The sequence below is a fragment of the Kitasatospora sp. NBC_00240 genome, assembly GCF_026342405.1.
In the GTDB taxonomy this organism is placed as follows: Bacteria; Actinomycetota; Actinomycetes; order Streptomycetales; family Streptomycetaceae; genus Kitasatospora.
The window spans coordinates 7,563,040-7,793,725 of record NZ_JAPEMU010000001.1 but is presented as its reverse complement, the minus strand read 5'-3'; the positions used below and the strand labels follow the sequence as shown (position 1 = coordinate 7,793,725).

The 230,686-nt window shown below is 73.3% G+C and carries 187 protein-coding genes, 6 rRNA genes, 4 pseudogenes and 3 riboswitches (2 of these 200 running past the window's edge); of the genes and pseudogenes, 87 read left to right on the top strand and 110 right to left on the bottom strand.

Going from position 1 to position 230,686, the window contains the following annotated elements; genetic code table 11:
• The 4 genes from OG689_RS33425 to OG689_RS33410 form a co-directional block, all read right to left on the bottom strand.
• Positions 1-1,255, bottom strand: the 5' portion of a protein-coding gene (locus OG689_RS33425; RefSeq protein WP_266324558.1) for an MFS transporter. 260 nt of this gene lie to the left of the window's left edge; the window shows 1,255 of its 1,515 coding nt (coding positions 1-1,255); it begins with the start codon at positions 1,253-1,255; the stop codon falls past the left edge of the window.
• Positions 1,256-1,438: 183 nt separating this feature from the next.
• Positions 1,439-2,095 carry a bifunctional 4-hydroxy-2-oxoglutarate aldolase/2-dehydro-3-deoxy-phosphogluconate aldolase gene (locus OG689_RS33420; protein WP_266324557.1) on the bottom strand — a complete coding sequence of 219 codons (657 nt, stop codon included), beginning with the start codon at positions 2,093-2,095 and terminating at the stop codon, positions 1,439-1,441.
• Positions 2,092-3,735, bottom strand: a complete 1,644-nt coding sequence (locus OG689_RS33415; protein WP_266324556.1) for a D-aminoacylase — start codon at positions 3,733-3,735, stop codon at positions 2,092-2,094. Before OG689_RS33415 ends, OG689_RS33420 begins: the two co-directional genes overlap by 4 nt.
• Positions 3,735-5,060 (bottom strand): alanine racemase, encoded by a 1,326-nt coding sequence (locus tag OG689_RS33410; RefSeq protein ID WP_266324555.1) that lies wholly within the window; start codon positions 5,058-5,060, stop codon positions 3,735-3,737. The genes OG689_RS33415 and OG689_RS33410 overlap by 1 nt, the downstream gene beginning before the upstream one ends.
• A 192-nt stretch (positions 5,061-5,252) precedes the next feature.
• Between OG689_RS33410 and OG689_RS33405 the strand changes: the two genes are divergently transcribed.
• From OG689_RS33405 to OG689_RS33390, 4 genes are all read left to right on the top strand, one after another.
• Positions 5,253-6,383, top strand: coding sequence for a sugar kinase (locus tag OG689_RS33405; RefSeq protein WP_266324554.1), 1,131 nt, complete (start codon positions 5,253-5,255; stop codon positions 6,381-6,383).
• The gene (locus tag OG689_RS33400) at positions 6,380-7,132 is read left to right on the top strand and encodes an IclR family transcriptional regulator (protein WP_073927290.1); all 753 of its coding nucleotides are present in this window, start codon (positions 6,380-6,382) and stop codon (positions 7,130-7,132) included. The genes OG689_RS33405 and OG689_RS33400 overlap by 4 nt, the downstream gene beginning before the upstream one ends.
• A gap of 121 nt (positions 7,133-7,253) precedes the next feature.
• A complete protein-coding gene (locus OG689_RS33395; RefSeq protein ID WP_266324553.1) occupies positions 7,254-7,679 on the top strand; it encodes a RidA family protein in 426 nt (141 codons plus the stop codon).
• A 182-nt stretch (positions 7,680-7,861) separates the two neighbouring features.
• Positions 7,862-9,907: an MDR family MFS transporter gene (locus tag OG689_RS33390; RefSeq protein WP_266324552.1), complete on the top strand. Its 2,046-nt coding sequence runs from the start codon at positions 7,862-7,864 to the stop codon at positions 9,905-9,907.
• A 164-nt stretch (positions 9,908-10,071) separates the two neighbouring features.
• Here the strand turns inward: OG689_RS33390 and OG689_RS33385 are convergent, their stop codons facing one another.
• Complete coding sequence (locus tag OG689_RS33385) at positions 10,072-11,124, bottom strand: M23 family metallopeptidase (protein ID WP_266324551.1); 1,053 nt, start codon at positions 11,122-11,124, stop codon at positions 10,072-10,074.
• Between the two features lie 3 nt (positions 11,125-11,127).
• A riboswitch (cyclic di-AMP (ydaO/yuaA leader) is annotated at positions 11,128-11,305 on the bottom strand.
• 303 nt (positions 11,306-11,608) lie between these two features.
• Here OG689_RS33385 and OG689_RS33380 point away from each other — a divergent pair.
• The gene (locus OG689_RS33380; protein WP_266324550.1) at positions 11,609-13,141 is read left to right on the top strand and encodes an MFS transporter; all 1,533 of its coding nucleotides are present in this window, start codon (positions 11,609-11,611) and stop codon (positions 13,139-13,141) included.
• A gap of 18 nt (positions 13,142-13,159) precedes the next feature.
• On the opposite strand, the gene purB is transcribed toward OG689_RS33380, so the two are convergent.
• The 4 genes from purB to OG689_RS33360 form a co-directional block, all read right to left on the bottom strand.
• Positions 13,160-14,599 carry an adenylosuccinate lyase gene (purB, locus tag OG689_RS33375; RefSeq protein WP_266324549.1) on the bottom strand — a complete coding sequence of 480 codons (1,440 nt, stop codon included), beginning with the start codon at positions 14,597-14,599 and terminating at the stop codon, positions 13,160-13,162.
• 407 nt (positions 14,600-15,006) lie between these two features.
• Positions 15,007-15,459, bottom strand: coding sequence for a MarR family transcriptional regulator (locus OG689_RS33370; RefSeq protein ID WP_266324548.1), 453 nt, complete (start codon positions 15,457-15,459; stop codon positions 15,007-15,009).
• A gap of 83 nt (positions 15,460-15,542) precedes the next feature.
• Complete coding sequence (locus OG689_RS33365; protein ID WP_266327632.1) at positions 15,543-15,938, bottom strand: DUF3037 domain-containing protein; 396 nt, start codon at positions 15,936-15,938, stop codon at positions 15,543-15,545.
• A gap of 50 nt (positions 15,939-15,988) precedes the next feature.
• A complete protein-coding gene (locus OG689_RS33360) occupies positions 15,989-16,744 on the bottom strand; it encodes a HipA family kinase (protein ID WP_266324547.1) in 756 nt (251 codons plus the stop codon).
• Between the two features lie 170 nt (positions 16,745-16,914).
• On the opposite strand from OG689_RS33360, the gene OG689_RS33355 reads away from it, so the two are divergent.
• Positions 16,915-18,273: an NAD(P)/FAD-dependent oxidoreductase gene (locus OG689_RS33355; RefSeq protein ID WP_073927297.1), complete on the top strand. Its 1,359-nt coding sequence runs from the start codon at positions 16,915-16,917 to the stop codon at positions 18,271-18,273.
• Between the two features lie 66 nt (positions 18,274-18,339).
• Here OG689_RS33355 and OG689_RS33350 read toward each other — a convergent pair whose 3' ends face one another.
• Positions 18,340-19,518, bottom strand: a complete 1,179-nt coding sequence (locus OG689_RS33350; protein ID WP_266324546.1) for a GDSL-type esterase/lipase family protein — start codon at positions 19,516-19,518, stop codon at positions 18,340-18,342.
• Positions 19,519-19,775: 257 nt separating this feature from the next.
• The gene (locus OG689_RS33345; RefSeq protein ID WP_266324545.1) at positions 19,776-21,128 is read right to left on the bottom strand and encodes an aminotransferase class I/II-fold pyridoxal phosphate-dependent enzyme; all 1,353 of its coding nucleotides are present in this window, start codon (positions 21,126-21,128) and stop codon (positions 19,776-19,778) included.
• A gap of 34 nt (positions 21,129-21,162) precedes the next feature.
• Here OG689_RS33345 and OG689_RS33340 point away from each other — a divergent pair, with 34 nt between their 5' ends.
• The 7 genes from OG689_RS33340 to OG689_RS33310 all read left to right on the top strand — a co-directional run bounded on the left by OG689_RS33340 (position 21,163) and on the right by OG689_RS33310 (position 27,146).
• Positions 21,163-21,816: a pyridoxamine 5'-phosphate oxidase family protein gene (locus OG689_RS33340; protein ID WP_266324544.1), complete on the top strand. Its 654-nt coding sequence runs from the start codon at positions 21,163-21,165 to the stop codon at positions 21,814-21,816.
• A 12-nt stretch (positions 21,817-21,828) separates the two neighbouring features.
• Positions 21,829-22,518: an FMN-binding negative transcriptional regulator gene (locus OG689_RS33335; protein ID WP_266324543.1), complete on the top strand. Its 690-nt coding sequence runs from the start codon at positions 21,829-21,831 to the stop codon at positions 22,516-22,518.
• Between the two features lie 250 nt (positions 22,519-22,768).
• On the top strand, positions 22,769-24,181 hold the full coding sequence (locus tag OG689_RS33330) for a sugar porter family MFS transporter (RefSeq protein ID WP_266324542.1): 1,413 nt from the start codon (positions 22,769-22,771) through the stop codon (positions 24,179-24,181).
• A gap of 87 nt (positions 24,182-24,268) precedes the next feature.
• Positions 24,269-25,018, top strand: a complete 750-nt coding sequence (locus OG689_RS33325) for a dienelactone hydrolase family protein (protein WP_266324541.1) — start codon at positions 24,269-24,271, stop codon at positions 25,016-25,018.
• Positions 25,019-25,231: 213 nt separating this feature from the next.
• On the top strand, positions 25,232-26,500 hold the full coding sequence (locus OG689_RS33320; RefSeq protein WP_266324540.1) for an MFS transporter: 1,269 nt from the start codon (positions 25,232-25,234) through the stop codon (positions 26,498-26,500).
• A gap of 287 nt (positions 26,501-26,787) precedes the next feature.
• Complete coding sequence (locus tag OG689_RS33315) at positions 26,788-26,910, top strand: hypothetical protein (RefSeq protein WP_266324539.1); 123 nt, start codon at positions 26,788-26,790, stop codon at positions 26,908-26,910.
• The gene (locus OG689_RS33310; RefSeq protein WP_266324538.1) at positions 26,910-27,146 is read left to right on the top strand and encodes a hypothetical protein; all 237 of its coding nucleotides are present in this window, start codon (positions 26,910-26,912) and stop codon (positions 27,144-27,146) included. The genes OG689_RS33315 and OG689_RS33310 overlap by 1 nt, the downstream gene beginning before the upstream one ends.
• A 60-nt stretch (positions 27,147-27,206) precedes the next feature.
• On the opposite strand, the gene OG689_RS33305 is transcribed toward OG689_RS33310, so the two are convergent.
• On the bottom strand, positions 27,207-27,995 hold the full coding sequence (locus OG689_RS33305; protein ID WP_266324537.1) for a CPBP family intramembrane glutamic endopeptidase: 789 nt from the start codon (positions 27,993-27,995) through the stop codon (positions 27,207-27,209).
• Positions 27,996-28,239: 244 nt separating this feature from the next.
• Positions 28,240-29,745 (bottom strand): glutamate--cysteine ligase, encoded by a 1,506-nt coding sequence (locus OG689_RS33300; RefSeq protein WP_266324536.1) that lies wholly within the window; start codon positions 29,743-29,745, stop codon positions 28,240-28,242.
• Positions 29,746-30,112: 367 nt separating this feature from the next.
• Between OG689_RS33300 and OG689_RS33295 the strand changes: the two genes are divergently transcribed.
• Both OG689_RS33295 and OG689_RS33290 read left to right on the top strand, forming a co-directional pair.
• The gene (locus tag OG689_RS33295) at positions 30,113-30,685 is read left to right on the top strand and encodes a hypothetical protein (RefSeq protein ID WP_266324535.1); all 573 of its coding nucleotides are present in this window, start codon (positions 30,113-30,115) and stop codon (positions 30,683-30,685) included.
• Positions 30,686-31,011: 326 nt separating this feature from the next.
• On the top strand, positions 31,012-31,203 hold the full coding sequence (locus OG689_RS33290) for a DUF5999 family protein (RefSeq protein ID WP_073927307.1): 192 nt from the start codon (positions 31,012-31,014) through the stop codon (positions 31,201-31,203).
• A 151-nt stretch (positions 31,204-31,354) separates the two neighbouring features.
• Here OG689_RS33290 and gcvP read toward each other — a convergent pair whose 3' ends face one another.
• Positions 31,355-34,255, bottom strand: coding sequence for an aminomethyl-transferring glycine dehydrogenase (gene gcvP, locus OG689_RS33285; protein ID WP_266324534.1), 2,901 nt, complete (start codon positions 34,253-34,255; stop codon positions 31,355-31,357).
• Positions 34,256-34,493: 238 nt separating this feature from the next.
• A riboswitch (glycine riboswitch) is annotated at positions 34,494-34,596 on the bottom strand.
• 226 nt (positions 34,597-34,822) lie between these two features.
• Between gcvP and OG689_RS33280 the strand changes: the two genes are divergently transcribed.
• Together OG689_RS33280 and OG689_RS33275 are read left to right on the top strand one after the other, a co-directional pair.
• Complete coding sequence (locus OG689_RS33280; RefSeq protein WP_266324533.1) at positions 34,823-36,271, top strand: PRC and DUF2382 domain-containing protein; 1,449 nt, start codon at positions 34,823-34,825, stop codon at positions 36,269-36,271.
• Between the two features lie 254 nt (positions 36,272-36,525).
• Positions 36,526-38,007, top strand: a complete 1,482-nt coding sequence (locus OG689_RS33275) for an MFS transporter (RefSeq protein ID WP_266324532.1) — start codon at positions 36,526-36,528, stop codon at positions 38,005-38,007.
• A 173-nt stretch (positions 38,008-38,180) separates the two neighbouring features.
• On the opposite strand, the gene OG689_RS33270 is transcribed toward OG689_RS33275, so the two are convergent.
• The 14 genes from OG689_RS33270 to OG689_RS33205 form a co-directional block, all read right to left on the bottom strand.
• Positions 38,181-39,668 (bottom strand): DNA polymerase IV, encoded by a 1,488-nt coding sequence (locus OG689_RS33270; RefSeq protein ID WP_266324531.1) that lies wholly within the window; start codon positions 39,666-39,668, stop codon positions 38,181-38,183.
• 138 nt (positions 39,669-39,806) lie between these two features.
• A complete protein-coding gene (locus tag OG689_RS33265; RefSeq protein ID WP_266324530.1) occupies positions 39,807-40,514 on the bottom strand; it encodes an ElyC/SanA/YdcF family protein in 708 nt (235 codons plus the stop codon).
• A 212-nt stretch (positions 40,515-40,726) separates the two neighbouring features.
• Positions 40,727-41,425 carry a MerR family transcriptional regulator gene (locus tag OG689_RS33260; protein ID WP_266324529.1) on the bottom strand — a complete coding sequence of 233 codons (699 nt, stop codon included), beginning with the start codon at positions 41,423-41,425 and terminating at the stop codon, positions 40,727-40,729.
• Positions 41,426-41,870: 445 nt separating this feature from the next.
• Positions 41,871-42,344 carry a bifunctional nuclease family protein gene (locus OG689_RS33255; RefSeq protein WP_073927314.1) on the bottom strand — a complete coding sequence of 158 codons (474 nt, stop codon included), beginning with the start codon at positions 42,342-42,344 and terminating at the stop codon, positions 41,871-41,873.
• A gap of 99 nt (positions 42,345-42,443) precedes the next feature.
• Complete coding sequence (locus tag OG689_RS33250) at positions 42,444-43,139, bottom strand: MerR family transcriptional regulator (RefSeq protein WP_323189391.1); 696 nt, start codon at positions 43,137-43,139, stop codon at positions 42,444-42,446.
• A 200-nt stretch (positions 43,140-43,339) separates the two neighbouring features.
• Entirely contained in the window at positions 43,340-44,119 is a 780-nt protein-coding gene (locus tag OG689_RS33245) for an FHA domain-containing protein (RefSeq protein ID WP_266327628.1), read from the bottom strand.
• A gap of 307 nt (positions 44,120-44,426) precedes the next feature.
• Entirely contained in the window at positions 44,427-45,209 is a 783-nt protein-coding gene (locus tag OG689_RS33240; protein ID WP_266327626.1) for a DUF881 domain-containing protein, read from the bottom strand.
• A gap of 715 nt (positions 45,210-45,924) precedes the next feature.
• A complete protein-coding gene (locus tag OG689_RS33235; RefSeq protein ID WP_073927316.1) occupies positions 45,925-46,257 on the bottom strand; it encodes a small basic family protein in 333 nt (110 codons plus the stop codon).
• A gap of 3 nt (positions 46,258-46,260) precedes the next feature.
• Positions 46,261-47,388, bottom strand: a complete 1,128-nt coding sequence (locus OG689_RS33230; protein ID WP_323189348.1) for a DUF881 domain-containing protein — start codon at positions 47,386-47,388, stop codon at positions 46,261-46,263.
• Positions 47,389-47,539: 151 nt separating this feature from the next.
• Positions 47,540-50,035 (bottom strand): sugar phosphate nucleotidyltransferase, encoded by a 2,496-nt coding sequence (locus tag OG689_RS33225; protein ID WP_266324528.1) that lies wholly within the window; start codon positions 50,033-50,035, stop codon positions 47,540-47,542.
• Positions 50,036-50,158: 123 nt separating this feature from the next.
• A complete protein-coding gene (locus tag OG689_RS33220) occupies positions 50,159-50,770 on the bottom strand; it encodes a CDP-alcohol phosphatidyltransferase family protein (RefSeq protein ID WP_073927319.1) in 612 nt (203 codons plus the stop codon).
• A gap of 96 nt (positions 50,771-50,866) precedes the next feature.
• Positions 50,867-50,983, bottom strand: a 5S ribosomal RNA gene (gene rrf / locus OG689_RS33215).
• 88 nt (positions 50,984-51,071) lie between these two features.
• Positions 51,072-54,194: ribosomal RNA gene (locus OG689_RS33210) — 23S ribosomal RNA — on the bottom strand.
• A 286-nt stretch (positions 54,195-54,480) separates the two neighbouring features.
• Positions 54,481-56,004 (bottom strand): 16S ribosomal RNA (locus OG689_RS33205).
• Together the 16S, 23S and 5S rRNA genes form the textbook arrangement of a ribosomal RNA operon.
• A gap of 710 nt (positions 56,005-56,714) precedes the next feature.
• Between OG689_RS33205 and OG689_RS33200 the strand changes: the two genes are divergently transcribed.
• On the top strand, positions 56,715-57,164 hold the full coding sequence (locus tag OG689_RS33200) for a PTS glucose transporter subunit IIA (protein WP_266324527.1): 450 nt from the start codon (positions 56,715-56,717) through the stop codon (positions 57,162-57,164).
• Positions 57,165-57,355: 191 nt separating this feature from the next.
• Positions 57,356-59,026 carry a phosphoenolpyruvate--protein phosphotransferase gene (gene ptsP / locus OG689_RS33195; RefSeq protein ID WP_266324526.1) on the top strand — a complete coding sequence of 557 codons (1,671 nt, stop codon included), beginning with the start codon at positions 57,356-57,358 and terminating at the stop codon, positions 59,024-59,026.
• A 121-nt stretch (positions 59,027-59,147) separates the two neighbouring features.
• Here the strand turns inward: ptsP and OG689_RS33190 are convergent, their stop codons facing one another.
• From OG689_RS33190 to OG689_RS33170, 5 genes are all read right to left on the bottom strand, one after another.
• Entirely contained in the window at positions 59,148-61,166 is a 2,019-nt protein-coding gene (locus OG689_RS33190) for an acetoacetate--CoA ligase (protein WP_266324525.1), read from the bottom strand.
• 122 nt (positions 61,167-61,288) lie between these two features.
• The gene (locus tag OG689_RS33185; RefSeq protein ID WP_266324524.1) at positions 61,289-63,316 is read right to left on the bottom strand and encodes an adenylosuccinate synthetase; all 2,028 of its coding nucleotides are present in this window, start codon (positions 63,314-63,316) and stop codon (positions 61,289-61,291) included.
• Positions 63,317-63,326: 10 nt separating this feature from the next.
• Entirely contained in the window at positions 63,327-64,319 is a 993-nt protein-coding gene (locus tag OG689_RS33180) for a hypothetical protein (protein WP_266324523.1), read from the bottom strand.
• A 152-nt stretch (positions 64,320-64,471) separates the two neighbouring features.
• Complete coding sequence (locus OG689_RS33175) at positions 64,472-65,575, bottom strand: molecular chaperone DnaJ (protein ID WP_266324522.1); 1,104 nt, start codon at positions 65,573-65,575, stop codon at positions 64,472-64,474.
• Entirely contained in the window at positions 65,572-66,501 is a 930-nt protein-coding gene (locus OG689_RS33170) for an NUDIX domain-containing protein (protein ID WP_266324521.1), read from the bottom strand. Before OG689_RS33170 ends, OG689_RS33175 begins: the two co-directional genes overlap by 4 nt.
• Positions 66,502-66,751: 250 nt before the next feature.
• Between OG689_RS33170 and mmuM the strand changes: the two genes are divergently transcribed.
• The 5 genes from mmuM (at position 66,752) to OG689_RS33145 (ending at position 73,811) form a co-directional block, all read left to right on the top strand.
• Positions 66,752-67,825 (top strand): homocysteine S-methyltransferase, encoded by a 1,074-nt coding sequence (gene mmuM / locus OG689_RS33165; protein ID WP_266324520.1) that lies wholly within the window; start codon positions 66,752-66,754, stop codon positions 67,823-67,825.
• Positions 67,826-68,143: 318 nt separating this feature from the next.
• Positions 68,144-68,908: an IclR family transcriptional regulator gene (locus OG689_RS33160; protein ID WP_266324519.1), complete on the top strand. Its 765-nt coding sequence runs from the start codon at positions 68,144-68,146 to the stop codon at positions 68,906-68,908.
• Positions 68,909-69,601: 693 nt separating this feature from the next.
• Entirely contained in the window at positions 69,602-70,321 is a 720-nt protein-coding gene (locus tag OG689_RS33155) for an MIP/aquaporin family protein (RefSeq protein ID WP_266324518.1), read from the top strand.
• Between the two features lie 108 nt (positions 70,322-70,429).
• Complete coding sequence (glpK, locus tag OG689_RS33150) at positions 70,430-71,965, top strand: glycerol kinase GlpK (RefSeq protein ID WP_266324517.1); 1,536 nt, start codon at positions 70,430-70,432, stop codon at positions 71,963-71,965.
• 250 nt (positions 71,966-72,215) lie between these two features.
• Positions 72,216-73,811 carry a glycerol-3-phosphate dehydrogenase/oxidase gene (locus OG689_RS33145; protein ID WP_266324516.1) on the top strand — a complete coding sequence of 532 codons (1,596 nt, stop codon included), beginning with the start codon at positions 72,216-72,218 and terminating at the stop codon, positions 73,809-73,811.
• 208 nt (positions 73,812-74,019) lie between these two features.
• Here OG689_RS33145 and OG689_RS33140 read toward each other — a convergent pair whose 3' ends face one another.
• From OG689_RS33140 to OG689_RS33130, 3 genes are all read right to left on the bottom strand, one after another.
• Complete coding sequence (locus OG689_RS33140; protein WP_266324515.1) at positions 74,020-75,336, bottom strand: MFS transporter; 1,317 nt, start codon at positions 75,334-75,336, stop codon at positions 74,020-74,022.
• Between the two features lie 208 nt (positions 75,337-75,544).
• Positions 75,545-76,942 (bottom strand): gluconate:H+ symporter, encoded by a 1,398-nt coding sequence (locus OG689_RS33135; RefSeq protein ID WP_266327624.1) that lies wholly within the window; start codon positions 76,940-76,942, stop codon positions 75,545-75,547.
• Positions 76,943-76,944: 2 nt separating this feature from the next.
• Positions 76,945-77,484, bottom strand: coding sequence for a gluconokinase (locus OG689_RS33130; protein ID WP_266324514.1), 540 nt, complete (start codon positions 77,482-77,484; stop codon positions 76,945-76,947).
• A 282-nt stretch (positions 77,485-77,766) separates the two neighbouring features.
• Between OG689_RS33130 and OG689_RS33125 the strand changes: the two genes are divergently transcribed.
• Entirely contained in the window at positions 77,767-78,462 is a 696-nt protein-coding gene (locus tag OG689_RS33125) for a FadR/GntR family transcriptional regulator (protein ID WP_266324513.1), read from the top strand.
• A 163-nt stretch (positions 78,463-78,625) separates the two neighbouring features.
• Positions 78,626-79,051: a hypothetical protein gene (locus OG689_RS33120; RefSeq protein WP_266324512.1), complete on the top strand. Its 426-nt coding sequence runs from the start codon at positions 78,626-78,628 to the stop codon at positions 79,049-79,051.
• Here OG689_RS33120 and OG689_RS33115 read toward each other — a convergent pair.
• Positions 79,027-80,118, bottom strand: a complete 1,092-nt coding sequence (locus OG689_RS33115; protein WP_266324511.1) for an NADH:flavin oxidoreductase/NADH oxidase — start codon at positions 80,116-80,118, stop codon at positions 79,027-79,029. The two genes, OG689_RS33120 and OG689_RS33115, sit on opposite strands and share 25 nt — an antisense overlap.
• A gap of 268 nt (positions 80,119-80,386) precedes the next feature.
• Between OG689_RS33115 and OG689_RS33110 the strand changes: the two genes are divergently transcribed.
• The gene (locus tag OG689_RS33110; protein WP_266327622.1) at positions 80,387-80,710 is read left to right on the top strand and encodes a metalloregulator ArsR/SmtB family transcription factor; all 324 of its coding nucleotides are present in this window, start codon (positions 80,387-80,389) and stop codon (positions 80,708-80,710) included.
• Positions 80,711-80,734: 24 nt separating this feature from the next.
• Here OG689_RS33110 and OG689_RS33105 read toward each other — a convergent pair whose 3' ends face one another.
• Entirely contained in the window at positions 80,735-81,532 is a 798-nt protein-coding gene (locus OG689_RS33105) for a metallophosphoesterase (RefSeq protein WP_266324510.1), read from the bottom strand.
• A gap of 267 nt (positions 81,533-81,799) precedes the next feature.
• On the opposite strand from OG689_RS33105, the gene OG689_RS33100 reads away from it, so the two are divergent.
• Positions 81,800-82,531, top strand: a complete 732-nt coding sequence (locus OG689_RS33100) for a hypothetical protein (RefSeq protein ID WP_266324509.1) — start codon at positions 81,800-81,802, stop codon at positions 82,529-82,531.
• Here the strand turns inward: OG689_RS33100 and OG689_RS33095 are convergent.
• The 6 genes and pseudogenes from OG689_RS33095 to OG689_RS33070 all read right to left on the bottom strand — a co-directional run.
• Positions 82,528-82,974, bottom strand: a pseudogene (locus tag OG689_RS33095) (IS30 family transposase); the annotation flags it as partial. The gene OG689_RS33100 and the pseudogene OG689_RS33095 sit on opposite strands and share 4 nt — an antisense overlap.
• A gap of 73 nt (positions 82,975-83,047) precedes the next feature.
• The gene (ltrA, locus tag OG689_RS33090; RefSeq protein ID WP_323189265.1) at positions 83,048-84,859 is read right to left on the bottom strand and encodes a group II intron reverse transcriptase/maturase; all 1,812 of its coding nucleotides are present in this window, start codon (positions 84,857-84,859) and stop codon (positions 83,048-83,050) included.
• 671 nt (positions 84,860-85,530) lie between these two features.
• Positions 85,531-86,304 (bottom strand): annotated as a pseudogene (locus OG689_RS33085) (IS30 family transposase); the annotation flags it as partial.
• Between the two features lie 135 nt (positions 86,305-86,439).
• Positions 86,440-91,026: a hypothetical protein gene (locus OG689_RS33080; protein ID WP_266324508.1), complete on the bottom strand. Its 4,587-nt coding sequence runs from the start codon at positions 91,024-91,026 to the stop codon at positions 86,440-86,442.
• 109 nt (positions 91,027-91,135) lie between these two features.
• On the bottom strand, positions 91,136-92,008 hold the full coding sequence (locus OG689_RS33075; RefSeq protein ID WP_266324507.1) for a hypothetical protein: 873 nt from the start codon (positions 92,006-92,008) through the stop codon (positions 91,136-91,138).
• A gap of 43 nt (positions 92,009-92,051) precedes the next feature.
• Positions 92,052-93,590 carry a hypothetical protein gene (locus tag OG689_RS33070; protein ID WP_266327620.1) on the bottom strand — a complete coding sequence of 513 codons (1,539 nt, stop codon included), beginning with the start codon at positions 93,588-93,590 and terminating at the stop codon, positions 92,052-92,054.
• A 10-nt stretch (positions 93,591-93,600) separates the two neighbouring features.
• On the opposite strand from OG689_RS33070, the gene OG689_RS44905 reads away from it, so the two are divergent.
• Positions 93,601-93,897, top strand: a complete 297-nt coding sequence (locus OG689_RS44905; RefSeq protein ID WP_323189347.1) for a pyridoxal-phosphate dependent enzyme — start codon at positions 93,601-93,603, stop codon at positions 93,895-93,897.
• Between the two features lie 564 nt (positions 93,898-94,461).
• Here OG689_RS44905 and OG689_RS33060 read toward each other — a convergent pair.
• The gene (locus OG689_RS33060) at positions 94,462-94,824 is read right to left on the bottom strand and encodes a hypothetical protein (RefSeq protein ID WP_266324506.1); all 363 of its coding nucleotides are present in this window, start codon (positions 94,822-94,824) and stop codon (positions 94,462-94,464) included.
• Between the two features lie 125 nt (positions 94,825-94,949).
• Here OG689_RS33060 and OG689_RS33055 point away from each other — a divergent pair, with 125 nt between their 5' ends.
• The 5 genes from OG689_RS33055 (at position 94,950) to OG689_RS33035 (ending at position 99,231) form a co-directional block, all read left to right on the top strand.
• A complete protein-coding gene (locus OG689_RS33055) occupies positions 94,950-95,981 on the top strand; it encodes an IPT/TIG domain-containing protein (RefSeq protein WP_266324505.1) in 1,032 nt (343 codons plus the stop codon).
• A 178-nt stretch (positions 95,982-96,159) separates the two neighbouring features.
• On the top strand, positions 96,160-96,792 hold the full coding sequence (locus OG689_RS33050) for a hypothetical protein (protein ID WP_323189346.1): 633 nt from the start codon (positions 96,160-96,162) through the stop codon (positions 96,790-96,792).
• A gap of 152 nt (positions 96,793-96,944) precedes the next feature.
• Positions 96,945-97,721: a 5-oxoprolinase subunit PxpA gene (locus OG689_RS33045; RefSeq protein ID WP_266324504.1), complete on the top strand. Its 777-nt coding sequence runs from the start codon at positions 96,945-96,947 to the stop codon at positions 97,719-97,721.
• The gene (gene pxpB / locus OG689_RS33040) at positions 97,718-98,374 is read left to right on the top strand and encodes a 5-oxoprolinase subunit PxpB (RefSeq protein ID WP_266327618.1); all 657 of its coding nucleotides are present in this window, start codon (positions 97,718-97,720) and stop codon (positions 98,372-98,374) included. Before OG689_RS33045 ends, pxpB begins: the two co-directional genes overlap by 4 nt.
• Positions 98,371-99,231, top strand: a complete 861-nt coding sequence (locus OG689_RS33035; protein WP_266324503.1) for a biotin-dependent carboxyltransferase family protein — start codon at positions 98,371-98,373, stop codon at positions 99,229-99,231. Before pxpB ends, OG689_RS33035 begins: the two co-directional genes overlap by 4 nt.
• 420 nt (positions 99,232-99,651) lie before the next feature.
• On the opposite strand, the gene OG689_RS33030 is transcribed toward OG689_RS33035, so the two are convergent.
• On the bottom strand, positions 99,652-100,146 hold the full coding sequence (locus OG689_RS33030; RefSeq protein ID WP_266324502.1) for a MarR family transcriptional regulator: 495 nt from the start codon (positions 100,144-100,146) through the stop codon (positions 99,652-99,654).
• A gap of 108 nt (positions 100,147-100,254) precedes the next feature.
• On the opposite strand from OG689_RS33030, the gene OG689_RS33025 reads away from it, so the two are divergent.
• On the top strand, positions 100,255-100,752 hold the full coding sequence (locus OG689_RS33025) for a cupin domain-containing protein (RefSeq protein ID WP_266324501.1): 498 nt from the start codon (positions 100,255-100,257) through the stop codon (positions 100,750-100,752).
• Between the two features lie 76 nt (positions 100,753-100,828).
• On the opposite strand, the gene OG689_RS33020 is transcribed toward OG689_RS33025, so the two are convergent.
• Positions 100,829-101,485 carry a DUF4396 domain-containing protein gene (locus OG689_RS33020; RefSeq protein WP_266324500.1) on the bottom strand — a complete coding sequence of 219 codons (657 nt, stop codon included), beginning with the start codon at positions 101,483-101,485 and terminating at the stop codon, positions 100,829-100,831.
• A 185-nt stretch (positions 101,486-101,670) separates the two neighbouring features.
• A complete protein-coding gene (locus OG689_RS33015) occupies positions 101,671-102,045 on the bottom strand; it encodes a hypothetical protein (protein ID WP_266324499.1) in 375 nt (124 codons plus the stop codon).
• A gap of 119 nt (positions 102,046-102,164) precedes the next feature.
• Here OG689_RS33015 and OG689_RS33010 point away from each other — a divergent pair, with 119 nt between their 5' ends.
• The 3 genes from OG689_RS33010 to OG689_RS33000 all read left to right on the top strand — a co-directional run bounded on the left by OG689_RS33010 (position 102,165) and on the right by OG689_RS33000 (position 105,036).
• Positions 102,165-102,854 (top strand): class I SAM-dependent methyltransferase, encoded by a 690-nt coding sequence (locus tag OG689_RS33010; RefSeq protein WP_266324498.1) that lies wholly within the window; start codon positions 102,165-102,167, stop codon positions 102,852-102,854.
• Positions 102,855-103,153: 299 nt separating this feature from the next.
• Positions 103,154-104,002, top strand: a complete 849-nt coding sequence (locus OG689_RS33005) for an undecaprenyl-diphosphate phosphatase (RefSeq protein ID WP_266327616.1) — start codon at positions 103,154-103,156, stop codon at positions 104,000-104,002.
• A gap of 293 nt (positions 104,003-104,295) precedes the next feature.
• Complete coding sequence (locus OG689_RS33000; protein WP_266324497.1) at positions 104,296-105,036, top strand: DUF1524 domain-containing protein; 741 nt, start codon at positions 104,296-104,298, stop codon at positions 105,034-105,036.
• A 187-nt stretch (positions 105,037-105,223) separates the two neighbouring features.
• Here OG689_RS33000 and OG689_RS32995 read toward each other — a convergent pair whose 3' ends face one another.
• Positions 105,224-106,702: a HEAT repeat domain-containing protein gene (locus tag OG689_RS32995; protein ID WP_266324496.1), complete on the bottom strand. Its 1,479-nt coding sequence runs from the start codon at positions 106,700-106,702 to the stop codon at positions 105,224-105,226.
• A gap of 442 nt (positions 106,703-107,144) precedes the next feature.
• On the opposite strand from OG689_RS32995, the gene OG689_RS32990 reads away from it, so the two are divergent.
• Positions 107,145-107,525, top strand: a complete 381-nt coding sequence (locus OG689_RS32990; protein ID WP_266324495.1) for a PAS domain-containing protein — start codon at positions 107,145-107,147, stop codon at positions 107,523-107,525.
• A 268-nt stretch (positions 107,526-107,793) separates the two neighbouring features.
• Here OG689_RS32990 and OG689_RS32985 read toward each other — a convergent pair whose 3' ends face one another.
• Positions 107,794-109,278 (bottom strand): hypothetical protein, encoded by a 1,485-nt coding sequence (locus OG689_RS32985; protein WP_266324494.1) that lies wholly within the window; start codon positions 109,276-109,278, stop codon positions 107,794-107,796.
• A 474-nt stretch (positions 109,279-109,752) separates the two neighbouring features.
• On the opposite strand from OG689_RS32985, the gene OG689_RS32980 reads away from it, so the two are divergent.
• Positions 109,753-110,958 carry a phosphotransferase gene (locus OG689_RS32980; protein ID WP_266324493.1) on the top strand — a complete coding sequence of 402 codons (1,206 nt, stop codon included), beginning with the start codon at positions 109,753-109,755 and terminating at the stop codon, positions 110,956-110,958.
• Positions 110,959-111,164: 206 nt separating this feature from the next.
• Here the strand turns inward: OG689_RS32980 and OG689_RS32975 are convergent, their stop codons facing one another.
• From OG689_RS32975 to OG689_RS32965, 3 genes are all read right to left on the bottom strand, one after another.
• Positions 111,165-112,355: an acyl-CoA dehydrogenase family protein gene (locus tag OG689_RS32975; RefSeq protein ID WP_266324492.1), complete on the bottom strand. Its 1,191-nt coding sequence runs from the start codon at positions 112,353-112,355 to the stop codon at positions 111,165-111,167.
• Between the two features lie 341 nt (positions 112,356-112,696).
• On the bottom strand, positions 112,697-113,191 hold the full coding sequence (locus tag OG689_RS32970; RefSeq protein ID WP_190212576.1) for a hypothetical protein: 495 nt from the start codon (positions 113,189-113,191) through the stop codon (positions 112,697-112,699).
• 853 nt (positions 113,192-114,044) lie between these two features.
• Positions 114,045-114,284 (bottom strand): DUF397 domain-containing protein, encoded by a 240-nt coding sequence (locus OG689_RS32965; protein WP_266327614.1) that lies wholly within the window; start codon positions 114,282-114,284, stop codon positions 114,045-114,047.
• A 411-nt stretch (positions 114,285-114,695) separates the two neighbouring features.
• Here OG689_RS32965 and OG689_RS32960 point away from each other — a divergent pair, with 411 nt between their 5' ends.
• A complete protein-coding gene (locus tag OG689_RS32960) occupies positions 114,696-115,235 on the top strand; it encodes a PTS fructose transporter subunit IIA (protein WP_323189345.1) in 540 nt (179 codons plus the stop codon).
• A 157-nt stretch (positions 115,236-115,392) separates the two neighbouring features.
• On the top strand, positions 115,393-116,322 hold the full coding sequence (locus OG689_RS32955; RefSeq protein WP_266324491.1) for an NAD-dependent epimerase/dehydratase family protein: 930 nt from the start codon (positions 115,393-115,395) through the stop codon (positions 116,320-116,322).
• Positions 116,323-116,397: 75 nt separating this feature from the next.
• Here OG689_RS32955 and OG689_RS32950 read toward each other — a convergent pair whose 3' ends face one another.
• From OG689_RS32950 to OG689_RS32935, 4 genes are all read right to left on the bottom strand, one after another.
• Positions 116,398-116,895 (bottom strand): NUDIX domain-containing protein, encoded by a 498-nt coding sequence (locus tag OG689_RS32950; RefSeq protein WP_266324490.1) that lies wholly within the window; start codon positions 116,893-116,895, stop codon positions 116,398-116,400.
• Between the two features lie 277 nt (positions 116,896-117,172).
• A complete protein-coding gene (locus OG689_RS32945; protein ID WP_266324489.1) occupies positions 117,173-117,787 on the bottom strand; it encodes a sugar transferase in 615 nt (204 codons plus the stop codon).
• Positions 117,784-117,927 (bottom strand): hypothetical protein, encoded by a 144-nt coding sequence (locus tag OG689_RS32940; protein WP_266324488.1) that lies wholly within the window; start codon positions 117,925-117,927, stop codon positions 117,784-117,786. The genes OG689_RS32945 and OG689_RS32940 overlap by 4 nt, the downstream gene beginning before the upstream one ends.
• A gap of 301 nt (positions 117,928-118,228) precedes the next feature.
• Positions 118,229-118,501: a hypothetical protein gene (locus OG689_RS32935; protein ID WP_190212579.1), complete on the bottom strand. Its 273-nt coding sequence runs from the start codon at positions 118,499-118,501 to the stop codon at positions 118,229-118,231.
• 309 nt (positions 118,502-118,810) lie between these two features.
• On the opposite strand from OG689_RS32935, the gene OG689_RS32930 reads away from it, so the two are divergent.
• Positions 118,811-119,959, top strand: coding sequence for a polysaccharide deacetylase family protein (locus OG689_RS32930; RefSeq protein ID WP_266324487.1), 1,149 nt, complete (start codon positions 118,811-118,813; stop codon positions 119,957-119,959).
• A 46-nt stretch (positions 119,960-120,005) separates the two neighbouring features.
• Here the strand turns inward: OG689_RS32930 and OG689_RS32925 are convergent, their stop codons facing one another.
• Positions 120,006-120,818 (bottom strand): aspartate/glutamate racemase family protein, encoded by an 813-nt coding sequence (locus OG689_RS32925; RefSeq protein ID WP_266324486.1) that lies wholly within the window; start codon positions 120,816-120,818, stop codon positions 120,006-120,008.
• Positions 120,819-120,875: 57 nt separating this feature from the next.
• Between OG689_RS32925 and OG689_RS32920 the strand changes: the two genes are divergently transcribed.
• Entirely contained in the window at positions 120,876-122,048 is a 1,173-nt protein-coding gene (locus OG689_RS32920; RefSeq protein ID WP_266324485.1) for a glycosyltransferase, read from the top strand.
• A 115-nt stretch (positions 122,049-122,163) separates the two neighbouring features.
• Here OG689_RS32920 and OG689_RS32915 read toward each other — a convergent pair whose 3' ends face one another.
• On the bottom strand, positions 122,164-122,451 hold the full coding sequence (locus OG689_RS32915; protein ID WP_266324484.1) for a hypothetical protein: 288 nt from the start codon (positions 122,449-122,451) through the stop codon (positions 122,164-122,166).
• A 566-nt stretch (positions 122,452-123,017) separates the two neighbouring features.
• Between OG689_RS32915 and OG689_RS32910 the strand changes: the two genes are divergently transcribed.
• The gene (locus OG689_RS32910; RefSeq protein WP_266324483.1) at positions 123,018-123,770 is read left to right on the top strand and encodes a class I SAM-dependent methyltransferase; all 753 of its coding nucleotides are present in this window, start codon (positions 123,018-123,020) and stop codon (positions 123,768-123,770) included.
• Between the two features lie 100 nt (positions 123,771-123,870).
• On the opposite strand, the gene OG689_RS32905 is transcribed toward OG689_RS32910, so the two are convergent.
• Both OG689_RS32905 and OG689_RS32900 read right to left on the bottom strand, forming a co-directional pair.
• Positions 123,871-124,476: a flavodoxin family protein gene (locus OG689_RS32905; RefSeq protein ID WP_266324482.1), complete on the bottom strand. Its 606-nt coding sequence runs from the start codon at positions 124,474-124,476 to the stop codon at positions 123,871-123,873.
• Positions 124,477-124,484: 8 nt separating this feature from the next.
• Complete coding sequence (locus OG689_RS32900) at positions 124,485-125,360, bottom strand: alpha/beta hydrolase (RefSeq protein WP_266324481.1); 876 nt, start codon at positions 125,358-125,360, stop codon at positions 124,485-124,487.
• Between the two features lie 84 nt (positions 125,361-125,444).
• Here OG689_RS32900 and OG689_RS32895 point away from each other — a divergent pair, with 84 nt between their 5' ends.
• Positions 125,445-126,068 carry a TetR/AcrR family transcriptional regulator gene (locus tag OG689_RS32895; protein WP_266324480.1) on the top strand — a complete coding sequence of 208 codons (624 nt, stop codon included), beginning with the start codon at positions 125,445-125,447 and terminating at the stop codon, positions 126,066-126,068.
• 317 nt (positions 126,069-126,385) lie between these two features.
• Here the strand turns inward: OG689_RS32895 and OG689_RS32890 are convergent, their stop codons facing one another.
• The gene (locus OG689_RS32890) at positions 126,386-127,039 is read right to left on the bottom strand and encodes a thiol:disulfide interchange protein DsbA/DsbL (protein ID WP_266324479.1); all 654 of its coding nucleotides are present in this window, start codon (positions 127,037-127,039) and stop codon (positions 126,386-126,388) included.
• 418 nt (positions 127,040-127,457) lie between these two features.
• On the opposite strand from OG689_RS32890, the gene OG689_RS32885 reads away from it, so the two are divergent.
• Positions 127,458-128,936: a cytosine permease gene (locus OG689_RS32885; RefSeq protein WP_266324478.1), complete on the top strand. Its 1,479-nt coding sequence runs from the start codon at positions 127,458-127,460 to the stop codon at positions 128,934-128,936.
• A gap of 40 nt (positions 128,937-128,976) precedes the next feature.
• Here the strand turns inward: OG689_RS32885 and OG689_RS32880 are convergent, their stop codons facing one another.
• Both OG689_RS32880 and OG689_RS32875 read right to left on the bottom strand, forming a co-directional pair.
• On the bottom strand, positions 128,977-129,891 hold the full coding sequence (locus tag OG689_RS32880) for a slipin family protein (RefSeq protein ID WP_266324477.1): 915 nt from the start codon (positions 129,889-129,891) through the stop codon (positions 128,977-128,979).
• A gap of 271 nt (positions 129,892-130,162) precedes the next feature.
• Positions 130,163-131,317, bottom strand: coding sequence for a glycosyltransferase family 4 protein (locus OG689_RS32875; RefSeq protein WP_266324476.1), 1,155 nt, complete (start codon positions 131,315-131,317; stop codon positions 130,163-130,165).
• 398 nt (positions 131,318-131,715) lie between these two features.
• On the opposite strand from OG689_RS32875, the gene OG689_RS32870 reads away from it, so the two are divergent.
• The 9 genes from OG689_RS32870 (at position 131,716) to OG689_RS32830 (ending at position 143,016) form a co-directional block, all read left to right on the top strand.
• Positions 131,716-132,861: a glycosyltransferase family 4 protein gene (locus OG689_RS32870; RefSeq protein WP_266324475.1), complete on the top strand. Its 1,146-nt coding sequence runs from the start codon at positions 131,716-131,718 to the stop codon at positions 132,859-132,861.
• Positions 132,862-133,477: 616 nt separating this feature from the next.
• Positions 133,478-134,608 carry a glycosyltransferase gene (locus OG689_RS32865; protein WP_266324474.1) on the top strand — a complete coding sequence of 377 codons (1,131 nt, stop codon included), beginning with the start codon at positions 133,478-133,480 and terminating at the stop codon, positions 134,606-134,608.
• 92 nt (positions 134,609-134,700) lie between these two features.
• Positions 134,701-135,768 carry a GNAT family N-acetyltransferase gene (locus OG689_RS32860; RefSeq protein ID WP_266324473.1) on the top strand — a complete coding sequence of 356 codons (1,068 nt, stop codon included), beginning with the start codon at positions 134,701-134,703 and terminating at the stop codon, positions 135,766-135,768.
• Positions 135,769-136,048: 280 nt separating this feature from the next.
• Positions 136,049-136,492 carry a large conductance mechanosensitive channel protein MscL gene (gene mscL, locus OG689_RS32855; RefSeq protein WP_266324472.1) on the top strand — a complete coding sequence of 148 codons (444 nt, stop codon included), beginning with the start codon at positions 136,049-136,051 and terminating at the stop codon, positions 136,490-136,492.
• A 319-nt stretch (positions 136,493-136,811) separates the two neighbouring features.
• Positions 136,812-137,576 carry a DUF6643 family protein gene (locus tag OG689_RS44900; RefSeq protein WP_323189344.1) on the top strand — a complete coding sequence of 255 codons (765 nt, stop codon included), beginning with the start codon at positions 136,812-136,814 and terminating at the stop codon, positions 137,574-137,576.
• A gap of 259 nt (positions 137,577-137,835) precedes the next feature.
• On the top strand, positions 137,836-138,720 hold the full coding sequence (locus OG689_RS32845) for an MOSC N-terminal beta barrel domain-containing protein (RefSeq protein ID WP_266324471.1): 885 nt from the start codon (positions 137,836-137,838) through the stop codon (positions 138,718-138,720).
• Between the two features lie 300 nt (positions 138,721-139,020).
• Positions 139,021-141,432: a right-handed parallel beta-helix repeat-containing protein gene (locus tag OG689_RS32840; protein WP_266324469.1), complete on the top strand. Its 2,412-nt coding sequence runs from the start codon at positions 139,021-139,023 to the stop codon at positions 141,430-141,432.
• A gap of 99 nt (positions 141,433-141,531) precedes the next feature.
• The gene (locus tag OG689_RS32835) at positions 141,532-142,059 is read left to right on the top strand and encodes a GNAT family N-acetyltransferase (RefSeq protein ID WP_266324468.1); all 528 of its coding nucleotides are present in this window, start codon (positions 141,532-141,534) and stop codon (positions 142,057-142,059) included.
• 150 nt (positions 142,060-142,209) lie between these two features.
• Positions 142,210-143,016: a DeoR/GlpR family DNA-binding transcription regulator gene (locus tag OG689_RS32830; protein ID WP_266324467.1), complete on the top strand. Its 807-nt coding sequence runs from the start codon at positions 142,210-142,212 to the stop codon at positions 143,014-143,016.
• Between the two features lie 36 nt (positions 143,017-143,052).
• Here the strand turns inward: OG689_RS32830 and OG689_RS32825 are convergent, their stop codons facing one another.
• Positions 143,053-143,643 carry a TetR/AcrR family transcriptional regulator gene (locus OG689_RS32825; protein ID WP_266324466.1) on the bottom strand — a complete coding sequence of 197 codons (591 nt, stop codon included), beginning with the start codon at positions 143,641-143,643 and terminating at the stop codon, positions 143,053-143,055.
• Positions 143,644-143,777: 134 nt separating this feature from the next.
• Between OG689_RS32825 and OG689_RS32820 the strand changes: the two genes are divergently transcribed.
• The gene (locus OG689_RS32820) at positions 143,778-144,224 is read left to right on the top strand and encodes a DUF4267 domain-containing protein (protein ID WP_266324465.1); all 447 of its coding nucleotides are present in this window, start codon (positions 143,778-143,780) and stop codon (positions 144,222-144,224) included.
• A gap of 168 nt (positions 144,225-144,392) precedes the next feature.
• Here OG689_RS32820 and OG689_RS32815 read toward each other — a convergent pair whose 3' ends face one another.
• On the bottom strand, positions 144,393-147,431 hold the full coding sequence (locus OG689_RS32815; protein ID WP_266324464.1) for a hypothetical protein: 3,039 nt from the start codon (positions 147,429-147,431) through the stop codon (positions 144,393-144,395).
• Positions 147,432-147,664: 233 nt separating this feature from the next.
• Positions 147,665-148,789: a PLP-dependent cysteine synthase family protein gene (locus OG689_RS32810; protein ID WP_266324463.1), complete on the bottom strand. Its 1,125-nt coding sequence runs from the start codon at positions 148,787-148,789 to the stop codon at positions 147,665-147,667.
• A gap of 266 nt (positions 148,790-149,055) precedes the next feature.
• On the opposite strand from OG689_RS32810, the gene OG689_RS32805 reads away from it, so the two are divergent.
• Complete coding sequence (locus tag OG689_RS32805; protein ID WP_266324462.1) at positions 149,056-149,259, top strand: hypothetical protein; 204 nt, start codon at positions 149,056-149,058, stop codon at positions 149,257-149,259.
• 26 nt (positions 149,260-149,285) lie between these two features.
• Here the strand turns inward: OG689_RS32805 and OG689_RS32800 are convergent.
• Positions 149,286-150,149: pseudogene (locus tag OG689_RS32800) on the bottom strand (DUF3459 domain-containing protein); the annotation flags it as partial.
• Position 150,150: 1 nt separating this feature from the next.
• Here OG689_RS32800 and OG689_RS32795 point away from each other — a divergent pair.
• Positions 150,151-150,753: pseudogene (locus OG689_RS32795) on the top strand (phosphotransferase); the annotation flags it as partial.
• Positions 150,754-150,840: 87 nt separating this feature from the next.
• Here the strand turns inward: OG689_RS32795 and OG689_RS32790 are convergent.
• Positions 150,841-152,094: an ROK family protein gene (locus OG689_RS32790; protein WP_266324461.1), complete on the bottom strand. Its 1,254-nt coding sequence runs from the start codon at positions 152,092-152,094 to the stop codon at positions 150,841-150,843.
• 17 nt (positions 152,095-152,111) lie between these two features.
• Between OG689_RS32790 and OG689_RS32785 the strand changes: the two genes are divergently transcribed.
• Both OG689_RS32785 and OG689_RS32780 read left to right on the top strand, forming a co-directional pair.
• Positions 152,112-153,371, top strand: coding sequence for an MFS transporter (locus OG689_RS32785; RefSeq protein WP_266324460.1), 1,260 nt, complete (start codon positions 152,112-152,114; stop codon positions 153,369-153,371).
• 240 nt (positions 153,372-153,611) lie between these two features.
• Positions 153,612-154,178 carry a HutD family protein gene (locus tag OG689_RS32780; protein WP_266324459.1) on the top strand — a complete coding sequence of 189 codons (567 nt, stop codon included), beginning with the start codon at positions 153,612-153,614 and terminating at the stop codon, positions 154,176-154,178.
• Between the two features lie 64 nt (positions 154,179-154,242).
• Here the strand turns inward: OG689_RS32780 and OG689_RS32775 are convergent, their stop codons facing one another.
• The gene (locus tag OG689_RS32775; RefSeq protein WP_266324458.1) at positions 154,243-154,473 is read right to left on the bottom strand and encodes a hypothetical protein; all 231 of its coding nucleotides are present in this window, start codon (positions 154,471-154,473) and stop codon (positions 154,243-154,245) included.
• Between the two features lie 84 nt (positions 154,474-154,557).
• The gene (locus tag OG689_RS32770; protein WP_266324457.1) at positions 154,558-155,319 is read right to left on the bottom strand and encodes a DapH/DapD/GlmU-related protein; all 762 of its coding nucleotides are present in this window, start codon (positions 155,317-155,319) and stop codon (positions 154,558-154,560) included.
• Between the two features lie 82 nt (positions 155,320-155,401).
• Between OG689_RS32770 and OG689_RS32765 the strand changes: the two genes are divergently transcribed.
• Positions 155,402-156,157, top strand: coding sequence for a maleylpyruvate isomerase family mycothiol-dependent enzyme (locus OG689_RS32765; protein WP_266324456.1), 756 nt, complete (start codon positions 155,402-155,404; stop codon positions 156,155-156,157).
• 90 nt (positions 156,158-156,247) lie between these two features.
• Here the strand turns inward: OG689_RS32765 and OG689_RS32760 are convergent, their stop codons facing one another.
• Positions 156,248-157,012: an enoyl-CoA hydratase family protein gene (locus OG689_RS32760; RefSeq protein WP_266324455.1), complete on the bottom strand. Its 765-nt coding sequence runs from the start codon at positions 157,010-157,012 to the stop codon at positions 156,248-156,250.
• A 192-nt stretch (positions 157,013-157,204) separates the two neighbouring features.
• On the opposite strand from OG689_RS32760, the gene OG689_RS32755 reads away from it, so the two are divergent.
• From OG689_RS32755 to OG689_RS32745, 3 genes are all read left to right on the top strand, one after another.
• On the top strand, positions 157,205-158,074 hold the full coding sequence (locus OG689_RS32755) for an ATP-grasp domain-containing protein (RefSeq protein WP_266324454.1): 870 nt from the start codon (positions 157,205-157,207) through the stop codon (positions 158,072-158,074).
• Between the two features lie 281 nt (positions 158,075-158,355).
• Entirely contained in the window at positions 158,356-158,799 is a 444-nt protein-coding gene (locus OG689_RS32750; RefSeq protein WP_266324453.1) for a GNAT family N-acetyltransferase, read from the top strand.
• 95 nt (positions 158,800-158,894) lie between these two features.
• Positions 158,895-159,083, top strand: coding sequence for a hypothetical protein (locus OG689_RS32745; protein WP_266324452.1), 189 nt, complete (start codon positions 158,895-158,897; stop codon positions 159,081-159,083).
• A gap of 47 nt (positions 159,084-159,130) precedes the next feature.
• Here the strand turns inward: OG689_RS32745 and OG689_RS32740 are convergent, their stop codons facing one another.
• Positions 159,131-159,820, bottom strand: a complete 690-nt coding sequence (locus OG689_RS32740; protein ID WP_266324451.1) for an SDR family NAD(P)-dependent oxidoreductase — start codon at positions 159,818-159,820, stop codon at positions 159,131-159,133.
• A 108-nt stretch (positions 159,821-159,928) separates the two neighbouring features.
• Positions 159,929-161,305, bottom strand: a complete 1,377-nt coding sequence (locus OG689_RS32735) for an MFS transporter (RefSeq protein WP_266324450.1) — start codon at positions 161,303-161,305, stop codon at positions 159,929-159,931.
• An 82-nt stretch (positions 161,306-161,387) separates the two neighbouring features.
• Between OG689_RS32735 and OG689_RS32730 the strand changes: the two genes are divergently transcribed.
• Together OG689_RS32730 and OG689_RS32725 are read left to right on the top strand one after the other, a co-directional pair.
• Complete coding sequence (locus OG689_RS32730; RefSeq protein WP_266324449.1) at positions 161,388-162,374, top strand: helix-turn-helix domain-containing protein; 987 nt, start codon at positions 161,388-161,390, stop codon at positions 162,372-162,374.
• Positions 162,375-162,573: 199 nt separating this feature from the next.
• Positions 162,574-164,877 carry a glycosyl hydrolase family 18 protein gene (locus OG689_RS32725; RefSeq protein ID WP_266324448.1) on the top strand — a complete coding sequence of 768 codons (2,304 nt, stop codon included), beginning with the start codon at positions 162,574-162,576 and terminating at the stop codon, positions 164,875-164,877.
• 125 nt (positions 164,878-165,002) lie between these two features.
• Here OG689_RS32725 and OG689_RS32720 read toward each other — a convergent pair whose 3' ends face one another.
• Positions 165,003-166,166 carry a geranylgeranyl reductase family protein gene (locus tag OG689_RS32720; protein ID WP_266327609.1) on the bottom strand — a complete coding sequence of 388 codons (1,164 nt, stop codon included), beginning with the start codon at positions 166,164-166,166 and terminating at the stop codon, positions 165,003-165,005.
• Positions 166,167-166,447: 281 nt separating this feature from the next.
• On the opposite strand from OG689_RS32720, the gene OG689_RS32715 reads away from it, so the two are divergent.
• The gene (locus OG689_RS32715; RefSeq protein WP_266327607.1) at positions 166,448-167,812 is read left to right on the top strand and encodes a dipeptidase; all 1,365 of its coding nucleotides are present in this window, start codon (positions 166,448-166,450) and stop codon (positions 167,810-167,812) included.
• Here the strand turns inward: OG689_RS32715 and OG689_RS32710 are convergent.
• The 8 genes from OG689_RS32710 to OG689_RS32675 all read right to left on the bottom strand — a co-directional run bounded on the left by OG689_RS32710 (position 167,788) and on the right by OG689_RS32675 (position 176,922).
• Positions 167,788-168,627, bottom strand: a complete 840-nt coding sequence (locus OG689_RS32710) for a DUF4184 family protein (RefSeq protein ID WP_266324447.1) — start codon at positions 168,625-168,627, stop codon at positions 167,788-167,790. The two genes, OG689_RS32715 and OG689_RS32710, sit on opposite strands and share 25 nt — an antisense overlap.
• 399 nt (positions 168,628-169,026) lie before the next feature.
• The gene (locus tag OG689_RS32705; RefSeq protein WP_266324446.1) at positions 169,027-170,151 is read right to left on the bottom strand and encodes an NUDIX hydrolase; all 1,125 of its coding nucleotides are present in this window, start codon (positions 170,149-170,151) and stop codon (positions 169,027-169,029) included.
• A 225-nt stretch (positions 170,152-170,376) separates the two neighbouring features.
• Positions 170,377-171,318 (bottom strand): ROK family protein, encoded by a 942-nt coding sequence (locus tag OG689_RS32700; protein ID WP_266324445.1) that lies wholly within the window; start codon positions 171,316-171,318, stop codon positions 170,377-170,379.
• A 100-nt stretch (positions 171,319-171,418) separates the two neighbouring features.
• A complete protein-coding gene (locus tag OG689_RS32695) occupies positions 171,419-172,438 on the bottom strand; it encodes a C40 family peptidase (protein WP_266324444.1) in 1,020 nt (339 codons plus the stop codon).
• A 296-nt stretch (positions 172,439-172,734) separates the two neighbouring features.
• On the bottom strand, positions 172,735-174,183 hold the full coding sequence (locus tag OG689_RS32690; RefSeq protein ID WP_266324443.1) for an acyl-CoA synthetase: 1,449 nt from the start codon (positions 174,181-174,183) through the stop codon (positions 172,735-172,737).
• A gap of 106 nt (positions 174,184-174,289) precedes the next feature.
• Positions 174,290-175,252 carry an electron transfer flavoprotein subunit alpha/FixB family protein gene (locus tag OG689_RS32685; protein WP_266324442.1) on the bottom strand — a complete coding sequence of 321 codons (963 nt, stop codon included), beginning with the start codon at positions 175,250-175,252 and terminating at the stop codon, positions 174,290-174,292.
• Between the two features lie 44 nt (positions 175,253-175,296).
• Positions 175,297-176,082 carry an electron transfer flavoprotein subunit beta/FixA family protein gene (locus tag OG689_RS32680; protein ID WP_266324441.1) on the bottom strand — a complete coding sequence of 262 codons (786 nt, stop codon included), beginning with the start codon at positions 176,080-176,082 and terminating at the stop codon, positions 175,297-175,299.
• Between the two features lie 426 nt (positions 176,083-176,508).
• Complete coding sequence (locus OG689_RS32675) at positions 176,509-176,922, bottom strand: thioredoxin family protein (protein ID WP_266324440.1); 414 nt, start codon at positions 176,920-176,922, stop codon at positions 176,509-176,511.
• A gap of 229 nt (positions 176,923-177,151) precedes the next feature.
• Between OG689_RS32675 and OG689_RS32670 the strand changes: the two genes are divergently transcribed.
• The 3 genes from OG689_RS32670 (at position 177,152) to OG689_RS32660 (ending at position 179,957) form a co-directional block, all read left to right on the top strand.
• Positions 177,152-177,580 carry a DUF4395 domain-containing protein gene (locus OG689_RS32670; RefSeq protein WP_266324439.1) on the top strand — a complete coding sequence of 143 codons (429 nt, stop codon included), beginning with the start codon at positions 177,152-177,154 and terminating at the stop codon, positions 177,578-177,580.
• Positions 177,581-177,798: 218 nt separating this feature from the next.
• A complete protein-coding gene (locus tag OG689_RS32665) occupies positions 177,799-178,590 on the top strand; it encodes a lysophospholipid acyltransferase family protein (RefSeq protein WP_266324438.1) in 792 nt (263 codons plus the stop codon).
• Between the two features lie 239 nt (positions 178,591-178,829).
• Positions 178,830-179,957: a hypothetical protein gene (locus OG689_RS32660; RefSeq protein WP_266324437.1), complete on the top strand. Its 1,128-nt coding sequence runs from the start codon at positions 178,830-178,832 to the stop codon at positions 179,955-179,957.
• A gap of 201 nt (positions 179,958-180,158) precedes the next feature.
• Here OG689_RS32660 and rrf (OG689_RS32655) read toward each other — a convergent pair.
• The 6 genes from rrf (OG689_RS32655) to OG689_RS32630 all read right to left on the bottom strand — a co-directional run bounded on the left by rrf (OG689_RS32655) (position 180,159) and on the right by OG689_RS32630 (position 189,020).
• A 5S ribosomal RNA gene (gene rrf, locus OG689_RS32655) occupies positions 180,159-180,275 on the bottom strand.
• Positions 180,276-180,363: 88 nt separating this feature from the next.
• A 23S ribosomal RNA gene (locus tag OG689_RS32650) occupies positions 180,364-183,486 on the bottom strand.
• A 286-nt stretch (positions 183,487-183,772) separates the two neighbouring features.
• A 16S ribosomal RNA gene (locus OG689_RS32645) occupies positions 183,773-185,296 on the bottom strand.
• Positions 185,297-185,806: 510 nt separating this feature from the next.
• Complete coding sequence (locus tag OG689_RS32640) at positions 185,807-186,883, bottom strand: low specificity L-threonine aldolase (RefSeq protein WP_266327605.1); 1,077 nt, start codon at positions 186,881-186,883, stop codon at positions 185,807-185,809.
• Complete coding sequence (locus OG689_RS32635) at positions 186,880-187,623, bottom strand: SDR family NAD(P)-dependent oxidoreductase (protein ID WP_266324436.1); 744 nt, start codon at positions 187,621-187,623, stop codon at positions 186,880-186,882. Before OG689_RS32635 ends, OG689_RS32640 begins: the two co-directional genes overlap by 4 nt.
• Positions 187,620-189,020, bottom strand: a complete 1,401-nt coding sequence (locus tag OG689_RS32630) for a DUF6421 family protein (protein ID WP_266324435.1) — start codon at positions 189,018-189,020, stop codon at positions 187,620-187,622. The genes OG689_RS32635 and OG689_RS32630 overlap by 4 nt, the downstream gene beginning before the upstream one ends.
• A 662-nt stretch (positions 189,021-189,682) precedes the next feature.
• Between OG689_RS32630 and OG689_RS32625 the strand changes: the two genes are divergently transcribed.
• Together OG689_RS32625 and OG689_RS32620 are read left to right on the top strand one after the other, a co-directional pair.
• On the top strand, positions 189,683-190,384 hold the full coding sequence (locus tag OG689_RS32625; RefSeq protein WP_266324434.1) for a DUF5134 domain-containing protein: 702 nt from the start codon (positions 189,683-189,685) through the stop codon (positions 190,382-190,384).
• A gap of 195 nt (positions 190,385-190,579) precedes the next feature.
• Positions 190,580-191,539 carry a M56 family metallopeptidase gene (locus tag OG689_RS32620; protein ID WP_266324433.1) on the top strand — a complete coding sequence of 320 codons (960 nt, stop codon included), beginning with the start codon at positions 190,580-190,582 and terminating at the stop codon, positions 191,537-191,539.
• A 103-nt stretch (positions 191,540-191,642) separates the two neighbouring features.
• Here OG689_RS32620 and OG689_RS32615 read toward each other — a convergent pair whose 3' ends face one another.
• Positions 191,643-192,059 (bottom strand): MarR family transcriptional regulator, encoded by a 417-nt coding sequence (locus OG689_RS32615; protein WP_266324432.1) that lies wholly within the window; start codon positions 192,057-192,059, stop codon positions 191,643-191,645.
• Positions 192,060-192,146: 87 nt separating this feature from the next.
• Between OG689_RS32615 and OG689_RS32610 the strand changes: the two genes are divergently transcribed.
• Together OG689_RS32610 and OG689_RS32605 are read left to right on the top strand one after the other, a co-directional pair.
• Positions 192,147-193,691, top strand: a complete 1,545-nt coding sequence (locus OG689_RS32610; RefSeq protein ID WP_266324431.1) for an MFS transporter — start codon at positions 192,147-192,149, stop codon at positions 193,689-193,691.
• A 199-nt stretch (positions 193,692-193,890) separates the two neighbouring features.
• Complete coding sequence (locus OG689_RS32605) at positions 193,891-194,529, top strand: TetR family transcriptional regulator (protein WP_266324430.1); 639 nt, start codon at positions 193,891-193,893, stop codon at positions 194,527-194,529.
• A 113-nt stretch (positions 194,530-194,642) separates the two neighbouring features.
• Here the strand turns inward: OG689_RS32605 and OG689_RS32600 are convergent, their stop codons facing one another.
• Positions 194,643-195,509 carry a helix-turn-helix transcriptional regulator gene (locus OG689_RS32600; RefSeq protein WP_266324429.1) on the bottom strand — a complete coding sequence of 289 codons (867 nt, stop codon included), beginning with the start codon at positions 195,507-195,509 and terminating at the stop codon, positions 194,643-194,645.
• A 418-nt stretch (positions 195,510-195,927) separates the two neighbouring features.
• On the opposite strand from OG689_RS32600, the gene OG689_RS32595 reads away from it, so the two are divergent.
• Positions 195,928-196,470 carry an ATP-binding protein gene (locus OG689_RS32595; protein ID WP_266324428.1) on the top strand — a complete coding sequence of 181 codons (543 nt, stop codon included), beginning with the start codon at positions 195,928-195,930 and terminating at the stop codon, positions 196,468-196,470.
• Between the two features lie 285 nt (positions 196,471-196,755).
• On the opposite strand, the gene OG689_RS32590 is transcribed toward OG689_RS32595, so the two are convergent.
• Positions 196,756-196,992: a DUF397 domain-containing protein gene (locus OG689_RS32590; RefSeq protein WP_266324427.1), complete on the bottom strand. Its 237-nt coding sequence runs from the start codon at positions 196,990-196,992 to the stop codon at positions 196,756-196,758.
• A gap of 515 nt (positions 196,993-197,507) precedes the next feature.
• On the opposite strand from OG689_RS32590, the gene OG689_RS32585 reads away from it, so the two are divergent.
• The 3 genes from OG689_RS32585 (at position 197,508) to OG689_RS32570 (ending at position 201,977) form a co-directional block, all read left to right on the top strand.
• Positions 197,508-198,401 carry a hypothetical protein gene (locus OG689_RS32585; RefSeq protein ID WP_266324426.1) on the top strand — a complete coding sequence of 298 codons (894 nt, stop codon included), beginning with the start codon at positions 197,508-197,510 and terminating at the stop codon, positions 198,399-198,401.
• A 1,487-nt stretch (positions 198,402-199,888) separates the two neighbouring features.
• Positions 199,889-200,085: riboswitch (cyclic di-AMP (ydaO/yuaA leader) on the top strand.
• A gap of 5 nt (positions 200,086-200,090) precedes the next feature.
• Positions 200,091-201,362 carry a transglycosylase family protein gene (locus tag OG689_RS32575; RefSeq protein ID WP_323189343.1) on the top strand — a complete coding sequence of 424 codons (1,272 nt, stop codon included), beginning with the start codon at positions 200,091-200,093 and terminating at the stop codon, positions 201,360-201,362.
• A gap of 414 nt (positions 201,363-201,776) precedes the next feature.
• The gene (locus OG689_RS32570; protein ID WP_266324425.1) at positions 201,777-201,977 is read left to right on the top strand and encodes a hypothetical protein; all 201 of its coding nucleotides are present in this window, start codon (positions 201,777-201,779) and stop codon (positions 201,975-201,977) included.
• A gap of 146 nt (positions 201,978-202,123) precedes the next feature.
• Here the strand turns inward: OG689_RS32570 and OG689_RS32565 are convergent, their stop codons facing one another.
• From OG689_RS32565 to OG689_RS32545, 5 genes are all read right to left on the bottom strand, one after another.
• Positions 202,124-203,152, bottom strand: a complete 1,029-nt coding sequence (locus OG689_RS32565) for a LacI family DNA-binding transcriptional regulator (protein WP_266324424.1) — start codon at positions 203,150-203,152, stop codon at positions 202,124-202,126.
• A gap of 25 nt (positions 203,153-203,177) precedes the next feature.
• Entirely contained in the window at positions 203,178-204,899 is a 1,722-nt protein-coding gene (locus OG689_RS32560) for a glycoside hydrolase family 13 protein (RefSeq protein WP_266324423.1), read from the bottom strand.
• Positions 204,900-204,990: 91 nt separating this feature from the next.
• Positions 204,991-205,902 carry a carbohydrate ABC transporter permease gene (locus tag OG689_RS32555; protein WP_266324422.1) on the bottom strand — a complete coding sequence of 304 codons (912 nt, stop codon included), beginning with the start codon at positions 205,900-205,902 and terminating at the stop codon, positions 204,991-204,993.
• Between the two features lie 73 nt (positions 205,903-205,975).
• The gene (locus OG689_RS32550; RefSeq protein WP_266324421.1) at positions 205,976-206,977 is read right to left on the bottom strand and encodes a carbohydrate ABC transporter permease; all 1,002 of its coding nucleotides are present in this window, start codon (positions 206,975-206,977) and stop codon (positions 205,976-205,978) included.
• Positions 206,978-207,116: 139 nt separating this feature from the next.
• Complete coding sequence (locus OG689_RS32545) at positions 207,117-208,394, bottom strand: extracellular solute-binding protein (protein ID WP_266324420.1); 1,278 nt, start codon at positions 208,392-208,394, stop codon at positions 207,117-207,119.
• 455 nt (positions 208,395-208,849) lie between these two features.
• On the opposite strand from OG689_RS32545, the gene OG689_RS32540 reads away from it, so the two are divergent.
• Positions 208,850-210,064, top strand: coding sequence for a globin domain-containing protein (locus OG689_RS32540; RefSeq protein ID WP_266324419.1), 1,215 nt, complete (start codon positions 208,850-208,852; stop codon positions 210,062-210,064).
• A 263-nt stretch (positions 210,065-210,327) separates the two neighbouring features.
• On the opposite strand, the gene OG689_RS32535 is transcribed toward OG689_RS32540, so the two are convergent.
• Positions 210,328-211,026 (bottom strand): helix-turn-helix domain-containing protein, encoded by a 699-nt coding sequence (locus tag OG689_RS32535; RefSeq protein WP_266324418.1) that lies wholly within the window; start codon positions 211,024-211,026, stop codon positions 210,328-210,330.
• A 51-nt stretch (positions 211,027-211,077) separates the two neighbouring features.
• Between OG689_RS32535 and OG689_RS32530 the strand changes: the two genes are divergently transcribed.
• The gene (locus tag OG689_RS32530; RefSeq protein ID WP_266324417.1) at positions 211,078-211,596 is read left to right on the top strand and encodes a GNAT family N-acetyltransferase; all 519 of its coding nucleotides are present in this window, start codon (positions 211,078-211,080) and stop codon (positions 211,594-211,596) included.
• 125 nt (positions 211,597-211,721) lie between these two features.
• On the opposite strand, the gene OG689_RS32525 is transcribed toward OG689_RS32530, so the two are convergent.
• Complete coding sequence (locus tag OG689_RS32525; protein WP_266324416.1) at positions 211,722-212,846, bottom strand: aldose epimerase family protein; 1,125 nt, start codon at positions 212,844-212,846, stop codon at positions 211,722-211,724.
• Positions 212,847-213,024: 178 nt separating this feature from the next.
• The gene (locus OG689_RS32520; RefSeq protein ID WP_266324415.1) at positions 213,025-216,045 is read right to left on the bottom strand and encodes an AAA family ATPase; all 3,021 of its coding nucleotides are present in this window, start codon (positions 216,043-216,045) and stop codon (positions 213,025-213,027) included.
• A gap of 318 nt (positions 216,046-216,363) precedes the next feature.
• Between OG689_RS32520 and OG689_RS32515 the strand changes: the two genes are divergently transcribed.
• From OG689_RS32515 to OG689_RS32505, 3 genes are all read left to right on the top strand, one after another.
• A complete protein-coding gene (locus OG689_RS32515) occupies positions 216,364-217,320 on the top strand; it encodes a terpene cyclase (protein ID WP_266324414.1) in 957 nt (318 codons plus the stop codon).
• 234 nt (positions 217,321-217,554) lie between these two features.
• Positions 217,555-219,078 (top strand): aldehyde dehydrogenase family protein, encoded by a 1,524-nt coding sequence (locus OG689_RS32510; protein WP_266324413.1) that lies wholly within the window; start codon positions 217,555-217,557, stop codon positions 219,076-219,078.
• 1 nt (position 219,079) lies between these two features.
• Positions 219,080-219,430, top strand: coding sequence for a DUF779 domain-containing protein (locus tag OG689_RS32505; RefSeq protein ID WP_266324412.1), 351 nt, complete (start codon positions 219,080-219,082; stop codon positions 219,428-219,430).
• 93 nt (positions 219,431-219,523) lie between these two features.
• On the opposite strand, the gene OG689_RS32500 is transcribed toward OG689_RS32505, so the two are convergent.
• Positions 219,524-220,696 (bottom strand): polymorphic toxin type 44 domain-containing protein, encoded by a 1,173-nt coding sequence (locus OG689_RS32500; RefSeq protein WP_266324411.1) that lies wholly within the window; start codon positions 220,694-220,696, stop codon positions 219,524-219,526.
• 107 nt (positions 220,697-220,803) lie between these two features.
• Entirely contained in the window at positions 220,804-221,190 is a 387-nt protein-coding gene (locus tag OG689_RS32495) for a hypothetical protein (RefSeq protein ID WP_266324410.1), read from the bottom strand.
• Positions 221,191-221,353: 163 nt separating this feature from the next.
• On the opposite strand from OG689_RS32495, the gene OG689_RS32490 reads away from it, so the two are divergent.
• On the top strand, positions 221,354-221,887 hold the full coding sequence (locus OG689_RS32490) for a GNAT family N-acetyltransferase (RefSeq protein WP_266324409.1): 534 nt from the start codon (positions 221,354-221,356) through the stop codon (positions 221,885-221,887).
• 149 nt (positions 221,888-222,036) lie between these two features.
• On the opposite strand, the gene OG689_RS32485 is transcribed toward OG689_RS32490, so the two are convergent.
• On the bottom strand, positions 222,037-222,363 hold the full coding sequence (locus OG689_RS32485) for a hypothetical protein (protein ID WP_266324408.1): 327 nt from the start codon (positions 222,361-222,363) through the stop codon (positions 222,037-222,039).
• 7 nt (positions 222,364-222,370) lie between these two features.
• Positions 222,371-222,799, bottom strand: a complete 429-nt coding sequence (locus tag OG689_RS32480) for a DUF6325 family protein (RefSeq protein ID WP_266324407.1) — start codon at positions 222,797-222,799, stop codon at positions 222,371-222,373.
• Between the two features lie 219 nt (positions 222,800-223,018).
• On the opposite strand from OG689_RS32480, the gene OG689_RS32475 reads away from it, so the two are divergent.
• Entirely contained in the window at positions 223,019-223,342 is a 324-nt protein-coding gene (locus tag OG689_RS32475) for a nuclear transport factor 2 family protein (RefSeq protein ID WP_266324406.1), read from the top strand.
• A gap of 59 nt (positions 223,343-223,401) precedes the next feature.
• On the opposite strand, the gene OG689_RS32470 is transcribed toward OG689_RS32475, so the two are convergent.
• The gene (locus tag OG689_RS32470) at positions 223,402-224,658 is read right to left on the bottom strand and encodes a serine hydrolase domain-containing protein (protein WP_266324405.1); all 1,257 of its coding nucleotides are present in this window, start codon (positions 224,656-224,658) and stop codon (positions 223,402-223,404) included.
• Between the two features lie 187 nt (positions 224,659-224,845).
• On the opposite strand from OG689_RS32470, the gene OG689_RS32465 reads away from it, so the two are divergent.
• Complete coding sequence (locus OG689_RS32465; RefSeq protein ID WP_266324404.1) at positions 224,846-225,430, top strand: NUDIX domain-containing protein; 585 nt, start codon at positions 224,846-224,848, stop codon at positions 225,428-225,430.
• Positions 225,431-225,553: 123 nt separating this feature from the next.
• Here the strand turns inward: OG689_RS32465 and OG689_RS32460 are convergent, their stop codons facing one another.
• The 5 genes from OG689_RS32460 to OG689_RS32440 all read right to left on the bottom strand — a co-directional run.
• Positions 225,554-226,216 carry a cytochrome b/b6 domain-containing protein gene (locus OG689_RS32460; protein WP_266324403.1) on the bottom strand — a complete coding sequence of 221 codons (663 nt, stop codon included), beginning with the start codon at positions 226,214-226,216 and terminating at the stop codon, positions 225,554-225,556.
• Positions 226,158-226,967, bottom strand: a complete 810-nt coding sequence (locus OG689_RS32455) for a molybdopterin-dependent oxidoreductase (protein ID WP_266324402.1) — start codon at positions 226,965-226,967, stop codon at positions 226,158-226,160. Before OG689_RS32455 ends, OG689_RS32460 begins: the two co-directional genes overlap by 59 nt.
• Positions 226,968-227,102: 135 nt before the next feature.
• Positions 227,103-229,475, bottom strand: coding sequence for a glycoside hydrolase family 3 N-terminal domain-containing protein (locus tag OG689_RS32450; protein ID WP_266324401.1), 2,373 nt, complete (start codon positions 229,473-229,475; stop codon positions 227,103-227,105).
• Positions 229,476-229,657: 182 nt separating this feature from the next.
• Positions 229,658-230,533: a carbohydrate ABC transporter permease gene (locus OG689_RS32445; protein ID WP_266324400.1), complete on the bottom strand. Its 876-nt coding sequence runs from the start codon at positions 230,531-230,533 to the stop codon at positions 229,658-229,660.
• A gap of 4 nt (positions 230,534-230,537) precedes the next feature.
• A protein-coding gene (locus tag OG689_RS32440; protein ID WP_266324399.1) for a carbohydrate ABC transporter permease crosses the window boundary here: on the bottom strand, positions 230,538-230,686 show its 3' portion. 901 nt of this gene lie beyond the right edge of the window; the window shows 149 of its 1,050 coding nt (coding positions 902-1,050); the start codon falls outside the window, past its right edge; its stop codon occupies positions 230,538-230,540.

The following is a 230,686-nucleotide window of genomic DNA, read 5'->3' as shown; positions in this document are numbered from 1 at the left end:
CGAGGCCGATCGCCCCGCCGACCTGGCGGGTGGTGTTGACCAGTCCGCCGGCCAGGCCCGCGTCCTGCGGCGGGACGCCGTCCACGGCCAGGGCGGTGAGCAGGACGAAGGCGGTACTGAGGCCGAGGCCGATCAGGATGCTCGGGCCGAGGACGTCGGCCAGGTAGCTCCCGTCGGCGCCGATCCGGGACAGCCACAGCAGCCCGGCGGCCTCGGTGAGCAGGGCCGCGGTCAGGGTGACGGTGGCGCCGATCCGGCGGGAGATCCGGGGCGCCAGCGCGGCGCCGAGCATATTGGCGCCGGCGAGCGGGAGTTGGCCGGCCCCGGTGGCCAACGGACTGGATCCGAGGACCTGTTGCTGGTAGAGCGGCAGGAAGAAGAACAGGGCGATCCAGACGGACCCGAGCAGCGCCATCAGCAGGTTGCCCGCCGCGACCCGGCCGGTGGCGAACAGCCGGGGCGGCATCAGCGCGTCCGGCCGGCGGAGCTCGATCGCGGTGAAGGCCGCGAGCAGCGCGGCGGCGCCGAGCAGGGCGCCGAGTACCCGGGCGTCCGTCCAGCCGGCGGACCGCGCGGTGGTCAGCCCCCAGACCAGGCAGGTCAGGGCGAGTGTGACGACGGCGGTGCCGAGCAGGTCGAACCGCCCGGCCTTGCGGCCGGCCGCCCGTGGCACGAGGAGCGCCACGGCGGCCAGGACCAGCGTCGTCCCGAGCGCCACGGCGTGGAAGATCCAGGGCCAGCCCCAGGCCTGGGTGAGCACACCGCCCAGCAGGACGCCGCCCGCCCCGCCCGCGCCGGAGACCGCGCCCCACACTCCCAGCGCCCTGCCCCGCCCGGGACCGGACGGGAACAGCTCCATCGCCAGGGCGAGCGCGGCCGGGGCGACGGCGGCGGCGCCGAGGCCCTGGGCGGCGCGTGCGGCGATCAACAGGCCTGAGGAGGTGGCCAGTCCGGCCGCCGCCGAGGCGCCCGCGAACAGCGCGAGGCCCGCGATCAGCACCCGGCGGCGCCCGAGCAGGTCGGCCGCCCGCCCACCGGCCAGGAGCAGCGCCCCGAACGCCAGCCCGTAGGCGTTGACGACCCAGGTGACGCCGCCGTCGGACAGCCCCACCCCGGCGCGGATCTGCGGCAGCGCCACGTTCACGATCGAGGTGGCGAGCATGACGGTGAACTGGGCCGCGGCGAGCGCCGCGAGCGCGGCCCCCGGCCGGGGGGCGGGGGCCGCCCGGTCCGCCTGGATGCGTAGGAGGTTCATGGCACGGAGCCTGGTACCGGACGGTGTCCACTTTCCAGGTCCGGGACGGGCGGGGACTGTCCACTCCTGTCCGCAGCTGTCCACCCCGGGTCAACCGGGGTCACCCCGGGTCACGCCGGGCGGGCGCCTCCCGCTCGGTTGGGGTGCGGTACGCCTCCGGCGGCGCGTACCGGACGAGGCCGGTCAGCTCGGGCGGCAGGCGGCGGTGAAGGCCCGGGCCCGGCGGGTGATCTCGGCCCAGTCCCCTTCGGCGACCACGGCGGGCGGGACGACGTCCGTCCCGGCGCAGACGGCGAGCGCGCCGTGGGCGAGGAACTCGGCGGCGTTGCCCGCGTTGACGCCGCCGGAGGCCACCAGCGGGAGGCCCGGGTAGGGCCCGTTCAGGTCCTTGAAGTAGCCGGGGCCGAAGGCCTTCGCGGGGAAGATCTTCACGGCGGCGGCGCCCAGGTCCACCGCCTGCGCGACCTCGGTGGGGGTGAGCGCGCCGAGCACCGCGGGGACGCCGGCCGCGTGCGCGGCGTGCGCGACCTCGGGCCGTACGCCGGGGGTGACCAGGAAGGCCGCGCCGGCCTCGACGCCCTGCTCGGCCTGCCGGGCGGTCAGCACGGTGCCGACGCCGACCCGCCAGCCGGCGATGGCGGCTTTGTGCAGATGGTCCGTCACATCCGGTGTGGTGAAGGTGAATTCGACCCAGGTGATGCCGCCGGCGGCGAGGGCGGCGCAGAGCGCGGCGGCGTCGGGTATCCGGGGTGCGCGGACGACGGCGATCACCGGGTCGGCGGCCAGCGCGGCCCGGGCGTCGGCCAGGACGGTGCCGGTGGGGCTGCTGGGGTTGCTCACAGGGCTCGGACTCCTTGTTCGGTGCGGCGCAGGGCGCGGCCGGGCCGGGCGCCGGTGGTACGGCCCCGCTCGACCACGGCGACGCCGTTGACGTAGACGTGCTCGATGCCGGCGGCGGGCAGTCTGGGTTCGTCGAAGGTGGCGGTGTCCCGGACGGCGGCGGGGTCGAACAGCACCAGGTCGGCGTGGTGGCCGGGGCGGATCAGGCCGCGCCGGTCCAGCCGCAGCCGCCGGGCCGGGCGGCCGGTCATCCGGGCGACCGTCTCCTCCAGCGTGAGGACGCCCAACTCCCGGCTGTAGCGGCCGAGGTAGCGGGCGAAGGTGCCCCAGGCCCGGGGGTGCGGCCGGGCGCCGACCAGCAGGCCGTCGCTGCCGGCGGTGTGCGCGGAGTGGCGCATGATCGCACGGACGTTCTCCTCGTGGCCGACGTGCTGGAGGATGGTGGTGGCCAGTGCGTCCTCCAGCAGCAGGTCGAGGAAGACCTCGGTGCCGCCGCTCCCGCGCTCGGCGGCGAGCTCGGCGACGGTCCGCCCGACGGTGGCGGCGAGGGCCTGGTTGCCCACACCGGAGATCTGCACGGTGGCCCAGTCGGCGACGACGCCGTGGCAGCCGTCGCTGCCCTTCTCCTCCACCTCGACCCTGATCCGCTCCCGGGCGGCGGGGTCGGCGAGCCGGCCGAGGGTGGCGTCCGGACCGCCTTCGGTCGCCCAACTGGGCAGCAGGGCCGCCAGGGTGGTGGAGCCGGGCAGGTACGGGTAGCTGTCCAGGGTGAGGTCGCAGCCGTCCGCGATCGCCCGGTCGACCAGGTCCAGCAGCTCGCCGGCCCGGCCCTCGTTGACGCCGAAGTTCATCGTGGCGTGGGTGAGGTGCAGCGGGCAGCCGGACCTGCGGGCGATCTCCACCATCTCCGCGTACCCCTCCAACGCGCCCGCGCCGTAGGAGCGCTGGTGCGGCGCGTGGTAGCCCCCGTAGGAGGCGACCACCTCGCAGAGGGCGACCAGTTCGGCGGTGTCGGCGTACATCCCGGGGGTGTAGGTGAGCCCGCTGGACATGCCGACCGCGCCCTCGCGCAGCCCCTGGGCGACCAGGTGCCGCATCCGGTCGAGTTCGGCCGGCGTGGGCGGGCGGTTGTCCCAGCCCATCGCGAGCATCCGGACGGATCCGTGCGGCACCAGGTAGCAGGCGTTGACGGCGATGCCCCCGTCGAGGCGGTCCAGGTACTCGCCGACGCCGCGCCAGCTCCAGTCGAAGCCGTCCGGGTCGCCGTTCCAGCCGGCGATCTGGCGGCGCAGCGCGGGCAGCGTGCGGTCGTCGACGGGTGCGTAGGAGAGGCCGTCCTGGCCGAGCACCTCGCAGGTGACGCCCTGGGTGACCCGGGACGGGTGCTCGGGTTCGACGAGCAGCCGCAGGTCGGAGTGGGCGTGCATGTCGATGAAGCCGGGGGCGAGCACCAGCCCGTCGGCGTCGATCGTCCGGGCGCCGCCGGGGTCGCCGCCGAGGTCGGGGCGGCCGATCTCGGCGATCACGCCGTCGGTGACGCGGACGTCGGCGCGGTAGCGTTCGGCGCCGCTGCCGTCCACCACGGTGGCCCCGCGCAGGAGCAGGTCCGGCCGGGGCGCGGGGGCCTCGGGCCGGGCCATCAGAAGTACGTCCTGACCAGGCCGACGACCCGCGGATCGGCACTGTCGGCGTCGTCGAGGACGGGGATCAACGTCCACTTGTCGAAGGCCGTGCAGGGGTGCGAGAGGCCGAGCCGGACGACGGCGCCGACCGGGGCCTGTTCGCCGGCCCCCACCAGGAAGGCGTGCTGGTCGTTGAGTTGGCGGATCCGCGCCTCGGTGCCGGCGAGGCTACGGACGCCGGACGCGGTGCGGACGCGCTGCGGCTCGGGCATCCCCTCGTCGAAGGGCAGGTCGCGCTTGCCGGCGTCCAGCAGGGAGAGGTCCGGTTCGGGATGGGAGACCACCCGGGCCCAGCCGTGCAGGGCGGGGCGCAGCGGGGTGCCGGCGCCACGGGCGAGCGGCGAGATGCCGCGGTAGAAGCCGTCGTCGTGGGCCAGGTAGGCGCCCGCCCGGATGACCACCAGGACGTCGTCGAGGGGGTTCAACTCCTCGACGACGGTGTCGAAGTAGGCGCTGCCGCCGGCGGTGACCAGCGGCCGCGGGCTCTCGTACCGGCCGGTCAGGGCGCGGTGCAGTTCGGCGAGCCGGCGCAGGTACGCCCGGACGGTGGCGAGGGCCTGCTCGCCGGCGTCGTGGGCGAGGGCGCCCTCGTAGCCGCCGACGCCGGCCAGGTGCAGGGTGGGTGCGGCGAGTACGGCCTCGGCGACCTGGACGGCCTCGGCCACCGTCCGGGCGCCGGTGCGTCCGGCGGGGCCGCCGAGTTCGATGAGTACCTCGACCGGGCGGCGGGCGCCGGCGGCGCGCAGCGCCCGGTCCATCAGCCGGACGCTGTCGACGCTGTCGACCCAGGAGGTGAAGGCGAAGCCGGGGTCGGTGTCGAGTTCGGCGGCGAGCCAGCCGAGTCCGGCCGGGTCGAGCAGGGTGTTGGCGAGCTGGATCCGGTCGACGCCGAAGGCGCGGGCGACCCGCAGTTGCGGGAGGTTGGCCAGGGTGATGCCGTGGCTGCCGGCGTCGGTCTGGGCCTGCCAGAGGGCGGGGGCCATGGTGGTCTTGCCGTGGGGGGCGAGGGCGACGCCGGCCTCGGCGCACCAGCGGGCCATGGTGGTGAGGTTGTGGTCGAGGGCGCCGGCGTCGAGGGTGAGCAGCGGGGTGCCGAGGTCGGCGAGGGCGGGCCGGCCGGCGAGGAAGTCGCGGACGGTCAGCCCCTGGGCGGCGGCCGGCAGGGCCTTGAACCGCCAGTCGAGGGTCTCGTCGGCGAGCGCGGCGACCTTGGCGGCGTCGATGCCGGGTCCGGTGCTGCTGCTCGCGTACGTGGTGCCGTTGCTTGCGTGCGTGTGATTCACCCTGTGCCTCCAGTTGTTCCTCGGGCCCTGCCCGGCGACGAGGTTGCAACATGTGCAACGACTATTGCATATGTTGATGAGACGGTTCTAGCATCGGCGCGGAACACCGGTCAACGGACCGTCGGGCGACGGGGCACCGGTGGACGAAGCACCGGTCGACGGCCGACGGCAAGACATGAGGGAGCGCACCAGATGGCAGGTCAGGACACCGCGGCCACCGTGGACCCGGAGGCCGCCGCCGGCCTCCCGGAGGCGGTGTGCCTGGGGGAGTCGATGGCCGTGCTGCTGCCCGAACGGCCGGGCCCGCTGGAGACCGTCGAGGGCTTCCGGGTCTCGCTGGGCGGCGCCGAGTCGAACGTGGCCGGCACCCTGGCGGCGCTGGGTGTGCGCAGCGGCTGGATCAGCCGGGTCGGCGACGACGGCTTCGGCCGGCGGCTGACGGCGGGGGTGGCCGCGCGCGGTGTGGACGTCTCGGCGGTCGTGGTCGACCCCACCCGCCCCACCGGGATCTACCTCAAGGAGGTCGGCGGCTCGACCGGCGAGCCGTACGACCTCGGCAGCGGACGCAGCCGGCTGCACTACTACCGGGCCGGCTCGGCCGCCGCCGCCCTCTCCCCCGCCCTGCTGGCGGCGCCCGCGGCGGCCCGGCTGCTGGCCGGCGCCCGGCTGCTGCACCTGTCCGGCATCACCCCGGCGCTCTCGGACGGCTGCCTGGAGCTGGTCCGGACATTGCTGGGCCGCCCGCGCCCGGCGGCCACCCGCGACCTGCTGATCAGCTTCGACCTGAACTGGCGCCCCGCGCTGTGGCAGGGCCGCGACCCGGCCGTGCTCCCCGCCCTGATGGACGCCGCCGACCTGCTGCTGCTCGGCGCCGACGAGGCCGAGGCCGTCCTCGGCACCGGCGACCCGCACGCGCTGCGCGCCCGCTTCCCCTCCCCCGCCGCCGTGGTGGTCAAGGACGCCGACCGGCTGGTCACCGCCGTCGGCCGGGACGGCGCCGCGGTCAGCGAGAGCGCGTTGAGCGTGGAGGTGGTCGAGGCGACCGGCGCCGGCGACGCCTTCGCCGCCGGGTACCTGGCCGGCACCCTGCGCGGCCTGGACCAGCGCCGCCGGCTGCGGCTGGGCCACCTCAGCGCGGCCTGCGCCCTGACGGCGCCCGGCGACCAGGCCGAACTGCCCCCGCGTGCGGTGGTGGCGGCCCTGCTGGACGCCTCGGCCGGGGACTGGGCCGCGACCCGGGTCGCGGCGGATGGCATCGTGTCCCCGGTACTTCCCGCGCTCCCGTCCCGGCCGGGCGCGTCCCCCGTGGTTGGAGCGAGATGAGCCAGACCGTCACCCGTGCCCTGCGCCTGCTCGCCGAGCTCGGCGAGGGTGAGCGCTCCCTCGACCAGCTGGCCGAGCTGCTCGGCGTGCACAAGACCACCGCGCTGCGCCTGCTGCAGAGTCTGGAGGAGGAGCGCTTCGTCTACCGCGACGCGGCGTACCGCTACCACCTCGGCGCCGGCCTGTTCGCGCTGTCCAGTCTGGCGCTGGAGCAGCGCGGGGTGCGCCGGGCGGCGGCGCCGCACCTGGCGGCGCTGAACTCGGCGACCGGCCAGACGGTCCATCTGGCCGCGTACGAGGGCGGCGAGGTGGTCTACATCGACAAGTACGACTCCCGGCACCCGGTGCGGATGTACTCGCGGATCGGCCTGCGGGCTGCACTGCACTGCGCGGCGGTGGCCAAGGTGCTGCTCGCCGACCTGCCGGTGGCCGAGCGGCGCCGGGTGGTGGCGGGCATCGACTTCACGCCGTACACCGCCAACACGCTGACCACCCCCGAGGCGCTGCTGGCCGAGCTGGACACCGTCGCGGCCCGCGGCTGGGCACAGGACCACGCCGAGCACGAGTCCTTCATCAACTGTGTGGCGGCGCCGGTCCGGGACGCCACCGGCCGGGTGGTGGCGGCCGCCTCGATCTCGGTGCCCGACGTGGTGCTGCCGTACGAGCGGGTGCTGGAGCTGCTGCCCCAGCTGCTGGCCACGGCCCGGGCGGTCTCCGCCGACTGCGGCCTGCCGCCGGGCGCCGCCTGACCCGGCCCGCCGTCCCCGATCCGCCCCCACCCCACGCGGTCTCCCCCGACCCCGCCCGACCCGCGCCGCCCGCACCACCCGGCGGCGCACCGGGCCCCGACCCACCGAGGAACCCCCGAAGATGAGCGAGCACCCCGCCATGAGCGACAAGGTCGAGATCCGTACCGACGGCGCCCCTGCCCCCGCCTGGATGTTCTCCCAGGGCGTCCGCAAGGGCCCGATCCTGCAGGTGTCCGGCCAGGGCCCGCAGGACCCGGCGACGGCCGAGTACCTCTACCCGGGCGACGTGAAGGCGCAGACCCGGCGGACCCTGGAGAACGTCAAGGCCATCGTCGAGGCCGGCGGCGCGACCGTCGAGGACGTGGTGATGTTCCGCGTCTACCTCACCAAGCGTTCGGACTTCGCGCTCATGAACGAGGTCTACGCCGAGTTCATCGACGAGAACGTCAAGCCGGGCGGTGTGAAGCCCTGCCGGACGACGATCTTCTGCGAGCTGCCGCAGGAGCCGATGCTGGTGGAGATCGACGCCCAGGCCGTGATCGGCTGACAGACCGCCCGCGGGCGACCGCGGCCCCGGACGGCATGACCGTCCGGGGCCGCGCCGTTGGCGGTGCCGGCCGGCCCGTCCCGGTCGCCCGCCGCCGGCCACCCGGACGCCCGCTCCGGTGGCGGGCCCGCCGCACCGCGCCAAAGCTGGGTTGACCTGCTCCCCGCCCAGGAGGCCCGGCCATGTCCGACACCACCGTGACCGAGGCCGCGCCGGCGCCGTCCCCGCCACCCGCGCTGAGCCGGCGCCAGACCAACGTCATCTTCCTGACCATCGTGCTCGGCATGCTGATGGCCGCACTCGACCAGACCATCGTCTCCACCGCCCTGCCCACCATCGTGGCGGACCTGGGCGGCGGCGGACACATGGCCTGGGTGGTGACGGCCTACCTGCTGGCCGAGACCGTCGCCACCGTGCTGGTCGGCAAGTTCGGCGACCTGTTCGGCCGCAAGATCGTCTTCCAGGTGAGCGCGGTGATCTTCATCGCCGGCTCGGTGATCTCCGGTGCGGCCAACGGCATGGCCGTGCTGATCATCGGCCGGGCCGTGCAGGGCGTGGGCGGCGGCGGGCTGATGGTCACCGCGATGGCCCTGATCGCGGACGTCATCCCGCTGCGCGAACGCGGCAAGTACCAGGGCGCGCTGGGCGCCGTCTTCGGAGTCACCACGGTGGTCGGCCCGACCCTGGGCGGGCTGTTCACCGACCACGCCTCCTGGCGCTGGTGCTTCTACGTCAACATCCCGATCGCCGCGGTGATGATCGTGATGGCCGCCCGGACGATCCCCTCGGTCCGGGCCGCCGTCCGACCGGTCATCGACTACCTCGGCATCGTGCTGATCGCGCTGGGCGCCAGCGGCCTGGTGCTCGGACTGGAGTGGGGCGGCAACGAGTACGCCTGGAGCTCGCCCGTGATCATCGGGCTGTTCACCGTCTCGGTGCTGCTGCTGGTCGCCTTCGTCCTGGTGGAGCTGCGCGCCCCGGAGCCGATGCTGCCGATGCACCTCTTCCGCAACTCGGTCTTCACGGTCTGCTCGGTGCTCAGCTTCATCGTCGGCTTCGCGATGCTCGGCGCGATGACCTACCTGCCGACGTACCTGCAGTTCGTCGACGGCGTCTCGGCCACCGGCTCGGGGGTGCGCACGCTGCCGATGGTGGTGGGCCTGCTCGGCATGTCGGTGCTCTCCGGTGTGGTGGTCAGCCGCACCGGCCGCTACCGGATCTTCCCGATCCTCGGCACCGCCGTGATGGCGCTGGGCCTGTACCTGATGTCGACGATGGGCCCCTCCACCGGTGTCTGGCTGGAGTCCCTGTACATGTTCGTCCTCGGGCTCGGCATCGGCCTGGCCATGCAGGTGCTGACCATCGCCGTCCAGAACACCGTCCCGTACCACGAGCTGGGCACCGCGACCTCGGGCGTCACCTTCTTCCGGACGCTCGGCAGCTCCTTCGGCACGGCGGTGTTCGGCACCCTCTTCACCAACCAGCTGGGCCCCAACCTGGAGGAGGCCTTCGCGCAGTCCCCCGGTGTGCCGCCGGCCGCGGTGCAGAGCCCGCAGGCCCTGCGGGCCCTGCCGGCCGACGTGGCCCAGCCGTTCGTCCAGGCCTACGCCGACACCATCAACTACGTCTTCCAGTGGGTGGTGCCGGTCGCCCTGGTGGGATTCGTGGTGGCCTGGTTCCTGAAGGAGGTGCCGCTGCGCGACAGTGCCCGGGCCGGCGCCTCCGACATGGGCGAGGCCTTCGGGGCGCCGGACAGCGGGGACGCCGACCGGCAGCTGGAGCGCGCGCTGGCCAACCTGCTGCGCAAGGCCAAGGGCCGCCCGGAGATCGGGCGGCAGCTGCTGGCCGACTCCGGCAGCACGGTCGGCCCGGACCAGGCCTGGATGCTCGGTCAGATCTACTGGCGCACCAAGCTCCAGGGCGGTGCGACGCTCCCGGCCATCGCCGCCGCGCACCACATGCCGGAGGAGGTCGTCCGGCCCGCCGCCGAGCGGACCGTGCACGCGGGCCTCGCCGGGAGCGAGCACGGTGTGCTGGCGCTCACCCCTCAGGGCGAGCGCGAGGTCGAGCGCCTGGCCGAGGCCTGGCGGCACTGGATCGACCGGCACCTGGACGACTGGGACGTCACCGATCCCACGGACCGGGCCCGGCTCGACCGCGCGGTCGAGGCCATCGCGACCCGGTTGTACGAGGACGACCAGGTGCACCGGGAGAGCGTGCCGGCCTGAGGGGAATCCCGCCGGCCCGACCGGGGAAGAATGCGGCCGCCGACAATCCCCCCCCCCCGAGGAAAACGCGAACTGGCCGGGCCCGCAGCGATGAGCGTTCGCTGCCGGCCCGGCCGGTGTTCAACTACCGCGGCGCATCAGGCCGCGAGGGTTCGTACCCGGTGTCAGATGCTGACGCCGTGCGCACGGAGGTAGGCGATCGGGTCGATGTCCGAGCCGTACTCCGAGCCGGTGCGGATCTCGAAGTGCAGGTGCGGGCCGGTCACGTTGCCGGTCGCGCCGGAGAGACCGATCTGCTGGCCGACGGTCACGGTCTGGCCGACCTTGACGCCGATCGAGGAGAGGTGGGCGTACTGGGCGTACTTGCCGTCCGCCAGCTTGATCTCGACCTCGTTGCCGTAGGCGCCGCCCGGGCCCGCCTTGACGACGGTGCCGGCCGCGACGGCCTTCAGCGGGGTGCCGGTGGCGGCGACGAAGTCGGCACCGGTGTGGTGGCCGCTGGACCACATGGAGCCGGCCACGCCGTAGGCGGTGCCGAGCTTGATGTTGGCGAGCGGGGCGGTGAAGCCGGAGGTGCTGGCGGCCGCGGCCGGGGCCGGGGTGGTGGCCGGCTTCGGCGCGGTGGTGGCGGCGGGCTTGGGGGCCTCGACCGGCTTGGGGGCCTGAGTGGCCTTCGGGGCCTCGGCGGCCTTGGGCGCCTGAGTGGCCTTCGGGGCCGGGGTGGCCTTCTTGGCCGGCGCGGAGTCGGAGGAGGTCTTCGGGGCCGGGGCGGCCTTCGGGGCCGGGGCGGCGGCGGGCGCCTGGGCGGCGGCCTTGCCGACCACGAGCTGCTGGCCCGGGTAGATCAGGTTCGGGTTGGCACCGACGACGGAGCGGTTGGTCTCGTACAGAGCGTGCCACCCACCGTCGACGTTCTTCGCGGCGGCGATCTTCGACAGGGTGTCACCGCCGACCACCTTGTAGGTCTCGTCGACGGCGGCGGCCGGGGCCGCGGCGGGGGCAGCCTCGACGGCGGCGGCCTTGACGGCCACGGCGTCGGCGCTGGTGGCACCGGTCCAGGTGGTGGACTGCGACTTGGCGGCCGGGACCTCGTGGGCCGAGGCGCTGACGGCGGTCACCAGGGGAAGGGCGAGAACCGCGCCGGTCACACCGGTGGCGATGCCGATCCGGGCGAGACGGGGCAGACGGTTACGACGGTGCTTTGCCTGTGCGGGCATGGGGTATTTCCTCTCCGACGCCTGCGAGGTGAGCTGTCGGGTTCGGGCTGGAGTTGCCCGGCCGCAAGCGCGGCTTCACCCCAAGCCGTCCCGGTTGCCGGGACGGCGACTTACCTGTGGGTCCCCCACTCCTGCCGTGCAGAGTTCGTTCGAAGCCCCCGGGCAGCGGCAGGACTAGGCGTTCCACCCGGTGGGCCCACCCGGTCATTGGCCGGGCAGTCGCTGAAGCAAAGCTCATCAACCCGGGCAAATCAATGTCGATCACATTCACCTCCGGAAATTCACAAAAATCCCAGGGAATTCAGTGACTCTCCGAATGATCGACTGTGCAGTACGTGCACAATCCAATCGCGCTGAGCGACCGCCCGACCCCCCTGCGCCGACATTTTCGGCCCTGCGTCCACCGCCGGACACGCTCAGCCACCACCCGGACGCGCCGCCGGTGACCCTTGTCACGTCGACCCCCCGGGCGCAGGATCGAGCCGTGGAAACCGACGACGCCGGCACGCTCAGGATCGGTACCCCGCAGGGCCGGTGGGTGGTGCTGGCCACGGTGCTCGGATCCAGCATGGCGATGCTCGACGGCACCGTCGTCAACGTCGCCCTGCCGCGGATCGGCGAGGACCTCGGCGCCTCGTTGGCCGCCCTGCAATGGACTCTGAACGCCTATCTGCTGACCCTGGCCGGGCTGATCCTGCTCGGCGGGGCGCTCGGCGACCGGTACGGCCGGCGCCGGGTCTTCCTGATCGGCGTCTGCTGGTTCGCCGCCGCCTCCGCCCTCTGCGCGGCCGCCCCGAACGTCGGGGTGCTGATCGCGGCCCGCGCCCTGCAGGGCATCGGCGGCGCGCTGCTCACCCCGGGGTCGCTGGCGATGCTGCAGGCGACCTTCCGCCCTGACGACCGCTCGGCCGCGGTCGGCCTCTGGTCCGGCCTGGGCGGGGTCGCGGCGGCGGTCGGCCCGTTCCTGGGCGGCTGGCTGGTGGACGGCCCGGGCTGGCGGTGGATCTTCCTGCTGAACGTGCCGCTGGCAGCCGTGGTCCTGGCCGTCTCACTGCGCCACGTACCGGAGAGCCGGGACGAGAAGGCCACCGGCAGCTTCGACATCGCGGGCGCGGTGCTGGCCGCGCTCGCCCTCGGCGGGGCGACCTACGCGCTGACGGCCGCCGGTGAGGGGCTCTCCCCCGCGGTCTGGCTCTCCGGCGCGGCCGGACTGCTGCTCGGCGCGGTGTTCATCGCCGTCGAGCGGCGCACCCCGGCCCCGATGCTGCCGCTGGAGCTGTTCTCCTCACGCCTGTTCACCGCGGTGAACCTGGTCACCCTCTGCGTGTACGCCGCCTTCAGCGGGGTGTTCTTCCTGCTGGTGGTGCAGCTCCAGACGGTGTCCGGCTTCACCCCGCTCACCTCCGGGCTCGCCCTGCTGCCGATCACCGTGCTGATGCTGGCGCTGTCCGCCCGGGCCGGGCGGCTCGGCAAGCGGATCGGCCCCAGGCTGCCGCTGTTCCTCGGGCCGATGATCTGCGCGGCGGGCGTGCTGCTGATGCTGCGGATCGGGCCCGGCGCCTCCTACTGGACGGACGTGCTGCCCGCCACCACGGTGATGGGCTGCGGGATGGTCCTGCTGGTGGCGCCGCTCACCGCGACGGTGCTGGCGGCGGTGGAGGTGCGCCGGGCCGGGATCGCCAGCGGCGTCAACAACGCGGCCGCCCGGGCGGCCGGCCTGCTCGCGGTCGCGGCGCTGCCCGCGCTGTCCGGGCTGAGCGGCGACGCCTACCAGGTGCCGGCCTCGGTGGACTCCGCCTTCCGGACCTCGATGCTGATCTGCGCCGGCCTCCTGGTGACCGGCGGCCTGCTGGCCCTGGCCACCGTCCGCGGCAATGTGCTGGCCCCCGAGGACCACCCGGTCGCCGAGCCCGACTGCGCCTGGACCTGCGGCACCTGCGGGCCGCCGATCGACCCCGGGCACGAAAGCCCCGGAACGCCTCGGGGCCCCGCCGCGGAAAGCGCGACAGGGCCCTGAGGAAGAACTGACGATACGTCAGAGAATGTCACCGGGCGCGTACTTGGCGGCCTCCGGGTGGGCGGCCGCGACCGCCTCGATCCGGCGGACGACCTCGGCGACCTGCGCCCCGGCCGCACCGGTGAAGGAGATCCGGTCGGCGAGCAGCGCGTCCAGCGCGGCGCGGTCGAGCGGCATCCGCTCGTCGGCGGCCAGCCGGTCCAGCAGCTCGTTCTCCCGGGCGCCGGCCCGCATCGCCAGGGCGGACGCGACGGCGTGCTCCTTGATGACCTCGTGCCCGGTCTCCCGGCCGACGCCCGCGCGCACCGCGCCCATCAGCACCTTGGTGGTGGCGAGGAACGGCAGGTAGCGGTCCAGCTCGGCCTCGATCACGGCGGGGAACGCGCCGAACTCGTCGAGCACGGTCAGGAAGGTCTCCAGCAGGCCGTCGAAGGCGAAGAAGGCGTCCGGCAGCGCGACCCGGCGCACCACCGAGCAGGAGACGTCGCCCTCGTTCCACTGGTCGCCGCCGAGCTCGGCGGTCATCGAGGCGTACCCGCGCAGGATGACGGCCAGGCCGTTGACGCGCTCGCAGGAGCGGGTGTTCATCTTGTGCGGCATCGCGGAGGAGCCGACCTGGCCCTCCTTGAAGCCCTCGGTGACCAGCTCGTGGCCGGCCATCAGGCGGATGGTCTTGGCCAGGCTGGACGGCGCGGCGGACAACTGGACCAGTGCGGAGAGCACCTCGAAGTCCAGCGAGCGCGGGTAGACCTGGCCGACGCTGGTCAGCACGTTGTCGAAGCCGAGGTGGCCCGCCACCCGCTGCTCCAGCTCGGCCAGCTTCCCGGTGTCGCCACCGAGCAGGTCCAGCATGTCCTGGGCGGTGCCGACCGGGCCCTTGATCCCGCGCAGCGGGTACCGGGCGATCAGCTCCTCCAGTCGGTTGAACGCCACCAGCAGCTCGTCGGCCACCGTGGCGAACCGCTTGCCGAGGGTGGTCGCCTGCGCGGCCACGTTGTGCGAGCGGCCGGCCATGACCAGCTCGGAGTGCTGCGCGGCGAGCCGGCCCAGGCGCACCAGCACCGCCACCGTACGGTCGCGGACGTGCTGCAGGGACTGGCGGATCTGGAGCTGCTCGACGTTCTCGGTGAGGTCCCGAGAGGTCATGCCCTTGTGGATCTGCTCGTGGCCGGCGAGGTCGCTGAACTCCTCGATGCGGGCCTTGACGTCGTGTCGGGTGACGCGCTCACGCGCGGCGATGGAGTCGAGGTCGACCTGGTCGAGGACGCGCTCGTAGTCGGCGACGGCGGTGGCGGGCACCTCGACACCGAGGTCCTGCTGGGCCTTCAGGACGGCGAGCCACAGGTGGCGCTCGAGGACCACCTTGTGCTCGGGGGACCACAGCTGGGCCAGGGTCGCCGAGGCGTACCGGGAGGCCAGGACATTGGGGATCTGGGGCTTCGCGCTCACGCTTCGCAAGCCTAACAGCCGAGGTCAGCCGGATCGTCGGCGGACCACCCCGAGCGCGCCGCGGGTGCTCGCCCGGTCAGCGGGCGAGCACCCGGCGCAGCAGCCGGACGTACCGGCGCGGACTGGCCGACGGGCGCCGCCGAGCGGGCCGACCGGGGGGCGGCGCAGGTCCGGGCGGCGCTGGCCGGGCTGGTCGACCAGCTCGGCGACGCCGACCCGGAGGCCGTCACGCCGGCCCTGGTCGACCTGCCGCCGGCGGTGGCCCACCGCCACCTGCGGGCGGGCGGCCCGCTACCGCCGGGCGCCGAGCGGCCGGCCGAGCGCGGCGCCCCCCGGCTGCAGACGGAGCGAGCAGGCGCGGGGGCCTGATGCCGGCCGGGGCGCGCGAACGGCCTCGACGCCTCGCGGCTACGGCGTCAGGCCGCCGGTCGGCCGGTGAGCACGGGCAGCACCTGGTGGCAGATCGAGTACAGCGCCACCCGCTGCTCCTCGGTCATGGCGTCGAAGGCCTGGTGGGTCCGGGCCATCTCGGCCCGGATCAGGGCCAGGATCTCCCGGCCCTGCTCGGTGATCACCACGATCTTCACCCGCCGGTCGCCCGCCGCCGCCTCCCGGTGGGCCAGCCCGAGGGTCTCCAGCCGGTCCACGATGCCGGTCACGTTGGAGGCGTCACAGCCGAGCCGCCCCGCCAGCGCCCGCATCGGCACCGGCTCGTGCACCGCGCCCAGCGCCTTGGCCTGCGAGGACGAGAGCCCGTGCCGGGCCGCCGCGCCCGCGAAGTCCTGGAAGTACGCGGCGCCGACGGCGGCCAGCGCCTCCATCAGCTCGGCGGTGGTCGGTGCGGCGGTCGCCGTCGGTGTCGAACCCATGCCGCCAGGGTACGCGTAGAAGGTTCACCAGCTCCAGCTTCGACCACCGCAAATGTCCAACCTCACCCCGGACCGGGCCCAGGTCAGAGCACCAGCTGGTCGAAGAGCCGGCGCAGCTCGACCTCCGGATCGGCGGTCAGGCCGGTGTGCACCGGTCCGGGCTGGACGACGGCGCTGCGCGGGGCGGTCAGCCAGCGGAACCGCCGGCCGGGGTCGTCGGCCGCCGCCGGTCCCGCCTCGGGGCCGCCCGCGCAGACCGCCTCGATGCCGTGCAGCGCCCGCCGCACCGCGGCCACGTCGGCCACCGGGTCGAGCGCCAGCAGCCGGGCCTGGTCCAGGTGGGTGCGGGCGCCGAGGTGGGCGCTCTGCCGGCAGTAGAGCAGCACGCCGATGTTGACGCACTCGCCGCGCTCGACCCGGGGGATCGCCCGGACCAGCGCGTACTCGTAGTCGTGCAGCGTCCCGTCGGGGTTGCTCACGGTGTCCTCCGATACCTCGGTGCCGGTGTCCCGACGGATCTCGGCCGCGCTCACCCGGACACCTCCGGGAGCCAGTCGCGGGGGCCGGCCAGCCGGGCCGTGAGCTGGGCGAGGTAGGCCTCGCGCACCGCCTCCGGCGAGTCGAAGCCGGGTTCGTCGGTGAGCCAGACCTCGGGGATCTGCGCCACCGCGCCGGCCAGCCCCTCCTGGGCGAGCGGTGCCAGCAGCTTGTCGGCCGCCGCGACGTCCGGCCTGGCCCGCAGCAGGGCGTGGTCACCGGCGTCGTAGGGGCGCCGGATCCAGCCGGCCGCGCCCGGCCAGTGGTGGTGGAAGATCAGGCTGGCGCCGTGGTCGATCAGCCGCAGGCCGCCGGTGGCGACCAGCAGGTTGGGGTTGCGCCAGGACCGGTCGACGTTGCCGATCAGCGCGTCGAACCAGAGCACCTGCCCGGCCAGCTCCGGCTCGACCTCGAAGCAGAGCGGGTCGAAGTTGAACGCCCCGCTGACGAAGGCCATCCCGAGGTTGGTGCCGCCGCTGGCCCGCATCTGGTCCTGCACCTGCTGGTCCGGTTCGCTCCGGGCGAGCACCGGGTCGAGGTCGACGGTGACCAGCTCGGGCACCGGCAGCCCGAGCCGCCGGCCCAGTTCACCCGCCAGCACCTCGGCGACCAGCGCCTTCCGGCCCTGCGCGGCCCCGACCCATTTGAGCGCGTAGAGCCGGTGGTCGTCGGCCTCGACCAGGCCCGGCATCGAGCCGCCTTCACGTAGTGGCGTCACATAACGGACCGCCGTCACCTCGGTGAGCACCCGGACAGCCTACCGATCCGTCAGGTCGACCGTCCGCACCGCTGCGGTGGCAGGGCCGGTTGGACCGTGCGAGTGTGGCGGACAGTGGGCCCCGCCCGGCCGGTCGTGCCGCGCCGACAGGGGCCTGGTTGTCCCGGCTCGGCTCGGACCAGCACTGTAAGGGATGAACGATGGAACGACCTCGGATCCTGATCGTTGGTGGCGGCTTCGCCGGACTGGAATGCGCGCGCCGCCTGGAACGCAAGCTCACGCCCGCGGAGGCGGAGATCTCCCTGGTCACGCCGTTCAGTTACCAGCTGTACCTGCCGCTGCTGCCGCACGTCGCGGCCGGCGTGCTCACCCCTCAGTCGGTGGCCGTCTCGTTGCGGCGGACGCTGCGGCGCACCCACATCGTCCCGGGCGGGGCGATCGGGGTCGACCCGCGCTCGAAGGTCTGCGTGGTCCGGAAGATCACCGACGAGGTGGTCGCCGAGCGCTACGACTACCTGGTGCTCGCCCCCGGCAGCGTGACCCGGACCTTCGACATCCCCGGTCTGACCGACTACGCGCGCGGCATGAAGACGCTCGCGGAGGCGACCTACGTCCGGGACCACGTCATCGCGCAGCTCGACCTCGCCTCGGCCAGCCTGGACCAGCGTGAGCGGGAGTCCCGGCTGCAGTTCGTGGTGGTCGGCGGCGGCTACGCCGGCACCGAGACGGCGGCCTGCCTGCAACGGCTGACCACCGCCGCCGCCCGGCGCTACCCGCGGCTGGACGCCCGGCAGATCAAGTGGCACCTGATCGACATCGCCCCGAAGCTGATGCCCGAACTCGGCGACGCGCTGGGCGAGACCGCGCTCCGGGTGCTGCGCGCCCGCGGCATCGAGGTGTCGCTCGGCGTGTCGGTGGCCGAGGTGGGCGCCGAGAGCGTCAAGTTCACCGACGGCCGGGTGCTCCCCAGCCGGACGCTGATCTGGACGGCCGGGGTCGCGGCCAGCCCGCTGATCGCGACCCTGGACGCCGAGACGGTGCGCGGCCGGGTGGCGGTCACGGCGGAGATGCGGGTGCCGCAGTTCGAGGGTGTCTTCGCGCTCGGCGACGCGGCCGCCGTCCCGGACCTCGCCAAGGGCGACGGCGCGGTCTGCCCGCCGACCGCCCAGCACTCCGCCCGGCAGGGCAAGGCGGTCGCCGACAATCTGATCGCCTCGCTCCGCGGCCGGCCCCTGGAGCCCTACTACCACAAGGACTTGGGCCTGGTGGTGGACCTCGGCGGCAAGGACGCGGTCTCCAAGCCGGTCGGCATCGAGCTGGAGGGTGTCCCGGCCCAGCTGGTGGCGCGCGGCTACCACCTGATGGCGATGCGGACCAACGCGGCGAAGTTCCGGGTCGGCGCGAACTGGCTGCTCAACGCGACCGCCGGCGACGACTTCGTCCGCACCGGCTTCCTCGCCCGCCAGCCCGCCCGGCTGCGCGACTTCGAGTACACCGACGCCTATCTGACGAAGGATCAGGTAAGGGCGCACGCCCAGGCGCTGCTCGCCAAGGGCTGACCGGCCCGACCGCGCCCGCCGGCGCCCGCACCCCGCCGAGGGGTACGGGCGCCGGCGGCGTGCGTACTACTTCGCGGTCAGGTACATCCCGTCGGTGTCCTGGCCGGCCGTGTTGCGGCAGCTCCAGTTGCCGGTCGGCCTGGCACCCAGCAGGGTCAGGCAGCGGCCGAGGGCGAGCTGGCCGTAGTAGTTCGGGTGCATCGACTCCTGGACGGTGCCCTGCGAGGCGCTCAGGCCGGCGTCGACGAACCGGGCCCACTCACCGGTGGTCGCGGAGGGCGCGGAGGTCGAGGTCGCCTGCCTGGTGGCCGTGGCGCAGACCTCGCGGCCCTGCAGCATGTCCCGCAGGTCCATGAACTGCACCCCCTTGGCGGCCGCGACCGCGGCCAGCGCGTCGGAGATCTGCGGCACCAGCGAGTCGCGGGCCCAGTCGGCGTCGCCGTCCCAGAACGGGCAGCCGCCGGTGTCGGCCCGGCTCCAGCCGCTCTCGCCGTAGCGCATCTCGGAGCTGCGCGGGATCGGCGACGGGTACGACTGCAGCACGATCCGGTAGTCGCCGGCCGCGTACCCGGCGGCGGTCATCACCGCGCGGATCTCGTCGACCGACTTGCGCACGCCCGCCATCGCGGCGGCCATCTTGGCGTCGACGGCGCTCTGCTGGTCGTCGTTGCAGTAGGAGTACCAGATCAGGTAGTCCTTCACGCAGGTCTGGATGACGTCCGCGAAGCCCAGGTCGTTGCCGCCGATCGAGAGCGTGATCAGCTTGACGTTGTTGGCGCGCGCGACGGTGGCGAGCTGGTCGGCCTGCGGGGCCTCGCCCTTGTACGACTGGCCGCCGTTGGCGGCCCGGAACACGTTGGCGGTGACGGCCCCCGAGCAGGCCAGGTTGATCTGGGTCTGGGCCAGGGTCGGGGCGCTGCGGACCTCGGCGACGTCCGAGCGGTCGCACCCGCTCGCGTACGTGGCGCCGTAGACCCGGGCCGGGTCGTAGGCACTGCCGGTCCAGGCCCGGTCGGTGCCGGCGCGGGAGCCGCTGGTGGTGAGGCTGTTGCCCTTCCAGCGGCCGGCCTCGCCGGAGATGTAGCTGTCCCCCATGGTCACGCTGGCGGTGGGGCCGGTGGCGGCCCGGGCCGGGGCGGCGGCGGCCAGCAGGCCGGTGGCGAGCAGGGGAAGTGCGAGGACGGCGGCGAACAGCCGCTGTGTTCTGCTGGTGCGTGCGGCGGTGCTCTGACAGCTTTCGGGCACGGCGGAACTCCTGCGTTCGGTCTCGCCCGCTGTATGGGGACGGGGAGACGCGGGGGTGAGGGTGGGCCGCCGGCCGGTGGCGCGAGAAACATGACATGCGCGCGCTTGTTACCGCTAGGTATCTGCAGCGACTTTCTCGCCCTGTTACCCGCCGGTTCTCCCGCCCTGTCACCCGCCGGTTCGAGGGAGTGCCCCGAGCCGTCCGGAGTGTCCCGGGACGCCCCGCCCGTGAGCGGCCGCAGGAGGCCGCCGTCCGCTCAGACCGGCCGGGAGTCTCCCCCGCCGGTGGCCAGGACCGCGGCCAGATCCGCCGCCAGCCGCGCCGCCTCGCCGGGCGCCAGGTCGGCCACCGTGATCCGCACCCCGGGCGGGGACTGCAGCCGGAACCGCGCGCCCGGCGCGACCACCCAGCCGTGCTGCACCAGCCCCACCACCGTCGCGGTCTCGTCCCGGACGGGCACCCAGACGTTCAGGCCGCTGGCGCCGTACGCCGCGATGCCGTGCGCGGCCAGCGCGCCGATCAGCTCCTCGCGGCGGGCGCGGTAGGCCGCCGCCACCCGCCGCACGGGGGCCGCGTCGGAGCGCCAGAGTTCGGCGACGGTGCGCTGGAGCAGATGGCTGACCCAGCCGGCGCCGAGGCTCTGCCGGCCCAGCACCCGGGCCACCGTCTCCTCGTCCCCGACCGCCACCGAGAGGCGCAGGTCCGGGCCGTAGGCCTTGGCCGCAGAGCGGACCACAGCCCAGTGCGCGGTGACCGGCACCCCTTGCGGGCCGCCGGCCAGCGACCGGAACGGCTGGTCGACGATGCCGTGCCCGTGGTCGTCCTCGATCAGCAGGATGCCCGGGTGGGCGGCCAGCACCTCGCGCAGCTGCTGCGCGCGGTCGGCGGTCAGGACGGCCCCGGTGGGGTTCTGGGCCCGGCCGGTGACGATCGCCGCGCGGGCACCGGCGGCCAGGGCGGCGGCGAGCGCGGCGGGCAGCGGGCCCTGCTCGTCCAGCGCCACCGGGACGGGCCTGAGCCCCAGCGCGGGCAGCAGGTCGAGCAGGCTGCCCCAGCCCGGGTCCTCCACCGCGACCTGGTCGCCGGGGCGCAGCCGGGTGTTGAGGACCCGCTCGATGGTGTCCAGCGCGCCGGAGGCCACCATCAGCCGGCCCTCGGGTGCGCCGTCGGCCAGGAAGGAGTCCCGGGCGAGAGCGAGCAGCCCGGGATCGGCGGACGGCTCCCCGTACAGCACGGGGTCGCGGTCGGCGGCGGCCCCCGCGACGGCGAGCGCCGGTGCCAGGGCCGGGAGCAGCTCGGTGGCGGGGTTGCCGGCGGACAGGTCACGGGCGTGCGGGGGGACGGGGACCCGCATCCCGTCGCGCGGGGCGACCGTCGGCCGGGGGCGGATCCGGCTGCCCTTGCGGCCGGCGGTCTCGATCACTCCGCGGTCGCGCAGCAGGCGGTAGGCGGCGGCGACGGTGTTGGGGTTGACGTCCAGCCGCTCGGCCAGTTCGCGCAGCGGCGGGAGGGCAGCACCGGGTGCCAGTTGCCCGGCGCCGACCGCGGCCTCGACATCCGCCGCGATATCGCTGGCCCGACGCCCCTTGATCATATATTCTCCTAGCACAAAAGGAATTATGCACTAGTACATAGAGGTTGTCATGTCGGACGGCACCACCTACTCCCGCACCGAACGCACCACCCCGACCCGCTACAAGGACCGGGCCACCTGGGAGCGCGACGCGATCCACGCGATCCTCGACAGCACGTACATCTGCCACCTGGGGTTCGTCGCCGACGGTGCGCCCGTCGTCCTGCCGACCATCTACGCCCGGGTCGGCGACCGCCTCTACGTGCACGGCTCCACCGGCAGCCGTCCGATGCGCGGCGCGGCCGACCCCGGCCTCCCGGTCTGCGTCACGGTCACCCTGGTCGACGCACTGGTGCTCACCAAGTCCGCGTTCAACCACTCCGTCAACTTCCGTTCGGTGGTGGCCCACGGCATCGCCCGCCAGGTCACCGACCCCGAGGAGCTGACCGTCGCCCTGGACGCGCTGGTCGACCAGGCCGTCCCCGGCCGCTCGGGCGACGTACGCCGGCCCAACGCCAGGGAACTCGCCGCCACCGCCGTCGTCCGGCTGGACCTCGACGAGGTCTCGGCGAAGACCCGCGCGGACGGCGCCGACGACGACGAGGCGGACCTCGACCTGCCCTACTGGGCCGGCGTCGTCCCCGTCGCGACGGTGCACGGCGCCCCCGAGCCGGACGCCTCCAGCACCGTGCCGCTGCCCGCCTACCTGCGCGAACTGCGCTGACCGGAGGGGCAGATGCTGATCAGGAGCTGGGACCGCGGCGACGAGAGCGAATGGCGCGAATGGCTCGCCGCCGGGCGGGACTTCGGGCTGCTCGCCGCCAACGGCCCCCCGGGCCACGGGCCCGTCCTCGTCCCGACCCACTTCCTTCTCGACGCGGACGCGGGCGAGATCCTGCTGCACCTCGCCGCGCCCAACCCGATCTGGGCGGCGCTGCGGGCCGACCCGCAGGTGACGCTGTCGGTGACGGACGACTACGCCTTCGCCCCCGGCACCTGGCGTGGCGCGCCGGGCACACCGACCAGCTACTACGCCTCGGTCCAGTTCGCCTGCACCGCCGAGATCGTCGAGGACGCCGCGGGCAAGGCCGCCATCCTCAACCGCCAGCTGGCGCACTTCCAGCCGGAGTCGCCCGAGGTCCGGGTGACGCCCGGGGCCGAGCCCTTCGGCCCGCTGCTGACGGGCCTGCGCGGGCTGCGGCTGACCGTCCGGGAGGTCCGCGCCAAGTTCAAGTACGACGACAAGAAGCCGGCCGCGGAGCAGCGCGCGATCGCCGGGCTGCTGGCGGAGCGCGCGCAGGGGCTGGACCCGGGCGCCCGGGCGCAGCTGCTGCGGCGCAACGCCCGGCGGGCCGGCGACCCGGTGCCGGCCCGGACGCAGCGGCAGGAGCCGGCGGCGCGCCCGGAGGGCTGCCCGGCGGGCTGAGCCGTCCGCCGGCGTTGCGCCGCAGCGACCACGCCCGGGCCCGTGGCCCCGGCCACGGGTTCGCGCCGGGGCCGGGGCTCGCCGGGACTGACGGACCGTAGGGAGGTACGCCCGGACGGGTTGCGTCCGCCGCGACATGCCGCCGAACGGGCTGCCGGCCGGGCGTACCGGTCACCCGCCTGATCGAATGTGAGGCGGACCCTGTCCACTCGGCCGTGCCGGCGGGCCGTCGCACCCTCAGGAGCTCGTCGTGGCCACCACCCACCCACCCAAGGACGCCGGTGAGGCGCACCTCGGGCATGTCGTGTTCATCTCGGCCGCCGCCGCGATGGGCGGCTTCCTCTTCGGCTACGACAGCGCCGTCATCAACGGCGCCGTGACCGGCATCCAGAAGCACTTCGAGGTGGGCAACAGCGAGACGGCCTTCGTGGTGGCGATCGCCCTGCTCGGCTCGGCGGCCGGCGCGGTGGCGGCCGGCCGGCTGGCCGACCACCTGGGCCGGGTCCGGACGATGCTGCTGGCCGCGGTGCTCTTCGCGATCAGCGGCGTCGGCTCGATGTTCCCGCCGAGCATCCAGGTGCTGGCCACCTGGCGGGTGGTCGGCGGCGTCGCGATCGGCATCGCCTCGGTGATCGCGCCCACCTACATCGCCGAGGTCGCGCCGACCGCCTACCGGGGCCGGCTGGCGTCCTTCCAGCAGCTGGCGATCGTGCTCGGGATCACCGTCTCGCAGCTCGCCAACTACGCGCTGAACGAGGCGGCCGGCGGGGAGTCCACCGGGCACCTGGCCGGCATCCAGGCCTGGCAGTGGATGCTCGGCGTCGAGACGGTGCCCGCCCTGGTGTACGGGCTGATGGCACTCGCCATCCCCGAGTCGCCGCGCTACCTGATCGCCTCCAGGCGGGAGGACGAGGCCCGCGAGGTGCTGCGCGAGGTGGAGGGCGAGGGGATCGACCTGGACGCCCGGGTCGCCGAGATCCGCGCGGTGCTGGAGTCCACCCACAAGCCGCGGGCCCGGGACCTGCTGGGCGGGCGGTTCGGGCTGCTGCCGATCGTCTGGATCGGCATCGGTGCCTCGGTCTTCCAGCAGTTCGTCGGCATCAACGTGATCTTCTACTACTCGTCCTTCCTCTGGCAGTCGGTGGGCATCGACGAGAGCAACTCGCTGCTCATCAGCCTCTCCACCTCGATCGTCAACGTGATCGGCACCGTGCTCGCGATGACCCTGGTGGACCGGATCGGCCGCAAGCCGCTGGCGCTGGCCGGCTCGGCGGGCATGGCGCTCTCCCTCGGCCTGGCCGCCTGGGCCTTCTCCTTCCGGGTCGGCACCGGCGACACCGCGACCCTGGAGGACGCCTACGCCACCACGGCCCTGGTCGCCGCCCACGTCTTCGTGTTCTGCTTCGCGTTCTCCTGGGGCGTGGTGGTCTGGGTGCTGCTCGGCGAGATGTTCCCCAACCGGATCCGGGCGCTCGCCCTGTCGGTCGCCGCCTCCGCCCAGTGGATCGCCAACTGGGCCATCACCGTCACCTTTCCGGACCTCGCGGACTGGAACCTGTCGGGCACCTACGTCATCTACGCCTGCTTCGCGCTGCTCTCCATCCCGTTCGTGGTCTTCTGCATCAAGGAGACCAAGGGGCGCACCCTGGAGTCGATGGGCTGACGCCCGCTCCCGGCGCGCCTTCCGTACGACATCCCGCTCCCCCGCCGGGCCGCGACCGGCCGCGGCCCGTCCCACGGAGAGACAGCCATGCCTGACCAGGGCGGCTCCCGGCAGAACGTCACCTTCCCCGGCGCCGGCTCCGGCGCCCACGACGTCAGCGGTACGGCCGGCGCCGACGGCGCCGGCCGGCAGGCGCGCGGCTACCTCGCGCTGCCGCCGCAGGGCGTCGGTCCCGGAATCGTGGTGATCCAGGAGTGGTGGGGGCTCACCTCGCACATCGCCACCGTGACCGACCGGTTCGCGGCCGAGGGCTTCGTCGCCCTCGCACCCGACCTGTACGGCGGCGCCACCGCGCACGACCGCGCCGAGGCCGCCCGGCTGCAGCGCGAACTACCGGTGGAGCGCGCCGCACGGGACCTGTGCGGCGCCGTCGACCTGCTGCTCGGACACCCCGCGGTGGTCGGGGACGCGATCGGCGTGGTCGGCTTCTGCATGGGCGGCGGCTTCGCCCTGGTGCTGGCCGCCCAGGAGGGCGACCGGGTCGCCGCCGCGGTGCCCTTCTACGGGCTGCCGCGCGATCCGGAGTTCGACTACCGCGGGCTGACCGCCCATGTCCTCGGGCACTACGGCGAGCTGGACGGCTCGATCCCGGTGGCCGCCGTGGACGAGACGGCGATCCGGATCGGGGAGGCCACCGACCGCCGCCCGGAGATCCACTTCTACCCGGCCGGGCACGCCTTCATGAACGACGAGAATCCGGGCGGCCGCTACGACGCCCTGCAGGCGCGGATCGCCTGGCAGCGGACCCTCAGCTTCCTCTGGGGGCACCTCGGCTGAGCGCAGGCGCCCAGCACCGGGCCCGGGCCGGCCGACCGGGCCGGCCGCGCTTGCCCGCCGCGCTCGCTCGTCACGCTTGCCCGCCGCCCTTGCCCGCCACCCTTGCCCGCCACCCTTGCCTGCCGCCCGACTGGGCCACCCGGACGGCCGGCCCCTTCGGCAGGACCAAAAATCGGTTAGACACCTGACCGGGCAACCGTCATAGTCGCGCACGTGCACAGCCAAACGACCCACCCCCGCCGCTTCGCCTGGGCCGGCCGCAACTACCGCATCCAGACCGCCGCGACGGTGGTCAGCGGCCTCGGCAACGCCGGCGCGCCGATCGCCACCGCCTTCGCCGTCCTCGCCGTCGGCGGCTCGACCACCGAGATCGGCTACGTCACCGCGGCCCGGCTGGTGCCGCTGGTCCTGCTGCTCCTGGTCGGCGGCGCGCTCGCCGACCGGCTGCCGCGCCACCATGTGATGGTCGCCGCCAACACCTTCAACGGCCTCTCCCAGGCGGTGCTCGCCGCCCTGGTGCTGACCGGCACGGTGCGGCTCTGGGAGCTGGTGCTGCTCTCCGCGGCCGGCGGCGCCGGCCAGGCCTTCTACGGCCCGGCCTCCGGCGGCATGATCATGCAGACGGTGGCCCCGGAGCACGCCTCGCACGCCTTCTCGGTCTACCGGATGGCCATGAACGCGGCCCAGATCGGCGGCGCGGCCCTCGGCGGCGCGCTCACCGCCACGGTCGGCGCCGGCTGGGTGCTCGCCGTCGACGCCGGCTGCTTCCTGGCCGCCGCCGCCCTGCGGGTCCTGCTACGGGTCGAGCCCGCGGCCAAGCAGCCGCAGGGCGGCGGGATGGTCCGCGAACTGCGCGAGGGCTGGACGGAGTTCGCCTCCCGGCGCTGGCTCTGGGTGATCGTGCTGCAGTTCTCCGTCCTGATGGCCTGCGTCAGCGCAGTCGACGCCGTGTACGGACCGATCGTCGCCGAGACCCGGCTCGGCGGAGCCCGCGACTGGGGCCTCGCCCTCGCCGCCGACGGCGCCGGGCTGGTGCTCACCGGGCTCCTGATGGCGCGCTGGCGCCCCCGCCGGATCCTGCTGGTCGGCAACTACGGCGTGTTCCTCTTCGCCCTGCCCGCGGCCGCCCTCGCGGTGGCCGCGCCGCTGCCGCTGCTGGCGGCCGCGATGTTCCTCTCCGGCGCCGGCGTCACCGTCTTCGGGGTGAACTGGATGATCGCGCTGCAGCAGGAGATCCCGCCCGAGCTGATGTCCCGGGTCTCCGCGTACGACGCCTTCGGCTCGCTGGCCCTGGCCCCGGTCGGCACCGCTCTGGCCGGACCGGCCGCCGGGGCGCTGGGCACCGGCGGCGCGCTCTGGACCTGCGCCGCCGTCACCGTCCTGCTCAGCGTCCTGGTGCTGGCCGAACCGCAGGTCCGCCGGCTGAGCCGGCGCACGGCCGCCGCGGTCGAGGCCGCCGCCGCTCCGGCACCGGTCGGCTGAACGGACCTCGTCGGAGCTCCGGACGGACCCCCGCCCGACCGCCACCTTCCACGGCCGGGCAACCGACGGCCTGCGGTGCGCGTCCGGACGGGTGATGACGACGTCGGACCCCGGGGGCTCCCCATGCCGAAACCACTGCTGTTCCTGGACGTCGACGGGGTGCTCAACCCCGCCTCGCCCCACCCGGACGCGGGCTTCGACGCCCACACCCTGCTCGGCCTCCGCGTGCTGCTCTCCACCCGGCACGCCGACTGGCTGCGCGAACTGGCCGGCGGCTACGAGCTGGTGTGGCGACCACCTGGGAGGAGGAGGCCAATCGGCACATCTCGCCCCTGCTCGGCCTGCCCGAGCTGCCGGTGGTCCGCTTCACCGGGTACGTCCCGCAGCCGGGCGAACCGCGGTCCCGCTGATGCAGCTGATCTCCGGGCGCAAGTGGCCGCCGATCCTGCGGTACGCGCGGGGCCGGCCGTTCGCCCGGGTCGACGACGTGATCCCCGGCCGGCTGGTGCGCCGGGCGCTGCTGCGCCGGGACCGCCTGCTGCTGCCGATCGACCCGGTCCACGGATTGGAGCGTCGGCACGTCGAACGCCTGCTGGCCCGGCCGCCCCGGGCCGGACTGCTGAGCCCGCCGCCGGCCCGCCGGTAGCCTGCCACCGGGATGGGGTCGGCCGGTCGCGGTCGGCCCGTCGAAGCAGGCCGGTCCGGCTCAGCCGGTCGGCAGCCAGCTGACGTGACCGGCCAGCAGGGCGTAGCCCACGAAGGCCACCGTGTCGATCAGCGCGTGGGCGGTCACCAGCGGCATCACCCGCCCCCAACGGCGGTACGCCAGGCAGAAGACCACCCCCATCACCATGTTGCCGACCAGCCCGCCGACCCCCTGGTACAGGTGGTACGAGCCGCGCAGCACCGAGCTGGCCACCACGATCGCCGGCCAGCTCCAGCCGAGTTGGCCGAGCCGGCGGATCACGTAGCCGAGCACGATGACCTCTTCGAGGATCGCGTTCTCCCAGGCCGAGGCGACCAGTACGGGGATCCGCCACCACACGTCGGGCAGGCCGGAGGGGGCGACGGTCAGGTTGTAGCCGGCCGCTTGGGAGATCAGGTAGAGCGCCAGGCCGGACCCGCCGATCGCGGCGGCCACCGCGGCTCCCCGGCCGAGGTCGCGCCGCTTCTGGGTCAGGTCGAAGCCGAGGACGCGCAGCGAGGTGCCTTCGCGGACCAGCAGGTAGCCGACCAGGACGACGGGCATCAGGCCGCGCCCGATGTAGTAGAGCTGCCAGGCCAGGTCCAGCCAGGGGCGGCCCGGGGCGCGGGACCCGTTGAGGGTGGCGACCTGCTGGCCGAGCGCGAGCGGCTGGGTGAGCGAGCCGGCGAAGCTGATCAGGGCGCCGAGGCCGCTGGCGCCCAGCGAGAGGCCGAGGACGATCAGCAGTTCGGCGCCGAGCAGTCGGCGGGACAGGGGCAGGCGCCCGGGCTCGGTCGAGACGGTGCTCACGGCGGCTCCAGCGGGCGGGCTTCGCCCCGGGGTCGGCCGACCGCCGGGGCGATCATCCTTCCATACGGGCGTACGGCCCCACCCGAACCGCCCCGCCCGGTGGCCGCACTCCCTGTCCCGCGCGGGCGCGCGGCGCCCCTCGCACTTCGGCCGCCCACGGCCCTCACCGTCGCGACCCCGCCCGCACCCCGGCCCTCTCCCGCCCGGTACCGACCCCGCCCCGGCCCCCTCGCCGGGCCGCGGGTCAGCCCACCGGCCAGGTGTGCACGGGTTCTCCCCCGCGCATGTACTCGGCGTAGCGCCTGGTCATCGCCGCCAGGGCGGCCGGACGGTCCATCCCGAAGCGTTCGCGCAGCTGGTGGTAGGTGGCGCTCTGCCAGGCCGCGCCGTTGGTCCGGCGCAGGCAGCGCTGCTCGATGATCCCGAGGTAGCGGTCCCGATCGGCCGGCTCCACGCCCCACTCGTCCAGCCCCTGGTAGGCGAGCGGGAGGAGTTCGTTCAGCACCAGGTCGACGGCCGGCACGGCGGTCACGCCGCCGCCCCGGCCGCCCCAGCCCGCCCGCGGCCACTGCAGCACGGCGTCGATCCCGTGCCGCGCGGCGTTGTGGAAGTTCTCGTCGGCCTGGATGAAGGGCAGCCTGGTCCAGATCGGCCGGGGCTGTTCGGCCAGCACCCGCACCAGCCCGTAGTAGAAGGCGGCGTTGGCCAGCGTGTCGGCGACCGTCGGCCCGGCCGGCAGGACGCGGTTCTCGACCCGCAGGTGCGGCACGCCGTCCGCGATGTCGTACACCGGCCGGTTCCAGCGGTAGATGGTGCCGTTGTGCAGGCGCATCTCGGCGAGCTTGGGGATGCCGCCGGAGGCCAGCACCTTGACCGGGTCCTCGTCGTCGCAGATCGGCAGCAGCGCGGGGAAGTACCGGAGGTTCTCGGCGAACAGGTCGAGCGCGGAGTCGACCCAGCGCTCGCCGAACCAGGTGATGGGGCGGACACCCTGGGCCTTGAGTTCGGCCGAACGGGTGTCGCAGGCCTGCTGGAACAGCACCGGGCGGGTCTCCCGCCACAGCTCCCGACCGAACAGGAAGGGCGAGTTGGCACCGAGCGCGACCTGCGGCGCGGAGAGCGCCTGGGCGGCGTTCCAGACCGAGGAGAACCGCTCGGGGGTGACCTGGAGGTGCATCTGCAGCGAGGTGGCGGCGGCTTCCGCGACCATGGTGACGGACTCCAGCTGGAGGCGTTCGACCCCTTCGATGTCCAGCGCGATGTCCTCGCCGCGGGCCGCCAGGATCTGGTCGCTGAGCAGGCTGTACCGCTGGTTGTGGGACATCGACTCCAGGCCGGTGTGGTCGTGCTCCAGGGTCGGCAGGATCCCGATCATCACGATCCGGGCGCCGGCCTCGGCGGCCTTCCGGTCGGCGTAGCGAAGGCCGGTGTCGATCTCCTCGCGCAACTCCTCCAGCACATGTCCGGTGAGCCGGTGCGGGGTGATGTTGACCTCGATGTTGAACTGGCCGAGTTCGGTCTGGAAGTCGCTGGAAGCGATCGCGCCGAGCACCTGTTCGTTGCGCATCAGCGGCTGGCCCTGCTCGTCCGCCAGGTTGAGCTCGATCTCAAGGCCCATCACGGCCCGGGGCCGGTCGAAGCGGTTCTCGCGCAGCATCCGTTCGAGCACGTCGAGACAGGACTGGAGCTTGCGTCGGTACATGTGCCGGTCCGACAGGTCCGCGCGCGTGGCCACGACCTTCTCGCCCATGGGTCCCCTCCTCTAGGCCTACCGTGCAAGCATCATGCCCATCCCGAAGATCGATACCCGAAGGGGTCGAACGTCGTACGAAGCAAGGAAACTGACGCTCTATCAGTCGAATGCCGACTTGCCCTGCACAACTGAACGTGATAAACAGGTCACCCTGCGCACCTGTTCGAGTAGAATTCGCACTGCGCTCAAGCCCGGCCTGCCACCGCTCCGACGTCGACGACGACACCGGGGCCCCCTACGGCGGCAGCCGCGCCCGCACCGCGATCATGCACAACCGGACACGGCCCAGGTCCCGTCACACCAGACACGCCACGCCGGTATGCCGCACTCGCACGCCGATCTCTCACGGAGAGGCGACCCCGCCATGACATTGCAGACACCTCAGCCTCCGCCCAGCGCCCTGCGCGCCGTCCTGGCGGCCCTCGACTCGGAGATCGCGCTGCGCCAGCCGGCCGCCGCCGCGCTACGCCATCCCCACGGCACGCTGCTGCCCGCGCACCCGCTCGCGGTGCACGTCCTGGACGGCCCCAGGCCCCGGCTGACGGCCGCGCGCCGGACGGGCTGGCGGTTCCTGATCAAGGACGGCAGCGAGGTGGCGGCGGCGGCCGAGGTGGTCCAGGGCGTCGAGGGGCACACCTTCTCCCACTTCACAGCCGGGCCCTACCTGGACTCGACGGTCCGGGCGCTGCGGCAGGCCTGGCAGCTCGCGCAGACCTCGCGCGCCCGGCACCAGCCGCGACTGCTGACCTTTCCCGGACAGTACGCCACGGCGCTGTGGCTGCACGCTCCCGACGCGGCGCCGGCCTCCGACCTGCTGATCCCGCTGGCCCCCGCGCCGCTGGGGGTCACCGCGCACCGCGCCTACCCGGCGGCCGACCTGCTGGCGCTGCTCGCCGCCCCCGCGCCGGCCAAGCCGATGGTCCTCGGAGTCTCCTGACCGCTGATCCTCCGGACGGGTCATGCCGGATAGCCCGATCGGGCCATCCCCGGCATGGCCCGTTCAGCATTTATTTCTGCTCCGCGCCATCTGAATGGGTGATCTATGCCCGCGAGTTGTGGCGCATGTCACCAAATTGCTGCGCAAAGGCCGACGGACGCCGACACTGGGAGCCAGCGTGGATGGACCACCTGTCCTACCCACAGATTCGCCGGCTCACACCTGGGCCGGCGGGACAGGATCCGGCTACCGCGGCGGCCACCGGCGGACTTCTCGACGGCAACCGCATCACGGGGAGGATCGCTAGCGAAGCGAGGGTACGACCCATGTGCCAGCACCGTCCGGAGTGCCCTTCGGCAGACTCCGAGGACCGCGAGGCCGCCGCGACCGTGGCCTGCCACCCCGAGCAGGGGTGGAGCCTCCTCTGCAACGGCGTCCTGCTCTTCGAGGACACCGGCGAACTGCTGCCGGACGGCCGGGTGATCGCCCCGCGCCGCCCGCTGGCCTTCGCCGCCTGACCCGCGCCGGCCCCGGCCGTACCCACGGGAAGACCGGCCGCGCGACGAGCGGCCCGGCCGCACGACGACGAGTGGTGGCCCCGGCGGATCGAAATCCGCCGGGGCCACCACTGTGTACCGGGTCAGGTCACGCCTGCGGGCGCGGCACCGGTCAGGCGCCGTACTCGTCCATCGGCGGGCAGGAGCAGACCAGGTTGCGGTCGCCGTACGCGCCGTCGATCCGGCTCACCGGCGGCCAGTACTTGTCCGCCGGGTTCACACCCGCCGGGAAGACCGCCTCCGCACGGGAGTAGCCGCGGGCCCACTCGCCGGCCAGGGTGGCTGCGGTGTGCGGGGCGCCGCGCAGCGGGTTGTCCTCCGCGGCCCACTCGCCCGAGCCGACCTTGTCGATCTCCCCGCGGATCTCGATCATGGCGGCGCAGAACCGGTCGATCTCGTGCAGGTCCTCGGACTCGGTGGGCTCGATCATCAGCGTGCCGGCCACCGGGAACGACATGGTCGGCGCGTGGAAGCCGTAGTCGATCAGGCGCTTGGCGATGTCGTCCACCGTCACGCCCGTCTCCTTGGTGAGCGGACGGATGTCGATGATGCACTCGTGCGCGACCAGCCCGCCGGGGCCGGTGTAGAGCACCGGGAAGTGCGGCGCCAGGCGCTTGGCGATGTAGTTGGCGTTCAGCACGGCGACCTGGGTCGCGTGCTTGAGGCCCTCGCCGCCCATCAGCCGGACGTACGACCAGGAGATCGGCAGGATCGCGGCCGAGCCCCACGGCGCGGCGGAGATCGGGCCGACACCGGTGGCCGGGCCCGCCTCGCTCTGCAGCGGGTGGTTGGGCAGGTAAGGCGCCAGGTGGGCGCGGACGGCCACCGGGCCGACGCCCGGGCCGCCGCCGCCGTGCGGGATGCAGAAGGTCTTGTGCAGGTTCAGGTGCGAGACGTCCGCGCCGAACTTGCCCGGCTTGGCCAGTCCGACCAGCGCGTTGAGGTTGGCACCGTCCACGTACACCTGGCCGCCGGCCTCGTGCACGGCCGCGCAGATGTCGGTGATGGTCTCCTCGAACACGCCGTGCGTGGACGGGTAGGTGACCATCAGCACCGAGAGCTGCTCGCGGTGCTGCTCGATCTTGGCGCGCAGGTCGTCGACGTCCACGTCGCCGTCGGTCAGTGTCTTGACCACGACCACCCGCATGCCCGCCATCACGGCGGAGGCCGCGTTGGTGCCGTGCGCGGAGGACGGGATCAGGCAGACGTCGCGGCCGGTGTCGCCGTTGGCGTGGTGGTAGGCGCGGACGGCCAGCAGGCCGGCCAGCTCGCCCTGCGAACCGGCGTTCGGCTGGATGGAGACCGCGTCGTACCCGGTCACCTCGACCAGCTGCTGCTCCAGCTGGCGGATCAGGGTCAGGTAGCCCTGGGCCTGCTCGATCGGCGCGAAGGGGTGCAGCTGGCCGAACTCGGGCCAGGTCACCGCCTCCATCTCGGTGGTGGCGTTGAGCTTCATGGTGCAGGAGCCCAGCGGGATCATGCCCCGGTCCAGCGCGTAGTCGCGGTCCGACAGGCGGCGCAGGTAGCGCAGCATGGCGGTCTCGGAGCGGTGGCTGTGGAAGACCGGGTGGGTGAGGTACTCGTCCTCGCGCAGCAGCGCGGCGGGCAGCGCCTCGGCGGTCTCGTCGATCTCGACCTGCGGCACGCCGAAGGCGGCCCAGACGCCGGCCAGGTGCTCGCGGGTGGTGGTCTCGTCGCAGGAGACCGAGATCAGGTCGGCGCCGTCCTGGTGGACGTTGATCCCCCGGGTACGAGCGGCGGCGGCGATCTCGGCGGCCCGGCCCGGGACGCGGGCGGTGACGGTGTCGAAGAACTCGCCGTGCAGCAGCTCGACACCGCCGGCGCGCAGCCCGGCCGCGAGCGCGGCCGCGTAGCGGTGGGTGCGGCGGGCGATGTCGGCCAGGCCGTCGGGACCGTGGTAGACGGCGTACATCGAGGCCATCACGGCCAGCAGGACCTGCGCGGTGCAGATGTTGCTGGTGGCCTTCTCGCGGCGGATGTGCTGCTCACGGGTCTGCAGGGCCAGGCGGTAGGCGCGGTTGCCGTCGGCGTCGACCGAGACGCCGACCAGGCGGCCGGGCAGCGAGCGGGCGTACTCGGCGCGGACCGAGAGGTAGCCGGCGTGCGGGCCGCCGAAGCCCATCGGGACACCGAAGCGCTGCGAGGTGCCGCAGGCGATGTCGGCGCCGAGCGAACCGGGCGACTTGAGCAGGGTGAGCGCCAGCAGGTCGGCGGCGACCGCGACGACGGCGCCGAGCCCGTGGGCCTGCTCGATGACGGGCTCCAGGTCGCGCACCACACCGGTGGCGCCCGGGTACTGCAGCAGCACGCCGAAGACGCCGCGCTCGGCGATCTCCGCCGGGATGCCCGCGGAGAGGTCGGCGACGACCACCTCGACGCCGGTCGGCTCCGCGCGGGTCCGGATGACCGCGACGGTCTGCGGCAGGGTCTCGGCGTCGACCAGGAACACGCCGCCCTTGACCTTGGTGACCCGGCGGGTCAGCGCCATCGCCTCGGCGGCGGCGGTGCCCTCGTCGAGCAGCGAGGAGCCGGAGGTCGGCAGGCCGGTGAGGTCGGAGACCACGGTCTGGAAGTTGAGCAGCGCCTCCAGGCGGCCCTGCGAGATCTCCGGCTGGTACGGCGTGTAGGCCGTGTACCAGGCCGGGTTCTCCATGACGTTGCGCAGGATCACCGGCGGGGTGAAGGTGCCGTAGTAGCCCAGGCCGATCATCGGCGTGAGCACCTGGTTGGCGGCGGCGAGCTCGCGCAGCTCGGCCAGTACCTCGGCCTCGCTGCGGCCGGCCGGCAGGTCGAGGCCGTCGATCGAGCGGATCGCCTCGGGCACCGCGGCGGCGGACAGCTCGTCGAGCGAGCCGTAGCCCACGTGGGCGAGCATCTTCTCCTGGGCCCCGGAGTCGGGGCCGATGTGGCGGGTCTCGAAGGGGCTGGCCTGCTCAAGCTCGGCGAGGGTCGCGGAGCTGAGCGGGCGACCGGCGTTCGGCTGGGCGTTCATGATGGTCGAGGCCTCCTGGTCACGGACCGGCGGGGGCGCGCACGCCGGTCGGCCGTGGCCGCTGCGGACAGCGGGCCGGCCCTGGCGAACGAACCCAACAGGCCTCCCCCTCTGTCATCGGGACCTGAGAGCTTCGCCCGCGCGGGATGCCCGAAGCACCCCGTCGGCTTGCACCGTCGGTGAGGGTGGTGGCCGTCGGCTCCCTCGCCGGCGGTCCTGCCCTGCTTTCCAGAGTGACCTATCCCACACGGTACGGATGCCTGAGAGATTCCGGGGAGGAGTTGCTCCTTCGGCGCCCCCGCCAGGATCTCGATGGCCGGGGACTCTCCCGAGCGGGCTCGGCGGTCGCGCCCAGGGTACCAGCGGGAGCCCTCCCGATCACGGGTGCGTCCCGGCTCCGGATCGGAGTACGCACTGGTCCGGGTGGGCGGACGGCCCGCCCGGACGGCGGAGCTCCGCTCGCAGGCGCCCGGTTCATGCCTTTTCGTATGAAGTGGCGGATGGGCCGGACCCTCCAGCCGCACCCCTGCGGGAGTTCCGCAGCAGCATCCGCACCGGAGGAATTGAGTGCAAACCGACATCGACCCCAGAGACCTGATCGGGCACCGGGCGGTCGACCGCAACGGCGACAAGATCGGCACCGTGGACGAGGTGTACCTGGACGACGCGACCGGCGAGCCCGAGTGGGCGGCCGTGCGGACGGGCATCTTCGGCCGCGACGCCTTCGTCCCGCTGACCACCAGCGAGTTCTCGGGCGAGGAACTGCGGGTCCCGTACGACAAGTCGCTGGTGAAGGACTCGCCGGACTTCGGCGTGGGCCAGCACCTCTCCCCCGCCCAGGAGCTCCAGCTGTACCGCTACTACGGGCTCGACACCCCGGCGGACAACCGCTCCGGCGCGGCGAAGGACACCGGCGCCGAGGACCGCCCCGCGGACCTGGACTTCGGCGCCGTGCCCGGCGCGGGCGGCCCGGCCATGGGGATGACGGCGGGGCCGGCGGCTGCCGGCACCGGTGCGGCCGCACCGGCCGCGGCCGGCGCCGCGGTGGCGGGCGGCGCGGTCGCCGGCGCGGCGGCGGGCTCGGCCATGGCCGGGCGGGGCGCCGAGGCCCCCGCGCCGGAGAAGGCCGAGAAGCTGGAGAAGCTGGAACGACCCGTCGAGCCGCCCACGGTCGCGGCGCCCGCCACGGCCGTCGGCATGGCGGCCGCCGCCCCGGCCGCGGCGCCCGAGCGCAAGGCGCCCCTCGCCGAGGAGACCAACGTGCGCGCGGTGAGCGCCCCCGCGCCCGCCGCCGCCCAGCCCGCCCCGGCACCGATGTACGCCAAGCCGGCCGAGGCCGCGCCGCTCGCCGCACCCGGCGCGGACGCCGCGACCTCCTCTCCCGGCGGCCCGGTCGAGATCACCTGCCACGAGGAGCGGCTCGACATCACCACCGAGTGGCAGGCGACGTACACGGCCCGGCTCCGCAAGTACGTGACCAGCGAGACGGTGGAGCGGCACGTGCCGGTGGTGCGCGAGCGCGTCCGGGTGGAGCGGGTGCCCGTCACCGAGGGCGAGCGGGACGCGCTGACCCAGGAGGAGATCGCGGAGGCCGTGGAGGAGGTCACCCTGCGCGAGGAGCGGCCGGTGGTGCGCAAGTACCTGGTGCCGATCGAGCGGGTGCGGCTGGTGGTCGAGCGGTTCACCGACGATCACGTGGTGCGCGAGGAACTGCACCGTGAGCACGTCGAGATCCAGGACGGCGCCCCGGCCGGCGCCCCCGGCCCATCGGCCGCGCACGCCGCGCCGGCCGGACACACCTCCCAGGCGTCGCAGCCGGCTCCGGCCGCCCACTCCTCGGGCAGTACGTCCGGGGGCACCCAGGGCGGCGGCCCCGGAGGGTCGACGGCCGGCCGGCCGGACTCCCCCGCGGACTCCTCGTCGGCCGTCCGGCCGACGGACAGTTCCGCGGCCGCTCCGGCCGCGGCCCAGGCCGGCGTGCAGTCGCGCCCCGAGCCGCTGCGCACGATGAGCTGAGCAGCCCGCCCCCGGCAGACGGGCGGGGCCCCGGGCCGTACGCGGTCCGGGGCCCCGCCCGTCTTCGGCATGCCCCGGGGCCGGTGGCGCGGGGCCGGATCGGCCCGCTCCGCGCCGCTCCGGCCTGCACTTTGCCAAAGCTTCACCGATCGATATTTGACACACTGAAGTATCTGCCGCCAAAGTTACTTCAGCTAGTTCACTTTCACTCGCCTGAAGCAATGTCCTCGGGCACACGTACTGGAGGAAGCACCGTGAGTGAGGCACCACAGCCCACCACCGCGGCAGAGAAGCAGAGCAGTGCCCGGGTACTCCCTGCCCTGATCCTGGCGATGCTGGCATTCAGCGTGGTGCAGACCGCGGTCGTCCCGATCCTGCCCTCGCTCGCCAAGGAACTGAACGTCTCCGGTTCCAACATCACCTGGCTGATGACGGCCAACCTGCTCTCGGCCGCCGTCCTCACCCCGTTGCTCGGCCGGTTCGGCGACCTGCGCGGCCGCAAGCCGATGCTGCTGATCTCGCTGACCGGGCTGGTCGCCGGTTCGGCCCTCGCGGTGAGCACGCACTCCTTCACCTGGCTCGTGGTGGCCCGCGTCCTGCAGGGCGCGGGCGGTGGCGTGCTGCCGCTGGCGATCAGCATCGTCCGAGACGAGCTGCCCAAGGAGAAGGTCACCGGCGGCGTCGCCGGGATCAGCGCCTCGATGGGCGTCGGCAGCGGCCTCGGCCTGGTGGCCACCGGCCTGCTGCTGGAGCACTGGAGCTACAAGTCCATCTTCTGGATGGGCCTGGTCTTCGGTCTGATCGCCGTCGCACTGGTGGCCCTGCGGGTCCCCAAGGACCCGGTCGTCGACACCGAGGGCGGGGCCGACCCGCTCGGCGCGATCGCCCTCGCCGGCTGGCTCTCCGCCCTGCTCGTCGCCGTCAGCCAGGGCAACTCCTGGGGCTGGACCTCCAACAAGACCCTCGGCCTGTTCGCCGTCGCCGCCGTGGTCGCCCTGATCTGGGGGATCATCGAGGTCAAGGTCAAGCACCCGCTCGTCGACATGTCGATGATGTCCCGCCCGGCCGTCGCCTTCACCAACCTGGCCGGTCTGCTGATCGGGTTCGGGATGTACGGCTCCTTCATGGTGATCAGCAACTTCGCCCAGACCCCTGCGCGGCTCACCCACTACGGCTTCACCGCCACCGTGCTGCACGCCGGCGTGATGCTGCTGCCGTCCGCGGTCGGCAGCATGGTCGCCGCCCCGCTCGGCGCCGTCCTGATCGCCCGTCGCGGACCGCGCCTGCCGCTGGTGCTCGGCGGCGTCCTCGGCGCCGTCGCGATGTCCTACCTGGCCATGCGCCACAGCCACGAGGGTGACCTCTACACCGCCTCGGCGATCTTCGGTCTGGGCATCGGCCTCGCCTTCTCCGCGATGCCGGCCTACATCAACGGCGCCGTCCCGGTCGAGCAGAGCGGCATCGCCAACGGCATGAACGCCGTACTGCGCACCGTCGGTGGCGCCATCGGCACCGCCGTGATGGCCGCCATCCTGACCGGCGACACCATCCCGCGCCTGCCCGTCGCCCTGCCGACCCTGAACGCCTACCAGCACGCGTTCTGGACCGCCGCGGCCGTCTGCCTCGTCGCCGGCGCCGTGCCCTTCCTGATCCGCCGGATCAAGCCGGCCGCCCCCGCGGCCGACCTGGCCGACGCACCGGACTCCAGCCCCGTGCTGGTCAAGACCGACGCCTGACGAGGCGTCCTCCCCCGCGCCCCGGGACAGGGCGCGGGGGGACCGGGCCACCGGGGATCGACGAGGGCATCGCGATCACCCAAGGCCCGGCCCGACACGCGGCCCCGCCCGGAACTCTCCGGGCGGGGCCGCTTCGTCGTCCCCGCCCGCCCCGCGGCCGGTCCCGAGCCGCCTCACTCCTGCCGCAGGGGCAGCGGACGGGCCGGCTCCAGCGCCGGATCGTCCACCAGGAAGGTCCGCACCCGGCCCGGGCCGCTCCACGGCGTCTCGAACCGCACGGTGACCCGCCCGACCCCGCTGCCCTGCACCCACCCCGGGCCGAACTCGGTGTGCGTCACGTCCTGCCCCGGCATCCAGCGCCTGACGGCCGGCACCTCCCCGGCCTCCGCCGGCGCCTCGGCCGGCTGCTCCCCCGGCGCCCGGCCGGCCGACCCGGGGGCGTGCCCCGACCCGGCCCCGGTCACCGGCACGCTCACCGGCCCCGGCCCCGATCCCGGCCCCGGCTCGCGCTGCTCGGCCTGTGCCTGCTCCTTCGCCTGCTCCTGTTCCTGCTCCTGCGCCGCCTCGCGCACGGCCTGCGCGAAGAGGTCCTCCTGGGTGTAGTCCGCCAGCTGCGAGACGCCGACGCCGAGCAGCCGCACCCCGCCGGTGACGTCCACCTGGGCGGCCAAGCGGCGCGCCGTGTCGCCGATCACCGTCTCGTCGTCGGTCGGGCCGCGCAGCGTCTCGGACCGGGTCAGCGTGGAGAAATCGAAACGCCGCACTTTGAGCACCACCGTGCGGCCGGAGCGCCCGGCCGCACGGAGCCGGCCGACGCAGCGCGCGGCCAGCACGTCGACCTCGTGCAGGATCCGGTCGCGGTCCGCGAGGTCCACCTCGAAGGTGTCCTCCACCGAGACGGACTTGGCGTCCCGGTCCGGCACCACCGGCCGGTCGTCCAGCCCCAGGGCCATCTGGAGCACCCCCGCGCCGTGCGCCCGCCCGAGCAGCTGCACCAGCTCCGCCTCGCCGGCCTCGGCCAGGTCGGCCACCGTGATCAGCCCGGCCCGGCGCAGCACCTGCTCGGTGGCCGGGCCGACCCCCGGCAGCGCCCGGACCGACATCGGGCCCAGCACCGTCCGCTCCCGGCCGGGCGCGACGAGCACCAGGCCGTCCGGTTTGGCCTGCTCGGAGGCGATCTTCGCCATCAGCTTGGAGCCCGCCGCGCCCACCGAGGCGGTCAGCCCCGTCCGCCGCTCGATGTCGGCCCGGAGGTCCTCCGCCAGGGCCAGTACCAGGGCGGCGCCGTCGGGTGCCTCGGCGATGGCCGGGCCGTACGGACCGGCCGCCAGGTCGACGAAGGCCTCGTCCAGGCTGAGCGGCTCGACCAGCGGGGAGAGCTCCCGCAGCAGGCCCATCACCAGGTCGCTGACCCGGCGGTAGGCCTCGAAGCGGCCGATCAGGAAGGCCGCGTTCGGGCAGAGCCGCCGGGCCTGGGCCATCGGCATCGCGGAGTGCACCCCGAACTTGCGGGCCTCGTACGAGGCGGTGGAGACCACGCCCCGGCCGCCCAGGCCGCCGACGACCACCGGTTTGCCGCGCAGGCTCGGCTTGGCCGCCTGCTCCACCGAGGCGAAGAAGGCGTCCATGTCGAGGTGGATGATGCTCGGCAGTGACCGCACCTGCCGATCATGCCGCAGGGGTACGACAATCAGGCGTCCGCGCGATCGGCACGGCGCGCCCGGGCCCGGCCGGACCTTCCGGGCCTCCAGCGGCGCGGGACCGTACCCCGCGGCGCAAGGTCACCGCCCGGGAGCGGGTCAGCGCCCGCCCGCGTCCGCGAGCGCCCGCGGGATGCCCTGCTCCTGCGGGCCGAGCAGGGCCGGGTCGGGCCGCAGCCAGGCGTTCAGCGCGGCCTTCCCGGCGCCGGGGATCTCCCGCAGGCCGCCGTAGTACCAGGTGGCGTCGTGCCACTCCTGCACCCCGACCGCGTACGCGTCGACGCCCGCGGCCTGACAGAGGGCCAGCGCCCGGCGGACGTGGAACTCCTGGCTGACCAGCACCGCCCGCTCGACCCCGAAGATCCGCCGGGCCCGGGTGCAGGAGTCCCAGGTGTCGAAACCCGCGTAGTCGCCCACCACCCGGATCTCCGGCACGCCGTGCTCGATCAGGTAACGCCGCATCGCGTCGGTCTCGTCGTAGCTGGCCCGCCCGTTGTCCCCGGTCACCAGGATCGCCCGGACCTTCTGCCGCTGGTACAGCTCCAGCGCCGCGTCCAGCCGGTGCGCGAGGTACGGGGACGGCGTGCCGTTCTCCAGGCCGGCGCCGAACACCACCGCCACAGGGGCCTGCGGCACGCTCTGCACGGTGCGGACCCGGTCCGCCGTGCTCGTCCAGAGCCAGGCGCTCGGTGCCAGCGCCACCACGCAGAGCAGGACGAGCAGTTGGAAAGCCCGGCGCTGTCCGCGGCGCTGCCGCAGCCAGGCCGGCCCACCGAGTACGACCCGCACGAAGCGTATGACCCGCACGACCCCTCCTTGATCAGTTCACCACCGGTGACGACGCGACCGGCCCGGACGGTTCCCCGTCCGGGCCGGTCGCCGGTGCTGCCGGATCTCTCGTGCTGTCAGAACACGGGTCGTGCGAGGGGGTTGGCGCACCCGATCGATCGGGCTGTCGCCGGCGCCACGGCGGGCAGCCGCGGCGGCGGGAGGGTGGGGCGGCGGGAGGTGGGCGGCCGTCAGCCCGCGCGGTTGCGCCGCTGCGCCAGCTCGTCCGCCGGGTCCTGGCCGACCAGCGTCTCGCCGGTGTCCGTACGCTCGGCGTGCAACCGGCCCAGGGAGGACTCCAGCTCCTTCCAGACCGCGCCGACCGCGATGCCGAAGACGCCCTGACCGCCCTTCAGCAGGTCGACCACCTGCTGCGGGGTGCTGCACTCGTAGACCGTCGCACCGTCGCACATCAGGGTCAGCCCCGCCAGGTCGCCGACCTCGGCGGACTGCAGGTGGGTGACCGCCACCCGGATGTTCTGCAGCGACACGCCGGCGTCCAGCAGACGCTTCACGATCTTCAGGGTCAGGATGTCGCGGAAGCTGTAGAGGCGGTGCGTGCTGGCCGGGTAGACCGACCGCACACTCGGCTCCAGCAGCCCGGTGCGCGCCCAGTAGTCCAGCTGGCGGTAGGTGATGCCGGCCGCCGCGCAGGCCGTCGGCCCGCGGTAGCCGACCAGCGCGGAGGTGGGGGCGAGTCGTTCGATGTCCGGCTGGCCGCCCTGGACGGCCGGGAAGCGCCCGATCCTGGGCCCGCCCCGGGTCGGCTCGGCGCCGCCGGGCTCCGCCGTCCGGGTGTCCCAGGCGCGGTCCACCCCGGTCCGGCCGGTGCGCTGCACATGCACGGAGCACACGCCACCCACGGCCACGTCATCGCCGGTGCTGGTCATGCCTACCTCCGTCCACCTGTGCTGCGGGGCAACCCGGCCGCGGGTGACACCCCGCAGCCACTCCTGACGGTAGGCAGTCACCCATGGCCCGTCAACGATCGCCACGCCGGGCACACCAAACCGCGTCACTCGGGAGAGTGGTTTTTCGTGCCCCCAGTGTGGGTATGTGGACGACTTTTGGCAAAACCCCGACGGCGGGCCCCACACGCCGGAACGGCCTCCTCGGCCCGAGCCCGCCGATCACCGTGGGTGCGGGGGCCGATCACCACGGGTGGCGCCAGGCGCTCACGGCGGGTGGAACGCCGCTCATCACGGGGGTGGACCGGGCAGGTTCGGCCGTCGGCCTCGGAGGGGCACCCGCAAGGCCCCGAGCCCGTCGGGCCGGCGGAGGACAGCGGAAAAGGCCCGCACCGAACGGGCGGGCGGGGAAGCCGGCGGGCGGCCCCTACTGCTGGCCGCCGCCGAAGTCCTCGGGCGAGACCTGGTCGAGGAACTCGCGGAACTTCTCGACCTCGTCCTCCTGCTCGTCCGGGATCGCGATGCCCGCCTCGGCGAGCACCTCCTCGCTCCCGTAGATCGGAGTACCGGTCCGCAGGGCGAGGGCTATCGCGTCGGACGGACGGGCGCTGACCTCCACACCGCCGGTGAACACCAGTTCGGCGTAGAAGACGCCCTCGCGCAGGTCGGTGATCCGGACCTCGGTGAGCTGCTGGCCCAGAGCCTCCAGCACGTCCTTGAACAGGTCGTGCGTCAGCGGGCGCACCGGCGTCATGCCCTGCTGGGCGAAGGCGATCGCGGTCGCCTCACCCGGACCGATCCAGATCGGCAGGTAGCGGTCGCCCCCGACCTCGCGCAGCAGCACGATCGGCTGGTTCGACGGCATCTCCACCCGGACACCCACGACGTCGAGCTCATTCACAGTCGCAACCCTATGGCCCACACCCCGGATATGAAAGCGCAACCAGGACCGGGCTGGTCACAGCGCTGCGAGCGGCCGTGCGGGGCCACCGCCCGGGACCTAGTGGCGGGCCCGCATCCCGACCTGGACCATCGCCGCATGCAGCCGGACGGACAGCGTGGCGAGATCGCGCGCGGTGGCCTCGGCGTGCGCCCGGGTCTGCGGGTTCCGGTGCCGCCGCAGCGGGGCGACCACCTGGTCCACCAGGGCGACCTCGCGGTCCGCCGCGGCCTTCATCGCGCGCAGGTGGCGCGGTTCCAGTCCGTACCGGCCCAGTTCGGCCACCAGCCGGGCCACCTGCAGTGCCTCGCCGTCGTACCCGCCGTCCGGGCCCGGCACCACCAGGCCGTAGGCCTCCCACTCGGCGAGCTCGCGCTCCCCCGCCTCGGCGGCGGCCAGCAGCTCCGCCCGGCCGAGCCGGACCCCGGAGACCGCGCCGGAGGCCGCCCCCAGCTCGCGGTCGACCTCCTCCATCGGCCCGGGGCGGGTCTCGGGCGCGGGCAGCGCCGGCGGCGCCTCCCCGCGCTCGATCGCGTCCAGGTGCTCGCGGATCACTCTCAGCGGCAGATAGTGGTCGCGCTGCATCCGCAGCACGTACGCCAGCCGCTCGACGTCGGCGGGGCTGAACTTGCGGTAGCCCGAGGGCGTGCGCTGCGGCTCCACCAGGCCCTCCGCCTCCAGGAACCTGATCTTGGAGATGGTGACCTCGGGAAAGTCGTCCCGAAGGAAGGCCAGCACCGCACCGATGCTCAGCAGTTCCTCACCGCGCCGCCGGGGGTCACCCGGACGGTGGACGGTGCGGCCGTGCTGACGGGGGGCCGCGATCACCCCCCTCACACCCTGCTCCGGTCGCGGCTGCGACAGGGGCGCCGGCTCCGGGCCGGGGTGCGCGGGGGTGATCGCCCCGAGAGATGTGGGAGGGTTCGCGCTCACTCGGGCTCCTGCCGAAGTCGTGGTCAGTACCCCCGGTGGTGGCTGGCGAAGAACACCAGCCGGTACTTGCCGATCTGCACCTCGTCGCCGTTGTTCAAGGACACCTCGTCGATCCGCTCCCGGTTGACGTAGGTGCCGTTGAGGCTGCCGACGTCCGCGACGGTGAAACCGCCCCCCGGCGTCCGGCGGAACTCGACGTGCTTGCGCGACACCGTGACATCGTCCAGGAAGATGTCGCCCTGCGGGTGACGGCCGGCCGTGGTCTTGTCCGAGTCGAGCAGGAACCGGCTGCCCGAGTTCGGGCCGCGCTGCACGATCAGCAGGGCGGAGCCCGGCGGCAGCGCGTCGATCGCCGACAGCACCTCGGGCGACAGTGCGGGCTGGGTGCCCGTGCCGGCCTGGGTGGCGTTCGGGTCGTACGACTCGAGGCCGGAGATCGAGATGGTCGAGGTGGTCTCCGCGGCGCCCTCGGGGAGCACGCCACCACGCAGCGCGGTACCGCAGTTGGAACAGAAGCGGGCCGCGACGGGGTTCTGGTTCCCGCACCTGGGGCACGGAGTGGGGCCACCCATGTTCACAGCCTCCTGGCGCGGCAGACCCGACGGGTCGTGCCCGGCGTAGGGATCCGGGGCAAACCCTCCACCCGAGGTTGAGGGTCCTGTCGGGAAACCTATGCGCGGGGCGCCGGAGGGGTCAACCGACGCGCCGTAGCCCGCGGGATTCCCTCCCTGGGGGGCGCCGGTGCCGTCCCTGAAGAGCGGCCGGTCGGTCGCGTACTCGACCCCTTCGGGCGCGGATCGCATGCCCGGCAGGGCGGGCTCTTCGTCGGCCCGGCGGTGGCGCGCGGTGGGCGCCTCGACAGCCGCACCACTGCGGTTGTTGCGGCCGAACAACTTCGAGAAGAAACTCACGGGCGAATCCCCTTGCGTGTGACAGACCCGCCCGCGGGGCAGGGTGAGAACCTCGGACAGGCTGCGAGCCCGGCTGGGCGCCGGGCCGATGGGAGTGGTGCTCCGACAAACAGCGGCACGGACCAGTGTCTCTGACGGCCTTGCGGCAGCCTCCACCGGGGGTTCCCCGCAGGTGACGGACCGTACGAAAGGCGCCCCGTCACTTCGCCGCCGGCTTGGCGTACTGCGGCGTCCGCAGCTCGGTGAGCGCGTCCACGACGATCTTCTGCTGCTCGGCGATGGTGGCGCGGGCCTGGTGACTCTCCAGCGTGCGGACCACCCCGCCGGGGATGTTCAGCGCGGGTGTCAGGTCCTGCGGGTTCCCGACCACGGTGAAGCGGTACGGCTGCGAGATCTTCTTGCCGTCGATCTGCACACCGCCCCCCGGAGTGTCGGTGAAGTAGGTGTTCACCACCACGCGCACGTCGTTGATCTGAATCGCCTCCGCCCCCGCCGCTCTGAGTTCCTGCAGGGTGTCCAGCAGCATATCCGCCTTCACCTGCCCTTGGGGATCATCGACCGTCAGTACGATGCCCGGACCAGTGGCTTTGACCGTCCCGGCGAGGACACCGAGCTCCGTCGACTTCTTCCTGGTCTGTTCCTGGGCCTCCTTGGCCTGGTTGGAGCTGTTCTCCAACTGGGCCATGGACTGCTCGAGCTGTGCCTTCTCCTGCTGGAGACGCTGCTGGCGGCTGTCCAGTTCGTCGAGGATGCGCACCAAGTCTTCCTGGCGGGCGCCGCGCAGCTGGTTGTGGTCGTTGGTGGAGCGCACCTGGATCGCCAGTGCCAGGCCCAGCGAGAACAGCAGCAGCGCCACGACCAGCTGGCCGCGGGACACCCGCGGCGGCCACATCGCCGCCCGGAGCCGCTTGCGGCCGCCGACGGCGGTCGGCACCGGCCGGGGCGCCGACGCGGTGGCGGGCGCGGTGACGGCCGCGGATATCGGCGCCGGCTCGGTACCGGGGACGGGCTCCGCCTCGGCGGCGCCGTCGCCCACGGCCGCGGTTACGGCCGCACCGGCCGTGCGGGCCACCGGACGGGTCCCCGGCACGGCTTCGGCCACAGCCGCAGGAGCGGCTGCGGCCTCGGGCGCGTCCGCCGCTGCCTCCTCCGCATCCGCATCCGGACGCTCGGCGGCGGGCTCGGCCGTCGGTCCGGCGCTCGCCCGCTCGACCTTGCGGAGCCCGGCAGCGCCCAGCACAACCGTGTCCGACTCGACCCGACGCGGCCCGCCCTGACCAGGCTCGGCCCGCTCGGCGCCGGCCGTCCCCCGCCCGGTGACGGGCGTCGGACCGGCCGCCGGGACGGACCCGCCGTTCGGCCCGGCGGGAGCCGTCGGCTCCTCCGCGGACTCCGGCCCGGTCACGGCCGGCCCGATCTCGGCCGGCTCGGACGGCACCTGCCTGGTCGCGCCCGGCGCGGACCCGGCCGGCGCTGCCGCCGGCTGCGGGGCGGGCACGTCCTGGACCTCGGCGGCCTCGGCGGCCTCGGCACCTTCGGTCGCCGGAGCCCGCCCGGGGCCCTTCGCCGTCTCGTCCTGCGCCACGTCCGCTCCTGACTTCCCTGCTGATCCCGGCGGTCCTGCCACTCCCCCCGGTCCTACCGCCCCCGCCGTCCGCGCGGGTACGTCCTCACGTCCGGTCCGCCCCCGGTCCGACTCAGGCCCGGAAGACATGGCGCCTGATCGCGGCCGCGTTGGAGAAGATCCGGATGCCGAGCACGACGACCACTCCCGTGGACAGCTGCGATCCGACCCCGAGCTGGTCGCCGAGGAAGACGATCAGCGCGGCGACCACCACGTTGGAGAGGAAGGACACCACGAAGACCTTGTCGTCGAAGATCCCGTCCAGCATCGCCCGGACACCGCCGAACACCGCGTCGAGCGCCGCCACCACCGCGATCGGCAGGTACGGCACGACGGCGTCCGGCACCTCGGGCTGGACGAAGAGTCCGACGACCACCCCGATCACGAGACCCAGTACGGCAATCACGGTCTAGTTGCTCCTTGTCCCTGCGGAGGGCGACCCGGCGGTCGCGGTCGGCGAGGTGCCGGTCGCTCTGGGCGAGTTGCTGCTGGAGGTCTTGCTGCCGGACGGCTTCGCACCCGGCGCGTGCGCGCCCGTCGAGGAAGCGGACGGCGAAGGGGCGGACGGCACGGCGCCCGGCGTACCGGACGGGCTCGCGCCGGCCCCGGTGGGCGATCCCGAAGCGTCCGGTGCGGCGGCTGCCGGCGAAGGGGGCGCCGACGGTACGGGCTGCGCCGTGCGGAGGGTCACGCCGACCGCGGCCGGCAGGGTCACCTTGCTCTGGACGGAGAGGCTGAACTTGATGCCGTAGCTGTCCTGCAGCAGGTGCAGGTAGTGCCCGGCGACGCCACTCTCGAAGGCGGGGCCCAGCTTGGGTCCGTCGCCGACCGCCAGCACGGTGTACGGGGGCACCAGCGGCCGGTTGTCCACCAGGACGGCCTCCCCCGCGGCCCTGATCGCGGACAGGGCGGTGAGCCGCTGCCCGTTGATGGAGACCCCCTCGGCCCCGGCCTGCCAGAGCCCGTTCACGATCAGCTGCAGGTCCCGGTCGCGGAGCCGCCCGCTGTTCTGGAAGCCCCCGGCCTGCCGGGGGTCCACGTTGCCGCCCGCGCCGGTACCGGCGGCGTCCTCGACCACCAGGCGTATGCCCGGTCCCGAGACCTCTCCGGTTCCGACCGCGCCGGCCAGGTCGGCGAGACCGCCGTCACCGGCGGACTGCAGGGCCTGCTGCTGGGTGCCCTCGACCTTGCGTCGCAGTTCCTGGACCTGCTGCTGCAACCGGTCCGCGGCCCCCGTGGTGTCCGTCACGCGGCGGACCAGCGCGTCGCGTTCCTTGGCGAGGGCCGGCTGGGCGTCGTGGGCGTTCACCGCGCCCACGGTCAGGACGACCCCCACCAGGGCGAGCCCCAGCCCCAGGGTCGCCAGTCCCCGCCGGGTGGTCGGGACCCGGCTGGCCCGTCCGTCGCCCCTGGCCGCCGCCGCCTGCGCGTAGCCCTCGTCCAACCCGTGGTCCATCACACTGGTCAGCAGGGACATCGATGCGTCGGGGCGGCTGTATCGTCCGTCCCTGGCACTCGGCGTCGGCGTCGCTGGCATGCGGACCATCGTCCCACGTCGGCGGAGTGCCCTGACCACAACCCCTGCGCCAGGAAGCCGGATTGCCCGTCGGATCGTGACCAACGGGACGAACCGGACAGGGGTGGCGCGACCACGGCCGCACCACCCCCGCCGGTGACAAGCTCCCGGGCTACCTCCCGGCGCCCTCGACGACGGCGGCCCACTCGTCCAGCAGCTGGCTGGTGGCCTGATCGTCCGGCCCCTCGGCCCAGAGGTGGGTGACGGCCTCGGCCGGGTCCGGCAGGACGAGCGTCCAGCGCCCGTCCGCCTCGACCACCCGCACCCCGTCGGTGGTGTCCAGCCGGCGACTGCCGGCCGCCTCCACCACGGAGCGCATCACCATGCCCTTGGCGGCCCACGGTGTGGCGATGTCCCGCCGCTGGATGTGGGCCTGCGGGATCCGGGCGTCGATCTGGCTCAGTGTCAGCTGCGTCCGCGCCACCAGGCCGACCAGCCGGACGAAGGCGGCCGCCCCGTCCAGGACACCGCTGAATTCCGGCACCACGTAGCCGCCGCGACCGTCTCCGCCGAAGACCGTGCCCTCGGCGGAGGCCGCCTTGGCCAGATCGTCCGGGGTGGTGGTGGTCCAGGTGACCTGGGTGCCGTGGTACGCCGCGACCTGCTCGGCGATGCGGGTGGTGGTCACCGGCAGGGCCACCTGCCCGCTGCGCCGCTCCGCCGCGACCAGGTCGAGCAGGACGAGCAGTGCCCGGTCGTCCTGGATCACCCGGCCGAGCTCGTCCACGAAGGACACCCGCTCGCCGACCGGGTCGAACCGCACGCCGAAGGCCGCCCGGGAGGAGGCCACCAGCTCGCCCAGCCGGGCCAGGCCGGCCCGGCGCGACTCCGCATCCTCGGTCGGCCTGGACTCGTCCAGCCCGCCGGAGACGGTGAGCACCTCGACACCCAGGCGCCCCAGGATGCTCGGCATCACCAGCGCGGCACTGCCGTGCGCGGTGTCCACCACCACCTTGAGCCCGGCCTCCCGCACACCCGTGGTGTCGATCGCCCGCAGCAGGTTGCCCGCGTACGAGTCGAAGACGCTGGCCGGGTGGAGCAGGTCGCCGATCTCGCCGGGGAAGGCCCGGCGGTACTCCTGCCGGGCGTAGACCCGGTCGAGCTTGCGCTGGCCGGCCTGGGAGAGGTCGGCGCCGCGCTCGTCGAAGAACAGGATGTCCAGCGAGTCCGGCACACCCGGGGTGGTCCGCAGGAAGATCCCGCCCGCGCTGCCCCGCGCGGTGTGCTGCCGGGCCACCGGCATCGGTACGTTCTCCAGGTCGCGGACGTCGATCGCGCTGGTCTGCAACGCCGAGATCATCGCCCGCTTGAGCGCGCGCGCACCACGCGAGTGGTCACGCGCGATGGTGACGGTCGCACCCTTCTTGAGCGTCGTCGCGTAGGCACCCGCCAGCCGGACGGCCAGCTCCGGTGTGATCTCCACATTGAGGATGCCGGAGACCCCGCGGACTCCGAAGAGGTGCTCCTGCCCGCGCGACTCCCAGATCACCGAGGTGTTGACGACCGCGCCGGCTTCGATGGTCTTGAACGGATAGACCCGGACGTTGCCCGCGATGATCGACTCCTCGCCGATCAGGCACTCGTCCCCGATGACCGCGCCCTCCTCGATCCTGGAGGCGCGCATCACGTCGGTGTTCTTGCCGATCACACAGCCGCGGAGGTTGCTCTGCGGCCCGATGTACACGTTGTCGTGGACGACGGTCTTGTGCAGGAACGCACCACGTTTCACGACCACGTTGCTGCCCAGCACGGTGTGCTCGCGCAGCTCCACGCCGGCCTCGACCTTGGCGTAGTCGCCGATGTAGAGGGGTCCGCGCAGTACGGCCTCCGGATCGACCTCCGCACCCTCGGCCACCCAGACCCCGGGCGAGATCTCGAAGCCGTCCAGCTCGACCTCGACCTTGCCCTCCAGGACGTCCGCCTGGGCCTTCTGGTAGCTCTCGTGCGTGCCCACGTCCTCCCAGTAGCCCTCGGCGACGTAGCCGAAGACCGGCTTGCCCTCCTTGAGCAACTGCGGGAAGACGTCGCTCGACCAGTCCACCGACTCGCCGGCCGCGACGTAGTCGAAGACCTCGGGTTCCATCACATAGATACCGGTGTTCACCGTGTCCGAGAAGACCTGGCCCCAGGTCGGCTTCTCCAGGAAGCGCTCGACCCGGCCCTCGTCGTCGGTGATCGTGATTCCGAATTCGAGCGGGTTGGGCACCCTGGTCAGGCAGACCGTGACCAGAGCCCCCTTCTCACGGTGGAAGGCGATCAGATCGGAGAGATCGAAGTCGGTGAGGGCGTCGCCGGAGATCACCAGAAACGAATCGTCCTTGAGCGCGTCCTCGGCGTTCTTGACGCTGCCCGCGGTGCCCAACGGGGTTTCTTCGTTGGCATATGTCAAATGCATACCGAGCTCTTCGCCGTCACCGAAGTAGTTCTTGACCAGCGAGGCCAGGAACTGGACGGTGACGACGGTGTCGGTGAGGCCGTGCCGCTTCAGCAGCCGAAGCACGTGCTCCATGATCGGCCGGTTGGCCACCGGCAGCAGCGGCTTGGGCATGCTCGAGGTCATCGGGCGGAGTCGAGTGCCCTCGCCCCCTGCCATCACAACGGCTTTCATTACGGGTGCGTCCTCCTTCGCGGTGGTGGACCCTGCGGATCCATCAAACCGTTCCAGAGCTTCTCTACCCGGATGAAATCGTCCGACGCACCGTGTCGTCGTGGGACTTCTCCCAATCGCGTCTCAAACGGCGGACGCCGCGTCCGCCTTCACGATCTGCCGGGCCTGCACCGCATAGAGGATGCCGGCCCACCAGTAGAGGGTCGTCCCCCACCAGATGAAGGCCCAGCTGACCACGTTCGCCGGCTCGGCGATCCAGGTGTCCCCGGTGCCCAGCAGCAGCAGCGGAAAGGCGTACATCAGATTGAAGGTCGCGGCCTTCCCGAGAAAACTCACCTGCAGCGGACCGTAGCCGTGCCGGTTCAGAATCGGGAGCAGGCAGACGATGAAGGCCTCCCGCGCCAGCAGGATCGTCGTCACCCACCAGGGCAGGATGCCGCGCCAGGTGAGCCCCAACAGGGTCGACAGCACGTAGAGACGGTCCGCGAGCGGGTCGAGGATCTGTCCCACCCGGCTGATCTGCCCCCACCTGCGGGCCAGCTTGCCGTCGAGGTAGTCGCTGATACCGCTCAGCATCAGCAGCAGGACGGCCCAGCCGTCGTTGTTCGGCCCGTCGAACACCGGCCACAGGATGAGCCAGAGGAAGATCGGTACGCCGACCAGCCGGCCCATGCTCAGCAGGTTGGGGATGGTGAGGACGCGATCGGTCTGGACCCGCGTCTCCTGGACCTCCACCCGGGGGCCTCCTGTAAGTTGCGACAGTTCTGCACGATGACCCTACAACAGAGAAGCCCCCGCCCGGTTACCCGGCGGGGGCTTCTCTGAATGATTGTTCGGCGGCGTCCTACTCTCCCACAGGGTCCCCCCTGCAGTACCATCGGCGCAATGAGGCTTAGCTTCCGGGTTCGGAATGTAACCGGGCGTTTCCCTCATGCTATGACCACCGAAACACTATGAAACTGTCACCGCACCACCCACCCGTGACCAGGGCAAGTGGGGTCGTTGTTTCAGAACAACACAGTGGACGCGAGCAACTGAGGACAAGCCCTCGGCCTATTAGTACCGGTCAGCTCCACCCCTTACAGGGCTTCCACATCCGGCCTATCAACCCAGTCGTCTACTGGGAGCCTTACCCTCTCAAGGAGGTGGGAATACTCATCTCGAAGCAGGCTTCCCGCTTAGATGCTTTCAGCGGTTATCCCTCCCGAACGTAGCCAACCAGCCATGCCCTTGGCAGGACAACTGGCACACCAGAGGTTCGTCCGTCCCGGTCCTCTCGTACTAGGGACAGCCCTTCTCAATATTCCTACGCGCACAGCGGATAGGGACCGAACTGTCTCACGACGTTCTAAACCCAGCTCGCGTACCGCTTTAATGGGCGAACAGCCCAACCCTTGGGACCTACTCCAGCCCCAGGATGCGACGAGCCGACATCGAGGTGCCAAACCATCCCGTCGATATGGACTCTTGGGGAAGATCAGCCTGTTATCCCCGGGGTACCTTTTATCCGTTGAGCGACGGCGCTTCCACAAGCCACCGCCGGATCACTAGTCCCTGCTTTCGCACCTGCTCGACCCGTCGGTCTCACAGTCAAGCTCCCTTGTGCACTTACACTCAACACCTGATTGCCAACCAGGCTGAGGGAACCTTTGGGCGCCTCCGTTACTCTTTAGGAGGCAACCGCCCCAGTTAAACTACCCACCAGACACTGTCCCTGATCCGGATCACGGACCCAGGTTAGACATCCAGCACGACCAGAGTGGTATTTCAACGTCGACTCCACAACCACTGGCGTGGCTGCTTCAAAGTCTCCCACCTATCCTACACAAGCCGAACCGAACACCAATATCAAGCTATAGTAAAGGTCCCGGGGTCTTTCCGTCCTGCTGCGCGAAACGAGCATCTTTACTCGTAATGCAATTTCACCGGGCCTATGGTTGAGACAGTCGAGAAGTCGTTACGCCATTCGTGCAGGTCGGAACTTACCCGACAAGGAATTTCGCTACCTTAGGATGGTTATAGTTACCACCGCCGTTTACTGGCGCTTAAGTTCTCAGCTTCGCCGAGACGAATCTCGACTAACCGGTCCCCTTAACGTTCCAGCACCGGGCAGGCGTCAGTCCGTATACATCGCCTTACGGCTTCGCACGGACCTGTGTTTTTAGTAAACAGTCGCTTCTCGCTGGTCTCTGCGGCCGGCCCCAGCTCAGAGTGCAAGACTCATCACCAGTTCCGGCCCCCCTTCTCCCGAAGTTACGGGGGCATTTTGCCGAGTTCCTTAACCATAGTTCACCCGAACGCCTCGGTATTCTCTACCTGACCACCTGAGTCGGTTTGGGGTACGGGCCGCCATGAAACTCGCTAGAGGCTTTTCTCGACAGCATAGGATCATCCACTTCACCACAATCGGCTCGGCATCAGGTCTCAGCCTCAATGAGTGACGGATTTGCCTATCACTCGGCCTACACCCTTACCCCGGGACAACCACCGCCCGGGCTGGACTACCTTCCTGCGTCACCCCATCGCTCACCTACTACCCTGTTGGGTCAGCGGCTCCACCACGTCCCTTCGTCCGAAGACTCCAGGCCGGCTTCGCGGCTTTAGCATTCAGAGGTTCGACGTTGGCGCTTCAAAGCGGGTACGGGAATATCAACCCGTTGTCCATCGACTACGCCTGTCGGCCTCGCCTTAGGTCCCGACTTACCCTGGGCAGATCAGCTTGACCCAGGAACCCTTGGTCAATCGGCGCAAGAGTTTCTCACTCTTGTATCGCTACTCATGCCTGCATTCTCACTCGTGTCCCGTCCACAACTGGATTCCTCCGCTGCTTCACCCGGAACACGACGCTCCCCTACCCATCACAGCAGGCGTTGGCCCTGTTGCTGCAATGACACGACTTCGGTGGTGTGCTTGAGCCCCGCTACATTGTCGGCGCGGAATCACTTGACCAGTGAGCTATTACGCACTCTTTCAAGGGTGGCTGCTTCTAAGCCAACCTCCTGGTTGTCTCTGCGACTCCACATCCTTTCCCACTTAGCACACGCTTAGGGACCTTAGTCGGTGTTCTGGGCTGTTTCCCTCTCGACCATGGAGCTTATCCCCCACAGTCTCACTGCCACGCTCTCACTTACCGGCATTCGGAGTTTGGCTAAGGTCAGTAACCCGGTGAGGCCCATCGCCTATCCAGTGCTCTACCTCCGGCAAGAAACACGTGACGCTGCACCTAAATGCATTTCGGGGAGAACCAGCTATCACGGAGTTTGATTGGCCTTTCACCCCTAACCACAGGTCATCCCCCAGGTTTTCAACCCTGGTGGGTTCGGTCCTCCACGAAGTCTTACCTCCGCTTCAACCTGCCCATGGCTAGATCACTCCGCTTCGGGTCTTGGGCATGCAACTCAATCGCCCTATTCGGACTCGCTTTCGCTACGGCTACCCCACACGGGTTAACCTCGCTACACACCGCAAACTCGCAGGCTCATTCTTCAAAAGGCACGCAGTCACGAGACAGACGGGCAAGCCCACTGTCCGACGCTCCCACGGCTTGTAGGCACACGGTTTCAGGTACTATTTCACTCCGCTCCCGCGGTACTTTTCACCATTCCCTCACGGTACTATCCGCTATCGGTCACCAGGGAATATTTAGGCTTAGCGGGTGGTCCCGCCAGATTCACACGGAATTTCTCGGGCTCCGTGCTACTTGGGAGAAGCTCAAGTGAGCCGCTGATGTTTCGTCTACGGGGGTCTTACCCTCTACGCCGGACCTTTCGCATGTCCTTCGACTACACCAACGGTTTCTGACTCACCCAGCCGCCGGCAGACGACTGAAGAACTTTCCCACGACCCCTCATACGCAACCCCTGCCGGGTATCACACGTATCAGGTTTAGCCTCATCCGGTTTCGCTCGCCACTACTCCCGGAATCACGGTTGTTTTCTCTTCCTGCGGGTACTGAGATGTTTCACTTCCCCGCGTTCCCTCCACATACCCTATGTGTTCAGGTATGGGTGACAGCCCATGACGACTGCCGGGTTTCCCCATTCGGAAACCCCCGGATCAAAGCCTGGTTGACGGCTCCCCGGGGACTATCGTGGCCTCCCACGTCCTTCATCGGTTCCTGGTGCCAAGGCATCCACCGTGCGCCCTTAAAAACTTGGCCACAGATGCTCGCGTCCACTGTGCAGTTCTCAAACAACGACCAGTCACCCACCATCGGACACCACCAGGGCGACCTCAAGCAGGACCGGCACTGAAGCAACGACCATACGGCCGTTCCCTCAGGACCCAACAACGTGCCCGACCCACCAGACCCGCCAGAAACCCGTTCCACGCACCGAAGTGCAGTACTTGGGAGGCCTGACAGACCTCGTGTGCCGAATAGTCAACGTTCCACCCATGAGCTAGCACTTCAGGACATTCGCCCGAAGCTGCCATGTGCTCCTTAGAAAGGAGGTGATCCAGCCGCACCTTCCGGTACGGCTACCTTGTTACGACTTCGTCCCAATCGCTGGTCCCACCTTCGACGGCTCCTCCCCTTACGGGTTAGGCCACCGGCTTCGGGTGTTACCGACTTTCGTGACGTGACGGGCGGTGTGTACAAGGCCCGGGAACGTATTCACCGCAGCATGCTGATCTGCGATTACTAGCAACTCCAACTTCATGGGGTCGAGTTGCAGACCCCAATCCGAACTGAGGCCGGCTTTTTGGGATTCGCTCCGCCTCGCGGCATCGCAGCCCTTTGTACCGACCATTGTAGCACGTGTGCAGCCCAAGACATAAGGGGCATGATGATTTGACGTCGTCCCCACCTTCCTCCGAGTTGACCCCGGCAGTCTCCTGTGAGTCCCCATCACCCCGAAAGGCATGCTGGCAACACAGAACAAGGGTTGCGCTCGTTGCGGGACTTAACCCAACATCTCACGACACGAGCTGACGACAACCATGCACCACCTGTATACCGACCACAAGGGGGCGACCATCTCTGGCCGTTTCCGGTATATGTCAAGCCTTGGTAAGGTTCTTCGCGTTGCGTCGAATTAAGCCACATGCTCCGCTGCTTGTGCGGGCCCCCGTCAATTCCTTTGAGTTTTAGCCTTGCGGCCGTACTCCCCAGGCGGGGAACTTAATGCGTTAGCTGCGGCACCGACGACGTGGAATGTCGCCAACACCTAGTTCCCAACGTTTACGGCGTGGACTACCAGGGTATCTAATCCTGTTCGCTCCCCACGCTTTCGCTCCTCAGCGTCAGTAATGGCCCAGAGATCCGCCTTCGCCACCGGTGTTCCTCCTGATATCTGCGCATTTCACCGCTACACCAGGAATTCCGATCTCCCCTACCACACTCTAGCCTGCCCGTATCGAATGCAGACCCGGGGTTAAGCCCCGGGCTTTCACATCCGACGCGACAGGCCGCCTACGAGCTCTTTACGCCCAATAATTCCGGACAACGCTCGCACCCTACGTATTACCGCGGCTGCTGGCACGTAGTTAGCCGGTGCTTCTTCTGCAGGTACCGTCACTTGCGCTTCTTCCCTGCTGAAAGAGGTTTACAACCCGAAGGCCGTCATCCCTCACGCGGCGTCGCTGCATCAGGCTTTCGCCCATTGTGCAATATTCCCCACTGCTGCCTCCCGTAGGAGTCTGGGCCGTGTCTCAGTCCCAGTGTGGCCGGTCGCCCTCTCAGGCCGGCTACCCGTCGTCGCCTTGGTAGGCCATTACCCCACCAACAAGCTGATAGGCCGCGGGCTCATCCTGCACCGCCGGAGCTTTACACCAACCCCCATGCGGAGGAAGGTCATATCCGGTATTAGACCCCGTTTCCAGGGCTTGTCCCAGAGTGCAGGGCAGATTGCCCACGTGTTACTCACCCGTTCGCCACTGATCCACCCCGAAGGGCTTCACCGTTCGACTTGCATGTGTTAAGCACGCCGCCAGCGTTCGTCCTGAGCCAGGATCAAACTCTCCGTGAATGTCTGCCCGACAGTGCTTAATTAAAAGCGCGGGCCGGCACTCGCGTTGAGCGGCACGGCAACCACCGGAATAGGGCGGTCCCGCGCACTGCGTCCTCGCTAGTGTTTTGTTACTAAAGGAATCTCCAACCCGGATCGAACGATCCAGGCCGGGGATGTCAACATATCTGGCGTTGACTTTTGGCACGCTGTTGAGTTCTCAAGGAACGGACACTTCCTTCGAGCCACTCTCGTGAACTCTCCGGGCGCTTCGTTCTTTCGTGTTTCCAGCTTAGCAGACCGTTTACTCGGTTTTAACCGGAGCGTTTCGTGTCTGAAACCTGAAGTTCACCATCACCTCGCGGCGACCTGAGCAACGATAGCCCTTCCGATGCCCAGCGCCTAATCGAGCCGCACCCAGCGTCACCCGAGTGGCTCAGCTCGGGGGCACTCGGCCCTGCTCAGAGCGATGGTCCGCGCTCACCCGGATGCCGTAGAGTGCGGCGCGTCGAGCAAGAGGACTAGACCACTTGCGGCCGCGGAGCCCGTCTCCCACCGCCCTCCGGGCCTCACCCTCCGTGGTGGTGACCGCAGGAAGGCCGGGATCCGGGGTCCGCCGATCGCGTGCTGGTATGTCACGAGATGTCCGAAGTTGACATGATTTAGGCTTCAGTCGATGTCCTGCCGCTGCCGCGGCCGCACGCTGTTCTGCGCATTTGGGAGGCTCCACCATGACCACTGTGACGTCGCCGCTCGCCGGCCGCGCCGTCGGGCTCGCCGCCGTGCCCGACCCTGTTTTCTCCGGCGCCATGGTGGGTCCTGGCACCGCCATCGACCCGGTGCGTGAGCCGACCGAGGCGGTCGCTCCGGTGGACGGCCTGGTCGTCTCCATGCACCCGCACGCGTTCGTCGTGATGGACGCCGACGGGCACGGTGTGCTGACCCACCTCGGGATCGACACCGTCCAGCTGAACGGCGAGGGCTTCGAGCTGCTGGTGAGCAAGGGCGACCAGGTGCGGCGCGGACAGCCGGTCATCAAGTGGAACCCGGCCGCGGTCGAAGCGGCCGGCAAGTCGCCGATCTCGCCGATCGTGGCGCTGGAGGCCTCGGCCGATGCGCTGAGCACGGTGGCCGAGAGCGGCGAGGTCACCCCGGGCGGCGAGCTCTTCGTCTGGAACTGAGCACGGCCGCGGCCGAGCACGACACGGGCAGCGCTACTCCGTCCCCTCTACGCAGGACCGGACGGAGCGGCGCTGCCGGGCGTCCGGGGGGCCGGACGCCGAACTGACTCATGAGGGACACGCCCTGCCCGGCGGTGAAGGACCGGCCGAGCGCAGCGGTCCGTACTGGACCGGGTGAAAGGAATTTGGACATGCAGCAGACCCTGCGCGGCGTGGGTGTCAGCCACGGAGTCGCCATCGGCCAGGTGCGGCACATGGGGACGGCCGTCCTCGAACCCCCCGCGACCCAGATCCCGACCGAGGACGCGCCGCGCGAGCAGGCCCGCGCGCAGGCCGCCGTCGACGCGGTGGCCGCCGATCTGATCGCCCGCGGCAACCTGGCCGGCGGCGAGGCGCAGGCCGTGCTGGAGGCGCAGGCCCTGATGGCCCAGGACCCGGAGCTGATGGCCGACGTCCGGCGCCGGATCACCGTGGGCAGCAGCGCCGAGCGCGGTGTCTACGACGCGTTCGCGGCGTACCGGGCGCTGCTGGCCGCCGCCGGCGAGTACCTGGCCGGCCGGGTGGCGGACCTGGACGACGTACGGAACCGGATCGTGGCGCGGCTGCTGGGCGTGCCGATGCCCGGTGTGCCGGACAGCGACGAGCCGTATGTGCTGTTCGCGCGGGATCTCGCGCCGGCCGACACGGCGCTGCTCGACCCGACCCTGGTGCTCGGCTTCGTGACCGAGGAGGGCGGGCCCACCAGCCACAGCGCCATCCTCGCGCGGGCGATGGGCGTGCCGGCCGTGGTGGCACTGCCCGGGGCGACCGATCTCGCCGAGGGCGTCGTGGTGGCCGTCGACGGCAGCACCGGTGACGTGCTGGTGGAGCCGAGCCAGGAGAAGCAGGACGAGCTGCGGCGGGTCGCCGCCGAGCGCAAGGCCGCACTGTCCGCCTCCTCCGGGCCCGGGCAGACCTCGGACGGGCACCGGGTGCCGCTGCTGGCGAACGTGGGCGGTCCCGCGGACCTGCCGGCGGCGCTGGAGAACGGCGCCGAGGGCGTGGGCCTGTTCCGGACCGAGTTCCTCTTCCTCGACGACTCGGCGAAGGCGCCGACCGAGGAGAAGCAGATCGAGGCGTACCGGAAGGTGCTGGAGGCGTTCCCGGAGGGCCGGGTGGTCGTCCGGGCGCTGGACGCGGGCGCCGACAAACCACTGGACTTCCTCACGCCGGCCGACGAGCCGAACCCGGCGCTGGGCGTGCGGGGCTTGCGGACGCTGCTGGAGAACCCCGAGGTCATGCAGACCCAGCTGCGGGCGCTCGCGAAGGCGGCCGAGGGTCTGCCCGTCCACCTGGAGGTGATGGCCCCGATGGTGGCCGACCGGGTGGACGCCAAGGCCTTCGCGGACGCCTGTCGTGAGGCGGGGCTGCAGGCGAAGTTCGGCGCGATGGTGGAAATCCCGTCGGCCGCCCTGCGGGCACGCTCGATCCTGCAGGAGGTGGAGTTCCTGTCGCTGGGGACCAACGACCTCGCGCAGTACACCTTCGCGGCGGACCGGCAGGTCGGGGCGCTCGCGCGGCTGCAGGACCCGTGGCAGCCGGCCCTGCTGGACCTGGTCGCGTTCTCCGCCGAGGCGGCGAAGGCCGCCGGCAAGAGCTGCGGGGTCTGCGGTGAGGCGGCCGCCGACCCGATGCTCGCCTGCGTGCTCACCGGGCTCGGGGTGACCAGCCTGTCGATGGGCGCGGCGTCCATCCCCTACGTGCGCACGGCGCTCGCCAGGTACACGCTGGCGCAGTGCAAGCGGGCAGCCGAGGCCGCCAGGGCGACCGACACCGCCGACGAGGCGCGGGCCGCCGCGCACCAGGTACTGTCCGGCGAGTAGCCAGGACGCGGAACCGCAGGAGGAGGGGCGCCGCCACCGGGCAACGGTGGCGGCGCCCCTCCTCCTTCTCACGGGTGCGTCCGCGTACAGCAGGCAGGACGGGCGACGGGCGGCCGGGCGCTCAGGCCCGGCGGTCCTGGCCGAGCCGCTCGAAGAAGCGCAGGTGCTCCAGGTTGTCGACCGAGCCGGGGTTGACGGCCCGCTCCAGCGGGGTGCCGGAGAGCAGGCGCTTCACCGGGACCTCGATCCGCTTGCCGGTCAGGGTGTGCGGCAGGCCGGTGACGGCGATGACCTCGTCCGGGACGTGGCGCGGGGAGAGCTGTTCGCGCAGCGAGGTGCGGATCCGGCCGCGCAGGTCGTCGTCCAGGGCGGCGCCCGGCGCGAGGACCACGAAGAGCGGCATCCAGTAACCGCCGTCCGGCTCCTCCAGGCCGATGACCAGCGACTCGGCGACCTCCGGGAGGCGTTCGACCACCTCGTAGATGTCGGAGGAGCCCATCCGGACGCCCTGGCGGTTGAGGGTGGAGTCCGACCGGCCGTGGATGACCACGGTGCCGCGCGAGGTGACGGTGATCCAGTCCCCGTGGCGCCAGGTGCCCGGGTACATGTCGAAGTAGCTGTCCCGGTAGCGCTCGCCGTCCGGGTCGTTCCAGAACCCGGTGGGCATGGACGGCAGCGGCTTGGTGACGACCAGCTCGCCGACCGCGTCCGTCAGCGGGCGGCCCTGGACGTCCCAGGACTCGACGGCCGCGCCCAGGCAGGGGGCCTGGATCTCGCCGAGGTGGACCGGGAGGGTGGGGACGCCGCCGACGAAGCAGCTGCAGACGTCGGTGCCGCCGCTGACCGAGGCGAGCCAGACGTCCTCCTTCACCTCCTGGTAGATCCAGCGGAAGCCGTCCGGCGGGAGCGGCGAGCCGGTGGTGCCGATGCACCGGACGGCGGACAGGTCGAGGTCGCGGCCCGGGTGCAGCTCGGCCTTGCGGCCGGCCATCACGTACGCGGCGGAGGTGCCGAGGACGGTGGCCCCGGTGCGGGCGGCGACCGACCAGAAGGCGCCGGTGTCGGGGTGGCCGGGGCTGCCGTCGTAGGTGACGACGGTGGACCCGACCAGGAGGCCGGCGACGAGGAAGTTCCACATCATCCAGCCGGTGGAGGTGTACCAGAGGAAGCGGTCCTCCGGCCCGAGGTCGAGGTGCAGGGCGGCCTGCTTGAGGTGCTCGACCAGGATCCCGCCCTGGCTCTGGACGATGGCCTTCGGCAGGCCCGTGGTGCCCGAGGAGTACAGCACCCAGAGCGGGTGGTCGAACGGGACCTGCTCGAAGACCGGCTCGGCGTCGGCGGCGACCAGGTCGTCCCAGTGCAGGGCGCCCTCGGGGGCCGAGCCGCCGAGCAGCGGGACGTGCACGACCGCGCGCAGGGTGGGGAGCTCCCGGCGCAGCTCGGCGACGACGTCCGTCCGGTCGTGGTCCTTGCCGCCGTAGTGGTAGCCGTCGACGGCGAAAAGGACCGCCGGTTCGATCTGCTGGAGGCGGTCCAGGACGCTACGGGCGCCGAAGTCGGGCGCACAGGACGTCCAGACGGCGCCCACCGAGGCGGTGGCGAGGAGGGCCACCACGGCCTGCGGGATGTTGGGCAGGTAGGCGCCGACCCGGTCACCCGGGCCGACCCCCTGGGCGCGGAGCGCCGCGGCGAGCGAGCCGACCTGGCGGCGCAGGTCCGACCAGGTGAGGGTGAGCGGCCGGTCGGTGGTCTCGTCCAGGTGGAGGATGGCCGGCTTGTCGGCGTTGGCCGGCTCCTCGCCGAAGCGGAGCGCGTGCTCGGCGTAGTTGAGGCGGGCGCCGGGGAACCAACGGGCACCGGGCATCGCGGGGTCGGCGAGGACGGCGTCGGGCGCGGTGGAGAAGCGGACGTCGAACCACTCGGTGACGGCCGTCCAGAAGCGGTCGAGGTCGGCGGTGGACCAGGCGTGCAGGTCGGTGTAGCGGGCGGCCGCCTGTTCGTCGTCGGTGCAGGGGGCGAGCGGGGCGGCGGGGGCGCCGTGGTGTTCGGCGGCCCACTTCTGGAAAGCGACGATCTTGGTGGCGGCGGCGCTTGCGGGGTTGGGCCGCCAGAGCGGCTGCTCCTGGGGTGGGGTGCTCACGGTGGTGGTCTCCCGGCCGAAGGATGGGGACGGGAGTGCTGGTGGCAGAGCCCGTCCGGGTGGCGCTGACGGTGCAGACCCTGCCACGTGATCGTCGCCGGCGCCAGGGCCGGGCCGGCGGGTCAGAGGTGCGCATACTCCCCGGTGAACCAGGAGTTCGAGACCCGGGTGTGGAAGGGGAAGGCGAGCTCGGTGCCGGCGGTGGCGAGCTCCCAGCCTTCGGTCTCGTCGGTGGGCACGGAGAGTGGGAGGTCCGCGAGATCGCGGGCGGGCAGCAGGCCGAAGAGGCAGAGGAAGCCGCCGGAGGCGTCGGAGTCGGTGGACACCAGGATGATGTCGGAGGCCTCCGCCTCGATGCCGGTCTCCTCGCGCAGCTCGCGGACGCAGGCCTGCTGCCAGCTCTCGCCGTAGTCGATGTAGCCGCCGGGGAAGGCGAGCCGGCCGTAGCCCGGCTCGATGGTGCGACGGATGACGACCAGTTGGCGCTCCCCGCCCGGGAGGTCGACCGGCAGCAGGGTGACCACGACGGGCAACGGGTTGCGGTAGCTGATCTCGGCGCAGCCGGTGCACGTCCGGGGCCAGGCCACCGTGCCGGGCGGGTAGGCGGTTCCGCACCAGTGGCAGTGGGAGTGGGGCCCGAACGTCGCCTTGGCCGCGGCTTCGTGAGTGGTCATGGAGTGGATGGTAGCGGCCGGGGTGGGCAGCGCCCTGAGGAGTTTGTGATCGGCCGTCGGGCCGTAGGACTCCATCAGAACGGGTGTCCGCAGGGTGTGGGCGATGGCCTCGGCCCAGGAATCGGGATCGGGCCCCGGGTCGGTGAGGCGGCCCGGGCGGGCGCGGAACAGGGCGGCGGTGAGCTGCGCCTGGGCGGTGAGGTCACCGCGCCGGCCGGTGGTGAGGTCGGTCAGGACGGCTCCGTCGAGCTGGTAGGACTCGCACAGGCGCAGGCCCGGATGGCGGGCCGGGGCGTCGAGGTGGGTGAGGGCGAGGGCGTCGGCGCCGCTGGCGGCGGTCAGTGCGTAGCGGTGGGCGACGGCGTCGAAGTGGCCGAGACGGAAGGCGCCCTGCCAGCTGCCGGTGGTGTTGTGGGGCTCGGGGATTTCGAGGGCGGTGTCCTCGGTGGGGAGCGGGCCGGGGCCGTGCCGGGTGGTGTAGCTGCGTAGAACGCCGAGGCGCAGGGCCGCGCCGGGTGCGCCGGACTCCGCGAGCAGGGTTTCGGCGTTGGCGAAGGTGGTGGTGGACCAGGTGGTGTAAGGGTGGAAGCCGTGCCATTCGTCGAGCAGGACGCCCTGGGCGCCTTCGAAGACGACCGGGCCGGTGCGCAGCAGCCGGGTGAGGTGGGCCTCGTCGGTCTGGCGTACGCGTTCGGCGAAGGCCTGGAAGGCGGGCAGGCAGTCGGCGGGCGGTGGGGCGGGCAGGTCGGTGGGGTCGATGCCGAGCTCGGCGGCGAGGTGTTCACGCAGACGGGTGAGCTTGGCGAGCAGCCGGGCCGGGGTGGCGCAGTCGGCGGCGGTCGGGGCGTCCTCGGGGTGGAGCAGGGCGTAGCGGGCGGTCTCGCCGATCCCGAGGCCGCAGGAGCCGTGCCGCGCCTCGCCGCGGCGTTGCTCGCGGATCCGGTTGGCGGCCGCGTGGTACGGGGTGGTGAGCAGGGCCCGGCGGTCGACGGTGAGCAGGGCGAGCGGGTCGGGGACGCCGAGGTGCGCGAGGTGGCCGGCCTCGGCGGCGAGGGCGAGCGGGTCGACCAGCATGAAGCGGGACAGGTGGGTGGGGACGCCGGCCAGGGTGCCGGAGCCGAACTGGGCGAAGGTGTGGTGGCGGCCGTCCCGGGTGACCACGTTGTGGGCGGCCTGGGCACCGCCGTTGTGGCGGACGACGGCGTGCACCGGCCGGCTGCCGGGGCCGACGGGGCCCCGGCAGAGGCGGTCGACGACGGTGCCCTTGCCGGCGTCCCCGAAGCCGAGGTCGCAGACGATCACGTGGTCGGCCTGGTGGTCGGCGGCGAACTCGGCGGGCGGGCCGGTGGGCGGGCCGGCGGCCGGACCGGCGGGTCGCTGTCCGCCGGTCGGGATGCGCCCGTCCAGGTGCCGGGGCCCCTCGGCCCGGTGGGGCCCGTCGGGGCCGTGGTGGGCGGCCGAAGGGTGGTGGCTCATCCTCGCGCCGTCAGAGCCGGCTCGTGCCGGTGGCGGCGCGGTCGCCCGCGTCGAGCAGCGGCGTGCCGGGGACGGCGGCCTCCGTGCTGCGGCGGGCCAGGGCGCCGAGGGCCCGGCCGACGCTGGCTGCCGAGGCGGAGCCGATGTCGGCGAGGTCGTCCAGGCCCTCCTCCAGGTCGATGGCCTCCTCGCCGAGGCCGACGGTGAGGGCGATGGTCTCGCAGACGGCGTCCAGGTCGTCCAGCTCGATGACGTTCTGGCCGAGGAGCTTGCGCCAGGTGCCCAGGACGTCGGCGCTGCCCGCGTGGGCGGTGCCGGCCGGAAGGATGAAGTAGACGTCGTAGAGCCGGCGCAGCTCCGCGAGGATGGTGGTGATCGGGATGTCCTCGGTGATCCGGTCACCCAGGACCTCCCGCACCTCGCGGGCCTTGACCTTGCCGTACGGCTTCTCGTCGCCGATCAGGAAGAGGTAGCCCCGCCGGCCGCGGCGCTCGACGCTGTCGAGCGCGGTGTGCCGGGCCATGGCGTACATGGCGAGCTCGTACGACTCGGTCATCTGGCCGCCGCCACCGCCCTCCAGCAGGATGTTGCCGAGGTCGTCGTCCATCCGGTTGTCGGACTCGAACTGGCCCAGCTGGAGCGGCACCCGGTCGCAGGTGGCGTCGCCGACGGCGCCGAACAGGATCTGCGGGTGCTCGGTGTACCCCTTGCGCAGCAGCAGTCCGAAGAGTTCGGGGAGCTTGGTCTGCAGGACGCGCGGGACGGACTGCATGGAGCCCGTGACGTCGAAGAGGACCGCGATGGGGAGTGAGGCGGGGTGCTCGGCGGAGTCCCGGCTCTCGCGGACGGTCAGCCCCTTGGGGGCGAGCGAGGGGTGGGGGTGCCAGGTGTCGCGGGCGCCGCTGGTGGCGCGGTCGCTGTAGTCGAAGGCTCCGGCGCCGGTGGCGGCACGGTAGTGCGCGGCGGCGTCGTAGACGTTGGTGGACCAGCTTCCACTGCCCATGGCTGTGCTCCTCGGATCGCGGTGTGGCGGACGGGTGTCCGGATGTGCGGACGTAGGGGTCTCGGGATGTGCGGGTCTGCGGACGGGCAGGGTGGACGGAGGGCCGGCGGGGGCGGCGGCGGGGGGCGGACGGCCCGCAGGGCTCGCGGGGGCTACCCGGCCGGGGGTGGTCGCGGTGGCAGGTGGAACGGGCGGAAGGTGCGCGGACCGTACAGCCGCTCCAGCAGATCGTCCAGCTCGGTGAGGAGCCGCCAAGCGTCGTGCGGGCGGCGGGCCTCGGACGGGAGCGTGCAGCCGGCGATGAAGGCCCGCAGCGCCTTCGGCGCCCGCGGCCCCATCAGCTGCTCCACGCAGCGGCTCGCGAGGTGGATGTCGGTGGCCTCGGTGACCGGCCGACGGGCCGGCACCTCGGGCGGGTACCAGGCTCGGTGTCGCTCGACCAGGGCCGGGGCCGGGCTGGGCTCACCGGTGCTCGCGTAGCACCAGTCGACCAGGACCAGGCCGTGCTGCGCCGGGTGGATCAACACGTGCTCGGGCAGCACCGCGCCATGGCGGACACCGGCACGGTGGGCGTAGCCGAGGGCGACCAGCAGCCGGCGCCAGATCCATGCAGCGTCGCGCGGGTCGAGCCCGTCGGGGTAGGCGCGGTGGACGTCGGTCAGCGGGTGGAACCCGTCGAGCCGGACGAGGGCGTTGACCCGGCGGGGCTCGGCGGCCGGGTCGGCCTCGTCGTGGTGGCGGAAGCTCTCCAGCAGGGTGGGTGCGTAGGCGTGGTGGCGGCCGTCCCCGTGGGTGGTGAGCCGGGTGAGGGCGGTGGCCTCGCGCTCCAGCAGATCGTTGTCGGCGGCGGAACGGGGAATTTTGAGCACCGCGTCGAGCGCGGGGCCCCGGTAGGCCGGCCGGGGCTCGCAGCGGGCGGCCCGCAGGACGGTGATGTCCCCGGTGGCCACGGTGGGACCCAGTCGGTACAGGTGGCGGGTGGTGGTCAGGACGGGATCGGCGGTGGGCGCCCCGCCGCCCTGATGCAGTTGCCAGAGCAGGGCAAGGGCGGCGAAGGCCGCGCCCGCCTCGTCGCGGTGGGCGGCGGGCGCGGTGTCCGGGTGGAGCAGCCGGGCCAGCCGGCGGTAGCGGCGGGCCGCCGCCGTCTGATCGGCGGGGAAGACATCCTCCGGGCCGCCGGCCGCACCGACGGCGGCGAGCGCCTCGGCGAAGGTCCGCGGGCCGGCCGGCGGACGGGCCGCGCGCGGGGCGTTCACCGGATCTCGTCCTCGTGGGCGGGGCGGAGCAGGGCGGGGTGCAACAGCCCGGCGTCCCCCGAGCGGTAGTTGCGGGCGCGCGGGCCGCCCCGGCTGCCGCCGCGCTCGGCGGTGGTGCCGGTGCTCTCGACGAAGCCGGGGACGGACAGCACCTTGCGGTGGAAGTTGCCGGGGTGGAGCTTCTCGTCCCAGACCGCCTCGTAGACGGCTCGCAGCTCCGGAATGGTGAAGTCGTGCCGTAGGAAGGCCGTCGCCAACGGGCTGTACTCGATCTTGGCTCGGGCGCGGTCCAGTCCGTCCGCGAGGATCGTGGCGTGGTCGAAGGCCAGGGGTGTCCTGGGCCTGTCCGGCTCCGGCGGCGTGGTGCCGTCGGAGCCGGGCGCGGCCGTGCTGCCGGCGCGCCCGTCGAATCCACCCCCGTGGGTTTCGGCGGGCGTGCCGGCCGGCTGATGACCGGCGGCGGGCCGGAGGTCGAGCGACGAGACCGGGTGCCAGGCGGCGGCCGCCGCGTCGGTACCGGCCTGCGGGTCGGGCAGATCCGGGGCGAAGGCGAGGTACGCGACCGAGACGACGTGCATCCTCGGGTCGCGCTCCGGGGCGCCGTAGCTGCCGAGCTGCTCCAGGTGCACCCGGGAGAGGGCGGCCTCGGCGTCGACGGTGCCCAGCAGGCCCGTCTCCTCGGCCAGCTCCCGGGCGGCGGCCTCGGCGAGCCCCTCCTGCCCGGCGCGCAGGAATCCGCCCGGCAGGGCCCAGTACCCCTGGTACGGCGGGGCGGCGCGCTCCACCAGCAGGACGTGCAGGCTGCCCTCGCGCAGGGTGAGCGCGACCACGTCCACCGTGACCGCGACCGGGGTGTAGGCGTGCGGGTCGTAGGAGGCCAGCCACTCCTGCTCGGCCGCCGGGTCGTACGGCTGTTGTTCGGACATGGCCGGCTCCTCGCTCCCTCCGGGCAGGCCGCTCGGCCCCGCCCGCCCCCGCCGCACCGAGTCATTCTCGGACTGAGAACAACGTAGCGCACGGCGATGACAGCGGCCAGCGAATTTCGCCGGACCCTGTCGGCGGCACCCCGGAACGCCGGCGCCGGCCGGGCACCGGGCGCGCGACACTGGGCATCGACGGGCGTCAGTCGCCAGGCGCCGGTCACCAGGTGTCAGCCGACGTCCCGAGGAGGTGCCCGTGCCGGCCACCGACCCCGCCGGCCACCGACCCGGCTTCGCCGAGGCGCTCGCCGCCGGTCCGCTGGTGCTCGACGGCGGGATGTCCAACGAGCTGGCCGACGCCGGGCACGACCTGTCGGACGCGCTCTGGTCGGCCCGGCTGCTCGCGGACGACCCGGAGGCGATCGTCCGGGCCCATCAGGCGTACTTCGAGGCCGGGGCGACCGTCGCGATCACCGCCGGGTACCAGGCGAGCTTCGAGGGGTTCGCCCGGCGCGGCATCGACCGGGCCGGGACGCAGCGGCTGCTGCGGTTGAGCGTCGAGCTGGCGCGTGCGGCGGCGCGCCGGGCCGGACCGGACCGGCGGCTCTGGGTGGCCGCCTCGGTCGGCCCGTACGGGGCGGTCCTGGCGGACGGCTCGGAGTACCGGGGCCGGTACGGGCTGAGCGTGGCCGAACTGGAGGCGTTCCACCGGCCCCGGCTGGAGGTGCTGGCCGGGGCCGGTCCGGACGTGCTGGCACTGGAGACCGTCCCGGACACCGACGAGGCGCGGGCCCTGCTGCGCGCGGTGCGCGGGCTGGGCCTGCCGGCCTGGCTCTCGTACAGCGTCGCGGGCGGCCGGACCAGGGCCGGGCAGCCGCTGGCGGAGGCCTTCGCGCTGGCGGCCGACGCCGAGGAGGTGGTCGCGGTGGGCGTGAACTGCTGCTCGCCGGCGGACGCCGACGCGGCGGTCGCGCAGGCCGCGCGGGCGAGCGGCAAGCCGGTGGTGGTGTACCCGAACAGCGGCGAGCGCTGGGACCCGGTCGCCCTCGACTGGCGTGGGGAGCCGACGTTCGGCGCGGCCCGGACGACTGCCGACGGCCGGGCCGCCGACCGGAAGCAGGAACAGCGAGGGGAGAGCGGACGGGTGGCCGGGTGGCTGGCGGACGGCGCGCGGCTGGTCGGCGGCTGCTGCCGGGTCGGCCCCCGCGAGATCGCCGGGCTGGCGGAGGAGGTGGCCCGCGTCACGGGAGTGACCGGCACCGGGCCGACCGTCCGACCGACCGCGCGACCGACCTCGGGACCGACCTCGGGACCGACCGCCGCACCGTAGCGGACGCGCAGCGGGCGGACCCCCACGGCCGCCCTTGAGGAACCGGCGGCGGGGCGGGCCCGCCCCGCCGTACCGAGTGACCCGCCCGGGATACCGCGCGGACCGTGCCGAGGATCACGGACGACCCCGGACAGGGGCCGGATCCGGCCGCCGGAAGCCGCTCCGCACCGGGCGGGCGGCGGGGGCGGGCGGCACCGACGGCCACCCGCGGCGGGTGATCGGTGCCGGGGAAGGTGCACATCACGGCTCCGGCCTGGCAGACTCTTGCCGTTACCACTGCGGTCGACAATGTCGACCGCCTGTCCGTGGAGGTACTGAATGCCCGGCCCGATCCAGTCGCTCTCCCGGGCCGCCGCGATCATGCGCCTGCTGGCCGGCGGCGAGCGCCGCCTGGGACTCTCCGAGGTCGCGACGGCCCTGGGCCTCGCGAAGGGTACCGCGCACGGCATCCTGCGCACCCTGCAGCAGGAGGGCTTCGTCGAGCAGGACCCGGAGAGCGGGAAGTACCAACTGGGCGCCGAACTGCTGCGCCTGGGCCAGAGCTACCTGGACGTCCACGAGCTCCGGGCCCGTGCGCTGGTCTGGGCCGACGACCTGGCCCGGGCGGCCGGCGAGACGGTCTACCTCGGCGTCCTGCACCAGCGGGGGGTACTGATCGTGCATCACGTCTTCCGTCCGGACGACACCCGCCAAGTGCTGGAGGTCGGCTCGATGCAGCCGCTGCACAGCACCGCGCTGGGCAAGGTGCTGCTGGCCTACGACCCGGTGGCACGCGGGGAGCTGGGAGAGGAGCCGCTGGAGTCCTACACCTCACGCACCCTCACCGGCCTCGCCGACATCGACACCGAGGCGGCGCTGACCCGTGAGCGCGGCTGGGCGGACGCGGTCGAGGAGACCTGGGAGGGAGTCGCCTCGATCGGCGCGCTGATCCAGGACCGGCGGCGGAACCCGGTCGGCGCGGTGTGCATCAGCGGCCCGGTGGAGCGGGTCTGCGAGGACGGATTCGTCCGGCCCTCGCTGGTGGCCTCGGTGCGCAGCGCCGCGCGGGCGATCTCGCGGGACCTCGGCGCCGGGCGGTTCTGAGCCGGGCACCGCAGCACCACAGCACCGCAGCACCGCAGCACCGCAGCACCGCAGCACCGAGCAGCGCACCACCGGACCGCCCCGCAGCGCCAGGCACCCCGACACCCGGCCCCACAGCACCGGACGCCCGGCCCCCGCACCGCCGGGCCCGGGCCTTCCCGGCCTGCCCGGAGGCCGGCCGAGCCGCCCGACCGTGCGCGGTCGACGCCGGCGCGTCCGTACAACCCCGCAGCCTCCCGTACGTCCCGCTCGTACGGCCCTCGTACGCCTTCCCGCTCCTGCCCGGCCCCGCCGCCGCCGGCAGCCCGCCCGTGCCCCGGCGGCGGCGTCCGCCGCCCACGCCGAGTTCCCCGTGCACCTTCGTCCCCTGGACACACTCCCGTCACACGGGTGGGCTCCGGCCTGCCCGCACCCTGGCGTTTTGTCAGGTTTTTGGGCCATTTGAGTGTTAGCTTCGGCGAAGGTTCCTGATCACTGAGAGTCCTGGGTCACAGGTGTGTCACCTGGCCTTGACGCGACCCCGAACAGGGAGGGAAGCTTCCGCATGACGGTCGACATTGTCGAACGGTGGCCGTAGTCAAACGGTCACCATCGTCAGGCCGCGACCTCGGGACGGGGAAGCGGCCGCACACGGTGACCCACCACCGTGCCCCTCCCCCACCTGCTCCGGGCCTTACGGACAAAGGAGTCTTTGTGTCCGCGTTCTCCAACGGCGACATCTTCGTCGGCGAAACCCTCGGCACCGCCGCCCTGATACTCCTCGGCGGTGGCGTCTGCGCCGCCGTCACGCTCAAGAAGTCGAAGGCCCTCAACGCCGGCTGGCTCGCGATCACCTTCGGCTGGGGATTCGCGGTGATGATCGCCGCCTACATGTCCGCCCCGAAGTCCGGTGCACACCTGAACCCGGCCGTCACCCTGGCCATCGCCGTCGACACCGGCGACTGGAGCAAGGTCCCGGTCTACCTCGGCTCCCAGCTGCTCGGCGCGATGATCGGCGCCGTCCTGGTCTGGGCCACCTACCTCGGCCAGTTCCAGGCCAACGAGGAGCCGACCCTGGGCATCTTCTCGACCGGTCCCGAGATCCGGAACCCGATCCAGAACCTGCTCACCGAGATCATCGGCACCATGGTGCTCTGCCTGGCGATCCTCACCCAGGGCCTCAACAAGGACCTCGGCATGTCCGGCGTCGGCATCCTCATCGTCGCCTTCACGGTCGTCGGCATCGGCCTCTCGCTCGGCGGCCCGACCGGCTACGCCATCAACCCGGTCCGCGACCTCGGCCCGCGCATCGTGCACTCGCTGCTGCCGATCCCGAACAAGGGCGGCTCGGACTGGAGCTACGCCTGGATCCCGGTCGCCGGTCCCGCCATCGGCGGCCTGCTGGCCGGCGTGCTCTTCAACGTCGCGTTCTGATCCACCCACCTGGTTTGCCTGCCGCATCCCCCCGGGGACTGAGACAGCGTCAGGCAAACCGGGTGGTCCCGACCCCCAATCCCTCTCCTCAGAGCCGAGGCCCCAGACATGACCGCAGCTCCCGTCTCCACGTCCGGCAGCTACATCGCCGCGATCGACCAGGGCACCACCTCCAGCCGGTGCATCATCTTCGGCGCGGACGGCCGCATCGTCGCCGTCGACCAGCAGGAGCACCGGCAGATCTTCCCCCAGCCGGGCTGGGTCGAGCACGACGCCGCCGAGATCTGGACCCGCGTCCAGTCCGTGGTCCGCGGCGCTCTGGAGAAGGCCGGCCTGACCAAGGACGACATCCGCGCGATCGGCATCACCAACCAGCGCGAGACCACCGTCCTCTGGGACAAGAACACCGGCGAGCCCGTCCACAACGCGCTGGTCTGGCAGGACACCCGCACCGAGGCGCTCTGCCGCGAGCTGGGCCGCAACGTCGGTCAGGACCGCTTCCGCCGCGAGACCGGCCTCCCGCTGGCCAGCTACTTCGCCGGCCCGAAGATCCGCTGGCTGCTGGACAACGTCGAGGGCCTGCGTGAGCGTGCCGAGGCCGGCGACATCCTGTTCGGCACCATGGACACCTGGGTGATCTGGAACCTCACCGGCGGCGTCGACGGCGGCCACCACATCACCGACGTCACCAACGCCTCGCGCACCATGCTGATGAACCTCGCCACCCTGGAGTGGGACGAGAAGATCGCCGAGTCGATGGGCGTGCCCCTGACCGTCCTGCCGGAGATCCGCTCCTCCGCCGAGGTGTACGGCACCGCGGTCGGCGTCCTCGACGGCGTGCCGGTCGCCTCCGCACTCGGCGACCAGCAGGCGGCCCTGTTCGGCCAGACCTGCTTCGACGAGGGCGAGGCCAAGAGCACCTACGGCACCGGCACCTTCCTGCTGCTGAACACCGGCGAGAAGATCGTCAACTCCTACCACGGCCTGCTGACCACCGTCGGCTACCGGATCGGCGACCAGGCCCCGGTCTACGCCCTGGAAGGCTCGATCGCCGTCACCGGCTCGCTGGTGCAGTGGCTGCGCGACCAGCTGGGCATCATCTCGACCGCCGCCGAGATCGAGACCCTCGCCAACACCGTCGAGGACAACGGCGGCGCCTACTTCGTGCCGGCCTTCTCCGGCCTGTTCGCCCCGTACTGGCGCTCCGACGCCCGCGGTGTGATCGCCGGCCTCACCCGGTACGTCACCAAGGGCCACCTGGCCCGCGCCGTCCTGGAGGCCACCGCCTGGCAGACCCGCGAGGTCGTCGACGCGATGGAGAAGGACTCCGGCGTCACGCTGACGGCCCTCAAGGTCGACGGCGGCATGACCTCCAACAACCTGCTCATGCAGAACATCGCCGACGTCCTGGACGCCCCGGTCGAGCGCCCGTACGTGGCCGAGACCACCGCCCTGGGCGCCGCCTACGCGGCCGGCCTCGCGGTCGGCTTCTGGCCGGACCTGGACACCCTGCGGGCCAACTGGCACCGCGCCGCCGAGTGGACTCCCCGGATGGACGAGGCCACCCGGGACCGCGAGTACAAGAAGTGGCTCAAGGCCGTCGAGCGCACGATGGGCTGGGTGGAGGAGGAAGAGCAGAGCTGACCGCCGGCCGGTCGGGGCCGCCCAGGCCCCGACCGGCACCTTGCGTTTCCCGGGCCACGACCGGAGCCCGCACACCGCACACCGCACCACCGCACCAGCGGGCCGCGACCGGCCCGCGGCACCATCGGGCCACGACCGGCCCTGCTGTTCCCGGGCCACGACCAGGGCCCGCCCGGCCTCCCGCGAGGCCGGACCGCACACCGAGAGGAGAAACGGCGCGCCGCCCGCACCGGACGCCGTAAACAACACCATGGCAACCATCCCGACCCTGGGTGCCGAGCGCACCGCCGGCCACACCGCCTCCCGCGCCGAGACCCGCGAGCTGCTGGGCAAGGCGACCTACGACCTGCTGGTGATCGGGGGCGGCATCCTCGGCACCGCCGTGGCGTGGACCGCCTCCCAGGCGGGCCTCAAGGTCGCCATGGTCGACGCCGGTGACTTCGCCGGCGCCACCTCCAGCGCCTCCTCCAAGCTCGTCCACGGCGGCCTGCGCTACCTGCAGACCGGCGCGGTGAAGCTCGTCGCCGAGAACCACAAGGAGCGCCGGGTCCTCGCCACCGACGTGGCCCCGCACCTGGTCAACCCGCTGACCTTCTTCGTCCCCGTCTACAAGGGCGGCCCGCACGGCGCGACCAAGCTCGGCGCGGGCGTCTTCCTCTACTCCGCGCTGTCCGCCTTCCGCGACGGCATGGGCCGGGTCTCCACCGCCGCGCACGCCGCCCAGCAGGTGCCCGCCCTGCGCACCGAGGGCCTGCGCTCGGTCGCGGTCTACGGCGACCACCAGATGAACGACTCGCGGGTCGCCGTGATGACCGTCCGCGCGGCCGTCGACGCCGGCGCCGTGGTGCTCAACCACGCCCAGGTCACCGGCCTGCGCTTCACCGGCGGCCGGGTCACCGGCGCCGAGCTGAAGGACCGGCTGGACGGCACCGAGTTCGGCGTCAGCGCCCGCCTGGTGCTCAACGCCACCGGCCCCTGGGTCGACCACCTGCGCACGATGGAGGACGCGGGCGCCGCGCCCAGCATCCGGCTCTCCAAGGGCGCGCACGTGGTGGTCAAGCGCCGCTCGCCGTGGCGCGCCGCGCTGACCATCCCGATCGACAAGTACCGCGTCTCGTTCGCCATCCCGTGGGAGGACCACGTCCTGCTCGGCACCACCGACGAGGAGTACACCGGGGACCCCCAGGACGTCCGCGCCACCGAGGCCGACATCGACCAGATCATGGGCGAGGCCGGCCACGCGATCCGGGACGAGCACATCGACCGCGACCTGATCACCTACGCCTTCGCCGGTCTGCGGGTCCTCCCCGGCGGCCCCGGCGACACGTCCGCCGCCAAGCGCGAGACCGTGGTGACCGAGGGCCGGGGCGGCATGCTCTCGGTGGCCGGCGGCAAGTGGACCACCTACCGGCACATCGGCCGGACCGTGCTGGAGAAGCTCGCCCACGTCCCCGGCACCACCCTCGGCGAGGACATGTCGCCGATCGCCAACACCGTGCCGCTGCCCGGCGTCGGCGCACCCAACGCGGTGGCGCACCGCCTGCTGATCGACCGCGAGCCCGGCTCCCGGATGGAGCCGCTGGTCGCCAAGCACCTGGCCAGCCATTACGGCACGCTCTCCTTCGACATCGCCCGCATGATCGACGAGAACCCCGAGCTGGGCCGGCCGATCCACCCGGACGGCCCGGACGTCTGGGCCCAGGTCGCGTACGCCGCCGACAACGAGTGGGCGTACACCACGGACGACGTGCTGCGCCGCCGCACCACGATGACCGTGCGCGGGCTGGCCACGCCGGAGATCGAGCAGGAGGTCGAGGCCTTCCTGGCGAAGCGCGGCGAGAAGTAGGCCGTAGCAGACGGACGCCGAAGGGCGGGCACCCCGGGGAAGGGGGTGCCCGCCCTTCGGCGTCGCCGGCACGACCCGCACCGGAGCCGGTCCTGGAGCAGCACGACGCGTCCGCGACGCCGAGCGACCGGGGTCGTCGCGCCTGCGGTCCGTCACCTTGCCGCCGGGGACCGACCGGCTGTCCGCTGATCAGCTGCCGACCGACCTCTCAGGCCGGCACGTCCTGGCCTCGGTCGCGGGCCGGGTCGTCGGCGAGGTCGGGCAGCCGGGCGCCGGCGGGCGGACGTCCGGACCCGCCGGTGACCGGGCGGTCCGCCGGCAGCTGCCGGACGGACGGGAGGCAGAGCAGCGCGAGGGCGGCGGGAACGCCGAGCACCGTCATCGCGTACAGGGTCGGCCGGAGCCCGAGGGCGGCGGAGACCGGGCCCGCCAGGACGAGGCCGAGCGGCATCAGACCGGCCGACAGCAGGTGGTCGTAGGAGCTGACCCGGGAGAGGGAGTCCTCCGGGACGTGCGTCTGCAGCGAGGTCTCCCAGAGGACGAAGAAGAGGGACACGCCCACCCCGGTGACCGCTTCGAGGGCGGCGATCAGGACGACCGGGCCGCCGGAGCCGATGATCAGCGCCTGGCAGGAGGCAACCGCCAGGGCGGCGGCCGCCAGCGCCATCGGGCGGGTCGGTCTCAGGCGGTACGCGCAGACGTCGCCCAGGACGGCACCCACCCCGAACGCCGCCGTCACCAGGGACCAGCTCGCGGCGCCGCCCCACTCGCGGTCGGCGATGACCGGCCCGAGGACGAACACCGAGGGCAGGACCACCACGTGGTAGACCGCCATCGCCGCCATCCCGGTCCAGACCCAGGTCCGCGACCGCACCTGCGCCCAGCCGGCCCGCAGTTCACCGAGGAAGGTGCCGCCCGCGCCACCGGAAGCCGCCTTCTCCCGCGGCCGCAGCCGCAGCAGGAAGGCCGCACTGGCCGCGAAGGTCAGGGCGTCGAAGGCCAGCGCCCCGCCCGGGCCGGCCAGCGCCACCAGGACGCCGGCCACGGCCGGCCCCACCACCAGGCCCGCGGACTGCACGAGTCCGCGCAACGCGTTGGCCTCGCGCAGCCGTTCGGGCGCCACAACCAGCGGGAGCAGCCCGGTGGAGGCGGGCATGAAGAAGGCGTCCGCCGTGCCGAACAGCAGCATCAGCAGGGCCAGTTCCGGCACTCCGGCGGCGCCGGCCAGCAGCAGTCCGGCCGCCGTGCCCTGCACGGCGAACCGCGCCAGGTCGGAGGCGAGCATGATCCGGTGGCGGCGGAAGCGGTCCGCCCACACCCCGCCGACCAGGGTGAAGAGGAGCATGGGAACGAGCGCCGCGGCCGCCACCAGGCCGACGTCGGAGGCGGATCCGCCGACGGCCAGTACCGCGAAGGGCACCGCGACGAAGGACACCCGGTCCCCCAGTACGGACAGCGACTGCCCGGCGAACAGGCGGGCGAACTGCGGTTCCTCGCGCAGGACCGCGGGGAGCAGGGCCTTCATGGTGAACCGATCGGCAGCGGGGACTGGGGGCAGCCCGATGCTAGGGATCCCGCCGCCCGCTGTCGCCCGGGTTTTCCCGGGCCCGCGCCGGCCGGGCCTCCCCGGGTTTGCCGCTCGGCCGGGAACGGCGGGGGGCGGCACCCGGGTGTCGGGTACCGCCCTCCTCGCGCCGTGCGCCGTACGGCCGGCCCCGGGTTCGCCGGGTCGGCTAGATCACCAGGCTGAGCGGCATGATCAGCGCGATCGCGACGACCGAGATCACGGTCTCCATCACCGACCAGGACTTCAGCGTCTGGCCGACGCTCATCCCGAAGTACTCCTTGACCAGCCAGAAGCCGGCGTCGTTGACGTGCGAGAAGAACAGCGACCCGGCGCCGATCGCCAGGACCAGCAGCGAGGCGTGGCTGGTCGACATGTCGGCCGCCAGCGGGGCCACGATGCCCGCCGCCGTGATGGTGGCGACGGTCGCCGAGCCGGTGGCCAGGCGGATCAGGACGGCGATCAGCCAGCCCAGCAGCAGGGCCGAGATGTGCCACTTGCTCGACCACTCGCTGACGGCGTTGCCGACCCCGACGTCGATCAGGGTCTGCTTGAAGCCGCCGCCGGCGCCGACGATGAAGACGATGCCGGCGATCGGGCCGAGCGACTTCTCGACGGTGGACGAGATCCGGGCCTTGGTGAAGCCGGCCGCCCGGCCGAGCGTCAGCATGCCGAGCAGGACGGCGGCGAGCAGGGCGATCAGCGGCGAGCCGATGAAGTCGAAGATCCGCTGGAGCATCGCCTTGGGGTCGTCGATCACCACGTCGACCAGGGCCTTGCCGAGCATCAGGATGACCGGGAGCAGGATCGTCACCAGGACGGCGCCGAAGCTCGGGGTGTGCTCCCGCTTCTCGCTCGCCTCGGTCGCGGACGGGGAGAGCGCCTCGGGGATGCTCAGCGGGCCGACCCAGCGCTCGGCGACCCGGGCGAACAGCGGACCGGCCACGATCAGGGTGGGGACGGCGATCAGCAGGCCGAGGGCCAGCGTGACGCCGAGGTCCGCCTTCAGGGCGTCGACGGCCACCAGCGGGCCGGGGTGCGGCGGCACCAGGCCGTGCAGCACCGACAGGCCGGCCAGTGCCGGGATGCCCACCCGCATCAGCGGCAGGTTGCCGCGGCGGGCCACCAGCAGCACGATCGGGATCAGCAGCACCACGCCGACCTCGAAGAACAGCGGCAGGCCGAGCACGGCCGCGATCAGGGCCATCGCCCACGGCAGGGCCTTGCGGCCGGTGCGCGCGAGGACGGTGTCGGCGATGATGTTCGCCCCGCCGGAGTCCGCCAGCAGCTTGCCGAGCATCGCGCCGAGGCCGATCAGCAGGCCGACGCCGGCGACGGTGGCGCCGAAGCCGGTGACGAAGCTGGTCAGCAGCTTGTCGAAGGGAGCGCCGGCCACCACCGCGAGCAGGCCGGAGCCGATCGTGAGGGCCAGGAAGGGGTGCAGCTTCAGCTTGGTGATCAGCAGCACGATGGCGCCGATGCTGAGCAGCACCGCCAGCAGCAGCCGGCCGTCGCTGCTGGTGTGCGGGAGCGCCGTGGGGGCGGCCGCGAGGAGAGTGGGGGACAGGCTCACGCGAGGTCTCCATTGACGGGCCGCAGGAGTTCCACGGCCATCTCGACGAGGTGTTCGGGGGCAGGACCGACGTCCAGGACGGCGCCGCGCTCGTCGCCCTGGAGGGGTTCCAGCGCGGCGTACTGGGATCCGAGCAGGGACGCCGGCATGAAGTGACCGGTGCGGTGGGCGAGCCGGTCCTCGACCAGCTCGTGACCGCCGCTGAGGTGCAGGAAGAAGGCACCCGGGCAGCTCTCGCGCAGGGTGTCGCGGTAGTGCCGCTTCAGCGCCGAACAGGTCACCACTCCCCCGGTGCCGGCCTCGGCGCGTTCGCCGAGCCAGCCGCCCAGGGCCCGGAGCCACGGGGCCCGGTCCTGGTCGTCCAGGGGGGTGCCGGCCGACATCTTGGCGATGTTGGCGGGCGGGTGGAAGTCGTCCGCCTCGGCGTAGGGGAGGGCGAGGCGCTCGGCCAGCAGCCGGGCGACGGTGGTCTTGCCGACGCCCGAGACGCCCATCACCACGACGGTGGGCGGCTGGTTCTCGACGCTGAGAGCCATCGGTGGTGCTCCTTCTCTGCCAGGCCTCTGATGCCTGTGGGCGGGGCCAGGGCCTGCGGTCGGTGGCAACTATCTCCCCAAAGGTATGACCTATTCAAGAGACGGAAACCAAATCGTCATACTTTTATGCCCGGGCGTGCGTCACAGTCTCGGGCCGGGCGGTTCCGCCCATCCGTCGCACCCGTCCCCCCATGCCCCTCGCCCCGTCCCCGGTGGCCGGATCGGGGCCCGGCGAGCGGGGCGGTACGGGGCCGGGCCGGGGGTGGCGACTAGGCTGGCCCGATGGACATCCAGGGCCTGCCCGGCCGACTTCTCGCCGATCTGGGACCGGCCATCGCCTCCGGGGAGATTCCCGAAGGGGCCGTGCTCCGGGGCGAGGAGCTGGAGGAGCGGTTCGGGGTGTCCCGGACGGTGGTCCGCGAGGCGATCCGGATCCTGGAGTCGATGCGGATGGTGGAGTCCCGCCGCCGGGTGGGGATCACCGTGCAGCCCAAGTCCGACTGGGACGTCTTCGACCCGCTGGTGATCCGCTGGCGGCTGGCCGGCGCGGACCGCCCGGCGCAGCTGCGCTCACTGGGCTCGCTGCGGGTGGCGGTCGAACCCGCGGCGGCGGCCCTGGCGGCCGCCCATGCCACCGACGACGACTGCCGCGCGCTCAGCGCCCTCGCCGTCGAACTGACCGTCACCGCGCGGGCCGCGGACCTGGAGACCTTCCTGCAGCACGACATCGCGTTCCACGCGACCGTCCTGAGGGCCTCCGGCAACGAGATGTTCGCGCACCTGGGGGACACCGTCGGCGCGGTGCTGACCGGGCGGACGGAGTACCACCTGATGCCGCATCAGCCGGAGTCGTACGCGATCAAGCTGCACCGCGAGGTGGCGGAGGCGATCTGCGCCGGCGATCCGGAGCGCGCGGAGCGGGCCATGCGGACCATCGTGACCGGGGCCCTCGAGGAACTCGACAAGCAGCTGACCTGACCCGGCGGAGCCGGCCGCGACGGCACATCAGGGGCAGATCGCACGAATTCCCAACAGACCAGGGGATTCGGACGCATACTTCCGGTCGGCCGGGGCAGGGTGGTGCGTACGGGCGCAGGGTGCGCCCGCGCACGCCACCCTGATCTCACCCCGGGGGTCGCCGATGTCCGCCAAGCGCCGCCGACTGCCCGACGAGGTGCGATCCGCCGCCGTCCGGGCCGTGATCTGTCTCGCCTGCACCCTCGTCGGCCTGATCGTGGCGGTGCTGGCCTCCTACGCGCACAGCGGGGCGCTGACCCCGGCGCTGATGGCGATGGGGTTGGGGGTGTTCGGCACCGCCTGGTGCCTGCTGGAGATCCTGATCTCCCGTCAGATCGCCGCCCAGCGGGCCCGCGGGCCGCATTCCGCCTCGCCGATGGCGGGCGGTCGCGGGCCGGCGGCGCTACCCCCGGCACAGTCCCAGGCCCGCACGCCCCCGGTACGCGCCGGACACCCCGGCGCGTATCCGTACCCGCGACCCGGGGCGTCCGGTGGCGTGCCCGGGCCGGGCGGCCCGGGCGGCCGTCAGCCCCGGCTGCCCACCGCGTAGCCGTACTGCACCGGCCAGCGGCGCTCGGCGCCCAGCTCGCGGGCGGCCTGCTGCGGCCAGTACGGGTTGCGGAGCAGCTCGCGGCCGAGCAGGACGGCGTCCGCCTGGCCCTGCGCGACGATCCGCTCGGCCTGCTCGGGCTCGGTGATCAGGCCCACCGCGGCGGTGGCCAGGCCGGTGGCGGCGCGGACCTGCTCGGCGAACGGCACCTGGAATCCGGGCGCGACCGGGATGACGGCGTCCTTGGCGCTGCCGCCGGTGGAGACGTCGATCAGGTCGACGCCGACGTCCTTGAGCTGCTTGGCCAGCAGCACGGTGTCCTCGGGCGTCCAGCTCTCCTGGTCGTCCAGCCAGTCGGTGGCCGAGACCCGGAAGAACAGCGGCAGACCCTCGGGCCAGACCGCGCGGACGGCGGTGGCCACCTCCAGCGCGAACCGGGTGCGGTTGGCGAACGAGCCGCCGTACTCGTCGGTCCGGTGGTTGGCGACCGGGGACAGGAAGGCATGCACCAGGTAGCCGTGGGCGCCGTGGATCTCGACCGCCTTGAAGCCCGCCGCCAGCGCGCGCTCGGCGGCCGCCACGAAGGCGCGCACGATGCCCTGGATCTCGTCGACGGTGAGCTCCAGCGGCTGCGGGTTCGAGCCGAAGGGGACGGTGGACGGGCCGCTCGGCTGCCAGCCGTTCTCCTCCGCCGGGACGGGTGCGCCGCCGAGCCAGGGCCGGTCGGTGGAGGCCTTGCGGCCGGCGTGGCCGAGCTGGATCGCCGGGACGGCGCCGAACTGCTCGACCTGGGCGGCGATCCGGGCCAGGCTCTGCTGCTGACGCTCGTTCCACAGGCCCAGGTCGTAGGGGGAGATCCGGCCCTCGGGGCTGACCGCCGTCGCCTCGACCATCACCAGCCCGGCGCCGCCGGCGGCGCGGGAGGCGAGGTGGGTCAGGTGGAAGTCGGTGGCCACGCCGGTCTCCGGACCGGTCGGCTGCGCCGAGTAGGTGCACATCGGTGCCATCCAGACGCGGTTGGGCACGGTGACCGAGCGCAGGGTGATCGGCTCGAAGAGGGCGGACACGGGCGACTCCTTCGCTATGACGGCCGGCGCGGGGTACCGGACATCGTTGTACGAGATTCACCGTACTACGAGAAACGTCGAACTACGAAAGTCGACGTACCATGAGCGCATGACCGGAGGAACCGAGCTGCCGACCGACACCCGGCCCGCCACCGCGCCGGCGGCGAGCGCACCAGGGGTGGCCGCGCCGTCCGGCGCCGCGATCCCGGCCCCTGTCGCACCGTCACCTGCGGCGCCCGCCCCGGCCTCGGCCTCGGCCTCGGCGGCCCTGCCGGAGCCGGCTCCCGCGGAGATCCGACTGGAGGCCGTGCTGCACGCCCTCGCCGACCCGGTGCGACTGCGCATCGTCCGCGAACTCGCGGACGGCCACAGCGAGATGTCCTGCATCGCCTTCGGCCTGCCGGTCACCAAGTCGACCACCACGCACCACTTCCGGGTGCTGCGGGAGGCCGGGGTGATCCGCCAGCACCGGCGCGGGACCGCCCGGATGAGCACCCTGCGGCGGGAGGACCTGGCCGCGCTCTTCCCCGGACTGCTGGACAGCGTGCTGGCCGCGGTCGGCCGGCAGCAGGCGGACCGCCCGCCGGCCTGACCTGGCCCCGAAGCCGCGGCGGCCTCAGACCACCACCCGGTAATGGGTCGTCAGCCGGCCCGTGTCGTCCAGCAGATGGAAGGCGATCACCGGCGGCTGGTCGAAGGCGATCCCGCTGCCGCCCTCGCAGGGCAGCATCACCGTGGAGACCACACCCGGCGCCACCAGCAGCGGCAGGCCGGCGAAGGTGGTCGCGGCCCCGGTGTGGGCGTGCCCGCAGAGCAGCGCGGCGACCCGGGGGTGGCACGACAGCACCTCCGCCAGCCGCTCCTCGCCGTGCTGGCGGATCCGGTCCACCCACGGCAGGTGCAGCGCCACCGGCGGGTGGTGGAAGGCCACGATCGCCGGCTCGTCCTGCGGGCCCTCGCCCAACGTCCGGTCCAGCCAGTCGAGGGTCCCGTCGTCCAGCAGGCCGTCGTCCCGGCCGGGGATCGACGAGTCGCAGAGCAGGAAGGTCACGCCGGGCAGCCGGCGGACCTGGTTGACCGGCCGGTCAGGGTCCGACCCGGCCTCGTCACCGTCGGCCGCCGGGCCGAGCAGGCCCCGCCGGAACGCGGCCCGCTTGTCGTGGTTGCCGGGGCAGGTCAGCACCGGGTGCGGCGACACCAGGAGCTTCGCGGCCTGCTCGTACTCGCCCGGGGCGCCGTGGTCCGCGATGTCCCCGGACACCAGGACGGCGTCCAGCGGCCCCGGCAGGCCGTTGAGGTACTCCATCACGCGCTCCGCGCGCGCGAGGGCCCGGGCTCCGCCGTCCCTGCGGCCGAGCCGCCCCGCCTGCTCCTGGCCGATGTGGATGTCGCTGAGGTGAGCGATGGTCAGCATGGCCGCCACCCTAGGACGGGACGGGCACCGCCGGAAGGCCCCGCCAGGGAAGGGACCGCCAGGGAAGGGGGCGAATTCCAGGGGTCGTCGCAACACGTGGCCGTAGGCCGTGGAGTCTAGCGACAGGGTCCGGCTCTGGTGCAGGCAGATGCCTGCGCCAGAGCCGGACCCACAGGTCAGCGGGTTTCCGGCCTTCCGCCACGTCGAACACTGCGGGATGCGACAGACGGCTTGCAGCGTGAGTCACGCGTCCGGCAGGCTTCGCTGATGAGCTCCTTCGAACAGCGCTACGTCGCCGGTGACCACGAGGGCGTATGGGCTGACATGCGCCGCCTTGGGCCGATTCCCGATGACCTGTCCGAGGACTGCGCGGCCGTCGCGGCGGAGACGATGCGCAGGGTCCATCGTCATGTCACCCGCCTCGGTAGTGCGCTGGTGGAACTCGGTCTGGTCCCGATCGCCGAGTTGGACATGCTCAAGCCGCCGACCCCGGCGGACCACGCCGAGTTGGCGGCGCTGGCAGGAGAGGTCGGCACTCTGCCGTTCGCGCTCGACGCCTGTCTTCGCCATGTCGGCAGGGTGTTGTTCGCCGGGGATTGTCCCGCCGTGGACCTGACCTGGGCCGCAGGGGACCAGTACGACGTCGCGGGTCTGTACCCGGATCCGCTGGTGCTGCCCGACGTGGAACACCTGCGCTACTGCTGGGGCGAGCATCGTGAGCGGCTGCGGGATTGTCCCGAGCTGGTGGAACCAGGATTCCTGTTCGAGTTCGCCCCGGACGAACTGCACAAAGCCAACATCAGCGGGTCGACCCACGACATCCTTCTCCCCGAGGCGACAGCCGACCCGGTCATTCGGGGGGTCGAAGGCCGTCCGGACATCACGCTGGTCGAGTACCTGCGCTTGTCCATCGCCTGGGGTGGGATGCCCGGCTGGTCGTTGAAGCCCGACCGGGCGCCCGCCACCCTCGCGGCGCTCCGAGCACGCCCTGATTTCTAGGCTCGAGCCACGAGTAGCTTCTGCAGACGCTCGGCCGGGGTCTCCCAGTCGAGCGTCTTGCGGGGCCTGCCGTTGAGTTCGGCGGCGACGGCGGCCAGATGTTCGCTGCTGTGGCCGGCCAGGCTGGTGCCCTTGGGGAAGTACTGCCGCAGCAGGCCGTTGGTGTTCTCGTTGGAGCCGCGCTGCCAGGAGCTGGCCGGATCGCAGAAGTACACCGGGATATCGGTGGCGACGGTGAAGGCGTGATGGGCGGCCATCTCCGCGCCCTGATCCCAGGTCAGGGACCTCGTCAGATGGGGCGGCAGAGTCTGCACCGCTTCTTGGAGGGCGTCGCGGACATGTTCCGCGCCACGGCCGGCAGGCAGGTGCAGGAGCATCACGTAGCGGGTGGTGCGCTCCACCAGGGTGCCGATGGCCGAGGCGTTGTCCTCTCCGATGATCAGTCGGGTAGCCGGGGCCCATTACTGGGACCCCGGCCCCCTCAGAACCGTGCAAGCAGCTTTCACCGCACACGGCTCAAGCAAGCCCCGTGGGCTCGCGGGCAGGCGAAGGTGCGGGACGTGTCGGCTCGGCGGCTCCGTTCCGCCGTTGACACTGGGTGTGGAGGAGACGGATTCGTTGATCGCCCGGCGTGCTCCCGCCCAGGAACGCGACGTACTGCTTGGAGATCGCCTTCCTGATGACGGCCCGCCACGTCTCCCACTCCTGGGGGCTTCGCGGCGGGTGGTCGGCGTGCAGCAGGAGCCCTCCGCAGGCTGGGCAGCGACCGTGCTGGGCCTGAAGCAGGCGCATGGTCATACCGTCCACCGGCAGAGGTGGTCCCTTGCGGCGCCGCTCGGCCCAGTACGGCTCCAGGGCAGGGTCATCCGGAGACGCCCTGCCCTTGACCAACTGGTGCCGGACGATCTTCGTCCAGGAGAACTTGAGTAGGTAGGCGCCGCTGTCGCGGTCGCCGAACACCCACCGGTCCTTCCTGGACTTGTTGAACCGGCCGAAGTACTTGCTGGAGACCCAGTGCTTCGGCTTGTTCGGGTGGCTGTGCTTGGCCCACTTGTAGGCGAGCGTCCACATGTAGTTGTCCAGCGCCGTGAAGACCTCGCTGGACACCACCGTCCGGTAGTAGGCCGACCAGCCCCGCACGATGGGGTTGATCTTCTTGAGCACGGCCGCAGCGTTGGCCCCTCGCAGGGCCAACATCTCGGCGTGCAGCTGTTCCCGGATCCGTCGTTGCGCCGCTGTGCTCGGCTTGATCAGCAGTTTGCCGTGATACCGGCGGACGTTGAACCCCAGGAAGTCGAACCCGCTCTCCGCGTGGACGATGCGTGTCTTGTCCTCGTGGAAGGCGAGTCCTCTGGGCGTCAGCCATGCGGCCAGCCGTTCCTTGACCAGTTCGGCCTGCTCACGGCTGGTGCATATCGCGACAAAGTCGTCTGCGTACCGCACCAGCACGGGGCTTCCGCTCTGCGCACTGCCGGCGTCTCGGCCGGCGGTGAAGTAGCGGACCCCTGCGGCTTCCTCCATCCCGTGCAGGGCCACGTTGAAGAGCAACGGGCTGATCACCCCGCCCTGCGGAGTTCCCTCCTCGGTCGGGGCGAACCGACCTTTGTCCACGACCCCGGCCTTCAGCCACTGCCGGACCAGTCCCCGGGCGGGGAAGGTGCCGAGCGCGGCCATCAGCCGGGCGTGGTCGATACGGTCGAACGCCGCCGTCAGGTCCGCGTCGAGCACCCACACACGCTGCGGGTTCTTCCCGTTGAGCGTGGAGTAGATGGCCCCGATCGCGTCGTGACAGCCGCGGCCGGGCCGGAAGCCGTACGACTTCGGCTCGAACCGCGCTTCCCACTCGGGTTCCAGTGCGCCCAGTGCCACAGCTTGAAGGCACCGGTCGACGATCACGGGAATCCCGAGGCCGCGCTTCTTCGTGGTCCCTGGTTTCGGGATGAACACCCGCTTGACGGGCTGGGGAGTCCAGGGTCGGGCCCGGTGCTGGACCCAGTGGGCCAGCGCGGCCTTCGACTGGGGAAGCAGTACCACCTTCCCGTCGACTCCCGCCGTCGCGCGTCCTGCGTTGATCTCCGTGACCCGCCGCACACTCAAGAGCGTGTTCGAACGGGACCGGAGCATCAGCTTCTGCAAGTTGCGGACCTTCTTCAGGTCCCCTGCCTGCGATGCCGTGAAGATTCTCTGCCGCAGACGCCGTACGTCCTCCTCGGCGCGGCGCCAGTTGACCGACGCCCAGTCCAGGCCTTCGCCCTCAGGTCCGTTCACCGTCGCGGCAGCAGCCGGGACGGTCTGGACCGCTCCGTCCGCATCCGTGTTGGTGTCCAACTTGTCCCTCGGTTCCGTCGTCTTCGTCCAGTGAGTCCGCACAGGCTCACCCGGCCCACGTCAGCACCCTTTCGGGTCCAGGCAGCAGCCTGTATCCGGACGGTTATGCGAGGCGATCGACGGAGAGGCCGATCATGCTGCCCCGGGTTCCCGTTTCCTTTCGGCTTCCGGCATTGGCTTCTTGGGCCATCCTGTTCCCGCTGGGGAGTTGAGCCTTCCTCACGGTCGGCCGACCGAGCCACGCAGGCTCGGACCCCAACGGGGTTTCCACGTTCCACACGAGTGAGATACGACCGGGGTGGGTGCTCTCTTTACCCCGAGGCGGCGGTGTCCACCTGGCCGGAGTGACCTCTACCGGCCAGCGCCTGCCGCTTCTCAGCGGCCAGCCATGCACCCCGCTGGTGCTTTCCATCGGCGGGGCTTGGGATCACGAGGCATCAACGAGAGTTCACTTGCGTTCACCCGTCCGGTCTTCCCCTTGCCGGTAACTTCCGGATGGAACGGAAGTCCTTGGGCTTTCCCCTGAGCTTCGCACCACGCCGTTACCGGCATCGCACGTCAAGGGTGGGGACGGGTCATACGGACACGGACCCGTGACTGCAATTACGGCCTCATCAGCCGCCCCTCCAATCGGTCAGTCCACTCAAACTCGTGCAGCTTCGTGTCGCACGGTCGCCCTCCCAGTGGCCGGGAACGGCACGGTCCTCGGCCTCGGCCGGCCGCTCACTGATCATGACCATGGGGTCCACGAAGCGGGGCCTGCGCTGCTGGGCCTGGCGGCGGGGCTTTCGCGTCGCCCTGCCGGTTCGCAGCACGCGGGTCAGCTCACGGCGGAGTTCGCCGCGGCCTTGGACGTAGAGGGCCTGGTAGACCGTCTCGTGAACCACATGCATCTCCGGCCGCTCGGGGAAGTGCCTGCGCAGAGCCTGGCAGATCTGCTCAGGGCTCCACCGCTTGTCCAGACGGTCCTGGATGAATGCTCGCAGCTCGTGATTCTGGTCGAGCTTGGTCAGCTTCGGCCGAGGGCGGCGGGAGTCCGCGCGCGCCTGCGCGGCGTGCGGCCGGTACTGGCAGTTTTCCGGGTGGCGATTGCGGCGGATCTCCCGGCTGACCGTCGAGGGACTGCGGCCGAGTTCAGCAGCGATCGCCCTCACGGAAGCCTTCTCCCGCAGCCGGTCGGCGATGTAGATCCGTTCGGCCTCAGCCAGGAACCGGGAGGATGCGGAAGGTGGCACCGCCGGGCGAGCCGGGGGTGCCACCTTGTTGCGGCCGGACGGGTTGCGGCCGTTGCGCCAGCGCCTGCCGGTCTTCGGGTTGACTCCGACGATCCGGCAGGCCTCGTTGTTGCTCGCACCCCGCTTCATGAGCTGGAAGTATGCAGCCCGCTCGGCGGCCAGCTTCCGCCGCCCCTGAGGGCTTCGGATCTCACGGATCTCGAAGGTCATCGCATCCCCTGAACTGGGGTGTTGCGACGACCGCTAGAACCTAAGGGGCCCGCCAGGGAAGGGCCTTCCAGGGGCACCGGCTCCCCCGCCCCGCGGCCCGGGGAGCCGGGGCGGGGCGGGAGCGGTCGGCGGAGGTCAGGCCGAGGGCGCCTCCGCCGGGCGCTTGAACATCCGGGTGGCGGTGATCTCGCCGTGGATGGCCGGGCCGTCCGGGTCCTGCGGGGCGGGCAGGCCGGGGCGCAGGTGCTCCTCGACCGAGATGTACTTCAGGCCGGCCCGCAGATCGGCGTCGTTGCGCAGCCGGATCACCAGCGGGAACTCGGCCAGCGCGGTGGTGTCGAACAGGCCGGTGGTGTAGATCAGCTGGACGCCGAGCGCGTCCGCCACCGCCCGTTGGAGCTCCAGCAGGTACGTCGCGTTGGCCCGGCCGATCGGATTGTCCAGGAAGAGCGTCCCGGCGTGCCGCAGCTGGGACTGGCCGCGGTCGTTGGCGCGCAGCGCGGCCATCGTGCAGTAGAGCGCGATGGCCGCGGTGAGCAGCTGGCCGCCTGAGAAGACGTCGGACATCTGGCCGACGCTGACCCGCTCGGCGCGCAGCACGGCGTCCGGCTTGAGGATCTCCACGCTGACGCCCTTGGGGCCGATCGCGGCGGCCACGCCGCGCAGCAGCAGGGACATGCCGTCCCGGCGCAGGTCGCTGTTCTTGCGGACGGCGGCGCTGGTGGCCTCGTCGATGACCTCGCCGAGGCGCTCGGCCAGGACGCTCTGGTCCGGGTCCTCGAAGCGGATCCGGAGGAACTCCTGGCCGGACCACTCCCCCAGGCCCTCGGGCAGCCGGGAGAGCCGCTGGGCGGCGCGCAGGGTGGCGAGGGCGCTCTCGACCAGGCCGCGCAGGCGGTCGACGATGCTGCCCCGGTTGCGCTCCAGCTGCTCCAGCTCGTCGGTGAGGACCCGCAGCCGGGGCGCGAAGGCGGTGGCCCAGGCGGCGGCGTGGTCGGGCAGGGCGGCGGCGGGCAGCTCGCGGATCTGCTGCCGGGCGGGGGTGCGGACGGCCTCGTAGCGGGCCGCGTTGGCGTGCCGGATCAGGCCGTCCGAGGCGTCGCGGACGGCGAGTTCGGCGGCGGACAGCTCGGTGGCGGCGGTGCGCAGCGTACGGCGGGTCTCGGCGGCGGCGACGCGGGCCTCGGCGAGGCTGCCGAGGTACGGCTCGGCGTGCTGCTCGGGCTCGTCGGGGTGCTCGCGCAGGCCGTCCCGGAGCTGGCCGGCGGCCTCCTCGAAGTCGGCGGCGGCGCTCTGCGAGGCCTGGTGGGTGCGCTGCAGGTCGGCGTGCTCGGTGCGGGCGCTGTCCAGTCGCTCGCGGCGCTCGGCGAGGCGGGTGGTGGCGGTGCGCAGCAGGGTCTGGGCGTGCTCGGGGTCGGTCGGGACGAGGTCCTCGGGCAGTTCGGTGTGGGCCTCGCCGGTGGCGGGGGCGGAGCGTTCGGCCTCGCCGCGCAGGCGGCCGAGCTGCTCGCTGGCGGTGGCGGAGCGGGCCTCGATGGTGGCGACCAGCTCCTCGGCGCGGGCGGCGGCCGCCTGCCGGGCCGGGCCGTCGGCGCCGTCGGGGCTGGCGAGCAGCTCCTCGGCGCGGGTGCGGACCTTGTTGGTGAGGCGGTCGAGTTCCTTGGCGGAGGCGGCTTCGTCGCTCTCGGCGCGGGCCTGTTCGGCGCGCAGGTCGGCGCCGACGCCGACCTTCTCGTACAGCTGGGAGGCGGCGCGGTAGGCCTCGCGCAGGGCGGGCAGCGAGGCGGGGGCGCGGTCGGCGGGCTCGGCGGCCGCGTCGGCGGCGTCGGAGGTGGAGAGCTCGGCGCGCTCGGCCCGCAGGGTGCGGGTGGTGCGGCGGGCGTCGTCGGCGGCGCGCTGGGCGGCACGGCGGTCCTCGTCGCAGGTCCGGGCGCGCTCGGCGCAGACGGCTTGGCGGCGGTCGCACTCGGTGGCGTCCTCGGCGAGTTCGCGCAGGCTGTGGGTCCAGTTGGCGCGTTCGCGCAGCCGGAAGGCGAGGCCGGCCAGCGCGTCGGCGCGGCGGCGGGTCTGCTGGGCGGCCTCGCGGTGCTCCTCGTGGGTGGCGGCGGCGGCCTCGTGGTCGCTCTCGGCCTCGGCGTGCTCGGCGCGAAGGGTGGCGAGTTCGGCCGCGGCGGCCTCGGCCTTGACGGCGGACTCCTCGGCGGCGGCGGCGAGTTCGGCGAGGGTGCCGGGCGGGCACTGGGCGTGCCAGGAGGCGAGGCGGGCGGCCAGCGCGCGGTCGCCGCCGAGGCGGGCGGCGAGTTCGCGGATGTGCTCCTCGCGGGCGGTGGCGCGGGCGCGCAGTTCGCGGCGCTCGCCGTCGGCCGCGCTCTCGTCGTGCATGGCGGGGTTCGGCGGCACCAGGAAGAAGGCCGGCTCGCCGGTGATCGGGGCGATCAGCGCGGCGGCGGTGCCGACGGCGACGGTGGAGCGCGGCAGCAGGGCGGCGGCCTGCAGGGCCTCGCGGGCGCGGTCGAGGGCGCCGGGGTCGGTGACGACGACACCGTCGACGAGTTCGGGGCGGGCGGCGAGGATGTCGTCGTGGTCGGCCGGGTCGACGGACTGGGCCAGGTAGCGCCAGCCGGGCAGGGCGGGGACGCCGTGCTCGGCCAGGAACTCCACGGTGGCGAGGACGTCCGGGCCGGGCGGCAGCAGGCCGCCGTCGCCGAGGGCGGCAAGGATCCGGGAGTCGTCCGCGGCGGCGGTGCGCAGGTCGAAGAGGGTGCGTTCGGCCGTGGCGACGGACTGGTCGAGCAGTTCGCGCAGGGCCTCGGCGGAGCGGTCCAGGGCGGCGGGGGTGAGGACGCCGTCGGCCTCCTCGGCCCCCTCCCGGTAGGGGTGCAGGGAGAGCAGTTCGGCGAGCCGGGGCTCGGCGGCGAGCAGGGCGGCGGTCCGGCGCTCGGTGGCCAGCGCGGCGGTGGCGGCCTTGCGGGCGTCGCCGGCGCGGGAGGCGGCGAGGTCCGCGCGGGCCTCGGCGGCGGCGGTCTCGCGGACCAGGGCGGCGGCCTGCTCGGCGGCCGTCCTGGCCTTCTCCAGGGCCGCGGTGGCGGTCTTCTCGGCGTCGGCGGCGTTCAGGGCGGCGCGGGCCGGGTCGGCCTCGCCGTTGGCCATGGTGTCGGCGTCCGCGTCGATCCAGCCGGAGGCGACGGCGGCCTGGGTCTCCTGCTCGACCTCGGCGAGCCGCTGGCGCAGGTGGTCGGCCTCGCTGCGGGCCTTCTGGGCGGCGGTGGCGGCGGCGGTCGCGTCGGCCTGGGCCTTGGCCCCGTCGTCCTGGAGCTCGCCGGCCCGCAGCTCCTCCTGGTCGGCGCGCTCCTCGGCGGCGAGGGCGGCGCTCTCCAGGGCGCGGGCGAGGGCGCCGGCCGCGCGGGCCCGGGCGGCGAGGGCGGGGGCGGCGTCGAGTTCGGCCTCGCGGATGGCGGCGGCGACCCGGGCCGCGCGGTCGGCGGCGGCGCGGTGGCGCAGCACCGCCTCGGCGGCCTGCCAGGCGGAGTGCAGGGTGCGGGCCTCGATGAGTTCGCGGCGCAGGGCGGCGGCCTCGGTGGTGGCGGCGGCGAGGCCGAGGGTGGCGTGCCGGTGGGTCAGTTCGGCGGTGATCAGGGAGTGCCGGGTGCGGTCGCTCTCGGCGGCGGTGACGGCGCTCGCGGCGGCGGCGACCTCGACGGCGAGGTCGTGGGCGCGGTCGCGTTCGGCGGCGCCGCGGGAGGTGAGGGCGTGGGCGAGGCGGCGGGTGCGGCGCTCGGCGCCGCGGTGGGTCTCGCGGACGGATTCGCGGGCGGCGGTGGCGTCCACGATGCGCTGGAGCAGGTCGAGGGAGCCGGCCGTGAAGTCGCGTTCGGCGGTGAGTTCGGAGCGGCGGCCGAGCTTGGCGGCGAAGCCGTGCACCAGGTCGGCGAGGCCGTCGGTGTCGCGGGTGTCGGTGACGGCGCGCAGCAGCAGGTCGGTGAAGTCGGAGTCGTGCTTGACCGCGAAGAGGCCGGCGGCCTCGCCCTCGTCGGCGTTCATCTCGCGCTGGTAGCGGAAGAGCTCGGGGTCGAGGCCGAGGTCGCCGAGGTGTTCGGTCCAGCGGTCGTGGCCGTCCTCGAAGGTGAGGTCGAGGTAGGGGTGGGTCTTGCCGGCCTCGGTGAGGGCGTCGCGGAAGCCCTTCATGGTGCGGCGGCGGCCGCGGGCGCGCTGGTCGCCGGCGAGGCTGATGCGTTCGGCGACGGGGAGCGCGTCGAGGGTGAGGCCGGGGCCGGGGCGGAAGGAGTACCAGGTCTCGGCGAACTTGCGCGGGTCGGAGGAGACCTGGCGGCCGCGCCATTCGCTGACCTTGCCGACCACGATCAGCTCGCCGGTGACGGTGTGCTGCCACTCCAGGGCGACGTGCCCGCAGTCGTCGGCGAGCAGGAACTTGCGCAGGACGCCGGAGCTGGCGCCGCCGAGGGTGTTGCGGTGGCCGGGGAGCATCACCGAGAAGATCAGCTTGAGCAGGACGGACTTGCCGCCGCCGTTCTCCAGGAAGAGCACACCGGCGGGCGCGGGGCGGCGCTGCGGGCCCTCGGGCTCCTCGCCGAAGAGGCCGGGCTGCTGGGGGGCGGGGTCGGCGACCGGCTCGCCGACGCCGCGCAGGTCGAGCACCGTGTCGGCGTAGCGGGCGCCGGCCGGTCCGATGGAGTACAGGCGGACCCGGTTGAGCTCGTACATGTGCGGCGGTTCTCCAGTGCGGGCGGTCGGCGAGGTGGCGGGGCGGGTGTCGGGGGCGGGGCGGGTGTCGGGGGCGGGGCGGGTGTCGGGGGCGGGGCGGGTGTCGGGGTCAGAGCGAGTGGAAGGGCAGGCCGGCGTCGGCCACCAGGTCCTCGCTGTGGTCGGCGGGCAGCAGGGTGGCGCTGCCGTCGCTGACCGGGACGACCCCGAGGTCGAGCAGTTCGGCCATCGCGCCGCTGGCCGCGAGGTCCCGTACCTGGAGCTGGTAGCGGGCGGTGGTGCGGTAGGTGCCGCCGGCGTCGTCGGCGGTCTTCTGCAGGAACCCGGAGTCGACCAGGAAGAGCACCGCCTTGCCGACGATGCCGATGGTCGAGCCGGAGAGCCGGCGGGCGTCCTTGGTGGCGCCGGTGGCGGTGCGGCGGGCCCAGACCCGCCAGGCGGCCTCCAGACCGGGGGCGTCGCTCTGCGGGTCGGTGTTGTCGCCGGCGGCGTCGGCCTGTTCTTCCAGCCGGCGGCAGGCCTGCCGGACGAAGGCGTCGACGCCGTTGACGGTGATCCGGCCGAGGTAGCCGTCGTCGGCGAGGTCCTCGGGGCGGGGGAAGGCCATCGCGGCGACGGCCAGGTGCGCCAGGCCGTGCAGGAACCGGTCGGTGGACTCGGAGGCGGCCCGGCGCGAGTAGTCGCCCATCCGGACGGCGAACACCGAGTCCTCGGCGGCGGCGACCGCCATGCCGGCCCGCGCGGACACCTCCAGCACCACCAGGCCCATGCCGGTGGCGACCGCGTCGGCGAGCCGGGCGAACGGCGGGTCCTCCCGGTGGCGGCGGACCAGCTCGGCGTACTCGGCGTCGCGGGCCGGGAGCAGCTTGGCCTGCAGGCCGAAGGAGACCAGCCGGGCGGCGTCCGCGACGTCGGCCGGGGTGAGCGCGGCGGGGGCGGGTTCGGCCTCGGGCACCCAGGGTGCGTCGTGGTGGGTCGTCACGGGCGGTGCTCCTCGAGGTGGTTCGGCGGCCGGCGGTCCGTCATCAGCCGGCGTCCTTGCGGTCGGCGGCCATGCCGGCGGCGTCGAGCAGGGCGGCGCCGACGATCAGGTCGGCGCCGCCGAACTCGACGTCCCGCAGCGGGGTGCCGTCGTCGACGGCGAAGAGCAGGCGCTCCTCGCCCTGCCGGTAGGCGGTGCCGACCGGGGGGCTGGCCGCGTGCACGGCGAGCAGGGCGACCAGGTACGGCAGCTCCGGGTCCTGCCTGCGGGCGTCGGCGAGCAGGCCGGAGAGCCGGCGCGGGGCGTCGCTGGGCAGGTCGAGCAGCTCCAGGGCGGCCTCCAGCTGGGCCTCCGAGAAGCGGCTGTCGTCGGGGGTGGCGACGAGGTCCGGGTCGGGGAGCTCGGCGCCGAGGTGCTCGCGCTCGACCGGCGGGGTGAGCAGCAGGTCGACCAGGTCGGTGACCCGCACCGAGGTCGGGGTGCGCAGGCCGGTGCCGCGGGCGAAGAAGGCGTCGGTGGGGCGGACGGCCTGCTCGACCGGCAGCCGCAGCAGCGGGGCGAGCAGCTGCCCGTACAGGTCGATGCCGGTGCGGACGCCCGGGGAGGCGAAGGCCTGGCGGTCCTGCTCGGCGCGGAACAGCGGGCCGGCCTCCAGCAGGCGGGTCTGCAGCTGGGTGTGGCGGCGGATGCAGTCCTTGACGATGTCGACCAGCTCGGCGGCCCGGCGCTTGTGCTCGGCGCCCTCGGGGGTGTGCGGCTCGCTCTCGTCGCGGACCTTGCGGATGTTGGTGAGGATCGCGTTCTCGTGCCGGTAGCGGTCGGCGATGTGGTCGAGCGCCTCGTCGATCAGGTCGGGGACGGCCTGCATCCAGTCGACGGCGCGGACGTTGCGGCGGGTGGCGTCGAGCGCCCGGCGCAGCGTCTCGGCGTACTGGACGGTGCGGTAGCGGGCCTGCTCGGCGGCGAGCTGGGCGTCGGCGAGCCGGCCGCGGCGGATCAGCACCTCCAGCTTGACCTCGGCGGCGATCTGGGCCGAGGTGACGTCCGTGTCCAGCGCCCCGACCAGGACGTTCACGGCCTCGTCGGTGGTGCGCAGGTAGACGCCGCCGTCCGGGCCCGGCACCTCCTCGATCAGCTTGAAGTCGTAGTCCCGCCGGACGTACTCGCCGTCCGGCCCGAAGGTGCCGTAGACGGCCCGGAAGCCCCGGTCGACGCTGCCGACGTTGATCAGCGACTCCAGCACCCAGCGGGCGACCCGCTCGTGCTCGGCCGCCGGGCGGGGCGGGTTCTGGGCGGCGACCCTGGGCAGCATGCGGCCCAGCACTATGTCGCGGTCGGCGCCGGTGTCGAAGTCCATGTGGAGGGTGACCAGGTCGATGGCGGCGAGGCCGACCTCCGCCATCGCGTAGCCGCCGTACTCGCCGGCCAGGTTCACCTTGCGGTTGTCGAGGTCGTGCAACGGCGCGGTGCAGGCCAGCGCCTTGAGCCGGCGGGCGAGGCCCTCGTCGGCGGCGGGGCCGGGCGCGGGCCGGGCGGCACCGGCGGGCGGCCGGTGCCCGTAGTCGGTGGGCTGGTCTGCGATGGCGGTCACGGTGGACAAGATTAGAGGTTCGCACCGACAACGACCGAAACGGGACTTCCGGGAGGAGTCGGACGGCCGGCGAGGCGGTGGTCGGGGCGGCGGTCGGACGGCCGGCGAGAGGCGGTCGCACGGCGGGCGGGAGGACGGTCGGGAGTCGCTGCTCACCGCCCGGCGCCTGGCCCGCGAGGAGGGGCCGCTGGCCGGTCCGTCCTCGGGCACGGCGGTGGCCGCAGCCCTGCGGGTGGCCCGCCGGCTCGGCCCGGAGGACCTGGTGGTGGTGCTCCTCCCGGACTCCGGGCGCTCGTAGCTGTCCAAGGTGTTCAGCGACGACCGGCTGCGCGACCGGGGCTTCCCGGAGGAGCCTCAGGACGGCGGGCCGACCGTCCGCTCCGTCCTCGGTGCCGCGCCGGACCCGTCCGGCCGCCGGCTGGTCACCGTCCCCTGCGACGCCTCGCTCACCGAGGCGCCGGACCTGCTGCGCGGCCCCGGGCGGGGTCGCGCCGGTGGTCACGGCCAGGCCGGCCAGGCCGTACGGGATCAGCGCCACGGAGGTGCTGGGCTCGCTCCCGGCGGCAGCGGTCGAGCGCGCGATCGCCGAGGGCCGGGCGGTCCCGACGGACCGGGCCGGCGACCGGAGCGGCCCGGCCCTGCCGACGGTCGGTGTCGGCCGGTCCGCCCCGGACGCCCTGGCGGCGCCGGGCGCCGCGGACGAGGCCGCGGTGGTGCTGCTCGACGGGCGGGCGGCGCGGCCTGGTCCACCGCTCGGAGCCGGCCGGACCGGGCGCCGCCGGGCCGGCCGGCGGCGCGTCCGCCGGAGCACCGGCCCCGGCCGCGCCGCCCGTCGGCGCCACCTCCGCCGGCGTCGCCTCCGTCAGCAGTACGTCCGGGCCTTCTTGACGGCGGGTTCGGCCTGGTGGGCGTCGAAGGTCACGGAGATCTGCTGCTGCGCCTCCCGCAGGGCGTCGGCGAGCGGCTGGAACTTGCCGTCCGCCAGGGCGGCGGCCCGGGCCAGTTCCTCGGCGCCGGCGAGGCGGGCCGTCGCGATGTCGAAGGCCTGCTCCCCGTCGGCCTTGCTGTCGGGCATCTGCTCCGGCAGCCGGTTCACGGCCGCACAGGCCAACTCCGCGTCGGTGCCCTGGACCTTGCCGGAGGCCGACCCCGACTGGCAGGCCGTCATGGATGTCAGGGCCAGCAGCAGGCAGGCCGCGGCCACGGCTATGGTCGGACGTCTCATCAGTTCTCCCCCGGTCGACGACTTCCGGCCATCCTAGGGAGCTTCGCCCAGCGGGCGCAGGTCCGATCCCGGCCAGCTTGCACGAAGCGGCATCCAGCCACTCCGGCCGTCACCATGATGTCGATATGATCATCAAACTGGCAAAGGCAGGTCTCGCCGCGGCGCTGGCCCTCACCTCCCTCAGTGCCGCCGGAGCCACCACCGCCTCGGCCGCGAGCCCCGTGCAGGGCCCCGACCTGGCGGTCTCGCAGAGCGGCAACTACCCGATCTTCCCCATCGACAACACCAACATGAGCGTCACCTGGAAGTCGGCGGGTACCACGGACGTCACCGGCGCCACCCACCTGACGGTCGAGCTGCCGCCCGGTGTGACCACCGACGGCGCGCTGATGTACTCCGTACCACCGGACTTCACCTTCACCCAGACCGTCTCGGCGGACCGGCGCCGGCTGGAGGCCACCTTCGTCGGCACCCGCCGGCCCGGGCGCAGCGACTTCATGAAGCTGCAGCTGGGCACCCACGGCACCGTCCGCCCGTCCGGGACGATCAGGGTGACGGCCTCCAACCGGGACGACGCCGACCTGTCCGACAACGTCACCAGCTATGCGATCGGCGTCGGCCCGATCGCGTCGGCGACCCCGGCCGCGCCGGCCGTGACCGCGATCGACACCACCACCGGTCCGGCCGCCGGCGGCACCGCCGTGACGGTCACCGGAACGGCTCTCGACAACGGCTTCGTGCTGTTCGGCGACCGTCCCGCCACCGGCGGCTGCACCAGCACCTCGTGCACCGTGACGGCGCCGGCCGGGGCGGGCAGTCTGCCGGTCACCGTGGTCACGCCGGGCGGGCACGCCGACGCGCCCGCCCTCTTCGGCTACCTCGGTACGCCGCCCGTCCCGGCCGCGCCGGTGGTGTCCTCGATCGGCACCGCGACCGGTGGCCCGGTCGCCGGCGGCACCGGCGTCACCGTCCTCGGCACCGCCCTGACCTACGGCTCGGTGGCGTTCGGCGGTGTGCCGGCGACCCATGTCTCGTGCGGCCCGACCGCCTGCACCGCCGTCTCCCCCGCGGGCTCCGGCACGGTGGACGTCACGGTGACGACGCCCGGGGGTACCAGCGCACCGGTCACCGCCGACCGGTTCACGTACACCGCCTGATCCGCCGGCGCCCGGCGGCGCCCTCCCACCCGGTGCCCGGTCGGCCGTCCGCCGACCGGGCACCGGCCTGTCCGGGGCCCGCGAACCACCATGTTGAACACGTTCAATTCTAGGTCTAGAGTCGGCGCTGCACGGGTGCGGAGAGTCGTCGCCCGTCCTTCCGCCTGGGGGTACGAAGATGAGCAGCACGCCGAACGAGACCGAGCACACCGCACTGCGCAAGGTCCGCCGCTGGCTCTGGACCTTCGTGGTCTGCCTGGTGCTCAGCGGCCTGACCGCCTTCCCGCTGGAGAGCGAGACCCGCTGGCTGGCCGACTTCGCCACCGGCCCGGCCGCGCCGATCGGCGAGCACTTCCCCGGACTCCTGGCCAAGCTGCTGCAGGTCCGCGACGGCATCGCCGACACCAACCGCCGCTACCCCTTCCTCGCCTACGGCACCGACTGGCTGGCCTTCGCCCACCTGGTGATCGCGGTGGCCTTCTGGGGGCCGATCCAGGACCCGGTCCGCAACGTCTGGGTGATCAGGTGGGCGGTGATCGCCTGCGGCGCGATCATCCCGCTGGCGCTGATCTGCGGCCCGCTGCGCGGGATCCCGCTGTACTGGCGATTCATCGACATGTCGTTCGGTGTGGTCGGCGTGATCCCGCTGCTCGTCGTGCTGCGCGGGATCCGTTCGATGGAGCAGGCCGCCGGGCGGAACGCCGGGCCCGACAACGGGTCGGGCGCCGGGCCCGACAACGGGTCGGGCGCCGGGCCCGACAGCGGGCCGGGCGTCGCACCGAGCACCGCCGGCGCCACCTCCGCGGCCTGACCGACCCCCCGAAGGCCGTCCCGCTGAGCCAACCGGGGGAACCCCTTGACGGTGCCCGCCCCGGCCGCCTCCAAGCGTCCGGGTCAGGTGCGTCGGGCGTAACGAGCAGGCCCTACCATCGCCCTGAAGAGCTGACAGGAGGCGGAACGGGCGTGGCCGATACGGTGATCGATCTCAATGCGGACCTCGGAGAGGGCTTCGGTCGCTGGACACTGACCGACGACGAGGCCCTGCTGTCGGTGGTGACCAGCGCCAACGTCGCCTGCGGATTCCACGCCGGTGACCCGTCGACGATGCGCCGGGTCTGCGCCCTGGCCGCCGAGCGCGGCGTCCGCATCGGCGCCCAGGTCTCCTACCGCGACCTGGCCGGCTTCGGCCGCCGGGCGATGGACGTCCCGCCGGAGGAGCTGGCGGACGAGATCGCCTACCAGATCGGCGCCTTGCAGGTGTTCGCCCGGGCGGCCGGCTCACGGGTCTCGTACGTCAAACCGCACGGCGCCCTGTACAACCGGGTGGTCGCCGACTCGGAGCAGGCCGAGGCCGTGGTGGCGGGCATCCTGCGGGCCGGGGCGATCTGCGACGGCCCGCTGCCGGTGCTCGGCCTGCCCGGGTCCCGGCTGCTCGCCGTCGCGGAGGGCGTCGGACTGCCGGTCGTCGCCGAGGCCTTCGCCGACCGCGCCTACACCTGGGCGGGCACGCTCGTCCCCCGCCGGGACCCGGACGCCGTGGTGCACGACCCGGAGGCCGTGATCGCCCGCGCGGTCGGGATGGCCCGCGACGGCCTGGTCACCGCCATCGGCGGCGAGCCGGTCGCGATCGAGGCCCGCTCGCTGTGCGTGCACGGCGACACCCCCGGCGCCGCCCAACTCGCCTGGCGGGTGCGGGGAGCACTGGCGTCGGCCGGCATCCGGGTGGAGGCGTTCAGCTGAGCGCCGGCCGGAACGACCCGGACCGCCCCGGACCGACCGTCCGCCGCGCCGGCCCGCGGGCGCTGCTCGCCGAGGTGGCCGACACGGCGGAGGCCGGCGCCCTGTACGCCTGGCTGTCCGCGCTGCGCGCCGCCGGGGAGCTGCCCGCGGTGACCGAGATCGTGCCGGCCGCCCGGACCGTCCTGCTGGACGGCGCCGAGGACGTCCCGGCACTGACCGCCCTGCTGACGACCTGGCAGCCGGCGGCCGGGGCCGGCCCGGAAGGCACACTGGTGGAAGTCCCGACCGTCTACGACGGCGCGGACCTGGCCGAGGTCGCGGCGCACTGGGGCGTCTCCCCGGAGGCCGCCGTCCGGATCCACACCGAGCCGCGGTACCGGGTGGCCTTCTGCGGTTTCGCGCCCGGCTTCGGCTACCTGACCGGCCTGCCCGAGCGGTACGAGGTGCCCCGGCGGGCCACGCCGCGCACCTCGGTGCCGGCCGGGTCGGTGGCGCTGGCAGGCCTGTGGACCGGGGTGTACCCGCGGTCGTCCCCCGGCGGCTGGCAGCTGCTCGGCCGGACCGACCTGACGCTCTGGGACACCGCGCGGGAGCCGGCCGCCCTGCTGGCACCGGGTGTCCGGGTGCGGTTCACCGCGGTACGGCCCGGATGAGCGCGCTGGAGGTGGTCCGCCCCGGGCCGCTGACGACCGTTCAGGACCTCGGCCGGCGCGGCGTCGCCCACCTCGGCGTACCGCGGGCCGGCGCCCTGGACGAACCGGCCCTGCGCGCGGCCAACCGGCTGACCGGCAACGACCCGGGCGCCGCGGCCCTGGAAACGACCGTCGGCGGGGTCGCCCTGCGGGCGCTCGGGCCCGTCCTGCTGGCGGTCACCGGCGCACCCGCGCCGGTGCGGGTGGACGGGCGGCCCGTCGCCTGGGGCGCCGCCGTCGCCGTCGCCGCCGGCGCGCTGGTCGAGGTCGGGGCGGCCACCCACGGGGTCCGCAGCTATCTGGCCGTCGCGGGCGGGATCGCCGTACCGCCGGTGCTCGGCAGCCGCTCGGCCGATCTGCTGTCCGGCCTCGGCCCGCCGCCGCTGGCCGCCGGCACCGTCCTGCCGGTCGGCCCGCCGCCGGCCCCGCGGCCGCGCCCCGAGCTGGTGCCGCTGCCCGCTCCCCCGACCGGGCTGGTGCTGCGCCTGCACCTCGGCCCCCGGGCCGACTGGTTCGAGCCGCGGGCGGTGGCCCGGCTGGCCCGCGACCGGTACCGGGTCGCCGCCGCCAGCAACCGGATCGCGCTGCGCACCGACGGCCCGCCGGTCGACCGCGCGCGGGGCGGTGAACTCCCCAGCGAGGGGATGGTGCTGGGCGCCGTCCAAGTCCCGCCGGACGGCCGGCCGGTGATCTTCCTGGCCGACCACCCCACCACCGGCGGCTACCCCGTGGTCGGCGTGGTGCCGCCCGCCGACCTGGCCGCCGCCGCCCAGGCCCGGCCGGGCACGCCGCTGCGCTTCGTGCTGCTGCGCGACTGAACCCTGCTCTCGGGGTGGCCTGTTCACGGGACAGCCCGTTCGCGAGGCGGCCCGTTCGTCAGTGGACGAGCGGCCCGGCGCCCGCGTGCACGAAGCCCTCGGGGTTGTCGATCATGATGGTGTGCCCGCAGCCCGGCAGACCCGTTCCGGCGCGGCCTGCTCCTGGTCGCGCGCGCCACCACGCAGGCCGAACTCGCCCGGGTGGAATCGACCCTCGCCGAACTGGACGACCGGACCGCTGACCGGCGGCCCGGCAGCTGAGGCCGGGGCCGGACGCCCGGCGGTTGAGGGCCAGGACCGGCGGCCCGGCAGCTGAGGCCGGGGCCGGACGCCCGTCCGCCGCCGGCCGTCCGCACCCCGCCGACCGCGGCGGTCGGGCCCGCCACCGAACACGCCGCACCCGGCGGGCGCCCGGAGCACTCAGGCCCCGGCGGCCCCCAGGCCGTCCAGGAGCTTGCGCAGGATGGCGTCGAGGGCGGCCTGCTCGGCGCCGGTGAGCGGGGCGAGCAGCCGCGCCTCGTTGGCGGCGTGGTCGGTCATGGCCGCGTCGACGGCGGCCCGGCCGTCATCGGTGAGGGCGATGTGGAAGCTGCGGCGGTCCCCCGGGTCGAGCCGGCGCGCCACCAGGCCCGCCGATTCCAGCCGGTCGAGGCGGCTGGTCATACCCGCCCGCGACAGCATCAGCGCCGCCGCCAGTACGGACGGGGTCAGCACGTACGGCGCCCCGGAGCGGCGCAGCGCGGCCAGCACGTCGAACTCCCCGCGCTGCAGCCCGTGCTGCTTGAACACGTCGTCGACGGCGCGCCCCGCGAGCAGGGCGAGGCGTCCGATCCGGCCGGCGGTGCCGACCGCCGACAGGTCCAGATCGGGCCGCTCGGTCCGCCACTGCTCCACGATCACGTCCACCTCGTCCATGGCGGCATGCTATTCGACGGGCGACAGTTCTGGCATCTGATAGTTAGACGCAGTACTATCAGCCACAGAACGATCCACCGAGTGACACCGGAGAGACGGGGAACCACCATGTCACTGATCGGGCACAAGGCCGTACTGGTGCGGAGCGAGGAGGCGGAAACCCTCGACCTGGGCGGGACGACCGCGAGACTGCTGGCCGATGCCGGCGCCACCGGAGGCGCCCTGAGCACCCTGCGGGTCACCCTCGCGCGCGGGGCCGACGGAGCCTCCCCGCACTACCACGGCGGGTCCTCCGAACTCTTCTACGTCACGGAGGGCGAGCTGCAGGTCCTGGCCGGGGAGGACGTCGTCACCGCCCGGGCCGGCGACCTGCTCGTGGTGCCGCCCGACCTGCCGCACGCCTTCGCCGCCCCGCCCTCCTCGGGGGCGGACCTGCTGATCGTGATCACGCCGGGCGTCGAGCGGTTCGAGTACTTCCGCATCCTCGACCGCCTGCGCCGGGGCGAGGCCACCCTGGAGCAGCTGCTGGCGACCCAGGACCGCTTCGACAACCACTTCCTGGACTCCCCGGCCTGGCGCGCGGCCCGCGAGGCGGGCGGGGCCTGATGGCCTGAACGTCCTGCCCCGCGGCCCGGTGGTGAACCGGGTCGGGGCAGGACCTTCGGGACGCGCCACCGGGAGGTCAGTGCTGATGGTGAGCGTGCACCACGGCGTGGCCACGGCCGCGCGCGATCATCCAGCGGTTCACCGGGACGGTCAGCACGAAGGCGAGCGCCAGCGAACCGGCCAGGGCGGCCCAGAACAGCGCGTTGCCGAGCCCGGCGTCCATCGCCCCGGGAACGGTCACCATCACGGTGTTGTCGATCAGCTCCATCACCAGGATGGACACGGTGTCGGCGGCCAGGGCGACCTTGACGGCCTGGCGTACCGGCAGGCCGGCCTTCAGGACACCGCGCATGGTGAGCGCGTAGCCGAAGACGAAGGCCAGGGCGACGGACAGGACCACGGTGGCGCCGTTGTGCAGGCCGAAGGCCGTACCCAGGATCATGCCGAGCACCTCGCCGATCGCACATCCGGTGAGGCAGTGCAGGGTGGCCTGGACCGCCGTCCGCCAGCTGCCGTCCCCCGCGGCGGCGTGGCCGCCGTGGCCGGGATGACCACCGTGACCGCCGTGACCGACATGGTCACTGTGGTCGGCATGGTCTCCGTGGCCGACATGCGGGGCGTCGACGACGTGCCGGTCGTGGCCGGCGCGCGGGTCCTGGCCGTCACGAGTGCCTTCGGCGCCGTGGGTCCCGGATGCGTGGGTCCCGGATGCGTGGTGCGCGGGTTCTGCCATGTCGTCCTCCGCCGATGCCGATGCCGATATCGATGGGTCGCCCGTTCCGCGGCCCGTCGATGTCAACACAATACCCCTGGGGGGTATTCCCGACGCAGTTCCCTCCCCGCTGCCGGCGCGCACCGCCCCGGGGGGACCACCCCGGGGCGGAGGCCTTCCACCGGACCGTTCGGGCCGGAAGGGATTCAGACCGGACGGTCCAGGGCCACCAGGAATTCCTCGGGCCGCTCCAGGCTCAGCCGCAGCTCGCGCAACCGGACCGGGACCAGCGCGGCGGTGACGCGGCAGCGCGGCTCCACCCGCAGCACCACCAGGCCGCGTGCGGAGCCGTTCACCAGCCACCGGCCGCCGAAACCGTGCACGCCCCAGCCGGAGACCGGGCCCGAATCCGCCCGGGCCGCCGCGATCGAGGACAGCGGTATCCCGGCCCGGAAGGCCCACCCCATCCTGACCTTGAGCACCTCCCCGACGATCTCCGCACCCGACCGCGCGGGGCCCATCCCGCAGCAGACGGCGATCGGCCTGAACCAGTTCTCGTAGGACAGCGCAAAGGTTGACATCCCGTCAGCATCGCACGCGGCCCCGGCCCCTCCCGGTACGTCCGAAAGGGATCCATACGCGTTCCTGACACTCCTCCGAGGCCTTCCGGCCACCCCCTCCGCCGTGCTCGGATGGGGCGATGAGCGAAGAACGACGCACGGGCTATCAGGGGACCGGCCCCGGGGCGATCACCCCGGACGGCTGCGCGGTGGCGGTCTGGGAGCGGCTCCCCGTGGGGGACGAACCGGAGGTGATCGCCCGGGCCTCGCCGGCCGGCGCGAGCATCCTGGAGCTGGGTTGCGGGGCGGGCCGGGTGACCCACCCGCTGGTCGGCCTCGGCTTCAGGGTCACGGCGGTGGACGAGTCCGCCGAGATGCTGGCGCGGATCCGCGGCGCCCGGACGGTCCGCAGCCCGATCGAACAGCTGGACCTCGGCGAGCGCTTCGACGTGGTGCTGCTCGGCTCCTTCCTGGTGCACGCCGGCGATCCGGAGGTGCGCCGGGGCCTGCTGCGCTGCTGCCTGCGCCACGTCGCCCCGGGCGGCGCCGTCCTGATCCAGCGCGAAGGCGCGGACTGGCACAGTCGACTGCCGCGTGAGCGCAGGATCGGCGACGGGCTCTCCCGGGTGGTGTCCGCCGAGCCGGCCGGCCCGGGGGTGAACTCCGTCCACGTCGAGTACGTCTTCCCGGACGCGCGGTGGACCCAGACCTTCCTCTCCCGGCCGCTCACGCCCGAGGCCTTCGAGCTGGCGCTCGCCGAGTGCGGACTCCGGGTGGACAGCTACCTGACCGAGGACGGGACCTGGGCCCGGGCACTGCCGCTGGGCTGAGCGTCCGGGCGAAGGGGCCGGCTGCGGCGGGACGGCGAACCAACAGGCCGCACGGGGGCGGGAGAAGGGCGGAGGGGCCCGGGGGCGGAAGATTCCCCGACACCTTCACCGCGTACTATCGGGCCGCGCCGGGCCGCGCGCGGCGCCTGCGCCGGGCGGCAGGTCCGGCCCCGGCATGCGCGGAGGTACGCCACGTACGCGCCGCCTTCCGCCGGTACGCCCCCCGCACGCCTCTCCGCACGACGAAACGGACCGCAGATGCGCATCGACCGACTCATACCCCGGGCGGGTAACCGGTGATCGACTGGTTCCACGGGGCCGTGCTCGGCCTGATCCAGGGGCTGACCGAGTTCCTGCCGGTCTCCTCCAGCGCCCACCTCCGGGTGTTCTCCGCCCTGCTGGGCTGGGACGACCCCGGAGCGGCGTTCACCGCGGTGACCCAGCTCGGCACCGAGTCCGCCGTGCTGATCTACTTCCGCCGCGACATCGCCTCGATCGTGAAGACCTGGACGCTGTCCCTGTTCCGTCCCGCGCTGCGCTCGCACCAGGACGCGCGGATGGGCTGGTTCGTGATCATCGGCACGCTGCCGATCGGCATCCTCGGCGCGACCTTCCAGCACACCATCGAGAACTCGCTGCGCGACCTCCGGGTGATCGGCACCACGCTGATCGTCTTCGGTGTCGTGCTGGCCGTCGCCGACCGCACCCGGGCCGTCCGGCACGCCAGGCCGATCAGCGACCTGACCCTGCCGCACGCGATCGGGTACGGCTTCGCCCAGGCGCTCGCCCTGATCCCCGGGGTCTCCCGCTCCGGCGGCACGATCAGCGCGGGCCTGCTGCTCGGCTACAGCCGGGAGGCCGCGGCCAGGTACTCCTTCCTGCTCGCCATCCCGGCGGTGCTGGCCTCCGGCCTGCTGGAGGTGTTCAAGATCGGCGAGGGCCCGGCGCCCGCCTGGGGCCCGACCGTCCTGGCCACCCTGATCGCGTTCGCGGTCGGCTACGCGGCGGTCGCCTGGTTCCTGAAGTACATCTCCTCGCACAGCTTCACGCCGTTCGTGGTGTACCGGATCCTGCTCGGCATCCTGATCATCGGCCTGGTCACCTTCGGCGTGCTCGAACCCGACGCCGGCGTGGTCGTCGCCAAGTAGGTGCGCCCCCCGACGGCGGACACCGGACGGCCCGGGACCTCTCGTACGCACGCGTACGCACCGGAGGTCCCGGGCCGTCGGCCGTTCCCGGCCCGTGGGTGTCAACGTCCGTCAGCACCCGGCACGGGCGGGCCCGCACCGGCCGGACAGGTCGATCGTGCCCGTACCGACCTGGCCGCGACCGCCCTCCCCCGCCCGGGCGCCGCCCACCCCGGGGTCGCCACCGCCCGCCGGGCCCGGGCGGCGCGCGTGCCCATTTGAAATCGAGGCGCCAGGGAGGGTATGCAGGGGGAATGGCTCTTCCCACATCCCGTCTGCGGCGCCCCATATCCGGTCTGGGCGTGGCGCTGCTCACCCTCGGCGCCGGCAGCGCCTGCGCCACCGCGACCGCCACCGGCTCGGACCTCAGGCCCGGCGCCTCGACCGCCCCCCCGATCACGGCGGCCTCCGCGCACACCGGCGGCTGGCCCGGTCCGAAGCTGTCCTCGATCAGCGCGGCCCGCAAGGAGTTGGCCGCCCTGACGGTCGCCGACCGCTGGGAGACGATGGACGGGTACGCCCGGGAGAAGTTCCCGCACTGGATGTCGCAGGGCAACTCCTGCGACACCCGGGAGAGCGTGCTGGAGCGCGACGGCCAGGAGGTGAAGATCGACAGCCTCTGCCGGTCGGTCACCGGCACCTGGTTCAGCGTCTACGACGGTCTGACCCTGCGCGATCCGGCCAAGACGAACACCGCCCACCTGGTGCCGCTGGCCAACGCGTGGCGCTCGGGCGCCGACAAGTGGACCAGCGCGCAGCGGAAGGTCTTCGCCAACGACCTCACCCACCCTCAGCTGCTCACGGTGTCCGCGGAGTCCAACCGCGCAAAGGGCGATCAGGGCCCGGAGGACTGGAAGCCCCCGCTGAAGACGGCCTGGTGCGGGTACGCCCGGGCCTGGGTGGATGTGAAGACCGTCTACAACCTCAGCACCACCAAGGCGGAGAAGACCGCGCTCGGCCAGATGCTCGACACCTGCCCCGGGGCCGACGACTGACCCTGGCGGTCCCCCGACCGGGCCCACGGGAAGAGCCCGCCGGTCGGACACCGCGGCCGGCACCGACCCGCCCGCCCGGCAGACGCCTCCGGCCCCGATCGTCACGACGATCGGGGCCGGAGGCGTCTCTACCGGTGCCGGGGCTCACCACCCGCCCGTACGGTCGGGCGCGGCGGCGTCGGCGGTGCTAGCGGCCGCGCTCGCGGGCGGTCAGCCGGCCGCGGACGGCGGCGTGCACCTCCGCCTCCTCGGCCGGATCGGCGGCCAGCCGGCGCAACCGCTCCAGCACCCGGGCGTCGCCGGTGGTGGCGACGTGGCGGGCGGCCAGCTCGCGGGTGGCCTCCTCGCAGTCCCAGAGGCATTCGACGGCCGGGCCCTCGGGGAAGTGCCGGTCGGTGGCGGCCAGCGCCCGGGCGGCGCGGCCGCGCAGTTCGGAGGAGGCGGCCTCGCCGTAGACGTGGCGCAGGGCCGGGACGGCTGCGGCGGCGGCCAGCCGCCCCGCGCCGTCGACCAGGGTGCCGAGTCCGACGCCGGTCACCCCTCGGACGGAGATCCACTGCCGCAGCGCGTCGACCACGATCGGGCCGTCGGCCGGTTCGCCGGCGTCCGCCAGCAGTTGGACGGCGGCCTCGCCGAGGGCGCTGTCGGCGCCGCCGGTGGCCGGGTCGGCCCAGCGGCGGGCGTGGGCGAGCGCCTCGGGGCCGCGCATTCGGCCGAGGACCTCCAGCGCGGCGCGCACGATGCGCTCGTCGACGTCCGCGGCGGCGGCCTCGATCAGCTCGGCGACCGCCCCGTCCTGGACGTCCACCAGGTGGCGCAGGGCGGCCCGGCGGGCCCCGGGCAGGCCGGAGCGGGCGGCTTCCAGCAGCGTGTCGCGGTCCTCGGGACGGACCACGGCGCCGAGGCAGCGCGCGGCCGCGGCGGCCCGGCGGGCGCCGGCGTCCGGCTCGGAGGGCTCGGAGGGGTCGTAGCGGTGGAAGGCGGCGGCGCCGTCGAACGGATCACCCTCGTCGGCCCAGGCCAGCACGCCGGCCACGCTCCAGCCGGGCGTGACCCCGCCGCGGTTCAGCTGGCGCTGCCACAGGTCGAAGGGGGACTGCTCGCTCGCGGTGGCGATTCTGGGGTGGTGCGCGGCCCACAGCCGCCAGGGCCGGGGCTCGTACGCGCCGCGGACGGCGGCCCGCAGGTCGGCGTCGCCCTCGGGGCCCTCGGGGAAGCGGTCGAGGATCGCCGGGCCGAGGACCAGCAGCCCCAGGTCGTCGTCGCGCATCGCCAGCTCGTCCAGGGCCCAGGCCCAGTTGGTGCCGGTCGCGGCGTACTCGCGCAGCATCAGCAGCGCGTCGCGGCGCCCGTAGGCCGCGAGGTGGCCGAGCACGGAGAGGGCGAGGCCGGTGCGGTTGTCCTCGTGGTCGAGCAGGTCGTCCGGGGCGTGCAGGTGGTCCTCGATGCCGTCGAGCGGCGCTTCGAGCTCCATGTAGAGGCGTGCGTAGTAGAGGGAGCGGTTCTCGATCTGCCAGTCGCCGCGGGGGTCGTTGGTGACGCACTCCTCCAGGGCGGAGATCGCCTCGGTACGGTCGGCCGCCAGCGCATGGAGCTGCCCGTCACCGCGGCCTCGCTGGAGGAGGCCGAGGAGGCTGGCACTGGGCGCTATCACTGGCTCGAACATGAGGTCAGCATCCGTTGCGGCGGTCGTAGTGGCAACGGGATTTCCGTCGCCGGGGGTCATTTGTCGGTTTTGCGCGGGCGCCCGGGCGCCGGAATCACCGAAGGTTACCCCTTGTACGGGCCCCGCGCACACAGGGCGTGAGACAGCCGCCGGCCCGCCCCGCCCGGGCGGTACCGGGCCGCGGGCCCCGCCGCGGGACCGCGGGCGACCGGCGCGGCTGGACGGCCTCGCCGTCGGGGCACGGTCGCCCGGCGCGCGGACGGTCCCCCCCTCGAAGGTGCGGGCGGCCCCCACCGGGTGCGGGCGGGCCCTGACCGGGCCCGCCCGCTCGGGCATATGCCAGGGACATTGCCGCGAATTTACCCAAACCCCTCACAAGGCCGGTGCCACCGTGCGACAGTCGTCCCATCACCTCACCGTCATCGACCCGTGGGACCTTCGGATGAGCCTCCCCTCCCTGACCGCCTCCGGGCCCACCCCCTCGGGGCCCGCTGTACCGGCCGCCGACGCCGTCGGCGCCGCCGAGTGGGACCTGCTCACCGACCGCGTCCGCTGGTCCCCCGAAGCCTTCCGGCTGCTCGGCCGTGATCCGGGCCTCGGCCCGCTCACCCTCGACCAGCTCCCGACCCGGCTGCCCGAGCAGGACCGCCCCGCCCTGCGGCGGATGATGACCGACGCCCTGGTGCACGGGCGCACGCCGGCCGGCACCGTCCGGGTCCTCGGGCCGGGCGGCAGCCAGGTCGTCGTGCACTGCGCGGGCGTACCGGTTCTCGACGAGGACGGGCAGGTCACGGCGCTGCGGATGCTGCTGCGCGCGGTCTGATCGGCGGCCCGGGACCGACCGACGGCCCGCGACCCACCAGCCGCGACCAGCCGACCGACCAGCCGGAACCGACCGTGGAAATCCGGCCACCTGGACCTGACCGCCCGGAGCCGCCGGGCGCACCAAGTCGCCGCACGCACTCCCGCGCTCCGGCACGCGCGCCCGCGCACCCGCACCCGCACCCGCACCCGCACCCGCACCCGCACCCGCACGAACGCGACCGGGCAACCGGGCCCGAGGGCAAGGGCGAGCCGGCCCCCGGCCGCCCTCAGGCCAGCCGGGGCCGCTGCTTGGCGTCCGCCACCCGCAGTTCCTGGCGCAGTTCCTCGCGCAGCTCGTCCACCTCGGGCAGCCCCTGGTAGCGGCCGGTCAGCCGGTACATCTCGCGCAGCCGGTCCCAGGTGCGGTGCGAGGAGGTCTGGCCGATCGAGGCCATCGCCATCTTGGCCTGCACATGCGCCTCGTCCGGCTCGCCGGAGAGCCAGTGCACGGAGGCCAGGGTGATCCGGTCCAGCAGCGCCGAGCGCTCCCGGCCGTTGCGTGAGCGCAGGTCGATCGCCAGCTTGGCGTGCCGGACGGCCAGCGGCGCCGCGCTCGGGTCGTGCTCGGCCAAGGTCCGGTAGACCAGCGCCTGCATGCCGTGCAGTTCGGCCTCGTTGAACAGCTGCATCCAGGACGGCAGCGCCTCGCCGCCGTTGTCCCGGACGAAGAGGTCCTCGGCCTCGCCCAGCACCCGCCGGGTCGCCTGCGAGCGCCCCAGTGCGGCCTGCGCCCAGGCCTCCACCGTGTGCAGCATCGCCTGCGTCCGGGGCAGCGTCTCGCCGCCCCCGCTGGCGTTGGCGGCCTGCATCAGGTCGAGCGCGTCGTCGGCCCGGCCGAGGTGCATCATCTGCCGGGCGGCCCGGGAGATCGCCTCGCCGGCCCGGGGGCGGTCCTCCGCCTCCTTGGCCGCCTGGGCGGCGATCACGAAGTACTTCTGCGCGGTCGGCTCCAGACCCACGTCGTGCGACATCCAGCCCGCCAGCACCGCGAGGTTGGCCGCGACGATCCACAACCGCCGGTCCAGCGCCGGGGCGTGCCGGTGCGTCAACAGCCCGCCGACCTCGTTGAGCTGGCCGACCACGGCCTTGCGCTGCAGGCCGCCACCACGCGAGGCGTCCCAGGCGCGGAACACCTCCACCGAGCGCTCCAGCGCCTCCACCTCGTCGAAGCCGACCTGGCCGGACTCGTACACGTCCACGACGGGCCTCGCGCCCGCCTGGGTGACCACCTGCCTGGGCCCGGGCCGCCCGGCCGCGTACGCGACCGCGTCCCCCGTGAGCCAGCCCTGGAGGGAGTCGGCGACGACCGCTCCCGCCGTGAGTGCGGCGCCCGCACCCACCAATCCGCGTCGGTTGAGCATGAGGTCCATTCCCGTGAACTCGGTGAGGACCGCGGCCGTTCGATCCGGCTCCCAGGGTTCTGCCGACTGCGCTGTCGTGGACCTGGAGGGCCGGTGTCGTTCCAGACCGAGGTCCTCAGTGGTGACGACACGGCCGAGCCGCTCGGTGAACACAGCTGCCAGCACCCGCGGCACCGGATCGCGGGGGATCTCCCCCTGCTCGATCCAGCGGCGCACCCGCGAGGTGTCGGTGGACAGTTGCTGCTGTCCCATCGCCGCACCGCGCCGGTTGACCAGCCGAGCCAGCTCGCCCTTGGACCATCCGGTCAGGGCGAAGAGGTCGGCCAGTCGTGTGTTGGGTTCCCTGCTCACGTGAAGCCCCCAGGTTCCTCGGCTGGTTCGACCCTAGTGCGGTGTCATGTGCCAAGCGAGCATTCGCCAGGCTTCGCCAGGGTCCGCCACATGGTGTGCCAGTGGCATCCAGGTGTGATGTAGAGGTGCGCCACCCCGCCCTCGGGGTCGGGGGCGCCGCCGGCAGGCCAGGGGCGCTCCCCCTACCCCACCGGCGGCGCCCCCGGGAGCTCTCCCGAGGGGGTGGCGCGGCCGGGTGGCGCGGGGGCGCCGGGCACGGCAGCGGAAGTCGGACCGACCACGTTTCCCCAGGACGCGGACGGATCACCGGCGGCCGTCCGGGAGGGTCCAGGCCCTCCGTCCGTGCCCGGCGCCCGCGCTCCAGACGACCGCACCGAGCAGGGCAGGCGGCGCACCAGGAATGCGCACGCCAGCCCTCCCCCGTGACAGCGGGGGCCAGCCCGCCGACGGCAAGGAAGGGATCACCCACCCCTCATGTACTCCTCAGCGACCTCGCCCGCCCCGACCGCCACCCGCCCCGCGCTGCGTCCCCCCACCGCAGCCGGCACCCGTCCCGGCCCGAAGCCCGTGCCGCAGAGCCGCCCGGCGGCCCCCCGCGGCACCGACGGCCGCTCCACGGACGCCCGGGGGCAGGCCGGCCGGGCGGCACTGGGCCTGCGCGCCCCCGACTCCGCGCTGAACGGCGGGGTCCCGCGGCAGGCCCCCGTCCGGCCGGGTGAGCGGATGCTGCGCGGCCGGCCGGCCCAGCCCCTGGTCGCCGAGCGGATCGACCCGGCCGCCCTGCAGACCCCGGCGGTCCGGGCCGCGCTGGCCAACATCGCGCGGATATGTCCCGCGTTCACCCCGCGGCAGGTCCTGCGCGAGGGCAGCCGCCACATCCTGGTGGCGGGCACCATCGGACGCGCTCCGGTGGTGGCCAAGTGCCTTGCCCCGCAGGCCGTCCGGGGTGACCAGTTCGAGCAGCTGGTGGCGGACTTCCATCACGAGGTCGCGGTCTACCGGGCTTTCGTCCGGCACCGCCCGCCGGTCCGGCTGCCGCGGCTGGTGGCCGCCGACCACGACCGGTGCGTGCTGGTGGTGGAGCGGGTGCCGGGCCGGCCCGCCGCCCGCGAGCGGCACCCGGTCAACGCGCCCACGCCGGGCGAGATCCGGGCGATCCTCGGCGCGGTCCGCACCCTCAACCTGTGGCGGCCGCCCACCGACGTCTTCCACACGCCGCTGGACTACCAGATGGAGATCGCCCGGTTCCACTCGGTCGGCCAGCTGACCGACCGGGACGCCGGGGACCTCCGCGGGCTGCTGCACGGCCTCAGCCACACCCCGCTGCAGCTCTGCCACGGCGACGCGCTGCTCAGCAACATGCTGCTGGCGCCGTCCGGCCCGGTGCTGGTCGACTGGGAGCAGGCCGGCTGGTACCTGCCGGGCTACGACCTGGCGGTGCTGTGGAGCGTGCTGTCCGGGGACACCGCGGCGCGACGCCAGATCAGCCAGCTCGCGCAGTCCGGCGGAACCCTCGCCCGGGACGCGTTCCTGGTCAACCTGGTGCTGGTGCTGATGCGGGAGATCCGCCTGTACGACGTCCCGGGCGCCGGCGAGGAGCAGCGGATCATGATCCGCCGGCTGTACGACGACGCCGCGTTGGCCCGCCGGGCCGTCCGCGCCGCGGTGGGGACCCGCTGACCGCGGGCGGGACGGCCGCCGGGCGCACGCCGGCGGGCCCGTACCCGCCGGGCCGGCCTTCGTCACCGGGCATTCCTCGGGCGGACAGTCGTCAGGCGGGCAGTCGTCGGGCGGGCAGGCACCGGCAGAAGGGGTTCAGGCCCAGACGGCTTTCGCCGACCGGGCCTTCGCCGGGCCGGCCGCGTTCAGGCCCGGGTCGGCCGCGTTCAGGCCCGGGCCGGACCGCGGCCCAGGGCGGCGCGACCGGCGGCGTCGAGCACCGCCTCGTCCGGGGCGAAGTGCACCCGCCCGCTGAGCACGTCGCGCAGGTAGCGTTCCAGCGGGTGACGCCGACTCAGACCCGGGTTGCCGGTGAGCGACACGGCCTGCTGCACCGCCGAGATCGCCGCGCGGGAGGCCAGCAGCTGGGCCGGCCCGGTCCGGGCGACGGCCTCCGGTTCGGCCAGGTCGACGCGCGGGGCGAGGCCGCCCACCAGCTCCTCCGCCCCGATCAGCAGCGCCTCTATCTCGCCGAGCGCGGTGCGGTAGCGCGGGAGTGCGGCCAGCGGCTCGGTGAGATTGGCCGGAGTGCGCTGGTTGAGGAAGCGCACCAGCCAGTCCTGGGCGGCGCGCGCCACCCCCAGATACACCGCCGCGAGCGCCAGGTCGTGCCAGGCCCGGGTGAGGGCCGCCTGGGCGGCCGCGTCCGGGTTCTCCCGGCCGCCGAGGCCGAGCGCGAGTTCGGTCGGCACCCGGACGCCGTCCAGCAGGACGTCGTGGCTGGCGCTCGCGCGTAGTCCCAGCTGGTCCCAGGTCGGGTCCACCTCGATGCCGGGGCTGTCGCCGCGGACCAGGAACGTCCCGATCCGGGGCACCGGTTCGTCGGTGCTGGCCGTCACCGCCATCCAGGCGAGCGCCTCGGCGCCGGTGCAGTAGGTCTTTCGGCCGGTGATCAGCCAGCCGTCGCCGTCCCGCCGGGCGACGGTCGCCGGGATGCCGGCCGGGTGGCCGGGCTCCGCTCTCAGCGTGTTCACCAGCGCCGGGCCGCGGCGGGATTCGGTCAGCAGCCGCCGGTAGCCGGCCGCCGGCCAGCCGCCGGCCCGTGCCTGTTCGGCGTGCTGGAGCAGGGTGAAGGCGGTGACCACCGCCACCGAGGCGTCGCCGCGCCCGAGTTGGGCCAGCACCCGAACGATTTCGGCCAAGCTTCCGCCGGGCCCGCCGAACCGCCGGCCGACCGTCAGGGTGAGCAGCCCGGCCTCGTGCACCGCCTCGATGCCCTGGTACGGGAAGGTCGCGTCCCGGTCGTGCTCCTCGGCCCGGGCCGCCAACAGGTCGACGACGCGGGGCAGTCGGGCGAAGGCCTCGGCCACCGGGGAGGGCCCGTCGGCGGACGGCTGGTCGGCGGTCGTGGTGCTCATGATGCGATGCCTCCGGGCGGCAGCGTGGCTCGGCATAATGCGGGCGGCACGCTCTACGCGCGTGCGGGAACCGGATGCGGCGGCCCGGGGCGGCCTCGACACGAGGATCCCCGGAGGATCAGGGCCGGCCGGTCGATTCCAGCCGATCTTGAGCCGCCACCGGGGGACGAATCCCCCTCATCTGCCCGGACACGCCGCGCTGGCGGTTCGCCGCAGGTCGAGATAGCTGCGACGGGTCAGCAGCGGGAGACGGCACGACATGTTCGCGACTGTACGAAGCGATGATCGAAACCGTCAAGCACGCGCCGGCCCGGCGGCCGGCGCGGCAGCGAACCGCGCGGTCAGCCCTGCTGAAACATGTCGGCGGGCAGCGGCTTGAGCAACTGGTAGAGATCGTCCGAAATCGGCCGGTCCCAGGAGGCGATGGTGACCTGCACGCCGTCGCTGCGTCCGAACTGCGAGCAGAACACCCGCTCCTCGCTGACCTTGACCTTCTTCACGATCAGCAGGTCGTCCCCGAGCATCACCGGGAAGTCCTCGGCGGAGACGAAATCCACCGGCTCGTTGTTCTCCAGGGCCGCGAGCAGCTGGCGGACCTCGAAGGGCACGCTGTCCCCGGTGTCGCGGGCCGGCGAGTTCTCCGGCAAATTCCCGATGAACATTGCCGGGCCCCGGCCGCCGAACAGGTCGTAGCGAAGGAAGATCCCCTGGCAGGAGCCGTCGGGGCCGGCCATCATGGCGGCGCCGAAATCACCGGGCCAGTCGCCCGGATCCATCGCGAGCACGTCGAAGTCCGGGCCTGCGGGCTGGCCGGAGCGACGGCGGAGAAAAGACATGGCAACATCGTACGTGCCCGGCACACCACGTTCACGAGGTGGGTCGGACAGCAGGTGGAGATCCACGCTCAGAGACCAATGTTGACTCTGAGCAACCGTCCGGGCTACGTTCGGTTCAGCACGACAGCCGTTCTGGGTTCCATCCTCCGGGGGGCGGCCTGTCGCCACGCGGCCCCACACGCGTATCCCTCACTGTGCACACCGTCGTGCCGAACAGCAGAGCATCCAGCTTCGCCGATCGCCGCACACACCAGCTGCACTCCACAAGCCAACAGCTCGAACAGCACACGAACCAGGTTCGCGGGGCCCAGGCCCGTCGCACTCGCGGATCTGCCCGGGACTCCGCCGCGTGGGGGCGTGCGGGCCCCGGGCAAAACCGGAGCCGTACTTCCGAGTAGCTCTCGGATGTCCGGTTCCATCCTCCCAGCGACTGCCGACCCTTAGCGGGGTCGGGACCGGCCGACGCACCTTGGTGCGATGGGGATTCATCGGGAGGAGCCCGGCGTCGCCGCCGGGGAGCACAGCAGGCGCCGTGTCTGGCCGCGTGGGGGCGGTGGGCACGGCGTCTGCCTGCTCTCAACTCTGAATCGACTTTGTCGAACAGTCAACGGAAAATATGACGTGGCGGCATCAACCGGGCCGCAGCTCGGTCACAACCGCGTTCCGGCACCGTTCTCCGCCGGTTTTGGCCCTCTTTGCGCCCTGTTGGGCACCGCCCCGAGCAAGGCGCCCCGGCCGGCCGCCGGCCGGGGCGGGACCCCGGCCGACAGCTCAGGGCGCGGAGAATCGGGCCGCCCGCCACGGCCGCCGCGCACCGGGCCCTCGAAAGTCGGGCCGCCGCGCGGCCGGGGCCTCAGGTGAGGTCGAACTCGCCGTCGCGGGCGCCGAGCACGAAGGCCCGCCACTCCCCCGGCGTGAAGACCAGCACCGGCCCGTCCTGCTGACGGCCGTCCCGCATCGCGATGTACCCGTCCACGAAGGCGATCTGCACGTCGCCGACCCCCTGGCTGCTGGACTGCCAGACGGCCCCCGCCAAGTTCAGCCGGGGCTTCTGCCCGTTCGCGAAGACCTCCGTCGACCCGGCCGTGTCCACGCTCGTACCGCTGTTGGCTGCCACTGCTGTCTCCTCCCGACGTCGTCCGGAGGCCAGCGTAGCCAGGCCGGCCGGCCCGGACCCGCTTCTCCGTCAAGGGACCCCCGCCGGGGGCGGGCATGGCCGACCCGGCCACGGCGGCGCACCGACTGTGCTAGACGCTCCGGCCGGTGCGGCCGCGCGCGGGTGGACAACCGCGAGTCCGACGGCGACCGGCCGGCCGTGCCTGCGGACACCGGCGGGCCGACGGGCTGTCAGGGTGGGCCGGGGAGGCGAACACACGGGCCCGGTTCAGCCCGTGCGGCCCGGCCGACTGACAGAGTGAGACCGAGCACGGACCAGCACGAACTGCCTCGACTCCCCGCTCCCCTCGCCCGCCAGCCCGCTCACCCGTTTCCCCAGGAGCAGCCGATGAGCCGCCGGGACGGCACCCGCGCCGACGTCATCCCCATTTCCGACGCGCCCTCGGCCCACACCCCGGCCCCCCGCGCGCCGACCTCGCCCGCCAAGCTCCCCAAGCCGTCGGGGGGCCGCCCGCCGGCGCACGGCAGGGTCGGGGTCGTGCTGGTCTCGCACAGCGAGGAACTGGCCGCCGCGGCCGGCGCGCTGGCGCGGTCCCTGGCCGGCCCCGCCGACCCGGCGCCGGTCGCCACCACCGGCGGCGGCCTCGCGGACGGCCCCGGGATCAGCGCGGTACTGGTCGCCGCCGCCACCCGCCGGGTCGACCAGGGCCACGGGGTGGTGGTGCTGGCCGACCTGGGCGGCGCGGTCGGCACCGTCCGGGCCCTGCTCGCGGCGGCGGACGAGCACGGCCTGCCCTTCCCGGTACGGTTCGCGGACGCGCCGTTCGTGGAGGGGGCGGTCGCCGCCGTGGCCACCGCCACGGCCGGCGGGGACCTCTCGGCGGTGCTGGACGCGGCCGAGGAGGCCTACCGCCAGCGCAAGGACTGACCCGGACGGCGCCCGGACGGCCGCGCGCGCGGAGCTGGCGGTGGCAGGACGGCACCGTTGTCGGCGAACCACCCCACCAAGGGTGACCACGCGGCTACTATCGGCTCCAGGTCCGGCACCCCGCCGGGCTCCGGCGGTAGAGGGGGGTTCCTCGGCCATGCGCGTCGTCGTCACCGGCGGAGCCGGCTTCATCGGCGCCAACCTGGTCCGGACCTTGCTGGCGCACCCCGGTATCTCGCAGGTCGCGGTCGTGGACGACCTGAGTGCCGGCGACCGGACCAACCTCGCCGGCGTCGCCGCCACCCTGCACGAGGGCAGCATCCTGGACGCCGCGCTGCTCGACGAGGCGTTCGCGGGCGCGCACGCGGTGGTTCACCTGGCCGCCCTGCCGCCCGCATCCCGGTCGGCGGCGGACCCGCTGGCCGGCCACCACGTCAACGCCACCGGCACCCTGGAGGTGCTGGAGGCCGCCCGCCGCGTCGGCGGCGTCCACGTCGTGGCGGCTTCCTCCGCGTCCGTCCACGGAACCGAGCGCGAACTGCCCGAACGCGAGACCGCGCGCGCCGCGCCGAGAACCCCGCACGCGGCCGCCAAGCTGGCCGCCGAGGCGTACCTCGGCGCGTACCACCACTGCTACGGGCTCGGGGTGCTGCCGCTGCGGTTCTTCAACGTGTTCGGGCCGCTGCAGCCCGCCGGCCCCGGGTACCCGGCGGTCGTCCCCGCCTTCCTGGCCGCCGCGATGGCCGGCCGGCCGCTGACCGTGCACGGGGACGGCCGGCAGACCCGGGACTTCACCTACGTCGGGACGGTCGCCCAGGTGATCACCGAGGCGGTGGTGCGCCGGGTGGTGCACCCCGACCCGGTGAACCTGGGCTTCGGCTCCCGGACTTCGCTGCTGGAGCTGGCCGGCGAGCTGGAGTCGGTGCTCGGCCACCGGCTGGAGGTCACCCACACCGCTCCCCGTCCGGGCGACGTCCGGGACTCCCGGGCCGACGGCTCCCGGCTGCGCGAGCTGTTCCCGACCGTCGTCCCGGTGCCGTTGCGCGAGGGGCTGGAACGGACCTCCGAATGGTTCTCCACGCTCTGAGCCCCGCCGCGGCGGATCCGGCGGCCGGGCACCGGGATCGGGGTGCCCGGGCCGGCAGCGCCGGCGGTGCCCGGCCTAGCCGGCCAGCGCCTCCGGAGCACCGTCCAGGACGAAGGCGGTCTCGCCCTTGCACTCCAGGGCGTGCCGCAGCCGGTTGAGGACGCGCGGCTCCAGGTCGGGCAGGGCGTCCGGCTCGAACCAGCGGATGTCCAGCGACTCGTCGTCGTTCACCCGCGCCTCGCCGCCCACCACGCGGCAGCGGAAGGTGAGTTCGAGGTACTGACTGTGGTCGCCGTTGGGGTACTCCACCACCGGCGAGACGGTGACCGAGGCCAGCAGTTCGGGCACGACCACCACCCCGGCCTCCTCGAACACCTCCCGGACCAGCCCGTCGGCCGGCTGCTCGCCCGGGTCGAGGATGCCCCCGATCAGCGACCACCGGCCGTCGTCCGCCCGCTGCCCGAGCAGGATCCGTCCGTCGTCGCCGACGATCACGGCCCCGACGCCGTTCAGCCAGAGCAGCCGGGTACCGACCACCGAGCGGAGGTCCGCGAGAAACTGAGGAATAGCCATGCCCGAACCCTACGCCCGGGCCGCCGCGGCGCGGGGCCGGTGCCACGTTTGCGGCAGCGGCCGGGCAGCGGAGCCGAACACCGAAGCACCGACGGCCCACGCCGGGCCCAGCACCTCGCGGCGCCGACCCGCCCGCACCCGTTGCCCGGCGGCCCGGCGGCCCGGCGGCCCGGCGGCCCGGCGGCCCGGGAGGAACCGAAGTGACATGCCGTCATTCCGGCTCCCCGGGCCATTCCGCCGCTGCGGGCCGCTCGGTACCCTCGGGCGTCGGGCCCGGTCAGGAGCGCGGCCGGGCACTCTCCTCGGACCGGACGGCGGCCTGCGGCGCGGGCGCGGCCGGTACGGCCGCGCCGGATACCGGGCCGCCGCCCGGGCGCAGCAGCAGCTTCACGGTCAGCGCCAGAATCCGCAGGTCGAGCCGGAGAGAGCGGTGCTCGACGTACCAGAGGTCACGTTCGAGGCGCTGCGACCGGCTGATCCCGGTGCGCCCGCCGACCTGGGCCCAGCCGGTGAGGCCGGGCCGGACGGCGAGCCTGCCCGACCGGTGGGGTGCGTGCTGCGGGGCCTGCTCCGGCGGGCCGGGCCGGGGCCCGACCACTGCCATCTCGCCGCGGACCACGTTCCAGAGCTGCGGGAGCTGCTCCAGGCCGGTGCGGCGCAGCAGGGCGCCCAGGCGGGTGGTCCGGGCGGCGGGCCCGTCCTGGACGCGGGCCTCGCGGGTGGTGCGGAAGGTCAGGATCTCGAACGGGCGGCCGTGCCGGCCGCTGCCGGCCCGACGGACGAGCACCGGGCCGCCGGTGGTGCAGCGGATCAGGACGGCGATCAGCAGGCCCAACGGGATCGCGGTGACCCCGGCCAGTGCGGTGATCGCAAGGTCCCCGGCGCGTTTCATCGCTCGATCCGGCCGGTGGCGGTCGTCCCGGGCCGGCCGGTCGCGGCGGCGGTGGTGGTGGCGGCGGTGCGCCGGACGGGCCGGCGTCCGGCCGGGACGCGGGGCCCTGCGGGCGTCCGGGCCGCCGTGGTCGTACGCATCGCGCTCCCCCCTGCGCGGCACCCTCCCGGCGCCGTCGACCGGTCCGGCTCCCGACGGTGGTCGGTGCGCGGGGCCGGTTTCACAGTAGGGGGAGGTGGGCGCGCCGGCCGGGGGGATGCGGAAGAAGGGCGGAGACCGTCCGAAAACCGGCCGGTTCTGCTGCTTCCTTCGATTTCCTTCGATCCGGCCGGTTTCAGCCGGCCGTGCCGTTGCCGGCCGGTCCCCGTCCGGAGGGCCGCGGGTCGCGGCAGGCCGTCCCGCCGCAGGAGGTCCCGGCGGGAGGGTGGTCGGGCGGTGGGATCAGAGGGTCACGCCACGCCCGTGGCGGAGCACCGTGAAGGCGATCCGGCCGAGCAGCAGCACCCCGGCGGCCAGGCAGCCGGCGACGGCCATCACCCAGGCCGGCCCGTCGGTGTCGGGGACGGCCACGGCGACCACGATCCCGACCGCCAGGCAGGCCAGCCCGACCACGGTCAGCGGGAGCTGGTGACGGTGCAGGGCCCCTCCGCTCCAGAGCCGGGCGGCCCGGGAGAGCGGCTGGGTCAAAGAATGATCATGGTCCGCGTCTGCCATGAGACCCAAGGTACATCCGCCCGGCCCCGGGAGCAGCCCCTGCGTACGCGACCGGGCCGCACACCGCCGCCCGCGCCACGGCGGCCCCGCCCGACCCGTCCGAAAATCGGGCCCCGGACGGTACAACCATCCTCGGCCCGTATCGGTCTCCCCTACATCGAGCGATCCAGGAGCCGTCCGCGGTACGGGTTGGGAGTCCCCGCCGAGGACCGGAGAACCAGGGGGCGGAGCCGCCGCGCCCAGGTGTCGGAGGCCAGGCTCAGCCCTCCGACGGTACCGCCACGCCGCGTGGGCGATCGAGGGGGAACCGTGCCGTATTCCGAGACCACGAGACTCAGAGGCCTGGGGTCGGCGTTCGCGCCGCTCGGCCTGTCCGGGCTGTCCGGGCTGTCCGGGCTGCCCGGCCGAGCACGGCCGGCCGGCTCACCCGGCCCGACGGTCGGCGCTCCGACGCGTCCCGATCCGGTGCGTCCCGATCCGGTGCGCCCTGCGGCGACGGGCGTCGGCACCGGCCGGCCCGACCACGCCGACGGGCACGGCCCGCACCTCGGCCGGCCCGGCGACTGGCTGCGCTTCGCACCCGTCCAGCCGCTGTTCCGGGCCCGGGCCGCCCAGCGGCTGGCCGTGCTCGCCTACCACGGGGTGACCGACCCGCGCTCGTTCGGCGCCCAGCTGGACCGGCTGCGTCGGCTCGCCGTACCGGTCTCGCTGGAGGCCGTCCAGCGTGCCGTGGCCGAACAGCGGCCGCTGCCGCCGCGCAGCGTGCTGATCACCTTCGACGACGCCGACCGCAGCGTGCTGACCCACGCCCTGCCCGAACTCACCCGGCGGGGCATCCCGGCCGCGGCGTTCGTGATCTCCGAGCTGATCGGGACGGACCGCCCGTTCTGGTGGCACGAGGCGGCCTTCCTCGCCCGGCACGGCGGGCGGGCGCGCTCGATCTGCACCGACCGGCCGTCCCAGTTGCTGCCGCGGCTCAAGTCGCTGCCCGACCCGGACCGCCGCCGCAGCCTGCAGGAGCTCCGGGTCAGCGCCCACCGCCGGCCGCCGCGCCAGGACCAGCTCACCCCGGAGGACCTGCTGGCGTTGCGCGACGCCCGGGTGGCGATCGGCAACCACACCCAGGGGCACCCGTGTCTGGGACGCTGCGACGCGGCGACCGTCCGGGCCGAGATCACCGGTGCGCACGACGCCCTGACCCGCTGGCTCGGCGAGCCGCCGGTGGCGTTCGCGTACCCGGACGGCGGCCACGACCCCCGGGCCGAGGCGGTGCTGGACGAGCTGGGCTACCGGCTCGGCTTCCTGTCCGACCACCGGCTCGGGCCGCGGCTGCCGGGGCACCCGCTGCAGATCAGCCGCCTCCAGGTGGACTCCACGACCAGTGCGCGGCGCTTCGACACCATCCTGTCGGGGCTGGAGCCGGCCTACCGCCGCTGGCGGGGGCAGTCGGTGGCCTGAGCCCGGACGTGGCCGGTGACCGGCGGGGGCTCGCGCCGGCGGCCGGTCAGGCCCGGGCCGGCGCCGGTGCTTGGGCCTGGGCCGGCGCGGCCACCAGGCGACCCTCGGGATAGCGGGCCGCGACGGGGCTGAGATCGGCCGGCCGGCCGCTGTGCAGCACCGTGAGGCCGCCGTTGCCCGCCTGAGCGGCACGGACCGGGTCGCGGTCGGCGATCCGGCGCAGCGCCTGGGCGGCGACCGCGCCGGCCGAACCGTGCAGCTCGAGGTCGGGGGCGGCGGTGGGAGCCACCGCGGCCCGGATCCGCTCGGCGACCAGTTCGTAGTGGGTGCAGCCGAGCACGATCACCGCCGTGCCCGCCGGGGTCAGCGCGGCGGCCGCGGCCACGGCGGCGTCGATCGCCGCGTCGTCGCCGCGCTCCACCGCGTCCGCGAGGCCCGGGCAGGCCACCTCGGTGACGGCGGTCCGGCCGGCGAAGTCACGGATCAGGCCCCGCTGGTACGGGCTGCCGGTGGTGAGCGGGGTGGCCCAGATCGCCACCGGCCGGCCGGCCGCGACGGCGGGCTTGACCGCCGGGACGGTACCGATCACCGGCAGTCCGGGCTCGAGGTCCGCCCGTAGCGCCTCCAGCGCGTGGACGGAGGCGGTGTTGCAGGCGACCACCAGCGCGTCCGGCTCGTACGCCGCGGCCGCCCGCGCGCAGGCGAGCGCGCGCTCCGCGACGCCCGCCGGCGTACGCGGGCCCCAGGGCATGCCGTCCGGGTCCGAGGAGAGCACCAGGTCCACGTCGGGCCGAAGGGTACGCAGCGCGGCGGCCGCCGCCAGCAGGCCGATTCCGGAGTCCAGCAGTGCGATCTTCACGGGGAACGACTCTAGTCGATCCACCCCCGGCGGCCCCCGGTACGGCAGACTGCCCGGGTGACGGTCCTGCTGTGGGTCTCCCTGCTGTCCCTGCTGGTCTGGCTCTGGCTGACCTGCTGCCACGGGTTCTTCTGGCGCACCGACGTGAGACTGCCGGAGCGCGGCGCGCCGGCCCGCTGGCCGGACGTGGCGATCGTGGTCCCGGCCCGGGACGAGGCCGACGTCCTGCCGCTCACCCTGCCCGGGCTGCTGGCGCAGGAGTACCCCGGCCGGGCCCGGGTGATCCTGGTCGACGACCACAGCGGCGACGGCACGGCCGAGCTCGCGGCCGGCCTGGCCGGCGCCGGCACCCTGCCGCTCACCGTCACGGCCCCGCCGCCGCTGCCGGCCGGCTGGACGGGGAAGCTCTGGGCGCTGCGGCACGGGGTCGAGCTGGCCGTCGCCGCGCCGGGGGCGGACCGGCCCGCCTATCTGCTGCTCACCGACGCCGACATCGCGCACGGCCCGCGGTCGCTGGCCGAGCTGGTGTCGGCCGCCGAGAGCGCCGATCTCGACCTGGTCTCGCAGATGGCCCGGCTGCGGGTGAGCACCCGCTGGGAGCGGCTGATCGTGCCCGCCTTCGTCTACTTCTTCGCCCAGCTCTACCCCTTCCGCCGGAGCAACCGGCCGGGCAGCCGGACGGCGGCGGCCGCCGGCGGCTGCACCCTGGTGCGCGCGGACGCCCTGGAACGCGCCGGCGGGGTGGCGGCGATCCGCGGGGCGGTGATCGACGACGTGTCGCTCGCCAAGGCGGTGAAGGCCTCCGGCGGGCGGATCTGGCTGGGCCTCGCCGAACAGGTGGACAGCGTGCGGCCTTACCCGGGGCTGGCGCCGCTCTGGCGGATGGTCTCGCGCAGCGCGTACGCGCAGTTGCGGCACTCGCCCGCGCTGCTGCTCGGTACGGTGCTCGGCCTGGGCCTGGTCTACCTGGTGCCGCCGACCGCGACCGTGGCGGGGCTCGCGGCGTGGCGGCCGGACGTGGCGGCGGCGGGCGCGGCCGCCTGGGCGCTGATGGCGGGGACGTACCTGCCGATGCTGCGCTACTACGGTCGGCCGACCCTGGCCGCGCCGCTGCTGCCGTTCACCGCGTTCCTGTACCTGCTGATGACGGTCGACTCGGCGGTGCAGCACCGGCGCGGCCGGGGCGCGGCCTGGAAGGGCCGGACGTACCAGGGCCTGCCCGACAACTGATCGCCCGGCGGGTGCGGGCAGGCCGGTCGCGGGCGCCCGCGACCGTCCGGACCGCACCGACCCGCGCTCGTACGCTCCCGGGACGTCACCGACCGCCCCGGCGCCCGGCCCCGGATCAGTGCTCGAAGGCGTCCTGGCCCTGGCCGGTATCGGCCGCCGGCACGAACCGGCTGAGCTGGTAGGTGGTCGGCTGGACCACCCGCCCGCAGAGGATGTCGATCCGCACCGCCGACCAGTCGATCCGGGTGTCCGTCGCCCGGAGCACGCGGAGCCGCTCCTGCCACTGCGCCTCGTCCTGGGTGGAGAAGATGACCTCCCACCGGCCCTGAGCGGGCGCGAAGCGTTCGGCGGCCCGCCGCGCCTCTTCCTCCTGGTGACGTCTCCTCTTCCGCTGTCCCGGCACCGGTCCGGCTTCGCCGCCGCCGGGGAGCACAGCAAGGCTGTTTCCCGGCACCCGCCCGAACCGGAACCCGCCCGAACCGGAACCCGCCCGGAGGACCGTCCGAGCGCTTGTCGATCCCTCAGATCCCCTGCGGACGGCATGCGTTCACGGTGCCTTCGCCGAGTGCCGGCAACCCGTTCTCCCCATGATCGCGGTTGTCTCCGGGAGCAGCGCCGACCCGACATCCGGCCAGGCCGGCCGACCCGTCGGGACGGCCCTCGCGGGAGGGGTTCCGCACCGGTGCCGGCCGGCTGCCTGGCGCGGCGCCCTGGCCCGGCTGGCCTGCACCGCGAAGGCGGCCTGAGCGGCCAGGAGTTCGGCCGGGCCGGGCCCACCTCATGGGAGATCCCGGCTCCCCGCCGCCCGGAGGGTCCTGAGGACCGGCCGAGCCGCTCGCCGCCGGCGGCCACCCGGGTCGGGCCTGCCGCGCGGGGCCGGGTGGCGCCACCGGGAGCGCCTCGGGGCACGCCCGGCCCGGGGCCCGAAAAGGGAGGACGAGCGGGGGCCGGGTGGGCGACACTGGCCGGATGGACCGCCAGACGATCTCCCGCATCGCCCATATCGACCATCCGATCGCCGCGCCGATCACCGACGAGGCGGTGGCCCGGCTGCTCGCCCGGGCCGCGCGGCCCGAGGCCGGGCGGGTGCTCGACCTGGGCTGCGGGGAGGCCGGCTGGCTGCTGCGGACGCTGGCGGCGAAGCCCCGGTGGCAGGCGGTGGGGGTCGATCTGGACGCGACCGCCCTGGACCGGGCCCGGCAGACCGCGCAGGCGATGGGGCTGGAGCGGCGGATCGGCCTGCACCACCGGGACGCGGCGGAGTTCACCACCAAGGAGCCCTTCGACCTGGTGCTGAGCATCGGCGCCACGCACGCGTTCGGGGGGCTGGCGCCCACCCTCGCGGCGGCCGGGCGGCACCTGGCGCCCGGTGGGCGGCTCCTGGTCGGCGACGCCTTCTGGGAGCGCGAGCCGGCGCAGGAGGCGCTGGACGCGCTGGGCGCGACCCGCGAGGAGTTCACCGACCTGGCCGGCACCCTGGACCTGGTGCGGGCCGAGGGCTGGACGCCCGTCCACGGCCATGTCAGCAGCCGGCAGGAGTGGGACGACTACGAGTTGTCCTGGACGGGCTCGCTGTCCGAGTGGGCCCTGGACCACCCGGAGCACCCGGACAGCGCGGCCGCCCTGGAGGCGGCCGACGTCCACCGCGCCGAATGGCTGCACGGCTACCGGGGGACGCTCGGTTTCGTCACCCTGCTGCTCCGGCGCACGTCGGCGTCCTAGGGCTTGTTCCCCTCCCGTCAGGGACACGGGCGCCGCCCGGCCACGCGTGGGTACGCGGCCGGGCGGCGCCCGTCCGTTTCCGGCTCGCCGCCGGCCGGGGTCAGCCGGTGGCGACGGCCAGCAGCGCGTCGCCGGCCGTGATCCGGCGGGTCTGCTCGGCGACCCGGCGGCCGAGGTGCTCGGCGGTGGCGAGGTCGGAGGGGTGCATCCCCTCGGGGCCCTGGTCCCCGTTGGACTGCGCGGCCGCGCCGAGCCAGAAGCCGAGCCGGTTGAGGTCCTGGTCGGAGGCGGTGGTGCGGTTCCAGCCGGGCAGCAGGCCGAGGCTGACCCAGGTCATCCCGTGCTGGGCCGCGACGACGGTGAGCGACTGCAGGGAGTTGAGCTTGTCGCCGCTCATCGAGCCGGAGTTGACGAACCCGGCGGCGACCTTGTCGCGCCAGGCCTGCTTGGCCCAGCGGCCGCTGGTCAGCTCGACGAAGGTGCGGAACCCGGCGGAGACGTCGCCCAGGTAGGTGGGCGAGCCGAAGATGATGGCGTCGGCCGCGTCCAGGACCGCCCAGTCCTGCTCGGTGATCTCGTCGACGGCGATCAGGCTGACCGTGGTGCCCGGCACCTCGGCGGCGCCGCGCGCGACGGCCTCGGCCTGCCGCCCGGTGTGGCCGAAGCGGCTGTGGTAGGCGATCGCGACGGATATCTCGTGGGACATGGGGGTCCTTACTTCTGCGTGCGGTCGAGGAAGTCGGCGATCAGCGGCGCGATGGCGGGGAGGTTCTCCTCCAGCGCGAAGTGGCCGGTGTCGAAGAGGTGCAGTTCGGCGTTGGGCACGTCGCGCAGGTAGGCGCGGGCGCCGGGCTCGGTGAAGAAGGCGTCGCCACGGCCCCAGACGATCAGCGTGGGAGGCTGGGCGGCGCGCAGCCACTCCTGCCAGGCGCGGTAGTGGCCCAGGTTGGAGTGGTAGTCCAGGGCCAGTTCGACCTGGATGTCCTTGCGCCCCGGCAGGTCGAGGAAGTGCTGGTCGAGGGTCCAGCTGTCGGGCGCGACGGCCGCCGGGTCGGTGGTGCCGCCCTCGTACTGCATCCGCGTCATGTCGAGGGTGAGCAGCCCGCGCACCCGCTCCTCGGCGCCTTCGACCCCGGGCCGGTTGGCGATGAAGTCGCGGGCGAGGTCGGAGAGGCCTTCCTCGTACGCGTTGCCGTTCTGGACCACCAGGCCGGTGATCCACTCCGGGTGGCGGGCGGCCAGCCGCAGGCCCACGGGGGCGCCGAAGTCGAAGATGTACATCGCGAAGCGGTCCAGACCGAGGGCCAGGCAGAAGCCCTCGACGACGTCGGCCAAGCCGTCGAAGCTGTAGCGGAAGTCGGCGGGCGGCGGGCTGTCGCTGAAGCCGAACCCGGGGTAGTCCGGGGCGATCAGGCGGAATCGGCTGCCGAGGGCGTCGAACAGCCGGCGGAACTGGTGCGAGGCGGACGGGAATCCGTGCAGCAGCAGCAGGGCCGGTGCGTCCGCGGGCCCCGTCTCGCGGTAGAAGATCCGCAGTCCGCCGACCTCGGCGTAGCGGTGTCTGATGTGCGGGAGTGCCAGTTCGGTCATGTCACACGCTTCCCCTAAGCGGACCCGAGTTGGATTAGCCTGATGGTGGCAGAACCCTCCATGCAAACACAACAGGAGTTTCGTTTGTCTCACGCCCTGGAAGGGAAGCCCGGCACCGTGCGCCCCGGCGGACGGACCGCCCGCACCCGCACCGCCGTCCTGGCGGCCACCAGGGCGGAGCTGGTCGACACCGGACTCGCCCGGATGACCGTGGAGAAGGTCGCGACCCGGGCCGGGGTCGCCAAGACCACCGTGTACGCCCGCTGGCGCGACGTCTCCGGCCTGATCGTCGACCTGCTCTCCGAACTGACCCTCCGGACCGTGCCGGTGCCCGACACCGGATCGCTGGAGGAGGACCTCCGGCAGCTCGCCCGCAGCCTGTTGGAGCTCTTCCGGTCCGCGGAGGACGTGGTGATGTTCGAGGCGATCTTCGCCACCGCGCTGCACGACCGGCAGGCCCGGGAGGCCCTTTCCGCCTTCTACGCCTTCCGGCTGGACGCCAGCGCCGAACTCGTCGACCGCGCCGCGGCCCGCGGTGAAGTGCCGCCCGGCACCGACCGGCTGGAGGTGATCCGGAGCCTCTCCGCGACCTTCTACTACCGGCGGTTCATCAGCGGCGAGCCGGTCACCGAACAGGACGCGGACCGCGCGGCGGCGGTGGCCGCGCATACCGCACGGGCCGGACTGCTGGTGGCGCCACCGGCCTGATCGGCGCCGCGCGAGCGGACCGCCCGGGGCCGCCGACCCCGGGGCCGACACCGACGCGGCCGGGCCCACGGCCGGGCGTCCGCGCCGGAGCCGGGCCGCCTACCGGGCGATCCCGGACCCGACGACCCCGGACCCGGCGACCGGGAACCCGCTCGATGCCCGGCCGGGAGTTCACGCCGGGAGCCGGGTCCTGTCGCCCCGGCAGCAGGACCCGGCTCCCCGCCGGACCGCGGGCGGACGGTACGACCACATCGGCCCTGGTCGACCAGTCGGTGACGACCGGATCAGCCCTGATCGACCGGCCGGTGACGACCGGATCAGCCCTGGTCGACCAGTCGGTCCAGCACCCCGGGGATCTCGCGGACGCCGCCCGCCGCGGTGGGCGAGGTGCGGTAACGGCCACCCACGACCACGCTCGGCAGTTCGTCGATCTCGTAGCGCCGGAACAGCTCGGCGGCCTCCGAGGTCTGCCGACCGACCTCCGCCGACCGGTAGGCCGAACGGAACGCCGTCCCGTCGACGCCCTGGCGCACCGCCCAGGCGGTGGCGGCCTCCTCGGTGGTGACGTCCTCCTTGTGCTCCCGGACCGAGCGGTAGACCGCGAGCTGGAGCCGCTCCACCTCGCCGAGCCGCTCCAGCGTGTAGTAGAGCCGGGCGTGGCCGAGCTGCCTGCCCTCGCCGGGGCTGCCCTGCCAGACGGCCGGCACCCGGCGCAGCGTGACGTCGGCCCGGTGGCGCCGGGCCCAGTCCTGCAGCGGCTGCTCCAGCTGCTGGGAGTGGACGCAGTCGTACCAGAAGAACTCCACCGCCTCGGTCGCCGCCGCCTGGCGGACCGGCTGCGGATGGTGCAGCTGGACGTACGTTCGGCCCTCGGCGGGCGGCTGGTGGGTGGCGGCGCCGGCCTGGACCGGGCAGGCGGCGAGGCCGGTGGCGACGGCGAGCAGGACGGCGGAGCGCAGCAGCGGTTTCACGCGGGCAGTCTGGCGGCCACCCGGTGTTACCGGCCAGTCACGACGAGCTGCCGGGTCGCCGTTTCGCCCGGACGGCCCAGCGGGGGACGGCGACGGTACGGCGGCGGCCACGACAGGTCGGGGCGCGGGCCGGCGGCGGGCGAAGGGACGGCAAAGGGACGGCAAGGGGAGGTCGAGCGGCCGGCGAGGAGGCACCCGGGGGCGGGGGCGGCCGCCCCCGGGTGCCGTCCGTACAGACATGTCCGGACATCTCCGATTGCTCTGTGGACGATCCGCCAGTGTCCCGGGCGCGGCCCGGCGCGGATCATGGCAAGGTCGGCGGACCCCACCGAGGCAGCGGCCCCACCCCCTGCCCGCTCACCGCCGGACCACCGGCGGCCGTGCTCCGACGCGCCGCGTCGAGCCCCAGGAAGTGCCGATGCCCCACTCCCCCGCACCCGCCGCGCCGACGATGATCGAACAGCACGGCGTGGACACCATCCCCGAGGCCGAGCGCACCAGCACCCCGCGCGACGTGCTCTCGATCCTGGTCGGGTCCAATCTGGCGTTCGGCGTGGTGGTCTTCGGCTGGCTGCCGGTCTCCTTCGGCCTGTCCTTCTGGGCGAGCGTGAGCTCGGTGGTGCTCGGGACGGTCCTCGGCATCGCGCTGACCGCCCCGCTGGCACTGGTGTCGCTGCGCACCGCGACCAACCTCTCGACCAGCAGCGGCGCGCACTTCGGCGTACGCGGGCGGCTGATCGGCTCGGTGGTGGGACTGCTGCTGTCGCTCGGCTACACCGCGCTGTCCCTCTGGGTCGGCGGGGACGTGGTGGTGGGAGCGCTGAACCGGCTGCTCGGCCTGCCCTCCGGCGGGCCGGCGTACGTGGCCACCTACACCGTGCTGGCCGCGCTCAGCGCCACCGCGGCCGTGTTCGGCTACCGGCTGATGCTGAAGCTGGAGCGGTGGCTGATGTGGGCGATGTCGGCGCTGCTGCTCGCCGGCCTGATCGCCTTCGCCCCGCACTTCGACCCCTCGGGGCACGGCGCCTACCTGCTCGGCGGGTTCTGGCCGACCTGGCTGCTGTCGGTGGTGGCGGCCGGCCTGAGCGGCCCGATCGCCTTCATCACCCTGCTCGGCGACTACACCCGGTACGTCTCGCCGGCCCGGCACGGCGAGCGCAAGGTGCTGGGCGCCACCGCGGTGGGGCTGCTGGTCGGCCTGCTGGTCCCGCAGTTGTTCGGGACCTTCACGGCGCTCGCGACCGGCGCCGGCCAGGACTACGTCGGGGGCCTGATCGCGGGCGCGCCGGTCTGGTTCCTGGTGCCGCTGCTGCTCAACGGACTGCTCGGCAGCGCCGGCAACACCGGCCTGATGCTCTACAGCATGGGCCTGGACCTGGACGCCATCCTGCCCCGGGCCACCCGGCGGCAGGCCACCTACGTGGTCGCGGCGGTGGCCGTGACGCTGGTCTTCCTGGGCCACTTCGTCTGGAACGCGCAGTCGGCGGTGACCTCCTTCGTGCTGGTACTGACCGCGATCGGCGCGCCCTGGGCCGTGATCACCCTGATCGGGTACCGACGCTGCCGCGGCGACTACGACCGTGCCTCGCTGCAGGTCCTGAACCGGCGTACGCGCGGGGGCGTGTACTGGTACCGGGCGGGGTGGAACGTCCCGGCGACGGTCGCCTGGGCGGCCGGCAGCGCGGTCGGCCTGTGCGCGGTGGACACCCCGGTGTACCGGGGTGTCCTGCTGCCGCTGACCGGCGGGATCGACCTGAGCTTCGTCCTGTCGGGGGCGGTGGCGGCCGTGCTGTACGTGCTGCTGTCCCGCTCCTCCCGGGGGCGCGCGGGCACCCTCGTGCCGGTGGCGGCGCCGGCGACCGTATCCACGATCGACCCGGTGGCCGGCCGGCCCTGACCGGCCGCGGCCGACCTGGGCCGGCCGGCGCCCGGACCGGTCAGTCCACCCGGGGCGCGGGCGCGTGGTCCGGGCGCGGCGGCGGCAACACCGGTGCGGCCGGGGCCGCGAGCTCCGGCACGGGCTTCGGCCCGGCAGCGGTCCCGGGTTCCTCCCCGGCCTCCGCTTCGGGCTCGCTCCCGGCACCGCCGGCCGCCGCCCGGGCGGCCCGGGGCGTGGCGCCCTCGAAGAAGCGCAGCAGCTCCACCGGGAACGGCAGCACCAGCGTCGAGTTCTTCTCGGCGGCCACCTCGACCACCGTCTGCAGCAGCCGCAGCTGCATCGCGGACGGCGTGTCGTCCATCATCGCGGCGGCCTGCGAGAGCTTGGCGGCAGCCTGGAACTCGCCGTCGGCGGTGATGATGCGGGCCCGCCGTTCGCGGTCGGCCTCCGCCTGGCGGGCCATCGAGCGCTTCATCGAGTCGGGCAGCGCGACGTCCTTGATCTCCACCCGGTCGATGTGCACGCCCCAGCCGAGCGCCGGGCTCTCCAGCATCAGCTCCAGTCCGCGGTGCAGGTTCTCCCGACCGGAGAGCAGGTCGTCCAGCTCGCTCTTGCCGATGATGGAGCGCAGCGAGGTCTGCGCGACCTGTGACATCGCGAAGGTGTAGTTCTGCACGTCCACCGTGGCCAGCACGGGGTCGACGACCCGGAAGTAGACCACCGCGTCGACCCGGACCGAGACGTTGTCGCGGGTGATGCCCTCCTGCGCGGGGACGGGCATGGTGACGACCTGCACGTTGACCTTGCGCATCCGGTCCACCAGCGGGATCAGCAGCGCCGGGCCGGGTTGGCGGACCCGCCCGCGCACCCGGCCCAGCCGGAACACCACCCCCCGCTCGTACTGCTGCACGACCCGGAAGCCGGTGGCGAACCACGCCAGTCCGAGAACCACGATGCCCACGAGTACCGCCATGTCGGCCGACCTCTCCCGCCGGCGTCGCGCCCGGGCCGGGCCCTGCCGGCCCTGGCGCGACGGGTGCGGGGCCGCGACGAAAGTATGCGCCGCGGGACGTCCGGTGCCTATGCCCCGGTACGGACTTGACGGGGCTTCGGCCCGACCTACCGGCCGCGGCGCGCGTCGGCCCGCCGCACCCCGTCGGCCCCCGCCCGGTCAGCCCCGTCCCCGCCCGGTCAGCCCCGGCCCGGTCAGGCCTGCACCGCCCGGTCGGCCCTGCCCCGGCCCGTCAGCCCCGTCCCGGCCGGGCGACCTCGGCGAGCAGGCCTTGCCAGGCGTCGGCCACCGCCCCCAGTTCGAACCGGGGCAGCAGGTGCGCCCGGGCGGCCGCGGCGAGCGAAGGGCCCTCCCTGGCCAGCACCTTGGCAAGGGCTTCGGCGAACGCGGCCGGGTCGCCGGGCGGGGCGAGCACACCCGTCACGCCGTCCTGGACGGCGGCGCGGACCGGCGCGGTGTCCGGGGCGACCACCGGCAGCCCGGCCAGTCCGGCCTCGATCAGCACCCCCGGTACGCCCGCGCTGTCACCGGTCAGCACCAGGGCGTCGGCCGCCCGGTAGAGCGCGGCGGGGTCGGCCAGGTCGCCGAGGAAGATCGCGCGGGCGCACTCGTAGCGGGACTCCAGGGCGGCGCGGAGCGGGCCGTCGCCGGCCACCGCCAGCCGTACGTCGGGCATCCGGCCGACCGCCTCCAGCGCGAGGTCCAGGCGCTTCTCCCGGGTGATCGCGCCGACCCAGGCCACCAGCAGGCCCTCGGCGGGCAGGCCGAGTCCGGCCCGGGCGGCCCGCCGGTCGGCGGCGTCCCGGGCAGGCGGGTAGCGGTCGGCGGAGCGGCCGTTGGGGATGGTGCGGACGACCGTGCCGGGCAGCCGGAAGCGGTCCAGCAGCACCGCGCGGGCCTCCTCGGAGAGGGCGGTGACGGCGGCGGCGCGGTGCAGCAGGGTGCCGGTGTGCAGGCGCAGGGCGGGGCTCGCGCTCCGGTGGCGCAGGTCGCCGAAGCCGGCGTGGACGAACGGCGTACGGGTCCCGGCCAGCGCGAGGGCGCAGGCGGACAGGGTGCCGGCGCCGTGCGCCACGACGACGTCCGCGGTACGGGCCGCGGCGCGCAGGGCCCGCAGGGTGCGCGGGTGCAGGCGGCCCGGTCCGAGCACGCCGGTCGGGTCGGCGGCCGGCGGGAAGGTGGCGGGGCGCCGCGCGGCGTCCGGGGACCGGCGGTCCTCCGGGTGCGGGGCCAGGGCGCGCAGGGCGGAGGCCTGGCCGCGTCGGCGCAGCTCCCGGTCGAGGTCACGGGCGAGGCTCTGCGCACCCCGGCGGCGCGGGTCGGCGATGACGTGCAGGACCCTCGGGCGGGCTCCGGCGGGAAGCAGATGTGACGCTGCGTCGGGCATGGCACCGACCTTGGCACAGGGCGCGGGGGCCGTACAGCGCCGCGACGGAAAAGCGTACGGGTTCCGTCCGGTTCGGCGCTTCCGGTGAATTCGGCCCAGGAGCCCGGTAGGGTCCGCGAGTTGGCCTCCGGGTGAGGGGCGCGAGCGGGGCCCGCGGGCCCGGGTGCCCGGTTGCCCGCCCGGGGTTCCGGTGGGGGCGGCGGACCGCACCGCGGGCCCGGGCCGGCCGCGCGCCCTCCGGTGCGCCCCCGCCGACCTCCGTCCGCGCCGTCCCGGTGCCCCCACCGGCTCCCCTAATCCCTGGCGGGCGGCGCGCCGCAACTGCGATGCTGATCCACACTCAGGGCGCCGGCCGGCACGGGAGACCGGCCGCGCCCCGGATCCCCGGGGGTTGGCCAGTGCACGTGCTTCATGTGATCGACAGCCTCGACCGGGTCGGCGGCGCGGAACAGAGCCTGGCCGCGATGGCCCCGCAACTGGTCCGCTCGGGGGTGCGGTTGGACGTCGCCTACCTCACGGAGTCGCCCGGCGGCCTGCAGGCCGAGCTGACCGCGGCCGGCGCCGTGGTGTTCGGCGTCCACCACGGCACCCGCGCCGGGACGGCCGCCGCGCTGCGCAGGCTCGTCCGCGAGCGCCGTCCGGACCTCGTGCACACCACCCGCTACGAGTCGGACGTGCTCGGCCGGGCCGCCGCGCTGGCCGCCGGCACCCCGGTGGTCTCCAGCCTGGTCGACTCCGCGTACGGCCCGGAGCACCTGCGGACCCGCGGGCTGAGCCCGTGGAAGGTCCGGGCCGCCCAGGCGGTGGACGCCGCCACCGCCCAGGGCACCCGGCGCTTCCACGCGCTGACCCGGCACGTCGCCGCCGCGATGGCCCGCCGGCTGCGGATCCGGGCGGACCGGATCGACGTCGTCCCGCGCGGGCGGGACCCGGAGCTGCTCGGCATCGTCACGCCCGAGCGGCGCGGCGCCGTCCGTGCCGGTCTCGGCCTCGCGGACGACGTGCCGGTGGTGCTCGCGGCGGCCCGCCAGCAGTACCACAAGGGCCTGGACATCCTGCTGGAGGCCTGGCCGCAGGTGCGCCGGGAGGTGCCCGGGGCGGTGCTGCTGCTGGCCGGTGACGAGGGCCCCGAGAGCGCCCGGCTGCGGGCCCTGGCCGGGGGCACCGGGGACATCCGCTTCCTCGGCCCGCGCGGGGACGTCTTCGACCTGATGGCCGCCTCCGACGCGTTCGCCGTGCCGTCCCGCCGGGAGGGCCTGGGCAGCGCCGCGATGGAGGCGATGGGTGTCGGTGTGCCGCTGGTCTGCGCGGACGTGCCGGCCCTGCGGGAGACGGTCGGCTCCGGTGACTACGCCCTGCTGGTCGCCCCCGAGCGGCCGGCCGCGCTGGCGTCGGCGCTGGCCGAGGCGCTGGACGACCGGACGGCGGCCGGGGTTCGGGCCAGGTCGGCGAGAGCGCGGTTCCTGACCTCGTTCACGCTCCATCAGGTGACCGGGCAGATGGTGCAGTTCTACGAGCGGTCGCTACGGCTGCGCAGCGTCTGAGCCGGGCCCGCGCGGGCCCGCGCGGGCGCCGCAACGTCCCGTCGGCGGGCGGCAGTCGTCCGGCCGATCGGCATGTCCGCGGCGGTCTCCCGCCGGGCCGCACCGGATGCCCCAACGCGCCCTCCGAGAATCGCCAAAGCGGTTGCGCCCCACCTCGCGGACGGCAAGCATCGCAGAGGGATCCGGACGGCCGACGGGGGTGGACCGACCGGCGGGTGGGGGTGAGGGCCGCGGTGTTCCGCGCGCCGAGGCATGCCCGCCCACGGGTCGGTCCCGCGCGGCCGCGCCGGGTCGCCCGGGCATCGACGTCCGCCGGCAGCCGCCGGCCCCAGGCTCCGCCGCAGCACCTGGACGGACCGCTCCCGGAGCGGGAGTCCGCAGCGCCACGGCACCACCAACGCGAGGGGATCCCATCGGTGGAACCGGCCAACCACCCGACCGCGCCGCGCCGGGCCGAGCGGCGGCCCACCGACGGGACGGCCGCCCCGGGTCGCCGGCCCGCCGGCCCCGTCCCGTCCGACGCGCCGCTGCTGCCGGCCGGCGCCGACCGCCCCGAGCGGCTCGCGGGCGGACCGGACCGCCGGCCCACCCGCCGATCCCCCGGGTCGGGGGCCCGATGAGCCCGCGCCGGACCCGCGTCCTCTGGCTGACCAGGAGCCTCGGCCCGGGCGGGGCCGAACAGTTGCTGGCCGATCGCGCCAAGTACGCCGACACCGCCCGCTTCGAGATCGAGGTCGCGTACCTGCTGCCTGGCCAGGACGCGCTCGCCCCCGCCCTGGAGCGGGCGGGCCTGCGGGTGCACTGCCTGGGCGGCGCTCCCGGCGCCGCCGGTCGGACGGACCCGCGCTGGCCCTGGCACCTGCACCAGTTGCTCGCGGAGCGCCGGTACGGGCTGGTGCACACCCACACGCCCGTCCCGGCCGCCGCCGCCCGGCTCCTGGTCCTCGGGCGCAACGCCCCCCGGCTGGTGCACACCGAGCAGCGCCCCTGGGGCCGCCACCGTCTCGCCACCGGCTGGGCCGACGCCCTGACGTACCGACGCAACGACGCCGTGATCGCCGGCTCGCGCGCCGTCGGACGGACCGTCCCGGCCGGGCGGCTGCGCGCCGGCGACCGGGTCACCGTCGTCCAGCAGGGCCCGGACCTCACCGGCGCCCCCACCGGCCCGCCCGCCAGAGCCGCCGCCCGGGCCCAACTCGGCCTGCCCGCCGACGCGGTGGTGATCGGCACGGCCGGCGGCCTCACCCCCGACGAGGACCAGGCCACCCTGCTCGCCGCGTACGCCGGACTGCCCCGCACCCGGCCGGACATCCGGCTGGTGCTGATCGGCGGCGGCCCGCTGGAGTCGCGGCTGCGCGCCCGGGCCGCCGGGCTCGGCCTCACCGACGTGGTGTTCGCCGGCCCCCGCCCGGACGTCCCGGCCCTGCTGCCCGCCCTGGACGTGTTCGCGCTCAGCTCCCGGCGGGGCGTCCTGCCGTCCGCCCTGCCGGCGGCCATGATCTGCGGCCTTCCGTCCGTGGGCACCCGGGTCGGTGCGACGCCCGAGGTGCTGGACGACGACGCGCAGGGCCTCCTGGTGCCGCCCGGCGATCCCGTGGCACTGGGGAGCGCACTGGGCCGGCTGGTCGCCGACGCCGGGCTGCGCGAGCGGCTGGGCGCGGCCGCCCGCGAACGGGCCGCGGGCTTCGGCGCGGCCGCCGCCCAGCGCGCGGTCGAGGCTGTCTACCGGCAGGTGCTGCGACCTTGACCCCGCGCGGCGGCCCGCGCCGCGCACCCCACCGAGATCCCGAACGGCCTTCCCCCGGAAGGACCTTCCCGCGAAGGAGATGTGAGCCGGACGTGAGCGCCCTGCCCGCCGCCGCCCAGATGACCGTGCGCCCGCTGGACGGCGCCGACACCCCGGCGGTGCTGGACCTGCTGACCGCCGCCCCGGCCGGCGGCCCGACCGGCGGCCGCAGCGCGGACTTCTTCGACTGGAAACACCGGCGCAGCCCCTTCGGTGCCAGCCCCGGCCTGGTCGCCGAGAGCCCGGACGGGCGGGTCGCGGGGGTGCGGCTGTTCCTGCGCTGGGAGTGGCACGAGGCCGCGACCGGCCGCACCGTCCGCGCGGTGCGGCCGGTGGACACCGCCACCCATCCCGACTTCCGGGGGCGCGGGATCTTTCGCCGCCTCACCCTGGATCTCCTCGAACAGGTGTCCGGGGATGCCGAGTTGGTGTTCAACACACCGAACGGCAGCAGCCTGCCCGGCTACCGGGCGATGGGGTGGAGCGAACTCGGCCAGGTCCCGGTGGCGCTGCGCCCGGTGCACCCGGCGACGTTCGCCCGCGGCGCCCGGGCGGCCCGGGCCCGCCGGCCGGCCGGGCGCGAGGTGTCGGTGCGCTGTTCACTGCCGACGGCCGCCGACTGGTTCGCCTCCCAACCCGACCGCACGGGTGGGCCGTTGGCCGATCTGCTGGCCGAGCGGGCAGCTGCCGACCGGGCCGATCCGCGGCTCGCGGTGGCCCGGACCACGGATTTCCTGCGCTGGCGGTACGGGGACGCGCCGGGCCTGGACTACCGGGTGCTGACCTGCCGGCGCGGCGAGGAGCTGACCGGGCTGGCGTTCGGGCGACCGCGGCGGCGCGGGCCGCTCACCGAGTTCACCCTCGCCGACATCCTGGTCCGCCCCGGCGACCGGGTGACCGCCGCCCGGCTGCTGCGGGCCGCCGCCCGCTCGGGCTGCGACCACGTCGCCACCCACCTCTCCCCCGGCACCGAGGCCGCCCGGACGGCGCTGCGCAGCGGCTACCTGACCGCGCCGCGCACCGGGATGACGCTGGCGGCGCGCGGCGCCGCCGGTCCGCTGCCCGCCGGGCTCACCCTGGCGTCCTGGCGGTTCAGCCTCGGCGACCTGGAGGCCTTCTGACCGCCGGGGCCGCCTCGGACGTCCCTCGGACCCGCCCCGGACCCGCGCCGGACCCGGGGCTCCGGCCCACGCCGGCGCCGCAGGACGCGCATTCGAGCCCCGGACCTCGGTGCGCCTGTTACGCGGATCGGGTGAACTCGGTTGGACCGCAAGCATGTTGAGTGGGCAGTATGACCGTCCGGAGGGCCTCGGCCCACCACCCTCACCAGGTCGGCCCACCGGGACCGCGGATCGGAACCGCTGGAACGCCGCCCTCAGCCACGGATATGGAGTCAGCCCGGTGTTCAAGGGATTCCGCAGCTTCCTGCTGCGCGGGAACGTGGTGGACCTCGCGGTCGGCATCGTCATCGGCGCGGCCTTCACCGCCGTGGTCACCGGGTTCGTCACGGCCTTCCTGACCCCGCTCATCGGCGTCGCCACGGGGGCCGTCGGCGACTTCACCAAGAAGACCTTCGAGGTCGGCGGTACCAGCTTCCCCTACGGCGTGTTCGTCAACGCGCTGATCAGCTTCGTCCTGGTGGCGGCGGTGATCTACTTCGCGGTGGTGGTTCCGGTCGGCCGGCTGCAGTCCCGGTTCGAGTCGGCCAAGCCGGTGCCGGTGGCGAAGGCGGACTGCCCCGAGTGCCTGAGCCCCGTCCCGACGGCGGCGGTCCGGTGCTCCTTCTGCACCTCCGAGCTGGTCGGCCGGACGGGCTTCCCGGCGCAGCCGCTGCAGCGGCACTGACCGCGCCGACCTGCGGGCTTTCCGGCCGGGGTCCCGTCCGCGGCATCCGCCGCGGCGAGAGCCCGGCCGCTGCCGCGCGATCCCGGCGGGGCGGGTGTTCCGGGGCGAAGGAACGGGCGAGTCCCAGGGGGCGGACATCCGGCCACCCGAATCGTGCTCGAGTGGTCGCTCGGCGTGCCGGGCTGGCCTGAAGTCGACGCCGATATGTCGGATCTTCCTACTTTCGAACCCTTTGTGCGAGCGAAGAGTGTGTAAACACTTGAACTGCCCGCCCTCCCACTCTCCTCAGCAGGCACATTGTGGGCTTACCGTATGCCCCATGACCTCGCCCCGCTCCTACGACGGAGTCGGCTACCCCTCTCCGTCCTTCTCCTCCGGCACGCCCATCTACGACAGCCTCGTCGCAGAACGCGGTGTCCCGCAGATCGCGCCCATCAACGTGCCGGCGGCCCTGCCCCCGGCCCTCTCCACCGGCTACGGCTCGGGTCTCGGCCCGTCCTACGAGAGCCGGTACTCCACCGGGTACGAGAGCGCCGGCAGCAACCTGCCCGCTCTGCCGCCCGCCCGGCTCGCCCTCGGCCCCGGGCCGAGCAGCAGCCCGGGCCCCGCCACCTCCTACATCCCGGCGCAGCCCAGCTACGCCTCGGTGCCGCAACCGCCGGTGCCGGGCTACGGCGGTCCGCCGCAGCCGTTCCGGCCGCAGGCCCCGATGCCCGGCGGCTTCCAGCAGCCGGCGCCCGCGTACCAGTCCGGCGGGCAGAGCTTCGGCGGCCAGAACACCTTCGCCACCGCCCCGCAGGGCGTCGGCGGCGGCCAGCCGTTCGGCGCGCAGTCCCAGCAGGGCTTCAACGGGCAGAGCTTCGGCGGGCAGTCGTTCGGCGGGCAGCAGTCCTTCGGCGGGCAGAACCCGGCCGGCCAGGGCTTCCAGAACCAGTCCGACCAGAGCTTCGGGGGCAACCAGTTGCGCCCCGCCGTCTCCCCGGTCGCGCCGGTCCGCCCCATGCAGCCGCAGCGCCCCACCCCGTACGGCGAGCAGGGCCAGTACGCCCAGCCCGGCTACCAGTCCCAGGGCCAGGCCTACTGAACCCAGCCCTGGTCCCACCCGCACCACCTGAGCACACCCCGGCGCGACGAAGGGCCGGGCGTACGGAGAAACGGGTCATCCACGGACCGTCCGGACCACCGCCACCGCGGTGTCCGGACGGTCCGTGCGCGTTTTCCGGCCGCCGCAGGCACCCGGCGGACGCCCGCGCCACCCGCCCCCGCGCGCTCCCGCCCGCCGGGGCCCCGCTCCGCTCCGCCCCGGCTCCCCGCTCCGCCCCGCACGCTGGCAGGATGGTGGAATGCCTCAGCTGACCGGACTCCACCTCTACCCCGTCAAGTCCACGTACCGGTTGAGCCCGGACAGTGCCCGGGTGGAACCCTGGGGCCTGGCCGGCGACCGCCGCTGGATGCTGGTGGACGCCACCGGCCGCTTCGTCAGCCAGCGCGAGCAGCCCGCGCTCGGCCAACTGCGCACACTCCCCGCCGAGGACGGCACGCTCACCCTGCGCAGCTCCGACGGCAGCACCGTCGACGTCCCGCCGCCGTCCGCCGCCCGGCGGGACCGGCTCGCCGAGGTCGAGGTCTGGGGCACCCGGTTCCTGGCCGCCGAGGCCGACGACAAGACGCAGGCCTGGATCGCCGAGAACGTCGGGGACTTCCGCCTGGTGCACCTGGACGACCCCCGCCGGCGGCCGGTCGACCCGGCCTGGGCCGGGCCCGGCGAGACGGTCTCGACGGCCGACGGATTCCCGCTGCTGCTCACCGCCACCGCCTCGCTGGTGCGGCTGAACGAGCTGATCGCCGCCGAGAACCCCGACGACGGCGGGCAGGACCTGCCGATGACCCGGTTCCGCCCGAACGTGGTGGTCGACGGCACCGAGGCCTGGGAGGAGGACACCTGGCGCCGGATCCGGATCGGCGAGCTGACCTTCAAGGTGGTCAAGCCCTGCGGGCGCTGCGTGGTCACCACCACCGACCAGGAGACCGGCGTACGGACCGGCAAGGAACCGCTGCGCACCCTGGCCAGGCACAACCGGCTGCTGCAGAAGGCCTCCTTCGGGCAGAACCTGATCCCCGAACGGCCCGAGGGGGTCACCGGCGACGTGCTCGGCACCCTGCGGCTCGGCGACCCGGTCACGGTGCTGGAGACCGGCCCGCTCTGGCCGGCCGGCGCCCTGACCTGAGCGGATCCACCCGGGCCGGCGCCGGCGGCCCCACCCCGGGCTGCCCCGAGGGGCGCCCGCGGGCCCGGCCGGAACGGAATCTCCACGAGCTCGTTGACCCCGTGGACGCGCTGTCGGCCCGGCCGGACCTCGCAGGCGCGCTACGGTGGGCGGACGCCCGCGCGCCAGGTCGCGCGCCGGCTCGACAACAGTGGGCCCGACGGCGGCCGGGCCGGGCCGCGGTGGGCCCGGCGGGATCGCGCCCGGTGAGCCCGGACCCGGCGCCGCCGGGCCCGACGAAGGTGGGGATGGCGGAGCGTCATGGCTGAGCACAGGGTCCGGGTCACACAGGACAGCGCCTCCCGGTGGCGCCGCCGCGCCGGGGAGTACGAGACGCTCACGGAGGCCCTCGCGGCCGCCGAACCGGGCGACACCGTGACCGTACGGCCCGGCACGTTCCGGGAGAACCTGGTGCTGGACAAGGCCGTCACCGTCGTCCCCGCCGAGGGTCCGGGCAGCGTCCGGATCGACCCGCCCTCCGGGGTGCCGCTGACCGTGACCGCCGCCGCCACCGTGCGCGGCCTGGTGATCGAGGGCAACGACAGCTCCGCCCCCGCCGTCCTGGTCACCGGCCCGGGCGCGGCCGCGCTGCTGACCGGCTGCCGGGTGGACACCCGCTCGGCAGCCGGCATCGAGGTCCTCGACGGCGCCCGGCCCGCGCTCAGCGGCTGCGTGGTCAGCAACCCGGCCGGTCTCGGCCTGCGCCTGCGCGGCGAAGGCACCGCCGCCGTGTTCGAGGACTGCGAGGTGGCCGCCGCCGGCCAGGCCGGGCTCGCCGTACTCGGCGGCGCCACCGCGGCGCTGCTGCGCTGCAAGCTGCACCACGCCGGCGGGGCCGGGGTGCTGCTCACCGACCCGGGCAGCGCGGCCGAGCTCACCGGCTGCGAGATCTACGAGATCCGCGGCAGCGGGGTGCAGGCCGAGGCGCACGCGGACGGGCGGCTCACCGACTGCGACATCCACCGGGTCACCGGCAACGGCCTCACCCTGGACGGCGAGGCGGAGCTGACCCTCACCGGCTGCCGGGTGCACGACCTGCCGGAGAACGGCGCCGACCTGCGCGGCCGGGCCCGGCTGACCATGACGCACACCACCGTCCGGGACTTCGGGCGGGGCGCCCTGTCGGTCTGGGACCTGGGCACCGAGGCGGTCGCCGAGTCCTGCGAGATCCACAGCAGCGGCGGCGACTACCCGGCGCTCTGGGTCAGCGACGGCGCCCGACTGACCCTCACCGACTGCTCGCTGCACGACCTGCCGGACGCGCTGTTCGTACTGGACCGGGAGTCCCGGGCGACCGCGAAGGACTGCTCGTTCAGCCGGATCCGCAGCTCGGCGGTCTCGGTCAGCGGCGGCGCGACCGTCGCGCTCTCCGGCTGCCGGGTCCAGGAGGCCGGCACCGGACTCTGGTTCCGCGACCACGGCAGCGGCGGCCTGCTCACCGGGTGCGAGATCTCCGAGGTCGCCACCGGGGTGATCGTCACCAAGGGCGCCGACCCGGTGCTGCGCGACTGCACCGTCCGCGGCAGCGCCGAGGCCGCCGTCTACATCTCCGCCCAGGGCCGCGGCACCTTCGAGGACTGCCGGGTCTCGCACGGCAAGGGCTTCGGCTTCCACATCATCGACGGCTGCCGGACCGCCCTGACCCGCTGCCGGGCCGAGCAGAACCAGCGGGCCGGCTTCGAGTTCTCCGAGCCGGGGCCGCTGGTCGAGCACTGCACCTCCGACGACGTCGCGCCCGCCCACGCCGCGCCGCCCGCCGCCGCCCCCGCCCCGGCGCTGCCGCCGCCCCGCACCGCCCGACTGACCAGCGCCGCGCCGCCGACCGAGGCGGCCCGGATCACCGCGATCCCGGACTGCCGGCCGGCCGACGAGGCGCTCGCCGAGCTGGACGAGCTGGTCGGCCTGGCCACCGTCAAGCAGGAGGTGCGCACCCTGATCGACCTGATCGCGGTCGGCCGGCGCCGCCGGCAGGCCGGCCTGAAGGCCCCCTCGCTCCGCCGCCACCTGGTCTTCACCGGCGCCCCCGGCACCGGCAAGACCACCGTCGCCCGGCTGTACGGGGAGATCCTCGCCTCGCTGGGCGTGCTGCAGAGCGGCCACCTGGTCGAGGTGGCCCGGGTGGACCTGGTCGGCGAGCACATCGGCTCGACCGCGATCCGCACCGCCGCCGCCTTCGACCGCGCCCGCGGCGGGGTGCTCTTCATCGACGAGGCGTACGCGCTGGCTCCCGAGGACGGCGCCCGGGACTTCGGCCGCGAGGCGATCGACACCCTGGTGAAGCTGATGGAGGACCACCGGGACGAGGTGGTGGTGATCGTGGCCGGCTACACGCTGGAGATGGAGCGCTTCCTGTCCGCCAACCCCGGTGTCTCCTCGCGCTTCTCCCGCACCATCACCTTCCCCGACTACACCGCCGACGAGCTGCTGGAGATCGCCCGCTCGCAGTGTGCCGAGCACGAGTACGCCCTCGCCGCGGAGACCGAGGGGGCGCTGCTCGACCACTTCGCCGGCCTGGAGCGCGGGCCCGGCTTCGGCAACGGCCGGACGGCCCGGCAGGTCTTCGAGACGATGGTCGAGCGGCACGCCATGCGGGTGGCCCACCTCGCCGACCCGTCCACCGAGGAGCTCCAACTGCTCGTCCCGGCCGACCTGCCGGGGCCCGGCGGCCGCTAGCCGCAGTCCCGCGGCGGGGGCAGGAGGAGCCGGGGGCCGGAGGAGCCGGGGGCCGGGAATCCGGTGGCCCTCGCGGCGGCGGTCACGTACGTTGCGGCCATGTCAGAACTTCGCACCGAACGCCTCCTGCTGCGCCAGTGGCAGGACACCGACCTCGACCCCTGGGCGGCGATGAACGCCGATCCCGAGGTCCGCGAGCACTTCCCCGAGGTGCTCACCCTCGAGCAGAGCGCCGCCTCGATGGCCGCGTTCCGGGCCGACCTCGCCGAACGCGGCTGGGGCTGGTGGGCCGTCGAGGTGGCGGCCACCGGCGAGTTCGTCGGCTTCGCCGGCCTCGACCCGGTGGACGAGGGCATGCCGTTCACCGGGGTGGAGATCGGCTGGCGGCTGGCCCGACCGGCCTGGGGGCACGGCTACGCCACCGAGGCGGCCTTGGCCGTCCTGGAGTTCGGCTTCCGGACGCTCGCCCTGACCGAGATCCTGGCGGTGACCACCACCGCCAACCACCGCTCCCGGGCGGTGATGCGACGGATCGGCATGACCTACGACCCGGCCGACGACTTCGCCGACCCGGAGGTGCCGTCGGGCCCGCTGCGCGCCGCCGTGCTGTACCGCATCCGCCCGTAGGCTCCGCACCGGCCGGGCCTGGCACGGGCCTTCACCGGAGCCGCCCGCCGGCGCCGGCCCCGCGTTGGCGATCCGGTCCGCAGCCCGGTGATCGCCCGTGCGAGGATGACCCGAACACCTGACCCACCACGGAGAGGCGGACGGGCGCGGATGGCGGACAACAGCAATCTGCTGGCCGAGCAGCGGCGGGCGCTGATCCTGGACGAGGTGCGGAGGCGCGGCGGGGTCCGGGTCAACGAACTCACCCGACGGCTCAAGGTCTCGGACATGACGATCCGGCGGGACCTGGACGCCCTGGCCCGGGCCGGCGTGCTGGAGAAGGTGCACGGCGGCGCCGTGCCGGCCGAGGCGGCCCGTACCCACGAACCCGGCTTCGAGGCGAAGTCCGCGCTGGAGCTGTCGGCCAAGGAGGAGATCGCCCGGGCGGCGGCCGCCCTGGTGGCTCCGGGCTCGGCCGTCGCGATCTCCGGCGGGACGACCACCCATGCGCTGGCCGCGCACCTGACCGGCGTCGAGCGGCTGACCGTGGTGACCAACTCCGTCCCGGTCTCGGAGGTCTTCGAACGGGCCCGGCGCAGCGGCGAGGGCGCCGGCGCCACGGTCGTCCTCACCGGCGGGGTACGGACGCCCTCCGACTCACTGGTCGGACCGGTGGCGGACCGCACGATCCGCACGATGCGCTTCGACCTGCTGTTCATCGGCACGCACGGACTCTCCGCCGATGCGGGCCTGTCCACCCCGAACATCGCCGAGGCGGAGACCAACCGGCAGTTCGTGGACTCCGCGGGCCGGGTCGTGGTGGTCGCCGACCACACCAAGTGGGGCCTGGTCGGTCTGTCGACCTTCGCCGAACTCGCCGAGGCCGACACCTGGGTGACCGACGCCGCGCTTGCGGCGGACGCCGCCCGGACGGCGCGCGAACACGTCCGCGAGGTCCTGGTGGCCCCGGCGGGCTGAGCCGGGATCCTCCGTTCCTCCCGCGCCGGCGCCCGGTCATCCGGCCGCCGGCGCCTCCTTGAGCAGGCGTCGGACCAGCAGGTCGAGCCGCTGCTCCTGCAGGTCGGGGCGCAGCCTGCCGCCGCGGGTGAGCGTCACCAGCCCGTGCAGGGACGCCCAGGCGACCTCGGTGAACGCCTCGGCCTCCGGGCCGGCCGCCACCTGCCCGAACACCTGGGCCAGCTCGCCGAAGGCGGCCTTCAGCGCGGCCGGCGATTCGGGCGTGCCGAAGGGCAGGTCGCTGGCCATCGTGAACATCGCGTCGTACCGGGCCGGGTTGGCGTAGGCGAACCCGCAGTAGGCGCCGGCCACCGCGGCGAAGGCCGCGGACGGGTCGCCGGCGGTGGCCCGCGCGGCGGCCAGACGGGCCGCCAGTTCGGCGAACCCCTGCTCGGCGACGGCCGCCACGATGGCGTCCTTGCCGGCGAAGTGGCTGTACAGGACGGGCTGGCTGTACTCGATCCGCTCGGCCAGCCGCCGGGTGGTCACCGCTTCCCAGCCTTCGGCCTCGGCCAGCTCCCGTGCCGTGTCGATGATCAGCTGGTGGCGTTGGGCTCGGTCGCGCTCTCGGCGCTGTTGGATGGACACGATCCGAATCCTAGCACCGCTAGACATCAGAGCGCTGAATGCTCTAGCGTCATTCTTGTTCCTAGCGCCGCTAGGAACAGTCCGGCCCGGACCGGGAGCAACCGGCCGAACGGCCTGAGCAAGGGGAGAGCACCATGTCCGTCAAGCGCGCCATCGCCACCGGCATCACCGTCCTGACCGGCCTCGGCATCAGCTACGTCGGCCTGAGCTACCTGCTGGACGCGGCCGCCACGGCACCGAGCTTCGGACTCCCCGACTGGCCGCGCGGCGGCGACGCCACCGGGTTCCTGAACGTCAAGGGCATCCGCGACCTGGTCTCCGGCCTGGCCGTGCTCACCCTGCTCGCCACCGGGCAGCGTCGGGCCCTGGGCTGGCTGATGCTGGTCGAGGCGCTCACCCCGCTCGGCGACATGCTCATCGTCGTGAACCACCACGGCTCGGCGGCCACCGCCTTCGGGGTGCACGGCCTGACGGCCGCCGCGGTCGCCGCCGCCGGCGTCCTGCTGCTCGGCGAGCCGCACCAGCGGCGCGACCCCGCCGGCGCCGCGGTGGACCGGCCCTCCCCCGCCGCGGCGGTCTGACCTCCGATACCGGACGGACCCTCGCACCGGCCCGAATCCGTTCGGGCCCGACTCCTGCCAGCCCGACTCCTGCCGGTCACCGCGAACGACGGCGGGCCACCCCCTCGAAGGGGTGGCCCGGCCGTCGTTCGCGGTGACCGGCTTCAGCCTCGGAGCCGATACCCCGGATCAGTGCCTGCGGCGACGCCCGGCGGCGGAGAACAGTGCGCCGCCCAGGATCAGCAGCCCCGCGGCCACCACCAACGGCAGGACCGAGAATCCGGTGTGCGCCAGGCCGGCCGCGGCCGGCACCCCGGCGGGACCCTCCGAAGAGCTCACCGGGGGCTGCCCGGCCTCAGGGGCGTCGAGCCCGTTCATACTCGGCGCAGCCATCGGCACAGCCTCCGGGACGTCCACCGGCAGGGCAGGCGGCAGGGCCCTGACGCCCGGACGCAGACTCGGCGCGGCGTGGTGACCGGGCCAGCCGCCGGCAGCGGGGCTGGAGCAGTCGTCGGACGGGCTGGGCTTCGGGCTGTGGCTCGGGCTCGGTTTGGGGCTGTGACTGTGGGTGGGACTCGTGGACGGGCTCGGGCTCGGCCACGGACTGTGGCTGTGGGTGGGACTGGGGGAAGGCTTCGGGCTGTGGCTGTGCGTGGGACTCGGGGACGGACTTGGGCTGGGACTCGGGCTCGGCGACGGCGACGGCGACGGGCTCGGCGACGGCGACGGGCTCGGACTCGGCGACGGGCTCGGACTCGGCGACGGGCTCGGGCTGACGTTCCGCACCAGCACCTCGGCCGAGGCCTCGTTGTTGCCGGGCACCGAGTCCACCGGCTGGACGGTCGTCAGCGAGGCGCTGTTGGACAGCCGCCCGGTGCTGGTGGGCACCACGGTCAGCATCAGGGTCGCCTTGTCCCCCACCGCGAGACCGCCCACCGTCCAGACCCCGGTGATCCGGTCGTACGTCCCGGTCGAGGGCGTGGCCCGGACCAGGGTCAGCCCCGCAGGGAGGACGTCGGTCACGGTGACCCCGGTGGCGGCGGCCGGTCCCTTGTTCTCGGCCCCCACGGTGAAGGTGATCTCCTGCCCGATCTGCGGGCTCGCGATGTCGACCGACTTGGTGACGGCGATGTCGGTCGGCTGCACCGGCGTGACCGTGGCGGAGGCCGTGTTGTTCTGGAGCACCGGGTCGGTCCGGGCGGCCGAGACGACCGTCGCGGTGTCCGTCACCGGGTCGGTGCCGTCCACCGTCACGACGAAGGTGAGCTGGGCGGAGCCGTTCAGCGGCAGGGCGGGAATCGTCCACTTCGAGGTCGCCGCATCGAAGCTGGTGCCCGGGCCGGCGGTCGCCGAGACGTAGGTGGAACCGGCCGGGACGGGGTTGGAGATCACCACCGAGGAGGCGTCGTCCGGGCCGTGGTTGGTGGCCGTGACGGTGAAGGTGACCGTCCCCCCGACCAGCGGGGCGGTGGGGTCGGCGGTCACGGTGACCCCGATGTCGGCCACCTGGCCGACCGTGGCGCTGGCGGGGGCCGAGACCACGTTCTGCCCCAGCGGGGTCTGCCCCTGGGCGGTCGCCGTGTTGGTGAAGGTGCCGGTGGCCGCCAGGTCGGACTCCTTGAGCACATAGCTCGCCGTGCAGACGGTCGACTCACCGGGCTGGAGCACGGAGACCGGGCAGGAGATCGGGTTCGACCCGTTCGCCGGGCTGATCAGCGGGTCCTGCACGGTCACGGTGGAGAGGGTCGAGCCACCGGTGTCGGTGACCGTGAACGAGTAGTCGATGCTCTGGCCGGCCGTCTGCGGCGCCGGCGTGAGCACCGTCTTCGTCAGGCTCATGGAGGACACCAGCGGGACGGTCACCGTCGAGGGCGGCGCGGCGACGGCCGATCCGTTCTGCGCGGTCGCGGTGGCGTTGGCGGTGTTCACCACCTTGCCGGCGGCCACGTCGGCGTCGGTCACCGTGTAGCTGCCGGTGCAGACCACGGTGCTGCCGGTGGCCGGCGCGGGCGGGAGGCTGGTGGCCGGGCAGCTGACCGGCGCGAGCCGGTTGTCCGTCACCTGGAGGCCGGTCAGGGTGTCCAACCCGCCGTTGGTCAGCACGTACTGGTGCGGGATGACCGTGCCGGCCGTGATCTCGGCGGGCAGCGGGGCGCCGGTCCGGTCGACCTGCTTGACCAGGTCGAGTCGGCTCAGCGGCACGATGGTGGCGGCGTTCACGCCGCGGATCAGGTGCACGTCGGTGCTGCCGCCGGTGGAGGCACTGAAGCCGAACTTGTAGGTCGGCGGCAGGCCGGACGGGGCCGGCTGGTTGAGCACCTCCTGCCAGCCCGCGCCGTCCTGGAAGTCCAGCTGGACGATCACCCGGGGCGCCGGGGCCGGGGTGATCTGCACGTTGACCAGGCGCTTGGCGACCGCCGGGTCGGTCACTCCGAAGGCGGCACTGAGCGTGCCCGGCAGCGTCGAGGCGTACCGGGTGGGGTCCGAGGTCGGGGTGGTGGTGGAGGCGAGGTAGCAGTAGCCGGAGGTACCGGCGCCCGGGCCGCGCAGGGTGATCACGTTGGGCGCCACCGGCCCGTCCACCTGGACCGGCGACTGCTGTCCGACCGGGCAGCCCGAGCCGCGCGACTCCCCGTCGTTGAAGAAGTTCCCGTACGCGTCGAGCCCGACGCCCAGGTAGCCGCCCACCACGCCGGGCGAGAGGTTGCGCTGGGCGTAGCCGAGGCTGCCGCCGTCCGCGCCCTGACTGTCCAGCGGTGTCGACCCGTCGACCAGGTAGAAGCCGATGCCGTCACCGGGCGCTGCCGTCCCGGCGTACTGGTACTGCTCGAAGGTCACCGAGAGTCCGGCCGAGGCCGGTACCGGGCGCCGGTACAGCAGCGAGCCGCCGACGAACCCGCTCGCGTCGTTGAGCTGCAGGTAGCCGGGGGTCGTGCCGGCCGCGGGGGGCGGGCCCCGACCGACGGCCGGGCAGGCCGGGATCTGCGCGGCGTCCGACGCGGGTGTGCTGCCGACGGGCGCTCCGGTCAGACAGGTCCGGCCGAGCGGCTCCCAGGCCGGGTCCGGGACGGTGGCGCCCTGGAAGGTCTCGCTCACGATCACCGTGCCGCCGGTCGCCAGCGCGGCCGGGACGGCGGGTGTCGCGAGCGGACCGGCCCCCGGCGTGCTGAGTGCGAGAGCGGCGGCCAACAGGACTCCGGCGCTTCGTCGTCGCTGCCATGCCGTCACTCCGACTCCTCGGACTCGGTCGCTGGATCCCGGCCCGGTGGTTCGTGCCCGGGGGATCCCAGCTTCGGTCAGCGGAATCGAACATTGCGACCAGTGCGCGGCCCGTGGGCGTGTCCGGCGGCCGTCCGGCGGCCGCCCCCCGGACGCGTGCACGCGCACGTGTGGACACGGACGCGGGCCGACGCGACGTCAGCTCTCCCAGCAGCAGCGGGCGGGCCCGGTCCGGCGCGGCGTCAGTTCGACCAGGCACCGCCGGCCAGGAAGGCGGTCAGCCGCTCGCGGTGCGGCTCGATGTCGATGCCCTGGTCGGCCAGCCACTCGTCCGAGTAGTACTTGTCCAGGTAGCGGTCGCCCGGGTCGCAGATCAGGGTGACGACGCTGCCGTGTCGGCCGGCCGCCCGCATCTCGGCGACGATCCGCAGCGCGCTCCACAGCCCGGTGCCGCTGGAGGCGCCGGCCTTCTTGCCGAGCACCTGCTCCAGCACCCGGACGGTGGCGATCGAGGCGGCGTCGGGGACCTTCATCATCCGGTCGATGGCGCCGGGCACGAAGCTGGGCTCCATCCGGGGCCGGCCGATGCCCTCGATCCGGGAGCCGCTCTCGCAGGAGGCCTCCGGGTCGTGCTCGACCCAGCCCTCGAAGAAGCAGGAGTTCTCCGGGTCGGCGACGCAGATCCGGGTGTCGTGCTGGGTGTAGCGGACGTAGCGGGCGATGGTCGCCGAGGTGCCGCCGGTGCCGGCGGTGGCGACGATCCAGGCGGGTTCGGGGTGCGGCTCCAGGCGCAGCTGGGCGAAGATCGACTCGGCGATGTTGTTGTTGCCGCGCCAGTCGGTGGCCCGCTCGGCGTAGGTGAACTGGTCCATGTAGTGGCCGCCGCTCTCCTCGGCCAGCCGGGCGGCGGCCTCGTAGACCTCGCAGGCGCTGTCGACCAGGTGACAGCTGCCGCCGTGGAACTCGATCAGGTCGATCTTGGAGCGGCTGGTGCTCTTGGCCATGACGGCGATGAACGGCACCCCGATCAGCCCGGCGAAATACGCCTCGGAGACGGCGGTGGAGCCGCTGGAGGCCTCGATCACCGGCTTTCCGGGTCGGATCCAGCCGTTGCAGAGCCCGTAGAGGAAGAGCGAGCGGGCCAGCCGGTGCTTGAGGCTGCCGGTCGGGTGGGTGGACTCGTCCTTGAGGTAGAGGTCGATGCCCCAGTCCGCCGGGAGCGGGAAGCGCAGCAGGTGGGTGTCGGCGGAGCGGTTGGCGTCGGCCTGGACCTTGCGGACGGCCTCCTTGAGCCAGTCGCGGTAGGCGGCGTCCGAACGGTCCACGTCGATGGTCTCGGCGGTCGTCGCGGCATTCCCGGCGGTCATCGCCACTCTCCTCTGGCAGGCACATCCGTCGCAGCAGGGATCCTGCTCCACATCCGAACCTACTGTAACATTTGACTACAATAAGTAACTGTTACCGGCATTCCAGCTTCCGCTTATCGCGCCGTAACACTCACGCGGTCCTCCGGTAACGCCCGAGGCCGGGTGTCCACCCAACGGCCACCAGATCGAGACCCGCCTGCAAAACTGCCGTCATGACGGCACGTCACCCTTGAGGTCAGAGGATGAAGACCGAAAGGAACCCTGAAATGAGCGACTACTTCGCACTCGTCACAGCCCTGACCCAGCTGCACACCGACGCCGACAGCGGCTCGGGCCCGCCGCCCCGGCTGACCGGCCACCAGGCCGACCGGCTCGCCGGGATGGCCGACCGCGACGACGCACCGGCCGTCGGCCGGCCCGTCACCCGCCAGCGGCGCCGCCCGTTCGGCCGGCGGCCGTCCTTCGCGTAGCACCGCCGGCCGGCGGCGCAGGTGCGTCAGCCGGTCGTGAACCAGACACAGGTGTCGACCGGGACCGACAGCCGGCCGGGGACACCGCCGACGAGCGGGGAGCTGCTGAGCAGGACGACGGAGTCCGCCGGCAGCCCCACCGGCTCGTCGGAGAAGTTGACCAGGCAGCGGAAGCCCCCGCCGCGCGTGAAGCACAGCGCCCCGGGCCCCGCCGCCACCCAGTCGAAACCCTCGTCCAGCGGCACCAGCCGCTCCCGCCGCAGCGCCAGCGCCGCGCGGTAGAGCGCCAGCGCCGACCCCGGATCCGCGCTCTGGGCCGCCACCGCGACACCCGCCCAGTCCGCGGGCTGCGGCAGCCACGGCCCGGCGCCCGCGCCGGCGGGCGAGAAGCCGAGCGAGCCGGCCTCCGTCGACCACGGCAGCGGCACCCGGCAGCCGTCCCGGCCCCGGTCCAGGCCGCCGGAACGGACGAAGGTCGGGTCCCGCAGGAGATGGTCGGGGAGGTTCTGCACCTCCGGCAGTCCCAGCTCGTCGCCCTGGTAGACGTACACCCCACCGGGCAGCGCCATCGTCAGCAGCGCGGCCGCGCGGGCGCGGCGCCGGCCGAGCACCGGGTCGCTGGGGTCGCCGAGGCGCTTGTCGCCCATGTCGAAGGACGTGTCCGCCCGGCCGTAGCGGGTCACATGGCGGATGGTGTCGTGGTTGGAGAGCACCCAGGTGGGCGGCGCGCCGACCGGCCGGTGCGCGGCCAGCGTGGTGTCGACGACCCCGCGCAGCGCGTCCGCCTCCCAGGCGCAGCAGAGGAACTCGAAGTTGAAGGCCGAGTGCAGCTCGTCCGGGCGCAGGTAGCGGGCGAACTGGGTGGGCGTGGGCAGCCAGACCTCGCCGACGCTGCTCGGGCGCGACCCGCGCGCCGCCGAGCCGGTGCTGGCCCGGCTGGCCGAGGCCCTCGGCCGGATGCGTGAGCACCGCGCCCCGTACCTCGGCCGGACCGCCCCGAGCGGCAACGGCGATGGGCCGGCGGGCCGTTCGTCCGAGCGGGTGGTGCTCGACCGGGCGCTGGCGGATCTGGCCGAGGCCGCCGCCCGGGACGCCCGCGTGGGCGCCGCCCGGGACCAGCTGGCGGCGCTCGTCCAGGCGTTGGGCGCGGCCGTCCGCCCGCGCGCCGAGTACGGGCTGGTGCACGGCGAACTCGGCCCCGACCACGTCCTGGTGGACCGGCAGGGGCAGCCCGTCCTGATCGACATCGAGGGCCTGATGCACTTCGACGTCGAGTGGGAGCACGCCTTCCTGCGGATCCGCTTCGGCGAGCACTACCGGTGGCTGGACCACGACGGCCTGGACGAACAGCGGCTCGCCCTGCACACCTTGGCGATGCGGCTGTCGCTGGTGGCCGGGCCGCTGCGACTGCTGGACGGGGACTTCCTCGACCGGGAGGCGATGCGGGGCATCGCGGAGCACAACCTCCGGGCGGCGCTAGCCCTGCTGCGGTAGCCCGGCACTCTGCCACGTCCGCCCGCCGCCACCCCTGCCCGGGTGCCGGCGTGCGGGCCTCGTGGAGCCGGGGGCCGGCTCCGGAGCTCAGTCGGCGGTCACCGCCTGCGGGTCGGCCAGGTAGGGCAGCCAGGCGAGTTCGGCCGCGCCGACCAGGGCGCCGTGCTCCAGCGCGGCGCCGACGATCGGCACCCGTCCGCTGCGGCCCCACAGGCAGCGCTCGGCGACCACGGCGCGCAGGCGGTCCGGGTCGGCCTCCCAGAGGTCCTTGTGGAGGCCGCTGAGCACCACCCGGTCGGGGTTGAGGATGTTCGCGACCCCGGCCAGGCCGAGGCCGAGCCGGTCGATGACGTGGTCGACGGCCGCGCGGGCGCGAGGGTCGTGGGCGGCGGCCCGGGTCAGTTCGCGGGCCTGGTCGAGCAGCGGGCGGGCCGGGTCGGGGGTGAGTCCGGCGGCGGCGAACAGCGCGTTGGGGTCGGTCTCGGAGTTGAGGCAGCCGCGGTTCCCGCACTGGCAGAGCCGGCCCTGCGGGTCCACCGTCAGGTGGCCGACCTCCAGAGCGAGCCCGGCGCTGCCGGTGTGCAGCTTGCCATCGATGACCAGCGCCCCACCGACGCCCCGGTGCCCGGAGCTGACCAGCAGCAGGTGCCGGGCGCCCCGGCCGGCACCGTGCCGGTACTCGGCCAGCGCGCCGAGGTTGGCGTCGTTGGCGACGAAGCTGGGCAGCGCGGCCGGCGCGTGCGGGCCGTGGTCGGCGCGGCGCACCTCCACGTCGTAGAGGTCGGCGACCGGGGTCCCGCTGGGCCAGGCGAAGTGCAGGGCGGCGAGCGCGGTGCCGTCCGGTTCGGTGACGGGGTTGGGCAGCGCGAGGGCGGCTCCCAGGCAGCGGCGGCTGGTGTCGCGGGCGAGTTCGGCGCCGGTCTGGGCGACCGCGCGCAGCATCCGGACGGGATCGGTGGCGGCCGGCAGCGGCCGGTGCACGGGTGGCTCCAGCAGGCCGCCGAGCCCCGCGAGGGCGACGCTGAAACCGTCCGAGTGGATCTGCCCGGCGACCACCACGGGCCCGGCCGGGTCGACGGCGAGCCGGTGCGAGGGCCGGCCGCGGCCGCCGCCGGCGGGGCGGGAGTCGACGGTGATCAGCCCGAGCGCCTCCAGTTCGCCGGTGACCGCGCCGGCGGTGGCTCTGGTCACATCGAGGGCCTTGGTCAGGGCGGACCGGGTGGGCGCCTGGCCGGTGTGGATGAGGGTGAGCGCCGGGCCGAGCAGCGTGCGTCCGCGGTCGGGCGCGGCCCGGCGGCTGGGGTCCGGTGCTGGCTTCGGGCTTGTGGGTGAGTGCTGCACACCCCTATTCTTACTTTGTGCCGCTCCTAAACAAAACCCGCGCCCGTTCGGAAGCCCCCTACCAGTCTCCCAGCAAGCGGGCCGCCTGGTCGCCCGCCCGACTCGCCCTCACCGCCTTCTTCGCCATGGACGGCTTCCTGTTCGCCGCCTGGGTCGTCCGCATCCCGGACATCCGCGGCCAGGTCAGCGCCACGCACAGCGCCCTCGGCCTGGCCCTGCTCTGCCTCTCGGCGGGCGCCGTGGCCACCATGCCGGTGGTCGGCCGGCTCTGCGTCCGGTACGGCTCCAAGCCGGTCACGATCGCCTCGGTCGCCCTGCTCAGCCTCGCCGTCCCGTTGCCCGCGCACACCCACTCGGTGCTGTCGCTCGGCGCCGTCCTGCTGCTCTTCGGAGCCGGCTACGGCGCCGCGAACGTCGCGATGAACAGCGCCGCCGTGGACCTGGTGGCCGAGCTCAGACGCCCGGTGATGCCGAGTTTCCACGCCGGCTACAGCCTCGGCGGGCTGCTCGGCGCCGGCATCGGCGGGCTGCTCGCCGGCACCCTCGGCGCCGGCTGGGCCCTGGCGCTGAGCGGCGCCCTCGGCCTCGCCGTCACCGCCGTCGCCGGCACCGCCCTGCTGCGCGGCCCGGCCACCGACCCGGCCCAGGCACCGACCGCCCGGCGCACCGCCGAGGCCGGCCCGCAGACCGCCGCCCGGCCCGCCCGGGGCGTCACCCGGTCGGTCCGCCTGCTGGTCGTCCTGCTCGGCCTCACCGCCCTGCTCGACGCGTACGGCGAGGGCGCGATCGCCGACTGGGCCACCCTGCACCTCACCGACGACGTGCACGCGACCGCGGGCCTGGCCGCCGCCGGCTACGCGGCGTTCGCCTTCGCCATGACGGCCGGCCGGGTCGGCGGCACCTGGCTCTCCATCAGGATCGGCCAGACCAGGCTGATCGCGGTCGGCGGGCTCACCGCCTGCGCCGGGATGCTGGTGGTGGCGCTGGCACCGTCGGTGGCCGCCGTCCTCGCCGGGCTGGTGCTGGTCGGCGTCGGGCTCGCCAACATCTTCCCGCTGGCGATCGCCCAGGCGGGCGCGGCGGGCGGCCCGCGGGGCGTGGCCACCGCCTCCACCCTCGGCTACGCGGGCATGCTGATCGGCCCGCCGGTGATCGGCTTCCTGGCCGACGCCGTCGGCCTCCCGCTGGCCCTCACCACGGTGGCCGGCGCGGCCGCCCTGGGCGGCCTGCTCCCGTTCGCGGTGCGCTCCCGGCGACCGGCGGCCGTGAGCCACTGAGGCCGTGAGCCACTGGACCGGGCCGCGACCGGGCAGCGCTCCCCCGCCCGATCGGGCCGGGCCCGCTGCCCGGCCGTCCTCCGCGGCACTGCCCCGGGGGACGGACGATCCTGCCCCCTGGTACCGGCGGCGCCGTCCCCCGCGGTCCATGGAGGGCGGCCGGCCGCCGTCCGGTCGGGGCACCCGGCACGTGCGAGGATCGCCTTGACCGGTACCAGGCGCGACGGGACGAGGCACGGCATGGCGGTTCGAGTACTGCGGGCGGCCGGACGGCCCGCGACGGCCTGGCTCAACGGCGGCGGCGTCACCCGGGAGGTCGCGGGCGCGCCCGAGGGCTCCGGCCTGGCCGACTTCGACTGGCGGGTGAGCCTCGCGGACGTCGGGCAGGGCGGCCCGTTCTCGGTCTTCCCCGGCGTCGACCGGGTGATCACCCTGGTGGACGGCGCCGGCATGGCTCTCACCGTGGCGGGCACGGAACACGTCCTCGCGCAGCCCTACCGGCCGTTCGCCTTCCCCGGCGACGCCGACACCGGGTGCCGCCTGCTGGGCGGCCCGGTCGTCGACTTCAACGTGATGACCCGGCGCGGCCGCGCGACCGCCGAGGTCGCGATCGCCGACCGGGAGCGGGAGGTCGAGGTGACGCCCGGCACCACGGTGCTGCTGGTCTGCCTCGACGGCAGCGCCGAGCTGGACGCGGCGGGTGTCCGGCTCGACCGCTTCGACGCCGCGCTGCCGGACTCCCCCGGCCGCGACCTGCTGCGGGTGAACGGCGTCACCGCCGTGGTCACCCTCCGCCCGGCCGGCTGAGCCGCCCACGGCCGGACCGGCGGGGCACTCGCGCCGCCGTCGCTCCCGCCGGGCGCGCCACCGTTCAGGAGTGCCGCCGGACCCGGACCACCCCGTCCGCGTCGGGCAGCACGGCGGAGAGCAGCGGCTGCAGGGCGTCCGAACCGTGCCCCACCAGGCAGGCGGCCCGGGCCCCGGCCAGCATCCCCGGCAGCAGCCCATGGTCCTCCTGGAGGAAGGTGGCGGCGAAGATCCTCGGTCCGCCCTCCCGCCGGACGAGTTCGGCGTAGTCCTCGGCGAGTGCGGCGGCCAGCACACCCGGCACGTCGGTGGAGAGGTCCGGCCGGACATGGAGCGCGGTCGTACTTGGTCACCCGGTACACGTACGGCAGGCCCGCCGTCACTGCGCGGCGCCCTCGCCGGGCAGGCGGAGGTCCCAGCCGACCAGGGCGCGCAGCTGTTCGGCGGTGACGCCCTCCGGGATCGGGCTCGGGGCGTCGTTGCGGAACGGCGGCTGCCAGCCCTCGTCCGGTGTCCAGCTGCGGACCACCTTCGCCGGGGCGCCGGCCACCACGCTGTGGTCGGGCACCTCGCCGCGCACCACCGAGCCGGCCGCCACCACCACGTTGCGGCCCAGTCGCGCACCGGGCAGGATCACCGCGCCGGTGCCGATCCAGCTGCCCGCGCCGATCTCCACCGGCTCGTTGCGCGGCCACTGCTTGCCGATCGGCAGGTCGGTCGAGCGGTACTCGTGGGCCTGGTCGGAGATGTAGACGCCGGGGCCGGTCCAGACGTCGTCGCCGAGCACGATCGACTGGTGGCCGACGATGTGGCTGTCCCGGCCGATCACGCAGCCGCCGCCGATCCGCACGATCGGCTCCGGGCCGAGGTCGAGGCCGGGCAGGAAGCCCGCGCTGATGGTGACCCGCTCGCCGATGATCGAGAACGGTCCGATGGTGATCCACTGCTCGTTGAACACCGCGCCGAGCGGGAAGGCCAGCTTGGTGCCGTCCCCCAACTCGCCGAAGCGGTACGGGCCGGGGTTGTCGTTGGAGACGGCGCCGGCCCGCTGCACCCACCCCCACCCTCGGTGCACCAGCCGTCCGGCGGCGCGACGACCGGCGGTCCGGGCGGCGGAGAACAGCGAACGGGTGATCGACATGCGCTCACGTTACCGGCCCGTACGAGCCGCCCGGCGACGGGGCGGTCAACATCACACCGCGGCCCTGCCAGACTGACGACCCATGCAGATAACCGAGCACATCGAAGCCCTGCGCCGGGAGGGCGAGTTCCTCGCCGACGCGGCCGCCGCCACCGACCTCGCCGCGCCCGTCCCCACCTGCCCCGGCTGGCTGCTGCGCGACCTCGTCCTGCACACCGGCCAGGTGCACCGCTGGGCCGCCGCCCACGTCGCGCAGGCCCGCACCGAGCCCCTCGACGAGGCGGGCCAGGAGGCGGCCTGGGGGCCCGCCCCGGCCGACGCCGAGCTGGTCGAATGGTTCCGGGCCGGCCATGCCGGGCTGCTGACCGCGCTGCGTGACGCCCCCGCCGACCTGGACTGCTGGACCTTCCTGCCCGCGCCCTCGCCGCTCGCCTTCTGGGCCCGCCGGCAGGCCCACGAAACGGCCGTCCACCGCTTCGACGCCGAGGCGGCGGCCGGTCCGACCGGACCGCCGACCGGCACCGGGCCGGCGCTGGACGGGATCGACGAGCTGCTGCGGGGCATGCTGGTCCGCCCGCGCGCCAAGCTGCGCAGCGAGCGGCCCCGCACCCTGGCCGTCCGGCCCACCGACGGCCCCGGGGCCTGGCTGGTGACCATCACCGGGGAGCCGGTCACGGTCTCGCTCACGGACGGCCCCGCCGACCTCACCCTGACCGGGCCGGCCCGCGACCTGTTCCTGCTGCTCTGGAACCGGCTGCGGCCGGAGGACGTCGGGTGCGAGGGCGACCGCACGCTGCTGGACCTCTGGCGGGAGGCCGCGGTCATCACCTGGAGCTGACCCGGCAGCGACTCACGACGGCCCGGCGGCGGCCCGACGACCGCGGATCACGCGGTCACCGGGCCGGCCCCGTCACCGGGCCGGCGGGCGTCACTCCGCCCAGGGCGCCGGCCGACGCTCCAGGAAGGCCCGCATGCCCTGCTGCGCCTCGGCCGAGCCGAACAGCCGCGCCGACAGCGCGACCAGCTCGTCCGCGTCCCGCTCGAAGGAGCGCACCACCTCGGCGTTGGCGAGCCGCTTCGACTCGGCGAGACCCTGCGGCGAGCCCAGCCGCAGCGCGTCCAGCAGCGACTTCAACGCGCCGGGCACGTCCTCGGCGGCCTCGGTGACCAGCCCGATCCGGGCCGCCTCGGCCGCGTCGAAGGTCTCCCCCGTGAGGTAGTAGCGGGAGGCCGCGCGCGGCTGCAGCTTGGGGCGCAGCGGCAGCGAGATGACGGCGGGCGCCAGCCCGAGCCGCACCTCGGTGAAGGCGAAGGTGGAGGCGGGCCCGGCGATCGCCAGGTCGGCGGCGCCCACCAGGCCGAGGCCGCCAGCCCGGACGTGCCCGTCGATCACCGCGATCACCGGCTTGGGGCAGTCCAGCAGGGCCCGCTGCAGGTCGACCAGCCCGCGCGGCCCGACCGTCGGGTCGGAGCCGGTGGCCTCCGACAGGTCGGCGCCGGCGCAGAACACCTTGCCGGTGTGGCCGAGCACCACGGCCCGGACCGCCGGGTCGGCCGCCGCCGCGGCGAGCCCCGCGGTGAGCTCGGCCATCAGGCGGGTGGAGAGCGCGTTGCGGTTGTGCGGGGAGTCGAGTTCGAGGGTGGTGACGGCGTCGGCGGTGCTGACGCGGACGAAGGGTACTTCGCGGGTCATCGGCGGTGGCCTGCTTTCCGGCTGAGGGTGGGTCGGATTGCCTCGGACGGACGGCGCGCGGAGGCCGGTGTCACCCGCCCCCGTCGCCGGTCGGTCCAGGGAGGACTCTGGCACGCCGAAGGGGCCGGTCACCAGATCCCCCCGCGAAAACCACTGGTCAGCCGTACTCCCGAGGGGGCACCATCGCCTCTCATGACCACCGGCCCGACCATTCCCGGCAGCACGACCAGCACCGCCACGACCGGCGCCAGCACCGCCGGCCCCGCCGCCCGCCTGCTCCTGCTCGCGCCCCGGATCAACGAGACCGGGCTCCAGCTGCGCACCGTCGCGCACCGACGTGGCCTGCAGGCCCGGACGGCCCCCGCCTATCGGGTGCCGGAGGACCTGCCCGCGACGGCGGCCGTCCACGTGTACGGCGGGCCGCTGTTCGCCGACGCGGTCGGCCAGGAGCTGGGCCTCGCCCTGCTGGACGCCGCGCCGGACTGGCTGACCACCCTGCCGGCCGCGCTGACCGGGCGCCGGATCGAGTGCCTCCCGCTGGTCGAGGCGCGCCGGCTGCGCCGCCCGGCGTTCCTCAAACCCCCGGTGGACAAGCTGTTCCCGGCCCGGATCCACCCGGACGGCAGCGGCCTGCCCGGCCCGGACGCGCTGGACGACGACACCCTCGTCCTGGTCAGCGACATCGTCGCCTTCGCCCGGGAGTACCGGCTGTTCGTCCTGGACGGCGCGGTGCACGCGGCCAGCCGGTACGCGGTGGACGGCGCGCTGTCCGTGGCGCCGCTGGACGCCGACCCGCACCGCGAGCAGGCGCTGGCCTTCGCGGCCGAGGTGCTGGCCGGCTGCGCCGGCAGCCTGCCGAGCGCGGTCGTGGTCGACGTCGGACTGCTCGCGGGGTCCGGGGCCTGGAGCGTGGTGGAGGCCAATCCGGCCTGGGCCAGCGGCGGTTACGCCTGCGACCCGGACGCGGTGCTGGACGTGGTGCTGCGCGCGGCCGGCCCGGCCGCCGACGTCCGGGACGGCGACCGCCGGTTCTGCCGGGACCTCCCGCAGGTGGTCCGCTGACACGTACCGCACCTGAAACGCCTCCGCCCGGGATGCTGGTCGCATCCCGGGCGGAGGGCAAAAAAGTTGGAGCGCCGGGCCCGATTCGAACGGACTCTTCCTACTGAAAGTAGGACGTGCTCCACCAGCACCACCGACGCATGTGCGGAGATCTCTCTCCGACGGGATGAACATTACCAGAATTGATCACCCCGCCGGCACCGGCCCGGCCGGGCGTGGTCCCAGCCGCACGCAGCGAAAATCCCTGCCGCCCGCGACGGCCCCGGGGTACGGTCGGCCGCATGACCGACAGGCTGAACGTCCGCCCCTACACCCCGGCGGACGAGGACACGGCGGTGCAGATCTGGGCCCGGGCCGCCCGCCTCGCCCACCCCTTCCTCGCGGACGAGGGAACGGGTGCCCGCGAGCAGAAGATGCGCGAGGTGTACCTGGTCCAGGCCGACCACTGGATCGCCGAACTCGACGGCGTCCCGGCGGGGGTGCTCGGTCTTCTCGGCGCCGAGATCGGCGGCCTCTTCGTCGCTCCCGAGGCCCAGGGCCGGGGCGTCGGCCGGGCGCTGGTCCGGCAGGCGGCGCTCCTGCACGGCGCCCTGACCCTGGAGGTCTACGAGAAGAACACCGCGGCCCGGCGGTTCTACGCCCGGGTGGGCTTCACCGAGCAGAGCCGGCGCCCCGACGAGGAGTACGACGAGGTGCTGCTGAAGCTGGCCCGGCCGGCGCCCTGAGGCGGCGTCCGGGATCCGCCCGGCTCCGCCGCCGGTGGAACGTGAAGGAGGGGAAGTGAGCCACAGGCGTGGGCCGTGCTCCCGCAGGGGGCCTCGTGAGTAGACGTCGCTACGTGGCCAGAGGCGTGCCCGGCGGGTACCGCATCTGGGACAACCGGGGGCGCCGCTGGTGGGGAGACCACTACGAGGTCTGCCCCGACGACCTCACCGCCGAACTGAACGGCGCAGCCGACCCGGCCCGGCTCACCGCGCTCCTCAAGCGGTACAGGGCGCAGCGGCGGTAGGGCGGACGGTCGGGCGGAGTCGCGGAGCGCGTCCAGGACGCCGTCAGCTACCAGGGGAGCCGGCCCGCCAGGTCGAAGTAGCCGCCGGTCGGGCCGTCCGGTCCCAGCAGGGCCGTCCGGACGATGGCCTCGGCGCCCTGCTCGACGGTCTGCGTGCCTTCGTGCCGGTTGAGGTCCGTCGCGGTGTAGCCGGGCTCCACGGCGTTGATCCGCATCAGGGGGAACGCCTTCGCGAACTGCACGGTGAGCATGTTGACCGCGGTCTTGGAGACCGGGTAAGCGACTCCCGGGTACCCCTTGCCGGCCTGGGCCAGCGAGGCGGTGCCGCTGCTGATGTTCACCATCACCGGGGCGGCGGAGCGTTCCAGCAGCGGCAGGAAGGCGTGGGCCACCCGGACCAGGCCGAACACGTTGGTCTCGAACACCTCCCGCATCACGTCGGCGGTCAGCTCCGCGGCACCGATGATGCCGCCGTCCGGTGACCGCACTTCGATGCCGGCGTTGTTGACCAGGACGTCCAGGCCGCCGGCGGCCTCCACGGTGGCGACCGCGGCGGCGACCGACGTGTCGTCGGTGACATCGAGGTGGACGAACCGGGCGCCGAGCCCGGCGGCCGCCGCCGTGCCCCGCTCGATGTCACGCGCCCCCAGCCAGACGGTGTGCCCCGCGGCGAGCAGGCGGCGGGCGGTCTCGTGGCCGAGGCCCTTGTTGGCCCCGGTGATCAAGGTTGTCGTCATGGGCCCAGCCTCTCTCCGGGGGGACGCGGTCGGCCAGTGGTTTACGACGCGGTCCGCCCGTGCCGCCCTGGTCGCGGACCGTCTCGTCACCGTCAGCCCGTCAGCCCGTCAAACCGCTGCCACCGCCGCGGCCACCGAGCTGCGGCGCGCGGCCCAGCGGACGGCCGGCGCCATCGCCAGCCCGGCCGCGGCGAAGACCGCGCCGAGCACCGCCCAGCCGGCCAGGCCGTACCCGATCACGGCGGTACTGACCAGCACCGGTCCGATCATCATCGCGGCGGAGGTACCCGCGTTGAAGACACCCTGGTAGGAGCCGTGCGCACCCTCGCCCGCGAGGTCGTAGCCCAGTGCCCAGCCGCCCGCCTGGCTGAGCACCTCGCCGAGGGCCTGCAGGGCGATCCCGCCCAGCACCACCACGGCGGCGGCCGTGGCCGACAGGCCGTGGGCGAGCCCCAGCACCACGCTCGACCCGGCCAGCAGCAGTCCGCCCCGGCCGCAGGCCCGGGCCGCCAGCTCCGGGCGTTCGGTGCCCCGGGTGGCGCGCACCTGGAGGGCCACCACCAGCACCGTGTTCACCACCAGGGTGCCGGCCACCACGATCCGCGGCGCCTGCGTCTGCTTGACGATCCACAGCGGCACCCCGACCTCCAGCATCGCGAACTGCAGGCAGAGCACGGCGTTGAGCGCCGTCACGGCGAGGAACGGTCCGTTGCGCAGCGCCGGGTTCGGCCCGCGCCCGCCGGTCCGCCCCCCGGAGCCCGGGTCTGCCTTCGCGCCCCCGCCCCCGCCCGTGCCCGTGCCCGCCCCGGCGTCCGGGCCGGTGGGCATACCGGCGGGCGGGGCGATCCGGATCCGGCCGTAGAGGACGGCCACCACCGCGAACGAGAGGGCGTCCAGCAGGATCGCGGTGACGTAGGCGGCGCGGGTGTCCACCTGCAGGACGACGGCGCCGAGCGCCGTGCCCAGGCACATCCCGACGTTGGTGACCACCCGGAGGTAGGCGCGGCCGGCCACCCGGCGGTCGGCGGGCAGGACTTCGGCGTACAGCGCGTTGCGCACCGCCGAGGAGCCCCGGTCGGCGGCGGTCACCGCGCAGGCCAGCAGCACGAAGGCGACGTAGCCGTCGACCAGGGCGTACCCGGCCGTGCCGACCGCCTCCAGGGCGACCAGCACGACCAGCACCCGTCGGATGCCCCAGCGGTCGGCGGCCCGCCCGGCCGGGATGCTCGCCGCGACCCCGCACAGGCCCGCGACGGTGAGTCCGAAGCCGAGTTGTGCGGCGGAGAGGCCGAGCACCCGGGTGAAGAACAGCACCGCGACGGCGAGCGAGAGGCCGTTGCCGAGGCAGTTGAGCAGGGTCAGCCGGGCGAGCCGGCGCACCATCGGGTCGGGGTGCAGCAGCCGGGACGGACCGCGGGCGGGGACGGCGGCGGGGGCACCGGATTCGCTCATGGCGGCCGGCACCCCGGTGGGTGTGGTGGTCATGCCCCGATCCCATCGCGCCTTGCGCCGGGGCAGAACTGATTTAGGGTGGGCCTGAAACATCGTTGGCGAGGCGGAGGCCCCGGTGCACCGGTTCCGGCTCGACACGGCGGATCTCGCCGCGACCTCGTTCGCCCTGTCACCGCTCCAGGAAGCGGTGCTCAGCCTGCGGATGTGGACCCACCCCGGCGTGTACGTCTGGCAGACCCCGGGCTTCGAGCGGCTGCGCCCGACCTTCGAGCAGCTCGACTGCGGGCCTTTGCTCTGCTCGCTGATCGCGACCAACCGCTGGGTGCCGGACTTCCTGACACCGCGTCCGCCGAACCCCGCCCCGGACTTCCGCGCCGAGCTGGCGGTGCTGCGGGCCACCCCGCCCGAACGGCTGCGCACCGAACTGGAACAGGCCTACCTGCCGCACGACCGGACGATCCCCGAACCGCTCGCCGCCGGGCTGGACGACCCCGCCGGACTGCTGGCCCGGATCGCCGACGCGATCGAGGTGTACTGGGAGCGCTGCCTGGCCCCGCAGTGGTGGCCGCGGGCCCGCGCGGTGCTGGAGGCCGACCTGGTGCACCGCTCGCGGGTGCTGGCGCACTACGGCGCGGCGGCGCTCTTCGCGGAACTCGACGGCCGGCTGCGCTGGGCCGACGGCGTGCTGGCGATCCACCGCAAGTGGGAGACCCTCGACGGGGACGTACCGGTGGACGGCCGCGGCCTGGTGCTGGTGCCGACCTTCTTCGCCCGGGGGGCCATCACGTCGATCAGCGACGACCACCCGCCGATGATCAGCTACCCGGCACGCGGGCAGGCGACGATGGCCGGCGCGCCCGCGTCCCCGCCGACCTCGCACGCGCTGGAGCTGTTGCTGGGCGCCCCCAAGGCCCGGCTGCTGGGCCTGCTGGCCGAGCCCGCCTCCACCACCGAGCTGGCCCGCCGGCTGGGCGTGACCCCCGGCGCGGTGAGCCAGCACCTGGCGGTGCTCTTCGACACCCGGTTGGTCACCCGCGCCCGGCACGGCCGTTCGGTGCTGTACGTCCGGAGCGCGCTCGGGGACGAACTGGCGGGGCGCTAGGCCTGGTCGGAGCCTTCCCGTCAGGCTCTCGAACCGCCGCCAGCACCACCGCTCCGTCCACCAACTCCCAAATGGTATGGACCTGTTGACGCATTGGTCCAGTCCTCCTACAGTTCCCATGCCCCCACCCCCACCATCGGGGGCGCCATGCGCAAGGTTCGGTACCGCCCTGTCCAACCCCACTGCCACAGGGAGAACCATGTCCGCACAGCACCGCGCCGGCCGGCGCAGAACGCGCCGCAGGGTGGCTTCCCTGCTCACCGCACTGCTCCTGCCACTGGCCGCGATCACCGCCCTGGCCGCCCCGGCGCACGCCGCCGGCAAACTCACCGCCGCCTTCACCAGCGCCGACAACGGCTCCTGGTGGAAGGGCACCTACATCGTCCACAACGACAACGCCACCGCGGTCTCCGGCTGGACGCTGGAGTTCGACCTCCCGGCGGGCGTGACCATCAGCGGCAGCTACAACGGCGACGCCACCGTGAGCGGCCGCCACGTCACCGCCAAGAACGCCTACTACAACGCCAACGTCGCCGCGCACGGCACCACCGAGCCCTACAGCTTCTGGTTCGTGGCAGGCGGCCCGATCGGTACGCCGACCGGCTGCCGGATCAACGGCGACAAGTGCGACGGCAGTTCGGACGTCCTGCCGGGCGCGCCCGGCACCCCGCAGGTCACCGAGTCGACGGCGCACAGCCTCGCGCTCAGCTGGCCGGCCGCCACCGCCGGGGACTTCCCGGTCGCCTCGTACGAGGTGCTCAGCGGCGCCACCGTACTGGCCACCTCCACCACCACCTCGGTCCTGGCCACCGGCCTGACCCCGGCGACGGCGTACAGCCTGGCCGTCCGGGCCAAGGACACCCGGGGCAACACCGGCCCGCTCGGCGCGAGCGTCGCCGCACGCACCGTCGACCCGGCCACCGACACCTCCCCGCCGACCGCGCCGGGCGCCCTGCGCAGCACGGCCGTCACCTCGTCCTCGATCACGCTCGCCTGGACGGCGGCCGCCGACAACCAGCGGATCTCCGCCTACGACGTCTACCAGGGCGCCACCCTGGTGCAGACGGTCACCGGCGCCACCACCACGGCGACCGTCGCCGGCCTCTCCCCGTCCACCGCCTACACCTTCACGGTGAAGGCCCGCGACCCCGCCGACAACGCCTCACCGGCCTCCAACGCGCTGACCGTCAGCACCGGCGACCTGGTCGGCCCCGGCAAGTACGCCCGGGTCGGGTACTTCACCCAGTGGGGCATCTACGGCCGCCAGTACTTCGTGAAGAACCTCGACACCTCGGGCAGCGCGGCCAAGCTGGACGTCGTCAACTACGCCTTCGAGAACATCGACCCGGTCAACCTGACCTGCCTGGCCGGCGTCACCAAGGGCACCACCGCCGACCCGCAGGACCCGGACCAGGGCACCGGCGCGGGCGACGCGGACGCCGACTACGCCCGGCCGATGAGCGCGGCGCAGTCGGTGGACGGCGTGGCGGACGACGGCTGGGGCCCGCTGCGCGGCAACCTCGGCCAGCTGAAGAAGCTCAAGGCCAAGTACCCGAACCTCAAGGTGGTCGTCTCGCTGGGCGGCTGGACGTACTCCAAGTACTTCTCGGACGCGGCCGCCACCGACGCCTCCCGCAAGAAGCTGGTCGCCTCCTGCCTCGACATCTGGATCAAGGGCAACCTGCCGCTCTACAACGGCGCGGGCGGCCCGGGCGTGGGGGCCGGCATCTTCGACGGCATCGACCTCGACTGGGAGTGGCCCGGCTCGGCCGACGGCCACGCCGGCAACCACTGGAGCGCGGCCGACAAGGACAACCTGACCCTGCTGCTGGCGGAGTTCCGCAAGCAGCTGGACGCCCTGGGCGGCTCGCACAAGCTGCTCACCGCCTTCACCCCGGCCGACCCGGTCAAGATCAACCAGGGCTGGGACCTGTCCAAGATCTTCACCTACCTGGACATCGCCAACGTCCAGGGCTACGACTTCCACGGCGCCGGCAGCGACAACTCCTGGGAGCCGAACCGCGCCGGCCACCAGGCCAACCTCTACGCCGACACCCAGGACCCGTACACCTTCCACTTCAGCGTGGACGCCGCCGTCCAGGCCTACCTCACCGCCGGGGTGAACCCGCGCAAGCTCACCATCGGGTTCCCGTTCTACGGCCGGGGCTGGCAGGGCGTCACCGCCGGCGGGGCGAACGGCGAGTGGCAGGCGGCGACCGGCGCGGCGCCGGGCCAGTTCGCCGAGGAGGCCGGCACCAGGGGGTACAACAACCTGCTGGCCGGCGTCCCCGACCTGACCGTCCACCACGACACCCAGTCGATCTCGACCTACGGCTACACCGGCGCCGGCGGCCAGTGGTGGTCCTTCGACGACCCCTGGTCGATCGGCCAGAAGACCGCCTACCTGAAGTCCAAGGGCCTGCTGGGCAGCATGATCTGGGAGATGTCCGGCGACACCCCCACCGGCACCCTGATCACCGCGCTCGACAACGGCCTCAAGTAACGGCCGCTCACCCGCCCCCGCCCGGGCCGGCCCACCGCCGGCCCGGGCTCCGGTCCCGGACGACCGTCCGGGACCGGAGCCCGGGCATGACCCGGAGCCGCCCGGCGGGGGCCGGCTGCGAAGGCTCAGCGCGAGGCGAGCGCCGAGAGCCGCCGCGCCGCGCGGTACTGCCGCAGCACCTGGGCGAAGGTGGTGTGCCCCTGGGTGGTGCGGGCGAAGGCCCGCCAGGCCGGGTCGACCAGGCAGACGGCCGCGTGGAAGAGGTGCGGGCGGCGCTCGAAGGCCGCCAGCATCTGCTTGCCGGCGCGCATCTCCACGCCGAGGCCCGCCTTGATCGCGAAGGCGTAGTTGAGGGTCTGGCGCCGCACATCGGTGCTGCCGTTCGCCTCGGCGACCTTCACGGCCCACTCCCCCGCGAGCCGGCCGGAGCGCAGCGCGTACGAGATGCCCTCCCGGGTCCACGGCTCCAGCAGGCCGGCGGCGTCGCCGGCGACCAGCACCCGGCCCCGGCTGAGCGGCGAGTCCTCGGAGCGGCAGCGGGTCAGGTGCCCGGACTCCACGCTCGGGGTGAACCCGGCCAGGCCGAGGCGGCGGATGTAGTCGGCGAGGTACTGCTTGGTGCGCTCGCCGTCGCCGCGGGCGGAGATGACACCGACGGTGAGGCTGCCCGAGTCGGTCTTGGGGAAGACCCAGCCGTAACTGCCGGGCAGCGGCCCCCAGTCGAGGTGGATCCGGCCGGCCCAGTGCCGGGAGACCTCCGCCGGGACGGGGATCTCCGCCTCCAGGCCGAGGTCGATCTGGTCGAAGGTCACCCCGACGTGGCGGCCGATCCGGCCGGCGCTGCCGTCCGCGCCGACCACCGCGCGCGCCTCGAAGCTGCGCCCGTCGGTGGCGGTGACGACGACCGTCCGGTGGTCGCCGCCGCGCTGCTCCACGCCGCTGACGGTCACTCCGGTCACCAGCACGGCGCCGGCCTGCTTGGCGGCCTGCACCAGGCGCAGGTCGAACTCGTCCCGGTTGACCAGGCCGAACAGCATCCGCTTGGAGCGCCGGGTGCGGGTGAAGCGCCCGTTGTAGGCGAAGGTGACGGCATGCACGCGGTCCTGCAGCGGCAGGACGAAGTCCGGCGGCAGGCTGTCCCTGGAGGGGCCGATGATGCCGCCGCCGCAGGTCTTGTAGCGGGGGTGCTCGGCCTTGTCGAGGAGCAGCACCCGGCGGCCCTGCGCGGCGGCGGCGTGGGCGGCGGAGGATCCGGCCGGCCCGGCGCCGACCACCACCACGTCCCAGATGCCGTCGAGCGGTTCGGGCCCGGGCCCGGCCCCGGGAAGTTCTGCGGCGACCGGGCTGTCTGCACCGGCCGGGCGGTCTGCACCGAGCGGGCTGCGGGAAACGGAGCTACCGGAGTCTGTCACGTCGAGCAATCCTATGCGTCCGGCGGCCCGGTCGGCCGCCCACCACCACGCTCGTGTCAGATTCCCCTCCCGGGGGCGGCCGGCGCACCTCTATGATCATGGCCGTCCCCCGTGTCGTGCTCACCCGAACCACCCCCTCGGAGAACCTGGAGACCCCGATGCCGCAGTTGTCCCTGGCCGATTCCGTCAGTTCCCTGATGGGGCGGGCCCGCACCGACCTCGCCGAGCTGGTCGCCTTCCCCTCCGTGGCCGACCCCCGCCAGTTCCCGGTCGAGGAGTGCGAGAAGGCCGCCCGGTGGGTCGCGGACGCCTTCGCCGCCGAGGGCCTGACGGGTGTGCGGCTGCTGGACACCCCGGACGGCACCCGGTCCGTGTACGCCGAGCTGCCCGGCCCGGCCGGCGCGCCGACGGTGCTGCTGTACTCGCACTACGACGTGCAGCCGCCGCTGGACGAGGCGGCCTGGCAGAGCCCGGCCTTCGAGCTGACCGAGCGGGACGGCCGCTGGTACGGCCGGGGCGCGGCGGACTGCAAGGGCAACATCCTGATGCACCTGACGGCGCTTCGGGCGCTGCGCGCGGTGGACGGCTCGTACCCGGTCGGCCTGAAGGTGATCGTCGAGGGCTCCGAGGAGCAGAGCACCGGCGGCCTGGAGCGGTACGCCGAGGCGCACCCCGACCTGCTGGCGGCGGACGTCATCGTGATCGGCGACACCGGCAACTTCGCTCCCGGCCTGCCGACCGTGACGGCCTCGCTGCGCGGGATGACCGTGGTCGAGGTGACCGTCAGCACGCTGGCCGGAAACCTCCACTCGGGCGCCTTCGGCGGCGCCGCTCCGGATGCCCTGCAGGCTCTGATCAGGGCGCTGGCCTCGCTGCACGACGAGCAGGGCGGGCTCACCGTCGGGGGCTTGGCGGCGGACCAGTCCTGGCCCGGCGTCCAGTACCCCGACGAGCAGTTCCGGGCCGACGCCAAGGTGCTGGACGGCGTGCGCCTGGTCGGGACGGGCAGCGTCGCGGACCGTCTCTGGGCCCGCCCCGCCGTCACGGTGCTCGGCATCGACGCCCCGCCGGTGATCGGCGCCACCTCGTCCGTCCAGGCGAGTGCCAAGGCGCTGGTGAGCCTTCGGGTGCCGCCGGGCCTGGCCACCGGTACCGCCCAGGACGCCCTGGTGGCGCACCTGGAGGCCGCCGTGCCGTTCGGCGCCCGGGTGCGGGTCGAGCGGGTCAGCGGCGGTGAAGCGTTCAGCGCGGACACCTCCGGCCCGGCCTACGAGGCGATGGGCGCGGCGATGCTGGAGGCCTTCGGCAAGGAGATGGTCGCCTCCGGCGAGGGCGGCTCGATCCCGCTCTGCAACACCCTGCGCACGCTCTACCCGGAGGCGGAGATCGTCCTGATCGGGGTCGAGGAGCCGACCACCCAGATCCACGCGGTGAACGAGAGCGTCGATCCCCGGGAGCTGGAGCTGATGGCCCTCACCGAGGCGCTCTTCCTGCGGAACTACGCCGAGGCCCGGCGGGCCTGAACCGGCGTCCGCTCCCCCGCGCCGTCCGGCGCGGGGTACCCCGGACCCGGCCGGCGGCCACGCCGCTGCCACAGCCGCGCGGCCGCCGCGTACCCGGCCGCGCCCACGGTCAGGCCCGCGCCGGCCCCGAAGCAGAATTCGGCGACCAGCTGGCGCTCGGTGTCGGCCAGGCGGTACGCCACCCCGGCCACCGTCGCCGCGACGAGCAGCACAACCCCGGCCCGCCGGAGCACGGCGGGCGGCCGCCGGACGGGGACGCCCGGCTCGGCCCGGCGCGCCTCGCGCACCGCGTAGCGGGCCAGCAGGCCGAGGGCGACGGCCGAGGAGCTGTACTGCAGCACGGTGTAGAGCGGGAGTCCGCCCACCACCCGGACGTTCAGGACCGGCAGGACGGCTCCGAACCGGCCGCCGTGGGTGAACGCGTCCCAGCCGACGTGGGTGGCCGCGCCGAGGGCCGCCGAGGCCGCGAACCAGCCGGCCCGCGCCAGGTCCGGCCGGTCCGGGCCCGGCGCGGTGACCGACTCGACGGCCCTGGCCCAGCGATCCGGCAGCAGGGCGACCAGCGGGCCGCGCAGCAGTCCGTGCCACCCGGCCACCAGGGCGGCGGCGAGCGCCACGTCCACCGTCGGCACGGCCCACCACTGGTGGGTCAGGTCGCCCTGGTGGTACACCCCCGGCAGCAGCGAATCGGCGAAGAACGGCACGTCGGGGGCCATCGACCCGGCCACCAGGGCCGAGGCGACCAGCGGCCCACGGGCTCTGGCCCCGTCCAGGAACGGCAGGGCGGCGGCGACGTGGCTGAGCGTGAACGGCATGCCCCCATCCTGCCCGGTCCGCTCCGCCACCGCCGGGGAACGGACCCGCGCGGGCCTGCGGGCCGCGGGAGAGCGGCCGGGGGGCGGGCGGCTCGGGCGACCAGGACGGGGCAGCCAGGACGGGGCGCCCCCGGACCGCGGTGGTGCCGGTCACCGGACGGGTGGTCAGGCGAACCGGACGCTCCGGTGGACGGGCGCTCAGGTCGACGGGCACTCAGGCAGGCCGGACGCGCCGGCCGACCGGCCCTGGGGACAGGGCGGGGACAGCCCGGGGGTGGGGGCGAGCCCCGGCATCTCGTAGCCCTGGCGTGCGCGTCCCTGGCGTGCGCGTCCCTGGCGTGCGCGTCCCCGGCGTGCGCGTCCCCGGCGTGCGCGTCCCCGGGGCGGCCGGTCGACGGCTCAGGCCGCGTCGACCGCGCCGGCCGGACCGCCGGACCGGCCCCCGGCGGGCACGCTGCCCGCCGGCAGGCTCCCGGCCGGCAGGCCCTCGGCGGCCGGCAGTCCGGCCTCCAGGTAGCGCAGCTCGCCGCACCGGCGGGCGTCCAGGGCGGCGGCCAGCCGGCGGTGCCGCCCCGGGGTGAGCAGCCCGGCGGCCTCGTCGAGGGTGACGAAGCGCGAGCCGCGCAGCTCGTCGGCCGGCAGCCGCAGGCCGTGCCGGGCCGCGGCGTCCAGCCGGCCGCCGTCGTAGACCAGGCGCAGGCCGCCGCGACGCGGGCCGGTTCTGGGCTCCCAGTCGACGGCGAGCAGCCGCAGGTCGGTGGCGTCCAGGCGCAGGCCCAGCTCCTCGGCGGTCTCCCGCAGGGCGGCGTCGGTGGGCGCCTCGCCGCGTTCCACCACGCCGCCGGGGAACTCCCAGGCGGGCTTGTACACCGGATCGACCAGCAGCACCCGGTCCTGCTCGTCGAAGAGCAGCACGGCGGCGGCGACGGTGTCCCCGGTGTTGTCGGTGCTCTGCACGATCGGACAGCGGGCCGCACCGTCCTTGACCAGCTCGGCGAGGCGTTCGGCGGTCTGGCGCGGGGTCAGCGCGCCGGTGTCGAGCAGTTCGGCGTCGCGGCTGAGCCAGCGCCGGGCGGCGCGGTAGCGGGGCAGGTGCTCCAGGCCCCATTCCCGGACCCGGGCGCTGCGCCCGGGCTGGCCGGGGTAGGCGTCCCGGCCCTCGATCCGGTCGCGCAGGATCGTTTCCGCGGGGTCGAGGACGAAGTGGTGCACCGCGAGCCCGCGGGCGGCCAGGCCGCCGAACATCTCGTCCCGGTACTCCTCCCGCAGCACGGTCATCGGGACGACGAGCGGGCCCGGCACCTCGCTGAGCAGCGCCGCGGCGTACTCCGGCACCAGCCGCCGCCAGGACGGCAGGTCCTGGAAGTCGGCCAGTTCGGCGGCCCGCTCGGCCGGGAGCATCCGGGCCAGCCCGTACCCGACCAGTTCGGGGTCGAAGAGCAGGCTTCCCGGGAGCAGTTCCACCAGCTCGCGACAGGCGCTGGTCTTGCCCGCGCCGAACGTGCCATTGACCCAGACGATCACGACGTCCCCTGCCCTAGATCGGCCCGGCGGCGATCGCCCCCGGGCGCGCGGCCCGGCGATCCGCGGCCCGCGCCAGTGAAGGTGGTACCCGCTGCGGAGCGGTCCCCATGCCTCGCCCTCGCTCCGGCCGTCACTTACCGGCCTCGGCCGTTGTCAGCGGCATGTGCCCGGCCGCCGGCCCCGACGGCGGCCTGGCAGCTGCCGCACGGCGCCCCCGGCACGGGGTCAGCGCCCGCCTGCCCGGAGCGCGGCCGCCGCCGCGCCGACCAGACCGGCGTCACCGCCGAGCAGAGCCGGGCGGACCTCCAGCCCCTGCACGAACGAGAGGGTCGCGTACGAGCCGAGCCACTTCCGCAGCGGGCCGAACAGCACCTCCCCGCTCTGCGCCACCCCGCCGCCGATCACCACCACCTCCAGTTCGACCAGGGCCGCGGTCGCCGCGATCCCGGCCGCGAGTGCCTGGGCCGCGCGGTCGAAGGCCTCCAGCGCGATCGGATCGCCCTGGCCGGCCGCCTCGGCGACGGCCGTGGCCGAGGCGTCGCCGCCGGGCGGCCGCCAGCCCGCCGCGGCCGCCCGGGCCGCGATCGCGGTGCCGCTGGCGAGGCCCTCCAGGCAGCCCCGGCCGCCGCAGGGGCAGGGGGCGCCGTCCAGGTCCACGCTGATGTGCCCGATGTGCCCGGCGTTGCCGCTGGGCCCGGGGTGGAGCGCCCCGCCCAGCACCAGGCCGCCGCCGACGCCGGTGGAGACCACCATGCACAGCGCGTTCCGGTGTCCGCGGGCCGCGCCCCGCCAGTGCTCGGCGGCGGTCATCGCGACGCCGTCGCCGGTCAGGACGACCGGCAGCCCGGGCACCAGCCCGCGGACCCGGTCCACCAGCGGGAAGTCCCGCCAGCCGGCGATGTTGACCGGGCTGACCAGCCCCCGGACGCCGTCCACCGGCCCGGCACTGCCGAGTCCGACCCGCTCGACCCGGGCCCACTCGGGGGCCTCGGCCAGCTCGGCCAGCACCTCGGCGACGGCGGCGAACACCGTCTCGCCCGGTTCCGCGGCCGGGGTCGGACGCCGGGTACGCCGGAACAGCCCGCCGTCCTCGGCGCCGACCAGCGCGCCCGCGATCTTCGTACCGCCGATGTCGACGGCTGCCACCAGGGCCTGCTCGCTGCTCACAGCCCCCGACCCTACCTCCGGCCCGGCCCGGCAGGGCCGCGCCCACCGGGTGCCGCCGGCGCGTGGCCGACGGCACCCGGTGGGCGGTTGTGCGAAGGGATCAGGGACGGCCCATGTAGTTCGGGTAGTAGCCGCTGCTGATGCCCGAGATCCGGATGTTGGTCCCGGGGCGGGCGGCCTCCACGTACTGGTTCCCGCCGAGGTAGATGGCGACGTGCTCGATGCCGCGGGCGGTACCGTCCTCGGACCAGAACAGCAGGTCGCCGCGGCGCAGCTCGCTCGCCCGGACCGGCGTGGTGGCCGCGAACTGGTCGTTGGCGACCCGGGGCAGGTCCACCCCCGCGCGGCGGAAGGCCTGCTGGACCAGGCCCGAGCAGTCGTAGCCGTCGGGGCCGTTGCCGGCCGTCTTGAACGGCTTGCCGAGCTGGTCGAGCGCGAAGGCGACCGCCGCCTCGAAGTCGCCGCTCTCCGCGGCCGAGGCCGTCGCCGCGTCCGAGGAGGCCGGGGCGGTGGCGGCGGCGCCGGTGCGCTGCTGGTAGACGTCGTAGTGACTGGTCCACCGCCACTGACCCTGGGCGTTCCTGAACCAGTAGACCGAACCGTCCCACCCCTGGGTGATCCCACCCGCGGACGAGGCCTTCACCGCCGAACCGGCGGCCGCACCACCCGTACGCGCCTGGTAGACGTCGTAGTGACTGGTCCACCGCCACTGACCCTGGGCGTTCCTGAACCAGTAGACCGAACCGTCCCACCCCTGGGTGATCCCACCCGCGGACGAGGCCTTCACCGCCGAACCGGCGGCCGCACCACCCGTACGCGCCTGGTAGACGTCGTAGTGACTGGTCCACCGCCACTGACCCTGGGCGTCCTTGAACCAGTACTTCGAACCGTCCCAGCCGGCGTGGGCCGGGGCGGGCTCGGCGACGGCCGCGCCGACGCCGGTGCCGAGGCCGATCACGCCCGCTCCGGCGGCGATGAGGGCGACCGCCCCCAGGCCCCGGCGGATCCGTCCGCTGCGTGCTATCCCACCGGACCGGGTCCGCTCGGCGGTGGAGGCGGTGAAGGCGGTGGTCGGCTCGCTCTGCGGGGCGCTCGGCGCGCCGGTGTCGACGGTGTTCATTCCTTGCGTCTTCCTCTGCTGGCGTGGGGCCCGGGCGGCTCGCGACGGTCGTCCGCCGCGAGCCGGAAGCCGCCTGGTCCGGAGGTCACTCGGTCCGGAGGGGCCCGCCGGCCGGGGAGGCCCGGCGCGGGCACGGCGACCCGGGGTTCGGTTCCGGGGATCACGTTAAGCACGCCCGCGCTCACGGCGCGCAACGAGGAGCGCCAACGGGTGGTTCACCCTCGGTGACTGGGCGTCAGCAGAAACGCCCTCGGCTCCGGAGGGTCCGTCAGGCCGGCAGGCCGCCGGGCGGACCGTCAGGAATGCCCGACGCCGCCCGCCGTCGGCTCCTGGAGCAGCAGCTTCTTCAGTACCTTGCCCATCGCGTTGCGGGGCAGTTCGTCCACGAGCACCACCCGTCGGGGCCGCTTGTGGACGGACAGCCGCTCGGCCACGAAGGCGGTGAGCTGCTCCCCCGTCACGGCGCCGTCGGGGACGACGTACGCGACCACGGCCTGGCCGAGGTCCTCGTCCGGCGCGCCGACCACGGCCGCGTCGGCCACGGCCGGGTGGTCCCGCAGGGCGGCCTCGACCTCACCCGCGCCGATCCGGTACCCGCCGCTCTTGATCAGGTCCACCGAGGCCCGGCCGACGATCCGGTGGAACCCGTCCGCACCGATCACGGCCACGTCGCCGGTACGGAACCAGCCGTCCTCCGTCCAGGACTCGGCATCGGCGTCCGGTCGGTTGAGGTACCCGGCGAACAGGGTGGGCCCGGCCACCTGGAGCTCGCCGACGCTCTCGCCGTCCGACGGGACGGGTGCGCCGTCCTCGCCGACCAGCCTGGTCCGGACGCCCTCCAGCGGCAGGCCCACGCTGCCGGGGCGGCGTTCGCCGTCCGCGCGGGTGCTGACCGTGATCAGCGATTCGGTCATGCCGTACCGCTCGATCGGCGCCTGCCCGGCGAGCCCGGCGAGCCGCTCGAAGACCGGGACGGGCAGCGGGGCGCTGCCGGAGACCAGCAGCCGGGCCGTCCGCAGCCCGGCCGCCGCCGCGGGGTCGGCGGCGATCCGCGACCACACGGTGGGGACACCGAAGTACAGCGTGCCGCCGGCCCGCGCGTAGCCCTCGGGCGTGGGACGACCGGTGTGGACCAGGCGGCTGCCGGTCCGCAGCGCGCCGAGCACGCCGAGGACCAGGCCGTGCACGTGGAACAGCGGCAGCCCGTGCACCAGGGTGTCCTCGGCCGTCCACTGCCAGGCCGCGGCGAGCGCGTCCAGGTCGGCGGCGACGGCGGCCCGGCGGATCACGGCGCCCTTGGGCGCACCGGTGGTGCCCGACGTGTAGAGCACGAAGGCGGTCGCGTCCTCGCCCGGCTCGGGGTGGGAGGTGGCCGAACGCAGCGTCAGGTCCACCGGGAGGGTGTCCAGCCCGGGCAGCGCGTCCAGGCCCTCCGGGGCCCGGTCCCCGGCGGCCAGCGCGAGCAGGGCGGCGCCGGAGTCCCGCAGGATGTGCGCGCGCTCCTTGGGCCCGGAGTCGGGCGGCAGCGGCACCACCGGGACGCCGGCCAGCAGGCCGCCGACCACCGCGGCCACCGTCTCGGCCGTGGGCCGGGCGAGCACCGCGAGCGCGGGTGCGCCGGCCACCCGGTCGGCGACCGCGGTGGCCGCGCCGAGCAGCCGCTCGCGCGAGAGCGCGACCCCGTCGATCCGCAGGGCGTCGGCGCTGTCGCCGTGCCCGTCCTGAAGCGCCGTCAACAGACTCATGAGCCCCTCCGCGTCGGTCCTTGGCGCCGACTCTACGGCCCGGGGTACGCCGGAGGGCGCGGCGGCCCTGTTCGGCCGTCCGCGCCCTCTGGGCGGATCGCTCGGCTCAGCCCTTGCGGGTCTTGACCTCGGCGGTGAGCTGCGGCAGGACGGTGAAGAGGTCACCGACGACGCCGTAGTCGACCAGCTCGAAGATCGGGGCCTCCGGGTCCTTGTTGACCGCGACGATGGTCTTCGAGGTCTGCATACCGGCCCGGTGCTGGATCGCACCCGAGATGCCCGCCGCCACGTACAGCTGCGGCGAGACCTGCTTGCCGGTCTGCCCGACCTGGTTGGTGTGCGGGTACCAACCCGCGTCCACCGCGGCCCGCGAGGCACCCACGGCCGCACCCAGCGCGTCCGCCAGCTCCTCCACCACGCCGAAGCCCTCCGCCGCACCCACACCACGACCGCCCGACACCACGATCGCGGCCTCGGTCAGCTCCGGACGACCCGAGGACACCCGCGGCGTGCGCGAGGTCACCGTCGCCGCGTTGCCGGTGAACGCCACCACCACACTCTCCACCGCACCCGCCGCCGGGGCCGCCTCGGGCGACGTGGAGTTCGGCTTCACCGTGATCACCGGCGTACCGTGCGACACCCGCGACCTCACCTGGAACGACGCCGCGAACACCGACTGCGTCGCCACCGGACCACCCTCACCGGCCTCCAGGTCCACCGCGTCCGTGATGATCCCCGAACCCAGCCGCAGCGCCACCCGGGCGGCGACCTCCTTGCCCTCGCCGGAAGAGGTCACCAGGACCGCGGCGGCACCGGCCGCCTTCGCGATCTGGGTCAGCGCGTCGACCTTCGGGACGACCAGCCGGTCGGTGAACTCGGCGCCGTCGGCGACGTACACCTTCGCGGCACCGAACTCGGCGGCCCTGGCGGCGATCGCCGCGGCACCGGCGCCGGCGCCGAGCACCACCGCCGACGGCTCGCCGATCCGGCGGGCCAGGGTCAGCAGTTCGAGGGCCGGCTTGCGGACCACGCCGTCGGCGTGGTCGACGAGGACGAGAATCTCACCCATGGTTCGTCTACTCCTGATCAGTGGTGGTTGTGCGGAACCGCGGGTCAGATGAACTTCTGCTCGGCGAGGTAGGCGGCGAGCGCCTTGCCGCCCTCACCCTCGTCCTTGACGATCGTGCCGGCGGTGCGCGCCGGGCGGGCCGTGACGGCCTCCACCGCGGTCCAGGCACCGGCCAGACCGACCTCCTCCGCGTCGATGCCCAGATCGTCCAGGTCGAAGGACTGCACCGGCTTCTTCTTCGCGGCCATGATGCCCTTGAACGAGGGGTAGCGGGCCTCCCCGGACTGGTCGGTCACCGACACGACCGCCGGCAGCTGCGCCTCGACCTGCTCGGTCGCGGCGTCGCCGTCGCGGCGGCCCTTGACCGTGGTGCCCTCGACGGTGACCTCGGACAGCAGGGTCAGCTGCGGCACGCCCAGCCGCTCGGCGAGCAGCGCCGGCAGCACGCCCATCGTCCCGTCGGTGGAGGCCATGCCGCCCACCACCAGGTCGAAACCGGTCTGCTCCAACGCCTTCGCGATGATCGCCGAGGTACCGATCACGTCGGTGCCGTGGATGTCGTCGTCGTTCACGTGCACGGCCTTGTCGGCGCCCATCGACAGGGCCTTGCGCAGCGCGTCCTTCGCGTCGTCCGGGCCCACCGTCAGCACCGTCACCTCCGCGTCGCCGTGCGCCTCCGCGATCCGCAGCGCCTGCTCCACGCCGTACTCGTCCAACTCCGACAGGAGGCCGTCGACGCCCTCCCGGTCGGTGGTGTGGTCGTCCGCGAAGCGCCGGTCACCGGTCGCGTCGGGCACGTACTTCACACAGACAACGATCCTCAAGCTCACGGCCTGTCTCCTGTACTGGTCTCGTCCGGCGGCTGCGGCTGGTGCAAGCGGGCGCGATTACGCCACGCGCCCGCTCCGGGCAGCGAATTCCCGTGCCCGTCCGGAACTTCCTGGCAGCATACTCGCCAGTAGCTTAGCCGTCACTACTGGCCAGTAGCTTAGCGCTGCCGGACTTCCGGGCGAGCATCCCCCGGCCCGCTACGACCTCGGACGATCCCCGAAGAAGGCCGGCCGGAGGACGGCTGCACCACCGTCTGCGCCCATCCTGCCCCAGCCCGGGCCGAACACCACCTGACTGGGCGGCACATCGGCTGTGAGATTCACCGGCCACGACGGGAGCAGCTGTGGTCTTGACACACCCTAGCTTGATCAACTAAAGGCTCGCCGTGGTCCCGGTCCGGCCGGACGGTCCCATCCGAAGGAGCCTCAGACCGCCTCGCCCAGGGCGGCGATGACGTCCGCGCGACGCGGCTGGCCGGCCGCCCGCCGGACCACCCGACCGGTGGCGTCCAGCACCAGGACGGTCGGGGTGCGCAGGATCTCCAGCCGGCGGACCAGGTCCAGCTTCTCCTCGGCGTCGATCTCCACGTGCGCCACCCCCGCCACCATGCCGGCGACCTCGTCGAGGACCCGGCGGGTGGCCCGGCAGGGCTGACAGAAGGCGGTCGAGAACTGCACCAGCGTCGCGCGCTCGCCCAGCTCCGTACCGAGCTCCGAGGCGGACAGCCGCACCGCGTCGTCCTTGGTCCGCACCCGCATCCTCCCGTCGCGCCTGGCGCGCAGCAGTCCGAACGCGCTCGCCAGCGCGAGCACGGCAACACACACCACCAACCCGGTCATCGCTCCAGTGTGCGCCACCCGCCGCGAGCTCCCGCCCGGGCCCCCACCCCACCCCCACCGGGGGTCGACCGGCCGGTCCGGCCCCGCGTACCATCGGCGCGTGGACTCCTACCGCCCCGCGCTGCCGCGCCTGACCACCCGCCGGGTGGTCGACCTGTGCCGCGCCACGGCCTCGCGCTGTCGCTGACCCGCCTCCGTCAGCCCGCCCGAGCCCCGCACCGGAGCCCCCATGCAGATCGACCCGCGCGGCCCCCGTTTCGCCGCCGTCCTCACCTCTCTCGTCCTGGCCGCCGTGCTGATCAGCGGCAGCGGCACGCTACTCGCGGTCCAGGCCCTGATCTTCGCCGTCGGCGCCTTCGCCGGCCTGCAGTACTCCCCGTACGGCTGGCTGTACCGCACCCTGGTCCGCCCGCGCCTCGGGCCGCCCCGCGAGACGGAGGACGCCCGCCCGCCGCGCTTCGCCCAGGCCGTCGGCCTCGGCTTCGCCGCCGTGGGCACCGTCGCCTACCTGACCGGCCTGACCTGGCTGGGCCTGCTCGCCACCGCCGGTGCGCTGGCCGCCGCCTTCCTCAACGCCGCCTTCGGCTACTGCCTCGGCTGCGAGATGTACCTGTTCGTCCGCCGGGTCCAGCTCCGGCCCGGCGCCCAGCCGGGGTGAGCCCCGCCGTCGCGGCCCGGTCCGGCCCGCGACCGGGGTGAACCCCGGCGCGACCGGCCGGTCCGGCGGCGCCCGCGCGTGACAGACGGCACTCGTTCGGGGGATCATCGTCCTGTATCACCCGTGGCCGTCGCGGCGTGCCGCGCCTTCCGGTCGGCCCCCGTACGTCGCGGGTACCGCCGGACCGGGCACCAGGCCCGTGGAAGTTAGGGCTGACCGTGGCAGAGTTCGTGTACCCGCCGGTGATCGGAGCCGCGCTCACCGTCTTCCGCGCGCTCGACGTGCGCATCAAGATCGTGGGCGCCGAGAACATCCCGGCGACGGGCGGGGCGGTGCTGGTGAGCAACCACATCAGCTACCTGGACTTCCTCTTCGCCGGCCTCGGCGCCGTCCGGGGCGGCAAGCGCAAGACCCGCTTCATGGCGAAGGACGACGTCTTCAAGCACGCCGTCTCGGGCCCCCTGATGCGCGGCATGAAGCACATCCCGGTCGACCGTACCGACGGCCAGCCCGCCTACGACGCCGCCGTCCGGGCGCTGCGCGCCGGCGAGGTGGTCGGTGTCTTCCCCGAAGCCACCATCAGCCGCTCCTTCATGCTGAAGAAGTTCAAGACCGGCGCCGCCCGGATGGCCGCCGACTCCGGCACCCCGCTGCTGCCGGTCATCCTCTGGGGGACCCAGCAGCTCTGGACGAAGGGCCGCCCGAAGACCCTCACCAAGCGCCACGTCCCGGTCACCATCATGATCGGCAAGCCGATCGAGCTGGCCCCGGGCGACAAGCCGGTCATGGTCACCCGCCGTTTGCGTGCCGCGATGACCGAGATGCTCGACCAGGTCCAGCGCGAGTACCCGGCCAAGCCCGCCGGTCCGGACGACACCTGGTGGCTGCCCGCCCAGCTCGGCGGCACCGCCCCCACCATGGAGGTGGCCGAGGCCGAGGACGAGGCGGAGGCCGCGGCGAAGGCCGAGCGCCACGCCGCCAAGGAAGCCGCCAAGGAGCAGGGCAAGTAGGCCTACGACTGCCGCCCCGGGTGGCCGAGCGGCCGACCGGGGATCCGAAGGCTGCCCGTAGGACCGCTCCGAGGCGCCCTCCGAGGGCCGCCCGTTCTTCCCTCTCCGGCGACCGTCGAAACCTCTGGTAGCCATTCGATCGCGCAGAGTCGCGTGTCGGTCCGTCACCTTCCCGCCACCGTCTGCAACAGTGACAGGCGCCCGCTCACGGGCTCTCGTCCTGGATCGGAGACGGACACATGCGCGGCAGAGGAGTTTCGTACGGGGCGGCAGCCTGTTCCCTGTTCCTGGGATCACTGCTCACCGGGTGCGGAGCCGACAGCAACCTGATGCCCTCGGCGGCGGAGAACGGCCCTCCCGCCGACACTGCCTCCGCCGCGCCCGTCGTCGACGCGGCCGCACCGGCGGCCCCCGCGGTCACCGCCCGCAACGGCCTGATCGCCACCCGGGTGTTCCTCGACCCCGGCCGCACCACCGGCGCCATCTTCACCGTCGCCCCCGACGGCAGTGCGAAGCAGCAACTCACCCAGCCGTCGGCCGACTCGGTCGACGACCACCCGGACTGGTCTCCCGACGGCCGGACGATCGCCTTCGACCGCCGCACGGCCACCGGCCCCGCCCGCCTCTGGACCGTCGGGTCGACCGGTGGTGAGCCTCAGCAGGTCCCGCAGATCTGCCAGGACGAGGCCCCTGACTGCCTCAACGAGAACGAGAGCACCCCGGCGTTCTCCCCCGACGGCAAGCTGATCGCGTTCAGCCGGGCCTGGGGCGCCCTCGACGACCAGCAGAACCAGATCCAGTACTCCGATCTGTTCGTGATGAACGCCGACGGCAGCAACGCGCAACGCCTCACCATGCTCACCAACGACAAGCCGTACTCCGGCCAGGTCGACAACGCCACATGGTCGCCGGACGGCAGCCAGCTCGCCTTCGCCTACCGCACCAGCGCCACCGGGCAGCCCGCGGACAGCACCGCGATCTTCGTCATCAACGCGGACGGAACCGGCCTGCGCCAGCTCACGCCCTGGGCCCTGCGGGCCGGCGACCGCCCCAGCTGGTCGCCCGACGGCACCCACATCCTTTTCACCACCTACCCCGCCGGCGCCGGCTACACCCCCGGCGGTGGCATCTACACCGTCCACCCCGACGGCAGTGCGGTCACCGCGCTCACGCCGGCGCCGTCCGACACCTTCTACGGTGTCGCCGCCTACTCACCCGACGGCCAGCAGGTCACCTTCGCCCAGGCGCCCTCCGGCGCCAATGCCGAGGTCTACACGATGAAGGCGGACGGCTCCGCCGTGACCCAAGTGACCAACACTCCCGAACAGTGGGAGAGCCGGCCCGTGTGGGGACGTGCCGCGCAGTAACCGCCCTCGCACCGGCTCCGAAAGAGCGGGCCCGACCCTCCCCGGATCGGGCCCGCTCTTTCATGCTGTACGCCCGCAGGGCTCGCGGGACGTGAGGGGGAGCGTTCCGATGAGGTGCCGTTTCCGGATCAATCGAACTCGCCGGTCCGAAAACGCAGAGAAGCCCCGCCGGTTACCCGGCAGGGCTTCTCCACAATGATTGTTCGGCGGCGTCCTACTCTCCCACAGGGTCCCCCCTGCAGTACCATCGGCGCAATGAGGCTTAGCTTCCGGGTTCGGAATGTAACCGGGCGTTTCCCTCATGCTATGACCACCGAAACACTATGAAACTGTCACCGCACCACCCACCCGTGACCAGGGCAGGTGGGGTCGTTGTTTCAGAACAACACAGTGGACGCGAGCAACTGAGGACAAGCCCTCGGCCTATTAGTACCGGTCAGCTCCACCCCTTACAGGGCTTCCACATCCGGCCTATCAACCCAGTCGTCTACTGGGAGCCTTACCCTCTCAAGGAGGTGGGAATACTCATCTCGAAGCAGGCTTCCCGCTTAGATGCTTTCAGCGGTTATCCCTCCCGAACGTAGCCAACCAGCCATGCCCTTGGCAGGACAACTGGCACACCAGAGGTTCGTCCGTCCCGGTCCTCTCGTACTAGGGACAGCCCTTCTCAATATTCCTACGCGCACAGCGGATAGGGACCGAACTGTCTCACGACGTTCTAAACCCAGCTCGCGTACCGCTTTAATGGGCGAACAGCCCAACCCTTGGGACCTACTCCAGCCCCAGGATGCGACGAGCCGACATCGAGGTGCCAAACCATCCCGTCGATATGGACTCTTGGGGAAGATCAGCCTGTTATCCCCGGGGTACCTTTTATCCGTTGAGCGACGGCGCTTCCACAAGCCACCGCCGGATCACTAGTCCCTGCTTTCGCACCTGCTCGACCCGTCGGTCTCACAGTCAAGCTCCCTTGTGCACTTACACTCAACACCTGATTGCCAACCAGGCTGAGGGAACCTTTGGGCGCCTCCGTTACTCTTTAGGAGGCAACCGCCCCAGTTAAACTACCCACCAGACACTGTCCCTGATCCGGATCACGGACCCAGGTTAGACATCCAGCACGACCAGAGTGGTATTTCAACGTCGACTCCACAACCACTGGCGTGGCTGCTTCAAAGTCTCCCACCTATCCTACACAAGCCGAACCGAACACCAATATCAAGCTATAGTAAAGGTCCCGGGGTCTTTCCGTCCTGCTGCGCGAAACGAGCATCTTTACTCGTAATGCAATTTCACCGGGCCTATGGTTGAGACAGTCGAGAAGTCGTTACGCCATTCGTGCAGGTCGGAACTTACCCGACAAGGAATTTCGCTACCTTAGGATGGTTATAGTTACCACCGCCGTTTACTGGCGCTTAAGTTCTCAGCTTCGCCGAGACGAATCTCGACTAACCGGTCCCCTTAACGTTCCAGCACCGGGCAGGCGTCAGTCCGTATACATCGCCTTACGGCTTCGCACGGACCTGTGTTTTTAGTAAACAGTCGCTTCTCGCTGGTCTCTGCGGCCGGCCCCAGCTCAGAGTGCAAGACTCATCACCAGTTCCGGCCCCCCTTCTCCCGAAGTTACGGGGGCATTTTGCCGAGTTCCTTAACCATAGTTCACCCGAACGCCTCGGTATTCTCTACCTGACCACCTGAGTCGGTTTGGGGTACGGGCCGCCATGAAACTCGCTAGAGGCTTTTCTCGACAGCATAGGATCATCCACTTCACCACAATCGGCTCGGCATCAGGTCTCAGCCTCAATGAGTGACGGATTTGCCTATCACTCGGCCTACACCCTTACCCCGGGACAACCACCGCCCGGGCTGGACTACCTTCCTGCGTCACCCCATCGCTCACCTACTACCCTGTTGGGTCAGCGGCTCCACCACGTCCCTTCGTCCGAAGACTCCAGGCCGGCTTCGCGGCTTTAGCATTCAGAGGTTCGACGTTGGCGCTTCAAAGCGGGTACGGGAATATCAACCCGTTGTCCATCGACTACGCCTGTCGGCCTCGCCTTAGGTCCCGACTTACCCTGGGCAGATCAGCTTGACCCAGGAACCCTTGGTCAATCGGCGCAAGAGTTTCTCACTCTTGTATCGCTACTCATGCCTGCATTCTCACTCGTGTCCCGTCCACAACTGGATTCCTCCGCTGCTTCACCCGGAACACGACGCTCCCCTACCCATCACAGCAGGCGTTGGCCCTCTTGCTGCAATGACACGACTTCGGTGGTGTGCTTGAGCCCCGCTACATTGTCGGCGCGGAATCACTTGACCAGTGAGCTATTACGCACTCTTTCAAGGGTGGCTGCTTCTAAGCCAACCTCCTGGTTGTCTCTGCGACTCCACATCCTTTCCCACTTAGCACACGCTTAGGGACCTTAGTCGGTGTTCTGGGCTGTTTCCCTCTCGACCATGGAGCTTATCCCCCACAGTCTCACTGCCACGCTCTCACTTACCGGCATTCGGAGTTTGGCTAAGGTCAGTAACCCGGTGAGGCCCATCGCCTATCCAGTGCTCTACCTCCGGCAAGAAACACGTGACGCTGCACCTAAATGCATTTCGGGGAGAACCAGCTATCACGGAGTTTGATTGGCCTTTCACCCCTAACCACAGGTCATCCCCCAGGTTTTCAACCCTGGTGGGTTCGGTCCTCCACGAAGTCTTACCTCCGCTTCAACCTGCCCATGGCTAGATCACTCCGCTTCGGGTCTTGGGCATGCAACTCAATCGCCCTATTCGGACTCGCTTTCGCTACGGCTACCCCACACGGGTTAACCTCGCTACACACCGCAAACTCGCAGGCTCATTCTTCAAAAGGCACGCAGTCACGAGACAGACGGGCAAGCCCACTGTCCGACGCTCCCACGGCTTGTAGGCACACGGTTTCAGGTACTATTTCACTCCGCTCCCGCGGTACTTTTCACCATTCCCTCACGGTACTATCCGCTATCGGTCACCAGGGAATATTTAGGCTTAGCGGGTGGTCCCGCCAGATTCACACGGAATTTCTCGGGCTCCGTGCTACTTGGGAGAAGCTCAAGTGAGCCGCTGATGTTTCGTCTACGGGGGTCTTACCCTCTACGCCGGACCTTTCGCATGTCCTTCGACTACACCAACGGTTTCTGACTCACCCAGCCGCCGGCAGACGACTGAAGAACTTTCCCACGACCCCTCATACGCAACCCCTGCCGGGTATCACACGTATCAGGTTTAGCCTCATCCGGTTTCGCTCGCCACTACTCCCGGAATCACGGTTGTTTTCTCTTCCTGCGGGTACTGAGATGTTTCACTTCCCCGCGTTCCCTCCACATACCCTATGTGTTCAGGTATGGGTGACAGCCCATGACGACTGCCGGGTTTCCCCATTCGGAAACCCCCGGATCAAAGCCTGGTTGACGGCTCCCCGGGGACTATCGTGGCCTCCCACGTCCTTCATCGGTTCCTGGTGCCAAGGCATCCACCGTGCGCCCTTAAAAACTTGGCCACAGATGCTCGCGTCCACTGTGCAGTTCTCAAACAACGACCAGTCACCCACCATCGGACACCACCAGGGCGACCTCAAGCAGGACCGGCACTGAAGCAACGACCATACGGCCGTTCCCTCAGGACCCAACAACGTGCCCGACCCACCAGACCCGCCAGAAACCCGTTCCACGCACCAAAGTGCAGTACTTGGGAGGCCTGACAGACCTCGTGTGCCGAATAGTCAACGTTCCACCCATGAGCTAGCACTTCAGGACATTCGCCCGAAGCTGCCATGTGCTCCTTAGAAAGGAGGTGATCCAGCCGCACCTTCCGGTACGGCTACCTTGTTACGACTTCGTCCCAATCGCTGGTCCCACCTTCGACGGCTCCTCCCCTTACGGGTTAGGCCACCGGCTTCGGGTGTTACCGACTTTCGTGACGTGACGGGCGGTGTGTACAAGGCCCGGGAACGTATTCACCGCAGCATGCTGATCTGCGATTACTAGCAACTCCAACTTCATGGGGTCGAGTTGCAGACCCCAATCCGAACTGAGGCCGGCTTTTTGGGATTCGCTCCGCCTCGCGGCATCGCAGCCCTTTGTACCGACCATTGTAGCACGTGTGCAGCCCAAGACATAAGGGGCATGATGATTTGACGTCGTCCCCACCTTCCTCCGAGTTGACCCCGGCAGTCTCCTGTGAGTCCCCATCACCCCGAAAGGCATGCTGGCAACACAGAACAAGGGTTGCGCTCGTTGCGGGACTTAACCCAACATCTCACGACACGAGCTGACGACAACCATGCACCACCTGTATACCGACCACAAGGGGGCGACCATCTCTGGCCGTTTCCGGTATATGTCAAGCCTTGGTAAGGTTCTTCGCGTTGCGTCGAATTAAGCCACATGCTCCGCTGCTTGTGCGGGCCCCCGTCAATTCCTTTGAGTTTTAGCCTTGCGGCCGTACTCCCCAGGCGGGGAACTTAATGCGTTAGCTGCGGCACCGACGACGTGGAATGTCGCCAACACCTAGTTCCCAACGTTTACGGCGTGGACTACCAGGGTATCTAATCCTGTTCGCTCCCCACGCTTTCGCTCCTCAGCGTCAGTAATGGCCCAGAGATCCGCCTTCGCCACCGGTGTTCCTCCTGATATCTGCGCATTTCACCGCTACACCAGGAATTCCGATCTCCCCTACCACACTCTAGCCTGCCCGTATCGAATGCAGACCCGGGGTTAAGCCCCGGGCTTTCACATCCGACGCGACAGGCCGCCTACGAGCTCTTTACGCCCAATAATTCCGGACAACGCTCGCACCCTACGTATTACCGCGGCTGCTGGCACGTAGTTAGCCGGTGCTTCTTCTGCAGGTACCGTCACTTGCGCTTCTTCCCTGCTGAAAGAGGTTTACAACCCGAAGGCCGTCATCCCTCACGCGGCGTCGCTGCATCAGGCTTTCGCCCATTGTGCAATATTCCCCACTGCTGCCTCCCGTAGGAGTCTGGGCCGTGTCTCAGTCCCAGTGTGGCCGGTCGCCCTCTCAGGCCGGCTACCCGTCGTCGCCTTGGTAGGCCATTACCCCACCAACAAGCTGATAGGCCGCGGGCTCATCCTGCACCGCCGGAGCTTTACACCAACCCCCATGCGGAGGAAGGTCATATCCGGTATTAGACCCCGTTTCCAGGGCTTGTCCCAGAGTGCAGGGCAGATTGCCCACGTGTTACTCACCCGTTCGCCACTGATCCACCCCGAAGGGCTTCACCGTTCGACTTGCATGTGTTAAGCACGCCGCCAGCGTTCGTCCTGAGCCAGGATCAAACTCTCCGTGAATGTCTGCCGGTAATCCGGCGAGCCACTCGCGTTGAGCGGCACGGCAACCAACCGGAATAGGGCGGTCCCGCGCACTGCGTCCTCGCTAGTGTTTTGTTACTAAAGGAATCTCCAACCCGGATCGAACGATCCAGGCCGGGGATGTCAACATATCTGGCGTTGACTTTTGGCACGCTGTTGAGTTCTCAAGGAACGGACACTTCCTTCGAGCCACTCTCGTGAACTCTCCGGGCGCTTCGTTCTTTCGTGTTTCAAGCTTATCAGATGTTTTCTGCTCCGTTTTCCGGGGCTTCGTTCATCCGATTTGCTTTTGGCCTTTCGGCGCTCCCGAACTCTACCAGAGTTTCTCGGGCTGCTTTTCCCCGGTGAATCCGAACCTGAATCCGAATCCCTGCGGGTGAAGCGTGCTGCCACTGGGGCAACCCGGAGAACTCTACGGAGGCCGGGCGGCACAAGCAAATCGTCCCGTCCCGGGGCTCCGGGACGGGACGATCCGAGGTGCGGGGGCGGTCAGGAGCGGGCCATCTCCTCGGCGATCGCCGCCGCGAAAGCGTCGATGTCCGCCTCGGTGGTGTCGAAAGCGGCCATCCAGCGCACCTCACCAGTGTGCTCGTCCCAGAAGTAGAAGCGGTACTGCTTCTGCAGTCGCTCGCTCACCTCGCGGGGCAGCAGCGCGAAGACGGCGTTGGCCTGGACCGGCCGGACCACCGTCACGCCGTCGATCCCGCGGACGGCGGCCTCCAGGCGGCGGGCCATCGCGTTGGCGTGGCTCGCGTTGCGCAGCCAGAGGTCGCCGGCCAGCAGCGCCTCGAACTGCACGGAGACGAAGCGCATCTTCGAGGCGAGCTGCATCGACATCTTGCGCAGGAACTTGATGTCACGGACCCGCTCAGGGTTGAGGACCACCACGGCCTCACCCATCAGCAGGCCGTTCTTGGTGCCCCCGAAGGACAGCACGTCCACGCCGGCGTCCGTGGTGAAGGCACGCAGCGGCAGGCCGAGCGAGGCCGCCGCGTTGGCCAGGCGCGAGCCGTCCACGTGCACGAGCATGCCGTGCTGGTGGGCGTGGTCGCAGATCGCCTTGATCTCGTCCGCGGTGTAGAGCGTGCCCAGCTCGGTGCTCTGGGTGATGGAGACGGCGAGCGGCTGGGCGCGGTGCTCGTCCCCCCATCCCCAGGCCTGCTGGTCGATCAGCTCGGGGGTGAGCTTGCCGTCCGGGGTGGGGACGGTGAGCAGCTTGATGCCGGCGATCTTCTCGGGGGCGCCGCACTCGTCCACGTTGATGTGCGCGCTCTGCGCCGCGATCACGGCGCCCCAGCGGGGCAGCAGCGCCTGCAGGGCGACCACGTTGGCGCCGGTCCCGTTGAAGACCGGGAAGGCCTCGGCCTTGTCGCCGAAGTGCTTGCGGAAGACACCCTGGAGGTGGGCGGTGTAGTCGTCCTCGCCGTACGCGACCTGGTGGCCGCCGTTGGCCACCGCTATCGCGGCCAGGATCTCCGGGTGGACGCCGGCGTAGTTGTCGCTGGCGAAGCCGCGGACGGCCGGGTCGTGGTGCCGTACCGCGTCGGTGGCGGGGGCGGGGGTCATCGGGCTGTCAGCCACAGGTGCTGTCCGTTCAGTTCTGCTGCGGGGCGGTCCCAGAGGCCCGCCAGGGTGTCGGCGAGGTCGGCGGTGTCGGTGAAGCCGGCGAACTTGGCGTCCGGCTTCTCGGCCCGCATCTCGGGCGAGACCAGGGCCTTGATCACCAGAATGGCAGCCGCCGCGGTCGGCACGCCGTCCCCGGAGGTCGTCTCCTTCTTGAAGGAGTCGGCCATCGCCAGGGTCCAGGCCTCGCTCGCCGCCTTGGCGGCGGCGTAGGCGGCGCCGCCCGCGGTCGGCTTGTGGGCCGACGAGGCCGAGACGATCGCGTAGCGGCCGGACTCGCTGCGCAGCAGCGCGGGCTGGAACGCCAGCGAGGTGTGCTGGAGGGTGCGCACCACGGTGTCGTGCAGGAAGTCCCAGTCGTCGATGCGGGTCTCGAAGAAGGTCTTGCTGCCGCGCCAGCCGCCGACCAGGTGGAAGACGCCGTCGACGTGGCCGTGCTCGGCCTCCACGTGGTCGGCCCAGTCGTGGACCTCCTGCGGGTCGAGCAGGTCGATGACCTGGCCGCTGATCTTCGCGCCGGGTACGGCGGTACGGACGGCGTCGAGCGCCGTTTCGAGGCGCCGCGGGTCGATGTCGGCGCCGATCACGGTCGCGCCGCCGGCGGCGAGCCGGCGCAGCACGGCCTGGCCGGCGGGGCCGCTGGCCCCGGCGACGGCGATCACCTTTCCATCGAGGGCGTTCATGCGGCGGCTCCCTGGATGCCGGCGCCGGTGATGCCGGTGGTGGCGGCGATGACGCCGCTGAGCTTCTTGGAGAGGGCCTCGAAGAACATGCTCAGCGGGAACTCGTCGGGCAGTACGGCGTCGCACAGGGCCTTGTTGAGCGCCTTGCCCTCGGTGATGTCGAGCGGCAGCGCGTCGGGGCCCTTCGCCCAGGTGGAGGCGGGGTGCGGGGTGAGGTAGCGGGAGACCAGCTGGTACGCGGCGATCCAGTGGGCGGTCTTGGGGCGGTCGATGCCGTCGCGGTAGAGGGTCTCGATCTCGCCGCAGAGGGCGTTGGTGACGTCGGCGACGCGCTCCCAGTCGATGCTGAGGCGGTTGTCGCGCCAGCGCAGCGCGTCGTGCTTGTGCAGGTAGGCGAAGAGCAGCTGGCCGCCGAGGCCGTCGTAGTTGCGCACCCGGTCACCGCTGACGGGGAAGCGGAACATCCGGTCGAAGAGGATCGCGTACTGGACGTCACGGCCCTGGGCGTAGCCCTCGGCCTCCAGCCGGACGGCCTCCTTGAAGGCGGTCAGGTCGCAGCGGAGCTCCTCCAGCCCGTACATCCAGAACGGGCTGCGCTGCTTGATCATGAAGGGGTCGAACGGCAGGTCGCCGTGGCTGTGGGTGCGGTCGTGGACGAGGTCCCACAGGACGAAGGTCTGCTGGGCGCGCTGCTGGTCCTGCAGCAGGCTCGCCGCGTCGGCGGGGATGTCCAGGCCGAGCAGGTCGACGGCGCGCTCGGTGACGGCGCGGAAGCGGGCCGCCTCGCGGTCGCAGAAGATGCCGCCCCAGGTGAAACGTTCCGGCGCCTTGCGGACGGCCACGGTCTCGGGGAAGAGGACGGCGGAGTTGGTGTCGTACCCGGCCGTGAAGTCGGTGAAGGTGATCGGTACGAACATCGGGTTGTCGAAGCGGGTGCGCTCCAGCTCGGCGAGCCAGTCGGGCCACACGACGCGCAGCAGGACGGCTTCCAGGTTGCGGTCCGGGTTGCCGTTCTGGGTGTACATCGGGAAGACCACCAGGTGCTCCAGGCCGTCCTCGCGCTGCGCGGCGGGCTGGAAGGCCATCAGGGAGTCGAGGAAGTCGGGCTCGCGGTAGCCGGTCTCCGCCCACTTGCGCAGGTCCGTGCCGACGGCGGCGAGGTACGCGGCGTCGTGCGGGAAGAGCGGGGCGAGCTCCTCGACGGCGGTCAGCACGACCTCGAGCAGCGGGTCGACCGTGTGCCGCTGGACGGCGGCCAGGTCGATCGAGCCGTCCTTGGACTGCAGGGGGCGCAGCGCCTCGACGGCGTCCTTCAGTCTCAGCCAGGCCGGGTGGCCGGCGTTGGTCTGCTCGGGAGCATCGGCCGCCACAGCGAGCCTCGGCGAAAGATTCTGCATCTCTGACTCACTTCAACAGGAGTTATTTCGACGGATACACCATAGATACAGGAGGTTCTCCTGTTCAAGGGGGGTCATGGAGTGATCTGTCCCGCCGCTGCCCCCGCACCGTGGAGGCCGGGCCCCGGACCGGGCCGCGGAGGCCCCGGACGACGGCTCCTCGATCGGGGGCCGGGGTCGGTCCACCTCCCGCCACTCTCCCGGCGGTGATCCTGTCGGCAGGGGCCCGGGGAATTGCTCCGGTGCCTCGTGCCGTGGTGCGCGCGGCGGTGCTCGCCGCCGGCGCGGAAGCCGGCTCGGGGGGCGCGGCGACGGCGGCGCCCCGCGACACCGGGCTGTGCGGTGCCGTACGCCGACCTTGCCGCCTGCGGTCCGGCAGCGCCACCGGGGAGAGCCCCGGCCAGGGGAGACCCGGCCGGCCCGGTCCCGCCCCGGGGCGCGGCGGGCCCGCCCACCGGCCGGGGGACGGGGTGCCGTGGGACGCCGGTGGCGGGCGGGCCGGGAAGGCCGTCCCGGTGCCAAACCTCTCGGCTGGGGCTGAGGACCACCGGGAAACGCCGAAGGTCACCTCCGTGCGCCCCTGCACGCGCCCTGCTGCGTGCGCCCCCGACCGGTGATCGTGGCAGGGACGCCCGCACGCACCGGTCGAGAGGGGTGCGCCGATGCACGGACCAGCCGTCGTCACCTGGCTGCTGGCTGCACTCACCGCCACCTCGGGGACGTACTGCCTGAGCCGGCTGCGCGGGCCGTCCTGCGAGCGGCCGGGGCCGGGCGCCCGGCACGGGGTGCTCAGTCACGAGTCGGCCGCCGCCGAGGCGCTGATGGGTCTGGGGACGGCCGCGATGGCCGTGTCCGGCGGCGTCGTGCCGCCCGCGGTGTGGGCCTGGGTGTTCGGCCTGCCCGGCGCGTGGTTCCTGTTCGCGGCCCTGGCCCCACGGGCGGCGGCCCCGCGCTCCCCTGTCCGGTACCCGCGCGTCCTGCCGCCCGCTCCCCTGGACCCCGGAGTCCCGGGCTCCGGAGTCCCGGGCCCGCCCCGTCCGTACTCCGCCGGCCCGCACTCCCCCGCGCCGCACTCGCCGGCCCGGCGGGTCCACCGGCTGCACCACGCGATCGGCGCCCTGGCCATGACGTACATGGCCCTCGCCATGGCCGGGTCGCCGGCGCACAGCCATCACCAGACCGGCGCCGGACTGCCGCTGCTCACCGGCGGCCTGCTGCTGTACTTCGGCGGGTACACGCTCTGGACCGGCAGCCGGCTGCTGGCCACCCCGGGCGGGGTCCTGCCCACCGGCACCACCGGACTGCCCCAGGCCTGCCGGCTCACCATGGGGATCGGCATGTTCGCGATGCTGCTGACGCTCTGACCCGCCCCCGGTCCGGGGTGTCGACCCGAGGGCGCCGGCGCCGACCGCACGGCGGCGGCCGGCCGGGCGGCCGCCGGTGCTACGCCGGGTGTCGTTGGTCACGGTGGCCGAAAGTCGTTCCCCGGGGGCCGGGGAGCGCATAGGTTGGCCGGGAGCGCATTGTCGCGCTCCGTGCGTACTGGGGGAGCCCCTGCCATGACGGCCCTGCTCGGCCTCTTGCTGCTCGGACTGCTGCTGTCGACCGTCGCGCCGCGCCTGCTGGCCCGGGCCCGGTGGGTCGAACGGGAGCCCGTGCTGGGGTTGTTGGTGTGGCAGTGCCTGGTGGTCGCGGTGCTGCTGTGCTGCCTGCTCGCCCTGCTGCTGGCCACCTCGGCCGCCCTGCCGGAGCTCCGGGTGCTGCTGTTCTCGGGGGCGCCGCACGGCGTGGAGGCCGCGTACGGGCTGCAGGGGGCCGAGGGGTGGGGGCGGCTCTGCGCGGCGCTGCTGGCCGCGGGCGGACTCCAGACGCTGTTCGCGCTCACCCGGGAGGTCCGCTCGGCGCGCGCGCTGCGCGATCACCGTCATGCGGAACTGGCCCACCGGGCACCCGAGTTGCCGGACTCGATCGGCGGCCGGCGCGGTCGGCGTCAGGGCCGCGAGCGGCTGGTGGTGCTGGAGAGCATGAGCCCCGAGGCCTGGTCGCTGCCCGGGCACGGCGCTCGGCTGGTGGTCACCACCGGCGCCATCCGGCAGCTCACCGACCGGGAGCTGGCCGCCGTGCTCAGCCATGAGCGCGGGCACGTCCGGGCGCGCCACCACTGGCTGTCCCAGTGCGCGCAGGCGCTGGCCACCGGGTTCCCCGGGGTCGGGGTGTTCAGCGCGTTCCGCGACCAGGTGGGCGAGCTGGTGGAGCTGGCCGCGGACGACCGGGCGGCACGCCGGCACGGCCGGACCACGACGGCCCTGGCGCTGGCCGAACTCAACCTGGGGCGCGGGGTGTTCGGCTCCTGCCCGCCCGGGCTGCTGGCCCAGTCCCCGAAGCGGGTGGACCGGCTGCTGTCGGACCACCCCAGACTGCCGGTCTCGCACCGGCTGCGGCTGACGGTGGCAGCCCTGGCCGCACCGGTGGCGGCCGTCCTGCTGGCGGCGGCGCCGGGCATCTCCGCCCTGGTCTGAGCCGGACCCCGAAAGGCGACCGCCCGGTGGCCCGGGCGGCAGCCGTACGAGGGCCGGGGCCGGCCGGACGGGGCGGGCCGGCAGCGGCCGTTCGGGGCGGAGGTCAGCCGGTGACGGCGGGGGCGCCGCCGAGCACCCGGGCCAGCACCTCGCGGTGCAGCGGCCGGGCCCGCTCGTAGCGCTCGCGGCCCTGGTCGGTCAGCGTCACGAAGATGCCCCGGCGGTCGTTCTCGCACATGGCGCGGGTGACCAGGCCGGCCTTCTCCAGCCGGCCGATCAGCCGCGACAGGGCGCTCTGGCTCAGGTGGACGGTGCAGGCCAGCTCCTGGACCCGCAGCATGCCCTGATGGGACCCCTCGCTCTCGACCAGCCGTTCCAGCACCTCGAACTCGCTCATCCCGAGGTCGTGGCGCTCCCCCAGTTCACGGTCCAGGGCGCAGGCCGTCGCGGCGTGGCGGGCCAGCAGGTCGCGCCAGCCGGCCACCAGGGCCGCATCGGCGGCGGGGTCGAGTTCGGACACGGGGTCAGACTAGCACATGCTGAGGAATTTATTGCATTCACATTATATTTGCTTGCATTGATTGCACATGCATGTAGTGTCCTCCCCATGACCGCACCAAGCCGCTCCGGCTCAACCGTCGCTCCGACCAAGCCGTCTGACCATCCGTCGCACTCCGAGCAACACTGGACGCCCCACCTCTGGGGCACCCTCGTCGTCCTCTGCGCCGCCATGTTCCTGGACGCCCTGGACGTCTCGATGGTCGGCGTGGCCCTGCCCTCCATCGGCACCGACCTGCACCTGTCCACCTCCACCCTGCAGTGGGTGGTCAGCGGTTACGTCCTCGGCTACGGAGGTCTGCTGCTGCTCGGCGGGCGCGCCGCCGACCTGCTCGGACGGCGCCGGGTCTTCCTGGTCGCCCTCGGAGTCTTCGCGGCCGCCTCGCTGCTCGGCGGCCTCGTCGACGACGGCGGGCTGCTGATCGGCGCCCGCTTCCTCAAGGGCGTCAGTGCCGCCTTCACCGCCCCCGCCGGACTGTCGATCATCACCACGACGTTCCCCGAGGGCCCGGCCCGCAACCGGGCCCTGTCCATCTACACCACCTGCGGCGCCAGCGGCTTCTCGCTCGGCCTGGTGCTCAGCGGCCTGCTCACCTCGGCCGGCTGGCGCTGGACCTTCCTGATGCCGGTACCGGTCGCCCTGCTCGCCCTGGCTTTCGCCGTCCGGCTGCTCCCCCGCCAGGCCCGCGAGGAGCGGACCTCCGGCGGCTACGACGTGGCCGGGGCGATCACCGGCACGCTGGCCGTGCTGCTGCTGGTCTTCACCGTCACCGAGGCCCAGGGGGCCGGCTGGCTGAGCCTGCGCACCGTCGGCTCGTTGCTCGCCGTGGTGGTGCTGGCCGCCGCGTTCCTGCTGATCGAAACGCGCACCGCGCACCCGCTGGTCCGGCTCGGCATCTTCCGCAACGGCGCGGTGGCCAGGGCCAACCTGATCGCCCTCACGCTGATGGGCTCCTACGCCGGATTCCAGTTCATCGCCACGCTGTACCTGCAGCGACTGCTCGGCTGGTCGGCCCTGGAGATGGCCTTCGGGCTGCTGCCGGCCGGCGCGCTGGTCGCCCTCTCCGCCACGAAGATGGGCGCCATCGTGGACCGCTTCGGCACCGCCAAGCTGCTGCCGGCGGGCGTGCTCGCTCTCGCCCTCGGCTACGCGGGCTTCCTGCGGCTGGACGAGCACAGCGGCTACCTGACCCTGGTGCTGCCGAGCATGATCCTGCTCGGGGTCGGCTTCGCACTGGCCTTCCCCTCGGTGAACATCGCCGCCACCGACGGGGTGGCCGACGAGGAGCAGGGCCTGGCCTCCGGGCTGGTGAACAGCGCCTTCCAGATCGGCGGCGCGATCGTGCTGGCCCTCGTCACCGCGGTGATCACCGCCGGCAGCGGCGGCGGCGAGAGCGCGCGGGCCCAGCTGGACGGCTACCGCCCGGCGCTGTGGCTGGTCACCGCGGTGGCCCTGGCCGGGCTCGCGGTGGCGACCGTCGGCGTGCTGGCCGACCGTCGGAAGAGGTCAATTCCGTTGTCGGTGGCCGACTATGATTACCCGTCGGCGCAGCAGGCCGCCCAGGCCGGCTCCGAGGTGCTGACCAAGCGCTGACCCGCGCAGTCGTTCTCGCCCCGGCCCGGAACGTCGGCCGGAGGACGGCGCCGGCTCCACCAAACCCCCGTGTTGGTGGAGCCGGCGCCTCCGTACGGAACCGGTCCGCCGTGATCCTGGAGCCCAGGATGCGGCGGCCTCGGCACGTCGTCCGGTCAGTATATTGGCCGGGAGCCAACGAACGTACGGAGCAGACACGATGGCACCTCGCGCGGATTCGGTCAACGAGGAAATGCGCCAACGCTCCCGTCGCCGCATCATGCGGGCCACCGTCGAGCTCGTCGACCAGCACGGATATGCCGGCACCACGCTCTCCGACATAGCCGAACGGGCCGGGCTCGCCCGGGGGCTGCTGTCGTACTACTTCGACGGCAAGCGGCTGCTGATGCAGTCCGCGACCCACCGGCTGATGCACCTGGAGCTCTCCGCCGCGCTGGACCGGCTGGACCCCGCCGCCACCCCCGAGGAGCGGCTGGCACGCGCGATAGACGCGGTGCTGGGGCTGGCGATGGACCACCCCCGGGTGATGCGCTCGCACCTGGCGCTGATCCTCGATCCCGATGTGGGGGCCTTCGTCAAGGACCCGGAGCAGCAGCGGTTCGGGGCGATCCTGCAGGAGCTGCTGCGCGACTGGGGCGCGCCCGACCCGCCGGCCGAGCACGCCGTGCTGCGCAGCGCGCTGATGGGCGGCTGCATCGGGGTGCTGCTGCCGGGTGCGGAACTGCCGCTGGCGCCGATCCGGGCGGACCTCTTCGGCCGGTACGGGCTGCCCTGGGCCATGGGGTGCCCGCCGCAGCCGACACCGCCGGAGCGCACCAGGCCGCCGGCCCGGGCCTGAACGACCCGCGGCGGGGCCGCCGACCGGCCCTGGCGCCCCCGGGAACTCCGCGGCTACCCCGGGGGCGGTCCGCCGCCCTCGGAGCCGTCAGGACACCGCCGACCGGCGGCGGGTCAGCGCTCGGCCAGGATCGCGGACAGCAGGTCGATGGTGCGCTCGGGCGTGAGGCTGTCCACGCAGAGCCGCTCCATGACCTGGATGTAAGCGTCGACGTCGTCGCGCTTGTCGAGGTAGAGCGCGCTGGTGAGCTGCTCCAGGTAGACCACGTCGGCGAGGTCCTGCTCGGGGAAGCGCAGGATGGAGAACGCGCCGCTCTCGCCGGCGTGCGCCCCGAAGCGGAACGGCATCACCTGGATGACCACGTTCGGCTGCTCGGCGATGTCGATCAGGTACTGGAGCTGACCGCGCATCACCTGGGGACCGCCGACCGGGCGCCGCAGCGCGGCCTCGTCGATGACCGCCCAGAGCCGCGGGCTGTTGCCGTCGGTGAGCAGCTTCTGGCGGCGCAGGCGCAGGCTGACGCGGCGTTCCAGCTCCTCCTCGCTGATCACCGGGCGGCTCTGGCCGAAGACGGCGCGGGCGTACTCCTCGGACTGCAGCAGGCCGGGGATGAACTGCACCTCGTAGGTGCGGATCAGCGTGGCCGCCTCCTCCAGACCGACGTAGGTCTGGAACCAGCCGGGCAGCACGTCGTTGTAACTGTGCCACCAGCCCGACTTGTTGGCCTCGCGCACCAGGCCGAGCAGGGCCTCGCGCTCGGCACCGTCGTTCACCCCGTACAGGCTGAGGAGGTCGGCGACGTCACGCTCCTTGAAACTGACCCGGCCGAGCTCCATGCGGCTGATCTTGGATTCGGACGCGCGGATGGCGTACCCGGCGTCCTCGCGGGTGATCCCCCGGGCCTCGCGGAGCCGGCGGAGCTGGGAGCCGAGGAGGATCCGGCGAACCATCGAGCCGCCGCCCGGCTGAACTGTGGTCATGCGGTCCAAACCTCCACCTTGGGCAAACAGCGCACAGTCTGCCATCAGTTGAGCGCTCTCGGTGCCGGTACTGACGGATGTATCTATCAGTTCTGCACCTGCAGCACCAGGATGCACGTGCATTCGGCGCATGCATATGCCAATAGTGCGACTGCACGTGAATCGACTCTTGCATCTGCAGTGAGCGCAGAGGACCATGGTGCACGTGCACCTGCACATCCCTGGCATTCCCGCGGGCACCGCGTCGACCCCACGCGCGACTCCGCACACCAGCCCGGCAGCGCTGCGGCGCGACCGGGCACTTGTGTGCGCGCAAGGGCCGTACGAGGTGGCAACCCAACGGCCGAGCGAGTCGGAGGTGACCGGCATGACCCCGGCGGGTCCAGCCGTGTCGGCCCCCTTATGGGAGGAGCTCTTCATGAGCACCGGTACGGCCTTGGCGGTCGACCCCCACGTGGTCACCTGCACGCTCGCTCCCCGCTACGAAGCCGTCAGAACCGCGCGCGACTTCGCCAGAACGACGCTCAACCGCTGGGGACTCGGTGACCTCTTCGACGACGTCGCACTGGTTGCCTCCGAGCTGGTGACCAATGCCCTGCGGCACGCCGTCGGCGCCAGACCCGATCCGGGTCACCTGGCCGCCGACCTGGCCGCGATCCCCTCCCAGGGCGGACCGCAGCAGTCCTTCGACGGACGGCTGCCGATCCGGATAAGCCTGGTGCACCGCGCGCCGCAGGTGGTCTGTGCGGTCAGCGACCCCAGCAGTACCGGGCCGGTCGCCCGGGAGGCCGACTTCGTCGCGGAGTCCGGCCGGGGGCTGCACCTGGTGGACTCCTTCAGCCGCTCCTGGGGCTGGCACCCACTGGCCGGCGCGGGCAAGGTGGTCTGGGCGCTGTTCGAGGCCGAGGATCCGGCCGCACACGCCCAGGACGCCATCGGGCGGCACCGGCGCTCGGCCTGACACCCCGGCGGATCGGACGGCGGCGCACCCCGGCGGGAACCTCCGTACGGTCACGCGCCGGCCGGAGCGGCGCCCGGGGGCCGGGGCCGGCAGTACGGCGTCCGGCGCGGGCAGGTCCGGCGGTACGGCGTCCGGCAGGCAGGGGGCCCGGCACAACGGGGCCGGGACGGCCACCACAGGCCTCCTCCCCGGCGCGCGGGCCTCGGATCACCCGCCGACGACAACGGCCGTCGTGGTGTCAGCACCCACGACGGCCCCCTGGAACGCGGCGACGGTGAACCGGCGTCAGAGCGCCAGGTGGTCGAACTCCCCGTCCTTCGCGCCGAGCAGCAGTGCCGCTATCTCGGCCCGCGTGTAGATCAGTGCCGGACCGTCCGGGAAGCGAGAGTTGCGCATCGCGACATCGCCCCCCGGCAGTGCGGCGAACTCGACGCAGTTGCCCTGGGAATTGCTGTGCATGCTCTTCTGCCAGACCACTCCCTCAAGGTCCGCAGCCGCCATGCCGTTGTACGTGTGGTGCATAGAAATCTCCCGAAGAGACCGGAGTAGTCGTCCAGTTCGGCGCGCGGCACGTCGGGCCGCCCTCCACCGGCCCGGCCCCCTGCCGGCTCGGCACACGCCTCACTTGACGTGATGATAGCTGCAGTGCACGTGCATCAGCACGGGACGTTGCAGGTGCACGAGGAACCACCGGGCGTCATGCAACCAGTCGGGGAACCGCTCGGTCGACGGTACGTAAGCGGACAAACTTGACCGAACCACAAACCGCGCGATAACCGCCCGTAGGCAACTCCCCGCGCAATGTTGATCTTCGACTGCCGGGAGTCGCGCCCCCGTGACCCACAGTCAGTCGGCCCGGGCCGTGTGATACATGTCACCCGACGGCCCGGGTGGCGCCGCCGCACCGGGGAGATCCGGGTGACATGACCACCATCCCGGCAGGTTTGTCGCCCTATGACCGAAATGACGGCATGCTCACCGCTCGACATCGGCAGCCGACTGCGACTCTGCCGGGTCGATGTCCTACGATCTCCGCCATGAGCACCGCAGCCATCCCGGGCGCGCCACTGCCCGTCCGCACTCCAGGCTCCCGTGCGCGGGGGCGCCATCGTCGACCCGAGCGCCCCGAGATCCCGGCCGGATCGCCGGCCCTCGTGCTCGCCGTGCCCGCCACCGCGGGCCCCGAGTCCCGGCCCGTGGTCGACGAACTGCTGTCGATCGTCCGCAGCGAGCAGTCCGGCGTCGAGACCGCCGCCGCCTACCTCGCCGACGACTCCGCCGAGGAATCCGGCCCCACCGTGGCCGAGCTGATCGCCCAGGCCCTCGACGCCGGTCTGCCGGCACCCGTGGTGGTGCCGCTGCTGACCGGCCCGCACGGCTTCCTCGACGACCTGCACGCGCTGGCCGCCGGCAGCGGCGCCACGATCACCGACGTGCTCGGCCCGCACCCGCTGCTGGCCGAGGCCGTCCACGTCCGGCTGTCCGAGGCGGGGCTGGCCCGCGCCGACCGCGCCCGGCTCTTCGCCATCGCCACCGCGGCCGACGGCGTGGTCCTCACCACCGTCGGCGGCGAGGACGCAGCGGCCGCCGCCGGGATCACCGGCGTGCTGCTCGCCGCCCGGCTCGCCGTACCCGTCGTCTCCGCCGCCCTGGACGTGCCCGGCTCGGTGGCCGCGGCCGTCGACCACCTGCGCGCCACCGGCTCGCAGCGTCCCGCGCTGGCGCCGCTCGTGATCGGCCCGGAGGCCGACCCCGAGCTGCTCGCCACCGCCGCGGAGGAGACCGGCTGCCCCAGCGCGGCCCCGCTCGGCGCCTACCCGACGGTCGGCCAGCTGGTCGCCTCCACCTACCTCTCCGCCCTTGAGGTCGCCCTGGCCCAGCTGGAGCAGGCCCGGGAGCAGGAGCCGGAGCACGAGCAGGCCGCGGAGTGACCTCCGCGCCGTGACGACCGCCCGCAGGGGCCCCGGATCCGTCCGGGGCCCCTGCGGCGTTCCCGGGGTCCGAACCCGCCCACCGGGCACCGGGCGGGCGCCGGCTACCTCGGGGGCGGGGCAGGGCGCCTCAGGACCGGGGCCCGCATCGCGCCCGGGGGCGGCAACGGTCCGATCCCAGGACCGGCCTGAGCGCAGGTCAGGCCCGGACGTGTGACGGCCCGGAAGCAGCGGGGTGGAGCGAGGGCGTGCGGGCGGCAACGGGCGGCGCGGCGGGTCGATCGGGAGGCCCCGAACGGCACCCCGACACCCGCCGAGGAACACCGGTCCGCGCTTCCGCCGAGCAGGCGCACGGCCACTCCTCGGCGCCTGACCGGAGGCCGTCCGTCGCCCGTCGGGGGCGGGTCCGACGGCGGGCCGCACTTCGCGCACCGGTTTCGTCCGCGACGCGCGCCGCAGGGCTCGGTCGGCAGGGCAAGCAGGGCACGGCGAACCCGGGAGCGTCGCCGCGGCAGACGGCCGCCCGGGTGCGGCGGCTGAGGCCGCCTCGGAAGATGACGCCCCCTCCGACGACGGTCCGGGGACGGACGAAGTCCCGGCCGGCCGCTCCTGCCGGGTGACGGTGGCTCCGCCGGCAATCCGACGCGCGGACCACATCCTGACGGGAGGGCACCTGCCCGTCCTCCGGTGCGCAGGCCGGACGGTGACGGCAGGTCCGACGCCGGGCCTGGCCCCGATCCGGGTGCCCGGGACGTGAGGGCGGTGCCACCCCGGAGCCGGCACTCCCCGGCCCGCACCCCCGCGCCGCCCGGGGGAATCTCACGACGGGGGCGGGGCGGACCGTCCGCGGGCCGTTGCCCGGCGCTCGGAGGTCGCCACTCCGGCACCCTGGCCGGCGCCCGCCTCCCCGGCGAGGTGCGGGGCGGGTACGGCGCGACCGGCCGGCCCCGGCATCCCGGAAGGGCATGACCGGGGCTCACCTCCCGACGCGGGGAAGGAATTGCCAAGATATGCCCTATTTGATCCAAATTGCCCGATATTAAGAACGTCAGCTCCCCACCCCCGCCGACACCCACCACGGCACCGACGGCGAGCCGGCCAGGCCCCCCGTCGAATGATTCGCCCCGCCTCGATAGCAAATGCCCGACTGTACCCAAATGCCGGATTACACCGGACTGTCGCGCGTTGTACCAGATTGCTCCGCAAGGACTTTGGTCACGGGAGCGAGCCTCCCGCCCTCCGGTTGCGGGCCTTCGGCCGCCGTGGTTCCGTGCCCTCCGTCGCACCCGTGAGGTCGCCCGGGGATCCCCTGAAGGACAGGCAGAACTCTCCGACGGCACGGCATTTACCTGAAATCGGGCATTTTTGATCATGTCGACCCGTGTGCCACAACGAATCCAGGGTCCTGTGACGAGCGCCACACATGTTTGCGGTTTGAACTTAAGTCTGCTTAACGTGCTCCCCGTTCGTGGTCACACGGACCCAGTTCATCCGCAACGCCGAGGCCTGCCGTCGGATGCGCTGGCAGCGCGAATACGCACCACGGCAGGCGCGGGGGACCCAGGTAAGTCGCCCCGGACCGGTTCGCACCGGTCCAGGGGCTAGGGGTGAAGCCGTGCTCAGCACGGCCGGGCAACTCCAGCCCGAATCCGACAGCTCACCTCGCAGGCGTGGGAGAGGAACATCTTCATGCTGCCCACCAACGGCACCCGTCTGTCCAGCCGCACCCGTCGCGTGATCGCCGCCGTTGGCGTGGCCGGCGTCGGCCTCACCATCCCCTGCCTCACCTCCGGTGTCGCCAGCGCCGCCTCCGTGGCCACCTGGGACAAGGTCGCCCAGTGCGAGAGCGGCGGCAACTGGAGCATCAACACCGGCAACGGCTTCTACGGCGGCCTCCAGTTCACCAACAGCACCTGGGCCGCGTTCGGCGGTACGGCGTTCGCCTCGCGCGCCGACCTCGCCACCAAGGACCAGCAGATCGCCACCGCCGAGAAGGTCCTCGCGGAGCAGGGCCCCGGCGCCTGGCCGGTCTGCTCGATCCAGGCCGGCCTGACCAAGGGCGGCACCCCGGCCGCCGTGGACACCGGCGCCCCGGCCGCCGCCAAGCCCGCCACCCCGGCCCCCGCCACCCCGGCCCCCGCCGCCCCGGCGAAGCCCGCCGCGCCGGCCGCGCAGGCCCCCGCCAAGAGCGACAGCTCCAAGGGCTCCGCCGACTCCTGGTCCGGCAGCAAGTCCTGGTCGCAGCAGGGCAAGTGGTCCAAGGACGACCGCCGCACCTACACCGTGATCGCCGGCGACTGGCTGTCCGCCATCGCCGACAAGAACCACGTCCAGGGTGGCTGGGAGCGTCTGTACGAGCTCAACAAGTCCGTCCTGACCGAGGGCCCCGACTCCATCTACCCGGGCCAGCACCTGGCCCTGGGCGGCGGCGACGCGACCGCCACCAAGTCCTCGGACAGCTCGGACTCGGCCAAGAAGTTCGACTGGTTCAACAAGTCCGACTCGGCCACCGCCACCAAGACCACCTCGGCCAAGCCGGCCGCCGCCGAAGCCGCCGCCCCGGCGGCCCAGGCCTCGACCGCCCAGGCCCCCGCCGCCTCCGGCAGCATGGCCGCCGCGGTCTCCTTCGCGCAGTCGAAGGTCGGCCAGGCGTACATCTACGGCGGCACCGGCAACGGTGGCTGGGACTGCTCCGGCCTGACCCAGGCGGCCTTCCGCGCGGCCGGGATCTCCATCCCGCGCGTGGCCGCCGACCAGGCCGCCGCCAGCACCCACGTCTCGCTGGACAGCCTGCAGCCGGGCGACCTGCTGTTCTGGTCCAACAACGGCAGCGACTCGGGCGTCTACCACGTCGCGATCTACACCGGCAACGGCAGCTACGTCGAGGCCGCCAACCCGAGCGCCGGGGTCCGCACCGAGACCATCGCCAACTGGGCGCCGGACTTCGCGGGCCGCATCTGATCCGCCCCCGGTCCGGCCTGTCGCCGGTCCTGTTCGATACGTTTCGGACCGGTTCGTCCCGGTCCGATCCGGCAGCGGTCCGCGGCACCTGACGCCGCCGCAAGCGCGCCGCCGTCCCGGGAGAGTCTGGTCGCTCCCCCGGGGCGGCGGTGTCGGCCGTTCCGGGCCGCGGGGACGGCGGCGGGTCGCCGGGCCGTGGACGGTGTCGTCGGGTCGTCGGGTCGTCGGGCCGGGTGTCCGGGGTCCGGGGTCCGCCCGACGGGAGACCTCGGAGCCCGCTCTCCACGCCCCGCCGAGCGGCCGCGCGGCCCCCGGACGCCCCGGCGGGGACACGGCTGCGGCCGCCCGGGGCGGCCATGGCCAATCGCGTCGGCAGCGGGCAAGCTGGCCCTCCGTACCCGAGGAGGAGTCGCCATGCCCAGGATCACCGTCACGCTGGATTCGGACCTCGCGATCGAGGCGATGCTGCTCGCCGGCACCAGGAGTCCGCAGGACGCGGTGGAGCTGATCGTCCGTGACTACCTGGCCCGGGGCCACCGGACCGAGGCCCGGACCGGCGACGCCGCCGACGGGCGGCGGGTCACCCCGGACCGGCCCACCGCCCAGGAGGGCTGAGCCTGGGCCCTCGGGCCACGGCCGACGGGCGGGTAAGCCGGCCCGAAGGGCGGACGGACAGCAGTGGGCCCCGACGCGTCCAGGACGCGTCGGGGCCCAATCCTGTCCGGCAGGGGCGGCGCGGGCCGCCCCTGGACCGGCTGTGCTCAGTCGCCGCGGTTGGCCCGGGCGCCGGTGGAGCCGCGCATGACCAGCTCCGGCTGGAACATGAACTCGCCGCGCTGGACGGCGTTCCCGCCGACCTCCTCCAGCAGGGCGTCGACGGCGGCGGTGGCCATCGCCTCGACCGGCTGGCGGATCGTGGTCAGCGGCGGTTCGGTGAAGGCGATCAGCGGCGAGTCGTCGAAGCCGACCACCGAGATGTCCTGCGGCACGGCCATGCCGCGCTGGCGCACGGCCCGGATCGCGCCGAGCGCCATCATGTCGCTGCCGCAGACGATCGCGGTGCAGCCCTTGTCGAGCAGGGCGCCGGCCGCCGCGTGGCCGCCCTCCACGCTGAACAGCGTGTGGTGGACCAGGCCCTCGGCCTCCTCGCGGCTCACCCCGAGCAGGTCCGTTATGGCCGCGGTGAAGCCCTCGATCTTGCGCAGCACCGGGACGAACCGGCGCTGGCCGACGGCCAGGCCGATCCGCTCGTGGCCGAGCTCCACCAGGTGCTGGACGGCCATCCACATGGCGGCCCGGTCGTCCGGCGAGATGAACGGCGCGGCGATCTTCTCGCTGTAGCCGTTGATCAGCACGAACGGCACCTGGCGGCCGGTGAGCTTGGCGTACCGGTCATGGTCCGCCGTGGAGTCCGCGTGCAGGCCGGAGACGAAGACGATGCCCGCCACGCCGCGCTCGACCAGCATCTCCACCAGTTCGTCCTCGGTGGAGCCGCCCGGGGTCTGGGTGCAGAGCACCGGGGTGAACCCGTGGCGGCTGAGCACCTGCTCGATCACCTGGGCGAGCGCGGGAAAGATGGGATTGCTCAGCTCGGGGGTGATCAGCCCGATCAGCCCCGCGCTGCGCTGGCGCAGCCGGGTCGGCCGCTCGTAGCCGAGCACGTCGAGCGCCGCCAGCACGGTCTGCCGTGTGGTGGCGGAGACGCCCGCCTTGCCGTTGAGGACGCGGCTGACGGTCGCTTCGCTGACCCCCGCCTGCGCCGCGATGTCCGAGAGTCGCGCCGTAGTCACGATCCCAGAGCCTATTGCAACCACGTCACACCGCCCACCAGATGGTGCTGTCCGCCGCCAGATCGATCTCTCCGTCCAGCACGACAGCCTCGGCCGAGGAGAGCAGGATACGGCCAGGAGCCGCCATCCGGACCGGCTCCGAGCCCGTGTTCGCGGTGCAGACGAAGGATCCGAGCGCGCTGTCGCGGCGGAAGGCCACCACGCTCTCGGGGGCGTCCAGCCAGCTCACCCCGGTGCCGGCGCCGAGCGCGGGGTGCTCCCGGCGGACGGCGAGGGCGCTGCGGTAGAGCTCCAGGGTGGAGGTGGGGTCGCCGGTCTGCGCCTCGACGCTGAGCTGCGCCCACTCGGCGGGCTGCGGCAGCCAGCTGGGGCCGCCCGCGTCCGGGCCGAAGCCGTACGGGGCCTCGGTGCCGGACCACGGGATCGGGACCCGGCAGCCGTCGCGGAAGCCGTCCTGGCCGGCCTGGCGGAAGAAGGACGGGTCCTGGCGGACCTCGTCGGGCAGGTCGGTGACGTCCGGCAGGCCGAGCTCCTCGCCCTGGTAGACGTATGCCGAGCCGGGCAGCGCGAGCATCAGCAGGCTGGCGGCGCGGGCGCGGCGCAGGCCGAGCTCCCGGTCGCCGGGGTTGCGGATCTGGGTGCCGCCGGGCGGGTTGGCGAAGCGGGTGGCGTGCCGGGTGACGTCGTGGTTGGAGAGCACCCAGGTGGCCGGGGCGTCGACCGGGCGCATCGCGTCCAGCGAGACGTCGATGACCTCGCGCAGTGCGGCGGCGTCCCAGTGGGTGCCGAGGTACTGGAAGTTGAAGGCCTGGTGCAGCTCGTCGGGGCGCACGTAGTTGGCGGTGCGCTGGACGGTCGGGGTCCAGGCCTCGGCGACGCCGATCCGCTCGCCCGGGTACTCGTCCAGGATCTTGCGCCAGACGCGGTAGATGTCGTGCACGCCGTCCTGGTCGAAGAACGGCATCACGTCGTTGCCGAGCAGCTTGAGCTGGTCGTGCGAGCCGAGGTCGGGCAGGCCGGCGGCCTTGACCATGCCGTGCGCGACGTCGATCCGGAACCCGTCGACGCCCATGTCCAGCCAGAACCGCAGGATGGAGCGGAACTCGTCGGCGACGGCCTCGTTCTCCCAGTTGAAGTCGGGCTGCTCGGGGGCGAACAGGTGCAGGTACCAGTCGCCCGGGGTGCCGTCGGGGTTCCGGGTGCGGGTCCAGGCCGGGCCGCCGAAGATGGACTCCCAGTCGTTCGGGGGGAGTTCGCCGCTCTCGCCCTTGCCGGGGCGGAAGTGGTAGCGCTCGCGCAGCGCGGAGCCGGGGCCCTCGCGCAGGGCGCGCTGGAACCACTCGTGGGCGTCCGAGGAGTGGTTGGGGACCAGGTCGACGATGATCCGCAGGCCCAGCCCGTGGGCGTCGCGGATCAGGCCGTCGGCGTCCAGCAGGGTGCCGAACATCGGGTCGACGGCGCGGTAGTCGGCGACGTCGTAGCCGGCGTCGGCCTGCGGCGAGGCGTAGAACGGGGACAGCCAGACGGCGTCCACGCCGAGGTCCTTCAGGTACGGCAGCCGGCTGCGGATGCCCGGGAGGTCGCCCATGCCGTCGCCGTTGGAGTCGGCGAAACTGCGCGGGTACACCTGGTAGATGACCGCTTCCCGCCACCAGCCTCTGGACCGGCCGGCGTTGTCGGCGGCCACGGTGGTGGCAGCGGGGACGGCGGCGGCGGGCCGGGAGGTGTCGGCCAGGTTCTGGGTCATGGACAGTCATCCCTTGGGGACTAGGTGTCGAACCGGCCGCCGGGGTGAGGCGGCCGGTGCGCGGCGACAGGCGGTGACGAGAGGAGAGGGCTCAGGACTTCGAGGCACCGGCGGTCAGGCCGGTGACGAGGTGACGCTGGACCAGGTAGAAGAGCAGGGAGGACGGGATCGCGATCAGCACGGCCGTCGCGGCCATCAGGTTCCACTGCGCGTCGTGCTCGCTGACGAAGGTCTGCAGGCCGACGGCCAGCGTGTACTTGTCGGAGCTGAGCATGAAGGTGGAGGCGAAGGCGACCTCGGCCCAGGCGGTGAGGAAGGAGTAGAACGCGGCCACCGCGAGGCCCGGCCGGGCGAGCGGCAGGACGAGCCGCCAGAAGGTCCCGAACGGGCTCAGACCGTCGACCCGCCCGGCCTCGTCGATCTCGACCGGGATGGTGTCGAAGTAGCCCTTCAGCAGCCAGGCGCAGTACGGGACGGTGGTGGTCGAGTAGACCAGGATCAGGCCGACGTAGCTGTCCAGCAGGCCCAGGGTGGAGAGGATCGTGTACATCGGCACGATCAGCACCGCGATCGGGAACATCTGGGTGACCAGCAGCGACCACATGAGCGGGCGGTGGCCGGGGAAGCGCATCCGGGAGACCGCGTAGCCGGTGGTCGCCGCGATCAGCACGCCCACCACCGTGGTGACGCCGGAGACCAGCGCCGCGTTGCCGAACCAGCTGAAGAAGTCGGTGTCGAACAGCACCGTGGAGTAGTTCGACGTGGTCATCTTGTCGAGGATCGCGCCGGGGTGCAGATAGTCGGTCTTGTCCGGGCCGAGCGAGATGAAGACGATCCAGAGCACCGGGAACAGGGCGATCAGGCTCGCGAGGGTCAGCGCGCCGTGCGACAGCGCCTTGCCCAGCGGGCTCAGCTCGCCGCGCCGGCGGGCCTTCACGGGCCGGGCCTTCGGGATGCCGGATCCCGGGACGGTGATGGTCGGTCGGTCGGTGGTGGTGCTCATCGGGGTACCTGCCTTCATGGCCGTCGTGGTCACGGGGATGCGTCGGACGGACGCCTGGTCGACGGGGTGGCCGTCAGCCGTTCGCCTGCTCGTTGCGGGCCAGCCAGCGCCGGTAGAAGGAGGTGAAGACGATCAGGATGGACAGCAGGATCACGCCGTACGCGGCCGACTGGGCGTAGTCGCGGGGCTGCTGGCCGAAGCCGAGGCGGTAGGCCCAGGTGACCAGCAGCTGGGCGTCCGGCGCGCCGTTGCCGAACAGCAGGAAGATGACCGCGAACTGGTTGAAGGTCCAGATCACGCCGAGCAGCACGACGGTGCTGGACACCGTGCGCAGCCCGGGCAGGGTGACGTGGCGGAACTGCTGCCAGGCGGTGGCGCCGTCCATCTCGGCCGCCTCGTACAGCTCGGCGGGGATCGACTGCAGGCCGCCGAGCAGCGAGATCATCATGAACGGCACGCCGACCCAGGTGTTGACCAGGATCGCGGCGGCCTTCTGGCCGAGCGGGTCGTCCAGCCAGCCGGGCTCGGGCAGGTGCAGCGCGCCGAGCACGGTGTTGACGGCGCCGCCGTCGGAGAGCATCAGCCGCCAGGAGAAGACGGTCACGAAGGTGGGCACGGCCCAGGGCAGGATCAGCAGCAGCCGGTAGGCGCCGCGGCCGCGCAGTTTCTGGTTGAGCAGCAGGGCGAGGCCGAGGCCGAGCGAGTAGTGCAGGCAGACGCAGAGGACCGTCCAGGCGATGGTCCAGACGAAGTGCGACCAGAAGCGGTCGTACGAGCCCGGGCCCCAGAGGATGTCGGCGTAGTTGTGCAGGCCGATGAAGTTGTAGCTGGCCGGGACCTTGTTGACGCCGATCTGGCGGGCCGAGTTGAGGCTGGTGGCGTCCGTGAGGGTGAGCCAGATGCCCTCGATCAGCGGGTAGAGCACGAGCACACCGAGCACCAGGACGACCGGCGCGATCATCACGTAGGCGTACCAGTGCTTGCTGTACGAGCGCTTGAAGCGCTCGACGAGACCGGGACGCGGTTCGCGGGCACGGCTGCCCTTGCTGGGTGCACCCTGCACGGCGACTGCCATTTGTTGACACCTTTTCGAGAGATCCGCAGCCCGACTCGGCGACTGCTGTTCGAACGAGGGTGGTCGCGGGGCCCTGCTCCCCACGACCGGTGGCCGTCCGGCCCGCCGGGTCGGCGGCGGGCCGGACGGCCGGGGTCCACTACTTGGTGAAGTCCGGGAGGAGCTTCGCGTAGTCGGTGGCGATGGTGCTCAGACCGTCCTGGGTGCTGGTGCCCTGGACGACCTTGCCGAGGTTGGTACCGAGCGAGGCGAACAGCGAGCTGTACTCGGCAAGCTCGGGGCGGGGCTTGGCGCTGGCCAGCACCGCCTGGAAGCCGGCGATGCCCGGGTTGGCCTTGACCTCGGGGGTGAAGGCGTCGGCGCGGGTCGGCAGGGTGGAGTTCTTCTGCGCGATGAACGACTGGCTCTCGGCCGAGGTCATGAACGCGGCGAACTTCTCGGCGGCGGCCTTGTGGGCGGCGTCGGAGCCGGCGTAGACCGAGACGTTGTGGCCACCGGTCGGGGCACCGGCCTTGCCGGCCGAGCCGGCCGGGACGGCGGCGATGCCGAGGTTCGCCTTGTCGGCGAACGCGGTGCCCTTGTAGATGTTGGTGATCTCCCACGGGCCCTGGATGATCGCCGCGACCTTGCCGCTGGTGAAGGCGTCCATCATGTGGGCGTAGGAGTCGCTGGTGACGTCGGCCTTGGCGGTGCCCGGCGCGGTGAAGAGGGTCTTGTAGGTCTCGACGGCCTTGACGGCCTCCGGCGACGTGACGGTGATCTTCTTGCCGGCGGCGTCGACGGTGTCGGTGCCCTCACCGAACAGCAGCGGCATCGCGTAGTAGCCGTCGCCGGCCCGCATCCAGAAGCCGTCCGCGCCGGCCTTCTCCTTGACGGCGGCGGCGTCGGTCTTCAGCTCGTCCCAGGTGGTGGGGGCGGCGGTGATGCCGGCCTTGGTGAAGAGCTCCTTGTTGTAGAGCAGGCCGAGGGTGTCGGTCACCAGCGGCACGCCGTACAGCTTGCCCTGGTACTTGGCCTGCTGGATCAGGCTCGGCTGGAAGGCGTTGGCGTCGGCGGCGGCGGGGGTGCCGTCCAGCGCCTCCAGGTAGCCGGCCTTGGCGAAGGCGGCGGTCCAGCCGACCTCGGAGCGGAAGACGTCCGGCGCGCCCTTGGCCCCCATGGCGGTCTGCAGCTTGTTCTGCGCCTGGTCGAACGGGACGCTGACGAAGTCGACCTTGATGTTCGGGTTGGCGGCCTCGAACTTCTTGGCGAGCTCCTGGTAGTTCGGCGCCTCGTTGGTGGCGTTCGACGTGTCCCAGTAGGTGATGGTGACCGGTCCGTCGGCCTTGGTGTCGGAGCTGGAGCCGCCGCTGCTGCAAGCAGCCATCGAGACCGCGAGGGCCGCAACAAGGGCAGAGGCCGCGATGCCACGCCGCATGAGAACTCCTAGAAAGGTGGGGGTGCCCGAGATGGTGGAGGACCGCGCATAATGGCTGTCCCGTGCCGACTGCGCCGTTGCGGCCGTCGGGCTTGGGGAGGAACGTAACAGCGATGCAATCGCTGCGGAAAGGTCTTGCAGCAAGTTTCTGCAAGATCCTGGGATCGTTACGTCCGTGTGTCCTCGACGTGGCCGTGCGGTAGTCCAACGGCGACAATTTTGCTGAGCAATGTCCGGATTTGCCCGCCCCTTTGGCATGCCCATTCGGGCGGGCCGCCTTCCGCAAGGTGTCAGCCCTTCCTTGCAGCGCAATGGCTGTCATGTCACTGACAGCGAATAAAAAGGATACCCATCCTTTATATTGAGGGCGCAGTGACCCCGCGGACCCCCGCGGGGCAGACCCGGCGTGCCCGCGACCAGCCCGCCGCCCGCTCTCTTCGTCCTGGAGGAACCCCGTGCTCTCGCCCGAGTCCACCGAGATCGTCCGCGCGACCCTGCCCGCCGTCGGCGGGGCCATCGGCGAGATCACGCCGCTCTTCTACGACACGATGTTCGCCGACCACCCCGAGCTGGAACGCGACCTCTTCAACCGGGGCAACCAGGCCAGCGGCGCCCAGCGCACCGCCCTGGCCGGGGCGATCGCGGCCTACGCGACCATGCTGGTGGAGCACCCCGAGCAGCGGCCAGGAGCGATGCTCGCCCGGATCTCCCACAAGCACGCCTCGCTGGGCATCACCGCCGACCAGTACAAGATCGTCCACAGCTACCTGTTCGGCGCCATCGTCCAGGTGCTGGGCGAGGCCGTCACCCCCGAGGTCGCAGCCGCCTGGGACGAGGTCTACTGGCTGATGGCCGGCGAGCTCATCGCCCTGGAGGCCAAGCACTACCAGGAGGCCGGCGTCGAGCCCGGCGAGGTCTGGCGGCGGACGACCGTCGTCGAACGACGGCAGCAGAGCCGCGACGCCGTCTCGCTCACCCTGCGGCCGGCCGACGGCACGCCCGCCCCCGCCTTCCGCCCCGGCCAGTACGTGAGCGTCGCCGTCCGGCTCGCCGACGGGGCCCGGCAGATCCGCCAGTACAGCCTCTCCGCCGCACCCGGCGCGGAGGCCTGGCGCATCACGGTCAAGCGGGTGCACGGCGGCGCCGGCCCGGACGGCGAGGTCTCCGGGTGGCTGCACGCGCACGTCCGGGCCGGCGACGAGCTGACCGTCTCACTGCCCTTCGGCGACCTCACCCTGCCCGAGCCGCAGGCCCCGGCAGACCCCGACGGCGAGCCGCCGCTGCTGCTCGCCTCCGCCGGCATCGGCTGCACCCCGATGACCGGCATCCTCGACCACCTCGTCCGGACCGGCTCCACCCGCCCGGTGACCGTCGTCCACGGCGACCGCTCCCCCGCCGACCACGCCCACGCGGACGAACTCGCCGCCCTGGTGGCCGCGCTGCCCGGCGGGGTGCTGCACCGCTGGTACGAGGAGGACGCCGACGGCCGGGGCGAGACCGGCCTGGTCGACCTCTCCGCCGTCGAACTGCCCGCCGGCGTGCAGGCCTACCTCTGCGGCCCGCTCCCCTTCATGCGCGCCGTCAGGACCGAACTGCTCCGGCGCGCGGTGCCCGCCCAGGCCGTGCACTACGAGGTCTTCGGCCCCGACCTCTGGCTCGCCGGGCGCTGACGCCGACCGGCCGCGCCGCGCCGCCGGTCAGGCGGGGGACCGGCCGGCGGACAGTACGTCAGGCGGAGGTCGGACGGAGGTCGGACAGAGGTCGGACAGAGATCGGAGGGACGACGGCCGCGCCGGGTCACGGCCCTGCCGGACCGTCACGCCGCCCGGTGCCAGGGGGCGGGCGCCTCTGTCCCGCCTTCGCGCCGCTGCTCGCGGCCCGGGGCGGGGCGGGGCATCCCGGAACGGGGCATCCCGGGGCGGCGCGCTCCGCCTCAGGCCGCCGGCGGCGCGGTGGGCTTCGCCCGCGTGACGGCGATCGAGCAGACCCCCGGGGCGGAGAACGGCCGCAGGGTGAGCCCGCCCGGGCGGCCGGCCCGCTCGGCGATCGCGTCCAGCATGCCCTGGTGCACGGCGCAGACCACCTCCGGATGACTCTCGGCGTTCTGCTGGAACGGGCAGTTGTGCAGCAGCACCTGCGCGCCGCCCCCCGTCAGCTCCGGGCCGAAGCCCCAGCCCTCGGCCTCGGCCAGCACCCGCTCGGCCAGCGCCTGGTCGGACACCACCGGACCGGCCGGCTCCCGCTCCTCCCCGGCCAGGTCCGGCCCGGCCGCACCCCAGCTGCGGCCGGCCCGCTCCGCCCGGGCCGATCGCTCGGCGGCGTCGGCGCCGTAGCCGAGCGAGAGCACCTCCACCAGGGTCCGGTAGGCCGCCAGCTGCTCGCGGGCGGGGGCGGCCGCGTAGCGCAGCCGGGGACGCCCCCGGCCGGCCGCCGGAGCGGCCCGGCGCACCTCCACCAGCCCGGCCTCGACCAGGGCGGTGAGATGGTGCCGGACGGTGGTCACATGCAGGTCGAGGGCCTGCGCCAACTGTTCGATGTCGAGCGGGCCGGACGCCTCGGTCAGGGTCGCCAGCAGGGCCCGCCGGGCCGGCACGGACAGCGCCTTGTGCACACCGGGGTCGCTGCTGTCCATGCGGCCATATTACGGTGGCCCGCCCGCAGCCCGGCCGGGGAGACTGGCCGGATGCGCATCAGAACCGTGACGAGGGACGAGCTGCCGCTGCTCCGCGAGATCGAGTGGGCGGCGGGCGAGTGCTTCCGCGAGATCGGCATGCCGGGGATCGCCGACGACGAGCCGCTGCCGGTGTCGGCGCTGGCCCGCTACCTGGACGAGGGCGTCGCCCTGGCGGTGGTCGACGCGGCCGACCGGCCGGTGGCCTACCTGATCGCCGAGCCGGTGGACGGCGCCGTCCACATCGAGCAGGTGTCGGTCCACCCGGAGTACGCCCGGCGTGGCCTCGGCCGGGCGCTGATCGACCACCTCGCGCAGCTCGGCGGCGCCACCGCGCTGACCCTCACCACCTTCGCCGAGGTGCCGTGGAACGCCCCTTACTACGCGCGCTGCGGGTTCCGGCCGCTGGGCGCCGACGAGGTGACTCCCGGGCTGCGGGAGATCCGCCGGCAGGAGGCCGCGCACGGTCTGGACCGCTGGCCGAGGCTCTGCATGCGCCGCGAGCCGCGGCAGGACGGGCCGGACGCCTGAGCCCGTGGCCGGCCGGCCCTGCTCGCCCTGTCGGTAGCTGGGCCGGCCGGTAGCCGGGCCGACCGGTAGCCGGGCCGACCGCTTCGGCCGGCCGGCCCGAGTCCCCCTGCCTGCCGGTCGGTCGGTCAGTCCGTGACGCCCAGCCGCAGCACCGTGGTCGAGCGGAACTCCTGGCCCGGCCGCAGTTCGGTGCTCGGGTACTCCGGCCGGTGCGGCGAGTCCGGGTGGTGCTGGGTCTCCAGAGCGATGCCCGAGTACGGGCCGTAGGGCACCCCGGCGGCGCCGGTCACCGCGCCCGTGAAGCCGTTGGCCGTGTAGACCTGCAGGCCGGGCTCGGTGGTGAGGACCTCCAGGGTGCGGCCGGAGGCCGGGTCCTCCAGCAGGGCCGCTCGGGCCGGGGTCCCGTCGGCGGGCCGCTCGCGCAGCACCCAGTTGTGGTCGTAGCCGCCGGGGCCGGTCAGCTGGGGGTGTTCGTCGTGGATGGACTTGCCGACCGGCCGGGCGCCGGTGAAGTCGAAGGGCGTGCCGGCCACCGGCTCGTAGGGGCCGTACGGGATCTGCCGCTCGTCGACGGGGGTGTACGCGTCGGCGTCGATGGTGAGCAGGTGGCCGAGGACGTCGCCGCTGCCCTCGCCGGACAGGTTGACGTACGCGTGGTTGGTGAGGTTGACGACGGTCGGGTGGGTGCTGGTGGCGTGGTAGGCGATGGTCAACTCGCCGGCACCCGACAGGGTGTAGCTCACCTGGACGTCCAGCCCGCCGGGGAAGCCCTGGTCGCCGTCCGGGCTGTGCAGGTGCAGCCGGACCCCGTCCGGGATCTCCTGCGCCTGCCACATCCGGTTGGCGAAGCCGTCCGGGCCGCCGTGCAGGGTCACGCCGTTGCCGGTGGGCATCAGCGGGTGGTCCACGCCGTCGATGGTGACCCGGCTGCCGGCGATCCGGTTCGCGTAGCGGCCGACGGTGGCGCCGTAGTGCCGCGCCGGGCCGAGCACCTGGGCCAGGTCCTCGCTGCTGAGCAGCAGTTGGGCGGTGGCACCGGCGCGGTCGGGGGCCCGCAGGGTGTGCAGGGTGGCGCCGAGCGTCAGCACGCTCACCTCGTACGGGCCGGCCCGCAGGGTCCAGCGTTCGAAGGCGGCGCCGGCGCCGGCGGGCTCGAAGGGCGCGTGCTCGACCGTCGTCGCCGGCGGGTCCGCCGCCGCTCCGCCGCCGTCCTCGCCGGTGTCCTGCCCGCCCGCCCGGTGCGTCGCCATGACCTGCTCCTCCGTGGCCGCCGAGGCCCGGCCGGAGGGCCGCCCTCGTGTCGATATCTGTTCGAGTATGAGCGATCATGTCGCTCTCGGGGCACAGCCTATCGGGGGCAGAGCCTATCCCGAGCGGGGGCGCGAGGAGCCGCAACCGGCCCCGCGCGCCCCGAGGGCGGAGCCCGGCTCAGTCCTCCGTCGACCCGGGCCGAGCACCGGGCTGCCCGGGCTGCCCCGCGCTCAGCCCGAGCGCGGCCGCCAGACCCTCCGCGCCGGTGCCCGCCTTCCGGTGGACGGCCGCCAGCCTGCGGTGCACCAGGCTCAGCGGCACGCCCAGTTCGATCGCGATCCGCGGCGCCGGCACGCCCTTGACCGCCAGTGCGGCCACCTCCCACTCGGGCTGGCTGAGCGCGTCCTTGCTCACCGTGCGCAGCCGGTTCGGCCGCAGGCCGGACTTGGCCAGCTCCCGCCGGGCGCGGTCGACCAGCCCGTCGGCGGCGCAGTGCTGGGCCAGCTCGATGCCCTGGTAGAGGTACTCGGCGGCGTCGTCCAGGCGCCCGACCCGGCGCAGCGCACAGCCCAGGTCGACCAGCGCGACGGCGTGTTCGTAGCCGGCCGGCGACTGCCCGAGGTGGGTCACCGCGAGCTCCAGCAGTTCGACCGCCTTCGGCCCGTCGGCGATCTCGGCGTGCAACCGCAGCGCGGTACCGATCGCGGAGGCGGCGCCGAAGACCATCGCCCGGGCGACCGACTCCTCGGCCAGCTCCCAGGCCCGGTCCGGGTCCTCGCGGGCCAGCGCGACGGCGAGGTGCCCGGCCCAGGGCGCCCAGACGGTGTTGTGCCAGCCGCGTTCGGCGAGCTGGCCGCCGACCCGGGTGAGGGTGGCGGCGGCGGCCACGTGCTTGCCCTTGGCCAGCAGCAGCTTGCCGTACAGCGACGGCGCGTCGGGCAGCACCATCGCGGTCGGGTGGTAGGGCGGCCCGAAGTTGTACTTCTGCGACAGCTCCCAGGCCTCGTCCACCCGGCCGCGGGCGAGCAGGGTGTCGATCAGGACGCCGACGGTGTCCCACTGCAGCGGCAGGCCGGGCCCGATCCGCTCGGAGAGCCGCAGGCCCCGGCGCAGGAAGTCCTCGGCCTCGGCGAGCAGGCCGCGGCGGAACCGGGTGAGCCCCATCAGGAAGTAGGCGAAGCCGCGGTGCGCGCCGCTCCAGCCGGCCAGCTCGAACTCCATGATGGCGTCCGAGAACAGGCGTTCGGCGAGCGCCAGCCGGTCGGTGTACGTGCAGGTGAGCCCGATGATGGCGGGCAGCTCGAAGCCCCAGGTGGTGTTGGTCCACTGCAGGCCGTCGGGCAGCCGGCCGTCCTCCAGGGCCTCCTCCACCAGCGAGAGCGCGACGGTGGCGGGCTCCCCGCGCAGGGTGAGGTCCCAGGCGCGCATCGCGAGGACGGCCCGCTCGGCGGTGCCGCGCCCCTGCAGCCCGCGCCAGAGCTCCTCCAGCCGCCGCGAGCGGGCCGGGCCGTCCTGCTCCTCCTTCTGCCAGGCCTGCCACATGAGGGAGGCGGCCTCCAGGCGGAGCCGCCCCGCCGGGTCCTTGGTGTGGGCGAGCTCGTCCTTGCAGACCTGGGCGGCGGCGATCAGCTGGCCGCTGTGGGCCAGTGCCTCGGAGAGCCGGAAGGTGGCGTCCGCCCGCAGCTCGGAGCGCAGTCCTTCGTCCGGGTCGAGCGCGAGGCGCAGCTGGTTGACGGTGGCGACCGGGTCGGTGAGCAGCGCGGAGCAGCCGAGTTCGTACAGCACCTCGGCCCGGTAGTCCTCGTCCGGCGGTTCGCTGAGGGCGCGCTTGAGGCAGGCCTGGGCCGCCTCCGGGGCGCCGATGGCGAGGTGTTCGGCGGCGGCGCGGCGCAGTTTGCGCACCGTCCGGTCGTCGCCCTCGGGGTGGGTGGCGATCAGGTGGCGGGAGGCGGCGATCAGGCCGAGCCCGGCGTTCTCGATCTCGGTGAACGCGACGCCGTGCATGCCGGTGCGGGCGGCGTCCGGCATGGTCTTGTAGATCGAGGTGCCGATCAGCGGGTGGACGAACTCCAGGTTCCCGCCGGGCACCCCGGTGAGCACCCGGTGCTTGCGCAGCTCCTTGATGGACTCGCGGGCGGCCTCCCGGCTCAGCGCGGAGATCCGGGTGGCGAGGTCGGGGTTGATGTCAGTGCCGAGCAGGGCGGCGGCCCAGGCGAAGCGCAGGGTGGTGGTGCCGAGCTTCTCCAGCCAGGTCTTGAGCGTCATCCCGCGGGCCTCGGCGGCGAGTTCGCCGAGCATCGGGGTGTTCTCCTCGACCGGTTCGAGGTCCTGGTCGATCACCTTGCCGATGAGGGCGGTGGCGTCGTACGGGTTGCCACGGGTGACGGACCACACCTCGTAGCAGAACGGCTCCTCGGCGGCGGGGCCGAGGGCGTCGCGGACGATCTCCGACATCGAGTCCGGGGTGAGCGGGCGCAGTTCGTGCCGGCGGGTGGCCTGGTTGGCGATGGCCTGCTGGTACGGGAGGGCCTCCGGGGTGAACTCGTCGCCGTCACGGTAGGCCGTGACCAGCAGGACGGGGAGTTCGCGGGAGCGGACGGCGAAGGCCGCGAGCCAGCTGAGCGACTCCAGGTCGGCCCAGTGCAGGTCGTCGACGATCATCACCAACGGGGCCCGCCGCGGGGCGAGTTGGGTGAGTACGTAGTCGAGGCCGTCGCGGATGCCCTGCGGGTCGATGGCGACCGCCTCGCTGCCGGGGCGGAACAGGCCGATCGCGGGGCCGACGGTGTCGTACCAGTTGCCGAAGACCTCGTTGCGCTCGGGCTCGGTGAGCCCGCCGAGCACCGGCTGGAGCAGCTGGCGCAGGACGTGGTACGGCTCGGTGTACTGCTGCTCGCCGCCCCGGGCGAACAGTACGGTGCAGCGCTCCCGGGTGTGGGCGCGCCGGCGGACCTCGTGCAGCAGGCTGGTCTTCCCGAGGCCGGCCTGGCCGGAGAAGATGAGGAGTTCGCCGATCTCGGTGCCGCCGGCCGCGAACTCGCGGCAGAGCTTGTCCACGGCGAGTTCGGCCGAGTGGACCTCGGAGTCGCGGTCGCGCAGCTTGGTCCGACCCGCGCCGGTGGCCGGACCGGACGGGCGGCCACCGGGTTCGCGGCCGGCCTCGGGGTCGAGCCGGTCCTCGGGCCGACGCTCCGTCATCCCGCCTTCGGCCCCGTGTCCGTCCGCCCGTTCGTTCCCGCCCCGCAGTTCGCTTCCCTCGGCCACCGCCGCACCCTCCGCCTCGCCGATCCATGGTCCTGCCGATCCATGGCCCTGTCGCCGACACTAGCGCCGCGGGGGGCGCTTGGGGCGGCATTCGCGCAGGCCGAGGGGGAGATCAAGGGTTCGGAACCGGTGCCCAGGGCAATTGCCCTGATATCCCTAACGTCCGATCATTCCATCAGATACCCTCAGCCCCGCGGGGCGCAGTTGATCTTGCGGCAAGTGACCCACAACCCCCACAACACTGGGAGTCCGATGTCCGACGGCAGCTCACTTCGCAATCCTTTCCCGCATCGGCGCAGTCCCCACACCGCCGAGGCAGCCGAACGCCATCGTGCCTGGCTGGAGCGGCACCCGCTGCTCCACGCCGAGGGCGCCGTGGGTGACACCGGCTACGCACACTGGGAGGTCGTCGACCTCGCCGCTCTCGGCTACCCCGACGCCGGGCCCGAGGAACTCGCCCTGGCCGCAGACCTGATGGGCTTCTACTTCCTCTTCGACGACCAGTTCGACGGGCCGCTCGGCCGCCGGCCCGCCGAGGTGGCGGTCATCTGCGACCGGCTCGCAGCAGTACTCCACGGCGCGAAGCCCGATCCGCACTCCCCTGCCGAGACCGCGTTCGCCGACCTCTGGGAGCGCAGCGTCCTCGGCATGCCCGCCCGCTGGAGAGCGCGCGCCGCCTACAACTGGGAGTGGTACTTCGCCAGTCACCCCGCCGAGGCGGCCGGCCGGATCTCCGAGAGACCCCCGGACCGTGACGGCTACCTCGCGCTGCGCCGCGGGACCGCCGCCATGGAGACCATTTTCGACATGATCGAACGCATCGGCCGCTTCCAGGTCCCGCTGGCCGCCCACCACCACCCGGTGCTGCGCCAGCTCCGCCAGCTGGCCGCCGACATACCGTCACTCAGCAACGACGTCCGCTCCTACCCCAAGGAGGCCCCCACCGGCGACGTCAACAACCTGGTGATGATCGTCCGGCGGGAGCACGGCTGCTCGGCCGAGGCGGCCTGCGCGCTGGTCACCGCCGAGGCCCAGCTGATGATCGGCCGCTGCACCGATCTGGTCACCCAACTCCCCGAGACCTACCTGGCGTTGGGCCTGAGCCCGGCCGATCGGGCGCTGGCGCACCGGTACGCCCAGGGCCTGACCGACTGGCTGGCCGGATACCTGCACTGGGAAGCCAGGACCGGACGCTACCGGGTGTCCTGAACCCCGCCCCGCGGGCGGGCCGACCGCCACCTTCCGTGGGCGGCCCCGTACGCACCGTGGCGGGCGGCGCCGCACCGGGCTAGTGTGCACGGCGGCGGGCACCCGGCTCCACCCCGGTGGACGGGTGCCCGGATCGAGCATCTGCCAGTTCCTTCCGCCGGGCCGCCCGCGGCCCGACACGCCGCGCCCGGCGGGCCGGGGCGGCGCCCGTCGCAGCGAGGAGTCACCAGAAGCATGACGGTCTACCAGCCCCCGGGACAGCCCGGAAGCATCGTCACCTACCGCCCCCGGTACGAGCACTGGATCGGCGGCGAGTGGCGGCCCCCGGTCCGCGGGCAGTACTTCCAGAACCCGACCCCGGTGACCGGGGAGATATTCTGCGAGGTCGCCCGGGGCACCGCCGAGGACATCGAGGCCGCCCTGGACGCGGCCCACGCCGCCGCCCCCGCCTGGGGCCGCACCTCCCCCGCCGACCGCGCCCAGGTGCTGCTGCGGATCGCCGACCGGATGGCCGGACACCTGGAGGAGCTGGCCGTCGCGGAGAGCTGGGAGAACGGGAAGCCGGTCCGCGAGACGCTGGCCGCGGACCTGCCGCTCGCCGTCGACCACCTGCGCTACTTCGCGGGCGCCCTGCGGGCCCAGGAGGGCGGCCTCTCGCAGATCGACGACGACACCGTGGCGTACCACTTCCACGAGCCGCTGGGCGTGGTCGGCCAGATCATCCCGTGGAACTTCCCGCTGCTGATGGCCGTCTGGAAGCTCGCCCCGGCCCTCGCCGCCGGCAACACGGTGGTGCTCAAGCCCGCCGAGCAGACCCCGGCGTCCGTCCTGCTGCTGGTCGATCTGATCGCCGACCTGCTGCCGGCCGGCGTGCTGAACGTGGTCAGCGGCTTCGGGGTGGAGGCCGGCAAGCCGCTGGCGTCCAGCAGCCGGGTCCGGAAGATCGCCTTCACCGGGGAGACCACCACCGGCCGGCTGATCCTGCAGTACGCCAGCGGCAACCTGATCCCGGTCAGCCTGGAGCTGGGCGGCAAGAGCCCCAACCTGTTCTTCGCCGACGTCGCGGCCGAGCAGGACGCCTTCTACGACAAGGCGCTGGAGGGCTTCGCGATGTTCGCCCTCAACCAGGGCGAGGTCTGCACCTGTCCCAGCCGGGCGCTGATCCAGTCCTCGATCTACGACCGCTTCCTCGGCGACGGGCTGGAACGGGTGCGGGCGATGCGGCAGGGCAACCCGCTGGACACCGACACCCAGGTCGGCGCGCAGGCCAGCAACGACCAGCTGGAGAAGATCCTCGCGTACATCGAGATCGGCCAGGCCGAGGGCGCCAAGGTGCTGGCCGGCGGCGAGCGGGCCGACCTCGGCGGCGCGCTGGCCGGCGGGTACTACGTCGCGCCGACGGTCTTCGAGGGCGACAACAGCATGCGGATCTTCCAGGAGGAGATCTTCGGCCCGGTGGTCGCGGTCACCCGCTTCGACGACTTCGCCGACGGCATCGAGATCGCCAACGACACCCTGTACGGGCTGGGCGCGGGCGTCTGGAGCCGCGACGGCAGTGTCGCCTACCGGGCCGGGCGGGCCATCCAGGCGGGCCGGGTGTGGACCAACTGCTACCACGCCTACCCCGCGCACGCGGCGTTCGGCGGCTACAAGAACTCCGGCATCGGCCGGGAGACCCACCGGGTGGCGCTGGAGCACTACCAGCAGACCAAGAACCTGCTGGTGAGCTACTCGCCGCAGGCCCTCGGGTTCTTCTAGGGTGGCCGCCTCCCAGGTGGCCGTCAGCACCGCGGCCGCCGACCTGCTGCGGCGGCTGGCGGCCGAGCACGGCCCGCTGATGTTCCACCAGTCCGGCGGCTGCTGCGACGGGTCGGCGCCGATGTGCTACCCGGCCGGGGAGTTCCTCACCTCGGAGGCCGACCACCTGCTCGGCGAGCTGCGGGTGGACGGGCTGGACCCGATCCCGGTCTGGATCGGCCGCGACCAGTACGCCTACTGGTCGCACACCCACCTGACCATCGACGTGGTGCCCGGCCGCGGCAGCGGTTTCTCCCTCGAAACGCCCACCGGGCTGAGGTTCCTGACCCGCTCGCGGCTGCTGGAGGCGTGACGCCGGCGAGGTCCCGCGAACGGCGCCGGGCACCGGGCCGGGGCGGGGCGGGGCGACCATGACGGCCGCCCGCCCCGGCCCGCGCCGGGCCGGTCAGTTCGGCCAGGGCCGCACCTGCGTCATGGCGGTGTCCCCGGCCCGCCGCCTGGCCTCCATGTCGTCGACCAGCTTCAGGATCGCCGCGTCCATCTGCTCCTTGGTCATCTTGTCGCCGTACTTCTCGTACAGGTCCATCCCGGCCTTCATCGACATGTCGTCCCCGGGGTCGTTGGTCCCGGTGCTGGCGATACCGCCGTTGGCGCCCTCCATCAGCTCCGGGCGGCTGATGCCGGCGGCCCGGCCGACGTAGCCGTAGTGGATGTTGGAGTAGATGTCGTCCGACACCGACACCTCACGGCCGGGCACCTTGAAGTAGAAGTCGTTCTTCGACTGCAGGTCGAACTTCTTCTCCAGCTGCGGCTTGTGGTCCCACGGGCCGCCGGTCTTCACCTGCTGGTACCAGAGCGCGAGGCCGGTGCCCCGGGAGCCCACCCCGACCCCGGGCGAGATCAGGCCCAGGGGGCCTTCGCTGGCCCTCATCAGAGCCCGGATCTTCGCCACCTCGGGGGAGGCGCTGTTGGTCCTCATCTCCCCGAAGATGAAGTCGGACGACTCCCGGAACTTGTACTCCCCCAGCCCGCCCTTGGCGGCGGTCACGTCCGCGTACCCGCCGGGGTTGAACTCCATGTCGTCCGCGCCGGTGTTCTGCCACATCGACCAGGCCGCGGCCCGGTCCGCCTCGTGGGCCCGGGCCCGGGCGTTGATGATGGCCTTGGAGAGCTGGTCGCTGACGTCCTTCTCCCACTCCAGGGCCTGGAAGAAGGTCACCTGCGTGCCCCAGGTGTCCGGGTCGGACGTCACCGGGCGCAGCGGCTTCACCTCACCGCCCGGGCCGATGGTCCGCCCCATCTTCGGGGCCTCCACGTCGGTGAGCCGGCGGAGCTCCAGGCGGGCGATCTCGATCTCGCGGTGGCAGTCCACCAGGACACCGTGGATGGCCTCGGCCTCCTTGGTGGCGTCCCGGAGCTCCTTGGAGACCTTCTCCATGAAGGGCTTGGCGGCGTCGGCGTCGGCGCCCTGCCAGTCGGAGTCGCGGACCGGGACGATCACCCGGTCCCGGTAGGCGTCCTGCTGCTCCCCGAGCGGCTTGATCGCCGTCTGCCACTTGGCGGTGGCCTCGGCCAGCTCCTCCAGCGGCGCGGCCAGCACCTGTTCGTAACTGATCATGCGTTCCCCCGAGATGTCGTGTGTCGTCGGCCCGCGGACGGCGGGCGGGTGTGCGGCCGGTGCTGCCGGCGCTGTCGGCGCTGTCGGCGCTGTCGGTCGACGACAGCTCAGTGGTAGTGCGCGCCGATCTCGGTCATCCGCTGCGCGATGCCGTTCTCGGTGGCGCTGTGCCCGTCGGCGTTCATGGTGAGGTTGCGGCTGGTGAGGTCGACGGCCTCGGTCACCGAGGTCAGTTGCTTGCGCCAGCGCTCGGCCGCGTCGCCCAGGGCCGCGCCGAGCTCGAACTGCTGCGCCTTCAGCTTGTCGGCCGCGCGGTAGCTGGGCTCCTCGGGGGCGCGGGCGGCGTCCAGCGCGACCGCGATGTCGTGGGCGGCGCCGGCCGCCTGCCGGAGCACCGTCGGGTTGACCTTGATGCCGCCGCTCGCGGCGCCTCCCGGCTCCACGCTGTTCAGCCGTGTTCCGGGCAGGCCTGATTCGGTACCGCTGACTGCCATGTTCTCCCCCGTGCTGCTGGTCGTCGGGGGAGAGTCGGCCCCCCGAAGCCGTTGCCGATGATCTTACGAGATGGTTCGCGATCGAGGTCGCGGCGGGATCGCGCCGCTCGAGTTCGGGTATCCGGCTGCCTGTTCACGGCAGGCGGGCTGAAATGATCAGGCCATGGACGGCGCAGTGACAGGGATCAGGACGACATCGGACGTGGCGCCGGCCGCCGGGGCCGCGTCGGCGCCCGCCGCGGCGTGGGTGCTGCGTTCCGGGGTGGCCGAGGACATCGAGGTGGTCGCGGAGTTGCGGGCCACGGTCATGCGTGCGGACCTGGAGCGCCTCGGGCGCTACGACGAGCACCGGGTGCGGCAACGGCTGCGGGATTCCTTCTCCACGCAGCACACCTCGATCATCATGATCGACCGTGAACTCGTGGGATGCCTCACCGTCCGGCCCGTCGACGGGAGGCAGTGGCTGGAGCACTTCTACCTTGCTCCGCACCGTCAGGGCAGCGGGCTCGGATCCGCTGTCCTGCGCAGGGCACTGGAAGTGACGGACGCGCAGGGCGCCACCGTGGCTCTGAACGTCCTGCAGGGCAGTGCGGCCCGTCGGCTCTACGAGCGCCACGGATTCGTCGTGGAGGCCGAGGATCCGATCGACGTCCGCATGGTGCGCCCACCCGGGGCCGGTACCGCCACGAGCGCCTGACCTGCGACGGCACCACGGCCGCGACCCGGCCCGCGAGGCCGTCGGGCCTGGACACCACGGCCGCCGCACGGATCGTGCCGGCACGGCCGAAGCCGGCGCCGCTCGGCCGGGGCGGGGCGCGACCGACCCGCCCCGGCCGGGGCGCAACCTCAGGCGCCCAGCAGCAGGGCCTTCGCGGCGCTGAACTCCTCCGGGGTGAGCAGGCCCTGGCCGACCATCCGGCCGAGTTCGGTCAGCTTGTCGGCCAGGTCGGGCCCAGGTGTCGGGGCGGGGCCGAAGGCGACGGCTGCGGTGTCCGGGCCGAGGGCGGGCGCCGGGTACGGCGGCCAGGCGGCCAGGCCGTCGGCCGCCTGCGGGCGGGCCGCGCCGCCGCCGGCCGCGTACACCGCGCCGCCCACCACCAGCCCGCGGACCAGCGGGGCCCCTACCGGCCGGCGGACCCGCAGCGGGCGGATCGGGCGCATGGGTCGGAACACGTCGTCCTCATTTCCCGGCCGTACGGCGCGCCTCGGCGGCGCGGACGGCCTCTTCGATGTTCTCCGGCGGGATCCGCACCCCGGAGGCGATCCGACCGCTGACCGCCCGCAGGGCATCGGCGGCGGCCTGCGCCCAGACGTGCTCGATCAGGACGATCAGGGCCACCGATCCCGGTTCCAGCAGCTCGGCCGCCTCCTGGGCGTCCTCCGGTCCGATCAGCGGGAGTTCGGCGCCGCCGCCGGGGACCACGCCGTCGAGGTGCTCGAAGTCGGCGAGTTCGCCGTACGTGGTCTCGCCGTCGGGGCGACGGGTGACCACCAGCGAGTCGATCACCCTGATGTCGCCGCCGGTACTCAGCTTGGCCAGGGCCGCCGCGGCCTCGATGGTGATGGTCTCCTGCGGGAACGTCAGGACGAGCAGTTCGGCCGGCCCCATGCCGGGCTCCCTTCGGCGCGCGATTCACCCATAGGCGGATGAAAACACACGAATGGACCGATTCGCCGACGCGCCGCGCGCGGATCGCGGCTGCGGGGGCGGCTGCCCTCACCGTGGAGAAGGGGCCGCGCCCGGCGCTTTCCGGGCGGGGCCGCCCGCTCACCGTTCGCGCAGGCGGCCCCGTGCCGCATCGCGACACCGACCCCAAGGAGAGAACCGATGGCCATCGCCGTTGACAAACTGTCGGACCCGGCGGTCCGCGCCCTGGTAGCCGCGATCAACGCGGGCGACCGGACGGCGTTCCGGGAGGCCCTCGCACCGGACGCGACGATGTCCGACGACGGGAGCGACCGCGACCTCGAGGACTGGACCGAGCGGGAGATCTTCTCCTCGCGCGGGCACATGGACGTCCGGTCGGAGTCCGCCGCCGGGCGGGCGCTGATCGCCGACTACCGCAACGACACCTGGGGCGAGATGCGGACCGCCTGGCGGTTCACGGTCGACGGCGGGAAGATCACCCGCTTCGAGACCGGCCAGGCCTGACCTCCCCCGCACCTCCCGGCGGCCGGCCCGGCTCCGCTCGTACGGGGCCGGCCCGGCCGTCAGGCCCGGCCGGTCGCCGGGAGGCAGTCCCGGACGGCCTTGATCAGGGTGCGGGAGCGGATGTCGCCGGTCACGCCCGGCTGCATCCCGTTGGTCACGTAGCCGAAGCCGATCCCCAGCTCCGGGTCGGCGAAGCCGAGCGAGCCGCCCCGGCCCGGGTGGCCGAAGCTCGCGGGCGAGCCCATCAGCGAGGTCGGGCCGTGCCGGAAGAACCCGAGCCCGAAGGTCGAGTTGACGATCAGGACCTTGTCCGGGCCGCTGACGGCCGGCCCGATCGCCCGGGCCAGCAGCGCGGGCCCGAGCAGCGGCCGCGGCGGCATCTCCCAGCCGGAGGCCGCGGACGGCTCGCCGGAGGCCCAGCCGTCCCGGTCGGCGGCGCCGATCAGGGCGGCGTAGAAGCGGGCCAGCGACCGGGCCGTGCCGATGCCGCCCGCGCCGGGGATCTCGGCCGCCTGCACGGCGGGGTCGTTGAGGTTCACCACCGAGCGGACCGAGGCGAACGCCCGGGCGGTCAGCGAGGTGGGGTCGCGGTAGGCGTCGACCACGGCCTGCTTGGGCCGTACCCGTAGGCCGGAGGGCCCGGACTGGGCGGCCTCCGGGGCGGGCAGGTCGACCAGCTTGCCGACCCTGGGCGCGGCACCGGACGGCAGGCCGATCCACAGGTCCAGCCCCAGCGGGCGGGCGATCTCCTCCGCGAAGTACTGGCCCACGGTGCGCCCGCTGACCCGCCGGATCACCTCGCCGACCAGCCAGCCGAAGGTGTACGGGTGGTAGCCGTGCGCCGTGCCGGGCTCCCAGGCGGGGGCCTGGGCGGCGACGGCGGCGGCCGCCGGCTCCCAGGTGAGGACGTCCTCCAGGCGCAGCGGCACGTCCAGGGCGGGCAGTGCGGCCTGGTGGGAGAGCAGCCAGTGCACCGGCAGCCGGCCCTTGCCCTCGGCGGCGAACTCGGGCCAGTAGGAGGCGACCGGCGCGTCCAGGTCCAGCAGCCCGCGTTCGGCCAGGTGCAGGGCAGCGGTGGCGGTCAGGCCCTTGGTGACGGAGCGGAGCACCTGGGCGGTGTCGGCCGTCCAGGGCACGGCCGGCGCGGGCCGCCCGCCCACCTCGGGGCGGGAGTCGCCGCCCCAGAGGTCGACCACCTTGCGTCCGCGTACGTACAGCGCGAAGGCCGCGCCGAGTTCGCCGTAGTCGCGGAAGTTCCGGGTGAACGCCTCGCGTACCGGTTCGAAGCCTTCGGCCGTCTCGCCCCAGATCTCCACCGCGCCACCTTCTCGACGTGTCCGACGGGTGCGGTCGCCGGTCCGGGTCGCTGCCGCGGGTCCCGGCTCGTGGGCCGCCCCGGACGATCATCCGATGATCCGGCTGTCGCCCTCGCCGAAACCCTATCCGGACCGCGTCCCGGAGACCTGCCCGCACCGGGGCCCGGGCGTCGGTACCGTGATCGCCATGACCGACCACACCACGCCTGCCGCCGCCGGCCGGCCGGACGCCCCCGGCGGTACCTCTCCGGACGCCGCCGCTCCCGCCGATCCCGCCGAAGAACTGCTGGACGTCGTCGACGCGCAGGACCGGGTGACCGGCACGGCGCCGCGCCGCGAGGTCTACCGGCTGGGGCTGACCCACCGCTGTGTCTTCATCCTGGTCCGAAACCCGCAGGGGCGGATCTTCGTGCACCGGCGGACGGACACCAAGATGTTCGCGCCCGGGGCGTACGACATGTTCGTGGGCGGCGTGGTCGGCGCCGGGGAGGCGTACGAGGTCGCGGCGGTGCGCGAGGCCGAGGAGGAGCTCGGGGTGAGCGGCGTCCGGCCCCGCCCGCTCTTCAAGTACCTCTTCGAGCAGGACCGGCTCTCCTGGTGGTGCGACGTGTACGAGGCCGTCTGGGACGGCCCGGTCGCACCGCAGGTGGAGGAGGTCGCCTGGCACGACTGGCTGACCGAGGCGGAGCTCACGGCGCGGCTCACCGAATGGGACTTCGTGCCGGACGGCCGGGACGCGTACCGCCGCTACCTGGAGTTCTCCGCCTCCTGACCGGACCCCCGGCTCCGGCTCCGGCTCCGGCTCCCGAGCGCCGGTCGGACCGGGTCGGGTCGGGGTCGGGGTCGGACCGGGTCAGCGCCCCTGGTCGGCGTCGGGGTTCGGGGTCGGACCGGGTCAGCGCCCCTGGTCGGCGGGCCCGTCGCCGTCCCAGTCCGGGTGCTCACGCACCGCCCAGAGCCGGTCGACCGTCCCGGTGCGCATGCCGCGCCGGGCCTCCGGATCGCGGACGGCCATCCAGATGTGGCCCAGCACCACCAGGCCGACCGCCAGCGCCAGCCAGTCGTGGACGAAGGTCGCGCCCGTCCGCCAGACCAGCGGCGCGAGGTGGGTGAACCACATCAGCAGCCCGGTGCCGAGCATCACCAGCGCCGCCCCCGAGATCCAGGCCGCGTACAGCTTCTGCCCGGCGTTGAACTTGCTGGCCGGGCGGCGCGGCGAGCGGCGGCGCACCGCCCGCAGCCACTCGCCGTCCTGCGGGGCGAAGCGGCCCAGCCGGGAGAGGTCCGCACGCAGCGCCCGCGAGCCGAGGCCGAGCAGCAGCGGGACGGGGAGCAGCAGTCCCGCCCACTCGTGCACGACGACCACCAGCCGTCGCCGGCCGACCAGCTGGGCGAGGTCCGGCACGTACAGGCAGGCCGCCGTCACCACGCAGGTCAGCATCAGCGCCGAGGTGCCGCGGTGCACCCAGCGCTCGGCGCGGGCGAAGCGGGCGAACCGGTCAGCCGGTGGGGGCGTCGTCGCGTCCGTTGGAGCGTCCGACCCAGGCGTCGACGTCATAGCCGTAGTGCTCCCAGTAGCCGGGTTGGACGGTGGAGGTGAGGGTGATGCCCGAGAGCCACTTCGCGGACTTGTAGAAGTACATGGGTGCCACGTAGAGCCGCACCGGGCCGCCGTGCGCGTGGGTCACCGGGCCGTCCTCCATCCGCAGCGCGACCAGGACGTCCTCGCGGCGCGCCTGGTCGAGGGTGAGGCTCTCGCTGTAGCTGCCGTCGAAGCAGGTGAAGCGCACCGCGGTGGCGTCGGCACGCACGCCGGCGGCGTCCAGCAGGTGCGACAGCCGAACCCCCTCGAACGGGGTGCCGGGCACCCGCCAGCCGGTGACGCACTGGACGTCGTGCACGATCCTGGTCTGCGGCATCGCCTGCAGGTCGGCGAGGCGCAGGGTGCTCGGCCGGTCGACCAGGCCGTCGACGGTGAGGGTGTAGTCCTCGGCCGTGCGGGTGGGGACGGAGGCCACCACCGAGTAGTAGCGGAACCCGCCGCCCGGCAGCAGGCCGGTCAGACCGGTCGGGTCCTTCTCGCTGACCTTGGACACCACCGTGTCGGCCGCCCGCTGCAGGTAGGGACCGGCCGCGACACCGGCGACGCCCAGGCCCAGCATGCCGAGGATGACGCGGCGCCCGACGGGTGTGCCGCGACCGTCCGGCGCCGGGGGCCCGGCCGGGGCGTCGCCGGGCGCCGGATGCCGGCCTGGCCCGGGCTGACCCGGCCCGGGCGGGGTGCCGTCATCGGCGGGGTTTTCGTTCACCCCTCAATTCGACCAGGTCACCGGCGCCGGGGCCAGGCTCCGGGGCGGGACGTCAGGGTTTCGTCACTTCCTCCGAGCCGGCGGGACGGGCGGGTGCCCGGCGGGGTCGCCCCGCCGGGCCGGGCGACCCGGGTCTCAGCCCAGCCAGGCGTCGCACACCATCCGCCGGCGGTGGTCGACGATCCGCTCCGGGCCGGTGAGGTTGAACCGGACGGTGTGGCGGACATCGCCGCTGGACGCCGCCAGCCGGAGCTCCAGCGCCCCGGGCTCGACGATCCGGTGGCCGGCCCGCCCGGTGAAGGAGGCCAGGTCGGCGTGGAAGCGGAAGCCCACCCGCCGGGACTCGCCGGCGGCCAGCGGCACCCTCGCGTAGCCGACCAGGCGCAGGTCCGGGCGGGTCGTCTGCGCGACCGGATCGTGGAGGTAGAGCTGCACGACCTCGGCGCCGTCGCGGTCACCGGTGTTGCGGACGGTGACCTCGATGTCCGTGCTGCCGTCGGTGGGCAGGTCGCCGGTGGCCGCCGGACCGGGCTCCCAGACGAACGAGGTGTAGGAGAGCCCGTGGCCGAACGGGAAGAGCGGCGTCGGGTCGAGGTTGCTGACCCCGTTGGCCAGGCCGAGCGGCGGCTGCAGGTAGGTCCACGGCTGGCCGCCGGGCCCGTGCGGCACCCCGACCGGCAGCCGGCCGGACGGGTCGACCCGGCCGGCGAGGATCCCGGCCAGGGCGGGGCCGCCCTCCTCCCCCGGGAAGAACGCCTGGACCATGGCCGCCGTACGCCCGGCCCACCGTCCCAGCGCGTACGGCCGTCCGGTCAGCAGCAGGAGCACGACGGGCGTACCGGTGGCCAGCAGCGCGTCCAGCAGGTCCGCCTGGATGCCGGGCAAGGACAGGTCGGCCGCGTCGCAGCCCTCGCCGGAGGTGCCCCGCCCGAAGAGTCCGGCGCGGTCGCCGAGCACGGCGACGCAGACGTCCGCGTCACGGGCGGCCGCCACGGCGGCGGGGAGGTCCGACCGGTCGGACCCGTCGACGTCGCAGCCCGGCGCGAACGTCACCCCGGCGGACGGGAATTCGGCCCGGATCGCCTCCAGTACGGTCGGGATCGCGATGCCGAGCGGCACCTCGGGGTGCGAGACACCGACATGGCTGGGGAAGGAGTAGCAGCCCAGCATGGCGAGCGGGTCGTCGGCACGCGGTCCCACCACGGCGATCCGGGTGGCTCCGGCCAGCGGCAGCGCGCCGTCCCGGTTGGCGAGCAGCACGATCGACTGCTCGGCCAGCCGCCGGGCCAGCGCGCGGTTGTGCGGGGAGTCGAGATCGACGCTGTCGCGGACCAGCTCGGGATCGGTGTGCCCGTCGGCGGCCGGGAGCGCGGGCGGCAGCGGCGACCAGTCGTGGTCGAGCAGCCCCAGCCGGCATTTCTGCAGCAGCACCCGGCGCAGTGCCCGGTCGACCAGCCCCTCGGGCACGGCTCCGGCGCGGACCGCCTCGACGAGTGCCTCGCCGTAGGCGCGGACGGTGGGGAGTTCGACGTCGACGCCGGCGGTCAGGGCGAGGCGGGCGGAATCGGCCCGGTCCGCGGCGACCCGGTGCAGGGTCTCCAGGAATCCGATCCCGAAGTAGTCGGCGACCACGGTACCGCCGAAGCCCCAGGTGTCGCGGAGCAGTTCGGTCAGCAGTTCGGGGTCGGCGGCGGCGGGTACGCCGTCGATCTCGGAGTAGGAGTGCATCACCGAGTCGGCGCCGCCCTCGTGCACGGCCATCTCGAAGGGCGGCAGGATGACGTCGGCCATCTCCCGCGCGCCGGCCCGGACCGGCGCCAGGTTGCGGGCGCCCGCCGAGGCCGAGTAGCCGGCGAAGTGCTTCAGGGTGGCGATGACCCCGGCCGACTGGAGGCCGCGTACGTAGGCCGTCCCGATGGTGGCCACCAGGTACGGATCCTCGCCGATGGTCTCCTCCACCCGGCCCCAGCGCAGGTCGCGGACCACGTCCAGCACGGGCGCGAGCCCTTGGTGCACGCCGACGCCGCGCATGTCCCGGCCGATCCGGTAGGCCATCTCGGCGACCAGGCCCGGGTCGAAGGTGGCGCCCCAGGCGAGCGGGACGGGATAGGCGGTCGCGCCCCAGGTGGTGAAGCCCGCGAGGCATTCCTCGTGGGCGAGGGCGGGGATCCCGAACCGGCCGGCGGCGACGACCTGTTGCTGGGCGCGGGCCAGGGCGAGCGCGCCGACGGCCGGGTCCACCGGCGCGGTGCCGAACGGCCGGGTCAGCTGCCCGAGGCCGCGGGTGATCAGGGACGGGAGGTCGACGGGGTCGCACATCGCGTTCTGGTGCGGGGCGACACCGTCCCCCGCCGCGTCGGCCCCCACCCACACCCCGTACAGCTGGGCCGTCTTCTCCTCCAGGGTCATCCGGCCGATCAGGTCGTCGACCCGTGCCTGCGGGTCGAGGGAGGGGTCGCGCCACGCGCCCGCGGCCGCCGGGACGGGAGGGCTTGACTGGATCGCCATCGAAGGGGGTTCCTCTCGGGGGACGTTGTCGGGGTCGACGACGGAATTCGGGGCACGGCGGCCCTGCCCCACGGGCACGGTCCGTCGTCGGGGCAGGGCTCCGCGCGGGGAGGAGCGCGAGCGTGAGCAAGGGCGCGAACAGGGCCGCGAACAGGGGAGGATGCTGGGCAGGAAGGGCGGGTTCAGCCCTTGACCGCTCCGGTCATGCCGCCGATGATGCGGCGCTCGGCGAAGACGAAGAACGCCAGCGCCGGCAGCATCGAGAGCGCGGTGAAGGCCAGGATGCCCGCGGTGTCCTGCGAGTACTGGGACTGGAAGGTGGCCACACCGAGCGGCAGCGTGAAGTGCGACTGGTCGTTGAACACCAGCATCGGGAGCTGGTAGCCGTTCCAGCTGCCGAGGAACGCCAGGATGGCGACGGTGACCAGGGCCGGCCCCGCCAGCGGGAGCAGGATCCGCCAGAAGAACCCCAGCCGGGTGCAGCCGTCCACCGCGGCGGCGTCCTCGATCTCGCCCGGGATCGCCGCCATGAACGGGCGCAGGACGACGATCGTCACCGGCAGCCCGAAGGCGGCCTGCGGCAGGGCCACGCCGTACCAGCTCTCCAGCATGTGGAGCTGGCGCAGCAGCAGGTAGACCGGCAGGGAGGCGACGCCCAGCGGGAACAGCAGCCCGACGGCGAACAGCGTGTAGAGGCCTTCCCGGCCCCGGAAGACGTACCGTGACAACGCGTACGCCGCCATCGCCCCCAGCACCACGGTGAGGACGGTCGCGGTCACCGCGATGACCGTGCTGTTGAACAGGAACCGCCAGAAGGACGACGAGCCGAGGATCCTGGTGTAGTTGGAGAACACCCAGGGGTGCGGCCAGCCCGTCGGGGATGCGTTGATCTGGGCGTTGCTGCGGAAGCCTCCCAGGACGACGAAGAGCAGCGGCACCGCGGTGACGCCGACCACGAGCAGGGCGGCCAGGTGGCGGGCGGCGGTGGAGAAGGGGGTGCGGAGGTCTCGGCCGGGCGCGGAGGACGCGGACGCCCGGCGGGAGGTGGTGAGGGCCATGGGATCAGTCGACCCTTCCGGACAGGGCCCCGGCGGAGTCGCGTCGCAACGCGAAGCGCTGGTAGAGCAGGGCGAAGACGAAACAGACGGCGAAGAGGAGCACCGCGACGGCGCTGCCGTACCCGAACTGGTACCGGCGGAAGCCGCGGTCGA

Coding starts and splice junctions, on each gene's coding strand:
- OG689_RS33140 (WP_266324515.1), bottom strand. CDS start 75,336: ATGAAGGCCCTGCTCCCCGCGGTCCTGCGCGAGGAACCGCAGTTCGCC.
- OG689_RS33335 (WP_266324543.1), top strand. CDS start 21,829: ATGCTGATCAGGAGCTGGGACCGCGGCGACGAGAGCGAATGGCGCGAA.
- OG689_RS33310 (WP_266324538.1), top strand. CDS start 26,910: ATGCAGCTGATCTCCGGGCGCAAGTGGCCGCCGATCCTGCGGTACGCG.
- OG689_RS32940 (WP_266324488.1), bottom strand. CDS start 117,927: ATGCGTACGACCACGGCGGCCCGGACGCCCGCAGGGCCCCGCGTCCCG.
- OG689_RS33385 (WP_266324551.1), bottom strand. CDS start 11,124: ATGCCCGCACAGGCAAAGCACCGTCGTAACCGTCTGCCCCGTCTCGCC.
- OG689_RS32520 (WP_266324415.1), bottom strand. CDS start 216,045: ATGACGGAGCGTCGGCCCGAGGACCGGCTCGACCCCGAGGCCGGCCGC.
- OG689_RS33125 (WP_266324513.1), top strand. CDS start 77,767: ATGGACATCCAGGGCCTGCCCGGCCGACTTCTCGCCGATCTGGGACCG.
- OG689_RS32585 (WP_266324426.1), top strand. CDS start 197,508: ATGAGCACCGCAGCCATCCCGGGCGCGCCACTGCCCGTCCGCACTCCA.
- OG689_RS32995 (WP_266324496.1), bottom strand. CDS start 106,702: ATGTTCGAGCCAGTGATAGCGCCCAGTGCCAGCCTCCTCGGCCTCCTC.
- ptsP (WP_266324526.1), top strand. CDS start 57,356: ATGCAGCAGACCCTGCGCGGCGTGGGTGTCAGCCACGGAGTCGCCATC.
- OG689_RS33080 (WP_266324508.1), bottom strand. CDS start 91,026: ATGTACGAGCTCAACCGGGTCCGCCTGTACTCCATCGGACCGGCCGGC.
- OG689_RS32675 (WP_266324440.1), bottom strand. CDS start 176,922: ATGACCGGGTTGGTGGTGTGTGTTGCCGTGCTCGCGCTGGCGAGCGCG.
- OG689_RS33035 (WP_266324503.1), top strand. CDS start 98,371: ATGAGCGCGCTGGAGGTGGTCCGCCCCGGGCCGCTGACGACCGTTCAG.
- OG689_RS44900 (WP_323189344.1), top strand. CDS start 136,812: ATGACCTCGCCCCGCTCCTACGACGGAGTCGGCTACCCCTCTCCGTCC.
- OG689_RS32715 (WP_266327607.1), top strand. CDS start 166,448: ATGCCGCAGTTGTCCCTGGCCGATTCCGTCAGTTCCCTGATGGGGCGG.
- OG689_RS32805 (WP_266324462.1), top strand. CDS start 149,056: ATGAGCGACTACTTCGCACTCGTCACAGCCCTGACCCAGCTGCACACC.
- OG689_RS32525 (WP_266324416.1), bottom strand. CDS start 212,846: ATGGCGACGCACCGGGCGGGCGGGCAGGACACCGGCGAGGACGGCGGC.
- OG689_RS32590 (WP_266324427.1), bottom strand. CDS start 196,992: ATGCACCACACGTACAACGGCATGGCGGCTGCGGACCTTGAGGGAGTG.
- OG689_RS32830 (WP_266324467.1), top strand. CDS start 142,210: ATGGCGGACAACAGCAATCTGCTGGCCGAGCAGCGGCGGGCGCTGATC.
- OG689_RS32900 (WP_266324481.1), bottom strand. CDS start 125,360: ATGACCGAACTGGCACTCCCGCACATCAGACACCGCTACGCCGAGGTC.
- OG689_RS32975 (WP_266324492.1), bottom strand. CDS start 112,355: ATGAGCACCACGACCGCCGACCAGCCGTCCGCCGACGGGCCCTCCCCG.
- OG689_RS32740 (WP_266324451.1), bottom strand. CDS start 159,820: ATGACGACAACCTTGATCACCGGGGCCAACAAGGGCCTCGGCCACGAG.
- OG689_RS32990 (WP_266324495.1), top strand. CDS start 107,145: ATGAGCCTCCCCTCCCTGACCGCCTCCGGGCCCACCCCCTCGGGGCCC.
- OG689_RS32450 (WP_266324401.1), bottom strand. CDS start 229,475: ATGGCGATCCAGTCAAGCCCTCCCGTCCCGGCGGCCGCGGGCGCGTGG.
- OG689_RS33180 (WP_266324523.1), bottom strand. CDS start 64,319: ATGGGCAGTGGAAGCTGGTCCACCAACGTCTACGACGCCGCCGCGCAC.
- OG689_RS33355 (WP_073927297.1), top strand. CDS start 16,915: ATGGAACGACCTCGGATCCTGATCGTTGGTGGCGGCTTCGCCGGACTG.
- OG689_RS33100 (WP_266324509.1), top strand. CDS start 81,800: ATGAGCTCCTTCGAACAGCGCTACGTCGCCGGTGACCACGAGGGCGTA.
- OG689_RS32810 (WP_266324463.1), bottom strand. CDS start 148,789: ATGACCGCCGGGAATGCCGCGACGACCGCCGAGACCATCGACGTGGAC.
- OG689_RS32660 (WP_266324437.1), top strand. CDS start 178,830: ATGCGCGGCAGAGGAGTTTCGTACGGGGCGGCAGCCTGTTCCCTGTTC.
- OG689_RS32780 (WP_266324459.1), top strand. CDS start 153,612: ATGGCGGTTCGAGTACTGCGGGCGGCCGGACGGCCCGCGACGGCCTGG.
- OG689_RS33020 (WP_266324500.1), bottom strand. CDS start 101,485: ATGGCAGAACCCGCGCACCACGCATCCGGGACCCACGCATCCGGGACC.
- OG689_RS33025 (WP_266324501.1), top strand. CDS start 100,255: ATGTCACTGATCGGGCACAAGGCCGTACTGGTGCGGAGCGAGGAGGCG.
- OG689_RS32620 (WP_266324433.1), top strand. CDS start 190,580: ATGACGGCCCTGCTCGGCCTCTTGCTGCTCGGACTGCTGCTGTCGACC.
- OG689_RS32510 (WP_266324413.1), top strand. CDS start 217,555: ATGACGGTCTACCAGCCCCCGGGACAGCCCGGAAGCATCGTCACCTAC.
- OG689_RS33290 (WP_073927307.1), top strand. CDS start 31,012: ATGTGCCAGCACCGTCCGGAGTGCCCTTCGGCAGACTCCGAGGACCGC.
- OG689_RS32820 (WP_266324465.1), top strand. CDS start 143,778: ATGTCCGTCAAGCGCGCCATCGCCACCGGCATCACCGTCCTGACCGGC.
- OG689_RS32865 (WP_266324474.1), top strand. CDS start 133,478: ATGAGCCCGCGCCGGACCCGCGTCCTCTGGCTGACCAGGAGCCTCGGC.
- OG689_RS32885 (WP_266324478.1), top strand. CDS start 127,458: ATGCCCCACTCCCCCGCACCCGCCGCGCCGACGATGATCGAACAGCAC.
- OG689_RS33185 (WP_266324524.1), bottom strand. CDS start 63,316: ATGAGCCACCACCCTTCGGCCGCCCACCACGGCCCCGACGGGCCCCAC.
- OG689_RS32570 (WP_266324425.1), top strand. CDS start 201,777: ATGCCCAGGATCACCGTCACGCTGGATTCGGACCTCGCGATCGAGGCG.
- OG689_RS32710 (WP_266324447.1), bottom strand. CDS start 168,627: ATGCCGTTCACGCTCAGCCACGTCGCCGCCGCCCTGCCGTTCCTGGAC.
- OG689_RS32605 (WP_266324430.1), top strand. CDS start 193,891: ATGGCACCTCGCGCGGATTCGGTCAACGAGGAAATGCGCCAACGCTCC.
- OG689_RS33245 (WP_266327628.1), bottom strand. CDS start 44,119: ATGCGATCCGCGCCCGAAGGGGTCGAGTACGCGACCGACCGGCCGCTC.
- OG689_RS33145 (WP_266324516.1), top strand. CDS start 72,216: ATGGCAACCATCCCGACCCTGGGTGCCGAGCGCACCGCCGGCCACACC.
- OG689_RS33230 (WP_323189348.1), bottom strand. CDS start 47,388: ATGCCAGCGACGCCGACGCCGAGTGCCAGGGACGGACGATACAGCCGC.
- OG689_RS32695 (WP_266324444.1), bottom strand. CDS start 172,438: ATGAACACCGTCGACACCGGCGCGCCGAGCGCCCCGCAGAGCGAGCCG.
- OG689_RS32945 (WP_266324489.1), bottom strand. CDS start 117,787: ATGAAACGCGCCGGGGACCTTGCGATCACCGCACTGGCCGGGGTCACC.
- OG689_RS33120 (WP_266324512.1), top strand. CDS start 78,626: ATGTCCGCCAAGCGCCGCCGACTGCCCGACGAGGTGCGATCCGCCGCC.
- OG689_RS32560 (WP_266324423.1), bottom strand. CDS start 204,899: ATGACCCAGAACCTGGCCGACACCTCCCGGCCCGCCGCCGCCGTCCCC.
- OG689_RS32475 (WP_266324406.1), top strand. CDS start 223,019: ATGGCCATCGCCGTTGACAAACTGTCGGACCCGGCGGTCCGCGCCCTG.
- OG689_RS33015 (WP_266324499.1), bottom strand. CDS start 102,045: ATGTCAACCTTTGCGCTGTCCTACGAGAACTGGTTCAGGCCGATCGCC.
- OG689_RS33325 (WP_266324541.1), top strand. CDS start 24,269: ATGCCTGACCAGGGCGGCTCCCGGCAGAACGTCACCTTCCCCGGCGCC.
- OG689_RS32910 (WP_266324483.1), top strand. CDS start 123,018: ATGGACCGCCAGACGATCTCCCGCATCGCCCATATCGACCATCCGATC.
- OG689_RS32980 (WP_266324493.1), top strand. CDS start 109,753: ATGTACTCCTCAGCGACCTCGCCCGCCCCGACCGCCACCCGCCCCGCG.
- OG689_RS33390 (WP_266324552.1), top strand. CDS start 7,862: ATGTCCGACACCACCGTGACCGAGGCCGCGCCGGCGCCGTCCCCGCCA.
- OG689_RS33000 (WP_266324497.1), top strand. CDS start 104,296: ATGGCTCTTCCCACATCCCGTCTGCGGCGCCCCATATCCGGTCTGGGC.
- OG689_RS32840 (WP_266324469.1), top strand. CDS start 139,021: ATGGCTGAGCACAGGGTCCGGGTCACACAGGACAGCGCCTCCCGGTGG.
- OG689_RS32760 (WP_266324455.1), bottom strand. CDS start 157,012: ATGACCCGCGAAGTACCCTTCGTCCGCGTCAGCACCGCCGACGCCGTC.
- OG689_RS33405 (WP_266324554.1), top strand. CDS start 5,253: ATGGCAGGTCAGGACACCGCGGCCACCGTGGACCCGGAGGCCGCCGCC.
- OG689_RS32670 (WP_266324439.1), top strand. CDS start 177,152: ATGCAGATCGACCCGCGCGGCCCCCGTTTCGCCGCCGTCCTCACCTCT.
- OG689_RS32905 (WP_266324482.1), bottom strand. CDS start 124,476: ATGTCCCACGAGATATCCGTCGCGATCGCCTACCACAGCCGCTTCGGC.
- OG689_RS33030 (WP_266324502.1), bottom strand. CDS start 100,146: ATGGACGAGGTGGACGTGATCGTGGAGCAGTGGCGGACCGAGCGGCCC.
- OG689_RS32625 (WP_266324434.1), top strand. CDS start 189,683: ATGCACGGACCAGCCGTCGTCACCTGGCTGCTGGCTGCACTCACCGCC.
- OG689_RS33050 (WP_323189346.1), top strand. CDS start 96,160: ATGAGCAGCACGCCGAACGAGACCGAGCACACCGCACTGCGCAAGGTC.
- OG689_RS32845 (WP_266324471.1), top strand. CDS start 137,836: ATGCCTCAGCTGACCGGACTCCACCTCTACCCCGTCAAGTCCACGTAC.
- OG689_RS32950 (WP_266324490.1), bottom strand. CDS start 116,895: ATGGCTATTCCTCAGTTTCTCGCGGACCTCCGCTCGGTGGTCGGTACC.
- OG689_RS32575 (WP_323189343.1), top strand. CDS start 200,091: ATGCTGCCCACCAACGGCACCCGTCTGTCCAGCCGCACCCGTCGCGTG.
- OG689_RS32690 (WP_266324443.1), bottom strand. CDS start 174,183: ATGAGTCTGTTGACGGCGCTTCAGGACGGGCACGGCGACAGCGCCGAC.
- OG689_RS33295 (WP_266324535.1), top strand. CDS start 30,113: ATGACATTGCAGACACCTCAGCCTCCGCCCAGCGCCCTGCGCGCCGTC.
- OG689_RS33055 (WP_266324505.1), top strand. CDS start 94,950: ATGATCATCAAACTGGCAAAGGCAGGTCTCGCCGCGGCGCTGGCCCTC.
- OG689_RS32445 (WP_266324400.1), bottom strand. CDS start 230,533: ATGGCCCTCACCACCTCCCGCCGGGCGTCCGCGTCCTCCGCGCCCGGC.
- OG689_RS32480 (WP_266324407.1), bottom strand. CDS start 222,799: ATGGGGCCGGCCGAACTGCTCGTCCTGACGTTCCCGCAGGAGACCATC.
- OG689_RS32960 (WP_323189345.1), top strand. CDS start 114,696: ATGAGCCGCCGGGACGGCACCCGCGCCGACGTCATCCCCATTTCCGAC.
- OG689_RS33060 (WP_266324506.1), bottom strand. CDS start 94,824: ATGAGACGTCCGACCATAGCCGTGGCCGCGGCCTGCCTGCTGCTGGCC.
- OG689_RS33010 (WP_266324498.1), top strand. CDS start 102,165: ATGAGCGAAGAACGACGCACGGGCTATCAGGGGACCGGCCCCGGGGCG.
- OG689_RS33370 (WP_266324548.1), bottom strand. CDS start 15,459: ATGGGTTCGACACCGACGGCGACCGCCGCACCGACCACCGCCGAGCTG.
- OG689_RS32610 (WP_266324431.1), top strand. CDS start 192,147: ATGACCGCACCAAGCCGCTCCGGCTCAACCGTCGCTCCGACCAAGCCG.
- gcvP (WP_266324534.1), bottom strand. CDS start 34,255: ATGAACGCCCAGCCGAACGCCGGTCGCCCGCTCAGCTCCGCGACCCTC.
- OG689_RS32880 (WP_266324477.1), bottom strand. CDS start 129,891: ATGGCGGTACTCGTGGGCATCGTGGTTCTCGGACTGGCGTGGTTCGCC.
- OG689_RS33160 (WP_266324519.1), top strand. CDS start 68,144: ATGCCCGGCCCGATCCAGTCGCTCTCCCGGGCCGCCGCGATCATGCGC.
- OG689_RS32555 (WP_266324422.1), bottom strand. CDS start 205,902: ATGAGCACCACCACCGACCGACCGACCATCACCGTCCCGGGATCCGGC.
- OG689_RS32955 (WP_266324491.1), top strand. CDS start 115,393: ATGCGCGTCGTCGTCACCGGCGGAGCCGGCTTCATCGGCGCCAACCTG.
- OG689_RS32465 (WP_266324404.1), top strand. CDS start 224,846: ATGACCGACCACACCACGCCTGCCGCCGCCGGCCGGCCGGACGCCCCC.
- OG689_RS32515 (WP_266324414.1), top strand. CDS start 216,364: ATGTCCGACGGCAGCTCACTTCGCAATCCTTTCCCGCATCGGCGCAGT.
- OG689_RS32750 (WP_266324453.1), top strand. CDS start 158,356: ATGACCGACAGGCTGAACGTCCGCCCCTACACCCCGGCGGACGAGGAC.
- OG689_RS32765 (WP_266324456.1), top strand. CDS start 155,402: ATGCAGATAACCGAGCACATCGAAGCCCTGCGCCGGGAGGGCGAGTTC.
- OG689_RS33395 (WP_266324553.1), top strand. CDS start 7,254: ATGAGCGAGCACCCCGCCATGAGCGACAAGGTCGAGATCCGTACCGAC.
- OG689_RS33130 (WP_266324514.1), bottom strand. CDS start 77,484: ATGGCTCTCAGCGTCGAGAACCAGCCGCCCACCGTCGTGGTGATGGGC.
- OG689_RS32545 (WP_266324420.1), bottom strand. CDS start 208,394: ATGCGGCGTGGCATCGCGGCCTCTGCCCTTGTTGCGGCCCTCGCGGTC.
- OG689_RS32550 (WP_266324421.1), bottom strand. CDS start 206,977: ATGGCAGTCGCCGTGCAGGGTGCACCCAGCAAGGGCAGCCGTGCCCGC.
- OG689_RS33415 (WP_266324556.1), bottom strand. CDS start 3,735: ATGGCCCGGCCCGAGGCCCCCGCGCCCCGGCCGGACCTGCTCCTGCGC.
- OG689_RS32725 (WP_266324448.1), top strand. CDS start 162,574: ATGTCCGCACAGCACCGCGCCGGCCGGCGCAGAACGCGCCGCAGGGTG.
- OG689_RS32460 (WP_266324403.1), bottom strand. CDS start 226,216: ATGACGTCGACGCCTGGGTCGGACGCTCCAACGGACGCGACGACGCCC.
- OG689_RS32935 (WP_190212579.1), bottom strand. CDS start 118,501: ATGGCAGACGCGGACCATGATCATTCTTTGACCCAGCCGCTCTCCCGG.
- OG689_RS33340 (WP_266324544.1), top strand. CDS start 21,163: ATGTCGGACGGCACCACCTACTCCCGCACCGAACGCACCACCCCGACC.
- OG689_RS32685 (WP_266324442.1), bottom strand. CDS start 175,252: ATGGGTGAGATTCTCGTCCTCGTCGACCACGCCGACGGCGTGGTCCGC.
- OG689_RS32635 (WP_266324436.1), bottom strand. CDS start 187,623: ATGAACGCCCTCGATGGAAAGGTGATCGCCGTCGCCGGGGCCAGCGGC.
- OG689_RS32970 (WP_190212576.1), bottom strand. CDS start 113,191: ATGTCTTTTCTCCGCCGTCGCTCCGGCCAGCCCGCAGGCCCGGACTTC.
- OG689_RS32640 (WP_266327605.1), bottom strand. CDS start 186,883: ATGACCCCCGCCCCCGCCACCGACGCGGTACGGCACCACGACCCGGCC.
- OG689_RS33260 (WP_266324529.1), bottom strand. CDS start 41,425: ATGACCAGCACCGGCGATGACGTGGCCGTGGGTGGCGTGTGCTCCGTG.
- OG689_RS32875 (WP_266324476.1), bottom strand. CDS start 131,317: ATGCCCGACGCAGCGTCACATCTGCTTCCCGCCGGAGCCCGCCCGAGG.
- OG689_RS32770 (WP_266324457.1), bottom strand. CDS start 155,319: ATGTCGATCACCCGTTCGCTGTTCTCCGCCGCCCGGACCGCCGGTCGT.
- OG689_RS32755 (WP_266324454.1), top strand. CDS start 157,205: ATGACCACCGGCCCGACCATTCCCGGCAGCACGACCAGCACCGCCACG.
- OG689_RS32595 (WP_266324428.1), top strand. CDS start 195,928: ATGAGCACCGGTACGGCCTTGGCGGTCGACCCCCACGTGGTCACCTGC.
- OG689_RS32490 (WP_266324409.1), top strand. CDS start 221,354: ATGGACGGCGCAGTGACAGGGATCAGGACGACATCGGACGTGGCGCCG.
- OG689_RS32600 (WP_266324429.1), bottom strand. CDS start 195,509: ATGACCACAGTTCAGCCGGGCGGCGGCTCGATGGTTCGCCGGATCCTC.
- glpK (WP_266324517.1), top strand. CDS start 70,430: ATGACCGCAGCTCCCGTCTCCACGTCCGGCAGCTACATCGCCGCGATC.
- OG689_RS33170 (WP_266324521.1), bottom strand. CDS start 66,501: ATGTCCGAACAACAGCCGTACGACCCGGCGGCCGAGCAGGAGTGGCTG.
- OG689_RS32500 (WP_266324411.1), bottom strand. CDS start 220,696: ATGATCAGTTACGAACAGGTGCTGGCCGCGCCGCTGGAGGAGCTGGCC.
- OG689_RS33225 (WP_266324528.1), bottom strand. CDS start 50,035: ATGAAAGCCGTTGTGATGGCAGGGGGCGAGGGCACTCGACTCCGCCCG.
- OG689_RS32630 (WP_266324435.1), bottom strand. CDS start 189,020: ATGCAGAATCTTTCGCCGAGGCTCGCTGTGGCGGCCGATGCTCCCGAG.
- OG689_RS32535 (WP_266324418.1), bottom strand. CDS start 211,026: ATGGACAGCAGCGACCCCGGTGTGCACAAGGCGCTGTCCGTGCCGGCC.
- OG689_RS33300 (WP_266324536.1), bottom strand. CDS start 29,745: ATGGGCGAGAAGGTCGTGGCCACGCGCGCGGACCTGTCGGACCGGCAC.
- OG689_RS32835 (WP_266324468.1), top strand. CDS start 141,532: ATGTCAGAACTTCGCACCGAACGCCTCCTGCTGCGCCAGTGGCAGGAC.
- OG689_RS32530 (WP_266324417.1), top strand. CDS start 211,078: ATGCGCATCAGAACCGTGACGAGGGACGAGCTGCCGCTGCTCCGCGAG.
- OG689_RS33400 (WP_073927290.1), top strand. CDS start 6,380: ATGAGCCAGACCGTCACCCGTGCCCTGCGCCTGCTCGCCGAGCTCGGC.
- OG689_RS33105 (WP_266324510.1), bottom strand. CDS start 81,532: ATGCTGACCATCGCTCACCTCAGCGACATCCACATCGGCCAGGAGCAG.
- OG689_RS32735 (WP_266324450.1), bottom strand. CDS start 161,305: ATGACCACCACACCCACCGGGGTGCCGGCCGCCATGAGCGAATCCGGT.
- OG689_RS33200 (WP_266324527.1), top strand. CDS start 56,715: ATGACCACTGTGACGTCGCCGCTCGCCGGCCGCGCCGTCGGGCTCGCC.
- OG689_RS32495 (WP_266324410.1), bottom strand. CDS start 221,190: ATGGCAGTCAGCGGTACCGAATCAGGCCTGCCCGGAACACGGCTGAAC.